This is a genomic window from Pseudoalteromonas sp. SG43-5 (assembly GCF_014164345.1).
GTDB lineage: Bacteria > Pseudomonadota > Gammaproteobacteria > Enterobacterales > Alteromonadaceae > Pseudoalteromonas > Pseudoalteromonas distincta.
This window is the reverse complement of sequence record NZ_JACJFA010000002.1, coordinates 57,672-288,357: the sequence shown is the minus strand read 5'-3', so window position 1 is coordinate 288,357 and position 230,686 is coordinate 57,672. Positions and strand designations below refer to the sequence as shown.

The following is a 230,686-nucleotide window of genomic DNA, read 5'->3' as shown; positions in this document are numbered from 1 at the left end:
GTTGTTGAGCCGGATTAATTCAGATTTAGATACTAGCATTAATTATAAGCAAGTAATTGATTCTGGTTATATAGTTCATCTAGGTGAAAGTGTTTAAATACTCAAATTACATGAGCTTAATTACCTGAGCCTAAATAACAAAAGGCTCAGGTAATTTTTATATGTGTGATGATAACTCTACATACTGTAATTTTACAAAAACAGAGAAATAATCATAGCGATAAGTGCGCCAACAGTACCAATAATGGTTTCCATTACTGTCCACGTTTTAAGAGTTTGCATTTCGCTCAAACCGAGATAGCGACTCGCTAACCAAAATCCTGAGTCGTTTACATGGGAGAGCACAATAGAGCCCCCACCAATAGCGATGGTGACAGCGGCAAGCTGCGCTCCATCAAGGCCTAAAGGCTGAAGCATTGGAATAATTAAGCCACACGCTGTAAGCATAGCTACCGTCGCAGAGCCTTGAATAACCCGCACAGCGGCTGATAATACAAAAGCGAGTATTACAATTGGTAATCCTGAGCCAGCTAAGTAATTACCCAGTGCAGTACCTACTCCTGAATCAACTAATACTTGTTTAAATACCCCACCGGCACCAGTGACAAGAATAATAATTCCTGCAGGTTGTAAGGCACTACCACAAATTTCCATGATTCTAGCATTAGGGACACCGCGCCTTGCACCGAGCAAATAAAATGCCATTAGGCAGGCAACTAAAATTGCTGTAAAAGGATGACCTATAAAGGCTAACCAATTATATAAATCAGAGTCTTTTTCAACAAAGCGGCTACCAATAGTATTTAAACTAATCATAATTAACGGCAGAGCAATTAAACCTAATGCTAATCCAAAACTAGGCGTCCCTTTACCAACTCTTTGGTTATCGTCGATTTGTTCGTGCTGTGGGAGTTCTACATGAATAGATTTAGAAATAATAGAGCCCCAAATTGGACCTCCTATAATCATTGCCGGTATGGCAGCAATAAGGCCAAATAAAATCATATAACCATAGTCAGCGCCTAATTGAGAGGCAACCAAAATCGGCCCTGGCGCAGGAATAAGAAACGCCTGACAAGACGCTATCCCAGCAAGTAGCCCAATACCAATTTTAACAACGCTGCCACCGCCTTTTCGTACCACAGCAAAAACAATACCGATTAAAAGTACAACGGCTACATCAAAAAAGAGGGGGAGGGCACAAATAAAGCCCGTAAAGGTAAGCGCCCAATTAGCGTTTTTTTCTCCAAAACGGTGTAAAAGTGTGTGGGCAATGCGATCCAGCGCGCCGGTTTCTTCCATTACTTTGCCAAACATGGCGCCTAAAGCGACCACCACCGCTACAAAGCCTAGTGTTCCGGCCATTCCTTTTTGAATTGTAGCGGCAATTATTTCTGGGCTCATTCCTGAGAATAATCCTGCAATCATAGAAACAAGGATCAAAGAGACGACAGCATGTAGTCGTACTTTCATTACTAAAAAAAGCAATAAAAATATGGAGCCTACCGCTGTTAGTATTAATGATAAATCTGACATTTTTCCCTACTTATATTCAGTGTGAATTATGATGTTTAGTGTGTGTTTAACTTCACTTTCGTATTTGTTACGCGTAACATGTTACCCGTAACTCAATATAATATATACATTGAAAATAATTAATTATTAAATTAAGGCGAGGGTAAATACATGAGTAACACAAATGTAGGTCGTATTTATATTGTAATGGGGGTTTCAAGCACAGGAAAGTCAAGTGTGGGTGATGCATTAGCAAAGCGCATTGGCGCTAAATTTATCGACGGAGACGACTTACATCCCAAGGCTAATATATTAAAGATGTCATCTGGGCAGCCTTTAAATGATGCTGATCGTGTGCCTTGGCTCGAAAGAATACGTGATGCTGCATTTAGCATTGAAAAGAAAAATGAAGTCGCGGTAATAGTCTGCTCAGCATTAAAAAAGAAATACCGAGAACAAATATGTGATGGAAATACAGGCATTACCTTTTTACATCTTTTTGGTGATTTTGAGCTGGTTAAAAGCCGTATGCAGGACAGAAAAGGGCATTTTATGCCTGTTGATTTACTCAAAAGCCAATTTGAAGCGCTAGAAGTTCCAAAAGAAGATGAGCCCAATGTTATAAATATAGATATTAATAACTCATTTGAGCAAGTAGTCGAAAGCTGTATTAGCGCAACTAAAATGAATAGCCACAACAAGTTAAAAGTTTTTAGTTAATCAATTAACTGTTACTTTTAACATTTAGGGGCTTTATTTGTTATGAGTTAGCGTCTGCTCGTGGTGTTTCTAAAATCGCTTTTTTTTCATCTTCAGATAATATTATCCAATCAAAAATTTCTTCGTTGGTACGCCCACACCCGGTGCAGTAACCGCTGCGCCTTTCGCATATTCCTAGGCAATCAGTTTTAAATTTAGATGGTTTTTTGTTTTGATTTAATTGGCGCATTATTAAAGTCCTAACGGTGGAGCAATTTCAAAGCGAGTAGAAAACCCATTACCTTCTTGATTGGTAGCAAGTGTAATGACAGGGGTTTTAGTATCAAGTACAAAGGTGCTGTAAATTGAACTTGCTGTTTCTTTTTGGCTTTCCAACCAACCTGTTTTGGTTAAGCATTGGCGTAATTGCTTAGCCAGTTTTTGATGAGACTTTATTGTTTGCGTTTGTGTTTTAACAGGTGTTTGGCATTGGTAGCTTGCTTGCACTGACTTATTTAAAGTAACCGTACAGTTTGCTCCAATCATATGAGTACTAGTACGCCATTGATTAGTAAACTGGTTATTTACTTTATTTGTTTTGATTGAATTAAAACCAGACTCATAACTGCTTATAAGGTTATTTATGGTGCTGCATTCATCGGGTGTTACTGTGGTTTTTACAGACTGATTCGTTGTAGTAGTAGTGGTTGTTGTAGTTGTAGTCTGATTAGTTTTGCTGGTACAGCCCGCTAAAATAAACGCGACAATAGAAGGAATAATATAGTTTTTCATAGTTCACAGTAACCGATTAATTTAGCCACGCACTATATCACACGTGATTTACTGTAAAAATAAAAAGGCCCATATAAATATGAGCCTCTTTGTTAGTTACAACTAATGCTATTTATGGCGACCTTGCAAGCATTTAACTACATCTTCAAGGGCTAAGCCTTGGCGTTGTAGCAATACTGTAAGGTGATAAATTAAATCAGCAGATTCGTTTGTTAGCTCATCGTTATCGTGTTTCATAGCGGCAAGGGCAACTTCAACGCCTTCTTCACCTACTTTTTGACAACTACGGCTTAAGTCTTTTGCAAATAATGAGGCAGTGTAGCTTTTTTCAGGGTCGTCATTTTTACGCGCAACAATCACATCTTCTAACTGTGCTAAAAAGCTTAAACTTGGTTTTGCTTCATCACCAAAACAGCTTTGTGTGCCTAAGTGACACGTTGGACCTTCTGGGTTGGCAAGTACTAAAATTGAATCGTAGTCACAATCGGTATGCACAGATACTACGTTTAAGTAGTTTTCTGATGACTCGCCTTTAGTCCATAAACGCGATTTTGAACGCGAGTAAAACGTTACCTTATTGGTATCAAGCGTAACAGCGAGTGCTTCGCTGTTCATAAAGCCTTGCATTAAAATAACACCAGAGCGGGCATCTTGAATAATCGCAGGGATCATGTCACTTTTAGCGAAATCGACCTGAGCTTGGTTTTGTTGTGTTACTTGCATAATCTTGCTGCCACTTGGTTATCTGTTAAAAATTGTTTTAGTTCGCCAATGTTAATCACATTTTTATGAAAAACGCTGGCAGCTAATGCACCATCTACTTTGCTTTGTTTAAATACATCAACAAAATCTTGCATACTACCCGCACCGCCAGAGGCGATTAAAGGAATGTCACACAGATCGCGAATTTTACTTAGTTGCTCGTTGTCGTAACCGTTACGAACGCCATCTTGGTTCATACAGTTTAATACAATTTCGCCTGCGCCTAGGTCTTGTACGCGTTTAACCCATTCTTGTGTTTTATAGCGCGTACGGCTTGATGCATTAGGATCGCCGGTTAATTGGTAAACTAAATACTCGCCGGTAATTTCATCAAAAAAGCTGTCAATGCCGACTACAACACATTGCTTACCAAACTCATCGTGTAATTCTTTAATAAGTTCAGGACGCGCAATAGCAGGGCTGTTAATGCTTATTTTGTCTGCGCCGCGCTCAAGTACCCGCGCTGCATCAGCCACTGATTTAATACCGCCCGCTACACAAAATGGAATATCGATATTACGTGCAATGCTCTCTACCCAGTTTACATCAAGTAGGCGTTTTTCAACGCTTGCACTGATTTCGTAAAAAACCAGTTCATCGGCGCCAGCTTCGCTGTAGGCTTTAGCCATTGTTAAAATATCGCCAACTATTTCATGGCCTTTAAACTTTACGCCTTTAACTACTTGGCCGTCTTTAACGTCTAAACACGGGATTATGCGTTTTGATAACATGCCAGTGCCTCCTCAACGCTAAATGCGCCATCAAGCAATGATTTACCTAAAATAACGCCGCCCACACCCAGCTCTTTAAGCTTTTTAATGTCATCTAGTGAGCTTACGCCACCTGAGGCTTGCACTTTAATTGTGCTGTTATGGTGAGTTAAATCTTCGTAAAGCTCAAACGATGGGCCCGTCATGGTGCCATCTTTACTGATGTCCGTGCATAAAAAATCAATAACACCTAAGCTTACATAAAAATCTACCAGCTCAAGTAAACCAAATTCAGATTCACTTAACCAACCGTGCGTAGCAGGTGCCCAGCCCGTGGCTGTTTTATTTACATCAAGAGCAATTACAAAATGCTCTGCGCCAAATTGCTCAATCCAGGCTTTTACTTGTTCGCGTTTTTCTACTGCCATTGAACCAATAACGACTTGGTTTGCACCAGCTTTAAGCCAATCACTTACATCTTGCTCTGAGCGAATACCGCCGCCCACTTGGTACGGTACGTTAAGTGCTTTGGTCGCAGCTTGAATATGTTTCCACTGTTTTTTACTTGGATCGCGTGCACCTTCTAAATCCACAAGATGAAGTTTACCTGCGCCGCTATCGGCGTATTCTTTTAAACGCGCGCCAAGTTCGAAAGGGTAAAACTGTGCTGTGTCGTATTTACCTTGGTACAAGCGCACAATTTGATTTTGTAAAACGTCTAATGCTGGAATAATCACAAATAATCTCTTTTTTGTTAGTTAATGGGCAGCTTACAACTGCCAATCAACAAAATTTTGTAATAAACGTGCGCCAACTTTTGCGCTGCGCTCTGGGTGAAATTGCATGCCTGCGTAATTGTCTTTAGCAACAATGGCTGAAAAGGTTTGACCATATTCGCCGCTCACTAGTGTGGCGTCGTTTACGGTGTGCGCAAAGCTGTGAACAAAATACACTTGCTCATCAAGCGTTAGCCCTTTAGTTAATGCATGCTCTTTGTTAACGCTTAAGTTATTCCAACCCATATGCGGCGACGTTAAATTGCCTACATCAAGCGCTTTTACTTGCCCTGGTATTTTACCTAGGCACTGTACGTTACCTTCTTCGGTGCTTTCGCACAGTAACTGCATACCTAAACAAATGCCCATAAGCGGGCGCTGGTATTCATTTATAGCTTGTTGCCAGCCGTTATCTACTAGGCGTTTCATAGCAACCGACGCGTGGCCTACACCTGGCAATATAGCGCGCTCAAAACCCGCTAATTGCTCTGGTGAAGTAATTACTGTTGGTGTTTGCCCTAAGCGTTCAAACGCAAAGCGTACTGAATTTATATTGGCACAACCGGTATTAATTATGGCAATCATAAACATCCCTTAGAGCTGGCTGTTTGTTGGGTCGTGTCTTGTGCCACTGCCATACGAAGAGCACGTGAAAACGCTTTAAATAAGCCTTCTACTTGGTGATGACAGTTACCGTCGCTTACCGATAAAATAAGGCTAATAGCGGCGTTATCACTTAAGCTTTTGAAAAAGTGCTCAACCATTTGTACGTCTAAGTCGCCTGCTTTTTCGCGGCTAAAGTTAGCGTTTAATACAAATGATGCACGGCCCGATAAATCAATTTGTGCTTCAGCTTTACACTCGTCCATAGGAAGCGCAAAACCATAGCGTGCAATTTGCGATTTAGTGCCAAGCGCTTGTTTAAGTGCGACACCAAGAGCAATACCAATGTCTTCAACAAGGTGGTGCTCGTCTATGTGTAAATCGCCTTTGGCTTTAATGTTTAAACCAATGTTTGCGTGGGTGCGAATTTGATCAAGCATGTGATCAAAAAAGCCAAGTCCGGTGTCTATGCTGCCATTTTTAGTTTGATCTAAGTTTATGGCTACATCAATTTGGGTTTCTTTAGTGTTGCGTGTAACACGACCCTCGCGGTTTGCGGTAGTCAATTTTGTCACTATCGCACTCCAATCGCCGTCGTATAAAATACCTTCACAACATAAGTTTTGAGCAAGGCCAATATCGGTCTGGCGATCGCCAATAACAAAAGAGCGCGCTAAGTCTACTTTGCCAGAGCGCATAAGCTCGGTAAGTAAGCCCGTTTTAGGTTTACGGCAATCACAGTTTTGCTCATCAAAGTGTGGGCAAATTAATACGGTCTCAAAGCTAATGCCTTGGCTTTGCATTATGTCCATCATTTTGTCTTGTGCTATGTCAAAATCAGCAGTAGGAAAGCTATCTGTGCCTAAACCATCTTGGTTAGACACCATTACTAAACGGTAACCTGCGGCTTGTAATTGTAATAACGCAGGAATAACACCAGGTAAAAATGCTAGCTTTTCAAGGCTATCTACCTGTTTGTCGGTAATTGGCTCTTCAATAATAGTGCCGTCGCGGTCTATAAATAAATAGGGGTTACTCATGATACTTCGTTTCCTGCTAAAGATGCTGCGGTAGCCGGCGTTTGTAAGCCATCTAACCAAATTTTTACTTGTTCAAGTTCTTGTTCACTGCCAATTGAAATTCGTAGCCAGTCGTCTTCACCGTATAGTGTAAAAGCGCGCATAACCAAACCTTGCTCAAGTGCAATTTTAAAGTAGTTTTTATCGGCTAATTTTAAAGTAACAAAGTTACCTTCACCAGTGAGAATTTTTAATGCAGCAGGGGAGGCGTTTAGCCAATCTACCAACTTAGCTTTTAAGCTATTTAAAATAGTGACTTGGCGGCGCATTGATGTAATTGCATCGGGTGCAATTGCTTGCGCTGCAATACTTGCTACAACGCCTGATACCGGATACGGCGCAATGACTTTACGAATTGGCGCTAGTGTTGCTGCTTGTGCAAGGGTAAAGCCCGTTCTGAGCCCTGCTAGCGCAAAGGCTTTAGAAAGCGTGCGCAGAACCACTACATTACTAAACTCATTAATAAGTTTTGTGGCGCTTTGCTCTGGGCAGAACTCTATATAGGCTTCGTCAACAATAACCAGTGCTTTACCCATAAGTGCTGTTGCAATCGCTTTTACTTTATCAAGTGGTGTTAGGCTGCCAGTTGGATTATTTGGGTTACAAATAAATACCAGTTTTGAGCTGCCAACAGCTGCAACTATTTCATCAACACTGCCACTTAATAATAATTCTTGGGTAAGCGCGTTAATACTAACGTTGTGTGTATCGGCGGTAACTTTGTACATACCGTAGGTTGGTAAAAATAGCGCAATACTATCTTTAGCTGGCTCACAGTATGTGCGCACTAAAAGCTCAATGCCTTCATCTGCGCCGCGCGTCATTAATACATTTTCGCTTCCAAGCCCTGTATAAGCGGCGTAACGGTCAATAACCAGTTGCGGTTGTGGGTCGGGGTAGCGATTTAAATCCTCAATACTCAGTTCAAGATTTTTAGCATACGGGCTTTCGTTAGCATTTAGCCACGTAGTACCGGTTAGCTTTTCACTTTTTGCAGAGCTGTATGCAGCAAGGGCTGTAATATTCTTAGGTAATAAGCTAGACGCTTGTGCGCTCTCATTGCTCATTTTTAATTGCCTCTAAACGAATTGAAACCGCATTAGCGTGGGCATCAAGGCCTTCTGCATCTGCAAGTGGTAAAATTGCTTTTGAAAGCTGCGTTAAACCACTTTTAGTAATTGTTTGCACTGTGTATGTACGGAAAAAATCAAGCAAGTTTAAACTCGAGTAAGTTGCACTGTAACCATATGTTGGTAACACGTGGTTAGTACCCGATGCGTAATCGCCTGCAGATTCTGGTGTGTAGTCACCTACAAATACTGAGCCTGCATTTTTAACTTTATCTAGGTAAGGTTTTGCATCGCCTAGTTGTAAAATTAAATGCTCTGGGCCGTATTGCGCCGATACATCAAATGCTTGCTCAACAGAATCAACCAAAATAAGTGAAGAATTAGCGAGCGCTTGCTCGGCTGTTTCTTTGCGGCTCAAATTAGCTAACTGGCGTGTAAGTGCCTGCTGAGTTTGTTCTATAATACTTTCGCTGTTACATAATAAAATAACCTGCGAGTCTGCGCCGTGCTCTGCTTGTGAGAGTAAATCGGCGGCTATAAATTCTGGGTTTGCACGCTCATCTGCTATAACTAATACTTCAGACGGACCTGCTGGCATATCAATTGCCATACCTGGGATAGTTTGCGCAACGAGCTGTTTAGCCATTGTTACGAAGCTATTACCTGGGCCAAAAATTTTGTTTACTTTAGGAACCGATTCGGTGCCATAAGCCATTGCTGCAATTGCGCCTGCGCCACCACTTTCTATCAAAGTAGTAATGCCACATAACTTAGCTGCATATAAAATAGCAGGGTTAATTGCTTTATCACCTTGTACCGGCGTAGCAAGTACAACGGTTTTAGCGCCGCTTAACTGTGCTAATACACCTTGCATAATAACCGACGATGGCAGCGGAGCACTGCCACCGGGTACATAAATACCGACTGCTTCGATGGCTTGATATTTCAGTTCACATACAACGCCTGGCTGGGTTGATAATTTAATATCTTTTGGCAACTGCGCTTCGTGAAAACGTTTAACATTTGCATAAGCGGTGTCAATTGCGTATTTAAGCTCTGCACTTAGTGCTTGCTCAGATGCGTTAATTTCATCTAGCGGTACGCGCAAACGTGGGTTAGCTCTATTATCAAACTCTTTGGCCATGCTAAGTAAGGCCTCATCGCCTTGCTCTTTTACATTAGCTAAAATAGTTTTGCATATTGCTTCAACCTTTGCGCTTACAGAAACTGCAGGGCGCATTAGCGCCGCTGCTTGTACTTGTGAAGATTCCTCATTCCAACGAAGCATGATACTTACTCCATCATTTTTTCAATTGGCATAACTAAAATAGAGTTAGCGCCTAGGGCTTTTAACTGCTCCATTGTTTCCCAAAATAATGTTTCGCTGCTTACCATGTGCAGTGCTACGTATTCTTCATTACCCGCAAGGGCAAGTAGAGTCGGTTGACCAGAACCAGGTAAAATTTCACAAATTTCATCAAGTTTGTTTTTTGGTGCGTGTAGCATGATGTATTTGCTTTCTTTAGCTTGTCTAACACCACGTAGGCGCGGCATAAGCTTATTGATTAGTGCTAGTTTGTCAGCGTCTTGCAGATCTTTATTTTGAATTAAACATGCGTTTGATTCTAAAATTGTATCACCTTGAATTAAGCCGTTAGCTTCAAGTGTTGCGCCAGTAGATACTAAATCACAAATTGCATCAGATAAACCCGCACGCGGTGCTACTTCAACAGAGCCAGTAAGCATTACTGTACTTGCGTTGATGCCTTCGCGCTTTAACCACTGAGTTAAAATTTCTGGGTAGGTAGTTGCAATACGTTTGCCTTCAAACCAGCTCTTATCGCGAGCGCCTAGCTCTTGTGGCCATGCAAGTGCAAGACGACAGTAACCAAAATCTAGTTTTGAAAGTTTGTTTACTTCGCTTGGAACACCTTGGCGTTCACGTTCTGCTTGAACTTCTACTAGTACGTTTTCGCCAACAATACCTAAATCACATACACCGTCCATTACTAAACCAGGAATATCGTCATCACGCACACGTAGTACGTCAATTGGCATATTAGTTGAGTGTGCAATTAAGCGTTGTTCACGAAGGTTAAGTTTAACACCTAACTGTTTTAACAGATCTTGACAATCTTTAGATAGGCGGCCGCCTTTTTGGATGGCGATACGTAGACGATTTGTGTTACTCATTATTCATTTTCCTTTAATTTAAAAACTAAAAACCCCGAGGGGAACCTCAGGGCGAAAATGAATCAATGTTTTTTGAATCGCCAGAGGTTCCTTTTAGGAATAACCTCTCAGCGAAAGACCTGACAGGTTATTCCGGTGAATGGTGGTGATGATGTACTGTTGTCAGGTTTAAGCGCATTTTTTATCCTATGTAACTGCTCGTTGTTATAGTAACGTTCAGTTGTTATCTGTTTAAATAAATTTCGCATTCATAAAAACATAAACAGCCATATTATGGCAAGTTTTTTTTAGCTTAATTAAAGCATATCTTATAACTGTCGATAATATTAAGAAGGGAAGTACATTTTTTGCATATATTTGTTTGTTTATTAGCCAAACCAAGCGTTTAGATAATTTAACAGTAAACTAAGGAAGTGTGTATGGATATCATGATTCCTTATTTAGGAAGAATAACCAGACTAGAAGTTGAGTCAAAAAGTGCTTTTCATATTGCGGGTGTGCAAAGTGGATCGGCCGCTGAAAAAGTTGAGCTAGAGAATAAAAAAAGGCGTGAGTTACAAAAAAAGAAAAAGCTCAATATGCTTGATGATCAAAATAGTAAAAAAAAGTCTAACGTAGATGATGACGAAAACCCCCATTTAGATACGTGGGCTTGATAATACCAATTTTACTAAATACATAAGCAATTAACTAAAAAGGCCCTTGCGGGCCTTTTTACTATGTATTTTGCTTATGCCAATTAGCTTAAACTCTTAAGCAGATAGGCATTACTATTGGTTTTTGCTTTTAAATATATAAAAGCTAAATATAGCGAACACACATACCTGAGCTACAATACCTTGCCATGTTGACTTAATACCAAGCCATGCTATTTCAAAGCTCATTGGTAGCGACGCAATACCTATTATATCGGCCTCTTGTAATGCAATAACGGCTTTGCCCATAAGCACAAACGAGAGTGCAAATAATAAATAAGTGGTAATTGCAAAAAACTTAGCAACCGGTAATTTAATTGAGTACTTAATTAATACCCACGTAATAATAGCCAGTATTGCTACAGCTATCGCGAAACCCGATGCAATAGATGAATATTGAGCAGGCGAGCTTTGCGTTAATAAAGACTGATAAAACAATACGGTTTCGAATACTTCTCGGTACACGGCAATAAAAGAAAGCCCCGCTAATCCCCAAAGTGTTCCCGACTCAAGACGCTTATCTATATTGTCTTTTATATATTTTTGCCATTGTTGCGCACTTGTTTTACTGTGCATCCATACGCCAACATACAGTAAAATTACAGCGGCAAACAATGCACCAGCACCTTCCATAACTTCGCGACTTGCACCACTTATTTCTATTAATGTTTGCGCAGCAGCCCATGTTAAGCCACCGGCAATAAGTGCTGTTACCCAGCCAACATGTACGTATTTAAGCGCATCTTGACGTTTCGTTTTAATAAGCACAGTCATAAGGGCAATAATGACTAAGAGTGCCTCTAAGCCTTCTCGCAGTAATATTATTAAACTAGCAGAAAGTAGAGCGCCATCAGTTAGCTTGGTTTCGTTTAGCATGCTATCTGCTTTAGCGAGTTGTGTTAGTGCGGCATTTACTTTTTCGGCAACGACGGCTGTATCTTTTTCGTTTTTGAATGTTTGGCGCAGGTTCATCAGTTGTACTTCGATGTTTTTACGCAGTGTTTCGTCGTAGGCATTTAAGTTGTTTTCAACAAGCTCAAAGCCATCTAAGTATGCGCTAATTGCTAAATCACTTGCTTGTGAGTAATTGCCTTTAGCATGCGCGGCTTGCGCTGCAAGTAATTGCGTGCGAGTAACTGTTATCGGATTTTTGTTAGCGCTAAATAATTGCTCTGGATTACCACGAAGCCATTTAACGTAATGTGCTTGTGCTTCACTTTGACCTGCCGATAATTGTGCAGGGTTTAGGTTTACAATCTGCGAAGCGGTAATGTTTTGTTCTACATTTTGTGGTTTTTGAACATCTTTAAATGCCAAGCTACCTACATAGAAAGCTAAAGACCATCGTTGTTGTTCATTAAATTGGGTAAAAGCAACCATAGGTGTGTCGTCAATGCCGTTACTTACAGCGTCAAACAACCCCATTAATGAGCGGTTTGTTGCGCGTTCTTCATCGGTAAAGTTGGTAGGTTCTGGCGATAAATTTTTTGCAAGCGGACCGTCGCCTTGACCACTTTGGCCGTGACACATTGAGCAGTTAGTAGCAAAAAGCGCTTTAGTTTGCTCAACCGGAAGCAGTGATGTAGGTAACGATAGTTGTGGCATAAAGTTAAGCAGCGACTCACGAAGCGCTGAGCTTGCTGCACGTACATCGGCAACACTCGCTTTATTAGCAATCGCTGTATGCAGTGATTTAGCTTGTGCCTTTACTGTATCAAACTCATTGGTTTGGCTTGATAGCTGTCCAGCTTGCTCAATAATAACGTGCGAAAATTCAGTCATTTCTTGATATTCGTCGGGGTCTAGTATTTCACCATTTCCAACAGCTGCCACGTAATCTACACCTACATACTCTGCAAGCTGTGCAATTTGTTTTATTTTTGTTTGCTCATTAGGTGAGGCCGACACATTAAAGCTTGCCATAGCCATTATAAAAAGCATAAAAAAACAATGAAATTGTCGTTTGCCCAGAGATACCAAATTTAAAAACACGTGAGAATTATTTTTGGACATTGAAAAGCCCTACAGAGGAAAAGCCAAAATTATAATTGTTTTCATTTGCATTTCAAGCGGATTAATTTAAACAAAGAAGATAAATAAAAAGGATAACAATTTATAGAACTTTAAAGTGTTTTTGTAACACGTGAGTAACAGTAACCAAGTGATTTATATAATAACTTGGTTACTGAGTTGATTGCTCACAAAGCATTTATTACTTTGCTTGCTCAGCTGACTTAATGCTGCTTTGAATAAGCGGCGAAATAGTTAAGCCTTGTACAATAATAGAAAATATAACCACAACGTAGGTAACAATAACGATTAGGTTATGTAGGTCAGAGCCGCCTACAAAAACTTGCTCGCGTGGAATTGCTGCCGCCATTGCCAGTGCAAGACCACCGCGTAGCCCACCCCAGGTTAAAATTTTAACACTGTGTTTATCGTAACTTCTAAAGCGTTTAAAGATAACAAAGGGTGCGCCTACGCTAATAAAGCGTGCTAGTAATACTGCAGGTACCATTAGTAAGCCTAAGCCAATTTCACCAAGCGTGATTGGCATCGTCACTATTAGCATACCTATTATTAAAAACAGTAGGGCATTTAAAAAGCTATCGGTTGCATGCCAAAAATCTTTTACGTAACGAGTGTCTTCAGGCCCCGTGCGCTCAGTTGCTTTAGTACGAGTAATGTTACCCATTAATATGCCGCTTGTTACCATGGCAAGTGCGCCTGATATTTCCCAAATATTTGCAGCAGCAAAACCTGCGGTAGGAATAGTTAAGGTTATCAATAAGCGAATATTTACATCGCGGCTGTTAATAATTAAAAAGTGGCCAACCAAAGCGATAACCAAACCAAACGCAATGCCGCCTAGGGCGTCTACAAAAAAGAGTTCTGCTATATCGCCAAATTGTGCATCGGTGCCATAAAAAGCAACCGAAAAAATGGTCGTAAATATTACTAAACCAATACCGTCGTTAAATAGCGACTCACCTTCTACTTGAACTGAGATTCCTTCTGGCGCTCGCATTTGTTTAATAATTGCAAGTACGGCAATAGGGTCGGTTGGGCTAATAAGCGCGCCAAATAATAAACAGTATATAAACGGTACATCAAAGCCAAATAAGGCAAATAGATAAAAACTTAAATAACCGACTATAAAAGTGGAAGCAATAGTAGAAAATAGCACTAGTGCGGTTATTTCCCAGCGCTGTTTTCGAAGCGCCATAAGGTTAATTTCCAATGCGCCAGCATAAAGTAAAAATCCGAGCATACCTTTGAGTAATAACTCGTTAAAGTTAATACTGGAAACAATTTGGGTCATGGCTAACGCATTTTGATCGCCTAATAATTTAACGGCAATAATCAATAATAAAGAAATAACAACTGAGCCTGTAGTAATGGCAATTGTAGTTTGCATTTTGAGGATATATTGGTTTGCAAAAGCAATAAAAATTGCAATGGCAGAGAGAAAACAAATGAGATACCAAGCATTCATTGGCTAACCTTACTATTTTTTTTAACGACACACGAAAAAGGGGAGTATAAACGCGGCATATGGTACTCCTGTAATATTTCAGAGTCACAGTTTTTATGCCTAAATATAGCTTTTAATACGGATTATTTTTAGTAAGAGTTAATAGAAAATTAGGCTTTGTAAATATTGTCATTATTAAATTAAATGTACGTTATAAATACACAGTGTATTGTAAAATCGAATGATTAATCTCACTATTAAAGTGCGTATTAATTCGTAAAGTAAAAGTGGGTTTTGTAATTACTTGCCCTTAATGCTTTGCTTACGTAAAATCCCGCTATTATTTATTGTAAAGTGATTGGTATTATCAAACAGCTGTTTAGTGCAACCGGGCCTTTAGCGTTATCTTTAGATGGGTATACGCCTCGCCAACCACAAATTGATATGGCAGTAGCTGTTGCGGATGCATTAAAAAACAGTTCGCAATTAGTTGTTGAAGCAGGCACGGGTACGGGTAAAACATTTGCATATTTAGCCCCTGCACTTAAGTCAAAAGGGCGCACGATAATATCAACAGGTTCTAAAGCTCTACAAGAGCAGCTTTATCACAGAGATTTACCGCAACTAGTTAAAGCTTTAAGTGCTTCAAAAAAAACCGCCTTATTAAAAGGGCGCGCCAATTACCTATGCACCTACCGACTTAATCAACATGTTGCACATGTACCTACTGACGACTCCGACGTAATGCATCAACTAGCTATGGTAGCTAAGTTTGCAAGCGAAACACAATCGGGCGATTTGGCCGATTGTATAGGTATAGAAGATGATGCCAAAGTACTGCCTTATGTAAATTCAACAGCCGATAATTGTTTAGGTAAAGAGTGTCCAGATTTTCAAAGCTGTTATATACGCAAAGCACGTTTAACTGCGGCCGATGCCGATGTGGTTGTAATTAATCACCATTTGTTTTTTGCTGATATGGCTGTAAAAGAAAGTGGCTTTGCTGAACTTATGCCAAAAGCCGACGCATATATATTTGATGAAGCCCATCAGTTAAGCGAAATTGCCAGCGATTACTTTGGTGAAAGTGTTAGCACTAAAAAGTTGGTAGATTTAATTAATGATTTACGTGCTATTTATAGAGCTGAAATTCCCGATATGCTGCAACTTGGTAAAAGCTTAAACAAGCTTGAGACAAGCGTTGCTGATTTACGTTTACAATTTGGTGTTGATGGCAGCCGTGGCGATTGGCGAGAAAAACTAAGCGATAAACAAATTTGCTCGGCGCTCCATCGTGTGATCAGTGATTTAGATTTTGTTTATCAAGTACTCAAGCTTTGCCTAGATAGAAGCGACAAAATTGAGCATCCATTTGAACGTGCACTTGCGTTTAAAGGGCAGTTAGAGCGGGTTTTTGATACAGCCCAAACCGGCTTTAGTTATTGGTATGAAACAACGCGCCGTTATTTAACAATTAATATAACGCCATTGAATGTATCAGCTAAGTTTGCTCAAATGATGCAAGACACGGGCGCAGGATTTGTATTCACTTCTGCAACACTTTCGGTTGATAACAAACTAGAGCATTTTAATGCAAGCCTAGGTTTAAAGCCAAAACAAAGCATGATGGTAGATAGCCCATTTGACTACCCTAATCAGGCGCTGCTGTGTTTACCTCGCTACTTACCCGAATCGCATGCTGATAATATGCCACATGCAATTGTAAAACTAACGCTTGAGCTTATAAAATCAGCACAAGGGCGTTGTTTTGTGTTATTTACTAGCTATCGAATGATGCACTTAGTGGCCGAAGGGCTAACTACACAAATAGACTACCCAGTTTATATGCAAGGGCAAATGTCTAAGCGTATAATTTTAGAGAAATTTACTCGCCATGGTAATGCGGTATTACTCGGCACGGCTTCTTTTTGGGAAGGTGTCGATGTACGCGGCAGTACATTAAGTTGTGTTATTATAGACAAATTGCCATTTGCAGCCCCTGACGATCCATTGCTACAAGCTAAAATGCAAGATTGCCAAATGCAGGGAAAAGACCCTTTTTCACACATACAATTACCGCAGGCTGTAATTGCGCTAAAGCAAGGTGTAGGGCGTTTAATTCGAGATAGTAAAGACAAAGGCGTACTTGTAATATGTGATAATCGCTTAGTTACACGCCAATATGGCCAAGTATTTTTAAAAAGCTTACCACCGATGCGCCGCACGCGAAGCTTAGAAGATGCCAATACATTTTTAAAACAAATTAATTAGAGTACTAAAATGATCAAAAGTAATATCCTTGCCCTTGATGCTTCAACTGAAGCACTTTCAATTGTTTTACATTACCAGGGCCAAACGTTTCATCATTTTGAAGAGTGTCCGCAGCAGCACAGCCAAAAAATACTTCCACTTGTGGATGAACTTTTAACTAAAGCAAACTGTAAATTAAAAGACTTAGACGTAATTGGTTTTGGCCAGGGGCCAGGTAGTTTCACCGGTGTACGTATTAGTGTTGCTATAGCGCAAGGCTTAGCGTATTCAACTAATTTGCCGCTTGTTGGTGTGTCTACACTGGCTACTATGGCTCAACAAACGTTTGAACAAAAAGGCAGCCTGAGTGTTTATCCAAGTATAGATGCGCGTATGGGGGAGATATACTTTGCACATTACCAAGCGCAAAATAATCTAATGCTTTTAGTTAACCAAGAATGCGTTATAAAACCTGATTTACTAAATAATGACTATATAGCGACCACTGAGCCATCTGTAGCTGTGGGCACGGGCTTTAAAACCTATCCTGATGCGCTAAATGACTTTGAAAACGTGACAATTAATACTGATATTACATTGCCTGATGCGCGTTATATGTTAGCGCATGTTGAAGCCGCGTTTTTAGCGGGTGACGTTGTAAAAGCGAGTGACGCTCAACCTAAATATGTGCGAGATACGGTAACGTGGAAAAAGCTACCAGGGCGTGACTAATCATATTATTTGCAAATTGGTTGTTTTTAAATCATAATTTTATACAATATTAAGGTTGGAGACGCGTAATGACGCTGCCTATTGGTTCAGGTTTTTTTACCGGGGATATTCCGGGTAGGGTTAGCCCTACTAAAGTTGTTACTAATAAACCACAGAGTTTATTAGACCAGCCGGCTGCTCAAAAAACGAATACCGATTATGTAAAAAGCAGTGTCGAGGGCGTTGAACTTGCTAATCAACTGTTTAAAAGCAGTGCTAAAAGCAATGAATACAGCCAAACAATTTACGACCAACCGACAGCTCAAGTAAGTAAAGCGATTTCTACTTATACTGAATTTGCTAATTTAGAACGTAGAGCCGAAGTACAAAATTTAATAGGTGTTGATATATACGCTTAAAGCTTAATTGAGCGCTTTAGATAAATACAGCGATAAAATTCAATAAAAAGCCCGAACATGTGTTCGGGCTTTTTGTGTTCAAAACGAGGTGAAATTTACTGCTCAATAAAGCCAATCAGCTTATCTGCAATATCAGTATTATTTTGTGAGCCGATAAATTGCTCACTGCCTTTGCCATAGGCAAATACTTGAACGTCTACAGCGGTGTGTCCGCCAGTTGTCCAGCCAGTAAAGCTTGCATCACTAATAATACTTTTAACAGCTAAATTAAGCGCTTTTTCGCCCATTTTTTTAGCTTGCTCAAGTTTGATTTGGTTTTCAGTTGTAAATTCAATATTGGTGTTAGCAGTCCATACTGGTTTTAAGTCTTTAGACTCCATAAGTTTGTCTGTTAACTTACTAGCCGTTGCCTTAACACCTTTAATTACGTCTGTTTCCCATTTAAATTGGCCGTGCGAACCAATAGTTAAGCCGCCCGTTGAGTGATCGGCTGTAACTACAAGTATAGTGTCTTTATTTTTATCAACGTACGCTTTTGCTTTTTCGATTGATTTAGCAAAGTCGTCCATTTCAGCCATCGCACACGCTATATCGTTAGAGTGACCACACCAATCAATTTGGCTGCCCTCAATCATCACAAAAAAGCCTTCTTCATTCTGGTTATCTAGTAAACCAAGCGCTTTAGATGTTAACTGAGTAAGGCGAGTTGGGTTCATATCAAGGGCAAATGGCAAGCCTTTGCTTGCATACAAACCTATGGCAGGTATTTGTGTAATTTGTCCCAGATTATTAATATCGTCACCGTATTGGTAACCTGCCGCTTTAAATTCTTCAACTAAATTACGGTCGTCACGAATAAAATATTTAGTACCGCCACCTAGCATTAAATCAACAGGTAATTTACCAGCAATCTTATTATCAATATAATCGTTGGCAATATCATCGTAGTTGTAACGAGATTCATTGTGAGCTGTAAAGCTAGCAGGTGTTGCATGGTTTATTTGTGAAGTTGCTACAAGCGCTGTTGTCATACCGCGCTCTTTTGCCATTTCAAGCATGGTTTTAACTGGCTTTTTATCTGTATCTACAGCAACTGCACCATTATAACTTTTATGGCCGCTACTAAGCGCTGTAGCACCCGCAGCGCTGTCTGTTACATAAGTATGGTCATCAGGGTAGGTGTGAGCCATGCCTTTTAAAATAGTGTCAAAAACCGTGCCTTCTACTTCTTTTGTTGCAGGGTCATCTTTAAAATAGCGATAAGCCGTGGTGTAAGCCGGACCCATGCCGTCACCAATCATATAAATTACATTTTTAGGTGCTGATTCTGCGTAAGCACCAGAAGCGGTGCATAAAAGTGCCAATAAGCTGATCTGTTTTTTCATGGTTGTACCTTATGAGTGTACCTTATTTAATAGCCGCTGATATTGTATACAGATAGTATGATAAATAAATGAATATCTAAGATATTTATAATTTAGGGTTATATGAATAGAATTGTAGTTAACGCTGTTAGTTCTATTTATTTAAATTATACTGGTTATAGCTTAACTACATATGATGCTATCACCTTTTAATTGTTCAAAAGGCATACAAAGCAAATATATTTAAAAAGATCAGCTTATTTTTTTTGTAATTAAGCTTATGATATCGTTTAAATTTTATTTTATATTTTTTACTTTCTTTAGAACATCAAGATAATTAAATAGCGAATTTGGCACCATTTTCTCGGTTAGTGGTCTGACAACTTGTATGCTATAAATAATGATGCTCTAAATTAATAAAGGACTTGCCGTGCAGCCATTTAATATTGAAACCAATAACTTGAATATTCATGGCTTAAAAGTAGGTTCTGGGGATGGAATAGTAATAGCGTTGCATGGTTGGTTAGATAACTGCCACAGTTTTATACCAATGTTAAGTAAAGCTAAGCCAAAGCACACTTGGTACTGTATTGATTTTGTCGGGCATGGTTTATCATCTTGGCGAAGTGATGATGCACATTATTATTTTGTTGATTATATTGATGATGTGTACCAACTTATTAATGCGCTTGGTGTTAAAAAAGTGCATTTAGTTGGGCATTCGATGGGAGCCATGGTTGCAGGGCTTTTTGCTAGTTGCTTTGGTGATTATGTAAAATCTGTTACCTTTATTGAGGGGATTGGGTGTGTTACAACTCCCAGCGAAGGCGTATGTGAACAGCTAAAAAGTGCAGTATTAAATAGAGCGCGTTTAAAAAATAAGAAGCAGAGAGTTTATAAATCGAAAGAGCTTATTTATGAAGCACGTGCTCAAACAACCGATTTGAATAGTGAGCTTATTGCTCTTTTAATGCAGCGAAATATAAAATCGGTTTTAGATGGTTATACATTAACAACTGATCCAAAGCTTAAAAATCACTCAGGTTTTAGGTTTAATGAGGCGCAATGTATTGGTGCAATAAAAGATTTAATTGCACCGTGCCAATTAATTTTAGGTAACGAAGGTTATTCGTTTGTAAAACAAAATCTGGCAAAGTATATTAGTTATTACAATAGCTTAAAGGTAATTAATGTAGATGGTGGGCACCACTGTCATATGCAAAGTAGTGAACTATGTTTTAAGCATATTCAAGACTTTATGCTGCAAAATGGTGCATGTTAATTGTAAGTTTACGTAAAATGTGGGATTATTCCTCCATTAGAGTATTTGCTCAATTGTTAAAGCGCCTTACTTAGATTAAGGTTAATAAAAATATAATTATAAACAGGGGCTAAGAGTGGAAAAAATCTGGCTTAAGCGCTACCCAGAGGGTATGCCTGAAACAATCGATCCTGAGCATTACAACTCGTTACTCGAAGTGTTCGAAAAAAGTTTTACTGACTACACCGATTTACCTGCATTTACTAATATGGGTAAAACGCTGTCTTATAGCGAAATAGATACAGCAACAAAAAAAGTTGCTTCCTACATTCAAAATGATTTAGGTCTTAAAAAAGGCGACAAAGTTGCCGTAATGATGCCTAACTTACTACAAACACCAGTCACCATTTTAGGTATTTTACGTGCAGGTTGTGTGGTTGTAAATGTTAACCCACTTTACACTGTGCGTGAGTTAGAGCATCAGTTAAAGGATTCTGACACTACCGCTATTTTCATTTTAGCAAACTTTGCTGACACACTTGAAAAGTCACTTGCACACACTGATGTTAAACACATTGTAGTAACGCAAGTAGGCGATATGGTTGGTGGGCTTAAAAAGCACATAGTCAACTTTGTTGTTAAGCACATTAAAAAAATGGTGCCAAAGTTCAACTTACCAAACACAATTAACTTTTCAGACGTTCTAGCTGCAGACGAAACTAAATATACACGTCCTGAAATGAGCTTGTCCGATCTTGCTTTTTTACAGTACACCGGTGGCACAACAGGTGTATCAAAAGGGGCAATGCTGAGCCATGGCAATATGGTTGGTAACCTTGAGCAAGTTTCAGGCTGTTTAGACAAAGTGTTAAATCGTGGTACAGAAGTTGTTGTTACCGCTTTACCGCTTTATCATATATTTGCTTTAACAGCTAACTGCCTGACGTTTATGAAGTACGGTGGTTTAAATATATTAATCACAAATCCACGAGATATGCCTGGGTTTGTTAAAGAGCTAGGTCAGCATAAATTTACAGCTATTACTGGTGTTAATACGTTATTTAACGGTTTATTAAACACACCAGGTTTTGCTGAACTTGATTTCAGTCATTTAAAAATGTCACTTGGTGGCGGTATGGCCGTGCAACGTCCTGTTGCTGAAAAGTGGCAAAAAGTGACTGGCTCAAAATTAATGGAAGGCTATGGCCTTACAGAATGTTCTCCATTAGTAACTATTAGTCCTTATGATTTAGAAGCATATAACGGCTCTATTGGTTTGCCTGCGCCTAATACTGAGATTAAGCTAATACTTGATAACGGTGAAGAGGCCGCTAAAGGTGAACCGGGTGAAATGTGTGTGAAAGGCCCGCAGGTTATGGTGGGCTATTACAATCGACCAGATGCAACAGCTGAATGTTTAAAAGATGGCTGGTTTGCAACAGGTGATATTGCAACTTATGACGATGAAGGTTTCTTCTTTATTGTAGATCGCAAAAAAGACATGATCATTGTATCTGGCTTTAATGTTTTCCCTAATGAGATAGAAGAGGTAGTGGCTATGCACGAAGGTGTGCTTGAAGTTGCTGCTATTGGTATTCCTCACGATGTAAGTGGTGAACAAGTTAAAGTTTTTGTTGTTAAAAAAGACCCTTCTTTAACTGAAAAAGATATAATAAGTCACTGTCGTGATAATTTAACTAATTACAAGGTCCCAAAACTGGTAGAGTTTAGGGATGAGTTACCTAAAACTAACGTAGGTAAAATACTCCGAAGAGCCTTGAAAGATTAGCAACCTATAAAAAAGCCGACATATGTCGGCTTTTTTATTGTAGGAGATTAAGTGCAATACCAATTGATCGAAACCCAAAATCAACTGAACACTTTTGTTGAACAAATAAAAAATAAGCCTATTTTAGCTATTGATACTGAGTTTATGCGTCGTCGCACTTTGTATCCAGAAGTTGCACTTATCCAAGTTTTTGATGGTGAGCATTTAGCGCTTATCGATCCGTTAGCTGAGCTCTCATTATTCGATTTTTGGGAAATACTAAAAGATCCTAGTGTTTTAAAAGTACTGCATTCTCCTTCAGAAGATATTGAGGTTTTTCAAAAATACGCAGGCTTTGTTCCATCCCCACTTTTTGATACACAATTTGCGTTGCAGTTACTTGGGGAAGGTAACTGTATGGGCTTTGCCCTTATGGTAAAAGAGTTGCAAGGTATTGAAATAGATAAAAGTGAGTCACGCACTAACTGGCTACAACGTCCGTTAACTAAAAAACAGTTAGATTATGCTGCTGCAGATACTTTTTACTTATTGCCGTGTTTCGAGCTGATTATAGAGCGTATTAATGCCGCTGGGTTCTTTGACATTGTAATAAACGAAAGTGAATTGATAGCTAAAAAACGTGCGTTTCAAACACCAGACGAGCTTTTATATAAAGATATTAAAAATGCATGGCAACTCAAACCGCACGAACTTGCGGTTTTAAAAGAACTTGCTGTATGGCGCAGAAACAAAGCCATTAAGAAAAATTTAGCGCTAAATTTTGTGTTAAAAGAACATAACATGACTGAAATTGCCAAACGTGGTCCTTCAAGTTTAAATGCTCTACGTCAAATTCCAGGAGTTGAAGCTATTGAAGTTAATCGCTCTGGTGTAGATATAATCAAGTGTATTGAAGTTGCCAAAGCAGTACCAGATGCTGAGCATCCTGAAGTACTTAAGCGCTTAATTGATTTTCCTACTTATAAAAAAGTAGCCAAAGATATTAAACAAAAGATCACTAAAGTCGCTAAAGAGCACAATATACCAGAAGACGTTATGGCCTCTAAAAAGCAAATTAATCAATTGATTAGTTGGAATTGGAAGTTAACTAATGAGCAAAAACAAAGCCATATTAAGCCTGATTTATTAAGCTCTTGGCGATATACCTACGTTAAAGACGCTTTAAAAGAGTGGGATACTTAAGACTAGATATTTTTTTTACTGTGTAATACTTATACCAATCCGCAATAATACTTAATCGTTTTGCGGCGCTAAACGTGTCGTTACCTGTGTTAAAAAATCTCATTTAGAACAACTAAATAGCGATTTTTTTGCCTAGCTATCAACACGTTTTTCCATCCTCAAAATAGATCACTTAATTAAGCGAATTGGTATTATCTATAATTTTTGTGTTACATAGTGAAAAAGTTTTAGTTGCATGCAAGGGATTAAAACGTAGATATTTAGAAAGTTATTAAAAAGTAAATGAAAATAAAGAGGGCGCTTATAAAGCGCCCTTTCTTCAATTACTTCTTTTCTTCATCAGGTAGTGTAACGTTTAGCTCAAGTACGGCTAAATCGTCTTCGTTTTGATCAAACTGAACCTGAACTGCATCGGTACTTACGTTCACGTATTTACGGATCACATCTAAAATATCTTGTTTTAATTGTGGTAAGTAATCCGGCGTTCCTCGCTGAGAACGCTCGTGCGCGACAATGATCTGCAATCGCTCTTTTGCTAGTGACGCACTGTTTTTCTTTTCTGAGCGGAAGTAGTCAAGTAAAGACACGTTAACCTCCAAAAATCCGTTTAAATAAGCCTTTTTTCTCAACGTCTAAGAAGCGAAAATCGACGGTTTCACCTAGTAAGCGGTTAATTGCATCAGAATAAGCTTGGCCTGCATCAGATTCTGTATCCAATATAACAGGTTGGCCTGAGTTTGAAGCACTTAATACCGCTTGCGATTCAGGAATAACCCCTAATAATGGGATTGACAGAATATCTTGCACATCTTCTACCGATAGCATTTCACCTTTTTCAACACGACCAGGGTTATAGCGTGTTAATAGTAAGTGTTCTTTAATATTTTCTAGGCCTTCTTCAGCACGTTTTGATTTGCTGTGTAAAATACCTAAAATACGATCTGAATCTCGAACTGACGACACCTCTGGGTTTGTTGTAACAATTGCTTCATCAGCAAAGTACATCGCCATCATAGCGCCAGCTTCAATACCTGCTGGTGAATCACATACTATGTAATCAAAGTCTTCTTTTAGTTCATTTAGTACGCGTTCAACACCTTCACGTGTTAAAGCATCTTTATCACGAGTTTGTGAAGCAGGTAGTAAAAATAATTTATCTACACGTTTATCTTTAATAAGCGCTTGGTTAAGGTTTGCCTCACCATTAATTACATTTACAAAGTCATAAACAACGCGGCGTTCACAACCCATAATTAAATCTAAGTTACGTAAACCAATATCAAAGTCGATAATAACTGTTTTATAGCCTTTTAACGCTAAGCCTGTGCCAATTGCAGCACTTGATGTTGTTTTACCAACACCGCCTTTACCTGAGGTAACGACAATTACTTTTGCCATGAGATTTATCCTTTAACCAAAGCTGAAATTTCTAATGATTCGTCTTTTTGTTGTATTTGCACTGCATTTCCCCAATGTTCACCTTGTAGCGAATCACTGATCCAGTAATTACCATCTATTGAAACCAGCTCGGCTTCAAGTTTTTGGCAAAAAATGTGTGCTTCTTTAAAACCTTTTGCGCCTGCAATAGCGCGACCGCGTAGCGTGCCATAAATATGCACATTCCCATCGGCAATGACTTCCGCACCATGACTAACTGCGCCAAGTACTATCAAATCTCTATCTTTTGCATAAACTTGTTGTCCAGAGCGAACTGTACCGCTGATAATTTGCGCCGGTAAATGCACCGTTTTTTCTACAATCGATGTATTGGGCTCTTGTTTAACAGGTTCGCTCTTAACGTCTTGTGAATAATTTAAAACAGATAAGCCAGCAGCCTTTGCTTGAGTATGTTGCTCATCTGAGCCATTACACACACCAACCGCATTAAAACTCATTCGCTCGATTAATGATTTTAAGTGAACAAAATCAAGTGAACTGTTTTTAATTTCAATTAAATTAACGACAATAGGCGCACCCTCAAAAAACTTAGGGGCCTGGGCTATTTTTACATACAGTTGTTCTGCTAAAAGGTTTATATCAGTACTATAAAGATGCAAAACTGATAACGTAAAAAGATTCCCTTTTAACTCAAAAATTTGGTCCGACATACACGCTCAATTGATTTGTCTGATTAGAAATTAATTTTAGATAAACGTAGGCTGAATAGGGCCTTTATTGAAATTTCTAATCTAATTTTTCTAACTTATTATTACTCTCATGTTATAGTGTGCGGCATTGTTAAGCAAGAATTTATAGGGCCATAATGCTCACTGCAGTATATAAAAGTAAGAAAAAAGCGGATACGTTCTTATTTGTTGAAAAAAGAGATGATTTTAGTAAAGTTCCGGAACCTTTGATGGCTATGTTTGGTCAACCTGTTTATGTGATGATCATCAATTTAGCAAAACGTGAGCATTTAGGTGGGGCAGATTTAGAAACTGTAAAAGCAGCGTTATCAAATCCTGATAAAGGCTACTACTTACAAATTCCACCACCTGAGCAAAATTTGCTAAGCCAATTACGAAAAGACAATGGAGTTGATAGTGATTAAAAAACTTATCGTTATATTATGTGGTGTATGTTTAAGCTCACCTGTTATGGCAAAAACTCAGGCTGAATTTCAAGATTATTTAGCGAATTTAAAGCAAGAAGCTATCGCAAAAGGTTACGAAGCCAAACTTATTGACGATGCGTTTGCAACAGCAACGTATAAAGAAAAAGTGGTTTCGGCTGACAAAAACCAGCCAGAAGTAAAAGAAACCCTTGAAACGTATTTACCAAAACGTGTACCACAATGGAAAATTGACCGCGCACGTAAGCTTTACGCAGAAAACAAAGAGGTACTTGAAAAAGTAGCGAAAGAGTTTGGCGTACAAGCACGCTTTATAGTCGCGCTTTGGGGACTTGAAAGTAACTTTGGTACAATTCAAGGCGGTCATAACGTTACTTCATCATTAGTGACACTTGCTTTTGATGGACGCCGAGAAGCACTTTATAAGCGCCAGCTTTGGGCTGCACTGGATATTTTAAAGTCGGGCCACATAACGCTTGATAAATTTAAAGGCTCTTGGGCAGGCGCAATGGGGCAAACGCAATTTATGCCTACCTCTTTTAATGCTTACGCGGTTGATTACAATAACGATGGCCGTAAAGATATTTGGACTACAAAAGAAGATGCTTTTGCCTCAATTGCTAATTACCTAAAGCAAGAAGGCTGGAATGACTCTCTTACGTGGGGTCGCCAAGTTCAGTTACCTGAAAACTTTGATAGTAAATACGTTTTAGTGCGTGGTACAAAAACTCGCAAGCAGTGGTTAGAATATTGGAACGACTCAGAGCGCTCATTAGCTGATTGGCAAGCACTGGGTGTTCGTAAAGCTGATGGTTCTGATTTACCTAATGTAGACGTACGTGCTGCGCTGGTTATGCCTGATGATATAAATGGACGTATGTACTTAGCGTACGATAACTACAAAGTGTTTATGCATTGGAATCGCTCGTATTACTTTGCTACTAGTGTAGGTTACTTGTCGGATAGAATTGGTTATCCAAAAATCTAATTTTTAAAATATACCTATAAATAAAGCCGCAATTGCGGCTTTATTCTTTTTTGAATATCTTTTCTTTTAGGTCAATAACTTTACCAATTCCAGAACCTAGCTTCATTAGCTTATTAAGTTGCTCTGGCGTTAAACGCTGTAGTTCTGATGACCATTTAGTGACGGTTTCAAGTAGGTTGTGAATCTCACCCATTTGTTTTTGTGCGTAAAGTTCATCGTCGTTACTGGCTTCGTCTAATAAGTTATCGCGTAGTAGTGTTAAGGTGGGCTCAATTTCACGTTTTTTACGTTCTTCAAATACGCGATTTGCCATATCCCAAATATCGCCAGCAGGGGCGTAGTACTCTTTACGATCGCCAGGAATATGCTGTACTTTAATTAACTGCCACGATTGCAGCTCTTTAATGCCCATACTTACATTACCGCGAGAAATACTAAGCGCATCTGCAATCTCATTAGCTGTCATTGGGTTTTTAGTAATAATCAGCAAACCACACATTTGTCCGATCGTACGATTGAATCCCCATCGGCTGCCCATCTCACCACAATGCATTACAAAGGCAAAATTCTTTTCGGATAAACTCATAGCTTAGTAACTTTCAGTAATTTCAGAAAGTAAATGCTAGCACGCTCATTATGGATAGCAAGTTCTTAGCAGGCTTATAAGTTAATTTAAATGACTAAAATATGATTTAGATTAATATTTATACATCTATATTAGGATATGTTGTACACAACAATACGTAAATAAATCCTTATTTTAATTTTTTTTTCACATACGATGGAATGACTATGAAAGCTGCAATTAATACTCAATACAAAGGTAAATTAGAAATAACAGACTTACCAATTCCTGAGGTGGGAATAAATGATGTTTTAGTAAAAATAGCGGCCTGTGGCGTTTGCCATACCGATTTACATGCCTGTCATGGGGATTGGCCAGTAAAACCAAAAATGCCATTAGTACCAGGGCACGAAGGTGTCGGTGTTATCGAAAAAGTCGGAAGCAACATTAAGCACTTAGAAGTTGGCGATAGAGTCGGTATTCCTTGGCTCTATAGTGCATGTGGGCACTGTGAGTTTTGCCTAGATGGTAAAGAAACACTGTGTTTATCGCAGCACAATACTGGCTATTCTATTGACGGTAGTTATGCAGAATATTGTTTAGCGCATGGCGACTACGTTGTAAAAATACCAGAAGAACTCGGTTTTTCTGAGGCTGCTCCATTATTTTGTGCAGGTGTTACAACCTATAAAGCATTAAAAGTATCCGGTGCTAAACCAGGGCAGTGGGTTGCTATTGTTGGTGTGGGCGGGCTTGGTCATTTAGCAGTACAGTACGCTAAAGCAATGGGTTTTAATGTAATAGCTGTTGATACAGGTAAAGAAAAACTCGCGCTTGCTAAAGAGCTAGGCGCAGATATCACCCTCGATTTTAAAGAGGTGGTTCCAAGCGAAGCTATTTTTGAACAAGTCGGTGGCGCGCATGGTGTTGTGTGTACTGCGGTGTCTAAAGCGGGGTTTGAACAAGCCTATAAAAGTGTACGCCGTGGCGGTAAATGCGTATTAGTGGGATTACCTCCAGAGGATATGCCACTTCCTATTTTTGATACTGTGCTTAATGGCATTTCAGTAGTTGGCTCTATTGTTGGTACACGTAAAGATTTGCAAGAATGCTTGGAATTTGCAGCGCAAGGTAAAGTAAAAGCGATTATTGAAGAAAAACGCTTAGAGGACATTAACGAAATTTTTGATGATATGCTCAAAGGTGAAATTAACGGTCGCATAGTGGTTACTATTTAATTTAGATTAAGCGTTTATAAAACACAAAAAAGCACGGCTTCTAAATCAGAAAACCGTGCTTTTTAAGTATTTAACTAACCTGAGCGCTGAAAATAGCTGCTTGAGATAGATTTATTATCCAGAGTTCAGGTTAACCAATTAAAGTGTGTAACTAAAACTTAGTTTTGCATTACGCTCTTCGCCTGGCATACCACCTAAAAACATCGCTTTTGAGTAATACTTTTTGTTGAACAAGTTATTTAAGTTTAACTGCATATGCCATTTATCAGTTGTATACGATACAGCTGTATCGTAAGTCGTGTAACTTGGTACATAACCATCAGGAATCGAAAACGAACTTGAATTAGTACTTCTGTTATCTACAAATGTAATACCACCACTTATATTTACAGCTTCAGGTAAATTAAACATATCTGCGTAGTAGGTTACCCACGTACTTGCTGTTACGTAAGGCACACCTTTTTGGCGTGTGTCGTAACTGCTGCTATTAGGATTACTTTTGTCACGTGCATCTTGATAAATACCGTTTACGTTTACTTTCCATTTATCGTTCAAGTAAGCATTTAAATCAAGCTCAACACCTTTTGTTTGCTCTTTACCATCATAATAGCTTTCAGGTACATCTGAGCCTGATGTTAATGCGTCATAAAGCGGGTTTGCGTATTCTAAATTAGTACGAGAGCTTTCAAATATAACAACAGATGCGAGTAGTTGGTCATCAAATGCTTTAAATCTAAAGCCTAGGTCGTTACTTATAGACTCTGAATCTTCACGGTCAGCTTCGTTTCCTGCCACAGAGCCTAATACACTATACGCTGTACGCCCTTTTGAATGATTTACAAATACAGATAAATCTTCAGATGGCTGATACGTTGCACCAAGGTTATACGTTAAGCCAGAATCTGATGTACTCGCTTCAGGTGTTGGCTCTGCACGGCTAGAACTGTAGCGCTCATCAACACCAAAGTGCTCATAAGTTTGCTCAATTCGGTTATATGCCACACCAATACGCGTTGTAAGTTCTTCAGTTATGTAACCAACATGTTGAATGCCTAAGCCCCATGCTTGTACTTTTTTATTGTAGTCACTTGTTTTAAGCGGATCGTAATCTTCAAAGTTACCGGTTGGCCAATTTGGTTCTCTTATATCGTAAATATACGGCAAAGAACCTTGGTACGTTATATCACCATCATTGTTTGTGAGTACGTAATCTTGATCCCATATTGAGAATTGTTTAAAACGAATATCTCTATCTTCGTAGTTGGCGTTAACTAGTAATTCGTTATCTACGTCTCCTAACATAAAGTCATAACGTAAATCTAAGAAGTACTGCCATGATTTTTCATCTGCTTCTACTTGGCGGTATTCTTGGCGGCGTGCTGCATACGGGTAAAGTACACCGTCTTCAACTAATGGAGCACGAGGGTCGTTATTAATTATTCCATCGCGTGTCGAATAGACGTAGTTATATGCACCTGTTTGGCGCGCAAAACTTGATGTGTAGTTACGGTACTGTAGCTGCTGGTTTAAAAACAAATCGTCAGTAATGTAATAGTTATGCGTTAATTTAAAACGCAACTCTTCACCTTCGTTAGCATCAGCCATTGGTGAAATAATACCATTTGTGCCAAAGCTATAAGGTGTTAAGCCATCAGATGCAGATAATGAATTAGCAAGTTGGTCGCGTTGTGCATCACTTAACTGTACGCCGCTTCCTGTTGGATCGTTTACTAAATCGGCACCAGTTACTTCACCCGCGCTTAAGCCGTTTGCAGTTTCTGCACTGTAAATACGAATAGGATGACCAATAGAATCAACCGCTATTTCATCTTTTATATAGGCTGCAGAAAGCATGATGTTTTGTCTGTCATTAAGCACGTATTTAAGTGAGGTATAAATTTCGTCGCGATCTTCTTTTAAATCGCGAAAGCCGTCACTTGACGCTGTTTTAGCCATTACACGATAAGCTAAATCATCTGTTATAGCGTTAGTGCTATCAAACGATAATGAATAGCTATCCCACTGGCCAAGCTCAGCCGCAACTTTGTGTTTTTCTTCAAACTCTGGTTTTTTTTCAATTAGGTTAATTACGCCACCTGCACTACCAATGCCATATAAACCTGTTGCAGGGCCTTTTAAAACCTCAACAGATTCAACATTTGTAAGTGAACGAGTTGGGTTAAATGTATTCCCCAGGCCTGCACCACCATACATACCATCGTAGGTGTAGTTTGCATCTAAACCACGAATTACTAAGTTATCACCAATACCGTAATTATTACCTGCTTGTGTTAAGCCACTTACGTTTCTAACTAAATCTTGTAAGCTATCTACACCTTGAGATTCAATCAGTTCTCGGTCAATAATTACTACCGGTGCAGGAGTTTCCATTAAAGACATGTCTGATTTAGTAGCAAGACCAGAGCTCATCACCACGCGGTTTTGCTTTTCGTATACGCTGATGCGTTCAATATCAGGATTAACTTGTGTATTTTGGGCAAATCCCACATTTGCATTTAAACAAGCAAGAGTAATAAGAGAGTACTTAAACGTTTTCATAGAGTGATAACTATTCGCGTTATTGAATTTTCGCGAATGATAATGGTTATTGTTTTTAAAGTGAATAGAAAGTTCATTTTATTTGATTAAATAAAACTGTTCGGATAATTAATAGACAAAAGCGAGTCTAATAGGGGGGCGGTGACCCTTTTATGGCATATTCAATATAGGTGAGAGTTTTATTAAGGCTGAGTAAACTCAGCCTTAATAGCGTGTATTTACAACTGGTTTTTATAAACAACACCTGCTTTCATTACAAAAGGTACTGCCTCTAAGGTTTTAATACTTTTAAGAGGATTTGCTTTTACCGCAATTATATCAGCTGCAAATCCGGTTTTAATTTGTCCTAACTGAGTATCCATTTTTAATAACTTAGCGCTATTAATAGTTGATGCTTGAATGGCTTGTAGTTCTGTCATGCCAAATTCAACCATGCGGCTAAACTGTTTTGCATTATCTCCGTGCGGGTAAATTGCTGCATCGGTACCGAACACCATTTTAACACCCGCTTTTACGGCACGGCTAAAGCTATCACGTTGCCTTTTAGAAACTTGGCGCTCTTTATTTAGGTTTTCTTCGTCTACGCCGTTTTGCTCGCCATAAGTGAGTGTGTATTCGGTGTTATAAATATCCATAGAAAGCCAAGTTCCATGCTCTTTGGCAAGCGCTATCGCTTCGTCATCTAAAAAGCTGGCATGCTCTACGCTATCAACACCTGCTTTAATGGCTGTTTTTATACCGCTTGTACCGTGTGCGTGAGCAGCTACTGGTAAATCTCGCATATGGGCTTCATCAACAATGGCTTTCATTTCTTCAAAAGAATACTGCTGTGCACCTACTTTAGTCCCTTTTGAAAATACTCCACCTGTGGCGCAAAACTTAATAGCATTTGCCCCGTATTTAATATTTTCGCGTACTTTTATACGCGCAGCCCATGGACCGTCTGCGACGCCACTTGAAGTATATTTAAGCTCAGGAGGCAGGCGGTTGTTATCACAGTGCCCGCCAGTAATGCCGAGTGATGGGCCTGCAGCCCAAATACGAGGGCCAACTATGTCACCCGCATTTATGCCGTCACGCACGGCTATGACGCTGTAACCTTCTGCGCCAACATTACGTACTGTTGTAAATCCAGCTTCTAAGGTTTTTTTAGCAAAATGAGCCGCTTTAATCGCCATTCTAGGAACTGACTGGCCTAAACGCTCACTGCGCGGCACCGTAGGGTCACTCGTTAAATGCACATGCATATCCATTAAACCTGGCATAAGGGTTAAATCAGGGAGTTGAATGTGTTTATCATCTTTAGTCAGCGTTGGTTTTTTATTTTGTTCAATGTTTGTAATTACGCCATCATCAATAGTAATTAAGGGTGATTTAATGAGCTTGCCATCTTTAACATCAACCATGGCTTTAGCCGATAGGTATGTAACTGCATGGCTATTAAAAGTGGTTAAGCAAAGTAAGGCAATAGAGGTGCTGAGTAGTTGTTTTTTCATTTTATTTTTCTTTTAAATCATATTTGAATTAATAGAAATGTAACAAGTTCAGATAAAAGTGCAAATTTAATACGATGAATGCAATCTATCGTAATTTCTTTATTAAGCACGGTTTAATGCGCATAATTAAAAAACGATATTAAAAAGGATTATCATGAAATCAATTAAATTAGCATTAGTTGCCAGTGGCGTTATGTTTGCTTTAAGTGGCTGTATGAATACTGAGCTTAGTACACAGACTAATACCAGTACGCAGTTAAACACAGTTAACGCATCAGCAGGTATTGTTTCAGAGCTTTCAGCAGAGCAACAACTCGATGTACTTGTTGCACAGTATTACGATGAATCGCTCACATATAGCCCCATCAGCGCAACGTACAATGGTCGTAATGAGTTTAACGATCAATTCACGCCTGTGATTTCAAAAGAAAATAGAGCAAAAAAAGCCGCTTTTTATAAAAAATATCAACAGCGATTAAACTTTATAGATAAAGCACAGTTAACAGGGCAATCGCTTTTAAGTTTTGAAATATTAGAGCGTGACCTTGCACTTAAATTAGAAGGCATGCAGTTCCCTGATTATTTACTACCAATAAATCAAATGGCGGGTGCGCATAACACCTTTGCAGGTTTTGGTTCAGGTCAAAGTGCTCAGCCGTTTAATACCGTTGAAGATTACACCGCTTTTATCTCGCGTAGCGAAGGTTTTGTAAAGTGGCTTGCAAGTGTAGAGCGTTCAATGGCGCAAGGCATCAAACTAGGTATTACGTTACCAAAACCACTTGCTGAAAAATTACAGCCACAATTTGCAGCTCATGTAGTTAAAAATGCCGAAGATTCATTATTTTGGGGACCAATTAAAAAATTACCAGAATCGTTTAGCGCACAACAAAAGCAAAAAATTACAGCGCAGTATCGTCAATTGATTATGCAGCACTTAGTACCGGCTTATAAAAGTATGAGTGACTTTTTAGCTAATCAATATATTCCTAATAGTCGAGAAAGCGTAGGTTACAGTGACTTACCAAACGGTAAAGCATGGTACGAATACCAAATTAAGAAAAACACAACGCTTAGCTTATCTGCAGACGAAATTCATGACATTGGTTTAAGTGAAGTGTCGCGCATTTTAAGCGAAATGAAAAAAGTAAAAGAAACCGTAGGCTTTAAAGGTGAGCTATCTGAATTTTTTGATCATTTACGCGATTCAGATGAATTTTACTACGACACGCCCGAGGAGTTAATTGCGGCATATGAAAACGTTAAGAAAAAAATAGATGCGCGTTTACCTCTACTTTTTAACATAGCACCCAAAGCACCTTACGTTGTAAAAGCAGTTGAAGCCTACAGAGCGCAGTCGGCAGCAGGTGCATCCTATGCATCTCCGGCGCCTGATGGCTCTCGCCCTGGTATTTTTTATATCAATGCTTATAACTTAAAAGCGCAGCCTAAATTTTTACTCGAAACTTTATCGATTCACGAAGCAGCCCCAGGTCATCACTTTCAAATAGCACTTCAGCAAGAAATAGAGGGCTTACCTGATTTTCGTAAATTTGGTGGCTATACCGTGTTCGCAGAAGGTTGGGCGCTTTACGCAGAAAGCTTAGGCAAAGAGCTAGGCTTATTTACCGACCCTTATATGTGGTATGGACGTTTATCGGATGAGCAATTACGCGCAATGCGTTTAGTGCTTGATACTGGTTTTCATGCAAAAGGGTGGACGCGTCAACAAGGTATAGATTACATGCTTGCAAATTCATCTATGGCTAAAAGTGATGTAATTGCTGAAGTAGAGCGATATATTGCATGGCCAGGACAAGCGCTTTCTTACAAGTTAGGGCAATTTAAAATTCAAGAATTACGTGATTTTTCTAAAAAAGAACTCGGTAATAAATTTGATATTAAAGCATTCCATACGCAAATATTAATTGATGGCGCATTGCCAATGCCAATCTTAGAGGAAAAAATTAAGCGTTGGGTTAAATCTCAAAGCTAATTTGTAGCGTAAAGCCAGTACTTTGAAAGGGTATTGGCTTTGCGCCATTTACAGCAATACGGTAGAATGCGCGCTCTTTAGGGGGCACGAGTAAACTATGTTTGATCAACAATTAGCAAATACACAATTTTGGCTTAAAAAAAGCTTAAGCGACATGAGTCAAAACGAATGGGAAGCCATTTGTGATGGATGCGGAAAATGTTGTTTAAATACGTTTATTGATAGCGAAGATGAAGACGAATTTACAGCTACCGATCAGTTACGTGAAGGTGAACAATTAATATTTACTAATATTGTATGTCAGTATCTCGATAACAACACCTGTGGTTGTAGCGAATATGAAAACCGCCAAACGCTTGTTCCTTCTTGTGTAAAACTCACAAAAGAAAACCTTAAAGACATCTTTTTTATGCCACAAAGCTGCAGTTACCGTCGTTTACATGAAGGTCGTGGTTTGGCTTGTTGGCATCCGTTATTAAATAATGGTGATAAAACAAAGATGCATGAGCTAGGTATTTCTGTAAAAGACAAAACAGTAAAAGATTGCGATGTAAAGCTCGACGACTTTGATTTGTACATTGCAGAATGGCCAACAAAGGACGTAGATTAATGAGTAAACAACAAGCCGTAATTGGTTTAATCAATCCTAAAAGCCCGACTAATGTTGGCGGTGTATTGCGAGCAGCTGGCTGTTATGACGCTAAACAAGTTTTTTTTACAGGCAATCGCTACTTAAACGCCAAAAAGTTCCATACAGATACAAAAAATGTAGTGGAGCGTATTCCTTTAACCGAAACAGATAATTTAGAAGCAATAAAGCCACAAGGCGCAACGGTTGTGGTTATTGAGCTTATTGAAGGTGCAACACCTTTACCTGAGTTTAAACATCCTGAAAATGCATTTTATGTATTTGGCCCCGAAGATGGCTCTGTATCAAAAGACGTCTTAAAGTGGTGCGATGAGGTTGTTTATATTCCAACTATTGGCTGCATGAACTTAGCAGCAACCTGTAATGTAGTTTTGTATGATCGCTTAGCTAAATTAGGCGGCGTTGAGAGTAGTGACGATACTATTATTAGCTCTCGTGACACAAACAATAAAATGAGGTGGCAAAATAGCTGATCAGTTAAGGTTTATTTGTGCAAAAGTGTTAGTAGTAGCTAAACTTAAAACACTATTAATCACAAATAGATACTAAAATGCGCTGGTTTTATTTTATATTATTGCTAACAACTAGTAATAGTTTTGCTGAAACATCGGTTGAGTATTTTCAAAACGGTACTCAACACACTTTAAATGGGCATTCCCATAAATCAGGGGTGCTCTATGAAGCTAAAAACTCCAAACAAACACTTCATCTAGCCACACTCGATTGGCCTCCCTATATTGGTAATAATGTATGTAATAAAGGCTGGGTTTATCAATTTTCAATTGCCTTGTTAAATAGTAAGGGCTACAGCGTATATATTGAATTTTTGCCTTGGGCAAGAGCGGTACGAAATGTAGAACTAGGCAGGGCTGACATACTAATGCCTGAATACTTTATAGAAGATACAGCCCCCTCCGATTATGTTGATGGTAAAACACGTCGAGAATTACTCGGCTTATCTAATTCGTTTAAAGGTGGCGAAATTGCTTTTTTAAAAAGGAAAGGCGATACAGACCATTTCACAGGAAACTTGAACTCGCTCAAAGGGCTTAAGATTGGTGTTGTTCGAGGGTATCAAAATACGCCAGAGTTTGATGCCATGATGGACAATGGTGAGTTTGAAGTTATCGCCTCTGTTGATGACTTACAGCTTGTTAAGCTACTGACTGCTAAACGTGTTGATTTGGTTATAGGCGATCCTCAAGCTTTGAAATCATCTGTGGCTTACTCCTCTTTAACTAAACCTGAAAAACAGTCTTTGCTTTCTTCCATTGAGCAAGAAAGCATTCCTTTGCAATATAACTCGTTATATTTTGCCATTAGTAAGCGTGCACATAATTGGCTTTTAGTATTAGAGGATATAAACGAAGGGCTTTATCAGTTTAATAACAGTGGCGAAATAGACCGAATTGTTAGAGCGACCAACACGCAATGTGAATAACGACACTGGAACGTTCCATAAGTGCGCTGACTAATTTATATTTAAACATGTAAAATCGTTTTCAACTTGTTAATGGAGTGAAAACGACGTGAGTGAAATAAATACAAACCAATCATTCGCGGTCAACGAACAGCCAAATAAAAATTATCTGTTTCCACTGACTGCAATGACGACCCTATTTTTTTTATGGGGTTTTATTACTGTTTTAAACGATGTACTAATACCACGATTAAAAGGCGTATTTGATTTAAGCTTTTTTGAAGCGATGCTAGTACAGTTTTGCTTTTTTGGTGCTTATTTTATTGTTTCTATCCCTGCGGGTATTTTAGTTAAGCAGTTTGGTTACAAAAAAGGGATTTTAACCGGTTTAATTGTGGCTTCAATTGGCTGTATGTTGTTTTACCCTGCTGTTGTAGTACATGAGTATTGGCTATTTTTAGGCGCTTTATTTGTACTTGCCGCTGGTGTAACGGTACTTCAGGTTTCTGCTAACCCTTATGTTGCTGCTCTTGGGCCTGAAAAAACAGCTTCTTCTCGTCTAAATTTAGCACAAGCACTTAATGCGCTTGGTACTACTGTTGGGCCTTATGTAGGTGGTTTATTATTTTTTGGTACAGCAGGTAGTCTAGCCGCTTCTGCAGCAACTGCTGAGTCTGTAAAAGTTCCTTACTTAATGCTTGCTGGCGCCTTATTGCTTATCGCTATTATATTTGCCTTTATAAAGCTTCCAGAAATTGAAGCCCATAAAGAAGAAAATAACGCTTCAGTAGAATCTCGTTCATTAACTCAAGCACCGCACTTAACTATGGGTGTACTTGCTATATTTTGTTATGTAGGCGGGGAGGTTGCCATCGGCAGCTTTTTAGTAAATTACTTTGGTGAGGCACACATAGCAGGGCTTGAAGAGCATACTGCGGCCGCACTTATTAGTTATTATTGGGGCGGGGCAATGGTAGGGCGTTTTATTGGCTCTGTTTTATTACAAAAAATAGCGCCTTCTAAGGCTATCGCATTTAATGCATTCAGTATTATTGCGCTATTATTGATCACAATTTTTACTCAAGGTGGCGTCGCTTTATATTCAGTTTTGGCAATTGGTTTATTTAACTCAATTATGTTCCCGACTATATTTTCGGTTGCTATCGAGCGACTAGGATCATTGACTAGTAAGGGTTCTGGTTGGTTATGTTTAGCAATTGTTGGTGGTGCACTTGTACCATTACTGCAAGGGTTTATAGCTGACACAGTTAATATACAACAAAGCTTTTTTGTACCATTGGTGTGTTATGTATTTATAGCATGGTACGGATTAAATGTTGTTCGCTTAGCAAATAAGTGGAAATAACAGACTATACAAAAGTGACTGAATACGTATTCAGTCACTTAAAAAGCTATATTTAATAGGAACGTTCCACAAGTAATTAATACGAGTCATAATTTATCTCAATATTAGTCAGTTACCCCCTACAGCCTTTTGTTTTTAATCCTTTATCCTTATTTTTATCTAATAATCTAGTCGCAAGCCTTATTTATTAGGACATTTTGCTAAATTTTTGCTAAAACTGTATGGATAATAAAGATAAATAATAAAAAGGATGTATATGCTTAACTCGTTGAAATTTACTTCCAAAGTGACTATTGCAGCCTCTTTAATTTTGGTTTTGGTGCTAGGGTTATTTACTTTTAATAACTACATTGCAATGCGCAAGCAAACAGAGCAGCAGTTAAGCCTAGTATTACAACAAAACTCAGAATCTGTTTCACAAAATATAGCGAGTTGGTTAAATGCAAAGTTGGCGATTGTAATATCAATTGCTAAAACCCATAAAGCGAATGATTCTAAAGCACTCACCCTTTCACAATTAAATACAGCAGAGCTTGCTGGAAGCTTTAAAAATACGTATATAGGTAAATCTAGCGGCACGTTTATATTAAACGATCAATCAGTTGTATTACCTGCAGATTTTGATGCGACTTCTCGTCCTTGGTATAAATTAGTCGAAAACAAATCAAATACCGCTTTTACAACTCCTTATATTGATGTAACCACTAACGAGCTTACAATTTCAGCGGTAGTACCCATGCTCCAAAATAGTCAGTTTAGCGGCGTTGCAGGTGCCGATATCGATATGCAGACCGTGACAAAAATTATCAACGATATTGACTTTTTAGGACTCGGTTATGGTTTTTTACTCGATAATAAAGGCCAAGTGTTAAGCCATCCAAATGCTCAGTTAAACTTAAAAAATACATCAGACATATTTGGCACGAATACGCCTTTACAAAGTGAGTTTACCCAGTACGAGATAAACGGAGAGTCTAAGCTTATTTCGTTTACAAAAATTAGTGGTATTGAAAACGTAGATTGGTACCTAGGTGTTGTTATAGACAAAGATAAAGCGTATGCCAGTGTCTCTAATTTTGGCCAAACCGCAGCTGTTTTTATGGTGATAGGAATTATCACTATTATAATTATGATGCAGCTTTTATTACGCTATTTAATGCAGCCAATGAATCGTTTAAACGATGCTATTAAAGATATAGCACAAGGTGAGGGCGATTTAACAAGGCGTTTAACCGTTGAAAACGACGATGAATTTGGCGATTTAAGCTATTCATTTAATATTTTCATCGAAAAAATTCAGCATTCAATAGAACAAGTAAAAGAGTCTACAAAGCAATTAGATACAGCTATTGAGAGCTTGGTATCACAAACACATTCTTCGCTGTCTATGTATGATGATCAAAGTAAACGAACCGATAGCGTTGCAGCAGCTATCAACCAGTTTTCTGCCACATCAATGGATATTTCAAGTAATGCAGAGAGTGCATCGCAGCTTGCTAAAAATGCAGATGAACACTCAACACAAAACCAAGAAGCATTAAGCCACAGTGTTGCAACTATCCACCAGCTCTCGGGTAATATGGAAAAAGCTCAGCAAACTATAAACAGTTTAAATACGCATACAGCCAGTATTGGCCAAGTGCTTGAAGTTATTAAAGGTGTAAGCGAGCAGACTAATTTATTGGCACTTAATGCCGCAATTGAGGCGGCTAGAGCAGGAGAGGCGGGACGCGGTTTTGCCGTTGTAGCAGATGAAGTTCGCCAATTAGCGCACCGCACTCAACAGTCAACGCAAGAGATTGAAGACACGGTTAGTCAGTTGCAAAAAGGCTCAAACCTTGCTGTAGAGCTTATGAAAACAAGCCTTGAAGGCAGTGAAAAAAGCGTGCAACAAGCCGATGCTGTTGGCAATTTAATGAGCCATGTTATACAAGCGATTCAACAAATTAACGATGCAAATCACTCTGTGGCCACTGCAACAGATGAGCAAAACCAAGTTGTTAAGTTATTAGATACAGATATTCAAACAATTAATTCGCTTTGTATACAAGGCAAGGCCAACTTAAATGACACGCTTGACGAATGTACCAAACTAAAACAACAGTTTAGTGCTTTAGAAAATATGGTTCAAAAGTTTAAAGTATAAAATTAATGACTAAAAAAAATGTGAATAAACCAAATTGGCTCAGTCTGATAAATATCGACAGTGTTTATAGCTCAGACATGCAACGCAAAGCGTTTTCCTTATTTACCATGATTGGGATTTCAATTGTGTTGATCGCAGTATTAGTGTTTTTTAATTATAAGCTTTATTCGCCACTACTGACCGCTTCATTAATTATCGTTAACATTACAAATATAAGCTGTTCTATCTATTTTATAAAAACGGGTAATCTGCAAGTTGTGGCATTAATAAGTATGAGCATTGTGTGCATGATGTTTGTTGCACTTGTTTATACCGGCGGTAAAGATAATACCGCGCTATATTGGCTAATGTTTTATCCTGTCGTAACGTTTGCATCTTTAGGGGTTAGACTAGGTGCTTGGTTAGGCTGTACCTTACTGTTTTCTTGTATTGTTATTTTATACGGCCCTGACTTTGGTCAAGTTAGCTATGGCAACGTAGAAAAAACACGTTTTATAGCGTCCTTTTCTATGGTGTTTTTATTCTCATTTATTGGTGAGTATTTTAGACATAAAAGCCACATGGCTATTGCCGATATTACGCTAGAGCAAAAACAAGATGCTTATACTGACCCCCTTACTGGCATAGCAAATAGGCGTTTTATTACCTCTCATTTTTTAAAGCTTGCTCAAACACGCCCAGAGCAGTACTTACCTTTTTCAATATTGTTAATTGATTTAGATAATTTTAAATCTTTAAACGATACGCATGGCCACGATTTTGGTGATACGGTATTGATAGAATTTACCAAACTTCTTGAGTCTCAATTTTTGGCAACTGCGTTAAAGGCCCGTTATGGCGGTGAGGAATTTGTTGTTATTTTACCGCAGCTCACAGCCTCTGCAGCCTCTGTAATTGCGAACAAATTTCGAGAAGCCGTGGCAGGGCATGTTATATTTACTGATGACAAGCAGCGTATTTCAATCACCTGTAGCATTGGTATTTCCCAAGTAAATAAAGTAACTGATTATGATGATTCATTAAAGCAAGCTGATGAAGCTCTTTATAGTGCAAAGGCTTCAGGTCGCAATAGAGTCGTCTCGAACTAGTTGAAGGATTAATATGTCTCAAAGTAAATTAATATATGTTCATGACCCAATGTGTAGTTGGTGTTGGGGTTACTCACCAACCTGGCTTAAGCTAAAATCAGAGCTTGCTGGTAAAGTGGCAATAGAATATAAAGTAGGTGGTCTTGCTCCCGATAGCCAAGACCCAATGCCACAAAATATGAAAGAGATGCTTGAGGGCACTTGGCATAAAATTTCAGCTCAGCTAGGTACGCAATTTAATTATAACTTTTGGCGCAATTGCCAGCCAAGGCGTTCAACGTATCCCGCATGCAGAGCTGCACTTATAGCGCGTAAAGCGGGTAAAGAAGCTCAAATGGTGGCTGCTATCCAACACGCTTATTACCTAAACGCGCAAAACCCGTCTGATGAAAGTACATTAATTAGTTTGGCTGAAAAAATTGGCTTAAATAAAGATGAGTTTTCGGCGCAGCTAGCGTCAAGCGAGCTTAATGATGAATTTAAAGCGGAGTTATCCTTTGTTCGCACTTTACCAATTCAAGGTTTTCCCTCACTAGTGCTTATTAAAGATAATAAAGCTTACCCTATAGAAATTAATTATACCGATTGGCACTATTCCCTTAATCAAATTAATTCAATTTTGGATTAACCACCTTCTTGCATCTTCTTAATTGGGGGTATTTGGCCAGCAAGTACCCTTATTCGCGTTAAAACCTCCTTGTAAGTCTCAATTGTTACCATTGTCATAAAAGCGACTTTTTTGCGCAACATCCTTGTCATGTTTCATCTATAAACTCCTGCTCATTGAATTATTAAGTCATAAATTATTTATATAACAAAGTTTATGACCTAAAAAAACAAACTAGCAAATCCGCTAACTAACGAGTAAAGGTGTATGCGATGAAAGGCGTTAAACCATTAATCTTAGCTGGTATTGTGGCCGCAAGTGCAGCAGTACACGCAAACGATTTAGATAAGGTTATTGATAAAAGCAGTGAAATTAATAAATCAGCTGCGCAATCACAAACAAAAATAGACAAGATTGCAGATTCAATGCAAGGACGTTTACAGCAATTTAAAACCCTCAATAAAGAGATTGATGGTTTAGCTGTATACAACGCCCAGCTAACTAAACAATTAAATAATCAAATAGAAGAGATGGAATCTTTAAACCTGTCAATGGATCAGGTTTCTATTATTGAACGTCAAATTACGCCGCTAATGCTTAGAATGATTGAAGGTCTTGAGCAGTTTGTATCTTTAGATATTCCATTTTTAGCTGATGAGCGCACTAAGCGCGTTACGTCTTTAAAAGAAATGATGAATCGTGCTGATATTAACTCAAGTGAAAAATTTCGCCGTGTACTTGAAGCGTATCAAGTAGAAGTAGACTACGGGCGCACTATTGAAGCTTATACCGCACTTTTAAATGTGGATGACAAAGAGCGTGAAGTTGATTTTTTACGCATTGGCCGTTTAGAGCTTATTTACTTAACACGCGATGGCAAAAAAGCAGGTAGTTGGAATGCAGATACAAAATCATTTGAAGCATTACCAGACTCTACAATAAGCCAAATTAATAAAGGTTTACGCATTGCGCGTAAACAACTTGCCCCAGATATGTTAACTCTGCCAGTACATGCAGCAGAATAAGAGGTTGAAAATGAAATTGTTTACTCAAATGACAAAAATAGCTCTTTTTGCTGCAAGCCTAAGCATTACTGGTGCAAGTATAGCGGCAGAGCCAATGAACTTAGATTCATTACTTAAAACGCTCGAAAATGGTAAATCAGCTCAAAGCGAGCAAAATAAACAACGTGAACAAGAGTTTGCTGCTCGCCAAAACGAGCAAGTACAAACACTTAAAAATACCCAAGCAAAGCGCAATCAAATGCTGGTGGAATCTGAACGTCTAGAAACGCAATTTGAAGAAAACGAAGTAAAGCTTGCTAACTTAACAGACACGCTTTCTAAACGAATGGGTTCGCTTAAAGAGTTGTTTGGCGTTCTTCAACAAGTTGCAGGGGATTCTAGTAATAAATTTGCGACATCAATAGTATCTGCTCAGATTGCTGGGCGCAGTACGTTTATGGATGACCTTGCTCAAAAGATGGGTTCAACTTCAAAACTTGCGTCAATAGAAGATATTGAAAAAGTATGGTTTGAATTACAACGCGAAATGACCGAGCAAGGTAAAGTAAGTCGTTTTAACGCAAGTGTTATTGTTGAAGGCGGTACTAAAGCACAGCAAGAAGTTGTGCGAGTGGGGGCATTTAACCTTATATCAAACGGTAAGTATTTAGAGTTTAATTCCTCGACTAATTCTTTGAGTGAATTAACACGTCAACCTGTATCGCGCTTTACTGCAACAGCAGAAGAGCTACAAAGCACTAAAAGTGGCGTGGTGCAATTTGCACTTGACCCAACAGGCGGCTCTATTCTTGGTTTATTAGTACAAGCACCTGATACACAAGAACGTGTTCATCAAGGTGGCACAGTGGGTTATGTGATTTTAGGCGTAGGTGTTATTGCACTTCTTATATCACTTGAGCGTTTTTTCTCACTATTGATTATGGGCGGTAAAATTCGTCGCCAGCTTAAAGATACAGTTGCACGTGATGACAATCCGCTTGGACGCGTAATGAAAGTAAAAGATCAATTTCCAAGTGTTTCACACGACACACTGGAGCTTAAACTAAGTGAAGCTATTTTACGTGAAATGCCAAAAGTGACGCGTAATTTAACACTTATCAAAATCATCTCTGTTGTTGCGCCGCTACTAGGTTTATTAGGTACGGTAACCGGCATGATCAATACATTCCAAGCAATCACCTTATTTGGTACTGGGGATCCTAAGCTTATGGCGGGTGGTATTTCTCAAGCGCTAGTAACAACGGTATTGGGCTTAGTGGTCGCCATACCAACGGTATTTTTATACACCTTACTTAATACGCGCGCTAAAAATATCTTGTTAACTATTCAAGAGCAGAGCGCCGGTATTATTGCAGAGCGAAGCGAGAAAGGAGCATAAACCATGGTGCTATTGATTGATTCAATCAATGCTATCCGTGATTTTCTCGACACTGGTGGCCAAGTTCTCTTGGTCATCGGGGTGTTAATCTTCGCGATGTGGTTATTGATACTCGAGCGATTTATTTACTTTTTTAATGGTTTTAGAAGCTATAAACACGCTCTTAAAGCCAATTGGATTAACCGTGCAGAACGTGATAGCTGGAATGCAGAGCAAATACGCGAAGCGATGATATCGCGAGCTGGTATGCGCTTAAACACCAATCTTTCTTTAATTAACGTGATGGTTGCTTTGTGCCCGCTACTTGGTTTGTTAGGCACGGTGACGGGCATGATAGAAGTGTTTGATGTAATGGCAATTACCGGCACAGGTAGTGCGCGCTCAATGGCATCAGGGGTATCTAAAGCAACTATCCCGACAATGGCAGGCATGGTAGGTGCGTTATCTGGGGTATTTGCCTCAACGTACTTACAACGAAAAGCTAAGCGCGAAGTAGAACTACTACAAGACAGCATGGTTTTAGACCATTAAGCAAAATTTTGATAAGCGGCTTATATAGAGCCGCTCATCCTAGGAGAATAAAAATGAGAGCCCCGTTAGGAAACCTATTTCAAGAAGACGAAGCTGAAGAAATAAATATGACCCCAATGCTAGACGTTGTATTTATCATGCTTATTTTCTTTATTGTAACTGCCTCTTTTGTTAAAGAAGCCGGTATTGATGTAAACCGCCCAGAAGCCGCAACAGCGGTTAAAAAAGAGCGTGCTAATATTTTAGTGGCTATTTCTGATACAGGCGAGATTTGGATTAATAAACGTCAAATTGATGTACGCGCAGTACAAGCCAATATCGAGCGTTTAAAAGCAGAAAATCCACAAGGTAGCGTTGTTATTCAAGCGGATAAAAAAGCCACAACCGAAATGTTAATTAAGGTGATGGATGCCTCGCGCGCGGCGGGCGCATTTGATGTATCAATTGCCGCACAAGATGCGTCTTAAGGGCTAGTTATGTTGCGATATTTAGTTGCATTAGTGATAGCCGGTGTAGTGACCTTTATGTTGTTTTTAGGCATGCAGGCACTGATCACTGGCGGTGAAGGCGCTATGACGGATCCGGTTAAGGGTAACGTACTTGATTTTGTTCGCTTGAAAAAAGAAGAAACCGTACAAAAAAAAGAGCGTAAGCCACAAAAGCCACCAACACCAAAAGAGCCGCCACCACCAATGGAATCACCGCAAATGCAAAATAGTGATGCTACAGCAAATGCTAACAACTTTGACTTTGGTGCCAATGTAGATGCGGATGTAAATTTAGCCGGCGGGTTAGCACTTGAAACAAGTGATGGTGAATACTTACCGATTGTAAAGGTGGCCCCAGTTTATCCGCGCCGTGCGTTATCACGTGGCATAGAAGGCTACGTGATTGTTGAATTTACAGTAACTAAACAAGGCACTGTACGCGACCCACAAGTAGTAAAAGCAGAGCCTGAGTCACTTTTTGATAGAGCTGCGATGGATGCAGCCCTTAAATTTAAATATAAACCGCGCGTAGTAAACGGTGAAGCCGTTGAAGTTGCGGGTGTTCAGAACAAAATATCTTTCCAAATTAGCGGTTAATTAGTAATTAACCACGAGTAAACGGACAGAAATGCGAGGCGATTATGAAATTACTACCTACAGCTAAACTTTTAAAGTTAACACTATTTTGTACCGCTGCGATCAGTACAAGTATTGTTACACCAAGTGCTCTAAGCCTAATTCCAGGGCTACATGTAGCTACGGCATATGCAGAGCAAGAACAAAAAACGAAACGTGTACCAGCACTACGTGAAAAGGTTTATAGCCAGCTTGCTCGTGCCCAAAAACTTGCAGACGATGGTGATGTTAAAGGTGGACTTGAAGCGCTTGATAGCATTCAAGAGCGAGCTGCAAGCATGAACTCGTACGAAGTGGCAATGATGCATAACTTTTACGGGTTTATTTATTACAACGAAAACGACTTACCAAAAGCGATTGCCTCGTTTGAAAAAGTGGTAGCTGAGGAAGCCATTCCTGAGTCACTTCGTTTAAGCACTACATTTAGCTTGGCTCAACTGGCTATGGCTAATAGTGATTACACTAAAGTTATCTCTTTTTTAGATGATTGGGACAGTATTAACACTCAGCCTAAAACAGAAGGCTACTACTTGTTAAGGGCTCAAACATACTATCAGTTAAAAGATTATAAAAAAGGGCTTGAGTACATATCTCAAGTGATTGCTTTAAGCGACAGCGAAGGCAAATTCCCTAAGGAAAACTGGTTAGTACTACAGCGTGCAATGTATTACTCGCTTAATCAAACTGACAAAGTTGTTGAAGTGCTTGAGCGCATGGTAAAGCTTTATAATAAGCCTGAGTATTGGGTGCAGTTATCGGGTATGTATGGTGAAACAGGTAGGGAAAAACAACAGTTGGCGGTAATTGAAGCCGCTTACCAGCAAGGATTTTTAACCTCTAAATCTGATTTACGCCAATTAGCGCAAGTGTATTTATACAATGGTTTAGCGTTTAAAGCTGCAAAAGTGATGAGCGATGCTATTGATAAAGATATTGCTGAAAAAACAGCAAAAAACTACGCTTTTGTTGCCGAGGCGATGATCCAAGCTAAAGAAGATGAAAAATCTATTACCTACTTTGCAAAAGCTGCTGATTTATCTGAGCACGGTAAATACGATCAACGTTTAGCCGAAGTATTTGTAAATACAGAGCAATATGAAGAAGCCGCCGATGCAGCGCGTAAAGCACTTGATAAAGGTGGCCTTGATTTTGAATCAAATGCATTTGTTGCACTGGGTATGGCGCAGTACAACATGCAAAATTTTGATGCATCAATTTTAGCGTTTGAGCAGGCAGAAAAACATAAAAAATCTCAGCGTTTAGCACAGCAGTGGATCAAATATGTAAAGCGCGAAAAAGTGCATGCAGAAACACTTAGAACAGCTTTACTGTAAATTTCAAAGCGCTTTACTAATTAACAAGTAACGCGTGTAAAACCAGTTCATAATCGCAACACTAAAACCGCCTCAGGGCGGTTTTTATCGTCTCTAAAAGCATCCAATTGCTTGATTTTAAATAAGTTACTTTTGTCATCTTATGGTTATTAAACTGTAACTACTTTGTCATAAGTCTCCCGTATTGTAACCGCAGCTAAACTCAAGTGACCTTAAAGCATTATTTAAGTGTTTTATGGTGACTTGAGTTTATTTGAGCACCTAAAAAATAATTAAATACTTTAACGGAGTGAACAATGAAATTATCTGACTTATTCAAAGTAAGTTTGATTGCAACTGCAGTATCTTTAGCTGGTTGTGGTGGAGACTTAGTAGTATCTGAAGGCGACACAACTATTAATGAAGGTGATACAGTAACTAACGTTATTGAAGGCGGTGACGATACAAGTGGTGAAACGTCATCACGTGATGATTCACAAAATGCTACCACTGGCTTTCCTACTGATATTGATAATGCACTAACTCAAGGTTTAGCAACTGATGTTTCTAGTGAGTTTACATCTATTACAGATAAGCCCGTATATCGCTTAGCTGCAGATACCGTGTTCACTACTGATGTATCGTTAACAAACGACGCACACTGGATCTTAAATGGCCGTACTGCGGTTGGTAATGATCGCGCAGATAACGCCAAGCTTTATATTCAGCAAGGTACAACGATTATTGGCGAAACAGGAGATGACTTCCTAGTTGTTCGTCGCGGTTCACAAATTGAATCGGTAGGGACTGTAAGTCAGCCCATTACAATGACCTCAATTCAAGATGTTACAGCTCAAGAAACAACGATTGGTCAGTGGGGCGGTTTAGTATTATTAGGTAACGCGCCAGCAAATTCTTGCGGCGACCAAGAAGGTGAAGCAACAGCTGATGAACTTGCTAATTGTGGTGTGTCGGCTGAAGGTGATGCAGGTCAGTTTGGTGGCGATATCAGTGATGATAATTCAGGTACTTTAAAGTATGTACTTGTTAAGCAAGCCGGTAAAACGTTAGGTAATGGTGATGAGTTAAATGGTATTACGTTTGCCGGTGTTGGTTCTGCAACTACGGTTGATTATATTCAAGTACATGAAAATCTTGATGATGGTATAGAATTCTTTGGCGGCACAGTTAATGTGAGCAATGTTGTACTTACAAATATTGGTGACGATTCGCTAGATTGGTCTTTTGGTTGGACGGGCTCAGCCACAAACGTTTATATTCAGCAAGCGGCTAACGTAGGCGATAACGCTATCGAAGCTGATAACTCTGAATTTGATTCAAGTGCAACACCATTAACACTACCTACTATTTCAAACGTTACAATTGTGGGTGCTGAGGGCAATAACGGCATTCGTTTACGTGCGGGTACTGCTGGGGTTCTTAAAAATGTATTTGTAACGGGCCCAGCTACTTATGAAAACTGCTTACGTGTAGGCTCGGATTCAGTACCTCGTGCAGAGGATGGCACACTTACGATTACAAACTCTATAGTTGCTTGTCAAACTGCAGCGAATAACTTTGGCAGCGAAGTTATTAACGGTGGCGATGTACAATCTTGGTTTGAAGGCCAAGACGCTAACCAAACACTTACCCCAGCTGATTTAATGCTAGATGACAACGGTTATACACCTCTTGCTGGCTCGCCGCTTATTGCAAATACGCAAGTTGGTGCATTTGATGGCTCAACTAATTGGATGGAAGGTTGGACTGTTGGTATTAATGGTGGCTTCCCTACTGATATTGATAATGCGCTATCACAAGGTTTAGCCTCAGATGTTTCTAGCGAATTTCCGGAAATTACAGATAAGCCAGTATATCGCTTAGCTGAAGATACAACGTTTACAGCGGATGTAACACTTACAAATGACGCACATTGGATTTTAAATGGCCGTACCGCAGTAGGTAATGACCGTGCAGACGCTACAACACTTTATGTTCAAGCAGGCACGACATTAATTGGTGAATCAGGTGATGACTTTTTAGTTGTTCGTCGTGGTTCGCAAATTAACGCAAATGGTAATGCAACTGCACCTATTACAATGACATCTATTGAAGATGTAACAGGCGCTGAAACAACAATTGGTCAATGGGGCGGTTTAGTACTTTTAGGTAATGCTCCTGCTAACTCGTGTGGCGATCAAACTGGCGAAACGACGGCTGAAGAACTTGCTAACTGTGGTGTATCTGCAGAAGGTGATGCAGGGCAATTTGGTGGCGATATTAGCGATGATAACTCAGGTGTTCTTCGTTATATTGTCGTAAAGCACGCAGGTAAAACTCTTGGTAACGGCGATGAGCTTAATGGTATTTCGTTTGCGGGTGTAGGCTCTGCAACAAAAGTAGAATATATCCAAGTTCATCAAAATCTTGATGATGGCGTTGAGTTTTTTGGTGGTACTGTAAATGTTCGTAACATAGTACTTACTGACATTGGTGATGATGCATTTGATTGGTCGTTTGGTTGGACAGGTCGTGCGCAAAATATTTATATTCAACAAAGTGCTGTTGGTGGTGATAACGCTATTGAAGCGGACAACTCAGAATTTGATTCAAATGCTACACCTTTAACAAAGCCACTAATTTCTAACGTAACAATTGTAGGTGCTGATGGTACTAACGGTGTTCGTTTACGTGCAGGTACAGCGGGCGTTGTACGTAATGTAGTAATTACAGGGCCTGAAGGTTACTCAAACTGTTTACGTGTGGGTTCTGACTCTGTAGCAAATGCAGAATCTGGTGAGCTTTCTATTGAAAACTCAGTAGTGGCATGTAGTGAAGATAATAACTTTGGTAGTGAAGCAATTGGTGGTGGTAACGTTCAATCTTGGTTTGAAGGCCAAACAGGTAACCAAACGCTGACTGCTGCTGGCCTTAGTTTAGCAACCGATGGCTTTACACCTAAATCTAGCTCACCATTATTAGGTTCGGGTGTTGATTCGTCAGACCTTGATTCGTTCTTTACTAAAACAGATTATATTGGTGCGTTTGATGGCGATAATAACTGGATGGATGGTTGGACAGTCGCTATAACACCAAGTTTTCCTGATGATATTCAAAACGCCTTAGAGCAGGGTTTTGCTACTGATGTATCAGCAAGCTTTCCTGAAATCACAGACAAGCCAGTTTATCAGTTAACTTCTGATGTTGTATTCACTTCAGACGTAACATTAACTAACGATGCACATTGGATTCTAAAAGGCCGTACAGCCGTAGGTAATGACCGCGCTGATGAAACGACTTTATATGTTCAATTTGGTACTACGCTTATTGGCGAGTCGGGTGATGACTTTTTAGTTGTTCGCCGTGGTTCTAAAATAGAGGCCGTGGGCAGTGCAACTCAGCCAATTACTATGACGTCTATTGAAGATGTTACTGGTGGCGAAACGACTATTGGTCAATGGGGCGGTTTAGTGCTTTTAGGTAATGCACCGGCTAACTCGTGTGGCGATCAAGAAGGCGAAGCTACCGCTGATGAGCTTGCAAACTGTGGTGTGTCTGCTGAAGGTGACGCTGGCCAATTTGGTGGTAATGATCCAGAAGATAACTCAGGTACTTTAAAATACGTGGCAGTTAAACAAGCAGGTAAAACGCTAGGTAACGGAGATGAGTTAAACGGCATTACGCTTGCTGGTGTTGGTAGTCAAACAGAGCTTGATTACATTCACGTTCATGAAAACCTGGACGATGGTGTTGAATTTTTCGGTGGTACTGCAAACATCAGTCACCTTGTTTTAACTAATATTGGTGATGACTCACTAGATTGGTCATTTGGTTGGACGGGTAAAGCGCAATACGTACTTATCAAGCAAGCCGAATCAACAGGTGATAATGCAATTGAGGCGGATAACTCTGAGTTTGATTCAAGTGCAACACCACTCACAATGCCTACAATTTCTAATGTTACTATTATTGGTAATGTAGGGGTTAACGGTATACGTCTACGTGCAGGCACTGCGGGTATGCTTAAAAACGTGGTTGTGACAGGTGGGGCAGATTATTCAAATTGTTTACGTGTAGGTTCAGATTCAGCTCCTCGCGCAGAGGATGGTAAATTAACTGTTACTCACTCAGTTGTTGCATGTGAAACGGCAAATAACTTTGGTACGCAAGCAATTGGTACTGGTAATGTTGAGTCTTGGTTCTTAGGCCAAACAGGTAACTCTGTGCAAGCAGCCACAGACCTTGGTTTAGCAGATAACGGATATATGCCTTCGGCTGAGTCATTACTGTTAGGTAATGGTTTTGATTCTTCAAGCCTAGATAGTTACTTTGATTCAGTAGATTACATTGGTGCAATGGATGCACAAACAGACTGGACAGCAGGTTGGGTTAAGGTAGGTCTTTAATCCAAACCACATTATAGCCGAGCGAAAGCTCGGCTAATGTCTTGTTTTGTTTCGGAGTATAAAAATGAAATCTTTTAAACCCTCTTCTCTTGTTCTATGTAAACTAAATTGCGCAGTTATGGCTGCAATTATGGGGCTATCAGTAAACACAGCTATAGCAGCCGAAGCCGAAGAGCAAGAAATAGAAGAAGTAGTTGCTGTTGGCCAGCGACTAAAAGGTAGTGCAGGCGCAGTACTACAAGAGCGTCAAAATCAGGCATTTGTTGCTGATATTATGGGTGCTGATCAAATATCACGCACAGGTGATGGCGATGCAGCTTCAGCGCTTCGTCGTGTGACTGGTTTAACTTTAGTCGATGGTAAATATATTTATGTTCGTGGTTTGGGTGAACGTTATTCAAGTACCCAACTTAATAGCATGTATGTTCCAAGCCCAGATCCCACTCGATCAGTTGTTCCACTGGATTTATTTCCATCGGATATTATTGAAAGTTTAAGTGTGCAGAAATCGTTTTCTCCTGATATGCCAGCGCACTTTGGTGGTGGTAATGTAAATATACGCACCAAATCTATTCCTTCTGATTTTTTGTTTAAAATACAGTTGGGTACTTCATATAACACCTCTAACAGTGACACCGGTTATTTTTACAGTGGTGGTGATGATGATTGGATGGGGCGCGATGATGGTACACGTGCTTTACCTTCATTAATTTCTACAGCGCTTAAAAGTGATGCAGGACTTGAAGGTGACAGCAGTACTTCGCTTGAGCAGCGTCAAGCGCTCTTACAATCTCTAGATTGGCAAGTTGGTCCTACTGAGAAAGACGTTGATCCAGGCATGAATTTTTCAGTAGCACTAGGTGATAGGTTTGAGTCTGAAGTAGGTACTTTTGGCGTTCTAGCCGCTGTTTCCTATGACAATGAATGGGAAGTAGTTAAAGAGCAAAGCGGTACAAATTTAGGTAGTTTGGGCTGCGAAGATAAATGTTTTGCACAAACTTATGATGGCATATCTACTGAACAAACCGTTCGTTGGAGTGGCACATTAAATTTAGGTTATGAATTTAATAATAACCATAAATTTGAACTAACGAATATAGCGCTTCATGATATGAGTGACAGAGTGCGTAATCGTGACTTTTTCGATGCTAACGAGTCAGAAGAAGGTGTTACTGAGTTACGCCGTGTTGACGTTATGTATGAAGAGCGTGAAATGTTCTCTACGCAGCTCAAAGGGACGCATAATTTTCCTGAATTAGAAAATTTATTTTTTGATTGGTATGCAGGTACAAGCCGCGCCAACAGGGATGCTCCAGGTGCGTTAGATGTTGTTTTTCAAACTAACTTAAATGATGGTGTATTTGAATCAGAGCAGTTACAAGATGTTGCTGCTACTAACGTAACGCGTGATTATCAAACTTTGCATGATGACGTAGATACGTATGGTTGGAATATGGGCATCCCGTTTTATGGTGATGGCTATGAGTTAGAGCTTAAGGTGGGTGGCGATTTTTCTGAAAAAAAACGTGATGCAAGTAATATTCAATTTGGTATTACGCACCGTGGTATAACAGATGAATATACATTTGGCTCAAACATAGACCAAATTTTTTCTGACGAAAATTTAGCTAATAGTGAGTTTTATACAAGTATTACAGGCTCTGGTATTTTTGATGATGGTACCGCAGATGGTGATAAGTACAGCGCTGCACATAAGTTAGACGCTTATTATTTTATGGCCGACTTTTTCTACGAAAACACATGGCGTATAACCGGTGGTATTCGTTGGGAAGACTTTTCTCAAATATCAGTGCCTTTTCAGGCTCATACTAATTTCTTTGATGGAACAATTGAAGAAGTGAGCGAAGTTGCAATAAAAGAAGATAACTTTTTTCCTTCTTTAGCAATTACTTATATTATGGATGAAGAAATGCAGTTTCGCTTAAACTTAAGTGAAACGACGATTCGCCCAGATATGCGTGATGTAAGCTCAACTTATTATGTTGACCCACTAACAGAGTTTTTAGTGCGAGGCTCGCCTACACTTCAAAGCTCTAAGCTAAAAAATGCTGACTTTAGGTTTGAGTGGTACATGCCTTCAGGAAACAATCTATCAGTTGCTTTGTTTTATAAAGATATTGAAAACCCAATTGAAATGGTTGAGTTAGCGGGTGTTGGTGGAGCTGCTCCGCAATTACTAACAGCAAATGCGCAGTCGGGTGAACTAACAGGTATTGAGGTAGACTTTTTAACTGACTTTAGTTTTATTCATAATGATTTATCTGCCATATTTTTATCAGGTAACGTTACTCTATCGGATTCAAGTGTTGAGCTTGGCATAAACGATGCTGATGGGGTTGATTCATTATTTGAACAACAGCTAAAAGAGGCGCTTGAAGCTGACTCTGTTTCTAACATTGTTACTAATAATAAACGTCGTTTAGTTGGTCATTCTGAATGGGTAGCAAACTTACAAATGGGTTATGACTCTGCTGATGGTTTTCATTCTACTTCAGTTGTTTATAACGTGTTTGGGCCGCGCATAATCGTACCAGGTACGCGTGGTAACGAAGACGCAGAAGAAAAGTCATTTCATTCTCTTGATTTAGTTTATTCTTACTTCCCTAACTTTAATACTAAAGTTAATTTTAAAGTTAAAAATATACTTGGCCAAGAAAAAGAAATTGAACAAGAAAACTTAACACTTTGGCGTCAAGAAGAAGGCACTGAGTTTAGTTTAAGCTTTAGCTACGAGTTTTAATTTTCTACCCAAGGAAGGGGGATATAATAAAACCTAATTACCTATTAGCCCTGTATTTAATACAGGGCTTTTTTATGACTATGAAAAATATTTAAGTTCTACTTTATTCACTAGTTTTAGCGCGCTGGTGGTGTTATTTTGACGTTAATGAAAATTAAATCTCACGCAATGAATTTAATTTTTAATGTATTAAGGCATCTTTTATGAATCAAACAGTGGAACAAACAATGAAAAAAGTAGGATTAGTCGGTTGGCGTGGCATGGTTGGCTCTGTGTTATTAGAACGTATGCAGCAGCAAAGTGATTTTGCCCATATCGACACCACCTTTTTCACCACCTCACAAGCGGGTCAACTAGGCCCTGATATAGCAGGCGACGCAAAACCATTGCTAGATGCAAGTGACATTAGCGAACTTGCTAAAATGGATATTATTGTTACTTGCCAAGGCGGTGACTACACCAATGCGGTATATCCAAAATTACGCGAGTCGGGTTGGGATGGTTACTGGATTGATGCAGCTTCAGCACTGCGTATGAGTGAAGACAGCATAATAGTGCTAGATCCCGTAAACAAAGATGTTATTGAACAAGGCTTAGAGCAAGGCGTTAAAACGTTTGTTGGCGGTAACTGTACAGTATCGCTAATGCTACTTGCATTAGGCGGTTTATTTGAGCAAGACCTAATTGAATGGGTAAGCCCAATGACTTACCAAGCGGCCTCTGGTGCTGGTGCGCGAAATATGAAAGAGCTTATTGCACAAATGGGCGCTATTCATGCAAGTGTTGCCGAGCAATTAGATAACCCAAGTTCTGCTATTTTAGAAATTGATAAAATAGTCAGTGAAACAATGGCGTCAAAAGACTTACCACAAGACCAATTTGGTGTGCCATTAGCGGGCAGTTTAATCCCGTGGATTGACGTACCAATGCCAAGCGGTCAGTCTAAAGAAGAGTGGAAAGCACAGGTTGAAGCGAATAAAATTTTAGGCTCTTCTAAGCAACCAGTACCTATTGATGGTTTATGTGTACGTATTGGCGCTATGCGTTGTCATTCACAAGCGATGACCATTAAATTACGTGAAGATATTAGCGTAGAAAAAATTGAAGAAATTTTAGCGTCTCATAATGAGTGGGTTAAGGTAATTCCAAACGAGCGTGAAATTAGTGCCACAGATTTAACACCGGTTAAAGTAACGGGCACTTTAAGCATTCCTGTTGGGCGTATTCGTAAATTAGCGATGGGACCAAAATACATTAGCGCATTTACAGTAGGCGATCAGCTTTTATGGGGCGCGGCAGAGCCACTTCGTCGTATGTTACGCATAATTGTTGATGGTGAGTAATACCAATTCGCAATAATACTTAATCAATTTGAGGGGTTAAATCTGACGTTAACTACGTTAAATATTTCTGATATAGAACAACTAAATAACGAAATTTTTGCCTTGTTATCGACACGATTTTCTTCCCTCAAAATAGATCACTTAATTAAGCGAATTGGTATAATATATAATCAGTATTAACAAAAGGGGTTGGCAATTTGCCAGCCCTTTTTAGTTTAATGGCTTATAAAACCGCTTAAGAGGCTAAAACAATACTTTTTTATGAATGTTCACTGTTGTTTATTATTGAACTTAAGTAAACTGTTTACATTGTGCAACAGCCTATTCAAGTAACATTAATGACCTCTCATATAAATAACTTTGCCAATAAGCGATTAGCATTTGTTAGCTCCTATTTTAGTTCTGCAATTGCTATAAACACGGTTGTTTCTTGTTTTCTTATTTTTAGCAGTATTAACCACAGCGCCTCGCAAGAAAAACTTTACTGGCTTTTTACGTTATCATTTATTTCATTACTTCGAATAGCCAGCCATGTATTTGTTAACAACACCCATGCTTTTAAATATCATCTGTATTTTATAGGTTTATTATTAACGGCTTTAACATGGGCCGCTTTCCCCATTTTGTTTTATGAAAATATGCCAATGCAGGAAAAATTTGTATCACTCGTTGTTTTTAGCTCCCTTGCTGGTGGCGGTGTAAATGTTTTAGCTTCTGATATTCGTTCCTCCTTGTCGTATATAACCTGTTTATTGGTTCCTTTTAGTATTTTATTACTTTTACAGCCTATTGAAGATGAGAATGTACTAGGTATTTTAGGGCTCGTTTTATGGTTTATTTTGTGTTTTGTTACCGCTGTACGTTCTGCTAAAGATGTAAAGTCATCAATTAATAATGAACTCAAGTTAGAGCAATTTATTGAAAACTTAGAAAACGAAGTGCAACTTCGTACCGAACAAATAATCCTTTTAGAGCAAAAAGATAACCTCACTAAATTGTTTAACAGGGGGAGCTTTGTTTCTAATGTTGAACTTGATTTAGCCAATCAAAATGATGATATTAAAGCCGTTTTATTTTTAGATATGGATGATTTTAAAATCATCAACGATAAATACGGTCACGATTTTGGTGACTTTGTTCTGGCCCAAACAGGTAAACGATTAGTTGAAACACAAACCCAAGGCGACTTTATTGCTTGTCGTTGGGGAGGGGATGAGTTTATTTTTTATTCTCGTAGTAACACCGAAGACGAACTTTTTGACTGTGTTTTTAGATTAGTTAAAACTTTAACGAAAACAGTAAGCATGGATAGCTATCAAGTAAACCCTTCTTTTAAGGTTGGGCTTTATTTTACGCGTGAAAATTTTAATCTTGAAGACGCGATTAAATACGCTGATGTTGCTATGTATGAAGGTAAGAAAAGCCGTAACGAAATATCGGTATTTGACGAGCGAATGCATGAATCGCTTAAAAGAGAAGAAGTACTTCGTAGCTCAATTAAAGAGTGCGTAGAAAAAGGTGACTTTCATCTGTGCTATCAACCTATTGTTAATATAAGCACAAATGAAATAACTACGTTTGAAGTACTACTTCGTTGGCAGTTTAATGATGAATTTATTCCCCCTTCAGAATTTATAGATATTGCAGAGCGATATGGAAAAATTAATATACTCGGCGAATTTGTACTAGAGCAAGCTATTGCGAGCTTAAGTAGGCTAAATGCCGTAAATAGTAATATTGGATTGTCGATTAATGTGTCGGTGTTGCAACTAGAAAACCATAACTTTTTAGATTTTTTAGTTGCGCTTTTAAATAGATACGCAGTTAAACCATACAATGTGCATTTAGAAATAACAGAAACAGTCATGATTAAAAATTTACCGTATTTGTCAAAAGTGATTACGGCCATAAAAAATACTGGAGTGCGTATTTCTATTGATGACTTTGGTACTGGGTTTTCTTCTATATCGGTTTTAAAAGAGCTATCAGTTGATTACATTAAAATAGACAAATCTTATATTGATAATATTTGTGAGTGCTCAAAAGATAAAAGTATTGTTTCTGCGGTAACTAACATGTCGCATATGATTGGTTGCCAAGTAATAGCGGAGGGCGTAGAAAACTCCGCTCAGTTAACGTTATTACAAAGTTTAGAAATTGATAAATACCAAGGTTTTATATTCAGTAAACCAGTTAGATTTGATCAAGCACTATCCTTGATATATTAAAGGTACTCGCTGTTTTTATTTAGTTTAGCATTGCTGCATAAACCCAATTTTTTGTAGCAATTTTAAATTGGTATAACCTTTGCTGTTAATACTTAAATTAGCCACTTTAACTTCACTTAGGCTATTAACGATGTATTTTAAATACGATTTACGTAGTCTTATTACAATTTTGCGTAATTTTTACATGTTTAAAATGCTCATTTGAAAGTATTAGGTAAAGGAAATTACAATGAGCTCGGTTTCTAATGTATTTCATAGCAAATGGTTTAACTCATTAGCGGTTATTTTATTAGTCCTTATTATTGCCAGAATAGCCGCACCTTATGCGCTTCAGCAGTATGTAAATTATCAGCTAAAACATACGCAAGGTGTTACGGGGCATGTTGGTGATGTAGATTTGTTTTTATATCGCGGTGCCTACGCGATTGACGACGTTGAAATTTACGCTGTTGATGCAACTTCAGCTCCTAAGCCTTTACTGAGTATTCAAACTCTCGATTTTTCACTTGCGTGGTCAGCCCTTTTAAAAGGGAATTTAGTCACAAATATGGCTTTTACGCGTCCTGAGATAGTTATTTACGATAAAGACCCCAATGCTTCTGAGCAAAATCAACAAGTAAAAGATGAAACCACTTGGGTGGGGCTGGCGAATGACTTAGTACTGTTTTCTATTGATACCTTAATAATTGAGCAAGGCAAGTTAACCTTAGTTAACTCAACCAATAGCGGTGAAAAACCCACTTTTATATCAAATATTAATGCCAAAATTGAAAATATAACGAATGCGCAAAACCTATCAAAAGCACTTGTGACTACTCTAAATGTAGAGGGGGCGTTAATGGGGGAGGCCGCATTAAAACTTGATGGCAAACTAGACCCTTTTAGTAAACATGCTAATTTTGATTTTAACGCAGAGGTGCAGCGCTTCTCAGTTAAAAATCTCGACACTGTATTTAAAGTGTATACACCGTTTGATATTGAAGCGGGGGGGATTGATGGCGCAATGGAACTTGTGGCTAAAGATAATAACTTAAATGGTTATGTAAAAGCGGGTGTTCAAAACCTGAGTGTATTTTCTTGGCGAGAAGATATAGAAAAAGATGATGACGGTATCTTTACTGCTATATTTGAAGGCAGTGTAGATTTACTGGGCTCTATACTTGAAAACGATGAGTCTAAACTTGTTGCTGCACGCATTCCTATAGAGGGGCAATTAGATAATACGGATGTTTCGACTTTTCAAGCCGTTATTTCGGTTTTAAAAAATGCTTTTTTTGATGCGTTTAAAATGAAAGTGGATAATGTTATTTCTTTTGAAGATCCTAAGAGTGATGAATCTTTAAGTAATAAAAGTAATTAATGTATTTATATTTCCCAAATTAAACGTTTAACTCAAAGTAACACCAACATCATTGATGTTGGTGTTACTTGGTTTAGAGGTTTCTATTTGTCTTTACTTAATAGCGCTTTAAGCTCTGCAATTTGAAGTTGTAGCTCATTTACCTGACCTTGTGTTGCAGGTAGAGAATCGTTATCCGCAAGCTCTTCTCGGGCATTTCGGTGCTCCTCACTCATTACTTCTAAAATCGCACCTACCATCATGTTTAAAAATACAAATGCAGTTAAGAATATAAACGTAAGGTAATATATCCAGCTTAATTCGTACACCGCCATTGTTTCGTACATTATGTCGGTCCAATCTTCAAACGTTGCTATTCTAAACAAGGTAAGCATTGATATTGAGACGTCTTGCCAAAGTACGGGATTGATTTCAGCAAACATCATGCTACCCATTGCAGCGTATATATAAAAAATAACAAACATTAATAGGGCTATATAACCCATTTGTGGAATGGCTTTAAGCAATGAGTTAACCAATAAGCGCAGCTCTGGGATCATCGAAACCAATCGTAACACTCTAAATATGCGCAACAGCCTAGCTATTAACATTGTAGAGCCAGCAGCAGGGTATAAACTGCCCAATACTATGATAGTGTCAAATATATTCCATCCCTTAGAAAAGAAGTCTTTAATGCCTTTGCTTGCAACAAAGCGAATTATTAGTTCAATTAAAAAGAATGCAGTAATGCCAACATCCATCCAATTTAGAGCAAGCTCTACGGTAGGATGTAGTGAGTAAGTGTGTGCACCTACTGTAAGGGCAGAAACAATAATTACAGCTATAACAAATGATTGAAATATCTTGCTTTTGTCTATACGCTGAAACAACTTTTGTAACTGCGACATCATAGTAATAGATCCTTTGGATATTAAGATTTTATGGCGCTAATATACAATAGTATCGTAATAATTTAACGCTTTTTCGATATAGAAAGTGTAAGGAAATTTAATGTTTATCAATAAACTAAAAAGCAGCGCATTACTTATTATTGGATCATGTGTTTTGGCTGGTTGCAGCTCTGATGCACGTTTTCATGAATTACAATCGGCGCGCCTTGATGAGTGTAACTATAAAGCTGACAAAGAATATTACGAATGCCTGGATAAACAAGACTCTAACTACGAAGAGTTTAAAAAACAGCAACAAGCCCAGACTAAATAAGTAACCTTTATATTTATGACTAAAACTCAAAAACAGCGCGATAAGCAAATTCGCTTAGCGCTTACTAATGCATGCGAAGCAATAAAAGAAATGGTAATTGATTTTGATTATCTAACGCATACAGTTGATTTAAATAACGAAGTAAACACGTTAAAAGTACAATGTTACTTTATTGATGAGGTAGCCCGTGAAGATGCAAAACCGCAACTTGATGAGTTAACGCAGATTATACTTAGCCAGCTAGCAGCTATTAAGTTGAACGCAAAACCAGCACACATCTCATTTTTAGCCAATTAACAGCGGTTTAGTTGGTATGACATCACATGGACGTTATAATTAGATAAATTATTTTTAGGGTTTAAATTATGGCTGTTCCTTCGCGTTCGCAAATTTCACCAGGTACCACAGTAAATATTGTATTAAAAGAAGATCAACGCAGCGGCACATTAACTGAGGGTGTGGTTGAGCGCCTTTTAACAAAATCACCAAACCACCCACACGGCATTAAAGTACGTTTAGAAGATGGTCAAGTTGGCCGAGTAAAAGAGATTTTATAATGGCAACGTTAACAGAGCAGGCTTTTTGGGATTTAGTAACAACGCCTGATTTAGGGCTCGATCCGCAAAGTGTGAGCGATAACCTAAAAACTAAACTTAATGATTTAAGCGATCAACACCTTATTGATTTTGATAAGCATTTTGGCATACATATGCGCAAGTGTTTTACCTGGGATTTGTTTGGTGCCGCTTTTGTTATGGCTGGATGTAACGACGATTACGGTTTTAGCGAATTTAGATGTTGGTTAATTTCGCGTGGTAAAACAGTATTCGAAAACGCTTTAGAAAATGCTGATTCGTTAGCGCAGTGTACACCTGTTTATTACTTAAACGAGCAGCCTTATCCGTACATTGATGAGTATGATTTAATAGCCGGTTTATTATTTGAAGAACGCAGCGAAGACGAATTACCGTTTATCCCATCTGGCAGTGATGAACCTAAAGGTAAACGTTTTAAAGACAAACCTAAGTTTTTAAAGCAAAGCTACCCGTTATTATTTGCAAAGTACTGGCAATAAAATAAATAGTAATTTGTGCGCTATTTAAACAATTTAATGAGTTTAATTTCCCTACAAGTAAGCGCATTGATATAAATCGTTTTGTTGTTTAAGTACGTATTAACTAAAGTACTTAACAGCAAAATGATTTGTAATGCAGTATCTAGGATGAATCTTTGTGGATTTAAATGTGTTCAATCTAAGGGATTTATTTGTGGCACGAGGTTTGTAACCTAATGGGATCGGTAATTGCTCTTGCGTTATCTTACTGGCTTACACACATGTAAGAATCAGTATAGTCGAGCAAAGCTCCCTTAGCTGCTCGTGTCTTAGTTCCTGAATACGACTTCTCTCCTTTTATAGTAAATCTCTGTTATAGTTGTTAAAAGTTATAAAAGCTAGGTGATTAGGCATTTTGCTATTATTTAACACGCTGACTCACGAGGATACACCCACGAAATGAAATATTTAACACTCGCTTTATTAACTGTCGCTTTTACAAGTGCAAATGCTTTTTCTGAGCCGAGTAATAAAACACGATTTATACCGCTTTTAAAGTCAAAATTGGGAGCCTACGAAGTTGTGTCGAGCAACTCAGGGTTATGCGTTAACAGCAATTTGAGTTTGACAGATGAAAGTGATTTAAGTGCTGGTTTTAAACTTGGTGAGCAAATTGTATTTGGATCGCTCCACAATGGTACCCGAACCATTAAAAAACCAAACTTTTGCTTTATAACCAGCACTCTTAAATATAAAAGTGATGGCCTTGAAAACGGCTTAAGAATGAGCCGTTGTGAAAGCCCTGCAAACGAAAAAACAATCAGTCAAAGTATCAAATTTTTAGCTGATAACACACTCAAATACACATTGAGCGAACCCAATGTAGAGTGCACATTTAAAAAAGCAGATGAGAGTAAATAAAGCATCTAGTAAGTAGTAAGTAGCAAATCATTCGCAGTATATTTTAGGGATATCGCGCCAACGCGTAGTGTACTGCGGCGACAAAAAATCACGGTTCATGTGCCACCGGTCATTTAATTTACTACTTGCAAGGCTTAGCATTCCTTTTCCGTATCGATTGTTAATTGTGTCTAAGCATTGCATAAGTTTTGGATTATCAGGGCTTTTATTAAATAAGTCATTTTGCTGAAACTGTTCTGATATTAGCTCTACCGCACCCACACCACATTTATAAAACCGTATACCGGGTTGGTAAATCTTATTAAATACCTCAGATACAGCATTAGCCATCACGCAGGTGTCGTTAGTGGGTGAGGGGAACTTATACACAAAAGACTTTTTATAATATTTATTTTCGTGCGCGCCACTGGCTGCAAAAATATAAAGCTGGTGAGTGAGCGAGTGTTGCGCTCTTAATTTATTAGCCACTGTGGTTACATGGTTAATTAGCGCTGTTTTAAGTGCTGTTGGCTCACATATGCGCTCTCCAAAACTACGGGTTGAATAAATCTCCCGCTTATCTTGTCGTACATCATCCCAGTTTAAACATGTTATCCCGTTAAGCTCGCTTACTGTGCGTTCAACAACCACACTAAATGCACGGCGCATTGCTCTAGGGTTTTGCTGAGCAAGATCCCAGGCGGTGTGTATATTCATTATTTTAAGTTTTTTAGCTAGCCGCCGGCCTATCCCCCACACATCTTCGCAGCTCATTCTTTGTAAAATAGCTTGGCGAGTTTGTTCGCTATTTATTACTGCTACACCATTAAAACCACTGAGCTTTTTAGCAGCATGGTTAGCGGCTTTTGCTAAAGTAGGGGTCGGGCCAAAACCAACACCTACAGGTAGCTTTGTTTCGCGCCATACTGTGCGCCTTATTGTATGACCGTATTCATGCCAGTCTTTAATTAATGATGTGTAGCCATCAAAGTGCAAAAACGATTCATCAATACTGTATATGTGCTGTGTATCGCAAAAGCGAGCGATGATATTCATCATCTTGTCGCTTAAATCAGCATAAAGCTCGTAATTACTAGAGCGAATAACAACGTTGTTTTGTTCAAGTAAATGCTTAACTTTAAAGTACGGGCCAAATTTAGGAATATTTAAGCGCCGAGCAATAGGGCAAATAGCGCATACACAGCCATCGTTATTGGTAAGTACAACCACGGGTTTGGATCGAATAGCAGGGTCAAATACTTTTTCGGCGCTGGCATAAAACGACACAGCATCAACTAAGGCATACATTTTAGTAACTCTGGGCTTTGCCTGTGCATTCTTATTGATAGCGTTACTACGCCTTCGAGCTGAAACTCGTCTGCAGAGGTGAGTTGTACAGGCTTATGTAAAGAAGACGCTGAAAGCAGCCGTGCATTGGTTTTATCAAGCAGTTTGCATACAAAAAGACCATTTAAGTTAGCAACAATAACGTCACCATTTTCTGCAGGCTCTGCACGGTCGATAACTAATAAGTCCCCTTCAAAAATTCCGACTTCTTGCATAGAGTTGCCCGATGCTAGGCCAATAAAGGTAGCATTTGGGTGCTTTATTAAAAGCTCATCAAGGGTTACACCTAGCTCGGTGTACTGCGCTGCGGGCGATTCAAAACCACACACGCCTGCTTCTATATAAATGGGAATGACAAACATAACACAACCTAAAACGCATATACTGTATAAGTGTACAGTATATGCGTTTTGTGTAAGTTATGCCAAGAAATGTATAACCGATCAATCCATATTTTTGATCATTTGCTGTGCGATATCTAAAAAGTCTTTGATTTGCTGAGGTTTTAAGTTTTTACACATTTGATTATTTATTTTCTGCTCTGAGGCTAATAACTTATCAAAAAGAACTTTGCCTTGCTCTGTGAGCGACAAAATAAAGCAGCGCTTATCGTGCTCACTTGCCTGTTTATTTATTAAATTTAAGCCAATAAGATCTTTAATTAAACGTGCTATTTGCGCTTTGTCGCGCTGCGTTTTAGTAACAATATCGTTAGCCGTACAGTTATTTACGTTCGCGATAATATGTATGCAGCGTACGTGCATAGCATTTATACCAAGTTCGCCTGCGTTAATTGCTTCACGAATTGTGACGCGGTAATTTTGCATCAATTCAAACAGCGTATTTGATAAAGGTGTATTCATAAAACTCTCAATGTAGTTGACAAAGTCAATTAACTTGTTATAGTTGATTTTATCAACCAATGGGGCGTTGTGCAATGTCTGCTTTTATAGCAGCTAATTATTATACCAATCTGCTTATATATGGGGTTTATTTAATTTGTTAAATTGATCAAAGATTTATGCAAGTTGGTATTAAAGTCCAAGTTTTGTAAAACGAGGTAATGCATGGGTAAACAAATTCGCAAAGCTAACATATTAAGTACGCAGCAAATCACACCACACCTACAACGCATTGTTGTAGGCTCTGATGATTTTAACGACTTAACCTCACAGCACATTGGTAACTATGTAAAAGTACTGATCCCAAAAAATGGTGAAGTAGATTTTAACTTAAAAACAGCGTGTATGCGATCTTACACAATAAGGCATGTAGATGCACAAACAGGCGCGTTAACACTTGATTTTGTTATAAATATGCACCAAGGTCCGGCAACTGACTGGGCTAAAATTGCAAAAGTAGGTGATGAGGTAGGTATTGCAGGCCCAGGCCCTAAAAAGCTAGATAATTATGGGCATTCGCATTATGTGTTGCTAGGGGATTTAACATCGGTAAATGCAATAAAGGGGTATGCGCAGCAATTACCTTTAACTTCAAAAATTGATGCTTTTGTACATGCGCCCACTGAGCAAGACATTATTGATTTAGAAACAAGCCGCGATATTAATTGGCTTGTTACCGACAACGCTGACGAAGTGCTACTAAGCGCGCTTCAAAATTTGCACATTACAGCAGAGCCTCCCATTGTATTTATGGCATTGGAAGCTGGGCTTGTGCGTAAAGCAAAGACATTGTTAACAGAGCAATTTAATATACCACGCGGTAATATTGTTTCCTCAGGGTATTGGAAAAAAGGCGTGGATTCAGAAGGCTATAAAAAGCTGCGCCAACGTGATGCACAGCTTGCTTGAATACCTTAGAGCAAAATAACATATACCTATTTTGCTCTAATACCACTGCGTAACTTGAATTGACCTAATAGAAGACCCATTTAAGTGTTTTATGCTAATGATGTAATACATTGTTAGCATGCATTTTTAGGAGCTGCTATTTTGTTAAATTCCATTCCTTTTTCGTTATTAGAACTTGCCCCCATGATCAAAGGGGACAGCGTTACTAACACTCTTCATAAAAGTACTAAATACGCTCAACGTGCTGATGAGCTTGGCTTTAACCGTTTTTGGCTTGCTGAGCATCATAATATGCCAGGTATAATTTGTGCGGCCACTTCAATTTTGGTTGGTCACATTGCAGGTAATACCAAAAAGATACGCGTTGGGTCAGGCGGTATTATGCTGCCAAACCACTCCCCATTAGTTGTTGCTGAACAATTTGGTACATTAGAGAGCTTATATCCAGGGCGAATAGATTTAGGGCTAGGGCGTGCCCCAGGTAGCGATCCTGTAACGAGTCGTGCATTAAACAACGATATGAGCCGCGCAGAAAATTTCCCAGGTGAGGTAACTGAACTGCAAACATTGTTAGGTCCTTACAATGGTACGCATCCTATACGTGCTATACCGGGGGAGGACACAAACGTTCCGATTTGGTTATTAGGCTCGAGTTTATTTAGCGCGCAACTAGCGGCGCAAAAAGGGTTACCGTATGTATTTGCAGGGCATTTTGCACCGCGCTTTGTGCACGATGCAATAGCGTTGTATAAGCGCGAATTTAAAGCATCAAGCGTACTTGATAAGCCATACGTAATGCTTGCACTGCCTTTAGTGGCAGCAGACACCGACGATGAAGCGCAATACTTGTCGACTACTTCTAAGCAACGTGTGCTCGAACTTATACGCGGTAACGAGCTGTGGCTAAAACCACCTGTTGAAAGCATGGACGGGTTATGGAGCGAACAAGAACGCGCTCATGTAGAGAACTTTTTAAGTCTAAGCGTAGTAGGCGGACATGTAAGTATTAAACACAAGTTAGAGATGATAGCTAAACAGCTAAAAGTTGATGAGTTTATATTTACCAATGATGTATTCGATAGTGAAAAACGCCACCGTGCACTCGAAATTTTAATGGAAATAAAACACTAAAATATAGTTAGTTAAGCAAGCGTACACTCTGGGCTTGTTAACATACAGACATCATCAAAAGTTAAACTTTTTTAACTCATTTAATTAACTTTAAGTGATGTCTGTATTTGTTATTTAAATATTCAAAGTAAATTTGATTTCTATTTTTAGTACATATTTTGCTTTATATACCGTTCTGTTTTTTCAATTGAACTGATTTAAACAATCAATTTTAAGATATCACTTTTGTTTTTTATAATGTAGCTATAAACCAGACATCATAAAATTAAAGGCAGGTACACCGTGAACTCTCTAAACACCGCAACAGCTAATTCAGTTAACAAAACAGCGCAGCCAAAAGTTGCTCTGATTGCTGAAGGTGGCGGGCAGCGAGGGATATTCACAGCTGGCGTACTTGATGCGTGGTTAGAGCAAAGCTATGACCCTTTTGATTTATTTATTGGTACTTCAGCGGGTTCACAAAACTTAACTAGCTACTTAGCGCGTCAAAAAGGCTACGCTAAACGCCTGATTAGAGGACTTTCGCGTAATAAGCGTTTTTTTCAGCTTGGTCGCGGATTAGTGGGTAAGCATATAGTTGATCTAGATTGGTACTTTGACAAAACCACTGAAGTAAACAGAGCTATAGATTTCAAAACAGCGAAAACTAGTTTAGGTGAGCGTGAACTACTTATAACAGCCACAAATGCACGAGACAGAAAAGCTTATTACTTATCGCCTACAGGTGATAGTGGTCAATGGCGTGATTTGTTAAAGGCTTCTAGCGCACTTCCGTTTTTATACAAACAAGGTGTAAAGTTAACACCTTGGTTAAACGCAAAAGCAGCGAATGAAACACATATTGTTGAAGAGCAAGCACAGAGCGATTTTTATCTAGACGGCGGTTTAGCCGCTCCACTCCCCGTGCGTGAGGCTTACAACCGAGGTGCTCGTAAAATTGTTGTAATAAGAACGGTTGACGCTAATTTTCAAGCGCAATCTGCATGGGTACAAAAGCTAAGAACATTTGCTATAGCATCGGGCTATTGTCCAAAAACATTAGACTACTTAATACAGCACGAGAAGGCTTATTTAGATGAGCTTGAGTTTATTGCAAATCCACCAGATGATGTAGAAATAATACAAATTTTTGCAGACGAAAAACTGCATAGCAAATTATTAGGTAGTTCAAATAACGATTTACGTTTTGATCATAAATTAGGCTTAGCTGCAGGTCGATCTTATTTAGCGCAGCAAAGCCAATTTGAGACCAGCAATACGCATAACTATACGCAAAGCGAATATAGTTACAATTAAACCAAATTCTTATACCTAGATTGCAAATAGTACTGCAACTTAAAATTGCAGTACTATTCTTCATTTAAATGACACCCACTTAAATTTGTATGTTTATTAACCCCTAGATTCTGGCGCTTCAATTCTTTAAAACTATAAATGGGTGTCATTCTAAATTTTTAAATTAGCTAAAATTATTGTGAACACTTAAATAATATAAATGGGTGTCATTTTAAACCTAAAAATAAACCTAAGTTGATGAGAGTAATATGCTCGTTTCACTATTTAAAATACCGTCTATTTCTCTTACTTGCCTAAGTACTCCATCAAACTCACTTAAATTCGCGGCCTGTATCTCTGCTACCAAATCCCAAGCACCATTGGTGGTGTGTAATTTTATAAGCTCGGGTATTCCGCGCATTGTTTTAATTACTTGTGAGGTAGATTTACCAACGACTTCTATCATCATAATTGCGCGCACAGCTTCTGTTTCTATGTGTTCGTGAACGCGTACAGTAAACCCTAATATTGCGCCTGAGCTAACTAATCTGTCTAACCTATTTTGAACTGTCCCGCGTGATACATTTAAAGAACCGGCTAAAGCTGAAACCGAAGCGCGACCGTCTTTTCGTAATTCAGCAATTAAAGCGTTATCAAGGGAATCGTAAATATAAGGAGTCATAAATCAAACCTTTTAGAGCATGGCCTACTAAAATACACAATTTGTATATACCTGCATAGCAAAGTGATAAAAATTGATAAAATTTGTATAACTAATTGCCATATTAAATAGCATGCGGCCTCGCTAAACTTGTTTTAAATTAACTAATACATTTATTTAAGAGGTTTCAACATGAGTCATTTTATAGCACAGCCAAAACAAGGCGTTCCGTTTGTTAGCGTTCAGGCAATGGCTAAGCTTATAAATAGCTTAGGGGTCGAAAACGTTTTGTTAGAGCTAACACATAAATTAGAAACCGACTTTGCCCGTTGGAAAGAGTTTGATAAATCACCTCGCTATGCAGCACACTCACCAGAGGGTGTTATAGAGCTAATGCCTGTGAGTGATGGCCAGATGTTCAGCTGTAAATATGTAAACGGTCACCCAAAAAACACCTTTCGAGAACTTCAAACAGTCGCTGCATTTGGTATTTTAGCCGATGTAGATAGTGGTTATCCGGTAATGATCAGCGAAATGTGCCTACTAACAGCGCTACGTACAGCGGCTACATCGGCGCTGGTGGCTAAGTATTTAGCACCAAAAAACTCAACAACACTTACATTAATTGGTAATGGGGCACAGTCTGAGTTTCAGGCACTGGCATTTAAAGCTGTATTGGGCATAACACATATTCGTTTATACGATATAGATGCAAACGCGTCTAAAAAAGCATTTACTAATTTAAGTGCTTACGGGTTAAACGTAACTATTTGTAATAGCGCACAGGAAGCTGTGCAAGGTGCGCACGTTATTACAACCTGCACTGCCGATAAAACCAATGCTACAATTTTAACAAACGACATGATCCCACAAGGTGTGCACATTAATGCCATAGGTGGCGATTGCCCAGGTAAAACAGAGTTAGATGCTAAATTACTCGAGCGCGCTAATGTATTTGTAGAGTACGAGCCACAAACTCGAATAGAGGGCGAAATACAACAAATGAGTGAAAGCTTTGTTGTAACTGAGTTTCATAAAGTCGTTAATAAGCAATCGCTTGGCCGTACTAGCCAAGACGAATTAACTATTTTTGATGGTGTAGGCTTTGCGAGCGAAGACTTTACAGCGCTTGTATTTATACGCGATCAACTTATTAAAAGCGGTGAATTTACATTGCTCGATTTAATTACACAGCAAGCCGATCCGCGCAACTTGTTTTCGGTACTTAATACAGAGCAAACATCAGCACAAGAGCACGTAGCATGAGCCACGTAAATCAAGCTCCGAGTGCGGTTGTTATGGTACGTCCGCATCACTTTACGTCTAACCCACAAACAATGCTCGACAATGCATTTCAAAGTGAATGCTTAGCACCAAATCAAAGTGAACAAGCATATAGCGAAGTCACAAATGCAGTAAAATTATTAAAAAATGAAGGGGTAAAAGTTCACCTTTTTGAAGATGAGCAAACACAGACTCCCGACTCTGTGTTTCCAAATAATTGGTTTTCTACTCATCAAAGTGGGGAATTAATAATCTACCCAATGTTTGTAGAAAACAGAAGGTTAGAATATCGAAAAGATATTATTGATTTTTTAACGGATCACTATAAAGTGACGGTTGTGACTGATTATGCGCATTTAGCGAAAGAAAATTCATTCCTAGAAGGCACGGGCTCACTGGTTCTCGATCATCAATATAAACTGGCTTATGCAGCAAAATCTAAAAGAACAACTCAATCGGTTGTTAATACAGTTTGTAATTTGCTCGCATTAAAACCCGTTATATTTAATGCATATGATGAAAAAGGTACAGCGGTATATCACACTAATGTATTAATGTGCGTTGCAACTGAGTTTGTAATGGTTGGCTTAAACATGGTGCCAAGTGAGGAGCGTAAAGCGCTAGTTACTCATTTTTTACAAAGCCACCACGAAGTAATTGATTTATCACTCGATCAAATTAATAACTTTTGTGGCAATGCTATTGAGCTACAAGGTAAAAATGGTCGTATTTTAGCCTTATCGCAAACTGCGTTTAATGCACTTACACCGGCACAAATAACAGTTATACAAAAAACGGCTAAGCTTGTGCCATTACCAATACCTACTATTGAGTCGGCTGGTGGCTCAGTTAGGTGCATGATTGCAGGAGTTCATTTGCAAAATAAATAATGTATAGTTTTAAGGCAGCTTAGCTGCCTTATTTGCATTAAATTTTTAGTCGATGTCGTAAGCAAATGCCGTTATACCCAAAAAAGGGTATTAATATAAAAAATATAAGAAGGAATTAGCAATGTTCGATACCGTCGTCAAAAGCGTAAACAACCTTTTATGGGGAGAAGGGCAAGTACTTATTTATATACTCTTGTTTACGGGGGTATGGTTTTCAGTACGACTAAAAGCAATTCAAATACTTAAATTTAAACATATGTTTAGCCTTTTAAAAGGCAGTAGCAAATGTAAAAAAAACGACATTTCATCATTCCAAGCATTGTGTACAGGGCTTTGCGCACGAGTAGGCACTGGTAATTTAGCCGGTGTGGCTGTGGCAATTTCACTTGGCGGCAGCGGTGCAATATTTTGGATGTGGGTAATAGCCATATTGGGTATGGCTACAGGCTTTGCTGAAAGCGTACTTGGGCAAGTATATAAAGTGCGAGATAGTGGCGGCGAGTTTAGAGGCGGCCCTGCATATTATATTCAACAAGGTTTGGGTAGCCGAGCATTTGCAATTGTGTTTGCCGCGTGTTTGTTTTTAGGTTACGGCTTTACGTTTAGCGCAATGCAAACTAACACAATTACCGACGCACTTAATTACGCGTTTGAAGTTCCTACATTTTATTCAGGCCTGGTCATTACCGTACTAGCCGGCTCAATTATACTCGGTGGCTTTAAAGCAATTGCCCGATTTGCAGAGCGTGTTGTGCCAATAATGGGCATTGTGTTTGTACTTGCTGCCGTAATTATTACGATTATAAATTTCACGCAAGTACCTGCCATGCTTAAAGATATATTTTTATCGGCGTTTGGTTTACAAGAAGCTGGGGCTGGTGCAATGGGCGCAGCCATTAAAAACGGTATACAACGTGGTTTATATTCTAATGAGGCCGGTGCAGGTAGTGTGCCGCATGCTTCAGCAAGTGCCAGCCCAATTCCTAATCACCCTGTAACGCAAGGTTACATACAAATGCTAGGCGTATTTTTCGATACAATAGTACTGTGTAGCTGTACCGCGGTGATCATTTTATTAGCCGATATAGACATAAGCGGTGAAATGGAAGGCATTCGTTTAACACAAAGCGCGATGACCGCTCATTTAGCACAAGGTGGTGTTTACTTTGTAGCAGCCGCTATAACCTTATTTGCTTTTACATCGGTAGTGGCAAACTACGCCTATGCAGAGAGCAACTTGCACTTATTTAAGCTCGACAACAAAGTAGGGCGCGGCATTTACACTTTGCTTTATTTATCAATGATGTTGTGGGGCGCGTCGGCCACCTTAAAAGAAGTCTGGGATTTAGCCGATATTGCCTTAGGGTTAATGACAGTGGTTAACGTTATCGCTATTATACTGTTAACGCCGACTATTTTGTCTGTTACGAGCGATTACCACGCACAAAGAGACAAAGGTTTAGAGCCCGAATTTAAAGTAAAAGATGTAAAAGTACAGGGCAAATGCGAAGACGGCATTTGGGACTAGTTCAGCACACTTAACTACAAAAAGCGGTTTTATGGCAACATAAAACCGCTTTTTACTTTGCATAAATATTCACTTTCAGTATTGTAAAAATAACAGAAGCAACCAAAATAAAAGGCACAATTTTTTAGATGATCGAGATTCACGCAGGGAAAACAGCGGCTAAAATTATTAACGAACAGGGCTTTAAACCTGAACTTTTCACCTCTTTTTTAGGTGCAAGTGGCGGTCCTAAATGGTTTACATTATTTGGCTTAGATAAATATATTTTTGGTGAATTTTTTAAAAACCGCACCCAACCACTTAATTTAATTGGCTCATCTGCTGGCGCTTTTCGCTCTGCGTGTTTTGCACAAAACGATCCTGTTGCTGCGATTGAGCGATTAGCAAAATCGTATTCGCAAACCCGATATTCAAGTAATAAACCAACACCAAATGAAATAACAATAAAAGCGCGCGCATTACTTGAAGATGTTTTTGGCGATAACGGCGTAATCGAAATTATAAATAACCCAATATTTAAAGCGCACTTTATAGTAGCAAAATCGAATGGCTTTATTGCCAGCGAAAATAAATTAATACAGTTAATGGGTTTATCAAAAAGTTACATGCTTAACCGCGTTAACCGAAAATTATTAGGCTCACAGTATGAGCGCTTTATATTTGGCCCAGCAACAAGTGACTTATCAATTACCGACAGCTACAATTTTAAAACGCAAAACATAGCGCTTACTCAAAATAATTTAAAAGATGCATTACTTGCATCGGGCTCTATACCACTTGTTATGCAAGGCATAAAAAATATTGCAGGCTCGCCGCAAGGAATATATCGCGACGGCGGAATTATCGATTACCACTTTGATTTAAAAATTAATAACCCAGGCTTAATTTTATATCCGCATTTTAATTCAGAGCCAAAAGCAGGGTGGTTTGATAAAAATTTAAAACGTAAAGTGTCGCCACTTAATTACGACAAAGTAGTAATGATCACCCCATCAAAAGAATTTGTAGCAAGCTTACCGTACGGAAAAATTCCAGACAGAAACGACTTTACCGATCTTGATGCAGATACACGCATTAAATATTGGAATACTGTTTTTAGTGAAACAGAAAAGTTGGCTGAAGCGTTAGATAAAAATTTAGAAAATAAATTATTTAGTACCATAGATATAATGGGATAGGATTATTTATTTAGTTACTTGTTATAAATAAGAAATTAAAAAGGAGATTTTATGAAACTATACAAATATTTATCTGCTGATGCTGCTACGGCATTCTTAACAGAGCCTACACTTAGGCTAAGTCAGAACAATAGTCAGAATGATCCTTTTGAAGTTTTACCAACAGGAATAGATATAAATAAAATAAAAGATGTCAGCCAAGAGACTATAAAAATTTGTGGGAGAGAATTTAATTCGCACAGAGATATAAATCCATATTTAGATTTATATGGTTATGTGTCTTTAAGCAAAAATAAAGAAAGTATGCCAATGTGGGGTAACTATGCAACTAACAGTAAAGGTATATTAGTTGAATTTGAAGTTGATGAAGAAGATCCATTTTCTATTTTTGATATAGATAAAACTAATGATATTGAAGCCTACCTGAGTGACAATGTTATTTATAATAGAGAGCGAAGCTATAGCAAAAATATCACTACTTTATCAGATGAAGAGGTTAATAATTTTTCTAAACATTATTTCTTTAGTAAACATGAATCTTGGAAGCACGAGGAAGAATATAGATTTGCACTACCATTTACGAACTGCAATAAAGTCATAACACTTGGTAATTCAGATGAAACCAAAAATAAACTGAGCTCACTGGGTTATAAAGGTGATTTAAGAGAAAAAATTAATGATCTATCTAATGTGTTTTTTCTAGCAGGGTTTTGTGAAAATGACCTTTCAAGATGGAATTCAGTTTGGAGAAATTATGAAGCTTATCAAGTGATGTTCTTAATTAAAGTTAATCCAAGTAAAATATCTAAAATTTACTTAGGAGTAAATTCAGATGTAAAGAAAATGAAAGAAGCAATAATAGAGGGGACTAAGTTAGCATCTGGAAATAGAGGAAGGTTTTATAATAGCTATGAAAATTTTAGAAATGTCTATAAATGTAAACTTGACAGCAATTTATTTGAATTGAAATATGAAAAACTTACGTAGAATACTTCAGCATAGAAATATAGAACACAACCCATAAATTACGTTATGTTAAATTGCATGGGTTTTAATAAAGCGAGCGTGATTATACAAACCAGCTCGCTTTTAGGAGAGTAATTTGGAGGTTAATTAAGCTCTGAATCAACCCAAAACTTGGTACCTTTTAATACAGCTTGTAGTGCAAGGCCATTTTCGGTTACAGAATATACAGTCACTTGATCTGCAATCGCTTCGGCAACCAGTGCACCGCCTTTATCTTCATATTTTGCTGCTGCATCAGCGTTTCCGCCAAATGCCCAACCATGTTCAATAAATCTATTTAGTGCAGCTTGGTTATGAAAAACCATTACAACGTTAAAATCTTTTACACCTAAACCAAGCCCTAAACCGGCTTCGCCCATATTCATGTAAGTCGATTTACCTGTAAGGTTATTCTTAACTACGCCGTAACCGCCACCAAAACTGGCTAAAACAACATTTACGTTCGCGTTATCAAAAACAGCGTAACCAGCCGAATTAGCAATTTGTTTTTTAACATCAGGTTTTTCAGCGTATAATTTATCTAACGTGTTTGCTTTCATACTTTGTACAAGTGAACGTTTTTCGCTTGGTGATGCACTACCCGTAGTCGCACAACCAGTTAACGCAACAGTTAAAGCAAGTATGCTTAGTGTAATTAGTTTTTTCATAATGTTTTCCTTAATAAGATATAGCAAGCAACAACCATAGAATAGTCACAGTATTAAAATAATTAGAGTTTTACTATGTCCAATACTAGACAGTATCGGACTTTAACGTTATTCTGTAAGTCTATTATTTAATTGAATATTTATACATTATGCTTGTTGCTTTGGTTGATACGTTAAAACAATTAAGATATCAAATTGCCCATCTAGATGACGGTACTCTAAATTCAGAATACCCAGAACTTGCATCCTTTATACAGGAAGTTGGCTTGACTGTAACTGAATCAAAAGCCGATCTGACATTCTTATATCAGTTTTTATATGTTTATGGCAGAAAATCAGAAGCCACTTATAGTCGTTTTCGAAATGAGCTTGAACGCTTTTATTTATGGTCGTGGTTAATAGCAGAAAAATCAGTATTCGATTTAAAACGTGAAGATATTGAAGCTTACGTTGATTTTATGGTTGAACCTGATAAAGAATGGGCTGCAACTTCAGTGCAATGGCGTTATAAAGATGAGCAAGGAATTCGTAGATTAAATCAAAATTGGCGCCCTTTTATGCTAAAAGAATCGACTGCCAGCCAACAAACTTTATCAGCCATGTTTACTGCCTTAAATGTATTTTATAAGTTTGCCCTACTCGAAGAAAAAACATTTGCGAACTTTGTCCCTGTTGTTAAAAAAAATAGCCCGTATTTAGTTGTTCAATCACAGATTCAAATTCCTGATACATTAAGTGATATTCAATGGGAATACGTTTTTGGTGTAACGCGTGATTTATGCGAACATAACCCTGATTTAGAGCGAAACTTATTTACGCTTGCCTGCTTAAAAGGTCTTTATTTACGAATTTCAGAATTATCTGAGCGCCCACAATGGTCGCCGGTAATGTCTCATTTTTGGCAAGATAATGATGGATTTTGGTTTTTACGTATAATGGGTAAAGGTAATAAATTACGAGATGTAACCTTAAGTGATGATTTTGTTGAATATTTAAAACGATACAGATTATATCGAGGGCTACCTGCCCTTCCTCGGGTTGATGAATCTGAGCCGTTAGTTCATAAAATTCGCGGTCAAGGTGGCATGACCGTAAGGCAAATTAGGCGTTTAGTTCAACAAAGTTTTGATTATGCTCAGCAATCATTACTTGATGATGGTTTTAAAGATGACGCTGAACAACTTGGCGCTGCAACTGCACATTGGCTTCGTCATACTGGTGCTACACATGATGCGCAAACCAGACCGCTCAAACATTTATCAGAAGATTTAGGCCATTCTAAAATTGCGACTACCGATCAAATTTATATTCAAACAAATATTAAAGAGCGAGCAAAATCAGGACTTAAAAGGAAAATTTAATGGAGTATTTAGTAATAGCATTTATAGGCGGACTATTTTTAATTTATTCTTTAACACTTCGCCAGTTAGAAAAAACAGAAGTAACAGGTCCAATGTTTTTTGTTGTCGGCGGAATATGTTTAGCTTTTATGCTACCCAACGAAGGACATAAAATAAAAGAAGGCGTTGATCTTTTATTACCATTTATAGAGCTTACGCTAAGTATATTTTTATTTTCTGATGCAGCTAAATCAAAGCTAAGTGTTTTAAGGCATAGTTTTCAGTATCCTAGTTTACTATTGTTTGTTGCCCTACCCTTAACATTATTACTCGGTATTGCTGTTGCTTTATTTTTCTTTGCTGAGCTTTCACTTATTCAAGCGGCGTTACTCGCAATTATTTTAACGCCTACCGATGCAGCTTTAAGTAAAGGGCTATTAGCAAGTACACAAGTGCCTGAAAAAATACGTGAAGGGATAAATACTGAAAGTGGTTTGAACGATGGATTATGTGTGCCCATATTTTTAATATTTATATTACTCGCTAAAAATCCTGATTCAGCTATTACCGCAACACAAACATTAACTGTGTTTGGCCGAGAGCTTGGCCTGGCTCTATTAATAGCTATTACAAGTATCGCTGTATTTATACCGAGTTTAAACTTTGCAATGAAACGTCATTACTTTGCACAAAATACCAGTCCGTTTTTATTACTCGGTTTTGCTATGGCTGTGTTTTCTGTGACTCAATATTTTCATGGCAGTGGATTTATTGCGGTGTTTATTGCAGGCTTATTATTTGATAAATTTTCGACCGAAGAAGTTAGAACAGAATTAATTGAAGACTCAGAGCATATCGCAGATTTCACATCGTTAATGATTTGGTGCTTGTTCGGGTTTGTTTGTGCTTACTTAGTTATTCCTAAATTAAATACTGAAATTATAATTTACGCTTTGTTAAGTACAACATTGATTAGAATAATTCCAGTTATGTTGTCACTGCAGTTTACGGCATTGAGTATTAAAGAGCGTTTTACATTTGCGTGGTTTGGACCAAGAGGATTAGCATCAATTGTTTTTACATTGATGGTGATAGATACGCAAATAGAAAACAAATATCAAATAGCGACTATAGCAATGACGACTATTTTATTTAGTGTATTTATACACGGCATTAGCACTAAACCTATTGCAGATAGCTTTGCTAAAAAGTAGTTTTTAAAACAGTTATTTAAATTAGATAATTAAAATAATAGATTTAAAAAAGGCATAACGATTACTTTCATTATTGATGAAGTTAATTGTTACGCCTTTTTTGCTTAAGAACTAATTTAATAAATCTATTTAAGTACTCTTATTTTATAAAGTTATTTAAGAACCTGTGCTAGTAATTCAATTGGGTGTTTTGGTTTAAATTGTTCAAAACGTTTAACTTGGCTACGACAAGAAAATCCCGTAGATAAAAGTTGCTCTGGTTTATTTTTATCTACAATTGGTTTCCAACTCATTTCGTAAAGCGCACGTGAGTTATCTTGATTTTGTGCTTCGTGGCCATAAGTCCCCGCCATTCCACAGCAACCTGTATTTGTTGTTTTTAATGTTAAACCAATATCACTGAAAATTGTTTGCCAAACATTTGCCGCTTTTGGCAGTGCAGTTGTCTCAGTACAGTGACTCAGTAATGTAAATTCAGTATCTGTATTTTGCTTTGCGCTTAGTGATTTAAACGATTGTGTTTCTAGCCATTCATGGGCAAGTTGCACATTAAATTGCCCACGGTTATTTTCTAAAATTGTATTATATTCATCGCGGTAGCACATAACGAGTGACGCATCTAAACCGACTAGGGGTGCATTAATATCATTTAATTTATTTAAAAACTCGGCTGCATTTTTAGCTGTAACTTTAAATTCATGCAAAAAACCTTTTACGTGTTGCGGTTTACCATTTGGTTTAAAAGGTAATAGCATTGGTTTTTTGCCAAGTTGGGTTATTAAAGTAATAAAACTTTCTACTAATTCGGCTTCGTAAAAGCTCGTAAATGGGTCTTGTACTATTAATACATATTCACTTTGTTGCTCTGCATTTAATTTATTTAATAAATCAAAATCAAATTTTTGTGTTTTAGTAATACGCTTTGAAAGTGCAGGAATACTTAACTGTGGTGTATCAACATAGCCAACTGTTTTTTTAATAACATTGCTTACTAATGATGTTTTAACAATTGGATTTATGACTTTAGCGAACTTTGCCATTAATGGCGCGCTGTTTTCTATGTTACCAACAAGGTAATCTTTTAGCGGACGCGCATAATAACTATGATAATAATTTAAAAAGCGTGAACGAAAAGTGGGTACATCTACTTTAATTGGGCATGCAGTTGTACATGCTTTACATGCTAAACATTCATCCATTGACGCTTTTACTTCGTGAGAAAAGTCGTAAATACCTTTTCGTTTTTCGCGGCTATGAACAAAACGTTCCCACCAGGTGATTACTTCACCTTTGTTAAGTTGCTTTTCTACTTCGAGTAAATCTACATTTTTTGACTCTTGTAATCGAAGCCATTCGCGCATTAAACTTGCGCGTCCTTTTGGTGAATTACGGCGATCGCCAGTTACTTTATACGATGGACACATAGGTGAATTTTCATCGTAATTAAAGCATATGCCATTACCATTACAGGTCATTGCATTGTTAAAACTGGTTTTAACTTCTATTGATATTTGCTTATCGAAGTGCGATCTCTTTTGTCCATCAACACTAACTAGTGAGTCTTCACTATCGATAGGAGTACATATTTTACCAGGGTTAATACGGTTGTTAGGATCAAAAGCTGTCTTTATTTTACGAAGTTGAGTATATAAATGCTCACCAAAAAATTCAGGACTATATTCACTTCGGTAACCTTTACCGTGTTCGCCCCACATTAAACCACCGTACTTAGCGGTTAGTTTTACTACTTGATCTGAAATAGTTCTAAGTAGTTTTTCTTGTTCTGGGTCGCACATATCAAGTGCTGGGCGTACGTGTAAAACCCCCGCATCAACATGGCCAAACATACCATACTGTAAATTATGGCTGTCGAGTAATGCTCTAAATTCGACAATATAATCTGCTAAGTTTTCAGGGGGTACAGCGGTGTCTTCTGCAAAGGCGAGTGGTTTTTGACTGCCTTTTACATTACCTAATAAACCCACAGACTTTTTACGCATTGCGTAAATTTTAAGTATATCGCTTTTATCACTGGTTAACTGATAACCAATAACGCCATTAGTTTGATTTGCTACGCATTCGTCTAGAAGTTTACAAAGCGTGTCTACTTTGTCTTTTATATCATCGTTTGATACTGCATTAAACTCGACCATGTTAAGGCCTTGCATATCTTTATTTGGTACGTCGGTTATTAAGTCCGATACTAAATTCCAAATAATGTCTTCACGCGCTAAGTTTAAAACTTTGCTATCAACGGTTTCTACCGATGTTGCGCGTGCATCAACTAAAAACGGTGAATGACGAAGTGCTGAATCAAAACTATCGTACTTGATATTTATAAGGGTTTTAAATTCAGCAATCGGTGTTAGGTTTAATTTAGCTTCAGTTACTATACCTAATGAGCCTTCTGAACCTGTTATTAGTCGGCTCATGTCAAAAGTAAGTAAGTCATCACTTAGCACATGCTCTAGGTCGTAGCCGGTTAAAAACCTATTTAACCGTGGAAACTTAGCTAAAATAGCTGCGCGTTCATTAACTGAAATATCTAAAACTGTTTTATATAAACTACCAATTAGAGAGTCTTGCTCGGCTATAATTTTTGCTTTGTCGATGTCTATTGGTGAGGTACACATAGGTGTGCCATCGACTAAATAAGTTGTAAGCCCTAAAACATGATCGCTTGTTTTTCCGTAAACTAACGAACCTTGCCCAGAGGCGTCAGTACTTATCATGCCACCAATAGTTGCCCTGTTACTGGTAGATAAATCGGGCGAGAAGAAAAAACCATAAGGTTTTAAAAAGTCATTAAGTTGATCTTTTATTACGCCGGTTTGAACGCGTACCCAGCCTTCTTCTACATTTATTTCGAGGATTTCGCGCATATAGCGAGACAAATCTACAACAATACCTGGTGTTAACGATTGACCGTTAGTACCTGTTCCGCCACCACGAGGGCCAAAAGTTAAAGATAAAAATGGGTCGCGAGATGCAGTTTGCAGTGCGAGTTGAATATCTTTTTCATTTTTTGGAAAAATAACACCTTGGGGTATTTCCTGATATACACTGTTATCGGTTGAAGCAGTAATACGCGTTGCATAACTTGCATCGGTATCTCCACTAAAACCTTGGCTTGCAATGGTATTTAGGTAATTTGCGACAAGTTCTGTCGCGGCATCTTGCTGTGTAATTGTTGCTATCATGACGGCGATATTTTAGGGCATTTGACTAATTATATCATGGTGATGGCGAATAGAAATTGAAGATTTTACAGTTTGTAACACTCTTTTAGTCGATTTTAATGCAGCTTAAATTATACTCAAGTTAACGAGTAATGAGGTGTGTTATATGAAAAAATTACTATTACAGATCAGTGGCGTGCTATTTATTTTACTAGGGTTATTTTTTGCGGTTGTACCAGGACCATCACTTATATTTTTTATGGCGGGTTTATTGTGTTTTTCGTTTTATTACCCTAAAGCGCGACATTACTTATCACTTTGCCAAAAGGCGTTAACTAAATCATGTGCTTATTTAGATAAAAAAATAGCCCGTTAATTTAACTTTTAATTGGGTATAAAAAAATGCCAGCAATACATTGCTGGCATTTTTTATAGCTTACCTATTTATTACTTTGCTAATTTTTTAGCTAGGTATAACCATGTTTCTATTACTGTGTCTGGATTGAGTGAAACAGAGTCAATGCCCTGCTCTACTAACCATGCTGCAAAGTCTTCGTGATCTGAAGGACCTTGACCACAAATACCTACGTACTTGCCTTTTTCTTTAGCTGTTTTAATTGCCATAGAAAGTAGTTTTTTAATTGCTGGGTTACGCTCATCAAATAAATGTGCGATTAAACCTGAATCACGATCAAGACCAAGCGTTAACTGTGTTAAATCGTTAGAGCCGATAGAAAAACCATCAAACATTTCTAAAAATTCATCAGCAAGTAATGCATTTGAAGGCAGCTCACACATCATGATTACTTTAAGACCATTTTCACCACGTTTAAGGCCATGCTCTTCTAGTAATTCAATTACGCGTTTACCTTCTTCAAGGGTACGTACGAATGGGATCATGATTTCAATGTTTGCCATATCCATGTCGTTTCTTACGCGTTTTATAGCTTCACATTCTAATGCAAAACAATCGCGGAAGTCTTCAGAGATATAACGTGCGGCGCCACGAAAACCAATCATTGGGTTTTCTTCTTCTGGCTCGTATTGCTGGCCACCAACTAGGTTTGCGTATTCGTTTGATTTAAAATCAGACATACGCACAATTACACGCTCCGGTGCAAAAGCACAACCAAGCGTTGAAATACCTTCAACCAGTTTTGTTATGTAAAACTCTACCGGTGATTCGTAACCGGCAATCATGTCAGTAATTTCTGCTTTTAATGCATCGGTTTGCGCATCAAAATTTAATAACGCTTTAGGGTGAACGCCAATCATACGGTTGATAATAAATTCAACTCGCGCAAGGCCAACACCTGCATGCGGTAAGCGTGCAAAGTCAAAGGCGCGATCGGGGTTACCCACGTTCATCATTACCTTCATTGGTAGTTCTGGCATTTTATCAACGCGTGACGTTAGTATTTCAAAATCTAAAATACCTTCGTAAATAAAGCCGGTATCGCCTTCGGCGCACGATACTGTTACTTCTTGTCCCGCTTTAATTAAATCAGTTGCATTACCACAACCAACAACTGCTGGAATACCAAGTTCGCGTGCAATTATTGCCGCGTGACACGTACGGCCACCACGATTTGTAACAATCGCTGCTGCACGTTTCATGATTGGTTCCCAATCAGGGTCGGTCATATCGGTTACTAAAATGTCGCCTACTTGTACCTGGTCCATTTCTTTAATTGAATCAAGAACACGTACAACACCGCTACCAATTTTGTGACCAATTGCACGGCCTTCAACAAGTACATTACTTGTGCCATTTAATTGAAAACGTTCCATTACGTTTGAGTCTTCGTTTGAGCGGACAGTTTCTGGACGTGCTTGAACTATATATAGTTTGCCGTCGTTTCCGTCTTTTGCCCATTCGATGTCCATAGGACGACCGTAATGTTTTTCAATGATTACAGCTTGTTTGGCAAGATCTTGCACTTCTTCATCTGTAATCGAAAATTTATTAGAAAGCTCAGGGTCAACATCAACGATGTCTACTTGCTTACCATGTGCTTTGTCTTCTGAGTAAATCATTTGTATGGCTTTAGAACCAATATTACGACGTACTACTGAAGGTTTGTTTTTAAGGAGTGTTGGTTTATGAACATAAAATTCATCAGGGTTAACGGCGCCCTGTACAACCATTTCACCTAAGCCATAGCTTGATGTAATAAATACAACGTCTTCAAAACCAGACTCTGTATCAATACTAAACATTACGCCAGATGCTGATTTATCTGAACGTACCATGCGCTGTATACCTGCAGATAACGCTACACCACGGTGATCGTAACCTTGGTGAACACGATATGAGATTGCACGGTCATTAAATAATGAAGCAAATACGTGTTTAATAGCGACCATGACTGAATCGATACCGACAACGTTAAGGAAAGTTTCTTGTTGGCCTGCGAATGATGCATCTGGCATATCTTCAGCGGTAGCTGATGAACGTACCGCAAATGAAACATCTGTTGCAGTATCGCCATGGAGTTGGCTATATGCGTCGCGAATGGCTTGATCTAGGTTTGGTTGGAATGGTGTGTCGATTATCCATTGGCGGATATCGGCACCGACTTTAGCGAGTGTATTTACATCATCAACATCAAGTGTATCTAAGATGTCATGAATTTTGGCGGTGAGTCCTGATTGATCTAGAAACTCATTAAAAGCATCTGCGGTAGTTGCGAAACCACCCGGTACTTGTACACCTGCGTTTGCGAGGTTTGAAATCATTTCGCCAAGTGACGCGTTTTTACCGCCAACTCGAGGAACATCTTGCATACCAAGCTCTTGATACCAGAGAACGTATTCTTGCACGGATCTTTCTCCAAAAAAAAACAAATTGTAGGTCTAACTGTGAGAGTTAAGAAAGAAAACCTTTTATAAAGGTCGTCATCATTCTACACTGGCAACAGTCCTCACGTAAACCGTGGGAAACCCATTTTAGGGATTTAAACGCAATAAAAAGGTTAATTATGAGAACTGCTTTTTATATATCAGATGGAACAGCAATTACTTCAGAGGTGTTTGGGCATGCGACTTTGTCGTTGTTTCCTATCGATTTTAATCATAAAACAATTCCATTTGTAGAAACGGAAGAAAAAGCGCACGAAATTAAAGCTTTAATTAATGCAACCGCTGCAAAAACAGGTGAAAAGCCTTTCGTGTTTTTTACTTTTGTAAATCACAATTTAAGTGAAATTATAAAATCGGCTGATGCAGTTACGTATGATTTTTTAACTACGTATAGCGAAAAAATAGAAAAAGAGCTCAATGTAGCCCCTGTTCCAAAAATGCATCGTACGCATTCTATCCACGAAAAAAGTTATGATTTTAGAATTGATGCGGTTAACTATGCTCTTATGAATGATGATGGTGGAAATATTAAAAACTTTTCCGAAGCAGACATCATTTTAATTGGCGTTAGCAGAAGTGGTAAAACACCGACAAGCTTATACTTAGCACTGCAGTACGGCATTAAAGCGGCTAACTACCCTATTACAGAAGAAGATTTAGATAATGAAGGTTTGCCTAAATGTTTAGTCCCTTATAAACATAAGTTATTTGGACTGACGATTGACCCTGAGAGGCTTGCGGCTATAAGGCATCGACGTATGGCTAACTCTAAGTATGCTTCAATTAAACAGTGCCGTATTGAGGTGCGCGAAGTAGAAATGTTGTATAAGCGTCACAAAATAGCTTACTTTAATTCTACGCATCATTCTGTTGAAGAGATTTCTGCAAAAATACTGATAGAAACAGACTTGGAGCGACGTAAGTACTGACTTACTCATCAAATTTGAAATAAAAAAACCGCAACTAAGCGGTTTTTTTTGTATCAATAAATATTATTTACGTGCGTCTTTTAGTAAATCAGCTACTAAAAAGCCTAACTCTAATACTTGGTCGGCGTTAAGGCGTGGATCACACTGTGTTTTGTAACGCTGTGCTAAGTCATCGTCAGATAAACCGTAAGCACCGCCTGTACATTCTGTTACGTGCTGACCTGTCATTTCTAGGTGAACACCACCTGCGTATGAACCTTCTGCTTTGTGTACAGCGAAGAATTGACTGATCTCGCGCATGATATTATCGAAGTTACGCGTTTTGTAACCTGAAGTCGCTTTTTCAGTATTACCGTGCATTGGATCTGAGCTCCAAATTACTTTACGGCCTTCTTGTTGAACTCTTCGTACTAGTGCTGGGAGTTTTTCTGGCAGTACGTCTGCACCCATACGTGTAATTAGCGTTAAACGACCAGGAATGTTATCTGGGTTTAATGCGTCAATTAAACGAATTAGGTCGTCTGGGTCCATACCTGGGCCAACTTTAACACCAATTGGGTTTTTAATGCCTTTAAAGAACTCAATATGTGCGTGGTCTAGTTGGCGTGTACGTTCACCAATCCAAACAAAGTGAGCAGAACAATCGTACCAATCACCCGATAAATGGTCGCGACGTGTTAGTGCCTCTTCGTAACCAAGTAGTAAAGCTTCGTGAGAAGTGTATAAATCGGTTTCTTTTAAGCTTGGCGCAATTGTAGAGTTAATTCCGCACACTTCCATAAACTCTAGTGCGTCTTGAATTTTATCTGCAAGTTGTTGGTATTTTTCTTTAAGTGGATTTGCAGCAACAAAGCCCATGTTCCAGCGGTTAACCTGATGAAGATCGGCTAGGCCACCTTGTGCAAATGCACGTAATAAGTTCAACGTAGCGGCACTGTGATGGTATGCAGTCATTAAACGTTGTGGGTCTGGAATGCGCGCTTCTTCTGTAAACTCAATATTATTAATGATGTCGCCACGGTAAGATGGTAAAGACACGCCATTAATTGTTTCTAAGTCTGCTGAACGAGGTTTAGCGTATTGACCAGCCATACGCGCTATTTTAACTACAGGGCATTTACCGCCATAAGTTAATACAACAGCCATTTGTAAAATTGTTTTGAATGTATCGCGAATATTAGCGGCATTAAAATCGCTAAACGACTCGGCACAGTCACCACCTTGAAGTAGAAATGCACGACCTTCGCACACGTCTTCAAGTTGTTTGAATAGGCTTCTTGTTTCTTCTGCAAAAACTAGAGGCGGAGCCGTTTTTAATTGGCCTTCAACTGATTTAAGTATTTCTTGATCTGGGTACTGTGGCTGCTGCAGTATTGGCAGCTCTCTCCAGCTATTTGGGTTCCACGATGACATAATTTTTCCTCATTCCTACATTACCTGATAAGAAGAAATTAACGTATGCAGACCCCTATGTTCAAGGACTAAATTCACTATTTTCCAATTATTTAGTTATGAGTTAAGTATAAAAGTAATTTTACTTAACTCAGGTGGTTATATAACAATCACTTTAGTTTTATTTCAAATAAACTAAAGTGATTTAAAACATACATTTAGAGTTAATTAGTTTCAATTTTAACACATTGAGAATAAATAAAGCACAAGGGTATATTATATGTATTTTACCTAAGAACACATCATACTTAAATTGCATCAAGTGTACTCTTAACTTTACGCGATAAATTAATTATTAACTAACAGGGACTATGTGCAGGCCTAAATATATGATATGGCATTTTGTGTTGTTCATTTATATGTACTTTAAGCCTAGTAGAATAGCGCTGTTGATTATTCTGATGCCAGAATATACTTACAACTGACACAAGGTAATCTGCTGATTCACCACTCACCTTCCCATCCTGCCGGCAACGTTATTTAGCAAGTTGTGATAACTAAAAACTTAACTGCCAGTGATGCCTTAAATGGCTCTCATGCAAAAATCATGTATGACATTCTACGCTTTTGGATGATAAACCCATAGTTAAAACACGTTATAATATTAATCACTAATTAGAGAAACAACCAAAACTAACACTATTATTTAGAATACAACCGCACCAAGTTCATTTTACATTTCTCATTTATTACACTATATGGGCAATTAAGCTCTAAGCGGACTAACTCTTTAATCAATAAAACAGTACTAAATTACAGGAATAAGTAGAACCATTCACTCCAGAAAGAACACATCATACTTTATCCACTTTTGATACAGTCTGGACGCCAAGTATTATTTTATTAAATATTTACTCAATGCAAAGTGCATGCAATAATATGGAATTAGTAAGATGTGTTCTTTGAGGTGTGCCGTGGTTACTAAAGTGCAAATTAGGAGTCAGTTTGATTTAATGAACGAATTAACTTTAAGGTTAATTGAGGAATTAAACGAATGTGAGTTTTCCAGAGCAGAGTACTATCAGTTACCTGATGTAAGTAATTTAGATGAAAATAAGGTTCCTGAGTCCATACATGTCTCTAAAATAACGGGAGCGCCGGCTCAAAAGGCAATTTTAAACTCCTTTTCTGACATTTATAAAAAATCGGGCTTAAGCAGTCGCGTGTTAAAAAGGCACCCTGGTTTACTTGTTATTAAAAATGCAGATAAACAAGCTTTAAATAATCGTATAGCACAGGTTAACAAAGCTAAAGCTAGTTTCAAAGAGTGTATATTGGCAATTGATAATAACGATGCCCGATTTGAGGCTGTTCATAATGCAATACCAAATTTAATAACACTTGCTGCTTATCGTAAGATTCACAGTGAGAGTGAATCACCATTTTCTGTTAGGTTTACTTGGATGCACAAGCACGCAACTAAAACGTTGACTAAAAAAATGGCCCTCGAAATGCTCGACAAATCGGCCAGTTATCGAAATCCAAGAATGATAGATCAGCAAAAATGGCAATCACTTGTAGCTCAAGAACAATTACGGGTTGCTAGTTTAGGTGAAAAGGAAAAATTAAGAATTCGTCGCCCTACTCGTGTAAGCCCTCAAGTTAATGTGAGATACACAGCACAAAACCGCTATCATGTGAGCGCCGCATTACCATTTATTCTGATTAATCCAGAACCAGACGTTAAACTAGGTATCTTACCTGATTATAAAAAACCCGAAGCTCATCCTCGAAAACGTGAGTATGATTTTTTAGTTGATAGGCTATATTTAGAACAAGTTGACCGATAGCTATTATGTTAAAAAGGCCACAATATGTGGCCTTTTTAGTAAATTGTACAGTATTTAAAATAACGTTTATTATTTTTCTACTATCTCTTCTATTTTATCTTCATCAATTAACACTGCATTTTCAACAATACGTTTACCGCCTTGAATCTCAATGCGCTTGTTGTGTTTGTTCAATGTAAGTATTTCATCGCAAAACTGATCAGAGGGGTGCATTTCGTATGTGTAATCAATAATGTTACCAGTTTTGTCATCTTTGACGTTTGTAATGCTGTATTCTGATATAGCACCTTTTTCAATCAAATCTTTCATTGTGGTGGTCATATCACGACGAAGCGCTTTTAATTTATTTTCCGTAATATCATCAGTTGAATAAATAGATCCATATTTTTCCATAATAGAAAGTAATCTAAAATGATACGTTTTACCTGGAGCTGCATAACGCCAAAGGTGATACAAACGAAGCATCATCCAACGCGATAATCCCCGTTTTAGTTCTTGTGCACTATTAAAGTAATACCCTTTGTATTCAAGGTTATCAATCATGTTATGAACAAACGCATTTAAGCAGGCCACACACTTTACATTGCCACCTTGACCTTTTTTACCACTAAAGTGAAGTGACGATAAAAAGTTCATATTTGACTCGTAAAACGAATCATCTATATCGGAGTTTTTAGTATCGGTTGCTGAATATTTAAATGAAAGTTTAGAACCTTGCAATGCTTCAAGTGACTCTTTAATTGCAGGATAGGGCATTGACTGCCCTACCGCTTTGAGCTCTTGCGCTAATTCGTTCATAGAAAAAACAACCGCGTATTGAATACCGGACTTAAAATTAATTTTAACTATTTTGCCTTTAGAAGCTAAACGAATAAGTGCTCGTTCTACTTTTTCTTCCCTGTCCGATGGCCAAACAAGATACTCAATATCTTCACCATCTTTACGAGTACTGACAACAGCAGGGGTAATTTTTATCTCACCATCGTATAAAATACCATCTACTTTCTCTGATATTTTACGCGTAATGATTGTTTTTTTAGGCGCTTCTTCAAGTGGCAATTTTTTATAGCCAGAGCGAACAAAACGGCCCCACAAATCATAATGATTAAACGTGTTTGAATATGCACGTAAACCATGAGCTGCATTTTCAATAGAAATTCGCACGTCTTTGTTGTCTGTAAATAGTGCTAAACTTTCGTTATCAATTGCACTTTCCACCCCGTGGATTTGGCCCCTGAGTGTATCGGGCAAATTATCTACCGAGATGTTGACCTTTCGGCTCATTGTTCTTATTTCCATTTTTATTGCGACATCTAATAACAACACATTAAACAACAAAAGTTAAATGTTTAAGTTAGTATAAAAGTGATCTGACTTTAAATAAAACGTTTAGATCACTATTATACTAAGTAATGTACATAACTTGCGATTTCAGATCATATTTTTACTAACTAGGTCATCTCAAATCGGTTTTTTACTAACTCAGCTGTTATTTTGTCCATCACAATGGCTTTATTTTAAAATTTAGCACGACAAATTCATATGAAAATTAATATCCCTGTGGATAAAGGCTTATCGAGTTAGCATAGATCTGATCTGTACCAAGTACAGATCAGATCTATACTAATTAAACGAACCTATTGACGCTAAGGTTAGTGCATAACTTTATAATTTACTTAGTAAAAAATTGATCTCAAGGGCTCTTTTTGTTCATAACCTTATGCGCAACCTGTGTATAACTTGATTTAAAAAATAAGGCTTAGTAAAAAGGTGATCTGCAGGTAGATAAAGATCTGATCTTTACCAAGTATAACGCTGATCTGCTTTTTTTTATATTATTTATATTAATCATCATGTTATGTGTTAATTTAAGGCCCTTAACCTTTACTACCTTATATATTTAACCACCTTTAAACTTCTTTATTTATACTAAGCAATATTAAAAGTGTAAAAGTATTTTTAAATGTCTTCTTTTTAAAATGCATGTCGTCTTAAATAGTTGTTTACAGCAATTTGAATGGACATTATACTAACTGCCTAACTTTGAGGAAGAAAGTATGTCTATCAATAATAACGCGTTAAGTACCTACCGGCTTTTAAAAGCAACTGCAGAAGTAGCTGAAAAATCTTTAGAAGGTCGTATTCAGCACTATCGTGCTCATCTTAAATCAGAAGAAAAAGAATTAAGAACTTATACGCAAAAAGCAGCTGCCGATTTATTAGGTTGTAATAATCGTACTTTAAAAAGACGTCATGACAACGGTGATTTTGATGATTTAAACATAAAACGCGGCGCCAATGGTCATTATGCTTACACATTAGTAAACATTTTTGCTATGGCTGATATTATGGATATTAAACCAGATCATCGTACTGGTGATGACAAACTGCAAGTTATTGTCATTAATTCTCTCAAAGGTGGCTGTGGCAAAACAACTAGCATGGTTAATATTGCAGCAGCGCTGGCAACTACTAATATTAAGCGCTATCGCATTGGTATAATTGATTTAGATCCTCAAGGTTCTTCTTCAAGCTTTTTTCCTTCAAGCGAGCATGACCCAATTACTGTTGGTGATTTAATGCGTGATTGTATAGATTTAGATGAGGGCGAAACATGGCCTGAATTTGTTTCAAACTCATTTTTATCAACGCACATCCCAAATATTCGTGTACTACCATCAGGTATGGACGATTTTTATTTTGAGCACGAAACTGCAACATTACTCAAAGACACCTCAAATTATGAGCAAACTCGTCATTACCATAAGTTACTTGAAAAAGTAATTAACCCTGTTAAAGACGAGTTTGATATTATATTAATAGATACAGCTCCAACTCTTAACTTTATGTTTTATAATGCATTAATGGCTTCTACTGCGATGCTTATTCCTGTTCATCCAGAAGCTGTAGACTTTGATGCTAATAATAAATATTTAAAACGACTAGGCGAGATTTACCATACCGTTGCGGCACTTGGCCATGAGGGATGGGACTTTATGCAGTTTTTAGTGACCAACTATGTAAAAGGTAATCACTCACAGCGCGATATTGTTAAAGATGTTCGTAGTGCATTCGGTCGCCAAGTTATGAGTTACCCAATCAACCACAGCTCGGCGATTACTGCTAGCTCTTCGTCTTTCAATACTATTTTTGATCAAAAAGCGTCAGACAGCTTAGCAAGCCGTGAATCACTAATGCGCGCTCAAGAAAATATTAAAGATGTTGTCGATGAGCTAGAAATGCTTATTCGTTCAAATTGGCAGTCAACTCAGTCAACACTCAATACCCCTAAGTAAGGATGTTAAATAAAAATGGCTAAAAAACGTAAAAATGACACCCGCTTAGATCCTTTTGCAACAGCTGTAGGAAGTAGTAGCCTTGACGCATTACTTGAACAAGCAAATGCTGGTGATGTAATTCGCATGCCAGCACCGAGCGATCCTGAGCGCCAAATTACTCTTATTTGCAAAGTGATCGCACACGCTGACATTGAATCTACAACAGGTGTGTACGGTAAAAATCGCCGTGTACAAGCACTTCTTAACGAAAAGTCAGTATCGGATATTCTACCTGCCATTGCAGAGGATGGCCGTAATCAGCACCCTGCACTGCTTTGGGATCAGGGTGATAAAAGCTTAGTTTTAGCGGGTTCTCGCCGTCGTATGGCCTGTATTTTAGGTAACGCCGATTATTTAGTACTTAGCTCAAGTGACTTTACTGAGCAAGACGCTAAAATTTTAGCTGTATCTTCAGATCAATATATCGCTCCAAGTTTATGGGAGCTGGGACAAGCTTACCAGCAAACTAAAAATGAGCTTATTGAACAAGGTAAAAAAGGATCTTACAGAGAGATTGCTGCAATTGAAGGTGTCTCACACACCGCCATTGCTGATGCTGTTAAAGCCTATGAACAAATACCTGCTGAAGTTATTGCACTCTACCCTACTGCGAATCACGTGGGTCGCGAAGTGGCTAAAAAGCTCATGAGCGCAAAGGAGAGAGACCAAGAGGCGTTTAATCAACTTGTTAGTGACCTAGCTAGTGATGAAGAGCTAAACGCCATTACAAGTGACGACAAGCGTGCAATGGCAATCACCAAACGCCTAACTGCTGAGCCTCAAGTTGCTGTTAAGCGTGAAGCTGTACTTGAAAATAAGTTTGTATCGGTACAACGCAATTTAAAAAGTGGTGATGTTTCTATCAAAATCGACAATAAAGTGATGACAGACAAACGCTTAGAACAATTAACTAAGCTATTAAGTGCCTTTAATTAGTTAGTTAAATAATGATCTGTCAGACATGTCTACTTAGTTAAATACTGATCTGACAGATTGTTTTGTTAGTAAAAATCTGATCTTTACTAGGCTAATCCTACCTTTAATAATCATATTTCCTCTTCAAGATCACTTTTTTACTAACTAATCGCCCCCTTTTAGCTATTTGCTTTTGGTTTATTATTATTGTTAGTAAAATTGTGATCTATAACGTGTCGTTTAATCTTTATATTTGTATGTAATGCCTAATATTTTGCGAAATTTTATACTCATTTTTACCTATAAACCGATTTTTTACTAACCTATCAGCTCCAACCAGTTTATATCTTGTTAATAGTGCTTTAGCTCAGAGCACATAAGGCATATACTGGCAGAATTATTTTTAAAATTTAATGCTTAGAGTGACATGTCTGCTAACTTATCAAAAAATGATTTAATGGCTATTTTTGAAGAAATTAAAAATGAGCAGGCTACCCAGTTTCCTCTTTCTGAACGCTTTATTAAAAAACTTTTCCGCGAAAATGTCTTAGATAAAGGCAAAGAGTACTACAAGAAAGGTCAAATCACATGGCTAGAGCATACCCCTAATTTTTCTGTTGTAGACTCTACCGTGCAAGTGGATAACGGATCATCATTTAACCAACGTATTGAGATCAGTAAAGTACCAACTGGTTATTCTGTTGATACACACTGTACGTGTAATGCAAAAACCAAATGCCGACATTTAGCTGCTATTTTGTTTAAGCTTAAAATAGAGCACTCTGGTGAATACGGTGAAGATTACTTCATTAATGATTGGTTTAGTGAATTAAGCGCTCTTAAAAGTGGTGATCAACATACGCCGTCGCAAGTATTATTATTTGTATTAGATATTGAAAATAACAAAGTATTTTTAACACCTAAAATAGCTAATTTTGAGACTAAAAAGAATTACACGTTAGGCCGAAACCTCACAGAGCAACAGTTAAATAGTTTCGTAACGCCAAATGATTTACTCGAAAGTGATTTTAGATTATTTAGTTGGATACGTTCACAAAATGCAGTAGGAAGTATTGAGCTAAAAGGCCAATGGGGCTTTAGTGCCCTACAACAATTGATAGCTACTGAACGCTTGTTTTTTCAGCGCTCTCGCGTGCCAATTAAAGCGCAATCTGGCCAAGCATTGAGTTTTAGTTGGGAGCAAGATAAAGATCTATCACAATTAGTTATTAAGCTTGAGCAAACCCAAAACTGGGCTTTATTAAAAACAACACCGCCTACTTATCTCGATTTAGATCATTTAAAAGCGGGTCGTCTTCGTACCCCATTGAGTGCAGACGAAATAGCGCATTTACAAACTATGCCTGCTTTGCATGACGCTAATTTTGACAGAATATATAAACAGCTTGCCGATAACTTTGGTGCAGGTGTTATACCGCACCCTACTAACTTGCAGCCAACGTTACCTAAGCTATCTAGTAATGCTGTTTTAAAAGTAACAATGGGCGAGCAAGGTTTATCACTTTCGCTTTTATTTAAGTATAAAAATAAAAACTATTTAGCTGGTTCTGCCCCAGCAAGTACTATAAATAGCGCATTTGAAAACACCGTAACTAACGAGCTAATCAATCTAGGGTTTGAATTTTGTAAAGGGGGTTTACAAAGTGAGCTTGTATTTACAAAGCAATCTCCTATCCATTTGCATTGGCTAATATACGAAGTATTCCCTGGCTTTAAGCAGCGTGGTTGGCAAGTCAGTGTAAGTAAAGTAACAAGCCCTAATCCACAATGTGAAGTGAGTTTACATGTACACCGTGCAGCAGGGCATCAAATGCACTGCAAAGTATTGTTGTGTGACGCAAAAGCAGCGCTGTTGTTTACTAATGCTGATTCGCTTTATCAGTCATTGAATCGCCAAAGTGAACTGTTTTATTACTACCCGCTTGGCCGTCAATTTGGGGTTATTAATAAGTCTGCCATTAACTTATTAAACGAATTTAAAGAACGCTTTGAATTTGTAAAAACACGCGACGAATTTAATATTCCGCTTTCGTATTTACCTGAACTAGTAAAGCACACAGCTATTAACGTAGAGCTTCACGACGATTCACTTGAGCTATATTTACAAGAGTTAAATAATACCGATAAGGCAATGCCTAAGGTTTCATTACATGGCTTAAATGACTCAGTAACACTTCGTGAGTACCAACAGCAAGGCGTTGATTGGCTTAGCTTTTTAAAGCGTCATCAATTAGGTGGTATTTTAGCTGACGACATGGGGTTGGGTAAAACACTCCAAGTTATTGCATTTTTAGCGAGTACATTTAACCGCCCTCAAGCAGGCCCTACACTTATAGTGTGCCCAACTAGCTTGGTGAGTAATTGGAAAAACGAAATTACTAAGTTTGCTAAAAGTTTAAAAGTAACCACTATTTTTGGATCAAACCGTAACGATCCTTTACAACACTTAGCACAAGCGCAATGCATTCTTACTACATACCCGCTTTTAAAGCGTGATATTGCATATTATTCACCATTATATTTTGAAAATATAATCCTCGATGAAGCACAATACATTAAAAACGATACCGCACAGGTCTCACGATTAGTTAAACGCTTAAATGCCGACTTTAAACTTTGTTTAAGTGGTACTCCAATCGAGAATAATTTACTTGAGCTTAAATCGTTACTCGATTTTGCTATGCCATCGTTACTTGGGTCTCAAGCCCACTTTAAGCAGCACTTTCAAACACCTATTGAGCGTGAAGCTGATATGCAGAGGGCTGAACAGTTAAAAGCGTTAATTATGCCCTTTATAATGCGCCGCACTAAAGCACAAGTAGCGCAAGAGTTACCTGAAAAAACAGAGCTAACAAAAGAGTTTGAGTTTGAGCCTAAGCAAAAAGAAATGTACCAAGGCATTACACGTTCATTAGAAGAGAAGCTAATAGACTTATTTGCCGAACAAGGCGCACAAAAAAGTAAGCTTGCATTTTTAGAGGCGCTTTTAAAGTTAAGGCAAATTTGTTGCCACCCTAAATTAATAGATCCAGATACTCAAGCAGGCTCCGCTAAGCTTGAATGGTTAACAACACACTTACCGCTTATGCTAAGTCTGGGTCGTAAGATTATTATATTTAGTCAGTTTACATCGGCACTCGATTTAATAGCCCAACGCCTTGAAGAAATAAACATTAACTTTAGTATGCTTACAGGGCAAACGCGTCAACGAGATAAAGTAATCGACGAGTTTACCAGTGGTAAAACATCCGTGTTTTTAATTAGCTTAAAAGCCGGTGGAACAGGCCTTAACTTAACACAAGCAGATACCGTTATTCATTTTGATCCATGGTGGAATCCCGCAGTAGAAAAGCAAGCGACTGATAGAGCCTACCGTATTGGTCAAACTAATCCTGTATTTGTTTATAAGCTCATAATGAGTAACTCAATAGAGCAAAAAGTATTTAAAATGCAGCAAGACAAGCAAGCCCTTGTTGATGCATTATTTACTGATAAATCAATGAGCTTTACAAAGTTTGATGAGCAGCAAATGTTGTCATTAATTAAAAACTAAAAAAGATCTAAAAAGTTTTGATCTTTTTATGAACCTAATTAAAAAGCGGACGTCTATTATTATGCTTGTTGATTAATTGCAGTTAACACAAGCATCATGTTGATTTCCCATTTAGTTACTAATTTTAGTAATGATTGAGCCAGCCCATTTTGAGTTGGCTTTTTTTATGTTTAAAATTTAGCGTGCAGCACTTATTTTAAAAGTTTTTATTTTTTTATGAACTTAATTCAAAAAGACGCGTCTACTATTATGCTTGTTGATTAATTGCAGTTAATACAAGTTTTCATGTTGATTCCCTATTTAGTTACTAATTTTAGTAATGATTGAGCCAGCCCATTTTGAGTTGGCTTTTTTTATGTCTAAAATCTAGCGTTCAGCACTTATTTTAAAAGTTTTTTATTTTTTTTGAACTTAATTAAAAAAGACGCGTCTACTATTATGCTTGTTGATTAATTGCAGTTAATACAAGTTTTCATGTTGATTCCCCCTATTTAGTTACTAATTTTAGTAATGATTGAGCCAGTTCATTTTGAACTGGCTTTTTTTATGCCCATAATTTGATTTGTTTAAATCAACCCGAATAAAAATAATTGATCTTCCGCAAATTAATTTGACTTAATTATTTTGTTATCCGGTCTACTCTAATGCCTGTTGTTATATAGCCTCACCTAATAATATTAGTTATTTTGGTGATTATGTATTTAAGTTGCAGCTTGCTCGGGCACATGTTGATTATCCCTTTGATTACTTAACTTAGTAATATTTGACCAGCTTATTTTAAGCTGGCTTTTTTATGTCTGTAATTTCTTAACTCCCCTACTTCTGTTGTTGGTTATTGGTTATGATGGCATGTCTCTAAATTTTATAAGTTTATTTTATGCTCACTCAAGTACTCACTAATATTGATTGGCTAAGCGCTGGTGCTGGTGTTGCTTTAGGCGTCCTATTTTACGGCGCTGTATCAACACGGCTTCGCAAAAAGCTACATCTACAAATAAGCGAACAGCAGCAACAGCTTTCCCTGTTACAAAACCAATTTGATAATAAAGAGCTGCAATACAGCGCCTTGCTAGAAGATCATGAACTGCTAGAACATACTCACCAAGAGCAGCGCGATGAAGCGCAGCATTTTAAAACGCGTTTTAGCGAACAAGAAAAACAAAGCATTCAATACAATCATTTTTGGCGTAAAGCCGAAGGCGAGCTGGCAGCGCTTCGTGAACAATATAATCAGCGCGATGTTGAATATAATAATATGCGCACTACCCTTGAGCAAAAACAGCAAAACTTTAGCGAGCAACTCGCGCAAATTGAGCAAAGTAAAAATACGCTCAAAAAAGAGTTTGAAAACCTAGCCAATAAAATTCTAGAAGAAAAATCACAAAGCTTTAAAACCTTAAATCAAGAAAGCATTGAGCAATTATTAAAACCAGTTCAAGGCGAGCTAAAAGGCTTTAGAGAAAAAATGGAATCAATGCACGTTGAAGACATAAAACAACGGACTGCACTTAAAACCGAGCTACTGCATTTGCAAGCTAAAAGCCAAGCTATAACAGATCAAGCCGACAAGCTCAGTAACGCCCTACAAGGGCAAAAGAAAACCCAAGGTAATTGGGGCGAGCTTATGCTCGAGAACGTATTAGATAGTGCTGGCTTACGTGCAGGCGTTGATTATAAGCGCGAAGTGTCGTTTAACACTGAAGATGGCCGCTTGCGCCCTGATGTAGTTGTGTACTTACCACAGGGTCGCCACTTAGTTATTGATGCTAAAACTTCATTAAATGCCTATACACGCTACGTGAACGCTGAAAATGATCTAGATGCTAATCAAGCAATTAAAGAGCATGTAAACGCCGTTACAGCGCGTATTAATGAACTTGCGAGTAAATCGTACGACCGCTTACCAGGTATTAACTCGCCAGAAGTAGTTGTTATGTTTGTACCAATAGAATCAGCTTTTGTAGAAGCACTCAAATATCAAAGCGATATTTACCAACAAGCAATCGAAAAAAATATACTGGTAGCCACACCCACTACCCTGCTTACTAGCCTTAATATTGTTAAACAGCTTTGGCGTTTTGAAGAGCAAACCAAATACTCAAAAGAGCTGGCAAGTCGAGCGGAGCGTTTTTATAACAAGCTCAATGGTTTTTTATTGAGTATGGAAGGCGTAGGTAAGCAGCTTGATAAAGCGAAAGAAAGTTATGATAAAGCATTTTCGCAGCTATACCGTGGTAAAGGTAATTTAATTAAACAAGCATCAGAGTTTAAAGAGCTAGGTGTGTCGGTACAAAAAGAGCTACCTAGTGAGAGCGTAGAACGTGCCCAATTAGAGTTAGATTAACCCTGATTTATTTTTTATTTAGTTTATGTAAGTTAAACCTTAAGGGTATTTATGAATAATAAGATTGTAGGAATTGTTTTAATCGTTATAGGTATCGCTTTAATTATGTGGGGATACGACGTGTATGATGCGGCGGCTTCGCAGCTTAGCCGTGCATTTAGTGGCGACACACCAATAGAAGCATGGGCGGGTATTATTGGCGGTGCCATCTGTGTGTTAATTGGTATTAAAAAGCTCAAGTAACCTGAACTTGAATAATTGATCTATTTAAGCAGCTATTTTCAGCGCTAACTACGTTGAATTTAGTTGCAATTTGCTGCACTGCAGAGTGTTACTTGGCAAGATAAAACTCTTACAGGGCTTGCCAGCAATTGCATTGTGAAAGAGACAAATAGGCCGTGTATTGCAAGGCAAACCTTTAATAATAAACGTTTTTGTAATATTTACCCCAATTATTTCAACTACGCTCGGTTAAATTAGCTAAGTGTTGCCGCAATCGCTTTGATAGTGAGATTATTTGTGCATCTTTAATTTATTGCGGTTTTGTCTACTAATTTGTACACATCTAATAAATGTAACCATTTTATATTGTATAAATGAGTATTAAAGCGTGCACCAATTTGGAAGTATGCTTTTTTATCAAGCTATTAAAATGCACTGTTTTGTACATTTAAAAGGACTATACGAGTAAAGAAAATAATCAGTTATAAATGTTAATTCAAACGTCTATTCAGTGTTTGTTAATTTAACTATCTTATTGATAGTATTGTTATTTATTATATTTTCCTTGCTTGAGTTTGGTTGTTATTTATACTAGCTTAGAGCGTAGATATTTAACCTACTCAAGGAGAATAGTCACATGGTATCTCGCAGAAATTTTATTAAAGCAGGGGCTGCATTAAGTTTAGGCTCTATTTTTAGTGCTTCAGCTTTGGCTGAGCAACTAAAGGTAAAAATGTCTAACGGCAGTGTTATGCAAACTAAAGGCTCAATAGATAAAAGCGCTGCTCTACCCACAAACGATATTACTAACGCTAAGCATTACCGGCCGGAATCAAGAATGGGCTTGGGCGGCCTTGCCGCCGGGAATGGCTTTAATACTATATCAAGCGATACAGAAATTTTAACAATGCTAAATGCAGCATGGGATTCTGGTATTCGTCATTTTGATACATCACCTTTTTACGGTTTGAGTTTAAGCGAAAGGCGCTTCGGTGATTTACTTCGAAACAAAAAGCGTGAAGATTATGTTTTATCCTCAAAAGTAGGTCGCCTTCTTACCCCTTCAGCAGAGCCTTTAGAAAATAGTTGGCATTGGGCTGATCACTCACCGTTTCATTATAAGTATGATTATTCAGCCTCAGGCACGCGCCGTTCAATAGAAGATACTTTGCATCGTATTGGTGTCGCCTCACTCGATATTGTCTATATTCACGATTTATCACCACAAAACAGCGATATGGGAGATGACTGGCTTAAGTATTTTGATCAAGCGGCTAAAGGTGCTATTCCTGAGCTGACTAAAATGCGTGATGAAGGAATAATTAAAGGCTGGGGTTTTGGAGTAAATACACCTCATGCTGTTTATAAAGCGCTTGATATGTCAGACCCAGATATTTGCTTACTAGCGCTGCAGTATTCAATTTTAGATCACAAGCAGGCACTTGATAAAACCTTTCCTATGCTTGATAAACGAGGTATTTCAGCAGTCATTGGTGCGCCGCTTAATGGTGGTTTTTTAGCCGGTCGTAACCGCTTTAATTACTCGCCTAAAATTCCAGGGCCTATGCAGCAAAAGTTTAATGCAATAAGCGACATTGCATCTAAACATGGGATTGATATTAAAACAGCTGCACTGCAGTTTGCAGAGGCGCCTTCAACGGTATCCTCAATTATTCCTGGGGCACGCACGGAGGAGCAAATTAAAGCTAATGTAGCCTCAATGAAGGTTACTATTCCGGATGCGTTTTGGAGTGAGTTAAAAGCTAAAAACTTGATTGAACAAAACGCGCCAGTGTAAGTTGGCTATTTAGGTGTGCTACTTAAATGCGCCAGTGTAAGCACACCTATTTATAACTAATGTTTAATTAAGCCACACTTGAGAGGGTTGATTGTTGAGTGCTTATATAAGCCCAATTAACGCACTCTTGCGCTAAAATCGCGATGGTATCTAAGCATGTATCGGGTGAATTTAATACTTGTTCATTTAAAACTAGCGGTATTTCGGTGCAACCAAATAGTACTGTATCGGCACCGTGGGCTAGCATTAGCTCATAACTTTGTTTTAAAAGATTATGTCCTGAGGTTAAATCTCCTGACTTAACCGTCGTTATACCTTGCATTATAAATGTTTGCTGCTGCTCGTTAGGCTCAATAAATTTAATATTGTGCTTACTAAATGCCGTCTGATATATCCGCATATTGAGCGTGGCTGTGGTTGCTAATATCCCTATCTTACGTTTGCCCGTTGCCTTTGCGCGCTTAATAACGCTTTGTACAATACTAATGGTATGCACATCAGCATTTTGCGTTAGTGCGTTGTACCAATAATGCGCGGTATTACACGGTATAACAATGCAACTTACACCTAAGCTAGTAAGTTGGTTAAAACCCTTTTTAAGCTCAAAAAATGGATTTTCATCTTCAATACCCATTAAAAAATTTGTTCTGTCAGGAATTTGCGGGATATTCCTTATAAACATAGGTATGTGCTCTTGATCATTTTTAGCAGGTGATAACGCAATTACTTGATTCATAAATGAGGCGGTAGCCAAAGGCCCCATTCCTCCCAATATTCCTAGTGTTCTAAGCATTGTTATATTCCGATAAGTTGTTACTGTATGGGTTAAATTTATCGTGTTTTTTTTGTTTTGAATAATGCTATTATTTTACTACCCATGCTTAAATTGCATATCTTGAGTGAGTATTATGAATATAGAGAGTAAATGGTTAGAAGATTTTTTGGCCTTATCTAATACAAAAAGCTTTTCGCAGGCCGCAAGGCTTAGGCATATAACGCAACCTGCTTTTAGTCGACGAATTAAAGCATTAGAAGAAGCCGTAGGTGCAGAGCTAATAGATAGAGAGAACTTACCAATTACACTTACCTCAAGCGGTAAAATATTTCATATAACAGCGCGTAATCTAATAAACCAAATGAATAACTCAGTGAGTATGTTAGAAGAACTCTCCTCTGAAGAAACTCACTCAGTAAAGGTTGCTGCAGCGCACTCATTAGCTACGTTTTTAGCGCTAAAGCTGTCGCACTTTCATAGTAAAAGTGATCGCAAAGTAGTCCTCAATATAGAAGCCATTGATGTTGATAAAGCCACAGCTACGCTCGAACATGGCGCATGTGACCTACTTATTGCTTTTGATAACGAACGATTAAAGTTACCTCCGTTTAGTCATCAAAAAATAGGCAGTGCAGAGTTATTGCCGGTGAGTGCCTGCAATGCAAACGGTAAGGCAATATACAATTTAGAAAGTGATGGGTTTGTACCTCACTTAGCTTACAGTTTAGATTCTTATATGGGTAGGCAGTTAGAGCCGATAATATCGGGCTCTAAACTTAAAAAAGTATTTGTATCGTCGATGACAGAGCTTTTAAAAATACAGGCTTTAGAGGGTAATGGCATTGCTTGGTTACCAAACTATGTCATTACTAAAGAGCTAAAAGAGAAAAGTTTAGTTGTGGTTGGCCAAAAGCATCATTGCGTACCTATTACATATTATGCGTATCGGTACCATGCAGCGCTTCACCCTGGCGGCGAGAGCGTCTGGAATAAATTAAAAGAGCTAAATGTATAACGCAAAAAATTACTGTAAACCCCCATTACAGTAAAATGGGCATTATTAATTTAACGCGCTCACAGTAATATGAATCTGTATTTTAATTATATTCCTATTTTATTATGGATTTTTACTTCCATAATAATTGGGTGTTTTGTCCCTTTTTTAATTTGCTTAGATAGTGACGAATTATCCATATCATGCAGTGCTGCGGCTTTGGCAAATGAGCCTTGTTGCACTACATCTACAAATAACGTTAATTGATTACTTATCGATATATCACTGTCCTAAATCCCAGTAAGGTGTATCGCCATAATAGCCACTTGCAAAATCAACAAACGCACGTACTTTACTGGGTAAAAACTGTCTGTTTGCATACACCATGTAAAGCCCCATTGGCTCGGGTTCGTAGTCTTTTAAAATGCGCACTACTTTACCTTGAGCCAGCGCTTCCCCTGCTATAAATGTTGGCTGCATAGCAATACCACCACCCGCAATGGCTGTATTTAGTAGCAAATCACCATTGTTAGCCACAAAGTTACTTTCAAGCTTTAGCTCGCTTTTTAACTCATTAACCCCAAATAATCGCTTTGTGGGTTCGCTGTGGGAATAGCGTAAATAATTATGTGACTGTAAATCTAAAAGCGTTTGTGGCGTGCCATGGTGTTCTAAATAGTCGGGTGATGCAAAAACCGCTAGGTGTATAGGTGCAATTTTTTTAGCTATCAACGTTGAGTTTTTTAATACGCCAATGCGCAGAGCAATATCAATACCCTGCTCTACTATATCTACATATTGGTCTGTGAGCCGTAAATCTAACTTTAAATTTGGATACTGCTTTTGAAAATCAATCAACAAGCCTGCTAAATGCTTTGTACCAAACGACATAGGCGCACTAATACTAAGCACACCCGATACATTTTCGCTTAAGTTATTGAGTGAGTTTTCCATGTCTTCAATATCAATAACCACCTGCTGACAACGCTGATAATATTGATTTCCAGCCTCTGTAACACTTACTTTTCGCGTTGTACGGTGTAATAAACGCGTGCGTAGATTATCTTCCAGCGCAGAAATATATTTGCTGACTAACTGCGGGGAAATATCGAGCTTATCGGCCGCTTTTGAAAACGATCCTTCTTGCACAACGGCTAAAAAGGTCTTCATGGTGGTGAGCTTATCCATCTTTAACAATACTTTGTTGATAATGTATAAATAAGTATCATATTTATCGTCAAATTAGAAACTTATATAGTGTTTATAACACGTCTATTTGTTTAAGGTTTTAGTATGACTCAGCCTGCTTTATTTATATCTCACGGTTCGCCAATGATGGCTGTACAGCAATCGGCTACGTCAGATTTTCTTGCATCAATAGGTCAAACGCTTAGTAAGCCTCGTGCTATTGTGGTGTTTTCTGCCCACTTTGATGAAGCGCACGATATAGTTATTACATCAGGAGATGCGCCGCATACTATTCACGACTTTTATAACTTCCCCAAGCCTCTGTATGAAATTCAATACCCAGCACCAGGAGACCCTAAGCTTGCTAATACTATTAGTGAGTACTTTTACAAAGCGGGTATTAAAACGGTGCAAAATGCAGATCAAGGTTGGGATCATGGTGTGTGGATCCCGCTGCGCTTAATGTACCCAGCAGCTAATATTCCCATTGTTCAGGTGTCTATTAACACGCGTTTGGGCGCTCAGGCTATGTATAAGTACGGGCAGTTACTTACACCACTGCGCAGCGATAACGTATTAATTATTGGCTCCGGCGGGATTAGTCACAATCTACGTGAAATATTTAAAAGCCCTGCAACACCTAATCGTGTTCAAATGGTTGATGAGTTTACCCATTGGGTTGAGCAAAAATTAATAGCGCAAAACACCCAAGCGTTACTTAACTATTTAAATGAAGCACCCCATGCTTTATTTAATCACCCTACCCAGGAGCACTTTTTACCTCTTTTTGCAGCGCTAGGAAGTAGTGACGGTAAAGCCGAAAAAATACATGAAGACATCGAAATGGATGTTTTAGCGCTTGATGCGTATAAGTTTTATTAAATTGAGCGTTCGTTCAAAGTAAGTTAAGCTGTAAGCAAGTACTCTAAAACCAACTTAATTTATTTTATTGCGGAGCAAACATGGCAACTACACTTGCATTTGACGTATACGGTACGCTAATAAACACTCACGGCGTACTGTCCTTACTCGACGACATGATTGGCGATAACGCCCAAGCATTTTCAAATACATGGCGCGAAAAGCAATTAGAGTATTCATTTAGACGTGGATTAATGCAAAATTATATTCCTTTCTCGCTATGTACAAAACACGCACTCGATTACGCCTGCTTAGCGCACAAAACCGAGCTAAGTGAAGATCAAAAGGGGCAACTGCTAGAGCTTTATAAAACGCTTCCTGCGTTCGATGATGTAAAAGCAGGCCTTGAGCAATTAAAAGCGAAGGATTACCGTTTGTTTGCATTTTCAAACGGCGCTGCCGACGCAGTTCATACCTTATTAGAAACCGCTGGCATTAGTGAGCTTTTTGAAGGGGTAATAAGTGCCGACGACGTTAAAACCTTTAAACCAAACCCAGGGGTTTATAGCCACTTTTTACGCGAAACTAATTCAACAGGCGCAAACACGTGGCTTGTATCAAGTAATCCGTTTGATGTAACCGGTGCCATATCGCATGGTATGCGCGCGGCATGGATCCAACGATCTAAAGAATCTATTTTCGATCCGTGGGAAATACAGCCAAATACTATCGCAACCGACTTACTTGATTTAAAAGCAAAATTAGAAAGCGTTAATTAATTTTCTATTCCCCCTTTTGCTTATGGTATTAAGTGCCGTGGGTGTAAAGGGGGTTTACGTTTTAACTATTTACTCCCGCCTTTATTAGCTCAATTACTGTATTCATACGCTTTGCCATTGGCCTATTTCGGTGATGGCATACATAAATACTCTCGCTAATTGGATTAGCTAAATGGTGCGTTTTAATAAGCGCAGGTTTATTAAATGCGCTAACGGCATGCGCAGGTAAAACCGTAAAACCTAGCCCTAAACTTACCGGCTCCAGTATTAAACTTATCTGGTTAGAAAACCCCGTGCGTTTAATTTGATCAATATGTTCAAACTCACTGTAGTTTTCGCTCAGTAATAGCTGTGCGTGGTGTTTTGCATCGGGGTGGCCAATAAAGCCAAGCTCACATAAAACCTCCCATGTTGGGTTTTTAATATGTGCGGGGGTGACTAATAGTAAGGCTTCTTTACCAATTTTGTGGCTTGTAACTTCGCTAAGTGTCGGAGCTTGAGTTAAAAAGCCTATGTCGGCACTGTGGTTTGCCACAGCTTGCTCTACACTTGTATTGGGTGCAAAGCGATAATCAATATTAAGCTCGGTATGCTTTGCCTGCAGCGCTAATAATTGGCTATAAAATTGTAGCCCACAACTACCAGGCGATTGTATTTTTACCAAGCCGCTGTAAGGCGAATCATCTTTTAATTGTTGTTCTAAAAATTGCCATTCCTTTAATAACAAGCTGCCTTGTTGATACAAGTTTTGCCCATGTACGGTAAGGGTAAATTGTTTGCCGTGGCGCTCTAATAGCGCGCAGTTTACTTGCTGCTCAAGCTTTTTAATATGCTGGCTTACGCCAGATTGGGTCATAAAAAGGCGTTCGGCGGTTTGGGTAAAGTGATTTACCTCAACCAACGTACAAAACGTGTTTAACCATGCAGGGTTTATCATTACAAAACATACTCAAAATGATGATTAATGATAATTTTACTTAATATTGTTCAGTTCGTAAACTAACTCCATCAACTAGCCACAAGATAAGTCACAAGTTAAAGAGGAAGCATTATGAGTCATACATATCCACGTAGTTTTTCGCACATTGGTATTTCGGTTCCCGACGTTGAAAAAGCAGTCGAGTTTTACACTAAGGTTATGGGTTGGTACACAATAATGGAACCGACTTTAATTACCGAAGACAAAAGCCCAATTGGCGAAATGTGTACAGAAGTATTTGGCGAAAAGTGGGAAAAATTCAAAATAGCGCACCTATCTACAGGGGATCGTATTGGTGTCGAAATTTTCGAATTTAAAAACCAAGAAAACCCAAAAGACAATTTTGAATACTGGAAAACAGGCATCTTTCATTTTTGTGTTCAAGACCCTGATGTAGAAGGTTTAGCCGAGCGTATTGTAGAAGCTGGCGGTAAAAAACGTATGGAAGCCCCTCGTTATTACTACCCGGGTGAAAAGCCGTACCGCATGATCTACATGGAAGACCCGTTTGGTAACATCCTTGAGATTTACAGCCACAGCTACGAGCTTATATATAGCGCAGGCGCTTACTAAACGTACCTAGTTTAAAGCGCTTAGCTAAAAACAAAGGCCGCAGTATTTATTACTGCGGCCTTTTTGTTTCAGTTAAAGAGTTTTTAAATACACTTCACCGTCTTCTTATTCTCTATAACTTGTTTTTGCTTAGCTTGTGCAGCATGTTTTGCCCTGAGTTGAAAATATTATCAACCTCCAGAAAAGCACTACCAATCGAACTGTGTCCTAGTGAATTTATGAACGACATAACACATATGTCAGGAACTTTTTCTCTTATCCACAAACAGGCTATATGTCAGTACCGCTGAGATTAAAAAACAAAATATTACGCTTAATGTAAATAATATAAAGTTTTCATTTTTTGATATAGCTCCTCCTTTAAGGAGTATTTCACCGCTATTAAGTGCATCTATTCCTATATAGATCATCAACGGAATTACAAAAAATGCATTGCTGAGCTTAATAAGTAAGTCCTTTGATGAAAGACTTACTAATTGAGAAGCATCATGCTCTTCCTCTTCTCTATTTAATAGTTCGGCTTTTAATAGCTCAAAGCGTTCAGGGTACAAAGCCCTATCAATAGACGTGATAGCTTCTTGCAATTCAGTAATAGAATATTCTGAATAATTTGGTTCCATCTATAAAACCTTCTCCAGGGCCTAGCGCTTACATAAGCGGAATAATATAGTTGACTAAAATGGTTTTAGGAACAAAAAACAGCCAACTATAATTTCATTTGATATTTACGTTAGGTTTTTTCAGTTAAATGTATATAAAACAATTATATATAGATAATTGGCCAAAGTAATAATATGGAAGCTACTAGTTTAAAGTGTCCATTTTTATATGAATGTGCATGTGCTGAAAACCAACTTAATAAAGCTCCAATTACACATAAAATCTGAAGAATGTTACCAAACCAGTGTTCATTAAGAAAACTCATAAAACTGATGTTTTGACTTGCAAATATAAATAACAAAAGAGCTGAGGTACCAAATAAGAGACAGCTTCTTGATTCTGAAAATTTTAGTAAGAATAGGCTAAAACCATCTTCCATGTTTTCACTAAAAATTGGATGCTTCATAGAACTCCATTTAACATCGAACGATTTTATAGGCCTCGAATCGAGCATACTTCTGCCGATGTCACGCTCATTTTATACTTTACACAGTTTTAACAAATTACCTAAGATATTGCTATCAAAAGCTATTTAATATCTACAAGCAAAGTTAAGGCATATAAATGCGCATTTCGCTCATTTCCTTGATTATGTAAGTAAGCAGCAGTTTGGCTGGCTTAATAGGTATTACAAGTATATGATATTGATAATTATTTGCATTAAAAGGTTTTGAAAGGTGTGTATGAAAAAGTCTATGTTAACTCTGGCGTTAGTTACGGGTTTGAGTGGTTGTAGCACAACAACTGTGCCGCCTGATAAAAGCTCATCGCTTTATTACACTGCGCTTTATAATGCACAAGCAAAGCCTGTTAGCTCTGTATTATTAGAGCCCAAGCTATTAAATGCCGATGTGGTTTTAGTAGGTGAATGGCATACGCACCCGGGTGTGCATTTATTTCAGGCTGAGTTATTTGAGCAATTAAGTAGAGTCAATAAACGCACTGCCCTGTCGCTTGAACAATTTAGCCGCGCCGATCAGCTTACTTTAAACCAGTATGTTAAAGGTGAAATTGGTGAGCAATACTTAATTGACAACACCCAAGCGTGGCCTAATTACAAAAGTGATTACCGTGCGTTGGTAGAGCTGGCTAAAGCGAACAATAGCGATGTAATCGCTGCAAATGCGCCAAAAAATATAGTCACCTGTATTGGCAGGCAAGGCATAAGTTACCTAAATAAACTTGATGAAACACAGCAGAGCTTCATTGCAGCCGCTATTGATACATCCCCCAGTGATTATAAACAACGTTTTATGGCGTCAATGCACCACGGCTCACCGAGTCAAAACGAAAACTATTTTGCAGCACAAGTTACATGGGATGAAACTATGGGGGAGTCTATTGTTAACTATGTAACAGCGCATAAAAATACGCAGGTAATGCATATTTCGGGCGATTTTCATGTAAAAAATGGCGAAGGTATAGCGCGTGTTATTAAGCGTTTAGCGCCAGAGTTAAATGTTGTTTGGATATCGCCGGTAACAAGCGTGCAAGCTAATCAAACAGGGTATCAGTTGCAGGTTAATCCTTTGCCACCCCGTTATGTACAAAAAGAACATCAACAAGCGGCTTTTAAAGCTTTAGCCAAACGAGGCGAGCAAACGCATTGCCAATAATAAAATAGGGTGTATTACACAGTGTTAGTGCAATACACCCTTTGATATTTATTTAAGCGTAAATGTGCCTTTCATCATGGCGTAATGCCCAGGAAAAGAGCAAAAATACGTGTAGTTAGTCCCTGCTGTTAAGGCGCTAGTATTAAAAGTAACTTGCGCTGATTTGCCACCGCCAATAATGTCGGTAGCGGCAAGTACGCGAGTATCGTTAGGCTTTAAGTAGTGGTTACTAAGCCCTGCTGCGTTGCCATCGGTTATTATAGCTTGCATGTTTTTCTCGCTAGCAAGCACCCAGTTATGGCCCATAACATTGGCGGGTAATTTACCTACATGGCTAAGCTTTACAGTTACTTTTTTACAGCTTTTAGGAGCGCTTAGCGTTTTAGTTGAAAACTGCATCATGTCGTTTGCATCAAGGCTAAGTGTGCATTCGTCTGCATGTGCTGCATTGACACTAAGTAGTAGTGCAGTACTTAGTAAAGCAATTAATTTTTTCATACTGTTTCCTCTGTATTAGCTAAGTTGTTGCGTGCTTGATTGGTTAACGTAACCAGCGCTTTACGTACCTCTAACGGGCTGTTGCACTGGGTTTTAAAATTAATAAAGTAATTACGCTTTTGGCTTTGTATATAAAAACCAGCGGGTAATAGGCCGCTCATTATTGGGGTGTTATCGGCTACGCCGTAGTGCTGCATTAATATGAGCGACATAGCATCTTGGTGATCTTCATTCATATGGTTAATCATGCTTTGCTGTTGGCTTTCGTCCCAGTTTTTTGCCTCATCCTGCCATTCGTTTTGTTCAAGCCAAAATATTTTGCCAAAGCCGCCAATGTAACGCACACGCACTACGTCTAATTGCCATAATTGAAAGTCGTGCGCGTTGCGATAGCTAGCGGCTTCGGGGTATAGGGCAATATAGTTATTAAGTAAAGTGTGTGCTTGCTCACTTGGCACAATAGAGCCATCGCCTACAAGTGTTACGCGGCCGTGCTCGTTTTGATCGCCGTAGTCGGCGGCATCAAACACAGTTAGGCTCATACGAGAGTCGTGCTTTAGATTTTTAGTGTGCTGGGCTATATCGCTAATAAAAAAGTAAACACGGCCTTGTTCGTCGCACATATAGGGGGTTACTGAGCCAAACGGGTAACCGCGTAAATTAATAGAAATGGTCGACATGACACCAGCATTGGTTTTGTAAACCAATGTGCGTGCATCGTTTAACGCTTGCTCTCTCATAAAAACTCCTGACGTTGAGAAAAAACCATGGGTGCATCGTTATAAGGATGAGGGTTTACGTGCAGTTTCATGGCGTACATTTGTTGTAAGTTTTGTTCAGTTAATACGGTGTTTATAGGCCCACTTTGCAGCACTTTTTTGTTGTGCAGTAAAATAGCATCGGTTGCATAAAGGCTGGCTAAATTTAGGTCGTGTATTGCAATAATGGCGCTGTTACCCTGCCCTACAAACGCTTTAACGCAGCTGAGCAAAGCATGTTGATGGCGCATATCAAGTGCTGATGTAGGTTCGTCGAGCAGCATTAGTTTTGGCTCGGCCGATTGTGTAAAAGCGTTTAGCTGCGCTAAAGTACGAGCCATATGTACGCGTTGTTGCTCCCCGCCCGAAAGCGCACTTACGCGGCGATTTAAATACTGGTTTAAATCCATAATAGCGGCGTATTTATGTACTTTTTCACTTTGCATTTTTAATGACTCTACATATGGATAGCGGCCCATTGCAATAAGCTCAAATACAGTAAAATCAAACCCTACGTGGTTAGCTTGCATCATAACTGCGCGCTGTGTGGCAAGGCGCTTTTTAGCATGAGCAGCCAGCGGCTTAGCATTAAAAAGTACACTGCCTGTAAAGGAATGCATACCTGCTAAGGTATGCAGCAAGGTAGATTTACCTGCGCCATTTTCACCAAGTAGTGCTACAAGTTGCCCTTGTTTAGCGCTGCCATTAATAGCGTTTAAAATGCTGTGATTATCAAAGCCAACGCTTAGGTTGTTAAACGTGATCATGACCAACCTCGCTTATTTTTCACTATTAAATAAATAAACAATGGCGCACCCAATAATGCAGTAATAATGCCAATGGGTAGCTCTGATGGCATGATCACAATGCGTGCTAGCCAGTCAGAAAGTAGCAATACCACTACGCCAATTAGCATACAAAGCGGCAGCATATTACGTAAATGCGGCCCCACCATTAATCGGGCAATATGCGGGACTACTAAACCAACAAACCCTATTAAGCCGGTAAGTGCCACAACCGCCCCTACTCCTAGTGCAACAAGTATAATTACATATAGTTTGAGCTTGTTGGTGTCTACCCCTAGGTACTGAGCTTGTGACTCGCCAATAAGGAGTAAGTTCATGGGCTCTTTTAACCGCCACAGGCCAATTAGGCTGATAAACAGTAACGGCGCAGCTTGAATAATCGTGCTCCAGCTTGCTCCGCCTAATGAGCCCATGGTCCAGTAATTTATTAATCGTAGCGCGCTATCGTCGGCAAAAAAGCTCAGTAGCCCAATAACCGCAAATGCTAACGCGTTAATAGCCACCCCCACTAATATAAGTGTGGTGATATTAATTTGCCCTTGCTGCTTGGCAATAAAATATACCAGCGAGGTAACACCAAGCGCCCCTAAAAACGACGCATAAGGTAAATACAACTGCGCGTTAAAATTAAACTGCGCGCTAAGTGCTATAAACGCCACAGCAACCATAGCCGCACCCGCACTAATGCCAATAATAGATGGATCGGCCAATGGGTTGCGGCACAGCGCTTGCGTTGACGCGCCTGTTTGGGCAAGCACCAACCCTACAAGCACTGCAAGCACAAAGCGTGGCAAACGTATTTGCATTACGACATTTATTTGCAGCGCATCAAACTGATTAAAGCGCTCGGGTGCAAGCCAAGCAATGGCTAAACGCCAATCCCACCCTGCTGGCCCATACCCTATGCTAAGTAGCGCCAAAGCAAAAATACACACAGAGGCTAATAGCATCCATTTATGGGTTTGGCTAAGTGTTACAGGGTTAAAACGGCTCAATGTTAGGGTGTTCATAAGTGGGCTTTGTACTCGTTAAGCTCATTAATTCCTGTGGCAATACGTGGCGACATGCCAAGCGAAAGTAGGCTATCCATTACAAGTAAGTTACAGGTTTGCGCCGCTTTTAATAAGTGTAGTGTAGGTTGCTCACAAAAAGCCTGCTTACCGCCAAGGCTGTGTACAACATGGGCTGGGGCTACTAAAAAGTCGGGCTGATTTATAGCAAGTACTTCGGTGTTAATTGCTTTAAAGCCTGAATGCGTAGCGCCTATATTGGTAATGCCTGCATAGCTAAATAATAAATTAGGGACGGTTTCTTGCCCGGCTGCAATAAGCCCGCGCTCATTAGCTGAGAGTAAAAATAGCGCGCTGTGTGTTTGCGCTTTTGCTTTTTCAGGTAACGATTTTGTAATGTGTGTAATAAGTGTTTGTGCTTTTTGCTTGGCGTTTAAGTCGGTACCAAGGCGTTTTATAAGCTCAAGTAGCTCGTTAACTGAGGTCGGCTTTTTATAATGAATTAGCTTAACCCCTGTTGCCTCAATTTGCTTAAGTGCTTGGCTTCGCCCTGCGCCTTCAAGCGCTAACAAGGTGGTTGGACGCATTGAAAGTACGCCTTCTGCAGCTAAATCGCGATAATAGCCCACTTGCGGTAATTGCGTGGCTTGGTGCGGGTACATGCTCGATTGATCAACAGCTACAAGGGTATTTTGTTTGCCTAGCGCATAAATTATTTCAGTAAGGGTGCCGCCAGCGCTAATAACGCGCTCTTGTGCAAGTGCAGATTGGGCCATTAAAGCAAACAATATAAATAGGTATTTCATTACACACTCCGGTTTTATTTTTTGGCTATTATAACCAGTTAAATCTAAATGAAAATGATTATCATAATTAATTGATCTTAATTTGACTTAGTTGTAACATCTCCGCCATAAATAATAACTATTATCATTTGGAGTTAAAATGAATCCCTCTGCGTTTAGATTTACTGCTATAGCAACCTTACTACTTGGCTCGGGCACTGCCATTGCCGAAAACATAATTGACGATCATATTGTTGTAAGTGGCTCGCGCTTTGAGCAAAAGCTTAAAGATGTTACAGGCTCAGTTACTGTTATTACCGAGCAAGACATAGAGCGTCAGCTAGCTGTAGATTTACAAACCATGTTTAAGTACGACCCAAGCATTGCAACGACAGGCAGTGGCGCAGGCGCGCAAACACTTACAGTACGTGGTGTTGGTGGTAACCGGGTTGTATTTATAAAAGATGGCCGACGCACCAACGATGGTTATGCAGGTGGAGGGGGCTATTTAGTTGGCCGTAATTATTTTGACGTAGCAGGTGTAAAACAAGTAGAAGTAGCCAAAGGTGCTGCATCGTCATTATATGGCTCTGATGCACTTGGTGGCATTGTGGTTATAACCACTAAAGATCCTAGTGATTATTTAAAAAATAACAGCAGCTTTGTAAAAATGGCGCTTGGGTATCAAGGTCAAAGTAATCAAGTAGCCGCCGATATTACTGCTGCAAAAGACTTAGGCGACTTTGCAGTAAGCGCCGTGTATAGCCACCGCGACAGCGAAGAAGTACAAAACTATGACGAAAACTTACCCGGTTATGATGCTAAGTCGGATGCTTTATTAGTTAAATTTGAGCAACAGCTTGATGAAAAACGCACACTCAAATACACCCTTGATTACTTTAATCAAACAATTGAGCAAGAAATAACTCCCGCCATTCAAGAAACCGAAGAAGACGACACGAGTTGGTCACTGGCGCTAGATTACCATTCTGAGGTAGCAACAGCCGCGTTCGATAAGTGGTATGGGCAAGTGTCTTATAGTAGTTACGAGCAGCAAAGCGATCAAATTAGTGGCGCAAGCACCTACACCGATTATAAAGACTATCGCTTTGAGCAAAATATTTTAGGTTTAAAAGCGATATTTAATAAAGAGCTTAAAGGAGAAACCACCGATCACGAAGTGGTATACGGAGTTGATATCGACTTATACGACACCACTCGCCCACGTTTAAAAACACGTGTTTTAGCTGATGGCACGGTTGATTTTACAGACCAAAAACAAAAAGCATTCCCGGGGGCTGACACCTCTTTAATTGGCGCTTATGTACAAGACAGTATTTCGTTTAAAAACAGTGCCTGGTCGGTTATTGCAGGCGTGCGATATGATTACTACATCCTAGAAGCTAAAAGTGATGAGCTTTACGCTGATGCGCAGCTTGATGATATTACCGAATCTGCTTTCTCGCCTAAGCTAGGTGTTATATACCAAGTGGATGATAACTTATCGTGGTACGGGCAATACGTACGAGGCTTTAAAATACCACCACACGACCAAGCCTATCAAAGCCACGGCGTTGAGCCGTTTTATCAAATATTACCAAACGCCGATTTAGACCCAGAAAGCAGTGACTCGTTTGAGCTTGGACTAAGATACGCCAGCAGCGATATTAGCGTAAACTTAAGTGCTTTTTATGCAGCATTCGATGATTTTATTGAAACCGCCGTAGTGGGTGTTGAGCCAACGTACATTCCTGGCGTAAACAAAACGCTGTATCAATATCAAAATATTAGCGAAACACAAATAAGCGGTGTAGAAGCCGGAATTGCCATGTATGTCGCTGAAAATATACTACTTGAGGCAAACGTAGCTTACGTTGATGGTGAAAATAAAGAAACCGATCAGCCACTTACCAGCATTAGCCCGTTAAATGGCTCAATATTGTTAAGTACAGAGCTGGGTAATATTAACTGGACCGCTGCGTTGCGTTTAGCTAAATCGCAATCGGATGTAGTACTTGATGCAAACGATGATAAAACTACGCAAGGGCATGGTTACGGGGTTGTTGATTTATACGCAAACTACGAATGGCAAGCGTGGCAGCTAAATGTAGGTGTACTTAACTTGCTCGATAAAGAATATGTACCTTTTGAGTTGATTGCAGGTCAATCGCAAAGTGTTGATTTTAGCCAATACACCCAACCTGGGCGTAACTTTTCAGCAAGGGTAAGCTATCAGTTTTAATTAGGGCTAAACAAATGGCAGTAAACGCTGCATGGGTATGCAGCGTTTGCCTGCCACATATTTACTCAAGTCAAATTACTTAATGGTGAGTATATTCAGGTACACCTCTACATACTTAATGCCCATTAACACTTTATATAAACAGCACTTTTAAAGCTAAAATCGCCGTTATTTATAAATTAATTAATCGCAAAATCTTTTGTTTCTAAATAGCTGGGGGCGTTTTTAAAGCACGCCGTTAGCTTACTTGCAAGCGTTGTATTTATTGCGCTGTCGCACTCTAATTCCCCGTTATACTTCCCCTTAATAAGCGACACTAAGCTTAACGAGTCATAGCTTGGTTTACTTTGTATTTTATGAATTACCACCCCCTGCCCTGCTGATACCTTTATTAAATCAAACTCTGCTTTTACGGGTTGTGTAATAGCGAGTTTTTTTACATATAACGGGTTTTTAAAAGTCAGCTTTGTCGAAAACAGGGCCGTACCTCCGCGTTCAAAATGACCATTAAACACAGTGGTATTTAAAATGGGTGTCTTCTTATTTATTAATAAGTTTAGGTTAAACTTACTTGGTAAAATAGTGATCTGGCTTTGCTCGTTTGCTGCTTTTCTTAAAGCATCTTTGATTATTTTTAAGTGGGTATCACTTGTAGTTACTTCATACACTATTTGGTAGTCGTGGGGAGTGGCATATAAAGGCATGTGACTGGCAAGCACTTTATCGTTTGCTAATATAAGCGCCATGCCATGAAGCCCTACATAGCTGTGGCTCTTATGCGTATTTTGTGAATTGTGTAGGGGAGTGTTTGCTAAAACTGTTGTTGAAAACAAAATAAAAAATAACAGTATGTGTTTCATGTTTATGCTCCAAATTAATATAGCGCTACTATAAGCTGATTTTTATGTATAAATAATCGATAATAAGTTGTTAGTTGTTTCCTTTTAATCAATACGGTTTGGCGCTATGCATTTAGATGACATTGAAAAAGTAATTCATATGGCGGGTTCGCAAAATCTGCATACAACCGCTAAGCACTTTAATATTACCCCTGGTGCGCTGTCTAAAACGCTAAAAAAGGTTGAGGCAAACTTAGCCACGGAGCTTTTTAACCGCGTAGGTAAAACCTTAGTACTTAATGATAAAGGCAAAGAATTTGTTAAGCACAGTAGCGATTTAGTTCATAATTACCAGCAGCTTACTAGCCGTTTTAAAAGCGATAGTCATAAATTTAATGCGGTTATTGCAGGCCCTGCCATTTTACTCAAAAGTGGCGTTAAAAAGCTGCTTACACCTCTTAGCAACCTGCCTTGCTCGGTGCGTATTAATAATATATTTGAAGATGAAGCCATAAGCCAAGTTGCATCAGGTTCGGCGCATATTGCGCTAGTTACTCGCGAGGCATTAAACAACAGCTCACATACTAATTTAGTGGCGGTTGACGTATTTAATACTGAGTTTAGTGTAGCTGCGTCTCCTTCACATCAGCTAGTACAAAAAGGCTTTTTAACACTCAATAAAAACCAATTACTACAGTTGTCTTTTGCATGCCCGTTGTTTTCACCACTGTGCGGCCTTGAACAAGGTATTGGCTCCGACGGTTGGCAAGATGAAATAGCCCCGCGCAATATTGTATTTAGATGTAGCGATTACAGTGCATTAATAGAGGTGATACAAAGTGGCTTGGCGTTGGCATATTTACCAAATTTCGTGATTGATGATTTAGGGCTTAAAAAATTAACTGTAAAGGGGGTTAACAGTCGCTACAGAGAAGACATAGTAATGATTTACAAACCATCAAAAGCTGATGGCTGGCTTAATAAACTCATGCACTCTTTGTAGAGAATTTATCAATTTAAGTTCAATGTAAAGTATTACTTAGCTAAGCAGTGGTTAGCTAATATCAGCAACAATGCACTGATTACGGCCATGTTCTTTTGCATGGTAAAGCGCTTTGTCAGCACATTTGTAAACTAGGTCTATGTCGTTACTGTGCTCAGGACTAAAAACATCAAACTAAGTGTATAAAAAAGGCCAGATGCAAACGCTACTGGCCTTTCATTAAAACCGTCATGTATTTAGAGATGACGGGATGTTATTTAAACTTATTTACTTACGTTTTTACGGCGTCTATTAAACCATACTAATGGAGTAAGTAATAAAGCTATAAAGCCAAAACTACCACCACCGCTAGATTTTGATTCAGTTACAGGCACTGTTGCTACCGCTTCATTTTTTACCATTACAGTACTTTGTTGAGTCACAGTTGTTACACCATCACTTACGGCAACTTCAAAAACAAGCTCTTCATCTGCAGTAATAGCTGCAGGTGTGAAGCTTAAAGTTTCAGTGTCAGTACCAGTGAGCGTAGCAGCACTACCGCTAACCTGAGTCCAAGCATAAGTTAGTGTTTGACCATTGCGATCTGTAGCTGTTGCTGTAATTGTTCCTGTAGCAGATTCAGTAATTTCCGCCGATGCACTTTCGACTAAAACAAGTGGGGCTGCGTTATCACATGCTAGTGAATCACCCGCTACAAGCTCTGAAAATACAGGAGATAAAACGTTAGACATAGTTAGGTTATCAATCCACCAACCTAAATCATCAACTGCGCCATCTGATGAGATTCTAAAGCGCACTTTTACTAAGTTGCCGTTTAGAGCATCACCAAAGTTGATAGTTTCATAATTACCATACGCGCCACTATCTTGTACGTTATTACCTGTAAAAGTTTCACGTTCTTGAAGTTCTTGCGAATCATTTTCGATTAGAACAGCGTCATAGCCAACATCAAATGTGCCGCCAATTTCAGTAGCATCAACCCAGTCACCGCCATTAACACTAACTTCTACAACACCACCATCCCAGTTTTGCTCAATACTATAGAAATGCCAAAATGAGATTTCAAAGTCGCCTGAGTAACCAACTTCGAATGACTTACTCTCTACTGCTACATCTGATTGGAAACCATTATTTACAAGGCGCATTGCCTGTGTGCCTAGCCCAAACCCACCTTGTTCAAAGAAGGCAATATTACTACTATTATCCATTACCTGAGTGCCAACAGCTAAGTCACCGCCAAACATTACGTTTTCTTTTAAATCTAATAGTGATGAACTTGCTACTTCCATATCATCTGAAACTACAGCTCCAACAGGCATTTCTGACTTAAAGCCCATATTTACTTCAAACGTAAGTGTTTGATCAAGTGCTTCAACGATATCATCGTCCGTTTCAATTTCAGGGAATGTGACTTCAATTTCTAGTGTTTCAGCTGTACCCGCTTCGTTCAAAGTAACTTTAATATCGTTACTAGTTATTGCTTCGTACGGTTGAACTTCACCAAAAGTAAGTAAACCATCATTTTCAAATGTTACATCATGATCGCTTATAACAGTCAGTTGTGCTGTTGTACCACTAAGTACTTCACTACCACGGTTAGTAATTGTTACGCTAACCGTACTCGTTTCGCCTTTATCTAAAATATTGTCGTTAGTACAAAAACCAAGCTCTGTACCATTGTACATGTTGTTTAAGTCAGCACTTGCAAATGCATAGCTAGAAAGCTGTGTTTTATCTGATTCAACCACACCAGTAAGGTCATTACTGAAACGATCTGGCGATACTGCGCCAAGACCCATACCACGTTTAGCAAATGCACCTACCATTAATTTGTAATCAGCAGGGTCTACTGCATAGGCAGCAGCTAAAATAGCATCACGTGCTTCAGTGTAGGTTGGTGCAATAGGTGTTAATTTGTAACCTGCAACTAAGTAATCTGCCATTCGAGTTTGTGCTTCATTAAAGCCATGCTCGTTAATAAGCGCTACATAGTTTTCCCATAATACAGTTGCCCAAATTTCGCCGGCAGCATGAGGAGAAGCCACGCTTGTTGGTGATATACCAATATCAGCACCAGCATTTTCAGTAATATGGCGGAACGACAATGCATTTACATCTGTATCAGTTGAATAAGGAAGACGACGAATACCGAAGTAGAAGTCTTCTACAAATGTGCCGCTACCATATGCTTTTTGGAACTTATCGTTACCTGTAATATTTATATCGCTTTCTTTAGCGATAAACATTAATGAGTGGAAATCGCCCCAGCCTTCGCCCATTGCGCGGCCTTGGAAGTTAATAAGGCCTGATGAATTACCGACTAAGCGGTTACTAATGTAGTGACCCCATTCATGAGCAATAATACCATTATCAAACGTACCATCTTTTAATGTTGCTTTGGTAAACATGTCTACAGTAACAACTTCACCAGCATCAATTAGGTCATACATTGCATGACCATCAGCGTAATTTAAACCCATATTTGGAATGGTTACAGTATCGTCTTCACCGCCCATTGGTGCCGGTTCTGCCGTATCTGGGTCATTATTAACAACGATAGTTGCTATTGCACCTGCATCTTGTGCATTTTTTACTTTAATCGTAAAAGCACATGAGCCACGATCTACAATTGCAATTTTCCCTGCTAGTTCAGCAGCATTTATAGCAGGCTCACAACCATCATTAATACTTGTTGAATCTACTGTATTTCCATCATCTAAACGAACAACTTCTGCAGCCACATCACTGAATTGGTATTTACCAAAGCCAGATTCTTTTGTTGAAGCTAAAAGGCCTAAAGAGTCATGTGAAGTTACTGTAATACCAAAATCTACACCAACAGTGGCATCTTTACTGTTGTACAAGTACATTTGCATACGTGGGCTAGCACCATCAGCTGGTGTAGACATATTTGCATTATTACGACCTGAGTTATCTTGAGCCTGTGCTTCAATCGGGTCGCCTTCTATGCCGCCACGACCAAAGTTAGATACCTGCGCTACATTTGATGTTTCATCAAAACCATGATCATAGAAAAAATCATGTAAAAAGTTATTCATATAAAACAAGTTAACAATAGCTGCTTTACGGTTTGCGTAGCTATTTGCAACTTCATCTACTTGATAAGGGTAGTCAAATGTGAAGTCTGCTGTTGTTTCAGCAGTAAAGTCACCTTCACTAAAGTCTTGAGGTGCAACCACATCGGCGTATGCGAATACGTTATTACCCGAAGTTGTCGTTGCATCATCAGCTAACCATGGGTCCATTGTGCTTAGTTTGCTGTAGTAAGATAGAGATACCATTGGCGCGTCTAAAATCTCAGTCTCGTCTACTTGTCCTGGGCCATCTGCAGGAATTACGTCACCGTGCGGACTTTCCATTGGGTAGCCATCTTGGTTTGCGTAAACACGGTAATTAAAGTCAGCTGCATGAGATTTCAAATCTTTCGCAAAATATACTTTGCTGTTATTTGAATCTACTACGTAGCTAAAGTAGTCACTTTCTAAAGAGCCAACTTCTGCTACTTCTACTTCAATGTAGTAAGCTGATTTAAGCTCGCCTGCAACTTCAAAAAACACTTCTTTTGCACGTGGTGTACCTAAAACAATCTTAGAATCATCTAATGATTTAGCCTCATATTTTGCATATCCACCTTCGTTACCAATTTTACGAAGTGAGACATCAATATTTGCTAATTCACTAAATGCTTTTCTTATGCTTTGCTCAGAGCTTACAAAACCAGTTAACGCAGCAAGTTTATTTTTAGATGACGACGTATCAGCAAAATAACCCGAGCTTGCTACTAAGTTGTACTCTTTATCCATTAACAAGTTGTATTCGCGGTTAAAAACTTCAACACCGTTTACTTGTTGTTTGTATTTTGCACTAATAGAACCGCGTTTTTGCTCTGATAAATCAACCATAACAGCAGAAGATGCTGTTGCTTTACGATTACTAATACCTGTTAAAGTTTCAATATAAAAGTCAGCAGCATATTGATTACGGTTATCAGCTGCGATTAAAGCCATGTCAGGCTTACGCTGACCTATTGCTTGCCATAAAAATGTTGCTTTACCCATTTGTGCATCGTAAATAGATTTTTGACCCGACACAGTGGCGCGTTCGGCTAAGGTTTTCTGCTGAACGGCAGCTAAAGAAGCGCCCTGAGTAACTGAATTTGTTGCACTTACATCATAAAATCGAGTTTGTTCAGCGGCCGTTAGTTCACCTGCTGCTAATGTAGATGTTACAACCATGGCAATAGTTGTTAATTTGAATTGAGACATGTATCCACCTGTTTGTATTTATTATGTTTAAATACTTAATGTTTTTAAATTGATTGTTTTATGTAAACATCTAGTTAAGTTGTTAATATACAGACTTGAATAAGGCTGAATAGCTTTAAATTTAAAGAAAAGTAAACAAAGGTAAACGAATGCAAAAAATAATTTTTACAAGTGCAGTGCCAATAATCGCAGCTTTATTACTATCTGCATGTAATAACAGTGAAAAAACAGAGGTTAACAACTCTCAGGTACAACCTAAAACAGCAGAGATCATTATAAAAGAACCATCTAAGAACCAGAAAAGTGACACTATTTTCCCTAAAAAAGAAAGTAGTCAAGGTGTTGTTAAAAATGCATCTAAAAGCATAAATTCATCTGGTGATAAACTTATCTTTAACTCTGAGCAGTTATTTAAAGGCGACGTTATTTATAATCAGAACTTAAAACAAAAAGGTGTAGTAACAGGTACTCTTACCATTACACTAAATACCGATTCTGTGCCTGATGAGTTAAAAAATAATTATGAATTAGTCAAGTCAACAGCTCACAATTACACATTACTTGTTGAAAAGGATGTTGATATTGCAGGATTGTCTAGTGCTCTAAACAGCTATAGATCAGTGAGCAATGTAGAAATTGCAATTAACTATTCACCTATCGAAACACACTTTTAATCAGCAACAATGCACTGATTACGGCCATGTTCTTTTGCATGGTAAAGTGCTTTGTCAGCACACTTGTAAACTTGGTCTATGTCGTTACTGTGCTCAGGCCAAGTTGCAATCCCAATAGAAATTGTTATAAAGCCGATAGTTTCCATATTTGTAGACTCAACAGTTTTACGTAGTCGCTCTGCTATTTTGAGCGCACTTTGGCTGTTTTCATTAGGCAAGACAAGTACAAATTCTTCACCTCCTATACGTGCTACGATATCGTCTTTTCGAGATAATTTTTTGATAATATCAGTAAGCGATTTAAGAGCTTCATCTCCTTTATCATGGCCAAAGGTATCGTTAACTCGCTTAAAGAAATCGATGTCTATCTCTAAAATAGCAAATGGAGTTTGCTTAAACATCAACTGGTTTAATAAACCGTTTAAACTCCTACGGTTATGAGTATCAGTTAGGGGATCTGTTTGCGCATCATGACGAAGCTGACCTATCTGCATTTGCAAAGTATTAACTCCATTGAGCATTGCAATTTTTAGTCTTTGGCTTTCAAAGTACCAAGATTTAACACTTTTTAGCTCTTCAATACTTGTTGGATCGTCAAGTGTATTTGCTTTGTCTGCTAGTTGTTTTAAAGGTCTAGAAATTAAGTGAGCAAAAAAACCGATTAAAAGAAACGTAATAACAGCCATCGGTAATGTACGTTTTATTACTTCAGTTATGAGTAAATCAAGTGACGAAAGCGTTGCTCTTACAGGGCGCTGAGCGACAATTACCCATTTTGCTTTAGGCACAGAGGAAAAGCCTGCTAGCATTTCTATCTCTTGGCTATTTTTAACAATAGAAGTACCGCTTTGGCCTGTAATCATATTATTAGTGATGGAATTATTTGTGACGACTGTCCCTATTAGTGCCTGATCTGGGTGATAGAGAATTCGCCTACTGGCGTCGACCACATAAATATATGTTCCACCCTCATAATAATGCTGCTCTAATAAGCTATTTAAAATATTACGCTCCTTTAGATAAAGAGAGCCACCAATATAACCAAGGTAATCTCCACTTTTATCAAACAAAGGATGAGAAATAAAAACAATAAAGTTCCCAGCAGCCGACATATAAGGCGCGCTGATTAATGGTCTTTTTTCTTGTAGCGCTTGTACAGCGCCAGGTGAGTGGATTGATTCACCAATAAGTTGCGGAAATTTAGGAGAGGTTGCGACAACAACACTATGCTTATTAATTACAACCGAGTTAAAGCTATTCGTTTGTAAGTGTAAGCGGGTCGCTTCTTGGTTTAATAAATCTTCATCATCAACTCTTTGCTCTATTTTTTTAGCTGAATAGGCCAGTTGTTGCATTGCGGATTCTAAAAAATTATCTGTTGCGGATGCCAGTTTATTGGCATAAGCATAGTTACTTTTTAGCGTGTAAGCTGTTAACTGCTCTTTTTGTACTTGGTAGGTAGAATAAAAGCTACTTACTAAAGTACTAATAGAAGCCGTAATCGCTAAAAGCAAAATAAGAAATCGAAGATTTAAGGCCGTTAATAATTTTTTTCGCAAACGTATGCCATCCTAAGTACAGGTATTCAGTACCCGAACCTATAATTGTATATAAAGCCCGCAATTATACCCTCTTGAAAATTTATTATCTAATATTAACAAAGCCACAAAAAATATAACTAAATATAACTTTTCGCTAGTTGCAAGATTATGAATTTTCTTTAACTTTTACAATACGTTATTGGTTCCTCTGCAAAAAATCCTTCTTTTGCAGTTACCTCAAAAAGTAGTTAAGCTGCTTACACTTATCTACTTTTTAGCTTTGGAGTGTGTTTTGCTAAATAAGTGTATTGTATCGTCTATCGTTTTTTTATCTGGGTGCTTAATGCCATTACAATCCTCGCTTGCTAAACCCGTGCTTTCTCTTGAACAACAACTTGGGCAAAAGCTAATACTCGACTTTCGTTACTTCTGCCAGCAAGGAGTAAGTAATAAATGCCGAACTCCAATGACCGAGTTACCTAATGAACTCGCTACCGCTATTGCAAAATACGATATTGGTGGGGTAATTTTATTTTCTGAAAACACTCAATCGATAGAGCAAACAATTGCGCTTAATAGCCAATTGCAAACAGCTGCAAGTAAATCCAGTAGTAAGCTGCCGCTATTTATATCAATAGATCAAGAAGGCGGACGTGTAGCGCGTTTACCACGCGATGTTGCCACCTCATTTACCGGTAATATGTCGATTGGCGCAACCTACAAAAAACACGGTACAAGCTTTGCGACAAAAACAGCAACAGTAATAGCTAAAGAGCTAAATTCGCTGGGTATAAATGTAAACTACGCGCCCACGGTTGATGTAAACATGAACCCCGATAACCCAGTTATTAACGTACGCTCGTTTGGTGAAAAGCCAGCATTAGTGAGTAAATTTGGCGCCGCACAGGTTGCAGGATTTGAAAGCAATGGCGTGATTACCTCGTTAAAGCACTTTCCGGGTCACGGCGATACAAACGTAGATAGCCATACAGGCTTGCCTAAAGTAAACCATGCAAAAGAAGTTATTTACGAGCAAGACCTAGCACCGTTTAAACACATTATCGCCAAGCAAAACCCAGGTATGATAATGACGGCGCATATTCAATACCCAGCGCTTGATAGCACAACGTTTATAAGTGTTAATGGCAAAACTATGATAAAACCGGCAACAATGTCGCGCGCAATCATTACTGATATTTTACGTGGCGAGCTTAATTACCAAGGAGTTGTAGTAACTGATGCGCTTGATATGGCTGGTATTAGTAACTTCTTCACACCAACTCAAGCGGTAATAAATACATTTGCCGCTGGAGCTGACATTGCCCTAATGCCTATTGAAATTAGAACACCAGATGATTTAAATAAACTCGATGATCTTATTAAAGATCTTGTTGCAGCGGTTAAATCAAACCAACTTGATGAGCAAGAAATAGCACAATCGGCACAGCGTATTATTACACTTAAAAATAAATTTAGATTAAGCACTAATTTTGACCCTATTACCGCGCTCATAAATGCAAAGCAAACAATTGGCAGTGCAGCACATCGCGAAATAGAAGCGCAGCTTGCTGTAGAGGCAATAACGCAGGTTAAAAATAATAACAGTACTTTGCCGCTTAATTTAAAAGCAGGAAGTAATATTCATATTATTATGCCCGACACGCGTAAATGTATGGCAATGCAGCAAGCAATTGAAGCTATCAGCCAGCAAAAACTTAACTATAGTTGTAGTAGTTTACAAGGGTTTAATCCGGCACAAGCTAAAATACAAATACACGCTGCTGATGTAGTTATCGCCGGTAATGCAACACCTAATCAAAGTGCGGTCGAAATTGGCGGTATGGATGATTTAAAAGATGATTCAAATTTTGTACTTAATAATGCGGAGCAGCCAAAAGCACTTGAGTCATTATTAAAAGTGGCAAAAGAAGAAAACAAAAGCACTGTATTTATAAGCCTAAGAGCACCTTACGACATTGCTAAATTTGGCGATTATGCAAATGCTGTACTTGCATCGTATGCATATAATATTGATGTAGATAAAAACGATATTGTATCTGGTCCTGCTTTTACCGCACTTGCAAAAGTGTTACTAGGAGAAGCACCGACTAACGGCGTATTACCTGTCACAATAAAACCGCAAAAGGCGCACTAATATGAAACTCAATTGTGATTTAGGCGAAAGCTTTGGCGCGTGGAAAATGGGGCTAGACGATGACGTTATGCCACATATTGATATGGCTAACATTGCGTGTGGGTTTCATGCAGGTGACGCCGATGTAATGGCATACACTCTTGTACTTGCCAAGCAACATAACGTACAAATTGGTGCTCACCCAAGCTACCCAGACAAGCAGGGCTTTGGTAGGCGCTCAATGGTACTTAGCGAAAAAGAGCTTACAAATTGCCTGCACTATCAAATAGCCGCTATTGAGGGGATGGCAAAAGTACAAGGTTTAACACTTAGCTATGTAAAACCCCACGGCGCACTTTATAACGACATGATGGCAAATGATCAAATATTACAAACCGTTATAAACGTAATTGCCAGCTACCCAACAGATTTAAAGCTAATGATTTTAGCGACTAAAAATGCCAATAAGCACATTCAAATAGCCAAAAGCTCAGGAGTTGATCTAATACTCGAGGCATTCGCCGATAGGCAGTACACCGACGACGGGCATTTAGTGTCACGAACACTTGAGGGTAGCGTTCACAACAAAGCTGCATTACTAAAACAAGTAACTCAGCTTTTATCCGATGGCAGCGTGACAACACGAACTGGAAAAAAACTAACGCTCAACGCCCATAGCTTATGCGTACATGGCGACAACGCTGATGGCATAGCGCTTATAATAGATATAAAAGCCCTGTGTAACTCAGCTAACTAAACACTTTTACACAACCACAAATAGAAGCTGTAAACCCCCTTTACAGCTTTAACTCATAGATTTAAATAAGAGCTTCATCGCATCCTACTGTTAATTTAATAATCCCTAACATATAACTACTTAGCAAATTAAAAAAAGTAACAACAGGGATAAAAATGAAAAAGCTTTTAACACTTAGTCTCATTTTAGGCTGTAGCAATTTAGCCTACGCTGAAACAAATACACTACAACTGCAAGACGTGTTTAATTTAGAATATGCTAATCAAATAGATATAACCGAAGACGGTAAAACTGTTTATTTTGTGCGTAACCGCATGGATATAAAAACAGATCGCAAAGTGGGTAATATTTGGTCTGTTGATTACAAAACCAAACAAATGCAGCCGCTAACCTCTGGCGTACATATGGATTATTCGCCAGTACTCTCTCCTGATGGTCAACGCCTTGCGTTTATATCAACCCGCGATGGCAGCAGCCAAATATATATTAAATGGCTTAAAACAGGTGCTATGGCAAAAATTAGTAACTTAACGAGTAGTCCACGTTCGATTACATGGAGCCCTGATTCTAACCAATTAATATTTAGCATGTTTGTCCCAAGCGCTAATTCAGCGCCAGTGAGCTTACCAGGTAAACCAAAAGGCGCAACCTGGGCAGAGCCCGCCAAATTTATTGATGATGTGTATTACCGTTCAGATGGTGGCGGTTACACACAAAAAGGTTTTAGCCAATTATTTTCCACAGATGCTAACGGTGGTAATGCTAAACAACTCACTCATGATGAGTTTGATAACGCGGGCGATGTAAGCTTTAGTAACGATGGTAAATCACTTTATTTTTCTGCGAACAGGCACACAAACAACCAGCTAAAATTCACAAATAATGAAATTTATAAACTTGATTTGGCCTCGCAAACTATAACAGAAATTACTAACCGAGATGGCCCTGATGAACAACCTAAAGTATCGCCCGATGGTCGTTACTTAGCGTACACAGGTTATGACGATAAACGCACTAATTACGAAAATGCTCAACTTTATATTCGTGATTTAAAAACAGGTAACACAACTAGCTTAACGCCAAATTTTGATCGTAGCGTAGGTCAAATAAAATGGAGTGCCAATTCAAAAGGTGTGTACTTTAGTTACGCCGATAAAGGTCAAACCGCCCTCGCCTACCAACCACGCAGTGGCAAGCGTAAAATAATAACAACTCAAATTGGCAGCGTTGCCTTTGGACGCCCTTATTCTGGTGGCGACTTTGATGTAAGCGAAGATGGCGAGGTAGCCTTTACCCTTGCAGATACTCAGCGCCCTGCTGATATAGCAACAATTAAACGCGGTAAAGTGCAGCGTTTAACTACTCTTAATGCAGATGCATTGGGTGACAAAGCTTTGGCTAAAGTGGAAGAAATTTGGATTAAATCAAGTCACGATGAGCTACCAATCCAAGGTTGGGTTGCTTACCCACCTGAATTTGATAGCAGTAAAAAATATCCGCTAATACTAGAAATACACGGCGGTCCTGTCGCTAATTATGGCCCGCACTTTAGCGCTGAAATTCAACTGTTTGCAGCCAAAGGTAATGTCGTTTTATACATGAACCCACGTGGTAGTGATTCCTATGGTAAAGAGTTTGCACAAACTATTCATCATAATTACCCAAGTAACGATTTTGATGACTTAATGACAGGCGTTGATGCGCTAATAGCGAAAGGCTTTATTGACGAGTCTAAATTGTTTGTGACCGGTGGTTCTGGCGGCGGCGTGCTAACAGCTTGGATTGTGGGTCATACCGATCGTTTTGCTGCGGCTGTAGTTGCCAAACCGGTTATTAATTGGATCAGCTTTGTACTAACTGCCGATTTTTACCCGTTTTTTGCTGATTACTGGTTTCCAGGGAAACCATGGGATCACATTGAGCATTACATGAAACGCTCGCCTATTAGCTATGTTGGAAACGTTAAAACTCCTACTATGTTGCTCACTGGGGAATCTGACTACCGTACACCAATTTCAGAAACTGAACAGTTTTATCAGGCATTAAAGTTACAAGGTGTTGATACTGCAATGGTGCGAATTCCTGATGCATCGCATGGTATTACAGCTCGCCCATCAAACTTAATGACCAAAGTTGCTTATATTCAATGGTGGTTTGATAAACACACTAAATAACCTAAAATTTGTATAACATTTATAGCTCAAATAAAAGCCACTTTAAATAAGTGGCTTTTGTATTTATCGCCGTAGTATTCAAACTGTAAACCCCCTTTACACTTCTGTGACAGTTAAATATCGGACTTAGCTAAAATTTCAGTTAGTAAAATTTCGGTTTATAGCATTTTTTGTAACTTGAGTTGGTAAAAAATCGGTTTGAGTCACTGTTTATAGCCTCTCAGTTAGTAAAATTTTGTTTTATCGAACGGAGAAGTTAGTAAAAAATCGGTTTATAAATTCGCTAAGTTTGTCTATTAAAGCAAAAATCAGTCACTTATCAGCCTTTTAAAGTTGTTGTAAACGCTTTTTACAGCAAAATCACCCCAAATATGCCGTTTTATGAAAGGTTAGTTAAACTCTGATCTGTAAATTCACTCAGGTAGTTAAATAGTGATCCAACATGATTTGGCAAGGGCGTGTTGAACTTTGGTGGGTTAATTTGCAGCAGTATGTTTGGTTTTTAGGCAAGGCGGAGCTTATGTAATGTGGTTATTCCCCATGAATAGGCGATAACGTAGCATAAATACCAAACATGCGCTGCCCTTTGGGTTCTTTCTAGGGACGATAAACTTTTTGTTGCTCGGTTTTTACTTAGCCCACTAGGTTACAAACCTCGCGCCGCGATTTAATCGCCCCTAGTTTGAACAAATTTCAATCCACAAAGATAAACACGCCCTAGTTAAAGTCTGATCTGTAATTGTGCTTCAATGTTTTAACTTTGTTTAAAGCAATAAAAAAGGGCCTATTGGCCCTTGAGTAACACTATCTAGTTAGGAATTAAAACTGGTTCATGGTGTTATCTTCACCACCGGCTTTTAGCGCGTTATCACCAGAGAAGTATTCTTTGTGTGTATCGCCCATGTTAGACCCTGCTAGGTCTTGGTGCTTAACAGAAGCTTGCTCACGGCGAATTTCTTGGCGTTGTACATCACGTACATAAGCCAGCATACCCATATCGCCAAAGTAACCTTCTGATAAAATATCAGTGCTTAGCGCAGCTGTATGGTACGTAGGCAGAGTAATTAAGTGATGGAAAATACCTGCTTCACGTGCGCCATCGCGCTGGAAGTTTTGCACTAGTAAATCGGCTGCTTGTGCAAGCTCTGTTGCATCCATTTCTGGTGCCATAAGGCCTTTATTATCGCCAAGGCTTGGGTAAGCACTAAGGTCACGGCCAGCTTCTTCCCACTCTTGATACACTTGCTCACGAAACTTAAGCGTCCAGTTAAACGAAGGCGAGTTGTTGTATACCAGTTTTGCATTTGGCACGTGTTCTTTTACACGATTCACCAGTTCTGCAATTTGTTTAACATGTGGTTTTTCTGTTTCAATCCACAGTAAATCAGCGCCCGACTGCAAGCTAGTAATACAATCTAATACTACGCGGTCTTTTTCAGTGCCTTCGCGGAACTGGTATAAACCGTTATCTAGGCGAGTTGGTTTACATAACTGGCCATTAATTTTCATTGCCGTATCGCCTTCATTTAAATCATCAACACCGTTAATTGGCGTAGTTTCTAAAAATGCATTGTATTGGCTTGCTAAGTCACCAGGTGCTTGCGACACAGGTACTTTTTGAGTAAGGCTGGCGCCTAATGAATCTGTACGTGCCACAATAATGCCGTTATCAATACCTAGCTCTAAAAAGGCGTAACGTACTGCGTTAATTTTTGCTAAAAAATCTTCGTGTGGAACGGTCACTTTACCCGCTTGGTGACCACATTGTTTGGCGTCAGATACTTGATTTTCAATTTGAATGGCACACGCACCGGCTTCAATCATTTTTTTAGCCAGTAAGTAAGTTGCTTCTTCGTTACCAAAACCTGCGTCAATATCAGCAATAATTGGCACAACATGGGTTTCAAAGTTGTCTATTTTATCAATAACAGCTTGAACATCGCCGCCGTTCGCTTTTGCTTCATCTAGGTCGTTAAACAAGTGGTCTAGTTCACGTGCATCAGCTTGCTTTAAAAACGTGTAAATTTCTTCAATTAGCGCAGGTACCGATGTTTTTTCATGCATGCTTTGATCTGGCAGCGGACCAAATGCAGAGCGGAGCGCTGCAACCATCCAGCCACTTAAGTATACATAGCTGCGTTTAGTTGTTTTTTGATGGCGCTTAATAGCCATCATCATCTGCTGGGCTGTAAAGCCATGCCAACAGCCTAAAGATTGGGTGTACTGGCTTGTGTCGGCGTCATATGCAGCCATATCTTCACGCATTACGTCTGCTGTGTATTGCGCAATTTCAATCCCTGTACGAAAACGGTTTTGTAAACGCATACGGCTTGCGTATTCAGGGTTAATAGCTTTCCATGCGCTGCCTTGTGTTTGGCAAAGAGTAGAGAGTGTGTCTGTTTCGCGTTGATATGTTGTCATAATAAAATCCTTCGAACGAGTGTGTAAATTATTTTAATGTTGTGAGAGTGGCTAGGAGTGTGTTCCGTAGCGCTTAATTCAACATTAGGCTCCTTTTCTAGATTTAGTAAATTTATAGTTGTTATTGTGGCTATACATTTTGTGAATAGCTAAAAAGCACTCAACATTGCCTTTTTGAGTTATTGTTGCCTTACGCACAAGCACACAACAACATCGCGACCGTTTAAAGGAAGGCAACTATGTCCCACACTCTCACACATTCAGGACTCAGCGTAGATACACAACTCGCTGATTTCGTTAAAAATCAATTACTCCCTGACACTCACTTAAGTGAGTCACAATTTTGGCAAAGTTTTGCACATATCGTTCAAACACTTACCCCTATTAATAAGGCACTGCTTGAAAAGCGAGAGCTGCTTCAACAGCAAATAGACGACTACCATCTTGCTAATAAAACCTGGGATAGCGCTAAATACCAAGCCTTTTTGCAAGATATTGGTTACTTAGTAAAAGAGCCTGCCAACTTCGAAATTGAAACCCAAAATGTAGAGCCCGAAGTGGCCCTTACAGCAGGCCCTCAGTTAGTTGTGCCTGTAAGTAATGCACGCTTTGCACTTAATGCCGCTAACGCTCGCTGGGGCTCGTTATACGACGCTTTATATGGTACTGATGTGTTAAGCGAAGATGACGGGGCTGAAAAAGGCAATACCTACAACCCTGTTCGTGGTTTTAAGGTAATGGCCTACGCTCGCCAGTTTTTAGATAAAGCATTGCCGCTGACCAATGGCTCGCATATAGAAAGCACGAATTACTCAGTAGTAGATGGCGCACTTTTAATTACCTTGCGTGACAGCTCTCAAACCACATTAGCTAACCCATCTCAGCTTATTGGCTATCAAGGAGAAGCACAAAACCCAACTGTAGTGTTATTAAAAAACAATGGCTTACACATAGAGCTACATATCGATCACCACCACATTATTGGCCAAGCTGATAAGGCTGGTTTAAAAGATGTAGTGCTAGAGGCCGCGCTTACCACCATTATGGATTGTGAAGATTCAGTAGCTGCGGTAGATGCAGAAGACAAAGTACAAGTTTATAAAAATTGGCTTGGGTTGATGCAAGGTAACTTAGTTGAATCGTTTAAAAAAGGCGATAAAACTGTTGAGCGTACCCTGCAAAGTGATAAAACATACACCGCACTTGATGGCGGCACCGTTACTTTAAAAGGCCGTAGCATGATGTTTGTAAGAAACGTTGGCCATTTAATGACGAACCCTGCTATTACCGATGTGTTTAATCAACCGGTGTTTGAAGGCATTATGGATGCGATGTTTACAGCCACTGCTGCCCTGCACGACCTAAATAAAAAAACAGGTATCAAAAATTCAAGCGCGCAAAGTATTAATATAGTAAAACCCAAAATGCATGGCCCAGAAGAGGTGGCATTTACTAACACTTTATTTAGCTTAGTAGAGGAAGCGCTAAGCTTACCTAAAAACACGCTTAAAATGGGTATTATGGATGAAGAACGCCGCACTTCTGTAAACCTAAAAGCCTGTATTTGTGCAGCCAAAGAGCGTGTTGTATTTATAAATACTGGATTTTTAGACCGTACCGGCGATGAAATTCATACCTCTATGCAAGCGGGCGTTGTGCTTCCAAAAGCACAGATTAAGCAGCAACCATGGATACAAGCTTATGAGGATCGCAACGTCGATATTGGCCTTGCTTGTGGCTTAAGTCATAAAGCACAAATAGGTAAAGGCATGTGGCCAATGCCAGATAAAATGGCATTAATGATGGAGCAAAAACAAGCGCACCCTAAATCAGGCGCTAATACTGCATGGGTGCCCTCCCCTACAGCCGCTACCCTGCATGCAATGCATTATCACGATATAAACGTATTTACTGAGCAGCAAAGTATAGCTAAACGTACTATTGCGAGCCTTAATGACCTGCTTACACCGCCGCTAATGGCAGACCCTAAAACGCTTTCAAAAGAAGATATTCAAAGTGAGCTAGAAAATAACGCACAAGGTATTTTAGGTTACGTTGTACGTTGGATTGATCAAGGCGTAGGCTGCTCAAAAGTACCTGACATTAACCATATAGGTTTAATGGAAGACAGAGCCACACTGCGTATTTCAAGCCAGCATATGGCTAATTGGTTGCTAAATGGCGTGTGCTCACAAGCGCAAATAAAATCAACAATGGCTAAAATGGCCAAAGTGGTTGATGGACAAAACGAGCATGACACTGCGTATACACCTATGGCAACAAGCGAAGAAATCCTTAATAACAGCATTGCCTATCAAGCCGCTACGGCATTAGTTTTAGAGGGCGTAACGCAACCTAGTGGGTACACTGAACCACTACTACATAGCTACCGTATAAAATATAAAGCACAAAAATCGAATACGCTTTAACTGCTTAATCAAAGTTAAAATTAAGTACTAAACCAGCTTTAAAGCTGGTTTTTTATCGCCTAAAATTAGAATAACAGCACTTTTAAGGCATTTTAAAAATATATATTCAAATAAGCATAATACACATGAATATCTAACATTTATTTAAACGTAAAAAAGCGTGTTTTGCATACACAAAACACGCTTTTTAAAGCTTTTAACCGTTTGCGTTTAATTTTTTACAATGGCATTGTGATAAATATTTTGTACATCGTCACAATCTTCAAGCATATTTATAAACTTATCAAAGTTAGCAATAACTTCTTCGTCTTCAATTTCAATATTAACTTGAGGAATAAACGTAATTTCGTCTACTTCAAAGTTAATGCCTTCAAATGCGTCTTCAAGGGCAGTTTTAGCTTTAAAGTATTCTGTTGGCGGTGCAAATACTGATATTTTACCATCCTCGGCTTCAACATCGCTTACATCAACATCAGCCATCATTAATGCTTCTAATACGACTTCATCGTCATCGCCTGCAAAGCCAAGTACCGCATAATGATCAAACATATGCGCTACACAGCCAGGAGTACCAATTTTTGAGTCTGTTTTAGTAAATGGTAAACGTACATCTTTGATAGTACGGTTCGGATTGTCAGTTAAACAGTCAACAATAACCATGCAGTTACCAGGGCCATAGCCTTCATAACGGGCAACAGAGTAATCTTCTCCTGCGCCACCGGCTGCTTTTTCAATTGCTTTTTCAATAACGTGTGCGGGAACTTGGTCTTTTTTAGCTTTTTCGATTAGACGGCGAAGTGTTTGGTTTACTTCGGGATCGGGATCACCACTTTTCGCTGCAACGTAAATCTCTTTGCCGTACTTTGAGTTTACTTTTGTTTTTGCATTGGCTGTTTTGATCATAGAACTTTGACGAACTACAAATGCTCTGCCCATTTTGTGCCCCTAATGAATACGTTACGTTTTGCGGTATTTTACCAATTCAAAACGTATTGGGCTAGCTCCGCAATGGGCAAAACTTGATTAATAAAAACTTTTATAACTACATACTCATTTCAGAATAAATCAAATGGCATGCTATTTAACATAACTCTATTTTTTCAGAATAACTCTCAACTAATGTCACTAAGTCAGCAAAGTCATGTAAAACGTAATCTGCCTGATCGGCATAAGCAGGCGTTGACTCTGGAGCGTATAAACACGCGCGCATATTTGCATTGTGCGCAGCTTGAATGTCGTAAAGGTAATCGCCTACATAAAGTAAATTTCTGGCGTTAATGTTCCAAAGTGTAGCAATGGCATTTAAAGCGCTGGGATCTGGCTTTGCTGGGGCATCGCTTCGCGTTAAAACTGTGCTGATAGGGAGTGGATTATTTTGTAATTTCATTGCTGCTGCTTTATCAAAATTGCGAGTAACAATCGCCATCGGAATATTTTTAGACTTTAAAGCATGAATAGCTTCACTCACACCAGGTAATATACTGGCATGTTGTGCATCTATTAATTCGTGTTGGTGAACTATATTCATTGCCTCTTCACGCATATACGGTGAGGGCAACTGAGCAATGTAATCAAGTAAGTCTTGCTCGCAAGGGCAACCTATTTGGGCCTTTATTAATGCAAAATCTAATTCTGATGAAACCAATGTTCCATCTAAATCAAAAATCACTCCAAAAATAGCCTCAACCTGAGTAGTCATATCATTCCCTGAATTTAGTTATTACTAAATAAAATTTAAACATAAAATTCTCTACTGCTTATGCCCAAGCCAGTTATAGCTAAAGGGATAAATGAAACTAACTATATTTAAATTATTTATTTGCACTGCTATCAATCTATTGATAATACAGTAAATATAATTGGTAGTTGTAGCATGCGCAAAAAATGGTAAATATACAAATTGAACTACCAATTTTTACGTAAATTTACATATACCAGATCAAAAATGAACGCAGTTTAAACGTATGAAGAAAACGCGCACATTAACTGCAGTGCGCGTTGGTTGGGGAAGTTTTAACTGTTAATTTTGCTCAAAGCGGGCTTCGAGCCAAGTATCATCTTGTGCAAAGTTTAAAGTTTTAATCTTACCTTTGCCCTCAACGTTTACCATATTTACCTGAGATGGCCATAAATCACGAAGCGCGCCATTGCTCATTTTAATTCCTTCAATGTTTTCAGGAATTGGTGCTTCTTGGTAAACCCAAAAAAACTTACCATCAACTTGTGCTCCCACAAAGTTAAGTGGTAAAGGTTCACCACTTAATGTTTGTAGAGCAACATGCGATTCAACATATTTAGCAAAACGTTGCTGATCGGCTTTATTGCTAATAATATCGATTTTGCCTTCAAATAATGTTCCTACGGCATGTTCGGTATCATGTAAATAAAAGCGGTGCATTAACTCAACATTATGCGTTCGTTTATTAAAAAGCACGGTTGTAATTGACGATTTTAGTTGATGCGCCATACTCGGCGCAGCAACTAAAAGGCAAACAATAATAAGCAAAAAGCGCATTATTGCGGCTCCTCACCGTTATCTTTTTCGTCTTTCTTCTCATCAGTTTTAAGCTCAGTTTTAATATCTTGCATGATATCGCGACTTACTTTAGCTTTACTCTTTTCCTTTTTAAACACTTCAATACGTGAAGGAATAATACGACGAGGGTAGTTATTATTTTCAATATCTACATCCGCAGTTTCCCAATTAGGATCTACAGTAACTGATACAAGCGGTTTGTTTTTATCGGTAACAATTAGCTTTTGAACATTTTTATAATTACGACGCCAAATTTCAGCAGGAATATAACGCTCTTCAGTCGTGCCATCTTCATATGTTAGCTCAAGTAATATAGGCATTACCAAACCACCAAGGTTTGAAAATTCCATAACGTAGTAGTTTTTATCTTCTTCTAAAGCACGTTCAAGCGTTTTACGCTCCCACGGCTCTAAGCCTTTTAAAAACTTATTGTACGAGTTACGTTCTTTATTGGTTACAGTAAAGCGGTCGTTTTCGTCATAAAAATCGGTAACATCAGGGTTTTGCTCAACCCATGTTTTTTTACCTTCGGCGCGGTTACGCTCAACAAATAATGACGTAGGCTTGTCTGCTTCAATATCACGTAAACGGCTGTAATCAATATCAGGGTTTTTAGTGTCTAAACGTAGTTGATACACTTTATCTAAAGAGATATCAACATGGTCTGTGGTGTAAAACCAGCCACGCCAAAACCAATCTAAATCAACACCAGAGGCTTCTTCCATTGTACGGAAAAAATCAGCTGGAGTAGGGCGCTTGTATTTCCAGCGCTGAGCATACTCTTTAAATGCAAAGTCGAATAAGTCACGGCCTAAAATTACTTCACGTAAAATATTAAGGGCTGCGGCAGGTTTAGTATAAGCATTAGGGCCTAAACGTAATACGCTGTCTGACTGAGTCATAATTGGTACTTGGACTTCTGACTTCATGTAGCTCACTATATCGCGAGGCTCAACACCCCAAGGAATAGTAGGATCCCATTCACGACCAGCAACACCATCTAAAAAGCTGTTTAAGCCTTCATCCATCCACGTCCATTGGCGCTCATCTGAGTTCACAATCATCGGAAAGTAAATATGACCCACTTCATGAATAACTACGCCAAGTAAAAAGCGCTTTTCAGCCTGAGAATACGTACGAGTACCGTCATCTTGTAACTTAGTACGCGGACCGTTAAAGGTGATCATTGGGTATTCCATACCACCAACTGGGCCGTTAACCGACTGTGCAGTTGGGTACGGGTAATCAAAAGAATACTTAGAGTACACTTCCATTGTGTGTACTACCGCTTCAGTTGAGTACTTTTTCCATAAGTCACCACCTTCTTTAGGGAAGAACGACATTGCCATAACTAAAGGCTGAACGTCACCACCTTGTTGATAACCTTTTGCATCCCACATAAACTTACGAGACGACGCCCAAGCAAAGTCACGAACATTCTGTGCTTTAAAGTGCCACGTTTTAGTTTTGTCGGTGCCTTCTTTTTCGTTTTCTAGCGCTTCTTCTGCGTTAACAATAAACACAGGACGCTTAGATGTTTCAGCTTGCTTTAAACGTTTGCGCTGAGTACTTGTAAGTACTTTGCTCGCGTTATCAAGCTTACCTGTTGCCGATACAATGTGATCCGCAGGAACAGTAATCTCAACATCGTAATCACCAAACTCAAGCGTAAACTCACCAGAGCCTAAAAATGGCTTGTTTGTCCATGCCTCGTAATCGGTATAAGCCGCTAAGCGAGGGAACCACTGAGCAATTAAGAATATGTCGTTGCCATCTTCTTCAAAGTGCTCGTAACCAGAACGTGCACCTACAGCATCTTCTTCAACAATGTTGAAGGCAAAGTTCATGCTAAATTCTACTTCTTTACCTGGTTTTAATGGCTCGTTTAAATCAATGCGCATTAAAGTATCAACTACAGTTACGCGTAGCTCTTTACCATCGTCATCTTTTACGCCACTGATAGTATAACCCAGTTCATTGTCGCTCATAAATTGCTGACGGCGTAAGTCACCTAAACTTAATTTAGCAGGCTTTTGAGCTGGTAGGCTTTCTAAAGTGCTTTTAAACGTTTTAGTTGTTTCGGCAATTGAATCGCTTTTAAAAATATTTTGATCTAACTGTAACCATAAATATTTAAGTGTATGCGGAGAGTTATTTTTATATTCAATGCTTTGGCTACCGGTAATACGGTGCTTTTTTTCATCTAGCTTTACATCAATATCGTAGTTTACACGTTGCTGCCAGTATTTTTCACCTGGTTCGCCAGCGGCACTACGATAAACGTTGGGTGTAGGAAGCGCTTCGTCTAATTGACGAAATTTATCAACAAAAGAACCTTTTGTTTGCTCAACCGAAGACGCCATAACCGCACTAGATATTGCCAAAGGCAATACAAAAGCACTTAGCGTAAGACCTATTTTTTTCATTGTTAGTCCTAATATAATTTTGTGAGCATACTTTGACAAATATACCAGTTAGCTTCAATAAATTAGCGACCAAATACCGTATTTTTAGGGTGATGTTCACTTAGTTTATTAGATTGAAAAGTGCAATTATTTTGTAACAAAATACGAATAAATAAAAACTGTAAAGGGGCTTTACAAAAGTGGGTTTTAACAATGGTTTTGAGCTGTTAAATACAAGTTTTAGAGCTTGGTAAAAGCACATTAATTTTACCTACGTTGCTAAAAAAGTATTGCTTTAACATTATCAGGTAAACCAATAATCCTATGTATAAGTGTCTCAAATTTCCAACAAGTAAAATGAGCTAAAAGCCCACTCTACTGAACAAAAACACAGTGAAAACAGCTGAATTATTGGCTCAAATATTGCCGAACTTCCTTAATGTTCGCTATTTTTACGATAAATGATAAATAGTGCAATTTTAGGTTGATCTTTAGTGCAGTTTATATTTAAAATCGCCAACCTTTTTATTTGAGGCAAATAAATTCGTCACATTTATCCTCAAATTAATATCGATTACTAGCAAGAAATGCGGTGGGCTTATGGATTTTTACATCCTAAAAAAACAACAAGAACTAATTGCGATTCCAGCAAGTGAGAATAACTGTAAGCAGTATCTCGATTCGGGTTATTTTTATATCGATAAAGTAGCAGCGTGCAACGAAACTAATGCATTAAAGGCGCTACACGCAAAACAAACTAAAACGTTAAAAATTCCATTATTAATGGCACTTTTAGCATTGCCGGTTGTTTTTTCAGCTTGGTACAGTTTAACCTAAGGTAATACACGGCTTAGGCTTGCATCTTTAACTGCCTTGGGTATATTGGCGCTCTTACGGTTTAATTAAGAGCGCGACATGAAAGTCCTCCACACCTCAGATTGGCACCTTGGCCAACAATTCTACGAACACGACCGCCGTGTTGAGCATCAAGCCTTTTTTACATGGTTATTAGCCACTCTTGTTGAACAACAAATAGACTTACTTTTAGTTGCTGGCGATATTTATCATACCGCGACTCCAAGCGCTAGCGCCGAAAATCAGCTTTACCAATTTATTAAAGACGCCAAAAAGGCATGCCCACAATTACACGTAGTAATTATTGCGGGTAACCACGACTCTGCAAATCGTATTTTGGCAGCTCAGCCATTACTAGCGCAATTTGATACGCACGTAGTAGGGCGCTTTGATGTCGCAACACCCGATGAAACTGTTATTACCATAAATACCAATGGTAAACGCGCTGTAATCGTCGCTATGCCATTTTTACGTGCAAGCGATGTAAGTTTACTTAGCCAAACCGAAAGCGGCCCTAGTTATGCTCAAGGCGTTGCAAAAGCTTATGAACTTGCATTAGAGCAAGCTACTAATATAAACGAGCAAAACTCACCATTAATAGTTATGGGGCATTTACACGCAAAAGGCGGGGATATCTCAAGTGATTCTGAGCGTAACTTAGTAATAGGTGGTGAGGAGTCTATTTCAGCCAATGTATTTGGTAAACAAGCCAACTATGTTGCCCTTGGGCACTTACACAAAGCGCAACAAGTCGCTAAAAGCCATATTATTCGCTACAGCGGCACACCTATACCTATGTCGTTTTCAGAACGTAACTACACGCACCAAGTAAATGTTGTTGAGTTTATTATTGATGAAAAACAACATATTAGTACAACTGTAAACCCCCTTTACATTCCGCGCTCTGCCGATGTAATTGTTTTACCAAAAGGGGAGTGTGTGCCATTAAGCGAACTATGCGAGCAAATTAAAGCGCTCGACACTGCACAAAATACAATAGCGCCTTATTTACGTGTAAAGCTTAAATCAAGCGATACCGACACCACCTTCAGAGAACAAATAGAACAAGCACTTGAAGGCAAGCATATTAAATTTTGTGGTATTGAACGTGTACGTGAGCAATCGACTCAAAATGACGACAACACCGTATTTGAAGATTTAAGCGAAGTTGAAATGCTCAACCCGCTTAACTTATTAGAACAAGCATTTGCAAACGATAAAGATATGGCAGGGCAAAGCGTACCCGATGAGCTAAAAGCACTTTTAAGTGATGTGATAAACGAGCTTACGGAGCAAGAACAACTATGAAAATAACCGCAGTTCGTATTCATAATTTAGCCTCAATAGTTGATGCTGAAATAGACTTTACTCAAGCCCCATTAAAAGATGCAGGCTTATTTGCAATAACAGGCGATACCGGCGCTGGTAAAAGTACCTTTTTAGATGCGATTTGTTTAGCCCTTTATACAAAAACAGCGAGGCTACGCGGCGATAAAGGTAACTTAATTGAGTTTAATGGCGACAGCATTAAGCTTAATGATGCGCGAAACCTACTACGCAGAGGTACATGGGAAGGCCACGCCGAGGTTGACTTTTTAGGGCAAGATAAACAGCTTTACCGTGCGCGTTATACAATTGCACGGACCCATAAAAAAGTAACTGGCAAACTTAAAGTAGCAGAGCACACATTAGTAACCCTGCCAGACGAAACCCTTATAGCTGACAAAAGCCACACAATAAAAGAAGTTGAGAGCAAAATAGGGCTTAACTTTGAGCAGTTCTCCCGTGCCGTACTTTTAGCGCAACATGAGTTTGCTGCATTTTTAAAAGCCACTGGCGATGAGCGAGCGCAACTTTTGGAGTGCTTAACAGGCACCGATAAATTTAGCCGTATTGGCGTGCGTATTTTTGAGCGCCATAAAGAGCAAGTGGCAAAGCTTGAAGCGCTTAAAGCAGGCCTTGAAAGCTATACCTTATTAACACCAGAAGAACTCGAGTTACAACAAACCAAGTTAACCGATTTAAAAGCGCAAACCGAACACACTAAAAAAGAGCTGACCAAAACCGAAAAAGCACTTAACTGGTATCAGCAAGCTACAGTGCTTGAGCAAAATTTACTGCAGGCACAGCAAACCCAGCAACAAGCAAGCTCAGCGCTTGAAAGTATCGTTGTTCAAAGCGAGCAAGCAAAACAAGCTAAACAAACGCTTGAAATAAAAGATAACCGCAGCCGTTTTACTCAATTAACCGATCAAAATACGGCGTTAGATCAGCAAATAGCATCGCTTAAAAGTGTTGATCATTTAGCGGTAATTAACGAGCGTAACACCGCGCTTGCTAAGCATACTGAGCTACTTAATAACGCCAATGAGCAAAAACAAAATGCAGCGCCCGTTATAGCAAAAGCGAGAGAGCTTGACAGTAGCATTGCTTTGCAAACTCAAGCTGTAAAAGGCGCAGAGTCGCAAATAATCAAAGAGCAAACTCAACTTGATGAGCTCAATCAGCAGCTTAAACAAAGCAATAACGAGCTAGAACTCGCTAATACCGACTCAACTAAAAGCCAGCAATGGCTTAATGAGCATGCACAGCTGCACGTTTTAGCAAAAGACTGGAGCTACTATCAGCAAAGCTTTAATACTTACTTAAATGCACAGCAGCAATTAACTGCGAACCTTGCACAAAGCCAAACTCTTAATACCGAGCTTGCAGGTCAGAGCGAGCGATTAAATACACAAAATAATAAAGTGCAGCAGTGCGAGGCGTTACTTACGAGCGAGCAGTCTGCTTTGCAGGTTTTAAATACTCAGCTTAATGAATTTAATGCAGAGCACTGCGACGCGCAGCTAAAAAGTATTGATTACTTAAAAGAGCAGCGAGAGCGCTATAAGCAATTTAACGCAGAGCTAAAACAAAGCACTCAACGCCAGCAAGTGCTCAATCAGCAGCTAAATGAAAGCCAGCAAGCCCATGCTTTACTTAATCAGCATTTAATAACCAGCGAGCAAGCACTTAAAGGCAGCGAGTACGCACTTAACCAAGCGCGCTTAAGAGCCAGCGAAAACGTAGAGCATTTACGCACTGAGCTTCGCCCTAATGAGCCTTGTTTAGTGTGCGGCGCAACGGAGCATCCGTATGCGGTAAATCAAAATCAGCAATTAAATAACTTAATTACTGATTTTGAAAATGCTTTTAATACCGCTAAAAAGCAATTTGACCATGCACAAAGCGAGCTGCATAAGCATCAAACTCAACATGCTGTATTAACTGCTGAACACGGACAACTTGAGCAAATAATACAAACAGCAAAAGCCAAACAGCTCGACATTAAAAATACCATGCAAGGCGCACGTAGTGAGCTTAACGACTTAACGCCTGATCAGCTTGAAGTAACTTATAAGCAATTAACGCAGCAAAAAGCGCAATACTTTGAGCAGCAAAAACGCCAACGCACACTGCAAACCAAAGTAAACGAGCTACAAGCAGCACTTAAAGCAGAGCAGCAAGTACAGCAGCAATTGAGTAATAAACACCTTGAGCTTACACACCAGAAAAACCAGTTAACGAGTAAGCATAGCGAGCTAAGTACGCAAATTAACGAGCTGGGTACAACGCTCAATAGCCAATTTGAAAACAGTGATTTTTGGCTGCAACTACAAGCCAATACGCTTGAGCTTACCCAGTTTCACGAGCAAGTTACGCAGTATCAGCAAACTCAAATGCAACTTGAGCAAAGCCAAAAGCGCCAAGACACAGCTAGTGAGCAAATAAAGCAGCTTACCCCGCTTGTTAGTAAAAGCGAGCAATCGTTAAAAGCACTTAATGAAGAGTTTGTAAAAGCTAAAGAGCTATTAGACGCTGTACAAAGTGAGCGCTCAGCTTTATTTAATAATGAGCAAATAAGCGCAGACGACTACCAAGCAAAACTCACAAGTGAGCAAGAGCAAAAACAATCGCAGGTTCAAGCGAGCCAAAAAGCCTATGACGACGCGATAAAACAACGAGATGAGCACGCTATAACGCTTAAAAATGTGGAGCAACGCTTACTTGAAAACAGCCAAGAACTAGCAACACTTGAGGCACGTTATAACCAGTGGTTTGCTGACTTTAAAGCGCAATACAGCGACGTAACGCACGAACAGATCAAAATTTTACTAACGCTAAGTAGCGAGACTATTAAAGCGCATTTAAATCAACACGAGCAGTTAACTCAAGCGTTAACAGATGCAAATGCCGCATTAAAACAGCAGCAACTTACGCTTGAAAAACACAACAGTAGCGATAAGCCAACACAAAGTGCAGAGGCTTTAAGTACGCAATTAAGCAGCTTAAATGAGCAACAAACGCAGCTGCAAAATTCATTACTAGCAACTAATACCGCTATTGAGCAACACAACCAAAACGCAAAGGCGCTTGAAGGCAAACAAGCTGAGTTAACTACGCTTAAAACACAGGTAGAGCAGTGGCACTTGCTTAATAAAGTATTGGGCGATGCAACGGGTAAAACCATGCGTAACTTAGCACAAACACAAACGCTAAAAATATTATTGCACTATGCCAACAGCCATTTAAAAACACTCAACAAACGCTACGAATTAACCGCAATAGCGCAAACGCTCGACATTGCAATTATCGACCGCGACATGGCCGACGAGCAACGCTCTGTTAATACGCTCTCGGGCGGTGAGTCATTTTTAGTATCGCTAGCGCTTGCACTTGGTTTAGCATCGCTTTCGTCTAACAAAGTACAAATCAATTCTTTGTTTATTGACGAAGGGTTTGGTACGTTAGACAGCGAAACCCTAAGCATTGCAATGGACGCTTTGGATTCTTTGCAAGCACAAGGCAGAAAAGTAGGCGTTATATCGCACGTAACACAAATGAGCGAGCGTGTAGCCACTCAAGTGCATGTAGCCAAAAAGCCAGGTGGATATTCCACAGTTGAAGTTTTATAAGCAACATTACTGAAAACAAGGAGATACAATGCCAACGTTTACAGGCGAGCAAGCAACACAATACGATAGCCGCATAACCCGTTTAGTGCCTGGTTATGAATTATTACATCAGCTCACTAATGCGCAACTACAAGCAACGCTAAGCGACAATGCGCATATTTTGGTAGTAGGGGCAGGCACAGGCAAAGAAGTACTTGCACTGGCTGCACTAAACCCTACATGGCAATTTACTGCGCAAGATACATCAGCCGATATGCTTGCTATCGCACAGCAGCAATTTGATGAACAAGGCATAACAAGCCGCGTAGATGTACATAATGGCCCAGTTGATAAGTTATCGGTTAAAGCCGATGCCGTTTTATGTTTATTAGTAATGCATTTTTTAGAAGATAACGGCGATAAAAAAGAGTTATTAAAAGCAATTAAAGGAAGTCTTAAAAAAGACGCAAACCTTTTTATTGCAGATTTAATGCGCCCCGAAACTTCATTTGAGCGCGAAGCCCAGCTCACAACGTGCGCGCAATTGGGTTTAACCGAAACAGGTAAAACACAAACAGGGCACGACTTAGAAAATGAGTTTTACCCGCTTGATAGAATGCGCTTTAGCGAATTGCTAAATGAGTGCAAATTTGGCATTCCGAAGCTGTATTTTAAAGCCCTAGGTTTTAGCGGATATGTAGTTTAAGTTTCACAAGCTAAACAAGCACCCGCTATTTAGCACCAATAAAAACACCGAGTGAACAAACTCGGTGTTTTTATATAACCCTCTCTACACCCCGAAGTTTCTCTAAGCGTAGGTCGGATAAGTGAGGCGCCACCCGACGCTCTAATATCCACATCACTCAGATCATTACTGTGCCAGCAATCCTAACCAATCTCTCCAAGTGCTTTCATTGCAGCTTGTGCTTTGTCTGTTTGTACAAAAATATGGTCGTGATAAAACGCAGCTACCACATTAGCGCTAATGCCATGCTCAGTTAGCTTTGCAGATACCGCAGCTGTTAGCCCAACGGCCTCTAAGCTTGAATGTACATTGAGAGTAATTAAATTATATTTACCCTCGTAAGTAATACCTGCTTTATCGGCGGTTTCAGCTTTTAAAATAAGGGTTAGGCCTTCCTCTTCAACGTAAGTGGCAAGTGGCTCTAAGTGAACGTAATCAGCCAATTTCCCTGCCAAACAGCAAAATATGTATTCACCTTGTTTAAGCACAGGCTGCATTGATTTTAATAATTCGTTTAACTCTAAAATTCCGGCCATGGTCGTTCCTTACAATGTGTTATTTAGTGCCTTTTAGCTGCGCGACTAGCTCGCTTAATCTCGCAATTTTTATATTACTTAATTGCCTGTAATCAAAATACGGGCACACAATAATGTTGTTACTGGTGTCTATTGCAAACTCGTCGTCGAGCCAATCAAATTGTGCATGCAACTTACCTTGTTGTAATAAGTTTTTAGCGTGCGTACGCCCAGCAATTATGTGTAGCTGGTTTTTATTGCTAGAAGCTTTATCTGCGCAAGTAATAGTAGTGTCAGGCGCGCTAAATAGCAGGGCGGTTTTACTATTTTTTTGCAGTAAAAACTCATCGCGATATTGTTGCCAAGTAGGGGCTTGTTTAGCAAATGAATAATGCTCACTTGGCAGGGAAAATAGCACTTTGGCGTAAACGTTAAACACTTTGCGCCAACCATTACCACAGTACTGGTTTATGGTATTTATTTGCTCATTTATAACCGGTTCTAGGCATTCAAGTGTTTCAAAAAACGGCATTGGCGGCGCTTTTGCTACGTATACTGCCACGCTAAATTGCGTATCACCTAAGCCAACTAATTGGGTATTCAAGTTAGTTAGCCTTGTTTTGCGCTAAAATACGGTCGAGGTTATTTGCAAAGTTTTGGCGATCGGTTTGGCTAAGTGGCGGCGGCCCACCACTCATTTCTACGCCGCTTGAGCGCATGGTATCCATAAAGTCGCGCACGTTAAGTATTGAGCGGATATTCTCGGTGGTATAAAGCTCGCCACGTGGGTTGAGTGCTTGCCCGCCGTTATCAATTACTTCACTTGCTAGCGGAATATCGCCTGTAATAACTAAATCGCCTTTTTCAACACGTTTTACTATTTCGTCGTCGGCTACATCAAATCCCGACGATACTTGAACGCGGCTTATGTATTTTGACGGCGGAATACGCATTGCGTGATTCGCTACTAAAATAGTCTCGATTTTCATACGCTCTGCAGCTCTAAAAAGTATTTCTTTTATAACAACAGGACACGCGTCTGCATCTACCCAAATTTTCATGCTATGGTCATTTTTATTGCTTTAGAATTAATATGATCCTATAGCAAATTTTTTTAATCGGCTAGCAAACTTTATATCCATCTATATTTAGATAATACGTACGATTTATGTAATTAAAAAAGGAGCTTACATGAAGGCTATTAAATACGGTTTACTTATTACAGGGTTATTTTTTCTTAGTGCCTGCACCAGCCCTCCTGAGGGAATAACACCCGTTAAAAACTTTGATATACAAAAATATAAAGGCAAATGGTTTGAAATAGCGCGTCTTAATCACTCATTCGAAGAAGGGATGGAGCAAGTTACCGCGACTTATTCAATTAACGACGACGGCACAGTAAAGGTCCTTAACAAAGGGTATTTAACGGATGATAAAAAATGGGATGACGCCGAAGGCTTAGCCAAGTTTGTTAAGGGCACCGACACAGGGCATTTTAAAGTCTCGTTTTTTGGTCCATTTTATGGCGCTTACGTGATTTTTGAACTTGACCAACCCGATTATCAATATGCATTTATAACCAGTTACAACAAAGATTACTTGTGGTTTTTGTCGCGTACACCAACGGTTAGCAAAGAGCTTAAAGAACACTTTTTAACTAAAGCTAAAGAGTTGGGCTTTGCTACCGATGAAATAATTTGGGTAAACCAAGAGACTATGTAAAGGGGGTTTACAGTTAGTTATATACGTTTTTAAAGTAGTAATAAAAGAGTAATTTAACTGTAAAGTAACTTAAATATATTATGGTTATATTGTGTGTACTTGCCGTGAGACAGCAAGTATTGGAAACACTGAATATCCCCTATTGTTGGCAAGCTATATAGCTTGCCATTTTTTTTGCCTAATCTATGGGAAAGTAACGGATCACGTTTTTACTAACTAAGGCTAGTTTAATGCTAAAAACAACCCACTTAGTACAACTAACACGCTATTTAAAACACTAAACCACTTCACGTAGCCTACTAAAAAATTATAAAAAACCATTATAATTAAGACACTTAGGCTCATAAATCCGCAAAATAGTAATGCACCATATCCATCTTGAGTAACTATACAAAGCACCAAGCTTAGTAAAATACTGATCCAAGCAGCTAATAGCAGCTTTTTACGTTGGGATTCTGTAGGGCGTTTTTTAAATACATCTTTAAAATGATTATACTTAGCCAGCGCAAAACAGTTAAAACTGAGCAGGCATAGGCTAAACCCAAGTAAATCAATCATGGTTTTTGCCCTTTAAAGTTATTAGATTGACTAGGGCTGGTTATTTTTGAGTTGTTTTTAGCAGTACGTAATTTTTCGGTTTGTATAAAAAACAATATACTAAATAACAAAAACAGTGCATCAAAAGTAAATAAAGCCCACTGTTCGTGCATCAAATAGCTAACTAGATTACCGTTAGTTGTAAGTGCATTAATAACCGGTACGCTTAAACATGCAACAGCATTTATAGCTGCCATAACTCGCCATTGCAGTGTGTCGCGCTTTATAAGTGCTAAAAGAGCAACCGCTAGCCATGTTAAAAAGAACGCGAGTATTTCTTTATCGGCGCGCTCTGCGGTAGTTGGGCTAAGTAGTCTGTTAGCAATAAAAAATGCACACGTTGCCAGTGGAAGTCCCATAATAGTGGCTAGGTTTAACCCCTCAACTAGTTTTAAACCAAACGAAGGTTTAACGTTATTTTTAGTTCGCTCGCGAATTCGCTTAGCCCACATAATACAGCCAGAGCCAATCATTACACAGCCTGCAATACCGCCTAATACGTATAACCAACGCAGTAACCACGTAGCTAAACGCCCTGTATGCATTGAATTAAGTGATTCGTAAAGCGCTTTGCTGCTAGTTAGCTCGTCATCAGTTTTAGCGACCATTTGCCCTGTAGCACCACTAAATATTAAGCGTGGTGCTTGGTCACGCAGTGTTTTACCTGCGCTTACCAATACGGTAATTGTTGAAGCTGCCATATTTGGTTGGTTAACTTGTACGCGAGTAATATCTGCATGAGGCCACTTAGTATAAACCTGATCCAAAATACTTTGAATCGGCACCATTGACGATTCGCCTTGGGCTTTATCGGTCATGGTGTTGCGAGGGGTTACATCGTTAAAAAAGCCACGCATGCCGTTATCGTAAGACGTTTGCGCAGGGTAGGGAACCAACATAAATATAAGTGTAATTATACCCGTGTAAGTAATCATTAAATGAAAAGGAAGGGCAAGCACAGAGCTTAAGTTATGGGCATCTAACCATGTACGGCTACCTTTGTTACGCCTAAAGCTAAACATATCTTTAAAAATACGCTTATGAATAACCACCCCCGATATAATGGCAATCAGCATAAAAAAGCTAGCAAAGCACACAATCCAGCGTGCGGTTATTGCATCCATGTAATGTAAATCATAGTGCAGCCGATAAAAAAAGTTACCGCCTTTAGTATCTACAAAGGGCTCAAGCTCTTGCATGGTATTAGGGTTTAGCTGTGTGTTTTCAAACCGGCTGCGGCGCTGACCTGGCTCTTTTGGTTTTGCATAACCATAAATTAAATAAGGAATGCGTGGCTCGGGTAATGTAATACGCCAGCTTGATGAGTGAGCTCCATGGTTAGCTAAGTAATCAAATCCGGTAATTATTTGTTGTTTTTGCGCTTCTATACGCTGTGTTTGGGCTTGCACATTATGTATGGCTGGTTGATTCCACAAGGTTATTTCGTCTCTAAAAAAGCTAAGAGTCCCTGCAAAAAATATTAAATATAATAACCAACAAACGAGTAACCCTACCCAAGTGTGCAACCAAGTCATCGATCTGAAAAAGCTGTCTTTCATACCCAACCCTTCAGTAATGCAAGCAATCCAATGAACGCTCCCGTACTTAGTAAAATACTGATCCACACTGTTTTTAATGATTTAACACTAAAGGCATAAATAAATACAACGGCATAAATTAAAATGCTGATTGAAACACTAAACAGCACAGCGTCTTGTTTAGCTATTGGCAACACAAAGCTTAATAACGCAGTGCTTGCAGAGGTAAAAGCATAGCCACCAATTATGGCAATAAAAAAACGTAAAAATACCAAAACTCGATAACTGCTTACACTTTTTACTATAAGCGCAATCACGTTAACCTTATCGAATGGCGCACTGTGCAAAGGTGCCTGCATAGTTAATTAATCCCTTTATTTAAAGCTGAGGATAAAACAAAGGCGCTATTATATATGTTACAAATACAAAAGATAGTTATTCTCATTTGTGATGTTTAATTTTTAAGTAAGTTATACGTACTTGGTTACTTAGTAAAATACTGATCTGATATTATTTAATGATATTGCACAGGCTCTATGTAAAGCTTAAGGTTAATAAACTGAGTAAAAATAAAGAGTGAATAACGATGAGCGATCACGAAAAACTAAATTACGTTGAGTTTCCTGCATGCGACTTACCCGCAACTAAGGTCTTTTTTAGTCGTGTATTTAATTGGCAGTTTACTGACTACGGCCCAGAATACACGGCGTTTAGTGGCCAAGGGCTTGATGGTGGCTTTTTTAATGCGCCGCTTAAATCGCTAACTCAAAACGGTGCTGCGCTATTGGTTTTTTATAGTAACGACATTCACGCTACGTATAAAAAAGTACAACTCCATGGTGGCACAATATTAAAACCTATTTTTGAATTTCCGGGTGGTTGCCGGTTTCATTTTGCAGAGCCGAGCGGCAATGAATTTGCTGTATGGGCAGAGCAACACTAGGTTTTACAAGGCTTGTAGCGCGAATGAGCTTAAAGATCACGATTTTACTAACTAACGCTCGTTTTAATTAAAATAAACCGATTTTTTACCAACTCATTTATCCTAAATGGCCATTTAGGATAAATATTAAGCATTTAAGGCCAAATAAACATGAATAGTCACCAATTAATAGAGCAAGTTAGTAAATGCGTGATCTGTGAACCTCATTTACCTTTAGGGGCTCGTCCTGTTATACAATTTAACCCAAACGCACGTATTTTAATTGCAGGGCAAGCACCTGGAATCAAAGTTCACGAAACAGGTGTGCCGTTTAACGATGCAAGCGGAAACCGCCTGCGAGAATGGCTTGGGCTAACACGTGATGAATTTTACGACGCTAATAATATAGCCATTTTACCTATGGGCTTTTGCTACCCGGGTAGGGGGAAGTCGGGTGATTTACCACCGAGAAAAGAATGTGCGCCTGCATGGCGCGAGCAATTATTGGCTGTACTACCAAATATTGAGCTGACAATAGTGCTTGGTAAATACGCGCAGGCGTATCATTTACCAGAGACTAAAAAAATGCCACTTACGGAGTTAGTAAAATCGTGGCGTGAGTATTGGCCAAATTATTTAGTGCTTCCACATCCGAGTCCGCGTAATAATATATGGCTTAAAAAGAATCCATGGTTTGAACAAGATGTACTTCCAGAACTAGATAAGCACGTGGCTGCTATTTTAAATAAGTAATACTTCTAGTTATTGTAAAGGGGCGTTACAGTTAACTTAAAAATTAACACTCTAATTAAAAACAATAACAAACGAGGCTGTCTAATTTGAATGCATCTATATTAACCGAAGTAATACTTCCGCTCGCTCTTGCACTTATTATGTTTGGTATGGGTCTTGGGCTCACAACAACCGATTTTACTCGTTTATTTAAAAGCCCGCTTGGCATTGTCATGGGTTTAATAGGCCAACTTGTAGCAATGCCTTTATTAGCATTAGGGCTGTGTTATTTACTAAACCTACCAACGCCTATCGCTATTGGTTTAATGATATTAGCTGCTTGCCCCGGCGGTACTATGTCAAATGTAGTAAGCCAGCTTGCTAAAGCTAATTTAGCGCTTTCGGTAAGTTTAACAGCTGCCTCTACCGCAATTAGTATAATAACCACACCGTTTATTATTGGCTTTGCTATGAGTCAGTTTGCCCCAGCAGACGATGCTACTTTTTCTATTTTAACTACTTCATTAGGGCTATTTTTTATTACCTTAGTGCCAGTTGCTATAGGCATTTGGTTGCGTCACTTTAAAAGTGATTTTGCCATTAAAGCAGAGCCGTTTTTTAGACGCTTCTCGTTGTTTTTTATGCTTATGATGATTGCCGCACTAGTAATAAAAGAGCGCGATTTATTAGTTAGCTCATTTAACAACGTATTTTGGGCGTGCATAGCGCTTAATATTGGTTCAATGGTTGTTGGTTGGTTAATTGCTAAGTGTTCAAAATTAAATTTAACTGATTCGCTGACGCTTTCAATTGAGGTTGGAATTCAAAATGCATCGTTAGCTATTTTAATCGCTATTAGCTTTTTAAATAAACCAGAATACGCAGTTACCGGTGGCGTGTATGGCCTTGCCATGTTTATAGGACCACTGCTATTAATTGGCGGGTTAAAGCTTAAAAATAAACGTACCGCTAGGGCTGTTAACTAGGACTTTTAATTAGGGCATGTTGACCACGTTACTTTAATTTATGGCTGCGGATAACGTAGCCTTAAACTCAAGTCTAAAAATACCACCAGTTAAATGTATGCTCTGCACTCATCGCGCCAACAAGTTGTAAGCTTATAAAACACTCTCAAGCTTGAATATTGCGCCAGGCGCTGAGCTTGCTCGCGCAAGGAGCGAAGCTTCTAATAACTAAGGCGCATTTTAGGATGGGATAAGAGTATAAGTAATACGGTGAAAAACAGCGCCTCAAATATGAGGCGCTACTTTAAAACTTACTATTTGGTTTGCATGTTTTTAGCGCGTTCTTCTGCATCTATTAATGCTTGCGATTTAGGCGCGCGTTTTTTCTCTTCTATTTTGGGCTTTTCAGTTGAGTCAGGATCCCAGCTTGAGTCTAACGACAAGTTAGCAAATGGATTGTGACTGTCTGCTTTTTTAGGCTCACTTTGTGGCTCATCAACTTGCGGTGTTGTTTGTGTTTGCTTAGGTGTTGCGCTTTGTTTTTTAGGCATCGGTTTTTCACCAGGTAATGGTGCATCTGGGTTAAATGTACGTACCTCTGGTTCTTTAAAGTCTTGCTCTGTTGTATATGTAGTCGATTGAGCGTCAGCTATTTGCTCTGGTGCGTGTAAATCTACAACCGGCTCACTCGCTGTTACTGGCTCAGGAGTACTAATAACCGGCTCTACAGTGTTGTGTTCGGCTTCTATTGGCGCAGGCTCCGTTACTTGCGCTGTATGGTGCTTACGTTGTTTTTTTACAGGCTTTGCATCTGGATCAAAGTCGCGTACTTCTGGCTCATTAAAGCTGCTGGCATTTTTAATACGCTCTAAGGTTGTTTTTGCTGCTGCTTCAAACTCGGCTGTATTAGGCTCAGGTTTTTGCTTTACTTCGTTAAACGTAGCGGTACTTGTTTGCTCTAAAGTATCAATTGAGTTAAGCGGTGTAGGCTCAATTTCGCTTGTTTGCACTTGTGTAACTACGTTGTTTTGCTCATCTGAAATTTGCGGTGGTGTATGTTCAATATCAGCATTTTGTGTAGTGTTCGTAGGCTCTAAAGGCTCTTCATTTGCCTCTACGCTGCTCTCAACTGGTTTATTATTTTGGGTTACTTCGTTGATGACGACAGGCTCAATCTCTGGCTCTTTTGTAGTTTCAGGTTTAGCTGGCGTAGCAATTTTTTCTGATTTAACTTCAGGTGGAGCCGCTATAGTCGGTTCTGCCATCACTTTACTTTGTTTTGCACGGCGCAGGCGCACGACTATCATAGCGCCAATAAGTACCACTATAACAAGTATTAAAGTGGGTAAAAGTAACGAGCTTGGGCTTTGTGCTATAGGTTGCGGCGCAATAACTGGCGCTGGTTTAGTTAACACCGGTGCTGGTTTTACAGGTACAGACTTTTCAGGCGTAGGTTGAACGTTTTGCTCTGGCGTCGCCGGTTTTACTTGCTCTATCACAGCTTCGTTTTTTTGCTCTGTAACTACTTGCTCGGGTACTGCTGTTGTTGGCTCTGCATCAATTACTATTTCGTTACTATTGGTATTTAGCTGATCGTTAATTTGTTGTTTTTGATCATCAGTTAAATTAAGTGTTTGCTCGTTGATGCTATCTTTAACAGCTTCTTCAGTAGGTTTAATTACAGGGGCAGGTTCAACAATTTTAGGTTGTGGCTGAGTAATAATAGTCGGCTCAGGCTCTATTATTTGGGGCTTAGGTTGTGCTTGAATTTCTTTTGGCTTATTACAGTTATTTTTGTAATCACGCGCAGCTTTACGGTATTTTTGACTCGCTTTATTATTACTATTTTGCTGCATTTCTTGTTTAATTAAAATGCACATAGCTTCGTTGTATGCAGCACTTTGCGCACTATAAAATAAGGCAAAGCAAAGGGTAAATCTAATTAGTTTTGATATCATGAAGTTATGCGCGCTTAAATATTAATAGTTTGATTTTAAGCGCAAAATTAAAAATTATCCAGAGTAATACGACTAATCAATAACCATAAGGCTGCGATATTCATCGTAAGCAAATTGGTCGGTCATACCGCTTATATAATCTTGAATTAATCTACAGCGATAATAAAATTCATACGCCGCAAAGTGATCGGGCTCTTCTTGCATCGCATCTATTGCGTGTTGGTAACTGTTTAAGTGCTTTTTAGAGAGCTTTTTAACAAGTCGCGACTCTATTAATAAACGTGAATCGCCATTTAGTGCACGCTTAAAGTCATCCTTGTTTAGTAGCAGTAATGGTTTATAGCAATCGAGCAAACCATTAATTATGCGATACCCTTGTAGCTCTAATTTTTCGACTTCTTTGTTTGAAAATACATGCTCAAGTGCCACTTGCTTTAGCATTTTGGTTACAGCGTGTAGATGGCTTCTATCTTCTAAAAGTGCTTGGTTAAAGTCGCCATGGTAAATAGGTTCTATATTTTCAATAAAGCGTTTTGCAGCATGTCCAACTAGCGGATGTAAAAGTGCAACGCGCAGGTATATAAAAAATTCGCTATTAAAGTTATACGGTTGTGCTTTGGCGCGCTCATGTGCGTAGTCAACTGCTTTATCTACAAAAGTTTGGTGCTCTGTATCGTCTATTGTTAGGTTTATGAGTGCTTTTTTATAATGACTTTTAAGCTGTGTACATAAGAATTCGGTGCTTATGATCCCTTTTTCAACAGCATCCTCTATATCGGCTAGGCAATACGAAATGTCGTCGGCGGCTTCCATTATATAACTTGCTGGATGGCGGCAATATGGCTCAATAGTGAGCTCTTTTTGTAGCGCTTCAACAAAGTTTTTTTCGCTGTAGTAGTAACCCACTTTCTTCATTAAGTAGTTTTTATTTTGCGGTATATCTTTTGTATCAAGCCCTGCAGGTCGAGTGTATTTTAAAATACCAGCACTTTGGCTGTAAGTTAAATTAAGCGTTTGCAACGAATGAATTATACGTATGCCTTGAGCGTTGCCTTCAAAGTTACAAATATCAAGCGCAAGGTGTTTAAAAACAACACCTATACCGGTATTGGGCTCTTTGCAGCGCTCGGGTGTTACGCTTGCTAGGTTGTTATTAAACCAGTGGTTTATTGCAGCTTCGCCAAAATGTCCAAACGGTGGGTTGCCTATATCGTGCATTAGGCAGGCCATTTCTACTAAGCTTTCTAGGGGGCGTTCTAGGTCGGTTAAGCCGTAATCTTTTTGTTGTTGGTAGCTTAAATTTGCAAAAATACGTTGCACTATAAAACGACCAACCTGTTGTACCTCAAGCGAGTGAGTTAAGCGCGAACGAACAGCTGCGTTACGCTCAAGCGGAAACACTTGGGTTTTTTGCTGCAGCCTGCGAATAGCGGCACTGTTAATAATACGGCCACGGTCGCTTTCTAGCGCCATTTGTAAGTTGGAGGTTGTGCGGTACATTCGTGCTGGCGTTATTTTTTTACTAAAATCTATGGTCATCTTTATACTTATCCTTTTTACAATTGATGACTGGCATAGTTTTTAGCACATAGTCATTTGTCTTTAATATACAGGGTTTAATCTATCAGTTTGTATCATAAAGTAACAACTTGCTTTAAAATAATTTTTTAAGTAATTGTTGTGCATTTATAGGTGTTTATAATGAAACAGTGGATTTTAAAGGCAGTATCAATTTGCCTAATGTTAGGAATGAACAGCGCATTTGCTGCAAAAGAGCAAACTGTGGTGCTTGTATCAATTGATGGCCTGCGTTGGGATTATATTGAAAAACACGGTGCGCCAAATTTAAAAGCAATGGCCGAGCGCGGTGTTCGCGCACAAAAACTAATACCTGTTTATCCGACAAAAACATTTCCTAACCATATTTCTATTATTACGGGCTTATTGCCGGTAAACCATGGCATTGTTGATAATAGCTTTTGTGATAAAGCGCGTAAAAACGACTGTTACAGCATGGGCAAAGCATTGGGCGATAGCACTTGGGTGAAGGGGATTCCGCTTTGGAATTTAGCAAAAATGCAGGGACTTAAATCGGCTACTTATTTTTGGCCTGAGTCAGATGCATTATTTAACGGCATGACACCAGATTACTTTTATCACTATTCTAAATACAGCGATTACCAAAGCCGTGTTGATCAAATTATTCAGTGGTTAAGTTTACCAAAAGCACAGCGCCCGCGTTTTATTGCGAGTTACTTTTCGCTAGTTGATAGCATGGGCCATGAATTTGGGCCAGACGCACCACAAACGCGAGATGCAGTTAAACAGCTTGATGAATTAATGGGGCAATTACAAACTCGCTTAAGTAAATTAGAGCAAGAGGTAAACTTAGTTATTGTCTCGGATCATGGTATGGCGAGTATAGATCCAGATAAAAGCATTGATGTAACCACACTGCCTCAAGATGAAAACTTTTTAGTTAAAAACACCGGTCCACGTTTACTCATATACACTCAACCCGATGCAATAAATGCTGATATAGCCGGCTATAAAGCTCGTTTACAAAAAGCAGCAAACGGTCGTTATACAGTATTAACTGACGAGCAGTTAGCAGCGTACCATTACAATAAAGGCACCCGTGTAGGTGATATTGTGGTGCAAACTACAGCGCCAGCGGTATTTTCCAATGGTAAAAAACCAACCTATTTAGGGACTCACGGTTATGCATATACCGAGGATATGGCTGCATCATTTATTGCTGTAGGCCCTGCATTTAAACAAGGTATAAGCCTTAAAGAAGTGAGTAACCTTGATATTTACCCAGTACTTGCAAAAGTGATGGGGCTTAAATTGTTAAACAAAGTAGATGGCAATGGTAAAACATTAATGCCGGCAATTAAGCAAAAAGTGGTTGTGCATTAGCTTAATCTATAAGAGCGCGTAAGCGCTCTGCAGGGAAGAACATGTTAAAACTTTAAAGTGGGCTATTTAGCCCACTTTTTAATGCGCTACTTATTTAAAGTTAGCAATACTTGTTTTTGTAGCAGTAACCGTGCGAATTGCATACGCTTGGTTTGTAATACCAAAAGCAATACCATTTACGCTCCAGTTAGGGTTAGAGAAGTAATCGTACTGAGTTGCGCTACCGTAAACGTGCGGGTAAGCCATAATACTTGCAAACTCATTTTGTACGCCATGACCCATGCCATCTACATATACACCGCCAGATGTGTCACCTTGTTTGCGTGAATGCGCTAAACCTTGGTTATGACCAAGTTCGTGTACAAATGTAGTTGCACCACAATCAATTGCAGTGATTGAGTACATACGGCTGCTCATTGAGCTATATAGATTGCCATTAGTGCCTTGGCCAACCCACGCTAAACCACATGAAATAAGCCCATTGCCAGCACTTTGGCCAGTACCTAATACGGCAATCATGTCGGCTTTCCAATCGCTGCGTAAACCATCTACGTAGCTGCTATTTGTAACCGAATCTAACCAATCCTCAGACGGCGTTACTGCGTAGTCACCTAAGTTTTGTTTGCCAGCTAAGCGTAGTGTTATATCAACGCCATTTTGGCTATATACCTGATTACTAAAAGCAATTAGTTGATTTATTTTAGTGTCAATATTACTAGTTGCGGCAGCTGATTGGTCGGTATATAAAATACCGATATCGATTGTTTCTGCTTGTGCAACACTTGCTGCACATAATGCCGCAGCCAGTGCGGTTGTTGTGATTACTTTTTTCATTATTGTATTTCCTTACTCTTGTTGTGGTTGGAACTGTTTTTAACTTGGTTGAGATCATAAAAAGCAGACACACTAAAGCTGCCTTATAGTGCGGCTTTAATTGCTTTTTATATTTTTTGGTTAGCCATCAATTTTTGGTGCAAATATATCGATGCTTTTATCTGATTTGGATTTTGGTGCGGTTACTTCATGCTCTATGTGGCTTTTATATAAATCGCGTTTTGCTGCAATCCATCCGTACTTACCTTTACTTTCGAATACATAGTTGCCAGAAGGTGCAGTAAATTGGCCATATACGGCATCTTTACCTACCGTTAAAACGGTATTATGCATGCGACCGTCAACACCCACTATTTTACCAAATATGCTCTTATCGCCATTTTCAGACTCAACCACATTAGTCACCTCTGCGGTGAATGTTTCGGCTGTTTGCGGAATAGCTAAATCAAAGTTTTCGCCAGTCTCTAACGCCTGTAAAGAATTTAAATCAAACTCAATATAGGCCTCGTTATGTAAGTCGGTAGGTAAAACTTTTGCGTTTATAAGCACTTGCTTTGCTTTGTCTGATAGGCGATTTACGGCATCAAATTCTTCAAACGGTAAGCTGTTGTCAGGGGCAACAATGGGTTTAACGGTAATTGGATCTTTACTCATATCAATAGGTGCAGGGGGATGCGTATTGCGCGTTTTTTGTAAATCAATAGGAACAAAATCAATAGCAACAGGCGCGATAGGTTCGCCCGTTTCATCTGCATTAAAAAATAGCCCATAAACTGCAAATGCCGATAATGGTATAGCAATTAGTAAGACGACAGAACTCTTCATTTGTTTCTCTTTTAGTATTTTTGGTTAACTAATTGTTACGTTTTATATTATTAAATGGATTAGATCAAGATAATAAATGTAACCGAAAAGAATTATTTCTTAATTTTATAATTCCTTATAAAATATAAGGATATTTATTTTTGGTGTGTTTTTTGCTCTTTTTAGTATTGGTTTTTAGTAGTGTTCACGTGGGCTTTGGCGCAGTTACAGGTACTTGTTTGTTTAGTTAAATACAATGGTTAAAAGTGATTTTTTGACGTTAATTACAATGAAAAATAAAAAGTGAATTTATTTCACCTTTTGTAAACCAATCGCTAATTGCAATGTAATTATTGGGCACGTATGTTGTGAGCTGCATAAATGCATTACGAGGAATTTATGAAGGTGTCTGATCAGTTGCTTAACCGAATTACAGCAGGACTTGTGGCTGTAATTATTGGTTTTTCGAGTTCTATTGCATTAATTTATCAGGTAGTGATAACCCTTGGTGGTACGCCCGATTTAGTAGCTAGTTGGATTTTAATGCTCGGTTTAGTGATGGGCACAACGTCAATTGGTTTATCGTACTATTACAAAGTACCTGTTTTAATTGCGTGGTCTACCACGGGAGCTGCATTACTTATTTCAAGTGCCCAAGGGTATAACTTAAATGAGGCTATTGGCGCGTTTATGCTCAGTGCATTGCTCGTGTTTTTGTCGGGGGTTACGGGCTGGTTTGAAAAAATAATGAACCGTATTCCAAGTGAGCTTGCATGCGCCATGTTGGCCGGCGTGCTTGTTACCTTTGGTATCGATGTGTTTAATTTTATGAACGACATGCCTTTAGTAATTGGTTTAATGGTCGTTATGTACTTTATTGGTAAACGCTTTTTTGCCCGCTTTGCTATGTTAAGCGTGCTTATTATAGGTGTATTACTCGCTTGGCAAATGGGCCATATTGATACCAGCGCGCTGCACTGGAAAATGAGCGAATTTGCTTATATTGAACCCGCTTTCCACTTGCAAGCATGTATTAGTATAGGTTTACCACTTTATATAGTTACCATGACTTCGCAAAATTTACCGGGTATTGCGGTTTTAAAAGCACATAAATATAAAGCGCCTATATCTGCATCTCTTAATGTTACTGGCTTTGTAAATATGCTTAGCGCTCCTTTTGGAGCCTACTCTATTAATTTAGCCGCGATTACCGCAGCTATATGTATGAGTGATGAGGCGGATAAAAATCATGATAAACGTTATTGGGCGAGTATAGCGGCTGGCGTATTTTATATTTTAATGGCGTTGTGCGCAGCTACATTAGTTGGCTTGGTAGCAAGTTTACCCCAGGCACTTATTTTAGCTTTGGCGGGCATTGCGCTATTTGGCACCATTGCTAATAGTTTGCAGCAAGCCCTTAGTAGTACTGAATATACTGAGGCCGCAATAGTCACTTTTTTAGTAACTGCATCTAACTTAACATTACTTTCAGTGGGGTCTGCTTTTTGGGGGATTATAGCGGGTGTGCTAACGCTTATTATCACCAGGAAAGACTAAAAACTGTGAATATGTAAAGCGAAAATACTGCTCATATAGATGATTAAAATAGTTTAACCAAGCTTATTAAAAAGGCTGCAATTGCAGCCTTTAGTTTTACAAACAGGGTTTACCTAATCATAAGTATGATGGCGAGTTACGCTAAACCGATTAAGTATATGGTGCATAACATACACAACACATAAGCTTAAGATTATAGCCACAGATACCGAACTAAACCGGTACATTGCACTATAAACAAGATCTTGGCCTGGCCCGAGTGAATTTCCAAACAAAATACCAAATGTAGTCAATACACCAAAACCAATGCCAGGTATGCCTCCGCCTAAAATATGAAAGCGCGCAAAAACAAACGAAAGTATCCATAAAATAGCCATCGGAAAAAGTAAAAAATCAGAGTGACTATACAAAAATAGTTGCGATAGTAACGCTGCATTACAGCCTATAAGCGTTCCAATTGCTCGCTGCCAACCGGCCATACCTGCGGCTTTCCAGCACAACGAAAATAAAATAAGCACAGAAGCTGCCTGCGCAGATATTGAGTCTTGTAAATCAAGAACCTGAAAAACAACAAAAGAGAGCGTAGCCACGGTTGAGCATAACAATACCTCATGGCGAATACTTTCTTTTGCTTTAGCTGGCATTACTCGCCTGGGCCTTGCGGTTACATCAGGAAATAGGCCATGCATTAATGCTCCAATAATAACGGTTAAAAATATAGCCAAACCATTAGTTAAAATTAATGGATAAATACTGCTTCCTTGATCAACATAGCTGGAAAAATGCAGCTGAATAGAAAGACTGATCACGCCTAAAGCGCCAAATAAAAAGGCACTACCGCTACTCATTTTATGAAATAAAAAGCAGAAAACACCAAACACTAACAATGTCATAACGACTGGTAAGTGAGAAAATAATCCCTGCATTATCAGCACTATAAGTGCGCTAAATGCAGCAGATGCTATAAATTGATTTATAAGCCCACGACTTAACGTAGGTACCATGCCCAATATCAACATAGGATAAACGGTAAAAAATATACCATTGGGCCAGTTCATTAATTCACTAATAGTAAAGCCAAGGGTACACCCACCTGCAATGCGCAGTGCTTGGCGAAGGCCATTGGAGTCTAATTGTGGGCCTTGGCTAACAATTTGAGTCATAAAGCCTCCATTAATAAATGTAGTGTAACCAGCTAATAAACCTGATTTGTGCAGAGCCAAACCATTGCCCAATTGTTGATTCTGGTAATAATTGTACTGTTGCACGTGAACCACTAGGCATGTTTGCTATTAAGTCTTGATGATTAATGAGCTTTAAGTGAATGCGTTGACGCTGTGCATCACGCACCCAACGATTGCTGGTTTCTGTTGTACTTAGTAAACCATTAGCACTAAGTTGACCACTGCTAACGCCTGCTTCAAATGTTTCAAGTATTGCGTCGTAAACTTCACCTGGACGGCTATCAAATACTACGCGCGCTTGGGTGCCTTGCTTCATATTTGTGAGTGACTTTTCTCTAAAGTCGGCAACTAAATCTGCCTTTTTAGCAACAATAGCTAATAACGGGCTGCCTGCAACTGCGTATGCGCCGTTTAATAATTGTAAGTTAGCAACTACGCCGTCACTTAATGCGCGCACTTTTGTGTAGGATAAATTTAGCTCAGCTTGCGCTAACTGGTTAGCAGCGTGGCGCATGGCTAAGTTTTTATTACCTGAGTCACCTCTAGCTAAAACCGCTTCAGCTAACTGCGCTTCAAGGGCTGCAACATTTGCTTTACTCGCTTCAAAATTAGCACGAATGCTTTCAAGTTCTTGCTCCGATATAGACTTTTGCTTATAGAGCTTTTCGCCTCTGCTTTTTAATAGTTTTTGCTCATGCTGTTTAGCATTTGCAGCACTTATTTGTGCCTCAAGCGCTTTAACATTGGTATCAAGGCGTTTATTTTGTAATTTGGCATCATCAAGGGCGAGTTGAGCTTGTTCTTTAGCTAAATTATATGGGCCTTCATCGATACTAAATAATATATCGCCTGCTTTAACTGATTGGTTATTACTAACTTGCACACTAGTGACTCGGCCACTAATTTGCGGTGATATTTGCACAACAGGGTGATAAACACGTGCTTGTGGTGTCACAGGCAAAACCATATCGGCCACTAAATAGTAAATAAATACTAAGATAAACCCTATGAGAGAAAACCTTACATAGCGTGCAAACTTTTGATCCGGTGTCATTTTTAGCCTTACTTATTAACTTGAATACATTTAAGGGCGTTTTGCTCTATTTTGATCAAACCAAATGCAATCGCATCTAGTTGCTCAACAGATAAACCGCTGTATAACTGATTTTTTATATCGGAAATAGTCTCTTGCAATGAATGTAAAATGGCATCACTTTGCTCAGTAAAATAGAGTCTTTTACTGCGCTTATCATGTTTGTCTACACGGCGAACAATTAACGATTGCTCCTCTAATTGCTTAAGCGTACGAGTCAATGAAGGCATTTCTATCCCTAAGCTATTAGCAAGCTCAAGTTGTGTTAGTCCCTCACCACGCATACTAATATGCATTAGTGCAGTCCAGCGCGACTGAGTAAGCCCTAAAGGCTCAACTGCAATGGTTACCGCTTCGCGGCATAAGCGATGAACTCGGCCCATATTACCGATAACAGTTAAATCGAGTGTTTCGTGAAAAGGTTTGTGTGTAGGCATAGCCATCCCAACATAGTTAGCAAGCTAACTATTTTATCATTACTTAGCTTGCTAAGTAAATATATGAAAGAGTGGGAAATGGTAAAATATTTGCTAAACCTCACTTGTAGAAATGGTGAGGTTTAGCAGGAGTTTAAAAGTTAAGTAAATTAGCAGGGGAGTATTGATCGGTAAGTACTTTTGTATCTGCGGGCCAATCTTGGTCGTTTTTAGTAAATTGCATAAATTGGCTAATCGCTTTTATGTCTATACCGTATTTTACTAATTTAGGGGCGAGAGCATTTACACGCGTGTTAATTTGCGCTTCGCTCGGCATTGATTTAAGTCCTGCTAAAATAATACGATTACTACGATTTTCGCGACTTACATTTATAAAGTCGCCAAATACAGCGTGGTAAGTTGCCGACTCATGTTCATAAAGTTTACTACTTGAAAACGTATTTGCAGCTATAACGCCGCCTTCGGCTAATACGCTTTGTACTTCTTCAAAAAACTCTTTAGTAAGCAAATGCTCCGGAATATAGTCGCCGTTAAATGCATCCAAAATAATCCAATCGTACTTTTGTTTTTTAATTGCGGCACGTTTTATAAAAATACGGCCATCTTGCACGCTTGATGTCACTAAATCGTTTTCTATAAAGTTAAAGTAATCGCGTGCAACTTTAGTTACTGCGGGGTCTATTTCAACATTATGAATTTTTGCAGTGGGGTATAGCTCATGAATAACGTTAGAAAGCGTACCGCCTCCTAATCCTATAATAAGTACATTTTTAGGATTATCGGCTACTAAAAGGCTCGCAAAAGTAAGTTTAGTGTAATTAAAAACAAGTTTGTCGGGATTGTTTTTATACATACAGCTTTGGCTTGTTTGGCTACTTTTAGTATTAAATTTAAGGCAACGTAAGTCGCTTGTTTCTTCAACAATAATATTGCGATAAAGCGAGCGCTCTTCGTGGATAACTTTACTGCACGCAAAACCCGAAAATGCAATTAACGGCAGTAGTAGATATTTAAGCATGAGCAAGCTCCTTATTATTAGCCAAGGTATTAATTACAATCGCGACTAAACCCAGTGACCCAAGCGTTAGAGCAAAGGCGCTAATAATAGTATTTACGTCAAACGCGAGTACAAAGTAAAACGAGGTAATTATAGTACCCAGTGCACTACCAAGCGTACTTACAAAGTATAAACGCCCAGCCACTTGGCCGCTTTTATCTCTATCGGTTACTAGTAAGCGCACAGAGTAGGGCGAGATCATGCCTAAAATAACGGTAGGTATAAAAAATAAAGCGGTTGACGCTAAGAGTGAGCCGTAGCGGCTATCTTCAATATGGGTAAATATAAATTCCATTATTGGCTGCGAAAATAATGTAATAGGCACCACCATAATGCTGGCTATTAAAAATATTAAACCATATTTGGTAAGTGATGCATTTTTAGTGCTGAGTTTACCGCCAAGTAAATACCCAAAAGATAAACTAAGCATAAATACTGTAATTATACTGCCCCAAATATGTACGCTACTACCAAAAAAAGGGGCGAGAATTCTCCCTCCTAAAAGTTCAATCCCCATAATGCAAAAACCGCTGCAAAAAGCTAAAAAGTAAATTAACGCGTTTGTTTTTATGCTCATGTAATTATCGTTATGTAACTTAAGTAGAACACTATACTAACGTGATGACACGGCAGTCGCTAGTGCATTAATTAATCGCTCAGTGATTTTTTAAAAAGAAGTTTTGTTATAAAGTAACACATGCTACAATTTTGTTATACTATAACACTTGCTTAGTTAATCAATCACATGAAGTACTCTTTAATTTATTTAGCCTGCCTAGGAATTAGTGCGCCCAGTATTGCCCAAGATCAAAAAGAAGAAATCGAAAAAATATCTGTCACTTATAAACAAGCTTATCGCGGTGATATTCCTCAAAAGCAAATGCCACAATCTATAGTTAGTATTAATAGTGCTGAGCTTAATAAAAAAGGAATTACTCAACTACAAGATGCGCTTGATTTTTCAGCTAGTATTTCACGTAAAAACAATAGCGGTGCATTGTGGGATAGCTTTTCTATTCGTGGCCTTTCGGGTAACGAAAACATGCCATCGGGCTATTTAGTTAATGGCTTTAGCGGTGGGCGTGGTTTTAGCGGCCCGCGTGATGTATCTAACATTGATTACATTGAAGTACTAAAAGGCCCAGGTTCAGCACTTTATGGGCGATCAGAGCCAGGCGGGACTGTAAATATTGTAACTAAAAAGCCACAGTTTGATTCACAAGGTGAGCTAAAACTAAGCTTAGGCAGCGACAGTTTTAATCGCGTTGAAGGCGATTACACCAGCGGCATTAACGATACTACCGCGTTTAGAATAAATGGCGCATGGCAAGATAGTGACAGCTACCGCGATGAGGTATACACCAATAAAAAGGTGATTACGCCGTCTATATATCATCAAATAAACGCATCGACCAGTGTAACTTATGAGTTTGAATACGTAGATTTAGCTCAGCTATTCGACCGTGGTGTTGTCGTACTCGATAACGATTTTGACACCGTACCAAGCTCGCGCTATTTAGGTAACCCAAACGATGGAGACACGCAGGTTTACTCTCGAGGCCACCAAATTACGCTTAACCACGATATTAACGACGAATGGTCACTCGTTGTAGGTGCAAATTATCGAGACTCTAGCTTAACGGGTTTTTCGTCAGATGCAGAACTTGCACCGTCACGCCAATCGTTATTTGACGATGGCCGCACACTTACCCGCCAGCAGCGCTATCGCGACTACGAAGTAGAAGATTTAAGTGTAAAGTTTGAAGTTAGTGGAAGTTTAGATACAGCCGGCATTTCGCATCATTTATTAATAGGTATTGATGCATATAAATACGATTTGCACACGGCGCTTTCTCGTTATCGTGGCGGTAATGGCACTTATACTATTGATATTTTTGAGCCTGATTATTCTGGTGAACGTCCTGCTGTTTCGCTACTTTATGAAAATGATGAAGAGCAAAACGCTTACGGTATTTACATTCAAGATCAAATGGATATCACTGATAAGTTTAAACTTTTACTTGGCCTTAGATTTGATAGCGTAGACCAAGATATTTTAGAAACCAACAGCGGTGTATTTTCAACCAGTTCTGAGAGCCAAATAAGCCCACGCGTTGGCGTAGTGTACGAACTAAATAATACAATAACCTTTTACAGCAGTTACTCTGAAGGCTTTTTACCACTGAGCGGTACTGATGCAAACGCCGACCCGTTTGGCTTTGAGTACAGCGACTCGTTTGAAGTTGGTGCTAAGTTTGAATACCTAGGTGTAAACGGTACTGTGGCACTTTTTGATGCTTCTAAAAGTAATATGTTAGTGGCAGATCCAGTAAACGTTGGTTTTTCGGCTCCCATTGGTAAAGCTGATAGCAAAGGGTTTGAGCTTGATTTAAATACCTATATTACCGATGCAACAGCATTTAACTTATCGTACGCCTATATAGATGCCACCACAGCAAACGACATTATTAATGCCGATTGGGGCGTGCCAATAGAAAAAGGCAGCCCACTGGTAAATGTACCAAAAAACAATCTAAACCTTACACTTAGCCATCAAACAGCATTAATGGGTAAAGAGCTTGAATTTGGTGCAAGTTACCAATATACCAGCAGCCGCCTAGGTGATGCCGCAGATTTGAGCTTTAGACTACCAAGTTACCAATTGGTCGGCCTGTTTGGTCAATTAAATTTAACAGATAAAACAGAGCTAAATGTGAGCATTAATAACATTTTTAATGAAGACTACGCTCAAAGTAGTTACAACGCTTTGTGGGTTTATCCGGGGGCGCCTACGCAATTTAAAATGTCGATAGCTTATAATTTTTAATAGCTTAGCTTATTAAGCCTTTAAACAGTTTTCATCCTGAAGCGCCTTAATTTAATAATTAAGGCGCTTTTTTATTTAAATTAAGGTTTCTTAAGTTTTCTTTAAGTTTCGCTCGCTAAGTTACAAACATACACTTTATATGAGCGATGTTTATGCAATTAGCACACCTACCTTCATCACCCGTTTATATTCAAAATAACTCACGCTTTGTTAGTGCTCGCGTTAATGATGAGCATAGAAGTGCGTTAGAAAACACAGTTAAAGAAGGGTTTTTAGTCGCTTACAACGCCACGCTTACCTCTTTTATGCCATTACTTTGCCAATACACGACAAACGAAGGGCAATGCACATTGGGTTTAAGGCAAGCAACAGCCCCTCTATTTATAGAGCAATACTTAGCACAGCCCATTGAGCATTTTTTACCTGAGAACACACAGCGTAATAAAGTATTTGAGCTTGGCAATCTATGCTCTACACATCGCAAAGCAACGCTTGGGCATTTTATTGTTGTTAATGAAGCCCTGCAAAGTGTAGGAGCAAAACATTTAGTATTTTGCGCCACTAAAAAAGTGCGTGCACTGCTGCGCTTATTAGGCGTTAACTGCACTGAAATTGCTGTGGCAAACAGTTTTGTTGTTGAGCATCCGCTAAGTTGGGGAAGTTACTACGCTAATCAGCCTACCGTATGCGTTGTGAGTTTAGAGCAAGCTCACCAACAAGTATTAAATACCCCAATGCTTTATAGTTTGACGCAGCAAAACCACTCAAATATCAATTCTTTGGTAAATGCATTGGTGAACGTATGAATTACTATAATACACATTCAGTACCGCCATTAATTATTGCCCATAATAAAGAGCAAACACTTGAAATTAACGGTGATGAGTTTAACCAGCAAATACAAAAAGTAGTAAAAATACTATATAGCTTTAACGGCAAATGTATTGCTTATAAGCTCGATAATACGCCAGCTTGGCTTGTTATTGATGCCGCTGCTGCAGTTTCTAATAAAGTGGCTGTGCCAATTGCTCACTTTTTTAGTGAACAACAAACTCAATATGTACTAGCTCAATGTGGCGCTAATGTATTTATGAGCGACACGGCAAACCCTTTACTTGGGGAGCCGGCTGCATCAATTACTTTATTTGAGTGTTACACATTATATATTTACGAAATCGTTGTAGCTAAACCCGTCAGTTATTTCCCAGAAACTCAAAAAGTAACATTTACGTCAGGATCAACCGGGCAACCAAAGGGCGTGTGTTTATCTGCAAAGAGTCAAATGCAGGTAGCGCAATCTCTGTGCGATAAAATTAACATTAAAAAGCCTGTTCATTTGTCTTTATTACCACTTGCTGTATTGCTTGAAAATATAGCCGGTGTGTATGCCCCTTTAAAAAGTGGCGGTACAGTGCATTTAATGCCGTTAAATGAATTAGGCTTTGTTGGTACTGCATTAAAACAGCCCGCACAGCTTATAGCTGCTATTGATAAAGTTAAGCCAAATACGCTTATTTTAGTGCCTGAACTATTAGCATGCTTAGTTACTTTTGCAGAAGATGGGTGGCAACCGCCTAGTTCGTTACAGTTTATTGCCGTAGGTGGTGCGCTTGTCAGCGAAATGCTATTAACCAAAGCGCGTAGCTTAAATTTACCAGTATACCAAGGTTATGGACTTTCTGAGGCGGCATCTGTCGTTAGTTTAAATACGTCCACAAACGATAACCTTCACAGTGCAGGCTCTGTGTTACCTCATATTCAAACCAAAATTGAAAATGACCAGCTTTTTATAAAAGGCGATTTGTTTTTAGGTTACTTAAACCATCAACCTCACAATAAAAACCAGTGGTATGCAACCGGCGATCTAGTCGAGCAGCATCAAAATACTTTATTTATTAAAGGCCGATTAAAAAACCTAATTATTACCAGCATGGGTCGCAACATCAGTGCCGAGTGGCCTGAATCACTATTACTCAGTCAAAGCGGTATTTTACAAGCGGTTGTGTTTGGTGAGGGGCGACCTTTTCTCAGTGCCATTATTTACGCCGATACAAAGCTAAGTAACCCAGTGTTAGCGCAGTACATTAGCGAAATTAATAAACAACTACCCGACTATGCTCGAATTCAAAAGTGGCATCGTTTAGCTGCCCCATTAAGTGTGCAACAAGGATTATTAACAACAAATAATCGCCCAAAACGAGATGCCATAAGTAAGCAGTACCATGCTGTGTTTGAGCAATTTTACCGACTTGGAGAAGTAATTAATGAGTGATTTTTTTAACACCCTTAAAGAGCAAACTAAACAAGAGCAAAACTACCTGCTTGCAGCGCCGATTATCCAGCGTGTTTTTAAAGGCGAAGCATCACTTGAAGAATACGCCTCGTTTTTAGCACAAGCGTATCACCATGTTAAGCACACTGTGCCATTAATGATGTCGGTTGGTGCACGATTAACCGACGAACAAGAATGGCTGCGCGAAGCAGTCGCAGAATATATTGAAGAAGAGATTGGTCATCAAGAGTGGGTACTTAATGACATTGCAGCCTGTGGTTTTGACAAAGAAACAGTACGGTGTAGTCAGCCGCAATTTGCTACCGAAATGATGGTGTCGTATGCGTACGACTCCATTGCACGTAAAAATCCGTTGAGCTTTTTTGGCATGGTGCATGTGCTTGAAGGCACTTCTATAGCGCTTGCGGATGGCGCGGCTTCAAATATTGCAAATGCTGTGGGTTTACCTAAAAAAGCATTTAGTTATTTAACCTCTCACGGCGCGCTTGATATAGAGCATGTAAAGTTTTTTGAAAACCTAATGAACCAAATAACAGACGAGGCGGATCAGCAAGCCATACTTCATGGTGCAAAGCGCTTTTATCGTTTATACGGCGATATATTTCGTGGACTCGATGACGAACCATTTTTTAAAGCAAGTGCACAAGGCAAATTGGCATGAGTAGTTCTTTGTGTGTGCTCACTGGTGCAACAGGCGGAATAGGGCAAGCGATTGCTAAAGCCCTATATGCAAAAGGGTGGAAGTTACTACTTGTAGGGCGAAATACCCAAGCTCTTGAAAAACTGAGCCGTGCATGCCCAGACAGTGAAATATTTACGGGCGATTTAACCGACGATACAGCACGTATTAACCTAGCAATAAAAGCCAAGCAACTCGGCGGCGTTAAATTACTTATTAATAACGCAGGTATAAATACGATGCAAAGCATTGAGCACACAAGTAATGAGCAAATAGATAATATGCTCATTACTAATCTGTCGGTGCCTATTAAATTATGCCAGCTATTTTTAGGACAGTTAGCGTATACCAAAGGCACCATTGTTAACGTCGGATCATCGTTTGGCAGTATTGGCTACCCGTTTCAAACGCTTTATTGCGCCAGTAAATTTGGGTTACGTGGCTTTACAGAAGCGCTCTCGCGTGAGCTTAACGGCTCAGGCATTAAAGTGACCTATTTAGCACCAAGAGCAACAGATACATCTATTAATAGCAGTAAAGCGAGGGCAATGAATAAAGAGCTCGGTAATAAAATGGACTCGCCAGAATTAGTTGCTCAAGAGTTATTAGCACTTATAAGTTCAAACCAAACAAGGCGCTTTATTGGTTTTCCTGAAAAATTATTTGCACGCATAAATGGCGTATTCCCAAGCGTTGTTGATAACGCTATTGCAAAGCAACTTCCTAAAATTAAACGTTTTTTAAGTTAACAAACACACAAGGGCAAAATTATGTATAAATTTACACTCGCATTTTATTTAATACTAACCTCTGTATTTGCAACTGCAGTACACGCAGATGAAGCGCAAGACTTAACCGATATTCAACAAAAGTGGGCAATTGCTAATTACGAACTTGAAGGCGATGCGCAAATAGACGCGTTTACGCAACTAAGTGAGCAAAGCGCATTATTTGTTAAAAACTATCCAAGCTCAGCGCAAACACATATTTGGAATGGCATTGTGTTAGCCAGCTTTGCTGGCGCAAAAGGGGGCTTGGGCGCACTTGGTTTAGCAAAAGAAGCAAAAGCGTCACTCGAAAATGCACTCTCGATTGATGGCACTGCATTAAATGGCTCAGCTTACGCAAGCCTTGCAACGCTTTATAGCAAAGTACCTGGTTGGCCAATTGGTTTTGGTGATGACGACAAAGCTGAAAAATTATTTAAACAAGCGCTCGCTTTTAATCTCGAAGGCATTGATACTAATTACTTATACGGTGAATACTTGTATGACGAAGGCGATTATAAACAAGCTAAAGTGCGACTAGTTGTAGCACAAGCTGCTGGGATTCGTGATACTCGGGCAAAAGCAGATAAATATCGTCAACAAGCAATAAGTCAGCTATTGGCAAAAGTAGATAAAAAATTAAAAAGATAAACAGATAATGCATTTATTACTCGTTGAGGACGATCATTTAGTGGCGCAAGGGCTTATTCGCTCTTTGCGCCAAGAGGGCTACAGCGTAGAGCACAGTGGCACAGTAAAGCACGCCTTAGAGTGCCTTTCTAGTGGTGAGATTGAGCTTGTTATTCTCGATTTAGGATTGCCTGATGGCGACGGCTCGCAAGTTTTAAAGCATATTAAAGCGCAAAAAAAAGTTATTCCTGTGGTTATTTTAACTGCTCGCGGCAGTATTGACGACAAAGTCCAAGGGCTCGATATGGGGGCAGATGATTACCTTGCAAAGCCGTTTGACCCTGCTGAGTTATTTGCTCGATTACGTGTAGCAAGCCGGCGCATTAACCAAACTCAGTCAAGCTTATTGCGCTGTGGTGATGTAGTAATGGATACCTCTGCTCATACAGTTAAACTAAGTGGGCAGTCACTTACGCTACCGCGAAGAGAATACATGCTTTTAAAAGCGCTGATGGAAAATCAGGGAAGGGTACAATCAAAACAACAACTCGAAAACAAACTTTACCAATGGGGTGAAGAAGTTGGCTCTAATGCCATAGAGGTGCATATTCATCATCTTCGTAAAAAATTCCCTAGTGATTTTATTAAAACCTTACGTGGCATTGGCTACGTGGTTGGTAAGCGTTAGAGTGTATTTGTTTTTCGAGGTTGAAAATGTCTATTCGTAAACGTCTGACCTTAATTTTACTTTCAATGATGGTGCTAACTTGCTTTTTAGCATTAGTAAAAGGCTATCAAAAAAGTATGCACCACGGCGAAAGTTTGCTTGATGATGAACTTAAAATAGTAGCTGGCGTTTTAATTGAGCAACCATTGGCACTAAGCACAGATGCAGTACAAGTAAGTAATAATAGCGCTCAGTTGTTGTATCAAATTTGGCAAAATAATAATTTACTTAGTGGCTCATCGAGTTTAACGAATAACCAAATTAGTTTTAGCGAGGGCTTTCAAACGGCCAATGTAGCAGGGCAGCGTATGCGGGTATTTGTGATGAGTAAAAACACCCGTAAAATCATCGTTGCTGAACCTATGGCAAAGCGTTTTGAATTAGCTGAAGCCGTTATTTTATCTGCAATGTTACCTATGCTATGGGCAGTCCCTCTGCTTGCTATTTTTATTAGCTTTTTTGTTAAATACGCATTAGCCCCTCTTACTCGATTATCTAAGCAGTTGGCGTCTCGCCAAGCTAACGACTTTACGCCAATTAACTGGCAAGTAACTGACGAAGAAATTAAACCTGTTATTAATCGTTTAAACGACTTATTTAAACGCGTAGAAACAGCCTACTTACGGGAGCGCTTTTTTGCCTCAGATGCAGCTCACGAATTACGTACTCCACTTAGTAGTTTAAAAATTAATGTACATAATTTGGCTAATAAACAAAGTAATCTGCAAGACCATCAAGAATTACAAGCTATGTCGCAGGGCATTAATCGTTTAAGTAATATTGTTGAACAAATGCTAATTTTAGGGCGCACCCAGCCTGAACAATGGCAGAGGCAGTTTAGCGAACAATCATTACTAACGATTACTCAGCAAGTCGTATCGGAGCAATACGACAAAATAGATGAAAAAAACCAAACCATTAGTCTTGAAGGCGATGACTTTATTATTAATGGTGATGAGTTTACATTAACCACACTCATCGCTAATTTACTTAGCAACGCCATAAAGTACACACCCAAAAATGGTCAAATTATAATTAAATTAGTATCAAGTAATAACGGCTTTAGTTGGCAAATTGATGATTCTGGTGCGGGTATGACTGAAGAGCAAAAAGAGCGAATATTCAATCGTTTTTATCGCGTAGGTGGCGATCAGCATCCATCAGGCGAGCAAGGTGCCGGTTTAGGTATGGCGATTGTTCAACACATAATTGCTATTTATGGCGCAACTATTCATTTAGCGAATAGCCCTTTAGGCGGACTAACCGTTAAGGTTACTTTTACAGGAGTGAAAAGTGACTAAACGTTTATTTAATCGGTGCCTTTGTTGTTTGCTATTTTTGTCGTTCAATGCGGCGAGTAAAGAGTACCTTATTATTTTAAAAGATCATTTGTTTTATCCCTCGCAAATTACCATTCCCGCGAATAAAAAAGTAAAACTATTGATAGAAAACCAAGATAGCACACCAGAAGAGTTTGATAGCTTTGATCTAAACAGAGAAAAAGTACTCTACCCAAACCGTAAAAGCATTATTTATATAGGGCCGCTTAGTAAAGGGTATTACGAATTTTTTGGTGAGTTTTCGCCCAATACAGCAAGGGGCGTTGTAATAGTTGGTGATGAGGAGGCGAAGCATGCTAATAACTAGTTTAGTCATGAGCCTTAATCAATTGCTACCTGTGGCTATTTTATTAGTGCTACTACAAGTAGTTAAAAAACAAAGCGCTTTAAAAATAGGATCTGCTTTACTAATTGGCGCGCTCATGTCGTTTATGTACATGCAAAGTGCATCATGGGTGAGCCAGTGGTTTGAACACCAAGGGCTAGAGTACTCACAAATAGGGCTATGTATTACTATATTTATAGCCGTATTAGTATTTGCAATAAAACAAAAATCAGCGGCTTTTTATATTGCTGTTATAAGCACAATAACATTGTATTTAAGCCACTATATTATTTACCTCACCAGTTTTTGGCAAAGTAATGATGCAGGGCAAAGCTTATTTATTGGCACTTTATTAGGTGTTGGAATTTGTTTAAGTTTTAGCGTATTGCTGTACTTTTTAATGAATGCAATTAAGCACCGCTTTGGTATGTATCCGCTTTTTACTTTGCTTGCTTTTAACAGCGCGGCTAAGTTATTAGTTGCACTGGATTTGGCAAGCCAAATAGACTTAATTACCAACACCGCAACCGTGTGGGATTTACGCGATGTTTTAAGCGAAAACTCTGAACTCGGGCGCGTACTGCGCGCCCTGGTTGGTTACGAGGCTACCCCGGATCTAATGAGTGTACTTATATATAGTACAAGTAGCGTGATATTTTTATCACTTTGTTATGTTATTTCGGCTTCAATTTCTAAGGAACGTGTATGAAAGCACTCAACCTATATTTAGCGCTTAGCTTTACCGTTTTTTGTTTGTTGGTACTTTCAACCCCAGCAAAGGCCGATGGAATTGTTGTTGATAAGGTATATCACCCCTATGTTTTACCTTTTGAGCGAGAGTTTGAATGGCGGTTAGTGTCGCACCAAACAGATAGTGGCAACATACTAGCGCAGCGTTTGGGTGGTGGCGGTGCTATTAACGATACAATGGCACTAGAAGGCTATTTAGTTGGTGAGCGAGATGACAACGGCGACTTTGGTTTAGAAGCTTATGAGCTTGAACTACGCTGGCAATTAATTGAGCAAGGTAAATTATGGGCTGATTGGGGGGCATTATTTGAGCTTGAAAAAAAACATAATGAAGATGTGTATGAAGCAACTTCGGGTTTTGTGATCGAAAAAGAGTTTGGCAAAACAAGCTTAACTATGAATGCTTTTTTGGTTTACGAGTGGGGGCAGGATATACAAAATGAATGGGAAAGCGAGTTTAGAGCGCAATATCGCTATCGCTATCGTTCTGCTTTTCAGCCATCTATTGAGGTGTACGTAGGAGAAGACTTTGTTGGCATAGGGCCTGGGTTTATAGGTTTGCAGCGTTTTGATGGACAAAAGCAGTTAAAATGGGAAGCGGGTTTTATCACTGAGATAAGCCAATCAGAAAAAAATCATAGTTTTAGGCTCGCATTAGAATTTGAATTTTAATAATAAATAAAAGCTGTTTTGGTTGTTATCACTCTGATTATAGATAGGTACTTGACATATTTTAAAAAATCTATATAGTGGGCTGCAGCTAGAAAGAAAGCATGTAAGCTATAAATCTCCATTTCGATGTTGTATAAGTAATACTTGTAGTACCGTCCTGAAGTTTTTAAAGTACCATCTCATTTTTTGCTACACCCGCTCTTATGAGCATATTTTTTATTTTATATCAGGATATTACAATGTCTAACATCGTATCAGGTACAGTTAAGTGGTTCAACGAGTCTAAAGGTTTTGGTTTCATCGAGCAAGAAAATGGCCCAGACGTTTTCGCACATTTCTCAGCAATCAAAAGCGAAGGTTTCAAAACTTTAGCTGAAGGCCAACGTGTAGAGTTCACTCTTTCACAAGGTCAAAAAGGTCCACAAGCTGATAACATCACAGCTGTATAATTTTACTTTTTAAGTAAAATGAAAAAAAGCGCTTAAGGCGCTTTTTTTGTGTCTGAAATTTGACTCAACCTAAGCTGCACCTATTATTAATGTAAGTTCATCAGTAGGTATCGTTATCATTAAATCCTTCCTTATACTTGTTTTTATATTTATCAGTCATTACGCACAGGCTGAAGGTTTCAAGCTCACGGTCTACACTGAGCACTTTTCGCCATACAATTTTGAAAACAAAGCGGGTCAACTTGTTGGCATAAATCTCGATATTGTAAAAGATGTATGCATTGCGTCAGACATTACCTGTGAATTTAAAATACTTCCTTGGAAACGTGCTTACAGCCTAGCCCAAAAAGATAAGCATTCAGGTATTATCTCTATCGCTAAAACATCTCAAAGAACGCCTATTTTTAATTGGGTAGGGCCTTTGGCATCCAGTGAAACATTTTTTTATAAACTTAAAAAAAATACTCAGTTAAAAATGAATAGCTTAAATGAAGCAAAGCAGTTTTCACTTGCTATCGTAAGAGGGGATATTTACGAATCCATAATTAAAAAAGTAGGGTTTGAAGCAGGTAAAAACCTTTTGTCCATAGGTGATGAAAAGCAATATATGCACTTGTTTTTAAATAGTAAAATAGATTTGATTTTAGGCTCTGAATACACCATTGGTTATCAACTTCGCCTTTTGGGTATAGTGAAGACGATGTCGTTAGGCTGCAGGAATTACCATTACCTGAGATAGCAGGTAACTACATCGCGTTTAATAAATCAGTACCCAATTACATTGTAGAGCGTTTTAATAGGGAGTTTGAAAAGCTTAAAAAGAAGGATAACTTTTCGGCTTATAAAAAACGTTATAAGCGCTAATGTTAGTACCAGTAAGGCAGCCCTTTCTTTTGCTTTATTTTTAAAAATGCAGCTTGCAGTGATTCTATTAAATGCATATCTGTTTTTTTATTCGCAGCTAAATAAGCATCAATTGTTAGCTCATCTATTTTATAAATAAACTTTAAGTGTGCTGGTTTGAGCTTTAGATAATCACTCATCTGCTGCATATATAAAGGATCGTCTACAATTAAATCTACTTTTTTAGCGAGTAGTAAAGAGTATGACTTTTGAATATCAGAGGTTAAAACAACTTCAAACCCCAGTTTTGCGAGGGTTTGTGTTGAAAAATCATTGCGCTGCATAGCAATTTTGTACACTTTGGCTTGTTCAGTAGTGTTTATAATAAGATCATCTCGCTCTGATAGGCCAATAAAGCCTAGTTCAAAACGTCCGACAGGTCCTATCCAATAAAATTTGTCTTCTCGCTCTACAGTGCGTGCAAGGCTGTATATAAAGGTATTTTTAAGCTCATCTGCAATTTTATAAGCACGTGCCCAAGGGTACATTTGAATGTTAGGTGTTAGATCAGCCTCAGCAAATATATCTCTAATAAATTGAGTACCTTCACCTGCTACCTCACCATCAATCAACACCTGGTTTGGCGGTGCTAACTCTGTAACAACAAGGATGGGTTCTTTTGCTTGAACATACACAGAGCAAATTAAAAAAAGAGAATAAAGAATATATTTCACAATAGCGGATCGTTAGTCGGTTAGCTTAAGTAATATAAGTGTGGCTGAAAATACGAAAAACACAAAAAATATTTATGTGACTTTGTTACTAAGATATTGGTTTATTTGAGTTATATATAACCATAAATAAGGTTAAATAGCTTAAAGGTGGGGGAGTGTATAAATGTGGAAGGCCTAAAACGATAAAAGGGCCTTGCGGCCCTTGGTGAAGTATCGTTCAAGTCAGATAGAGCTTTAACCCCTTAAAGCGCTATCCTCTTGTTTTGCAACACCGGTGTTCATCTCAATAAGTTTCTAAGCTAGCGAGAGGAAAAACCCAGCAATTGCTGCGCTCATAAGGTTAGCCATAGATCCTGCTAACACTGCTCTGAGCCCTAAGCGTGCGATATCCTTCCGCCGACTAGGCGCCATACCGCCTAACCCACCTAGTAAAATGGCTATCGATGATAAGTTAGCAAAGCCACATAGAGCAAAAGTAACAATTGCTTGTGTGTGCGCGCTTAACGTATCGCGATAATTTATAAAGTCTAAGTAAGCAACAAACTCGTTCACTACTATCTTTTGACCAATAAAGCTGCCGGCTATAATTGCTTCATCCCATGGCACACCTAGTAACCATGCAACAGGAGCAAATACATAACCTAATATTTCTTGAAGCGTTAATGTTGGGTAATCAAACCACCCACCAATACCACCTAATAAACCGTTTAGTAGTGCAATTAGCGCTACAAAAGCAAGTAACATTGCACCTACATTAAGTGCTAAATGCATACCGTTTGCTGCACCTGATGCAGCTGCATCAATTACATTTACAGGCTTATCTTCGTCATCTAAATCTAAATCAGCTAAGTTATCTTTAGGCGTTTCAGTTTCTGGCACAATCATCTTGGCCATTAAAAAACCACCTGGAGCAGCCATAAAGCTCGCTGCTATTAAATACTTAAGATCTACGCCAATAATAACGTAACCGGCCATTACAGAGCCTGCCACAGTGGCTAAGCCACCTACCATCACTGCAAACAATTCCGATTTAGTCATTGTTGCTATAAATGGCTTAACTATTAGCGGTGCTTCAGTTTGGCCAACAAAAATATTTGCTGTCGCTGAAAGCGATTCTGTGCGAGAGGTTTTCAATAATTTTTGTAAACCGCCGCCTAAAATCCTAATTATCCAATCCATAATGCCAAGGTGATACAACACAGCAACAAGTGCTGAGAAAAACACGATAACGGGCAAAACTTGAATCGCAAAAATAAAACCTAATGTGTCTTGTGAGGCAAGTGGGCCAAACAAAAACCCAATACCGTCGTTTGCATAACCAATAACCGACGATACGGCTGCTGACATGCTCGTTAACACATTTTTTCCTGCTTCAAAAAACAGGACAAAACCGCCAATAACAACTTGCATCGCAAATGCTATACCAACGGTTCTTAAATTAATTGCCTTGCGATTAGTTGATGCCGCAAAGGCAATGCTTAGTAGCACACACATGCCCACTAAGCTCATAAATGTTGTCATACAAATGTTTCCCGTTGTTATTCTTGTAGTAAATATTTTATCTTACTTTTTATTATATCAATCGCAACGCGGTTCATACCGCCTCGAGTCACAACTAAATCTGCGTTATGCTTAGAAGGCTCAATAAATTGATAAAACATCGGTCTAACAGTTGCTTGATACTGCTCAACAACAGATTGTAATGTTCTGCCTCGTTGCTCCATATCACGTTGCATACGACGCATTAAGCAAATATCTAAAGGCGTATCTATAAACACCTTAATATCAAATTCTTTATTAAGCGCTTTGTCACTCAATAATAAAATACCTTCAACAATGAGTATTTTAGCAGCAGGCACTCGGCGAGTTTTCTCGCTACGTGTATGCTGTGCATAATCATACGTTGGTACTTCAACTGAATTTCCACTACGAAGCTGTGTTAAATGCTCAAGCATTAACGCATGTTCAAATGCATCAGGATGGTCGTAATTCGTTTGCGTACGATGCGCCATCGGTAAATGCGACTGATCCTTGTAGTAAGCATCTTCTTCAATAATGGCGATAGCGCCTGGTTCAAGCTCATTAACCAATTCATTGTATATAGTTTGGCTAAAAAGAGATTTGCCCGACGCAGACGCGCCTGCAATAGCTATAATAGTAGTTCGTGTCACTAAAGTTCTCACCCACACAGAAGGATATATTGTTGGTAGATCACAATAGCAAAAAAGACACGATTAATCTCTTTTGCTTCGCTTAAGAATGCAAATTTATAATGTTTAGGTTTTATGAAACAGGACTTTTGTCCTGTACGGAAAAATCGATCAGCGGATAAAGTAACCACCTAGAATCAAAGTGAGGTCAAAATGGCAAGAGCAATTATCTTAATGGCAGATAGCCTAGGAATCGGTGCAGCACCAGATGCAGATAAATTCGGCGATCTTGGGGCTAATACATTCGCTCACTTACTAAAAGCATATTACGACGAAACAGGCGCTGCATTATCGCTTCCTAACCTATCAAAACTTGGGTTAGTGGATGCATGTGAAGCTGCCGGTGGAGAACCGTGTTTAATTTCAGACCGCCAAGCTTCTCAAGGAGCATGGGGTTACGCTAAAGAATTATCTAGCGGAAAAGACACGCCATCAGGTCATTGGGAAATGGCAGGAGTACCTGTGTTATTTGATTGGGGATATTTCCCAAAAACACAGCCAAGTTTCCCACAAGAATTTATAGACGAGTTTATAGCTCGTACTGGTATCCCTGGCATTTTAGGCAACTGCCATGCATCGGGAACAACCATTTTAGAACAGCTAGGTGAAGAGCACGTAAAAACAGGTAAACCAATCTGTTACACCTCAGCTGATAGCGTGTTTCAAATAGCCGCGCATGAAGAGTCATTCGGCCTAGAGAAGCTTTATCAAGTTTGCGAAATCGCACGGGCGCTACTTGATGAAATGAATATAGGACGAGTGATTGCGCGGCCATTTTTGGGTTCAAATAGCCAAGACTTTGCCCGCACAGGTAATCGTCGCGACTATTCAGTGCTTCCGCCAGCACCAACATTGCTAGATGTGTTAGCAAAAGACGGCGGCGAAGTAATTAGTATTGGTAAAATTTCAGATATTTACGCGCATCAGGGCATAACCCAAAAGCATAAAGCACCTGGGCTTATGAACTTGCTAGAAAAAACCAGCGAAGTAATGAAAAGCGCACCAGATCATAGCTTAATCTTTACTAACCTAGTTGATTTTGATGAAAAATTTGGTCATCGCCGTAACCCAGTAGGTTATGCAAAAGCATTAAAAGAATTTGATGACTATTTACCAACTATACTAAAGCAGTTAAACGCAGATGACATATTAATGATCACTGCAGATCACGGTTGTGACCCAACCTTTCCAGGTTCTGAGCACACTCGCGAATACGTACCGGTTATTGCATATAAACCAGGTATGAGTAACACACCACTAGGTGAACGCAACAGCTTTGCAGATATCGGTCAAACACTGGCACAGTGGTTTAACTTATCTGCGCTTGATTACGGCGACAGCTTTTTAAATGAGCTAACAACGCCAAATAAAAAGGAAAACAATTAATGAGTACTCCGCATATCAGTGCAAACGTTGGTGATTTCGCCGAAACAGTATTAATGCCAGGCGATCCGCTACGTGCGCAATATATTGCTGAAAACTTTTTAGATGATGCAGTACAAGTTACAGGTGTTCGTAACATGTACGGTTTCACTGGTACTTACAAAGGTAAGCCAGTAAGCATCATGGGTTCAGGCATGGGCATTCCATCAATGTCTATTTATGCACGTGAGCTAATTGTAAGCTTTGGCGTTAAAAATATTATACGTATTGGTACGTGTGGTGGTATTGGCACAGATATCAAAATCCGTGACGTAATTTTTGCACAAGGTGCAAGCACAGATTCAAACGTAAACCGAGCACGTGTTCGTGGCTACGATTTTGCTGCTATTGCTAACTTTGACCTACTTTTAAACGGTGTAAACGCCGCTAAAGAGCTAGGAATAGAGGCAAAAGTAGGTAACGTATTTACAACCGACACTTTCTACCAAGCAGACGACTCGTTCTATAAAGACTTAGACAAGTTAGGCATGCTAGCAGTAGATATGGAAACAGCCGGTTTATATGGCGTTGCAGCTGAATACGGCGCAAATGCAATGGCATTATTTACAGTAAGTGACCACGTAATCACCGGTGAAGCAACACCTGCTGATGAGCGTCAAAGCACGTTTAACGAAATGGTTAAAATTGCATTAGAGTCAATAGCTTAAATAATACATAACAGTTCCTTGGTAACGTATTCACTAAGTTTTGGAGACACGCCCAAAGTGAAGTGAGACTAACCTCCAAAGCCGCATTTTATGCGGCTTTTTTTATGCCTGAAGAAAATGGGTAGCATTTAATTCAACCATCCTAAAAACTACGTTTTTAAACGCCTGCAAGCAGCGCGTCTACAGGTAAATTAAACTGCTGAGTGTAAGTTTCTCAGGTAGGCACTAAGCTTGCTCGCGCGAGAAGCACTTAAGCTAACTACTCTAAAAGCGCAGCATCTCTAAACCTATTTGTGTATAACAGCCCTAAAAAACAATATGCACGCAGAGAAGAAAAGGAGGAGCAAATGAGAAGAGCAAAACCAATGCTGACTCGGCATTATAAAAGTACAAGCGTTGCTTTAAAAGCTTGTAACCTGCGCGAATAGCTGTGTTTATACCAAGTTTAGAGTATGACTTGTTGCTCATGTTAGAAGCACAGTTTCTGATTGTTTTTATTATTTTAACTTCTAAGCTCTTCTCTAAAAGCGCAGCGTCTCTAAACCTCTTTGTCAATTAATCACTTTTGATCTTAGCTCTACGCTAGAGCTGAGTTTGTAGAGCGCAGTTAAGCTTCTAATTACACAACAAACTTTACCTTTAAAAACAAAAAAGGGCCAAGGCCCTTTTTTATGGTGTTGCGCCTAATCATACAGGCCAAATTCTGAGTGCTTAAACAACTTCACCAGCCACTATCGTATTAAAGCTGTCGTTGTCATGCAGGCTTGCAAATGCGCTCTCATGTAATAATTCATTACGTAAGTTTGGAGAGTATTCAAGTGCCATTTTAATATCGGCTAAGGCATCAGCATGCTTATGTGTTAGTGCATAAGCACAGGCTCGTTGCCAATAGGCATAACCATAGTCACTATCTATATCAATGGCTTGATTACACAGCTCAATGGCTTGTGCTGTTTCATTAATTTCTAGTAGTGCATCGGCTTTATAAGCAATGGCTTCAACATCTTCAGGTTTGCGATTGAGTATTTCATCAAAAATTTCAATTTTGTTCGCAAAATCACTTTCTAGGTTTGCGCGCATCCACAACGAATGAACTTCGTTAGTCACCGATATACGCTCTTGGTTGCTGAGTATTTCTTCTGAGCGAACGCGTAGTTTTTCTTCAAGAATTTTTAATCGGTCTTCATACTCGTCTGTAATTACACTCACACGCGTATTTACAATATCTTCTACTTTGTTTTTAACATCGCGCAACGAGTTCCAACCCACTAAAACTAAAATCGACGCCGTAGCGGTAATTATAAAAAACACATTATTAATGGTATCTGTAGTGTACGTTAATGCGCGATCGGCAGTATCAAGCTGCGCATGAGTAACCTGCTTAGTTACATCTTCACGAAGCTTTTGCTGATCTTGCCTAACTGCTTTTAGCTCATCTAATATGTAACGTTCCATTAGCGGCTTATACATAGGCTCTTTGAGTTGTTGAAGAGCTTGTTGCTCTTGTTGTGCTGTAGGTGAAGCTGGTTGCTTTTCAGCAGAGTTCACTATGCCCGAAAACAAAGTTAAACAAACAAAAAGTACAGATAGGTAATAACGCATTGGTACGCCTAATTAAATTAATTACTGTAATAACTTTAACATGCAGGGCTTAATGGCACTAGGGCGTGTTGTTCTTTGTGGATTAAAATTGACCTAATTTAGATAGGAGCAATAGTTGTAAGAATTTTTTAGCCTAGTGAGCTTAGAATAATATGGTAAAGCGTGAGCATATTACCATGCCCAGGTAATTTGAGTAAAAATAGGCAAAAAAAAACCAGCTCAAGGTGAGCTGGCAAAAACTGCTTAAAACAACAATATGTCGTAGGGATTCACAGGAGAACAACTTCATACTAACTGAATCTTTATGAACAAATACTTAATTTAATTCAACTAGTTAAAAATATAAGAATACTCAAAGTATTCGGTTTATAAAGTAAAGGTGCATTGGGCTTAAGTAATGCACCTTTATCATTATAACTATCTAACTACAATTTCATGGTGAAGGGGGGTATTCCAATGTGCGCTTTAGTAAACTAAAGCCACTTTCAAACCCTTCACATACCATTACGCCGAAATTTTTCAATTCGATCACAGGTCTAGTAAAAAGATTAAGGTTAATTCACCGATATTTAAATTTTTATTTTGCGTAATGCTTTATATGAGCGCCATCTGACTTTTTTACTATTATTTTAAACGCGACTTTAAGCCTATTGTTAAATACATCATTAACGTAAGGGCAATCAAAAATATAAATTGGAGCAATCGTTTTAAATAGTATGTTGAGGCTGGCGTAGCATAATTTATACGCCTATATTAAGGATACGTAAGCACTTAGGTAGGCACGCTGAGTAAAAAGTAAGCCTATTAAATAAAAATAACCGTTACTTTTTAAAAAGTTATAAACACATAAGCAACAATACTGATTGTTTAAGTATTTTACTTTTCTATTTTAAGGATTTCACAATGAGCAAGCCAACAGCGGGTAAATGCCCTGTTATGCACGGTAGTAATTCAGTTGTTTCTAAAGTAAACACCGATTGGTGGCCAAACACACTCAACTTAGACATTCTTCATCAACACGATACTAAATCAAATCCATACGGCACTAATTTTAACTACGCAGAAGAATTTAAATCTCTAGATTTAGACGAAGTAAAAGCCGACTTAAAAACCTTTATGACCGACAGCCAAGATTGGTGGCCTGCCGATTGGGGCCATTACGGTGGTCTAATGATTCGTATGGCATGGCACTCAGCGGGTACGTACCGTTTATCTGATGGTCGTGGTGGCGCAAGTACCGGTAATCAACGTTTCTCGCCTTTAAATTCATGGCCAGATAACGCAAGCTTAGATAAAGCACGCAGACTTTTATGGCCACTTAAGAAAAAATACGGTAACAAACTCTCATGGGCCGATTTATTTATTCTTGCTGGTAATATGGCATACGAATCAATGGGTCTTAAAATTTATGGTTTTGCGGGCGGCCGTGAAGACATTTGGCATCCAGAAAAAGATATTTACTGGGGTGCAGAAAAAGAATGGTTAGCACCAAGTGATGAACGCTACGACAATGTAGAAAAACCAGACACCATGGAAAACCCATTAGCCGCAGTACAAATGGGCCTAATTTACGTTAACCCTGAAGGTGTTAATGGTATACCAGATCCACAAAAAACGGCAGATCACGTACGTGAAACATTTGCTCGCATGGCGATGGACGATGAAGAAACCGCAGCGCTAACAGTGGGCGGCCATACAGTAGGTAAAACTCACGGTAATGGTAAAGCAGAGCACTTAGGTCCAGAGCCAGAAGCAGCAGACGTACACGAGCAAGGTTTAGGTTGGAACAGCACCAAAGAAGGCGGCTTTGGTCGTCATACTGTAACTTCAGGCCTTGAAGGCGCATGGACCACACACCCAACTACATGGGATAACGGATACTGCCACTTACTTTTAAATTACGAATGGGAATTAACAAAAAGCCCAGCTGGCGCTCATCAGTGGGAACCTGTAAATATTAAAGAAGAAGACAAACCAGTAGACGTAGAAGATCCATCAATTCGTTTAAACCCAATGATGACCGATGCCGATATGGCCATGAAAGTGGACCCTGCGTACCGTAAAATTATTGAGCGTTTTTATAACGACTTTGAATACTTCTCTGATGTATTTGCACGCGCATGGTTTAAGCTAACTCACCGCGATTTAGGTCCTAAAGCATGTTACTTAGGTAAAGATGTACCAAGCGAAGACCTAATTTGGCAAGATCCTATTCCAGCAGTTGATTACACATTATCAGACGATGAAATCACAAGCTTAAAAGCACAGCTACTTGATTGCGGTGTAAGCGCAAGTGATTTAATAAATACAGCGTGGGATAGTGCACGTACGTATCGTGGTTCTGATAAACGCGGTGGCGCAAATGGCGCACGTATTCGTTTAGCACCACAAAAAGATTGGCAAGGTAACGAACCTGCGCGTTTAGCAAGTGTACTTAGTGCCCTTGAAAAAGTACAAGCGGGTTTATCTAAGCCAGTAAGCATGGCTGATTTAATCGTATTAGGTGGCACAGCGGCTGTAGAGCAAGCTGCAAAACAAGCCGGTGTTAATGTAACAGTACCATTTGCACCAGGACGAGGAGACGCAACAGACGAAATGACTGATGCAGAATCGTTCGATCCGCTTGAGCCTGTTCATGATGGATTTAGAAACTACCTTAAAAATGACTTTAGCGTATCCTCAGAAGAGCTATTGTTAGAGCGCAGCCAATTAATGGGCTTAACAGCACCAGAAATGACTGCACTTATGGGCGGCATGCGTGTACTAGGCACAAACTACGCAGGCACTAAACATGGTGTATTTACTGATAATGTAGGCACGCTATCTACCGACTTTTTTGTAAACCTAACCGACATGGCTAACAACTGGAAGCCACTAGAGCCAGGTATATATAATATTGTTGAGCGCAAAACAGGCACCATTAAATGGACTGCCACACGCGTAGATTTAGTGTTTGGTTCAAACTCTATTTTACGTGCCCTAAGTGAGTTTTATGCACAAGACGATAATAAAGAACGTTTTGTACATGACTTTGTAAATGCATGGGTAAAAGTAATGAACGCAGACAGGTTCGATCTTAAATAATCTGTACGCTAAATAAAAACGGGGGAGTATTGAATACTCCCCCGTTTTTTATGCGTTTTAATTTCACGGCTAGATAAGCCCGCTTTTTTTAAAGCAATAAAACTTATAAAAGTGCAAAAAGCTTTTGTAGTTGTGGCATATATTCGCTCACAAGTTCAAGGTTGTTTTCGCTTACTAAAGATTCTGTAGACTCCTCAGCTGCGCTTGACGATTTACCAAACGAACCCATTAATGAGCTAGAGCCTTTATCTTTAGCACTTTTCATACTTTGAAAACCGCCCATTACTTTATTAGCAGTTTCTTGATTATCAGCAGAAAGGCCCGACTTAAGATTTTCGATATAAGCCATTGATACTTCAGAACCTACAGTTACTAGCTGCTCTGGCGTAAAACCGTAACGGTTTGTAACACTCGCAAAGCTTTTGTATAGGTCTTGTTCTTTAATCATGCTTAATGCACTGTTAGCTAAAGAGCTTTGTTCGCCAACACTTTGATCTGCAGAACCACCTAGCATACTTGCTAAATCTAAGTTTTTTAACGACTCTTGGCTGCTTGCCCAGCTAGTCACAGCTGGAAGTGCTTTCATATAGCTTTGAAGTTGACCTTCGTTAATATCCTCTGCAAGGCTTGAGAAACTCATCGCTAATAAGCTAAGTGATACAAGTATTTTTTTCATTGAGCATTTCCTAGTATTAAAGTAGTGCCAATTAGAAACTAATAAGCAACACTTGCCAACACAAAATAAAATATTGGCTGATTTATAGTACAATTTATGAGAATTTATTTAAGTTCTAAGAATTTAGTTGATTCACCACAAGCTAATGTACTGATGATATAATGTATTTTTGACAAATAGAGCTGAACACAATGTTAACAATTTCAAATACTGTCACTATCGATGAATGGGAACTAGAGCTCACAGCTATTCGTTCTCAAGGTGCCGGTGGTCAAAATGTTAATAAAGTAGCAAGTGCAATTCATTTACGTTTTGACATTAACCGCTCTAAATTACCTGACTTCTACAAAGAACGCTTACTTGCCTTAAATGATACAAGAATTACCAAAGACGGCGTCTTAATAATTAAAGCGCAAAGCCACCGTACCCAGGAGCTAAATCGAGAAGATGCCCTTAAGCGTTTAAAGGATTTAATCCTTAGTGCTACGGTAGTTAATAAAGCGCGTCGAGCCACCAAGCCCAGCCGTAATTCACAGCGAAAGCGCATGGACAAAAAAACCAAGCATGGGCAAAACAAAGCGCTACGCGGCAGCATAAAGTTTTAGCTTTAAATGGTATTAATAAAGTAGATTAGGGGGCTTGATGTTTACATGCAGGCACTATTTTTTACACCGAATTGCTTGTATAAAAATATAAGTGAGGGCTAGCCTCACTTATAATAACTATTAATATTTACTTAGCCATTTCTAAATCAGATTCTGCATCTGCCAACATTGCAAACTCTTCATCAGCGCTTTTAGCAACTAAGTGTTTTGAGCTGTAGCCAAAGTAATATACGGCGCCCACAATAAACAGCATCATAGTGTATAAAAATGCACGAGGGTCGAACGCATACACACCGGTTAATGCTATAAGCGAAAGTACTAAAGCAATACTTGAAGTTACTACACCACCAGGGGTTTTATACGGGCGAGGTAAATCAGGTTGTTTAACGCGTAGCAAAATATGGCTCAGCGCCATTAATGCATACGATACAGTTGCACCTACTACAGCCATTGCAAGTATTAAATCACCCTCACCACTAAGTGATACTAAAAAACCAAATATGGCAGGTACAATCAACGCACGTGCTGGCACTTTGCGATTAGTTGTAATCGACAACGAACGCGATAAATATCCGGCTCTAGATAAAGCAAACACTAAGCGACTATAACCATAAATAATAGAGAAAAACGAAGCAACTAAACCCGCAAGCCCTAATATATTTACTACAGTTGCTAAGGCCTCACTACCCGATGCATTTAATGCATCAACCAAAGGTACAGCACTTGCGCCCATTGCAGCAGCACCGCCAGCGCCAGGCACTAAAACAACAACTAAAAAAGCAGTAAATAACAAAAAGATCATTGCACCAATAATGCCTTTTGGCACATCTTTAGCGGGATCTTTTGCCTCTTCTGCAGCAAGCGGTACACCTTCAACCGCTAAAAATAACCACATGGCAAACGGTAATGCAGCCCAAACCCCGTACCAACCTAAAGGTAAAAACTCACTGGCTCCCACTGCATCGGTTACGGGGACGTCAAATAAGCGTGATGCATCAAAATTTGTAATTAAAACAAAAGCCGTTGCAATAATAGCTAATACTGCTAAACCACTTATTACCATCATTACTTTAAGTGCTTCTCCTACGCCTGCTAAATGAATTCCCACAAATAGTAAGTAAAATAATGCATATACCCATGGTCCATTAAATCCGGTAAGGGCTTCAACTGCAGAGCCTATAAAAATAACAATAGCAGCGGGTGCTAAGGCGTATTCAATTAATACCGCAAGCCCGGTTAAATAGCCTCCCGCAGGCCCCATAGCTTGGCGCGCAAAACTATAACCACCGCCTGCTGCAGGTATTGCAGCTGACATTTCAGCAAGCGACAATACCAGCGCTAAATACATAACTGCCATTAACACTGCAGCAATGGCAAAGCCACCCCAACCCGCTTCGGCAATACCAAAGTTCCAACCTGCAAAGTCACCCGATATTACATACGACACACCCAAACCTGCGAGTAATAACCACCCCGCAGTACCTCGTTTTAACTGTCTTTTAGCAAGGTACTCTGTATTATTAGTAGACATAACCCTTCTCCGTTGATGTTTAGTTTTTATTGTTTTATTTCATGTGTTTTTAATTAAAATTACTCAGCAATTAAAAAGTTAGTGGTTGAAACCTGATGCTCAATTACATCGTCTTGTGTACGGTCTTTTAAATTAACCCCAGTTAGTTTTAGTTTTTTAGCTTCACGTAATAAGTACAGCGCACGCCTAGCCGCTTCTGTATAAGGTAGGCCTGCTGGGCGAATATTCGATATGCAATTACGACATGCATCGTTAAGTCCTGTTTTAGGCTCCCATGTTAAATACAAGCCAAGGCTATCTGGCGAACTAAGTCCTGGGCGCTCTCCTATTAACACCATAACCACCTGCGCATTTAGCAACTCACCTATATCGTCGCCAATTGCTACTCGACCTTGTTCAACCAAAGTAATGGGGGCAATTTTAAATTGCTTGTCTGTTGTAAGGTGCGCTAATAGCTCTGTTATAAATGGGCATGCATTTTTTTGTACCGCTAACGAGGAGAGTCCATCAACCACTACAATCGCTAAATCGTATTTAGCCTGTGTAGTGTGTTTTTGTTTATTCATATAGCTGAGAAGTATTTGCCTACCATTTTCATCAAGCTTGCGGCCTAAATCAGGTCGCTGAAGGTAAGTAACCCTGTCAACAGCTTGGCTGTGTAAATGCAGGGGAGGGGCAACATCTTTTAATACGCTAATACTGCCTAGTTGCTCAGTCATTTCGTTAATATCAAGCGGAAAACTCACTGCATCGCGCGCTTGTGCATGAGATAGCTGAAAAGCCAGCATTTCTGAGGTTGGCAAACTTATACCCGCACGCCCAAGCCCAATACGGGCGTCGGTAAAACGGCGTAAATCACTCCAAGGATTGTGCACTACATTACCGTTATTTTTATGCTTGTTTACTGAGTCATCTAAAGGAGTGCTCTGTTTTAAACGTGATTTCATGAGCCACCTCCAGTAATTGCACCCAGAGGTTTAGCAAAAGCGGGAGGCAAGGTATCTGAAAGTGTAATATCGGAAGTGCTTTGCATTATTTTCATTTTGCTTAGCCATGCTTCAAACTCGGGGGCAGGTCTAGAGCCAAGTACACGGCGAACATATAATGCATCATGAAACGACGTAGTTTGGTAATTAAGCATTATATCGTCAGAGCCAGGTATTCCCATTACAAACGAGCAACCAGCAACACCTAATAGCGTAAGCAAGTTATCCATATCGTTTTGATCAGCCTCTGCATGATTGGTGTAACACACATCGCATCCCATCGGTATGCCTAGTAACTTAGCGCAAAAGTGATCCTCAAGTCCTGCTCGGGTAATTTCTTTACCATCAAACAAATATTCAGGGCCAATAAACCCTACCACGGTATTTACCAGTAACGGGTTAAACTTACGAGCAACGGCATAAGCGCGAGCTTCACACGTTTGCTGATCAAGCTCATGATGCGCATTTGCAGAAAGCGAACTGCCTTGCCCAGTTTCAAAATACATCACATTATTGCCAACAGTGCCGCGCTTTAAACTCAAAGCCGCATCTTGCGCTTCAGCTAAGGTATTTAAATTAAAACCAAAACTTGAATTAGTAGCCTCTGTGCCACCAATCGACTGAAATACTAAATCAACCGGTGCGCCAGCTTCTATACATTCAATCGTGTTAGTAACATGGGTGAGTACACAGCTTTGGGTTGGTATTTCATATTTTTGAATAACATCATCCATTAACGTCATTAACTTAATGGCTTGGGCAACGTTATCGGTTGCTGGGTTTATACCTATTACTGCATCGCCATTACCGTATAGCAAACCATCAAGCATGCATGCAGCAATACCATTAATATCGTCAGTTGGGTGATTTGGTTGTAAACGTGTAGATAAATGCCCGGGGAGGCCAATAGTATTTCTAAAAGCGCTCGTAACATGGCACTTTTTAGCAATTAATATGAGATCTTGATTGCGCATTATTTTGCTAACAGCAGCAGCCATTTCCGGCGTAATACCTTGCCTTATACTTGCAAGTACAGCAGGTGTTGCAAAGTCACTTAAAAGCCAATTACGAAAATCGCCTACGGTTAAATGTGCAATAGCCATAAAGGCATTTGCATCGTGCTCGTCAATAATTAAGCGTGTAATTTCGTCATCTTCGTAGGGAATAAGTACCTCATTTAAAAATGTTTTAAGAGGTATATCCGCCAATGTCATTTGTGCCACAGCACGTTCTTGTGCTGATTGTGCAATTACGCCCGCTAAGCGATCACCCGAACGCTGCGGTGTAGCTTTAGCCATTAACTGGGCTAAGTTCTTGAATTTATAAGTATGTGTACCTAAAGTGTAACTGTACGCTTGCCCCATGATTTACTCCACATAACTAATATGATCAACCTTGGTATAGGTTTTGCTGCATCTTTAGCTATAAATCAATATTGAATAGTTACAAGACAGCTTATTTTGTACCAAGTAACTATCGAATTTTGGCAAAAGATTATTTATTAATCCAATTCAATTGGTTACATACACAAAGCGGTGTTAACTTAAGCATAATGAAAGTGTAACGAAAAAGAGCATCCCCGATATGGCGCAGCAAAGTAGCTTCAGCGCACCACTAAAGAGCAAGGTGCAAACACACGATATAGACGAGCAAGCGCATAGCCTTACTCAATGGCAGCAAAAATACGATCAAATGAGCGATGGCAGCTTTTATGGTTGTATTGAAGAAACGGATTACGCCAATATTCATGTGTTTAAAGAATACACTGAGCGAGCGCTTCGTCAGCAATGTAACATAGCCCCTAATTCGGTTTGGCTCGGCATTCCTTGTCAGTCACAGCAAAGTAAAATTAATGGTTTAAGTGTGGCAAGTAATCAATTTATGTGCCGTACCAGTGATAACGACTTTGAGTTGATAACCCCTGAGCAATTTAATATTTATGGTTTGGTAATCGATTGGAACTCAATTGAATATATGGCGCAGCTCCAAGGCGTAACATTGAAAAACCTGGCATCTGCACAATCAGCTCGTTTATCGGTGAGCAACTCATCTTTGCAAACGACAAGACAAATAATTAATAGCATGGTTGTAGGCAAGGGCTTTGGACTTAGAACCGAATCACAACAAGATATGCTAAACATGTTGGCACTACACTTATTACAAGCAGACAATCCGCAGCAAAATATTGCGCCAAGTTATAAACACCGAAAAGCCGTAGTAGATAAAGTAAAAGATTACGTGGCCACAAATCCACAAAACCCAATAACAATAACCGAGCTGTGCGAGCTTTCCTTTGTAAGTAGGCGCACACTTCAGTATAGCTTTGAGAGTATTTTAGGAATTAACCCTTTGCGGTTTTTACGTTTAACACGCTTAAATAATGTAAGGCGAGAGCTAAAAAAACCAAACCAAGATAAGCCCATTTCAGTAATAGCAGCCAATTGGGGATTTTGGCACGCGGGACAATTTGCTAAAGATTACACGCAACTATTTGGTGAAAACCCATCACAAACAGTTAAAAATAATAGTTTTAAAGGTTAAAAACTACACTTCTAACGTGAGCACGTTTCTTCTACAGACCATACTTTAACTTGAGTTAAACACCTGTGGACGCGCAGCTTGCTGGCGTTTAAAAGCACCGCTTTTACATTTAGTCGGATGCATTAGTAAACAAGTAATTAAATCACCACCGAGAAGTGAAGGAGAAAACAAGGAGTAGTGACTAACCATTACTCGTGTTTTCTTTGTGTAGCGCACAGCGCCTCGGTGGTGAAATATCATCTAACTTAAAAAAATGGACTTTGTCTGCTCATTTACTCCTCTTTTTCTTCTCTTTGTGCATTCATATTTTAAGGGCTGTTATTCACAAAGAGGTTTAGAGGCGCTGCGCTTTTAGAGGGTAGCTTGGGAGTTAAAATAATAAAGAACTAAAAGTAAAAGCGAGGTATAAAACCTCGCTTACTATATTCAAAAGCCCTATTTGATCGGTGCTAATTAAGCCGCGATTAAATAGGACTCTTGTCCTGAATGTTTGTTGCTACGTTTAAACGAGCCTTTGCCTTTTTTAGCTTTAATCACTTGTGGTTTAAATAATTTAGAGGTGACCATTGCCGCTAGTGCATTGTGGTTTATAAAGCCTCGCCCTGTGTCTACCGCGCTGGTGTTTGCGGTTTTTGTTTTAGATTTTTTAGTCATATATTTCCTATCAACTAATGGTTATTTTAAGTTAAATAATAAAGAGGCTTTTATATTGGCCTATTTAAGAGATGGCGATTGTAGGCTTAATTTTCAACCGCGCAAGTATTTTTAACATCCATTTGGTAGTTTTTTTATAATAAAAAAGCATAAAAAAGCGCAGTTAATAACTGCGCTTAATATTACTTTAGTTTGCTTGATAAATTAAAAACTAAAGCTTACTTTTGCGTAGTACGTTCTGCCGTCAAAGCCGTATGGCAATGCACGTACTGGATATTTAAATGCGCCGTTGGTGATAAAATTAAGTACTTCGTCGTCGCCTAATTCATCTGGCGTTTCGTCAAATACATTATCGGCACCCACCGAAAGCGCAAACATGTCGTTAATTTGGTAGCTAACATTTAAATCAACTAACACAGCAGATTCAACTGTACTTGTTGGTTTAAATGAACCCGTAGGCGAAAGCTCACCAGGTAATGAAATATGGTCGTTACCAAAGTATTTTACGTCTGTTTCGCCAAAGTAGTTAAAGCGAATGGTTGATGTGTAGGCATCGCGTTCGTAGTCAAACGTAAGCGTTGCACGTTCGCTCGGTTGTCCGTCGGTAAAAAAGCTACGTTGTAAATCATCAAAAGCAACCGCTTCAGGAATACCGTCTTCTGCGTTTACGCTGTCAATTTTAGTATCGTTTAGGTTACCTGCAAAGGTTACTCCTAAATTACCGCCTTCAACTTCAGTGCGGTACGATGCAATAATATCAACACCTTGCGTAGTAGAATCAACCGAGTTTGAGAAGTAGTTAGCTTGCACTGCACCAGTTGCTTGTAGCGCTGCAACCGCTTCTGAGCTAAACGATACATCGTCAGCCGAAAGTAAGCTGCCAAGTGTAATACGGTCTTCAATTTCTACACGGTAAAAATCAACCGTTAACGAAAGCTCGCTTGTTACATCGTAAACAAAACCAGCACTGTAGTTTGTTGATGTTTCAAGCTCTAAGCTATCTACGCCTAACGCACTTGGGAAAGCGGTCCCTGTGTTTGCCGTGAACGACTGCGTTAATGTACCGTCTGAGCCTAAGTTAGTTGTAAAGGCTGTATAACCACTTTGTTGAAGTGATGGCGCTCTAAAACCAGTAGACAGTGCACCACGTACTGCAAAGTCATCTGAAAATTCATAGCGTGTTGCTAATTTACCAATTAAATCGTCGCCAGCATCTGAGAAATCTTCATAGCGTAGTGCACCACTTACGTTCCATGCGTCGGTGATCATAGTTTCTACGTCTACATAAACTGCGTAGCTGTTACGGTCGCTATCGTTAGCCGCTTCAGGGCGAAGGCCGTTATAAGCTTGAAAACCACACTGTGCAAATTGATCCGGATCGTTTACTGATGGGTACGAGGTATCCATATTTGCTAACCCACACGCGTATGATGCTTCATCGCCAGGCACTATTTCGTAGTTTTCTTTACGGTATTCGGCGCCTACTGTTACATATAAAGGCTCACTACGGCCAATATCTACAATACCGTTTACATCAAGGTTAACCGTTGTTTGATCGAATCTAAAACCACCTGAGTAACCGCCAGTAGGCCCTGAGTTTGCTGCAATGTCGGCATCGCTTGCATCTGGGTTATTAAATAAATACTCAGCCGCGTAAGAAGCATTTAATGTATTGCGTGATGTAAAATCGTATTGGTTTTCACCATAAACAGCCGATACATCGTAAGTCCAATCTGTGTTTATATCGCCTTTAAAACCAAGCGCTACTGAAATATCTTGTGCTTCGTTATATATGCGCGGTAAAAAACCATCACTATATACTTGGGTTACGTTTTTAGAGGCTTCGTTAAAATTACGGTAAAAACCATTACCCAGCGCCGTGCGCTCAGAGTAGCCACCAAACGAGTAAAGCTCGCCGTCGCCCATTGGTAATGCCATGTTGTAAAATAACGACGTAAATTCACTTTCTGAGTTACCTTGTCCCCAGCGTACATCTTCACTTAGCGTACCTGGCTCAACATTAAGCGAACCCCCCGTATCGCGCTCTGCACGGTTAGTGCCGTCGGCATCACGGTACTCAAGCGATAGGTTAATAAAGCCGCCTTCGTTACCTAATTCAAAACCACGGTTTAAACCTGCTGAAATAGTGTCGCCGTCACCTTCACTTGTGCCGCCGTATTGTACAAAACCCGTTGTAATACCGGTTGAGTTATTAAGAGATAAGTTAATAACACCTGCAATAGCATCAGAGCCATACTGCGCTGCAGCGCCGTCGCGTAATACTTCAACGCCTTTAAGTGCTGTTAGCGGAATGGCATTCATATCAGTACCCGCAGCGCCTGCGCCTACTGTACCGTTAAGGCCAAAAATTGATTGGTTATGACGACGTTTACCATTTACTAATACAAGGGTTTGATCTGGTTGTAAGCCACGAAGTGTTGCAGGTCTAAATAAATCAGAACCGTCTGAAACTTGTGTACGCGAAAAGTTAAATGAAGGCGCTGTCGCTTGAAGGCTTTGGCCTAATTCGGTAAAACCACCTTTAGTTAAATCATCCACGTCAATTAAATCAATAGGAGAAGAAGACTCTGTAGAGGTACGGTTAGATACACGCGATCCTAATACAGATATTTGCTCTATGTTTTTAGCAGCTTGGACTGGTGCTTCTTCAGCGTTAACAATGCTTGGTGCGCTAAACGCGAAAGCAACGGCTACAGCAAGTGTGTTTAAACGGTATGTTGACATAGTGACGACCCTGTTTTTTTGTATTCTTAATAATATGTGTGTGGTTATGATGCTCATAACCTGTTGCAAACATCCTAGCAACATATGCAAACAAAAAGAAATGAAAAAAACTAAATATTTGGTCTAAGTATGCAAATAAACTTCAAGATAAGAAAAAACCACATCAAATTGGTTAAAATACGTGCTAATAAGGGGTTGAACATTAAAAAACAGAATGTTTAACACTTTATTTACAATGTGGTTTTGTTCGTTATTTTACACTTTTAAAGGTAATAGGCAGCGAATGGTCGTACCTGTGCCTAATGTACTGTTAACTTCTACTTTTCCACCGTGATCGCTCACCATAGCGTATACAAGTGTCATACCCATACCGGTGCCTTTTCCGACTTCTTTTGTTGTGTAAAAAGGGTCAAACATATGCGCTATTGTGTCTTCATTCATGCCACAACCGTTATCTTTTATTTCAATACAAATATTTGTGTTGAGTTCAAAAATATTGACTTCAATAATGCAGCCTTTTTCTAAATCTAACTCGCAAGCTTGCCAAGCATTCATTAAAAGATTTACAAAAATCTGATTAATTGACGATAAATTGCACCAAATGAGTGGTAGGGGTTCAAACCGCGTTTTTATTTCGCATAATTTAAGTTTGCTACTCAATAACCTTAAAGCATTATTAGCACCCGTTGTTACATCGGCTAATTGTTTATCTTGAGAAGAGGTGGGGTGGGCAAAGTTTAATAAGTCATGCACTATTTGTTTTATACGTTTAAGTCCTTCAACGCTGTCGTTAATTTGTCCCTGCAAATTGTTATAAATCCACGCGTACGGATACTGTAAATTGAGTATGTCGATTTCGTGTTTAAAACGGCTCTCTTTAATTTCGTTATTTAAATATTGTTCGTTAAGTTTTAGCAGCGCTACAAGTAAAGGGCTTGCGTTTTGTAGGCTCTCTACGTTACTCATTGCATAGGCAAGTGGGGTATTTATTTCGTGGGCAACGCCTGCGCTCAGTGTACCTAAGGTTGCCATTTTTTCTGTTTGCACAAACAGCATTTGTTGGTGTTCTAAGTCGGCTACTTTTTTTTGTAGTTCATTATTTATGGCAACTAAAACGCTACTTTTATCTTTGAGTAATTGCTCTGCAGCTAAGCGCAGCTTTTGTTCGTTTAAAAAAGCACGTTCAAAATTACCATCTGATCCATCCATTCCCTTCATCCATATAGATAACTTTATACATAACGTTTAGTCGTCTGTATGCAAATTTGCAACTTTAGTGCAGCCAAGGCCTAATATTATGCATAAGTAATTATCCACTTATTGCTAATAACTCCATTATGTAAATACCATTTAATATAAAAGGTAGGCACAAACACACCATAGAGTATTTTTTTAAGCTATTATTTAACCAGAAGTAATTTAAAGGCGACTCAATGACTCAAGTAACACCAAGCACACCAATAAATCAGGTTGATGTACTTTGCATTGATGATGATGAAATAGTACTACGCACGTTAACACGGCTACTTGAAGTAAATGGCCTGTCGGTTATTGTTTGCGATAACCCGCAAAGTGCACTAACGCTTTTTAAAAATCATGAGTTTGGTTTAATTATTAGCGATATGCGTATGCCGGTAATGAACGGTGCCGAGTTTTTAGAAAAAGCGCGTGCGCTGGCACCCGACACCCAACGCATTTTATTAACCGGCTACGCCGACATACAAACCACCTTAGCGGCTGTTAATCAGGGCCAAATAAATGGTTATATTCAAAAGCCTTGGCAAAACGATTTATTACTTCGTAGCATTAGAGATAGCCTAGAAAAATTTGCACTAAAAAAACAAAATCAAAAATTAGAGGCACAAGTTAAAGCGCAAAACCAAGAGTTGCTAGAGCTTAATAATTCGCTTGAACAACGAGTAGAAAAACGCACCTTACAAATCAAACAGGTTTTAAAAAAGCTTGAAGACGCCAACGAGCGCGAAAAACAAGAGCATAAATCGACCGTAGAGCTGCTATATAATTTTGTTAACGCAAACCCTTACCTAGATGGCAATAAAGCACAAAATATTGCTAACACCTGTACACAAATAGCACTTTATTTAAACTTGTCGCAAAAAAGCATTGATCTTGCCCCTATGGCTGGTTACTTGGCGCAAATAGGCTTGCTTGCTATGGATCCTGATCTTTATAAAAAACCAGTTAACCGCTTAAACGAGCAACAACGCAAAACCTTTTATACTCACCCAAGTACTGCACAATTAATGTTAATGCCAGCAATACATTTACATGACTTGTCGGATGCTATTTATTATCAGTTTGAGCGCTTTAACGGAAACGGAATGCCCAAAGGCCTTGCCGGAAACGACATACCAATAGGCGCTATGGTGCTAGGTTTAGCGCGCGACTATTGGGACGCGTTTGAGCAAAGCAATGCAAGTGATGAAAAGCAGCGCCACGATGACGCACTCGAAAGTGTAAAACTTTATAGTGGATCGTTTTATCATCCTAAAATTGTACGTGCACTTGAAGCAAGCCATGCAAAACTACATGAACAAAAAAGTTCAGCAGGATCAGTGCTAATTTGTAACGCCCATGAACTCAAAGAGCAAATGGTACTGGGCCATGCTCTACACAGCCATACGGGCATAATGTTGCTGCCTAAGGGTCATGTATTTGGCAGTAAATCGATAGAAAAACTCCAACAGCTAGAATCGAAAAAACCAACTCCGTTCAGAATAATGGTGAAAACTGCTAAATGATTGATCTAAACCGCAGTTTTTTTCGTTACAATGTGCATAAAATAGATTATTGAATTTGCTTGAAGGAGCACTCTGTGTCGCGATTTTCTGCGGTTACTGACAACCCCCATGATGGGCGTTTTAACCAAAAAACGGGAATACTGCTAACTAACTTAGGCAGCCCTGATGCACCAACAGCGGCTGCGCTTCGTACATATTTACGCGAATTTTTATCAGATCCACGCATTGTAGAAATACCACGCTTGGTATGGATGATAATTTTACATGGCATTATTTTACGCGTACGCCCAAAACGTTCGGCTAAATTATACGAGAGTATATGGACCGAAAACGGCTCACCACTTACCCACATTACTCGCCAGCAAAGTGTAAAGTTAAATACTTTATTAAAAGAGCAAGGTTATACCAATACTGAAGTAGTAATGGCAATGCGTTATGGCAACCCTTCAATAGAGGCAGGCCTTGAAAAGCTTCGTGATAAAGGCTTAACGCGTATAATTATTTTACCAATGTACCCGCAATATTCTAGCCCAACTACGGGTTCTACGTTTGATGCTGTATCGAGCGTACTGCGAAAATGGCGCTGGGTGCCAGAGCTTCATTTTATAAATGGCTATCATAAAAACACCCGTTACATTGAGTCGCTTGCTAATAGTATTAGTGAGGATTTAGAAGCGAATGGTATGCCACAAAAAATTGTTTTTTCGTATCACGGTATGCCTAAATTGTTTTTAGATCGCGGCGATCCGTACCATTGCCTATGTTTACAAACCACGCGTTTAGTTGTCGAAAAACTAGGCCTTGATAAAGACAAAGTAATTAGTACTTTTCAAAGTCGATTTGGTAAAGCAGAGTGGTTAAAGCCTTATACCGACGCAACTCTTGCAGCCTTACCTGATGAAGGTATTACCGATGTAGCTATTATAAGTCCTGCTTTTAGCGCCGACTGCCTAGAAACACTTGAAGAGCTAGAAGGTGAAAACCGTGAAATATTCGAAAACGCAGGCGGCGAAAAATACCGTTACATAGCGGCACTAAACGACAGAGACGACCACATAGAAGCTGTGTTTGATGTTATAAAACCTATGCTGTAACCCAAGCTTACTAAAGCTAAACATATTACGCATTAAGCGGTGTTAAAATTAACACCGCTTTTTTGTTTTTAAGGCTTTTAAAATATTTAGTTAATTAATTCACAAAGAGGTTAAGAGGCGCTGTGCTTTTAGAGTAGTGATAAAACATAAAAATACTGGTTTTGGCTTTTCTCATTTACTCCCCTTTTACTTCTCATTGTGCAAATAAAAGCCTTTAAAGGGCGAATTATTCACAAAGAGGTTAAGAGGCGCTGCGCTTTTAGAGTAGTGATAAAACATAAAAATACTGGTTTTTGTTTTTGACTATCTCATTTACTCCCCCTTTTACTTCTCATTGTGCAAATAAAAGCTTTTAAAGGGCGAATTATTCACAAAGAGGTTAAGGGGCGCTGCGCTTTTAGAGTAGTTATAAAACATAAAAATACTGTTTTTTTTTTGGCTTTCTCATTTACTCCTCTTTTACTTCTCATTGTGCAAATAAAAGCTTTTAAAGAGCTAATTATTCACAAAGAGGTTAAGAGGCGCTGCGCTTTTAGAGTAGTGATACATATTGGCTGGACTGGTTTTTCTCAGTTATTACTGATTACCTTATCTTTGTGAAAGAAATTACTTATATTATTTAATAATAATTAAAATAAATAAAAATGTACGTTTGAGGGGAGGCAATACCTAAGCAACAGCAATTAAACGCTATCGCTTAAAGTATAAATCAATCGCTTTGGTGAGGAGCTCGTCGAGTTGTTCTTCAAATTCTTCAATATTAATATCAAAGTGCTTTAAGTAAGCCCGAGCCTGAGCAAGTGATAAATTACGGCTGTTAACGCTGTATTGTCGCTCGTCTATGGTTTTATCGTAACGTGGTAAAAATACAAATTGGCCATAAAAGGGGGATTTAATATGCTTGTTTGCAAAACGACAAAAATCTTCAACATGCTCAGCACCCTTAGGTCCAAGGCAACCTGGCTCAATGCGATACATTAAGCGAATTTTTTTGTCGTCATTTATTTGCATTTAAAGCCTTTATCTAAAAAACAGTACGCGTACTATTTTCCCATCTTTAATTTGATAACTCGAAATAAGTTCTGAGCGTTTATCAACTACGTTTTCGTCAGTTGAACAAGTTTCTGAAAGTTCGTGATCAATCACTATATCACCGTGCACTATGCGCTTAATTGGTGATGAGTGAATACACTTTAACTTTTTAAACATTAGCCCATAACGTTCTATTAGTTTTTCTTTACCTTTAAATAATAGCTCATTAGGGAAAATATAAAACTCAACATCTTCGGCATATACACGCAGAAACTCTTCAATGTTACGTGCGTTATATGCTTTAACTAGCTGCTCTACCACAGCAAGTGATTCGCGCGATTGTTTAGCTTTAGTTTGCTGCTTAACTGTAAGTGCTTCTTTTGCTTGAGTTACTGCTTTTTCAGCTTCGGCTACAGCCACTGCTTTTTCTATTTTATTTTTAGGCTTTTCAGCAGGTTTAATTTGCTCGTTACCTAATACTTTTGAATCGTCTGGTTTAGTCGCATCAATTGTTGGCTTTTTAAGCTCTGGCGCTTTGTATTCAAGCGTATTTACTTTGTCGTCAGTGTTGGTTTGAGTTACTGATTGCTCATTTTCAACTTTTGGCTTTTCAACGCTTGTTTGAGCTTCAACTTGCGGCTCTTTTTGCTCAGGCTCGCTTTGCTCTGCGGCATAAGTAATTAGCGCAACGGTAGTGACTAATGAGGCTAAAATAATAGATAACGGTTTCATAACTTTCCTAAAATGAACACTAAATACGTGTAATACCAATTACATTAAATAGGCGATCTATTATAGCGTTAAAAAATAGCGCAATAACAACGCGAAAATTGTGACATATAGTTGTTCTATATGAATAACCTTTAACGCAATTAGTGAGTTATTTAATGCAATAGAATAATCATATTTTTGATAAAATTAGTATAAGGGTGCAACATAGCAAATTTTAACGTTATCGGGTAGTTAATACCACCACTGAAGCCTACCAGTACTGCTCTACCGTAATATTGCCGGGGTTTTTACGGCGGTTACGCGTAAAGTTTTTATCGAGAAGTAGCGCGGTTGTGTCTTTTACCATTTGTGGATTTCCGCAAATCATAAATTGCGCGTTACTAGGCTTTGGGTCTAACTTTACATATTCAAACAAGCGGTTGCTCTCAATTGCGTTAGTAATTCGCCCACTTAAGCCTTGTAATGGCTCCTCTCTACTTACAACCGGAATATAGTTGAGTTGTGCTGGGTACACTCTTAATAGCTCGTTAATAAGTGCCTGATAGCTTAAGTCGTCATTAAAACGTACGCCATGCACTAAATTTATAGTTTTGTATTTTTTCCATACATCGGGCTGTTGTAATATCGATAAAAAAGGCCCTATGGCAGTACCAGTCCCTAACATCCAAAGCTGATCACTTTGTGGTATTTCATCAAGGGTAAAAAAGCCGGTTGCGTGTTGTTCTATTAATACGGTCTCGCCAGGTTGTAATGTAGCTAAACGAGGAGAAAGCAAACCGTCAATTACGTTAATAAGATAAAACTCGAGATCGGGGTTTTCAGGGGCATTCACATATGAATAAGCCCGAGCAATACGTTTGTCGCCATCCATTATTGAAAGCTTTGTAAATTGCCCAGCTTTAAACGGCTCTACGTTTGCATTAACGGTTAAGCTAAAGAGTGTTTCGCTCCACCACGTGACATTTTTTACTGTTGCTTCAACCCAATTAGACATAGTTACCTCTTGGTTTAGCTATTAAAGTTTTAAATAATTCACTCCATCAACATTAGCATTAAGTGACAAAGACTTACAGGAGAATATGACTAGATTTAAAGCAGTGATGTGTGCAGTAATTACCAATAAAATAATGTGAATAATCAGCTCTGCGATAAGAGTCATTAATTGCATAAGGGAAAGCGAAGCTGCAGTAACTAAGAAAAATTAAGTCAAAAAACAGTGTTTTTTATTTTATCACTTACTTTAAAAGCGCTGCGTCTTATATCACCATTAGTGAACTATTTACTTGAAAAACTATTGCACTAGGAGAAGGCAAAGAGGAGTAAATGAGAAGAGCTAAGCCAGAAAACGAGTATTTTATCACCTACTTTAAAAGCGCTGCGTCTTATATCACCATTAGTGAACTATTTACTTGAAAAACTATTGCACTAGGAGAAGCCAAAGAGGAGTAAATGAGAAGAGCCAAGCAAGAAAACGAGTATTTTATCACTGACTCTAAAAGCGTAGCGCCTCTTAACCTCTTAGTGAATTATTTATTTAAGCCTTTATTAATTAATTTTATAGTTAAACTCAAATTCCACACATAAAAAAACGGCGCTAAATTTAGCACCGTTTTTATAAGTAATAAGAAAAAGTTTACGCTTTTTTCTCTTCACAACTTGCTAGGTATTCGTCAAACGTACCTTGGAAGTCGATTACTTTTTTATCTTTAATATCAATGATACGTGTAGCTAATGACGAAACAAACTCACGGTCATGGCTTACAAAAATAAGCGTACCTTGGAAATCTTTTAACGCATTATTAAGCGCTTCAATGGCTTCCATATCCATGTGGTTAGTTGGTTCGTCCATAACAAGCACGTTAACGTCTTGCATCATTAACTTACCAAATAACAGGCGATTTTTTTCACCACCAGAACAGTTACGCGCTTTTTTGTTTGAATCGTCTGCTGTAAACAACAAACGGCCTAACATGCCACGAACCATTAAATCGTTGTGCTTAGCTGTACGCCATTGCGACATCCAATCAAACAACGTTAAATCGTTATCAAAATCTTTAGTGCTGTCTTGCGGGCAGTAACCAAAGCTCGCATTTTCAGACCATTTAATTTCGCCTTCGTTACTTTTAAGCTCGTCTACTAAACAGCGTAAAAATGTAGTTTTACCCACACCATTTTCGCCAATTACAGCAAGCTTAGCGCCAGCTTCAAGTAAAAAGTCGCCGCCGCTAAATAACGTTTCGCCATCAAAACCATGGCCAAGCTTATTAACTTCAAGCGCCTGACGATACATTTTTTTACCTTCGTCAAACGAAAGCGATGGGCTCATACGGCTTGAAGATTTAACTTCATCAAGCTTAATTTTATCCATTTTTTTAGCGCGCGAACTTGCTTGTTTAGCTTTAGAAGCGTTAGCACCAAAACGGTTAACAAAGTCTTGTAGCTCGTCAATTTCAGCGCTCTTTTTAGCATTTTCAGCTAAAAGTTGCTCGCGTTGTAAGCCCGCAGCTTCTAAAAATTTCTCATAGTTACCAGGGTAAATACGCAGCTCACCGTAATCAATATCGGCCATGTGTGTACATACCGAGTTTAAAAAGTGACGGTCATGCGAAATAATAATCATCGTACATTTACGTTTGTTAAGCTCGTTAGCAAGCCACGTAATTGTATGAATATCCAAGTTATTGGTAGGCTCATCAAGTAGCAAAATGTCAGGGTTTGCAAATAACGCCTGTGCTAAAAGCACACGTAGTTTCCAACCTGGGGCAACGTTTGCCATTAAACCGTAATGAAATTCTTTATCGATACCCGCTTCAAGCAAAATTTCTTCAGCGCGGCTTTCTGCCGTGTAACCGTCCATTTCAGCAAATACACTTTCAAGATCGGCAACTTTCATACCGTCTTCTTCGCTCATTTCTGGTAAAGAGTAAATACGTTCGCGTTCTTGCTTTACTTTCCAAAGCTCCACGTCGCCCATAATTACCGCGTCTACAACGCTGTATTGCTCAAAAGCAAACTGGTCTTGGCTTAGGTTACCTACTTTTAACCCTGGAGTAATAGATACATTACCCGCACTTGGAACAAGCGCACCGCTTAAAATTTTCATGAAAGTCGACTTGCCGCAGCCGTTAGCGCCAATTAAACCGTAACGGTTACCGTTACCAAATTTAGCTGAAATGTTTTCAAACAACGGCTCTGCGCCAAACTGCATCGTAATATTTGCGGTGGAGATCAAAAAAGGTAATCCTAGATTAGTACTGACAGGAGTACGCTGCAGCAAAACGCCACAAACAAGAACCAGACAATAGGGTAAATTAGCTGGCGAATTATACAGATCAGCCACAACGAATGAAAGATAAAAGGCAGCTAATTTATAACCAAGTAAAAATAACGGCAATTCTCGGTTTTAAGTCACTATTTTTAGCATAAGTGGCGTTAGGTTTACCTATAACAGGAATATAAATAACCACTATCGCCAATAACATTAAATAAGTGTTGCAGCCAAATAGCCACGTTATTGCCCATGCTTTAATGCACAGGCTGATAAATTAACTTTATAGCGGCCGCATTTTTGATAATTAGTTGATTAACAGTCGCCACGTCATCAAGAGTTAGCGACTCCTTGCTTAGCATAAAATGCACATTGTTAACGTTAATCGGTGTAGTAGTTTTTACCTGCGAAATTGAGGAGTGTTTTTTTACAAAGTACTGCGCAACCACGGAGTCTTCAATAACATAGTCGATTCGTTTTTTATCCAACATGCTAAATCGATTATTTGCTTGAGCTGTAAGCACGACCTGTTTTGAATATTTGGTTTTGAGTTGTTCAAGCTCATCACCAAAAAAGCTTCCTCGGTTAATACCTGCTGTAAAATCTTGACTAAAAAGATCAGCTAAGCTGGTTACATCAGGCGAGTCTTTATGTTTATAAAGATGCATAACTTCTTCGCGGTAGGGCAAACTAAAGTGCGCATATTGTGCGCGTTTTTTTGTGTAACTTGCCGCGTAGGTCATATCTACTCGGCCATTTTTAAGCTCAGCTTGAACACGCGAAAAACTCGGAAAATAAGTCCATTTAATACAAAATTTTGAATCTTTAAAAATAGCGTTAACAGCATCCACTTCTGCGCCTAAAAATGTATCACCTTGTTTAACAAGGTAAGGCGGCCAATTAGTTTCATTAGTGCCCATTACTAATGTTTTTGAACACGCAAGGGCATTAAAGTGAGTAAATAGCAGTGTAGTAAATGCTAAAAATAAAGTTTTCATTACACTCCTTAAATTAGTGTTCAAACAACGCTTTAAGTGCTGTTTTATTTTTGTTTATATATTCATTAATTACCGCAAGCTCAGTAACCGACACCGTTTGTTTGCTAAACATTAAATAAATATCGTCTTTATTTACATGCTCAATATTGGTTACTAATTTGATATTTGAGCCTTTTTTGGCAAAATAAGCCCCCACTAACTCGTCTTCAATAGCAAAATCAATACGTTGTTTATTAAGCATTTCAAAGCGTTTACTGGTTGCACTGGTGTATTCAATCTGCTTTTTATATTTAGTTTTATATTGTTCAAACTCCTCGCCGTAATAGCTTCCAAAGTTAGCGCCAACAATAAAGCCTTGTTTAAAAATGTCTTCGAGGTTTTTAACACTATGCTGATTATTTTTGTTTTCGTATAAGCGCATAACCTCAGTTCGGTAGTTATCACTAAAGTGCACATATTTAGCGCGCTCGTCTGTATAACTTGCAGCCCATCCTAAATCAATACGGCCGTATTTAAGCTCAATAAAAGCCCGCTTAGAATTTGGCAGTAACTTAACTTCAAAACAAAAAGGGGAGTCAGCAAATATAATGTTAAGCGCATCAACCTCCAAGCCTTGCAGCTTACCGTTAATGCCCATTACATAAGGCGGCCAAAAAGCATCGTGCGATGCTACGCTAAAGGTTCTTTCACAAGCAAATACATTAAATGGAGCCGTAAACAGCAAACATAAAAATACGGTAATTAATTTATTCATTGCGCCTCATAGTTATTATTTTTGCTTATTATTACAACAGTATAAACCAGCTTTTGTATTTTAGCGGCGCGGGCTTGTGTAAAGATGTAAAAACCATCCGTAATTATGAGAATGCCCAGTATGCAGGTGTTTATAGAAAGGTGGTTGTATTTTATATTTTATACAGCGTGTGTCACTCAGCATCAGTGCTTAATAACAATGGCGTATTAATTTAAAAATTTCTACTTATTAAGCCTATATTTAATGCGCTTGTTCCTGTAGATTAAACAAATAATGAATGCAGTATTAACAGTACCTTAGCTGTTAAACGATTAGCCAAGGAGCGGTGAGTCTCGTGTCAAACACCACACTTACTTATTACAACCAAAACGCCAAAGCTTTTAGCGACTCAACACTTAACGTTGATATGTCGGCGCTTTATGCTGAGTTTTTACCTCACGTTGCACAACACGGTAGTATTTTAGATGCCGGTTGTGGCAGTGCGCGCGATGCCGCATTTTTTAAAGCGCAAGGTTTTACCGTGAGTGCATTTGATGCAAGCCCAGAGTTGGCAGAGTTGGCAAGCAGTTACTTACAACAACCTGTAGCGGTTAAAGCATTCCAAGAGCTAAATAGTGTAAATCAATACGACGGGATTTGGTGCTGCGCTAGTTTATTACACGTTCCAAAAGCTGAGTTACCGCAGGTGTTTTTAAACCTACAACGTGCGCTTAAACCGAATGGCGTTTTATATGTGTCGTTTAAATATGGCGATACAGAGCGTGTGCATAATGGTCGTGAATTTACCGATTTAAACGAAAATGCTTTAACGCTTTTACTTAGCCATACGCAGCTAAAAGCCATTAAACAATGGCAAAGTGTTGACAAGCGCCCAGAGCGCGAAAGCGAAGTGTGGCTAAATGCGCTTATTAAAGTAGTGCACGTTTTATGATTGGAGCAATGCAGCAACAACTCGACTTTATTGCATATATTCAGCGAATGTTAGTTGAAGGTGAATTCACAGCTACTTACAAATATGCATTGTTACATGCAATTGCTGATGTGTGTGTAGAGCATAAAAATAGTAATCCCGAAGCCCCAATGGAAATTGAAATCGACACTTTGGTTGATAAATTTATTCAACTGTATTGGAATCATTCAGTGCCATATGCATTGGGCACAACAGATATAATAACCAATGCCGAAGATATGTTACTTAAGCAAAATAGCTTAGGCCAAGCAAAGTTCATTACCGAGATATTTAAGCTGCAAAATGCAGGTATTAAAAGTTATAACGCATTCAAAAATCATCAGCAATACAGCAAAGTAATAAGCTCATTACGGCGTACATTTATTGATGGGCCTCTTTGGCGCTTGCAGTTACTTTCGGGAAAAGAAGAGTGCTTTTTATATCCTCATACACTTTTAGGTAAAGGTAGAGAGCCAAAGCGAATTGTTTTAAATGTAGGTATTGCTCAGTGCTTTAGGCGTTTTTACGATTTGGTTGTGCATCTTAGTGTTACTGAATGGGTAGAAAAAGTACAAACAATAAAAGCGAATCAAACGTTATTGGGATCGCAAAGCCAGCTACAAGAATTTTTGTTTGGTACTAACAGAACTGCTTTAAAAGTAGTTGCGCCGCTGCTTATTGATATTCAAAAAGGGCTTTGCTTTTATTGCCAAAAGCCAATGAACCTAAAAAACGAAAAAGAAACTAAAAAAACACCAGAGGTCGACCATTTTATTCCGTTTAAGCGCTATCCAAACGACTTAGCTCATAACTTTGTTGCTGCGCATGCTGATTGTAATAACAATAAGCGAGACCACCTCGCAGCATTCGCTCACCGCGACCGCTGGCTAGAACAAAACCTCGATACGCATAAAGCCGAAATTGCCAATAAACTCCAACCTTACTTTTATTGTGATTCAGATAAGTCACTTGCAGTCAGTAATTGGGCATATCAGGTTGCGCAGGTTAACAGTGCAAAGTTATGGGTAAAAAAAGGTTATTTTGAAGAGGCGGCTAGTTTTAAATATCAGCAACCAAGTGCAGGGCTGGATTTAGTAGCTGAAGAAAAGCCAAGGTATGACGTTTAATACAGAATTTGTAGTTCGTGCTGTAGGCATGAGTTTATCGCGCTTTAATTTGTAGGCGCTGAGCTTGCTCGCGCGAAAAGCGAAGCTTTTAAATTTCGGTGTAATTAATGCGTAGGTGCGATTTTATATCGCGCTCATAAGTTGTTTTTTACTTCGGATTCAAGGGATTAAAAACCTCTATTCGAGGTTATATCGCGTTGGCGATGGCAACCAAAGGACGGCTGCCGCCTACCGCCCTTTGGAATCCCACGGCGCACCCGAGGATCACACTGTAGCTTCAACTTACGTTAATGATGTGAACGTAACCAGCGTAGATAGGCCATCCGTGGCCAAGCTACGCTTTGTACAGCATCCATGCTGTAAATTACTCATCATTAACTAAGTTTCAGGTGTGATCACGGGGAATTGGAGTGTTTTTGTATTTTTCTGAATTTCTAAAAAATATAGTATTGATTTTAGAGGCTAACCTTTGAATTGTTACGCCATAGACTGAGGAATTAATGTATAGAATTGAAGAGTGTTTGTGCTTTTTATCCAATAGCGCAATCAAGGACTGGAATAATTTTGATTTTAGCAAATATCCAATTCCGACTAAGGATAGCCCTATTTTGATGATTAATAGTCAATCTGAAAACAGCTATGGCAAATTAATTGAAGAAAAGTTTTTATATGGCAGGGTAGATGGCTATTTCCTTTTCCTCCAATACCTTAAAGATACTGTCAAGCAGTCATTACCTCGCCATATTGATTTAGCACTGAGTGAAGCTTTTAATAACATTCAAAAATACGCATATGAAGGAATGGCTAAAACTGAAAAGTATAAATTTTTTTGGTTTCTGTTCCGTTCTGAGCAGTTTGATAAAAAAATAACTACGGACTTCGTTATATATGACCGTGGACAGGGTATACTTGAAGCATTCTCGAAGCAAAATATAAAAGAGCCTTGTGAAATCATCACTCATGCAATGCAGTCAGGTAATTCATGTAAAAAGCAGTGGGGAGGTAGTGGATCTGGTGGAATATTAACACCGCTCAGGTTAAAAAATTGTCTCTTAATTGAGGTGATTAGCGGCACTGGTGCAGTGGAATTTAAAGGCCCTTTTTGTGAGGAAAATGAAAATTCTTTAATATTTAGTAACTTTAGCCCTTCGGGGAATATTAAAGGAACTTTGATTAGGTGGTATTTTGAGCAATGAAGTTAGAATTTACAACAATAAAAGCACCTGTGAAACTTTGTTTATATGACACTATTTCTCGTGGGAAAACTCTTTCTTTCTTAAATGATTGCGACAAAGCTGCTTTACAACAAAATAAACCTATAATAATAGATTTAAAGCATTTAGAATTTTACAGTGCATCGGCATCTGTACTATTACTATCTTCTATTCACAGGATAAGATTTTGTGGTTCTTACAAAAATGTAAGATTAAATGTAAAAATCATTCCACCTTTAGAGCCTAAAATAAAAGGTTTATTTTCTTCAACAGGCCTTCTGACTGCTATGAATGGTATTAGTGCCGACAGCTTTGAACAGTTGTATTTTATAGGTAGTAATTATCTTACAGGTAACGATCCAATAACTGATATGGGAAAATTAGTTAGGCATATTTGTGATAAATATATGCTTGATAAATTACCTAAAAGACTCTCTGCTGCTATCAATGAGGGGATGCTGAATGTTCTGCATCATGCATATACTAAAGATTACCATAATTTTTTGTATAGGCGTTGGTGGTCATGTGTTCAAATAGTAGAAGATGAGTCCGGATCTAAACACCTACAATGCATTATTCTTGATAGAGGTGTTGGTATTGTTAATAATATAAAAAAAGGTTTTCCAGAGAGTAGTCATAAATGGCAACTAGATGAGAATTCAGCCTTAACCTATGCTATGGAGCAAGGTATTTCTTCGACACGTATAAGTGGTCGTGGTCAGGGCTCTGAAGATATGAAACATCCAATATTATCTGAGAATAATACAGATTATTTTACTGTGATTAGCTCTAAAGTAGAGGTTAGATTCGAGAATGACGATATTTATTGCCATTCATACCCTAACACTATAGGTGCAACAATAATTGAATGGAGTTTGCAATTTTATGAGTAATAGCAACATTATTTATTTAAAAGACTTTAGCCTAATACCTTTTGGTAGGTATAAATCAGATGGCCCCCACAGTGGTGAAGAGTTCAGGAAAGATCGCCTGCTTAATGCTCTAAATGAATTTGATAAAGTTACTGTAATTCTCGATGATATCGAGGTGGAGCTAAGCTCTTCATTTTTGGAAGAAACCTTTGGTGGGCTAATAAGAGTCGAAGGACTGACCTACGATAAACTAAGGGAAAATCTTACAATTGAGTCAGCTGATTCATATGATGTTGATAGAGCGTGGCGGTATATCAAAGAGGCAGCGAGTAACCAGCAAGGTTCAGCTGCTATAAATAGATAAATTATTAGAGTCTAATTTGCTAGTATTATTAATTTCTATAATCGGTTGGTGTGTTGTTTTTGCTATTTCTTTAGTTAATTCAACACGTGCTGAGGCTAAAGATGTTCTTAAAGAATATAATGAACAGATTCATAAATTAGCTGATCGAGTTTGTAACTTTTGGGATAGTATAACTTTATCCGAATTAGATAAACAATTGAGAGAATGGCAACATTTTGAACAGGTAAATGTAACTAAAGTTAAATTATTAAGGCAAGAGTTGGAAGGCAATTTTAATATTAACTGGAATAATGATACTACCTATAAAACTTTTTTAGAGTCAATAGAAGTTATGGACTTACAAAGTATTAAATTTATGATTTCAAATAATACTTTGACTAACTTTAAAGCTGAGCGAACAAGCAAAATAATAGCTTATACAGAAATACTTTACAAAGAAGGAAAGGATGGGTTTTACTTAGCGTTTCCAATTGCGCATATTTCTTTAAAAAAGTTATTTAATGTTGGATTATTAGCTTTGGTCCTGCTTCCACCGCCTCTAATATTTTTTCATTTTTTTATACTTCAAATTTACAACTTGAAATAGTTAAATTTTTCAATGTTTTGATATGTGTACAGGCTTTTTAACCATTGTTAATTTAGTAGTATTAGCAATGGTGTCCTAGTGCTTACATCTTTGATAAATTTAAGATTTCAAATCCTTACTTAACTCTTCAATTAAGTTGTGTGTAAAGGGCCATGGAATTCCACCTTTACGAGTTAGCTCCCTTAAATCGGGAGTAATTCTTTCAATATTCTTTGCTGCAGTTTGGTATTGTCTATTCTGTTTTTGAACTTCTAATTTTAATAATTCCAATCGTATTTTTTCATTATTTAAATCGTCCTTCTGAGCACTTATTGAATCAATAATGTCTTGTTTTTCAGATACTATATTTTGTAATTCATCTCTTTTTTTATATAGTTGGATTATTTCTGATCTTATTTCTAATTTCGTTAAGGATAATTCAGAGACTTGATTTTGAAGGCTCTCATTGAAATTAGATATTAAAAATACTTTTTGTTTTTCGACAAAATCATAAACTTCTTTTTTACTTTGTTCGATTTTAAATTTCTTTGCGAGCTCTAAACTTTTGATATCTTCCAATAGCTTCTTTTGCTTATTTATTAAGTCTTGGTTTTTTACATTTAGCTCGTTTCTCAGTCTAATTTCATAAGCATCAATTTCATTTTTTATATTTGATCGTTCAGATATATTTTGATTGACCTGAAATAGTTCTTCCGTAGCATATTTAATATTCTCTACAAGTCTTTTATATTTTATCCTGTACGTATTACGAATTTTTGATTCGTCTTTTTTTACAATTACCTCAAGATTATTTTTAGTATATGATAAATCACGTAATTGCTCTTTTAGAAACGTTACTGCTGAGTATAAGCTTCTCTTTTCTTGTTCGTATTTATTTAAAAACTCCCTTCTTTCAAACATTAAATCTTTAATTGATTGACGTTCATGTGCATGGCACAGCTCTCCTATAAATCCAGCAGGAGCAATACTCAGCCATTTTGCATTTGAGTTTTCAAATAAATCATTCACTTCGTCTAATGTTATTACTTCAGAGGTAGGAATAAAATTACTAAAGTCGAATTCTATTGCGTTCTTATTTAACCTTTTATACTCGCTGATTTTATCAGTTCCACAGAAGTGAGACACCGCGATTTCAATTAAAATTTGCTCACCCTTTGAATAACCAATTACGTCAGGAATTCGTCTAGAATTATCAATAGGAGTTTCAATATCAACATTATCAAAAATAAGTGTGAAGCTGTAAGGATCAAAATTACCAATTGGTATTGTTAGCTTTTTATTATTATTAAGTACTTCTTTAGCTAATAAGTGAAGCTCTGTTTCGTAGCTCCATTTACAGTGTTTTGCTTTTTGATCATCTGGAGCATGGGCGAAATGGTTTGCTTGTATAGCTCCTTTTTTGGCAATTAACTGTGCTCCGCAATCAACGCAAGTACAATTACATTTTAGACCTCTTTGAACATCATCAATACTCGTGATCCAGTTTTGCTCATTGTATGCCCTCGTCATTTTATAGTTATGGCTCATAAAATATCCTCATTACAATTTATCACCCAACTGCTAACTTCCCAGCCCCATGCCACATTTCACTTGGCATGGGGCTTGTTAATTCCCACGTTATATTCATTGGCTGGCTGCCGTTATGGCTTTGGTATTTAACCTCGCCGTAGTTTACAAAACCCATAGTTCGGCCATTTTCGTCTTTGCCTTGTTCGCGCACAAATAACAAGATGGTTTTGCCTGTTTGTTGGTGTTCAATATAGCTTAGACCGCGTCCGTGTTCTGGTCGTGAGTTATTTTGGCTTTGCCAATGGAACAGGGTCGGGCTGATTGCGTAGTCGTGATAAAGTGTCGTGGGTGAGTAAGTCTTCTCGCATTTATTTAGAGTTACAAAAAGCAGAATAATCTTCTGTTCTTCGATAACTAATACTCCCTCGCGAGCAGGTGACTTTTGCTCAAGCGTGTGGATGCCAAACGCGGCCAATATTTGTTGGCGGGTGTAGCGACTGTGTAATTTTATTGCGTGGTTAGGTAGGCACGCTAAATCACTTTCTTGTTGGTGAATACGGTTTATTAATAGCGTAATTACTTGCGTAAGTTCGTACTGTAGCTCTTTGTGTTTAAGTACTTTTAAGCTTTGTTCAAGCGTTTTAAATCCTAAACTTATACCTGTGGTATCCCAAAAGTTGTAATGCGCTATAAGCGCATACTGTTGATTTTGCGCTGTGGGCGTAAAACTAAAGTCGTTGTTACATAAATTACGTAAAAAGCATAAGTAGCTAAGGGAATCACAAGCGAATAGTTGATTGTTTATTGCTCGATAATACGCGGCGTAAATATCGGCTTGCTCTACGGGTATACCTGAGCTATTTAGTGAGTTCCATCCGCCACGTTTATAGATATCTTCTAGAGTCACTTGAGGATAAATGTACAGAAAATTCCCTAGAGTTAATTCCTTATCCGTATGTTGAGAGTAACTATTTATAAGCTTTATTAAGCGATCTCTAGTATTAATAGCATCTCTAATATTCTTTAGTATCGTTTTTTGTGTGCGTTTTTGTAGCTCTATACGGCAACCTAGCGGTAAATGCGGGAAGTTGTTTTCAATCTCGGTTTTTATAGGCTGGTTACTTTTACCAATGAGTGCGCGAAATTTACTGGCAAAGTCGTATTCTGGGCGAGCATTACCTACAAAGTCGAGCACGGTGCAGCATTGCTTTTGACTGTTGTCGGGCAGGCGCAAACCACGGCCTAGTTGCTGTAAAAACAGCGTTAAGCTTTCAGTCGGACGTAAAAATAGTAGGGTATCGACCTCTGGAATATCGACACCTTCGTTAAAAATATCAACCACGCAAAGTATTTGTATTTCGCCTTGGCGAAGTGCTTGTTGTTTGGCCGCGCGCTCATTAGTGTTTTTACTGGTCAGTACATCGGCGTTTATACCCGCTAAGTTAAATTTTTCCGCCATAAATACAGCGTGATCTTGGCCTACACAAAACGCGAGTGCTTTTATTGTGTGAACATTGGTTACGATATCAGCAAGACTCGATATAATTTTATTAGCGCGGCTGTTCTCTCCTGTATAAAGGTTACTTAGCTCGCTTATATCGTAACGGCCACCTCGCCATGTTATTTGGCTTAGGTCGGTGTCGTCATCCAATCCAAAATATTGAAATGGGCATAAATGGCGTTGATTTATAGCCTCTGGCAAACGTATTTCGGCGGCTATTACTCCGCAAAAATCATCGAGTATATTTGCGCCATCTTGTCGCTCTGGCGTGGCGGTTAAGCCAAGTAATATTGTGGGCTTAAAGTGATTTAAAATAGCGCGGTAACTTGCAGCACTAACGTGATGTACTTCGTCTATCACTATGTAGTCGTAGTAATCGTGAGTTAAATTGAGTGATGCAATTTGGCTGTTCAGCGTTTGGATTGACGCAAATAATTGGTTGTAGCGCTGTGGCTTATAGTTACCTACCCACAGCTCGCCAAAGTCGTTATTTTTAAGCACGCCACGGTAAGCGCTTTGCGCTTGTTTTAGTATTTCTTCACGGTGGGCTACAAACAAAAAGTGTGCGTTTGGGTTTTTATCGTAAACAGTTTTAAAATCGAACGCCGATATGATGGTTTTACCTGTGCCGGTTGCAGCAACCACTAAATTTTTAAAACGATTATGTACGCTGCGCTCAGCACTTAGCTTTTCTAAAATAGCGAGCTGATGCGTTTTTGGTGTTATATCAAAATAAAACTGACTGCTTGATTGCCCAACACCGCGTTGCTCGTTAAGTGAATTAATGAGCCTTTCCTTACACTCAACAGCGCCTGTAAATAGCTCGAAGTCTTTTGATTCCCAGTAGGTTTCAAACGTACTTTTGGTTTTAGCTATTATGTGCGGGATTTCCTGTGCGGTAATTTTTAAGTTCCACTCAAGGCCGCTGGTAAGCGCCGAATGCGATAAGTTAGACGAGCCAATATAGCCTGTATGAAAACCCGTATTGCGCATAAACAAATATGACTTTGCGTGTAGGCGTTCTTGCTGATTATTATAACTTAGCTTTACTTCGGTATTTGGTAGGTTTGCTAAAAACTCAACGGCTTTAGCATCCGTTGCGCCCATGTACGAAGTAGTAATAACTTTGAGCTTATTGCCGCTTTTGGTAAACGCTTCAAGCTCATTTTTAAAAATGCGCAGCCCCGTCCATTTTATAAATGAGACAAGCCAGTAAATAGTGTCGGACGATTTAATCTCGCGCTTTAGCTCGGTTTCGAGCGATATACCTGCATTAGCACCGCTAAATAACTCGCTTTGCGTAAGGCCTGTGAGTGGGAATATATCGCTTGAGTAATCTTTAAGATTAGCCGCAATAGGGTTTTGGGTATTAAACAGCGCGGTAAGTATTCGGCCTTGGCTGTCGATCAGGTTTTCGTTAATTAGTTCGTCATCACGAATGTGATCTTTAAGCCAAAGTACAAGGCTGTTAGCTAGGCTAATTTGTTCTTGTAGGCGCTCGTTTGAGTTGGGAATAGCATCGATTGCATGCGTTACAAGTTTACTTAAAAAGCGTGAAAGCCATGTTGCCGCTTCGGCCGTTTCAAGCTGGCGCTCGCCAACATAAAATTGATCACGATTTAAGTTTTGCTCAATTACTTGCGTAATTAACTGCTCGTAAATACCAATTTGCTGCATTAAAACCACTCCCTGTTTGCGAGTAGTTAGTTTACTTAAATACGGTACAGCTACAAGTAATAATCGACTAAGTTACTAGTAATTAAGTACAAACGTGTGAGTTAAGTATTAGCCGATAGAACAATCAAATGATGATGCTAAGAAATTATCCCCTTCAACTTCACCTGCAAACACATAATTAATGAGTAATTACCTCGCATGGATTCGAGGAAAGGGATGCTTGCACATGGATGTGCGTTCATCGCGTTTACGTTCATATTAATTATTTGTTTAAGGATAAGTGAAATTGAGGGGCGCCGAGAGATTCCAAAGAGAAGTCGGCGGTTACTTCTCTTTGGTTGCCATCGCCAACGCGATATAAGTAAATTATTTTAAAAGCTTCGCTTTTCGCGCGAGCAAGCTGAGCGCCTACAGGTGTTTAGGTGGGTTTTGTAGCGTTGATTGAGGTAATGAGCTAGTTACTAAAGAGAAAGCGCGATGTAAAATCACACCTACAAGTGCTAAAGCTTAATAGGCGTACTTATCTCACAATCTTTGCATACTAAAGAGTAATTTTCTTTACGTTTGCTTGTTTTAGTATTGATGCTTGAGCACTCAGGGCATGGTGATTTCATTGGTGTGTTTATACTGCAATTGCCGCATTTCACAAAGTAACCATAACGTCCGGAAAGAGGCTGTAAATTACTCGAACTATTACATTGCTTACAAGCTAATGTTATCTCTTTGATTAGATCAGTTTTAGGTTTTACTTGTTCAGTAATGGTTTGCTTGGTCGCTATTAAAGTATCATCGTAAACAGGTTCTGATTCGCTTATCTTTGCAGATACATATGAAGGCTCTTGTAAGATAGGTGATATATTTTGCTCTAAAATAAACTGGCAAATTCTATCCAGTGTTTCTTCACTGAACCACGGTCGAACGTTCGTTGTAAAAAGATGAAGCGGATTAGGTTTAGACGCAGGAAGCTTCATTATTTCGAGTAATTTATCAGTTATAAATTCTGATTTAACTAATCGATCTTCAATTGCTTTTGGTGTGTTTTTCCGGTTGATAATGGCGTTGCTCGATATGGCACAAATACTATGCCACTCTCTGCCACCAAAACCCTGTTGCAGCTTGCCAAATAATTTAGTGAGTAGCTTTGGTGCATTGTCGCGCATTAGGCTTTTTAATAGCTCTAGTTGTAATTCAACCTGTTTTATTGGCGATGGCATACCTTGCCAGTTGCCGCGATAACTGCGACTCCATTCTTGATGTTCATTAATCGTTACTTCGCCTGTAATGCTTTTAGATTCGATAAGAATAAAGCCATAGGTGTATGCGATTAGATGGTCTATTTGTGCGGTTTCGCCATTGTGTTTAAATTTTACATCGTTAAACACAAATACCTGACTATGATCTTTAAAGGCGCGGCGTAAATAAAAGGCAACGTCGAGCTCTTGCTTTTGACCTGCTTGTATTTTAGATGAGTTGCTGTTGATGAGGGTTTTATCTTTTAGAATCATGAGGCGTCCTTTCAATCATGTATTTGCTTAGAATATCATTGAAGTACCGAATAACAATACTGCTTAAGTTCAAAAAACGCGAGAGAAACTCCCACCTACAATTTAAAAGCTTCGCTTTTCGCGCGAGCAAGCTTCGCGCCTACAGGTGTTGAGCTTGGCTATTAAGCTCAAAATGTCATTAACTTCCCATAAGTAACTTATGTTTTACTTATGGGGTTGTGTTTTTATTTAACTTCCTATAAGTAAAGCAAGATTTACTTATAGGTAGTAAATATACGTTCAAACTTAAAAGTAAGTTATATTTGACTTTTGGGTAGGCTACCCTAAAATAAATTGTATAAGTAAACTATAGTTGACCTTTAATGAGTGAATTACCAGCAAAAAAAACACTTGGAAGAGTTGTTAAACGCACTGAAATGCCTGATCTATCAAAGCCGTTTTCGTCGGTGCGACTCGCTAAAGCGATTACTTCAAAGCGAACAGGCATGAAGCTTACATTGGTTGATGTATCGCAAGCACTTAATATTTCAAAGCCTACGCTGATAAAAATAGAAAAAGGTGATGTGAATGTGCAGTTTTTTAATGTACTCAAAGTGATGGAATACTTGGGGTTGTCGTTTAGCCTTGTCAGTGATGACGAGTCGCACCACAATAACAACGAAGAGGTGAGCGATGAGCAGTGGTATTAAAAAAAACAGCTTGGATGTATTTATTGGGCATACGCAGAAGATAGGTGCGATAGCCCTTGATATAGGCTCTGAAAATGAAATTGCATTTACCTATGAGCCTGAGTGGATTAATAAGGGTTTTGCTATTTCACCACACTTACCGCTCAATGGTGATTTTGACTCACGTGATGTGCGTAATTATTTACAAAACTTATTACCCGAGGGCAAAGGTCTTGATGAGATTATAAGTAGTACTACTATCTCTAAAAATAATACGTTTGGTTTGATTAAAGTAATTGGCGAGGAAACGTCAGGCGCTTTGTCGTTTAGAGCAAGTAACAGTACTTTAAAGCAAACATCTTTTCGTGAAGTAACTAGGGTCTATTGATCTTTGCGGATTAAAATTTGTCCAAACTAGGAGCTATTTAATCGCGACGCGAGCTTTGCAACCTAGTGGGCTAAGTAAAAACCGAGCAACAAAGAGTAAATAGCTCCTAGGAAGAACCCTTTGGGCAGCGCCTGTTTGGCATTAATGCTACGTTATCGCCCATTTATGGAGAATAACCACACTGCATAGGCTCTGCCTTGCCTAAATACCAAACAGGCTGCTGCAAATTTAACCTTGAAAGAACAGCAGACCCTAGTGACGAGCTAAGCCAAAAACTTAAACGCTTTGTACAAGTTGGCGAGCCAATTACTCATTGGGATGGCCGAACTCGGCTCTCTGTTGCTGGCGTTCAAGACAAACTAAACCTACTCGAAATCGATAGTAAATTAGGATTTGGTGAAGGGGAGCTATGTTCTAATAAAATTTTTAAATTTGAAACAGGTACCGCGCCTTTCATTGCAGTAAATGAACTTTTTACCATGCTTTTGGCAAAAGAGTCGGGGCTCAATGTTCCCCATGTTGAGTTGCGTACTTATGCAGATGTAAGAGTATTTGTAATAGATCGCTTTGATAGGCGCGTTACACAAGATCAAAACCGTGTATTACGTCGTCATATTATTGATGGTTGCCAAGCCACTAATTTACCTCCTTCTTATAAATATGAGCGTCAGCATGGTGATGATGGGGATGGTATTTATATTCGAGATGGCGTTTCTTTTGCAAAACTCTTTAATGTTAAAACAACGAATGTACAAGCGTATGAGGCTCAGCTTATTCGTTGGATGACATTTAATATTTTAGTACGTAATTACGATGCTCATGGCAAAAACATTAGTTTTTTTGTTGGTAAAAATGGTTTAGAGCTTACGCCGTTTTACGACTTGGTAAATATAGAGGCTATTATTGAGCAGGGAAGCATTGACCGTGATATGGGCTATTTACAGCCCAAAATATCAAGGTGTTATGCTATGTCAGTGGGTGAGCATAATTCGCAAAGTGCAGGCAATTTTACTAATGAGATTACAGCTTATATGTTAGCTGATTTTGCTGATGAATTTGCTATTTCACTACCACGGATGCAACTACTTATGAGTCAAACCGTTGACTCTGTATTAGCCGCAATTGATACGGCTAAAGTTTCTGCTGTTAAAAATAACTTGTCTACTGCTGAATTAGCACACATTGATTTGTGCATAAAAATAATTAATAAGGCTGCAAATAAGCTGAGTGAGCAAATAATACAACTACCAAATATGGATGCATTTATTTAAATATTAGAAAATAAATACATGCATTTTGAATAAGTAATTCATATTTTGGTTGCCAGCATCAACGCGATATTTGCAAATTAAAATTAAAAGCGCGAGATAAATTCCGGCTTACAATTTAAAAGCTACGCTTTTCGCGCGAGCAAGCTTCGCACCTACAGGTGTTGAGCTTGGCCTTATTTAAAAGCCAAAGCGCGATATGCAATCGCACCTACGCTTTTGTTAAGAGTGGTGTTTACATTAATGTAGGTGAGGTTTTATACCTCGCTTAAAAATACATTTTTTTACCACAGGAAAGTGAATTATTGTTCAATGTAGCGCTTAAAAGTAATGAGGCAATTAACTCTTCTATTCGCCTCATTGCATGAGGCAAATAAATTGTTATTCGCCTCACCATGTGAGGCGAATAGGTGTTTAGGTGAGCTTTGTAGAGTTGATTGGGGTAATGATCTAGTTACTAGAGGGCAAAGCGCGATGTAAAATCGCGCCTACAATTTAAAAGCTTCGCTTTTCGCGCGAGCAAGCTGAGCGCCTACAGGTGTTTGGGTGAGCTTTGTAGCGTTGATTGGGAGTTATGAACCAGAGTTACTAGAGGACAAAGCGCGATGTAAAATCGCACCTACGGTTTTGTTCAGTGCAGTGGTTTAATTATTGTAGGTGAGGTTTTATCTATGAATCTTTGTTTAGCTCTGTAATCGCTTTAATACTAAATGCGTGCATAGTTGTGTAGTGTTGCTTTTTAATGATTGTTTTAACGATACTTTGGTCAATATTTAAGTAATCGTGAACAAGAGCATTTCGTAAGCCTATAATTTTACGCCATGACAGTAGTTCTGCCTCGCTCAAAAAGCCTAAATTAGTAAGTTCGCTAAATGTTTGATAGGCGTTGCTACTGGTACTACTTTTGTGCTGCTTTAGCCAATGCTTTGATAAACCAATACACACCGCGGTCATTAACTGTAGTAATCGCTCTGCAGCTCGGTAGTCTCTGCTATTAAGTGAATCGATTTGACTGAGTTCGTCGAGTTCTTGCATATATTCGTCAACATGGCGTGTAACTTCACTTAAATAAAGTGTAATTCCGGTATCAGTATGTTTACTCGCTATGGTTTCAAATTCGAACTGGCTATATATACGCTGCTGCTCTTTCATCGCTCTAACACTATTATTGCTTATAATTATTTTTCCATATTCAATAACGTTGAAAGCTAAATAACTTGGAATAATATTTATATCAACAATCGAAATAAGCTGTTCATTAAGATTAAGTGCATTACTTATTTCAAGCTCAAGCTCTTTTGGCCTAAGGCGCTTATCGAACGATTCTAGATCAAAGTTTTTAAATGCTATGGCTAAGTCAATGTCACTATGAGGCTGAGCTGTCCCTTTTGCATGGGAGCCATATAGCCAAACTACATCAATGTCGGTGTTTTGATGTAAATACTCAATTATTTTTTGTATAACTTCATTTGCCACGAAAAAGTAACCATTGATAAAAACAGTAATAATAACCTATCAGTTTTATAGTGAACATTAAAACTGATATTTGTTTTATTTAATTTAAAAGCTTCGCTTTTCGCGCGAGCAAGCTGTGCGCCTTGTATCTACAGGTGTTTAGGCGGGCTTTGTAGTGTTGATTGGGAGTTATGAGCCGTTACTAAAGAGCTAAGTGCGATGTAAAATCGCACCTACAATTTAAAAGCTTCGGGTACCTATTACTCCAACCGCGTTACTTTCACTTTTATTTTTCCGGCATTAGCGCCGTAAAAGCGGCTTAAGTCGTTTGCAAATGGGCAAAACTCGCCAGATTTATCCATTTTAATGTCGGCGCCGTTGGCTATTTCAAAAAGGTGGTCGTCGTTTTTATTTATAGCACCAATAAGTGAAAACCATTGTGCACGAGGAAATCGTCTAAATGGTTCAAGCACAGCCATGGGGATCTCTTTTACGCCAAGTTGTACGTTATCGCGGTTCCAGCCTAATGGCGTGCACTTTATGCCATCGTCAAACCAGTATTGATTTGGGTATGGGGTAAAGCGGTACGTAGCGCCTTGCTCTAGCATAAGGCCGGTTGCGTTATATTGCTCTGAGGCAAATACCATTACATCTTGGCTTTGGTTAATGCTCAGCACATTCATGTTTTGATTAGCCAGTTCTATATGTTGGCTTAAACCAATAAAGCTAAGTGTGGTGTTGTCGTTATAGCTAATTTTGTAATGCAGTTTTTTAAGCGATTCTGGGCGGTAACTGGTTAGCTTATTAATGCGTTCGGCTACGCTGAAGTGCACTAAAGGCTCAAGGTTGCTGGCTTCGTCATCAATTAATACATAGCACTGCCTATCTACTAATTTAAAAAATGGGTTAAACCAAAAGTAATTTTGTTGATGACTTAATGCGAGCGGATCGGGCGTTACGGTTACGTCATCTTGTGCTACTAAGTTGCTATCGGGGAGTAGGGTTTCGTAATCTATATCGTGGCTAGTGAGTAACGATATATTAAGCGGTTGCTCTATTAACCACTCAAGTGCGTAGCGCAAGCAAATATCGGCTAAGCCATCGCGGTAGTAACCGCCGCCAATGTCTGAATGCGCTCCTGCAAACCATAGCTCGGTAATATTGCTTTGGTGGTTCATGAGTGTGGGTTCAAACGCACGGCGTTTTTCGTCAAGGGCTACGCAGTGCAGCGCGTGAGTAATGTTGTTGGCAATGGTGTGGTTTTCAAAAATAACGTGCTCTGCGCCACGTGTGGCTTTACTTACTTTTGATAAGCCAATAGAGGCGACGGTATCAAATACACATACGTAAACATTATCAGCAATTAAAGGCTCTAGGATTTTGGCAAAACGCCTAGCAAGTGCACCGCCTCGGCTAAAACCCGTTAGCAGTATGGCATCGCCTATTAGGTAGTGAGCTTTAAAGTCGCTTAATGCTTGATTTAAAATACTGGCTACGTCGTCACCACGAGGTGCAAGGGTTTGGTTTAAAATGCGTTTAAGGCGGCTGCCTTTAGTGCCAATACCTTGATAATAAAAACTGAGTTGGTTTGCAAAAGGAGTAATGGGGGAGTCTTCTAATTTACCGCCAAGCAGTAAATGCAATTTTAGAATGTTGGTAATATTAGAGTCTTCTTTAAAATGCTCTGAGCTAAATTGCTCTGCATCACGGGGCTCGTTTCCTGTGCCGTCAAAGTTAAAAATTAGCGTTTTACCCGTCATAACCCAATTTCCTTAGTTGTTTTAAATACTCTACACAGACAATGTTAAATATTAAAGACAATATTTAGGTTAGTAACAAATACGCCAACTAATTTGTTGGCGTATTAAAAGTGCGGGTTATAGGCTATTAAAAGTATAGTGATTTAGCTGCGTGCCCTCTGCGGGTTTTAATGCGGGGTTTAACTTAATTAATTGCTCGTAAACCTCAGGATAAAACGTTTTTAATCGTGCTGCGCGAGAAAGGTGATTCGGTTCAATTTTTTCAACAAGCTGTAAGGCTAAAGGAATCATTGGGCTTAACTCCCCTTTGGTGTAGCTTTGTTCTAGCGCTAAGTCGAGTATATCTACGCCTAATTTTTCTGAATCAGCGGGTATTTTATTGTCAATTAGAAATTGGACTGCCTCGACAGAAGACGATGCGGCTTGTACATAAACGTCGCGCCCATACGTATCGGTAATCGAAAAATCAAAACCAGCTTGTTTAAGCTTTTGCCATTGCTCAAGCGGAAAACGACTTAATCTTGCTAAATCACTCGGTGGCTTAGGTTCAACTCGGCTTTGCCAGATCGCTATAAAGTCATGAGGCTCTAATAGTAGGAATGTAAAAAGTGTATCGGTTTCTGTTTGAGTTAATGGTGTACTAAGGCTGTACTCATAAGCTTTTTGGTAATCTTTTTTAGACAAATATTGGCTGAACGCGCTATGACTTCTATCGTTTGAAAGCTGATTGCTTAGTATACTCCACCAGTAATTAACTAATACGGGGTCTTGTTCTTGTAAAACATATTCGAAGTTATTACCTTGCTCTTTTTTTACCTCTAGCACCGTATTATATGCTCGCATAGTAGAGTGTAATTGTTCAGTAGCGCTTAACTGCTGCTGTAATAGTTCACAGTTTTGTCTTTTATTATCTAGATCTTTCTTTTGTTGCTTCAAATCTACTAAAAAACGTGCAACATCAGAATTATCGGGCTCACTCACTTGGGGCAATGTGGCGCTATCTATTTTACCAATAGGGTTAAAGTAAGCATATTGCTCAGGGTTTTCCTGGCCATTAATATAGGCGCCTTGCTGGTAAATAAAATCATTTACAAAAGAAACGCCTTTGCTATTTAGGTAGTCACTAGCATTGCGGCTATGAGCTTTATAGCCCTGCTCTGTAAGGTAGTCCAACATTTGAGTATGCTTTGCATCTAAAGGGGCTAGCGTTAAGTTACCGCTTTTAGGCAGGCTTACTATTGCAACGTCTAAACCCGTAAATAAGCCTGGCTGATTGGTTGGTGTTACGCCTAGTTGCTGCAGTGCTTTTACAAGCGGTAAATTAAACTGGCTTACGGCAATATCAGCCATGTTATATAAAACAGAATTTTCTTCGTACAGCGGCATAGCATCCAGTGCCGGCACCTGCTTTATCAGCGCAAAAATATACTCATTAGAAATGTTGTTTTTAATCGCAGTAGCTACTTCATTTACTGTAAATTGGTTAGATGAAATTGCCCGCTCAAACTCTTTTGGCGTAAATTTATTTGCATTAAGCACAAACAATGTAGCCGGGGAAATAACCTCACTGCCTTCAAGTTTAATAAACGTTTTAGAATAAGTGGTAAATGTATCTGTGTTGTTTAATAAAGCATAAAGGGTTTCTTTTTGTACATTTTCATCAAGGGGTACACTCAGAGTAAGTCCTGGAGGGCTATGCTTATTATCTCCAAGCTGTTGAATCATTTCTTTTACTTTATCATTGGTGAAGCCTTTAATTGCCTCAATGCCTTGCCAATTAGCTAATTCGTTTAAAGAGCTAGTAATATTAAGCTGCTGTTTTTGCTCAGTAACTATGGCATCTCTTAAAAAGGCAATGTATTGACGCTTATTGATTTCTGATAGGTTTGCATACTTTAAAATCGTAGGGACCGACGTCCCTTTTTTAAGCTCACTCACAAAAAATGAAACAAGCGATTGGTTTAAATTATTTATTTTTATATGTTGTTGCTGTGATTGATCTCTGCAAAGGCGAATATCTTTTTTTAGATCTGTGACTATTCGTAGCGGGGTGCCTTCTGCAGGCTGCTTTTTATTAACTAAGTTAGGCTCAGTGGCATTTGGTGCAGCCACGTTGGGCTGCTCTACAGAGGCTGTGTTAGGCTGGGTTTTAAATAGATATACTGCCAAAGCCGCTATAATTATAAGTCCGAGAAGTAGCTTTTTCATAACCGCCAATCCTTTGATGTTATTAAAATATTCTCACATCGTACTACTTTAGGTACGCAAAGTGCAAAAAAGCTTTAAGAGATAATACTTATTAACTCTTAAAGCTTTTTTGTGGTTTTGTGAGCGTACTTAATTTATTAGTGCAACTTCATTTTAGGGCGCACTACACGCAGCACTTTTTCGCTTATCCATAATGCAAAGGTTTTTGCGCTGCCGTGTATGGCGCGTTGGTGCATACGGTATAAAGATATATACATAAAGCGGGCAATTTTACCTTCAATAAAAAAGGTATTGCTGGTTAGGTTACCCATTAAGTTACCCACGGTGCTGTAGCTTGATAAGTTAACAAGTGAGCCATGGTCGCTGTATTTAAAGCCGCGTAGTGGTTGCTGCTTTAGCGTTGCGATTAGATTTTTTTCGACGCACTGCGCCATTTGATGCGCCGATTGTGCTCGAGGTGGTACTTGCTTGCCATCGGCTTGGGTAAATGCGCAGCAATCGCCTAATACAAAAATGCTTTCGTCAACGGTGCTTTGTAAAAACTCGTTTACTTGAATTTGGTTGCTACGCGTCAGCTCAAAAATACCTAAGTCTTTAATAAAGTCAGGTGCTTTTACGCCTGCTGCCCACACCATAATATCGGCATCAATGTGTTCTTCGTCTTTGGTGATAAAGCCTTGTGCGGTGCCTTCTTTTACTTGCGTTTGTTCGCGCACGTTTACGCCAAGCTTTAATAGCTCGCGTTTAGCACTTACGGCAATACGCTCTGGTAATGCTGGTAAAATACGTGGTCCGGCTTCTATTAAGTGAATATGCAAACGCTTAGACGACATATTTGTTAAGCCATAAAGCTTTAATAGTTCAGACACATGATAAAGCTCAGCTGAGAGCTCAACACCGGTAGCACCGCCGCCTACAATGGCAATATTAAGTGATTGCTGTTGGTTGTCGTCTTGGTGAAGGCGTGTAAAGCTGTCGAGTAATGAATGCTGAAAGCGCTCTGCTTGTTGGTTTGAATCTAAAAAGTAGCAGTGATCTTTTATACCTGGGGTATTAAAGTCGTTACTTACGCTGCCTATGGCAATTACGAGGTGGTCGTAGCGCACGGTGCGCTCGGGTAAAATTGTGTGGCCTAGCTCATCTAAAAGTGGTGCAAGGGTAACTGTTTTATTGCTTTGATCTATATTGCAAAAAGTACCAAGTTGAAAGTTATAGTGGTGTTTTGCAGCATGGGCTGAATACACAACGCCATCTAAATCGGGGTCAATAGAGCCTGTCGCTACTTCGTGCAGTAACGGCTTCCATATGTGGGTACGGTTTTTGTCTATTAGTAGAATTTCAGCTTGTTTTTTCTTTCCTAATTTATGACCTAATTGCGTTGCGAGTTCTAATCCGCCAGCACCACCGCCAATAACGACGATTTTAGGTGTAGTAATATTCATAACGTTGCCCTCAAAAATAATATACCCAAGTGATCTGTATTTTTATTCGTTTTTTAAGATGACTTGGGTATCAATAAATTATTTTGGCAACAAGCAGTTACTACTCATTTTATAGTGCTTTAGTTTGCGCTTAAATAAAGGTGATGTCAGCAATAAATAATGTTATTTGTTGTATACTGAGTTGCAAATATTTCATACACACCGAGTTGCAAATATTTTATTTACACCGCATTTTTATAAGCATGACTATTGTTTAGCCATCAAAAGGACATTTATGACCACGCCACTAATTCAATCACTTGAGCAGCACTTTGGTTTTAGCCAATTTAGAACAGGGCAACAACAAACTATAGAGCAGCTTTTAAATGGTCAATCGTCGTTGGCTATATTTCCGACCGGTTCGGGTAAATCGTTGTGCTATCAATTAACTGCGTTGCATTTACCAAATTTAACGTTAGTTGTTTCGCCTTTACTAGCATTGATGAAAGATCAAATTAGCTTTTTAAATAGCAAAGGTATTTACGCGGCAAGCCTTGATTCGAGCCAAGATCAAATGCAAAGCAGCACCGTAATGAATGATGTGCGAAATGGTAAAATTAAAGTATTAATGGTGTCGGTTGAGCGCTTTAAAAACGAGCGTTTTAGAGAGTTTATAAGCCAGGTGGCGCTTTCGATGTTAGTGGTAGACGAAGCGCACTGTATATCTGAATGGGGCCATAACTTTAGACCCGACTACCTTAAACTACCGCGTTACCGCGAAGAGCTTAATATTCCTTTAGTATTGCTGCTTACGGCAACGGCGACTAAAAAAGTTAAACGCGATATGGCAGAGCGATTTGCTATATCGCCTGAGTGTATTGTGCAAACGGGCTTTTATCGCGCCAATTTAGATTTAAGCGTGCTGAGCGTTAAAACCGCCGATAAAAACACCGAGCTTACCAACATTGTGCGCGCGCAAAATGGCCCTGGTATTGTGTATGTAACGCTACAGCAAAGCGCCGAGCAAGTTGCTAATGTGCTAAGTGCACAAGGTGTGCACGCGGTGGCGTATCATGCGGGGCTTGAAGATACGCTACGCTGGCAAATTCAAGATGACTTTATGGCGGGTAAAATTAACGTAGTGGTGGCAACCATAGCCTTTGGTATGGGCGTTGATAAGTCAGATATTCGTTTTGTTATACATTACGATTTACCAAAATCGATTGAAAACTACAGCCAAGAAATTGGCCGAGCAGGGCGCGATGGCAATCCATCAAACTGCTACACCCTTGCCAATTTAGATGGGCTAAATACGGTTGAAAACTTTGTATATGGCGACACCCCTGAGCTTAGCGGTATTGAATACGTAATTAACGATATTCGCCAAAGCCACCAGCAATGGGAAATGCAAGAATACAGCTTATCAAGCGAAAGTAATATTAGACAACTGGCACTTAAAACCTTACTTGTACAGCTTGAAATGCAAGGCGCTATAACGCCGCAATATGCCTACTACGCTGATTTTAAATATAAATTTTTGGTCGATAAAAACGAGCTACTAAGCCAGTTTGACGAGCAGCGACAAGCATTTTTAACACAAATATTTAGCCATACCGATTTTAAAAAAATATGGGGCACGCTAAATTTTGACTCCCTTACGCAAGCCGCGCAGGTTGATCGAAAACGTGTAGTGGCAGCCCTTGATTACCTAGCCGAAAAAAACCTAATAACGCTCGAAACCAAACGTATTACCCAAGTATACAAAGTGCATAGCGAGGTTATAAATAACCCAGAACTTGCCCAGCAACTACACGACTACTTTAGTGATAAAGAACAAGCCGAAATTAAACGTATTGCTGCACTGGTACGCTTTTTTGAGCTACAAAGTTGCTTAAGCTATAACTTAGCGCGCTATTTTGACGATCAAAATGCACCACAGCAATGTGGGCATTGTAGTGTGTGTAGAGGTCATGCGGTTAAGCTTGAATACTCTATAGAGCCTGCATATGTTGAGGAGCAACTTATTTATCAAAAGGTAGATGAGTTTTTAGCGCATATGGCAGACAAAGGTAATCATAATGTGGGTATTGAAACCCAATGCCGCTTTTTAGCTGGGATGAGTGTGCCATTATTTGCGCGTAATAAAGTGCGCCAATTGAGTGGTTTTGCACTGTGCGAGCAAATGCGTTACAGCGATATTAAAGCAAAACTACTAGCGCGTTAAATTAGTTACTGTATCCTAGTGGCTTATTCAAAAAAGTAAGCCACTATGCCTCATATTGTTATTCCTGTTGAAAATATTTCTACTACCCCAGAGCCTGTTACGTGTGCTAACTGCCAAGCCTGTTGTTGCCAATTAGAAGTGCGCATAGTAACCGACACCGGCGTGCCATTTAACTACATTGAATACGATAAATGGGGCAGCGAAGTAATGAAACGCGCTGACGACGGTTGGTGCCAAGCACTCGACCGCAATACGCTTATGTGCTCCATTTACGAAAACCGCCCATTAGTTTGCCGCGAGTTTGAAATGGCCTCAGACGAGTGCATTACCGAGCGCGATTTAGCGGGTATATAGTCCGCTATTATTAAAGTACATAAACAACAAAGGGGCTTAAAAGCCCCTTTGTTTATTGTTTACTATAAAAATTAAACTTTAAAGTAGCTAATATACTTTTTAAGCGTGTTTGAAAGGTCAGCTAATGCAACGGCTTCTTGTGCGTTACTGTTAAGAGACATGCTGGTTTCTTTGGACATACTGGCAATTTCTTCCACGCCGGTACTAATTTGCGCCACGGTGGCTACTTGGTTTGATGTTGATTCAACAATTTCAAGCACGTTACTTAATGAGTCGTTAGCTTGTTGCTGTATTTGATGCAGTAACTCGTTTGCTTCGTGGGTAAGCGTTAGGCCATTTTCTACTTGCGGTACTGTGGTTTCCATAGCTGTTACCGACGCTTGCGTGTTTTCTTGCACTTGCAAAATCATCTTTTCAATGTCGCCTGTTGCATCACCGGTACGCTGGGCAAGTTGCCTTACCTCGTCAGCTACAACAGCAAAACCTCGGCCAGTTTCGCCTGCTCTTGCAGCTTCTATTGCCGCATTTAGTGCAAGCAAGTTTGTTTGATCAGAAATGCTGCGGATCACACTTAAAATATCGCCAATGTGTTTTACATGTTCTTGCAGCACGTTTACTTGGGTAACTGTGGCTTTTACGGTTACAGAAATTTGCTCAATTTCGGCCGCTACTTTTTGCACTGCAATACTACCTTGCTGCGATAGTTGTGCAGTTACTTTTGAGTTATCTTCGGTTTGTTTAACAGAGCCTGCAACTGCATTAATACTGCGGCTCATTTCTTCTAGGCTGCTTACTGCCGAGTTTGTATAGGTTACTTGTGCGTCAGCGGCACTAAGTGCTTGCTGCGAGCCAGACGCTACGCTTGCAGAGTGCGTAGAAAGCTCTTCAGATGAGTTAATAATGCTATCTACAATGGTTTTTAATTTAGATTGCATAACCCCTACAGAAGCCATCATGCTATTTGGGCAACACGACTGTACATCACCTCTTAAGTCTCCTTGGGCAATAAGGGCAATTACTTCGGCGGCTTCTTGTGGTTCGCCACCTACTGACTTTCTGATCAGTTGGCTAATAACATACGCAACGCTTGCACCTATTAAAATTGCAAGCGCGGTGAGCGAAATCATCCAAATTTCAAATGAACTGGCAATATCGAGAGTATCAATAGTGGTGGTTTGATTTGCTTGCTCTTGCAGGTTTATAAATTGGTTTATAACACTTAGCCACTGGGTAAACGCAGGGCGCGCATCGGTTAATAAAATGCGTTCAGCTTCGTTTAGGTTTCCTGCATTTTTAGCGTTTATTACACCTTGAATGAAAGGCTGAGTGCGCTGCTCTATTTGATTTATTTTATTAATTAAAGCGCGCTCTTCACTATTCATATCACCCATTAGCTTAGCCATAGCGCGGCTTGACGTTTGGTAAAATGCGTTTAGCTCTTGTATGTTATTTAACACGGTACTTAAACTGCTTTGCTCGGTAATTAGCACTACGTCGCGCACGGCTATTGCTCTGTCGTGTACGCTGCCTCTGAAGTTAATTGCGTAACGTTGCTTTACCGAATTTACGTCGGTCATGTGGGTAATGTTATTATTAATAAGGCTAACGCGCGAAATTCCAATAATGGTTAAAATAATCATCATTGATAAAATTACGCCAAAGCCGGTCGTTAAACGCATGTTTATGGTCATGGTTGATCCCAAGGGTGAGTCAATACGCGCAAGAGCAGCTTGTATTATTAGTGAA

General features: G+C 39.0%; 197 protein-coding genes and 2 pseudogenes (1 of these 199 running past the window's edge). 109 read left to right on the top strand and 90 right to left on the bottom strand.

Features of this window, described 5'->3' with window-relative positions:
- On the top strand, window positions 1-97 hold the 3' portion of the coding sequence (gene gntR / locus H5161_RS03585) for a gluconate operon transcriptional repressor GntR (RefSeq protein WP_182768693.1). Its footprint begins 914 nt before the window's first position; the window shows 97 of its 1,011 coding nt (coding positions 915-1,011); its start codon lies off the left edge, out of view; the stop codon is at window positions 95-97.
- 95 nt (window positions 98-192) lie between these two features.
- Here gntR and gntU read toward each other — a convergent pair whose 3' ends face one another.
- Complete coding sequence (gntU, locus tag H5161_RS03580) at window positions 193-1,536, bottom strand: gluconate transporter (protein WP_182768692.1); 1,344 nt, start codon at window positions 1,534-1,536, stop codon at window positions 193-195.
- Window positions 1,537-1,686: 150 nt separating this feature from the next.
- On the opposite strand from gntU, the gene H5161_RS03575 reads away from it, so the two are divergent.
- Complete coding sequence (locus H5161_RS03575) at window positions 1,687-2,235, top strand: gluconokinase (protein WP_024597355.1); 549 nt, start codon at window positions 1,687-1,689, stop codon at window positions 2,233-2,235.
- 40 nt (window positions 2,236-2,275) lie between these two features.
- Here H5161_RS03575 and H5161_RS03570 read toward each other — a convergent pair whose 3' ends face one another.
- The 10 genes from H5161_RS03570 to hisG form a co-directional block, all read right to left on the bottom strand.
- On the bottom strand, window positions 2,276-2,464 hold the full coding sequence (locus H5161_RS03570; protein ID WP_002960277.1) for a DUF1289 domain-containing protein: 189 nt from the start codon (window positions 2,462-2,464) through the stop codon (window positions 2,276-2,278).
- Between the two features lie 2 nt (window positions 2,465-2,466).
- Complete coding sequence (locus tag H5161_RS03565) at window positions 2,467-3,006, bottom strand: hypothetical protein (RefSeq protein WP_182768691.1); 540 nt, start codon at window positions 3,004-3,006, stop codon at window positions 2,467-2,469.
- A 108-nt stretch (window positions 3,007-3,114) separates the two neighbouring features.
- Window positions 3,115-3,729: a bifunctional phosphoribosyl-AMP cyclohydrolase/phosphoribosyl-ATP diphosphatase HisIE gene (gene hisIE / locus H5161_RS03560; RefSeq protein WP_007376299.1), complete on the bottom strand. Its 615-nt coding sequence runs from the start codon at window positions 3,727-3,729 to the stop codon at window positions 3,115-3,117.
- The gene (gene hisF, locus H5161_RS03555; RefSeq protein ID WP_004586384.1) at window positions 3,720-4,499 is read right to left on the bottom strand and encodes an imidazole glycerol phosphate synthase subunit HisF; all 780 of its coding nucleotides are present in this window, start codon (window positions 4,497-4,499) and stop codon (window positions 3,720-3,722) included. The genes hisIE and hisF overlap by 10 nt, the downstream gene beginning before the upstream one ends.
- Window positions 4,481-5,215 (bottom strand): 1-(5-phosphoribosyl)-5-[(5-phosphoribosylamino)methylideneamino] imidazole-4-carboxamide isomerase, encoded by a 735-nt coding sequence (locus H5161_RS03550; RefSeq protein ID WP_182716643.1) that lies wholly within the window; start codon window positions 5,213-5,215, stop codon window positions 4,481-4,483. Before H5161_RS03550 ends, hisF begins: the two co-directional genes overlap by 19 nt.
- Window positions 5,216-5,248: 33 nt before the next feature.
- The gene (gene hisH, locus H5161_RS03545; protein ID WP_002960265.1) at window positions 5,249-5,839 is read right to left on the bottom strand and encodes an imidazole glycerol phosphate synthase subunit HisH; all 591 of its coding nucleotides are present in this window, start codon (window positions 5,837-5,839) and stop codon (window positions 5,249-5,251) included.
- Window positions 5,836-6,897 carry a bifunctional histidinol-phosphatase/imidazoleglycerol-phosphate dehydratase HisB gene (gene hisB, locus H5161_RS03540; RefSeq protein ID WP_002960263.1) on the bottom strand — a complete coding sequence of 354 codons (1,062 nt, stop codon included), beginning with the start codon at window positions 6,895-6,897 and terminating at the stop codon, window positions 5,836-5,838. Before hisB ends, hisH begins: the two co-directional genes overlap by 4 nt.
- The gene (gene hisC, locus H5161_RS03535; protein ID WP_182768690.1) at window positions 6,894-8,003 is read right to left on the bottom strand and encodes a histidinol-phosphate transaminase; all 1,110 of its coding nucleotides are present in this window, start codon (window positions 8,001-8,003) and stop codon (window positions 6,894-6,896) included. Before hisC ends, hisB begins: the two co-directional genes overlap by 4 nt.
- The gene (gene hisD, locus H5161_RS03530) at window positions 7,993-9,294 is read right to left on the bottom strand and encodes a histidinol dehydrogenase (RefSeq protein ID WP_165723881.1); all 1,302 of its coding nucleotides are present in this window, start codon (window positions 9,292-9,294) and stop codon (window positions 7,993-7,995) included. The genes hisC and hisD overlap by 11 nt, the downstream gene beginning before the upstream one ends.
- 5 nt (window positions 9,295-9,299) lie before the next feature.
- Window positions 9,300-10,199 (bottom strand): ATP phosphoribosyltransferase, encoded by a 900-nt coding sequence (hisG, locus tag H5161_RS03525; RefSeq protein ID WP_002960257.1) that lies wholly within the window; start codon window positions 10,197-10,199, stop codon window positions 9,300-9,302.
- A gap of 419 nt (window positions 10,200-10,618) precedes the next feature.
- On the opposite strand from hisG, the gene H5161_RS03520 reads away from it, so the two are divergent.
- The gene (locus H5161_RS03520) at window positions 10,619-10,855 is read left to right on the top strand and encodes a hypothetical protein (RefSeq protein WP_002960256.1); all 237 of its coding nucleotides are present in this window, start codon (window positions 10,619-10,621) and stop codon (window positions 10,853-10,855) included.
- A gap of 114 nt (window positions 10,856-10,969) precedes the next feature.
- On the opposite strand, the gene H5161_RS03515 is transcribed toward H5161_RS03520, so the two are convergent.
- Together H5161_RS03515 and H5161_RS03510 are read right to left on the bottom strand one after the other, a co-directional pair.
- A complete protein-coding gene (locus tag H5161_RS03515; RefSeq protein ID WP_182768744.1) occupies window positions 10,970-12,823 on the bottom strand; it encodes a cytochrome c/FTR1 family iron permease in 1,854 nt (617 codons plus the stop codon).
- 283 nt (window positions 12,824-13,106) lie between these two features.
- Complete coding sequence (locus H5161_RS03510; protein WP_024597348.1) at window positions 13,107-14,390, bottom strand: sodium:proton antiporter; 1,284 nt, start codon at window positions 14,388-14,390, stop codon at window positions 13,107-13,109.
- A 333-nt stretch (window positions 14,391-14,723) separates the two neighbouring features.
- Here H5161_RS03510 and H5161_RS03505 point away from each other — a divergent pair, with 333 nt between their 5' ends.
- The 3 genes from H5161_RS03505 to H5161_RS03495 all read left to right on the top strand — a co-directional run bounded on the left by H5161_RS03505 (window position 14,724) and on the right by H5161_RS03495 (window position 17,749).
- Window positions 14,724-16,640: an ATP-dependent DNA helicase gene (locus tag H5161_RS03505; protein ID WP_182693235.1), complete on the top strand. Its 1,917-nt coding sequence runs from the start codon at window positions 14,724-14,726 to the stop codon at window positions 16,638-16,640.
- 9 nt (window positions 16,641-16,649) lie between these two features.
- Window positions 16,650-17,351 (top strand): tRNA (adenosine(37)-N6)-threonylcarbamoyltransferase complex dimerization subunit type 1 TsaB, encoded by a 702-nt coding sequence (tsaB, locus tag H5161_RS03500; RefSeq protein ID WP_024595264.1) that lies wholly within the window; start codon window positions 16,650-16,652, stop codon window positions 17,349-17,351.
- A gap of 68 nt (window positions 17,352-17,419) precedes the next feature.
- Window positions 17,420-17,749 carry a hypothetical protein gene (locus H5161_RS03495; RefSeq protein ID WP_007580633.1) on the top strand — a complete coding sequence of 110 codons (330 nt, stop codon included), beginning with the start codon at window positions 17,420-17,422 and terminating at the stop codon, window positions 17,747-17,749.
- Between the two features lie 95 nt (window positions 17,750-17,844).
- Here the strand turns inward: H5161_RS03495 and H5161_RS03490 are convergent, their stop codons facing one another.
- Window positions 17,845-19,134, bottom strand: a complete 1,290-nt coding sequence (locus H5161_RS03490; RefSeq protein WP_182692913.1) for an alkaline phosphatase — start codon at window positions 19,132-19,134, stop codon at window positions 17,845-17,847.
- Between the two features lie 409 nt (window positions 19,135-19,543).
- Between H5161_RS03490 and H5161_RS03485 the strand changes: the two genes are divergently transcribed.
- The 3 genes from H5161_RS03485 (at window position 19,544) to rnd (ending at window position 23,345) form a co-directional block, all read left to right on the top strand.
- Window positions 19,544-20,395 (top strand): alpha/beta hydrolase, encoded by an 852-nt coding sequence (locus tag H5161_RS03485; protein WP_182768689.1) that lies wholly within the window; start codon window positions 19,544-19,546, stop codon window positions 20,393-20,395.
- 115 nt (window positions 20,396-20,510) lie between these two features.
- On the top strand, window positions 20,511-22,163 hold the full coding sequence (gene fadD, locus H5161_RS03480; protein WP_182672373.1) for a long-chain-fatty-acid--CoA ligase FadD: 1,653 nt from the start codon (window positions 20,511-20,513) through the stop codon (window positions 22,161-22,163).
- A 51-nt stretch (window positions 22,164-22,214) separates the two neighbouring features.
- Window positions 22,215-23,345: a ribonuclease D gene (gene rnd, locus H5161_RS03475; protein WP_165723876.1), complete on the top strand. Its 1,131-nt coding sequence runs from the start codon at window positions 22,215-22,217 to the stop codon at window positions 23,343-23,345.
- Between the two features lie 323 nt (window positions 23,346-23,668).
- On the opposite strand, the gene minE is transcribed toward rnd, so the two are convergent.
- The 3 genes from minE to minC are packed head-to-tail and all read right to left on the bottom strand — an operon-like array spanning window position 23,669 to window position 25,453.
- On the bottom strand, window positions 23,669-23,932 hold the full coding sequence (minE, locus tag H5161_RS03470; protein WP_004334706.1) for a cell division topological specificity factor MinE: 264 nt from the start codon (window positions 23,930-23,932) through the stop codon (window positions 23,669-23,671).
- Window position 23,933: 1 nt separating this feature from the next.
- Complete coding sequence (gene minD, locus H5161_RS03465; protein ID WP_004334708.1) at window positions 23,934-24,743, bottom strand: septum site-determining protein MinD; 810 nt, start codon at window positions 24,741-24,743, stop codon at window positions 23,934-23,936.
- A gap of 5 nt (window positions 24,744-24,748) precedes the next feature.
- On the bottom strand, window positions 24,749-25,453 hold the full coding sequence (gene minC / locus H5161_RS03460; protein WP_024596847.1) for a septum site-determining protein MinC: 705 nt from the start codon (window positions 25,451-25,453) through the stop codon (window positions 24,749-24,751).
- 155 nt (window positions 25,454-25,608) lie between these two features.
- On the opposite strand from minC, the gene H5161_RS03455 reads away from it, so the two are divergent.
- Both H5161_RS03455 and H5161_RS03450 read left to right on the top strand, forming a co-directional pair.
- Window positions 25,609-25,896: a YcgL domain-containing protein gene (locus H5161_RS03455; protein ID WP_004334712.1), complete on the top strand. Its 288-nt coding sequence runs from the start codon at window positions 25,609-25,611 to the stop codon at window positions 25,894-25,896.
- Window positions 25,889-26,905, top strand: coding sequence for a lytic transglycosylase domain-containing protein (locus H5161_RS03450; RefSeq protein WP_182768688.1), 1,017 nt, complete (start codon window positions 25,889-25,891; stop codon window positions 26,903-26,905). Before H5161_RS03455 ends, H5161_RS03450 begins: the two co-directional genes overlap by 8 nt.
- A gap of 40 nt (window positions 26,906-26,945) precedes the next feature.
- On the opposite strand, the gene H5161_RS03445 is transcribed toward H5161_RS03450, so the two are convergent.
- Complete coding sequence (locus H5161_RS03445) at window positions 26,946-27,491, bottom strand: GbsR/MarR family transcriptional regulator (RefSeq protein ID WP_024596846.1); 546 nt, start codon at window positions 27,489-27,491, stop codon at window positions 26,946-26,948.
- A 206-nt stretch (window positions 27,492-27,697) separates the two neighbouring features.
- Here H5161_RS03445 and adhP point away from each other — a divergent pair, with 206 nt between their 5' ends.
- A complete protein-coding gene (gene adhP, locus H5161_RS03440) occupies window positions 27,698-28,708 on the top strand; it encodes an alcohol dehydrogenase AdhP (protein ID WP_024596845.1) in 1,011 nt (336 codons plus the stop codon).
- A 138-nt stretch (window positions 28,709-28,846) separates the two neighbouring features.
- Here the strand turns inward: adhP and H5161_RS03435 are convergent, their stop codons facing one another.
- On the bottom strand, window positions 28,847-31,267 hold the full coding sequence (locus H5161_RS03435) for a TonB-dependent siderophore receptor (protein ID WP_182768687.1): 2,421 nt from the start codon (window positions 31,265-31,267) through the stop codon (window positions 28,847-28,849).
- 218 nt (window positions 31,268-31,485) lie between these two features.
- Window positions 31,486-32,763, bottom strand: a complete 1,278-nt coding sequence (locus H5161_RS03430; RefSeq protein ID WP_154902860.1) for an amidohydrolase family protein — start codon at window positions 32,761-32,763, stop codon at window positions 31,486-31,488.
- A gap of 154 nt (window positions 32,764-32,917) precedes the next feature.
- Here H5161_RS03430 and H5161_RS03425 point away from each other — a divergent pair, with 154 nt between their 5' ends.
- From H5161_RS03425 to H5161_RS03335, 19 genes are all read left to right on the top strand, one after another.
- Window positions 32,918-34,759 carry a DUF885 family protein gene (locus H5161_RS03425; protein WP_182768686.1) on the top strand — a complete coding sequence of 614 codons (1,842 nt, stop codon included), beginning with the start codon at window positions 32,918-32,920 and terminating at the stop codon, window positions 34,757-34,759.
- Window positions 34,760-34,856: 97 nt separating this feature from the next.
- Window positions 34,857-35,369: a YcgN family cysteine cluster protein gene (locus H5161_RS03420; RefSeq protein WP_182768685.1), complete on the top strand. Its 513-nt coding sequence runs from the start codon at window positions 34,857-34,859 to the stop codon at window positions 35,367-35,369.
- Complete coding sequence (locus H5161_RS03415) at window positions 35,369-35,881, top strand: RNA methyltransferase (protein WP_182768684.1); 513 nt, start codon at window positions 35,369-35,371, stop codon at window positions 35,879-35,881. Before H5161_RS03420 ends, H5161_RS03415 begins: the two co-directional genes overlap by 1 nt.
- Window positions 35,882-35,958: 77 nt before the next feature.
- Window positions 35,959-36,849: an ABC transporter substrate-binding protein gene (locus H5161_RS03410; RefSeq protein WP_182752562.1), complete on the top strand. Its 891-nt coding sequence runs from the start codon at window positions 35,959-35,961 to the stop codon at window positions 36,847-36,849.
- A gap of 88 nt (window positions 36,850-36,937) precedes the next feature.
- On the top strand, window positions 36,938-38,194 hold the full coding sequence (locus H5161_RS03405; protein ID WP_182768683.1) for a sugar MFS transporter: 1,257 nt from the start codon (window positions 36,938-36,940) through the stop codon (window positions 38,192-38,194).
- A gap of 256 nt (window positions 38,195-38,450) precedes the next feature.
- Window positions 38,451-40,340: a methyl-accepting chemotaxis protein gene (locus tag H5161_RS03400; RefSeq protein ID WP_182768682.1), complete on the top strand. Its 1,890-nt coding sequence runs from the start codon at window positions 38,451-38,453 to the stop codon at window positions 40,338-40,340.
- Window positions 40,341-40,345: 5 nt separating this feature from the next.
- Complete coding sequence (locus H5161_RS03395) at window positions 40,346-41,428, top strand: GGDEF domain-containing protein (RefSeq protein WP_182768681.1); 1,083 nt, start codon at window positions 40,346-40,348, stop codon at window positions 41,426-41,428.
- 13 nt (window positions 41,429-41,441) lie between these two features.
- A complete protein-coding gene (locus H5161_RS03390; RefSeq protein WP_024594646.1) occupies window positions 41,442-42,056 on the top strand; it encodes a DsbA family protein in 615 nt (204 codons plus the stop codon).
- A 251-nt stretch (window positions 42,057-42,307) separates the two neighbouring features.
- Window positions 42,308-43,060, top strand: coding sequence for a DUF3450 domain-containing protein (locus tag H5161_RS03385; protein WP_004334751.1), 753 nt, complete (start codon window positions 42,308-42,310; stop codon window positions 43,058-43,060).
- Between the two features lie 10 nt (window positions 43,061-43,070).
- The gene (locus tag H5161_RS03380; protein WP_004334754.1) at window positions 43,071-44,438 is read left to right on the top strand and encodes a MotA/TolQ/ExbB proton channel family protein; all 1,368 of its coding nucleotides are present in this window, start codon (window positions 43,071-43,073) and stop codon (window positions 44,436-44,438) included.
- A gap of 3 nt (window positions 44,439-44,441) precedes the next feature.
- Window positions 44,442-44,969 (top strand): MotA/TolQ/ExbB proton channel family protein, encoded by a 528-nt coding sequence (locus H5161_RS03375; RefSeq protein WP_010552929.1) that lies wholly within the window; start codon window positions 44,442-44,444, stop codon window positions 44,967-44,969.
- 53 nt (window positions 44,970-45,022) lie between these two features.
- Entirely contained in the window at window positions 45,023-45,436 is a 414-nt protein-coding gene (locus H5161_RS03370) for a biopolymer transporter ExbD (protein ID WP_004334764.1), read from the top strand.
- Window positions 45,437-45,448: 12 nt separating this feature from the next.
- The gene (locus H5161_RS03365) at window positions 45,449-46,054 is read left to right on the top strand and encodes an energy transducer TonB (protein ID WP_024597386.1); all 606 of its coding nucleotides are present in this window, start codon (window positions 45,449-45,451) and stop codon (window positions 46,052-46,054) included.
- A 44-nt stretch (window positions 46,055-46,098) separates the two neighbouring features.
- Entirely contained in the window at window positions 46,099-47,427 is a 1,329-nt protein-coding gene (locus H5161_RS03360; protein ID WP_182768680.1) for a lipopolysaccharide assembly protein LapB, read from the top strand.
- A gap of 296 nt (window positions 47,428-47,723) precedes the next feature.
- Window positions 47,724-51,812: a hypothetical protein gene (locus tag H5161_RS03355; protein ID WP_182768679.1), complete on the top strand. Its 4,089-nt coding sequence runs from the start codon at window positions 47,724-47,726 to the stop codon at window positions 51,810-51,812.
- Window positions 51,813-51,876: 64 nt separating this feature from the next.
- Window positions 51,877-54,573 (top strand): TonB-dependent receptor domain-containing protein, encoded by a 2,697-nt coding sequence (locus H5161_RS03350; RefSeq protein WP_182692812.1) that lies wholly within the window; start codon window positions 51,877-51,879, stop codon window positions 54,571-54,573.
- 203 nt (window positions 54,574-54,776) lie between these two features.
- Window positions 54,777-55,916 (top strand): aspartate-semialdehyde dehydrogenase, encoded by a 1,140-nt coding sequence (gene asd, locus H5161_RS03345; RefSeq protein WP_004334779.1) that lies wholly within the window; start codon window positions 54,777-54,779, stop codon window positions 55,914-55,916.
- 338 nt (window positions 55,917-56,254) lie between these two features.
- Window positions 56,255-58,144: a bifunctional diguanylate cyclase/phosphodiesterase gene (locus H5161_RS03340; RefSeq protein WP_220493459.1), complete on the top strand. Its 1,890-nt coding sequence runs from the start codon at window positions 56,255-56,257 to the stop codon at window positions 58,142-58,144.
- Between the two features lie 229 nt (window positions 58,145-58,373).
- The gene (locus H5161_RS03335; RefSeq protein ID WP_182768677.1) at window positions 58,374-59,504 is read left to right on the top strand and encodes a DUF748 domain-containing protein; all 1,131 of its coding nucleotides are present in this window, start codon (window positions 58,374-58,376) and stop codon (window positions 59,502-59,504) included.
- An 83-nt stretch (window positions 59,505-59,587) separates the two neighbouring features.
- Here H5161_RS03335 and H5161_RS03330 read toward each other — a convergent pair whose 3' ends face one another.
- A complete protein-coding gene (locus tag H5161_RS03330) occupies window positions 59,588-60,394 on the bottom strand; it encodes an ion transporter (protein ID WP_182724719.1) in 807 nt (268 codons plus the stop codon).
- A 100-nt stretch (window positions 60,395-60,494) separates the two neighbouring features.
- Between H5161_RS03330 and H5161_RS03325 the strand changes: the two genes are divergently transcribed.
- From H5161_RS03325 to H5161_RS03305, 5 genes are all read left to right on the top strand, one after another.
- Window positions 60,495-60,707 (top strand): hypothetical protein, encoded by a 213-nt coding sequence (locus tag H5161_RS03325; RefSeq protein ID WP_004334789.1) that lies wholly within the window; start codon window positions 60,495-60,497, stop codon window positions 60,705-60,707.
- 15 nt (window positions 60,708-60,722) lie between these two features.
- On the top strand, window positions 60,723-61,004 hold the full coding sequence (locus H5161_RS03320; protein WP_024608119.1) for a hypothetical protein: 282 nt from the start codon (window positions 60,723-60,725) through the stop codon (window positions 61,002-61,004).
- 68 nt (window positions 61,005-61,072) lie between these two features.
- Window positions 61,073-61,264 carry a YwbE family protein gene (locus tag H5161_RS03315; RefSeq protein ID WP_004334795.1) on the top strand — a complete coding sequence of 64 codons (192 nt, stop codon included), beginning with the start codon at window positions 61,073-61,075 and terminating at the stop codon, window positions 61,262-61,264.
- Entirely contained in the window at window positions 61,264-61,782 is a 519-nt protein-coding gene (locus tag H5161_RS03310; RefSeq protein WP_004334799.1) for a DUF4240 domain-containing protein, read from the top strand. The genes H5161_RS03315 and H5161_RS03310 overlap by 1 nt, the downstream gene beginning before the upstream one ends.
- 438 nt (window positions 61,783-62,220) lie before the next feature.
- On the top strand, window positions 62,221-62,682 hold the full coding sequence (locus tag H5161_RS03305) for a hypothetical protein (protein WP_004334802.1): 462 nt from the start codon (window positions 62,221-62,223) through the stop codon (window positions 62,680-62,682).
- Window positions 62,683-62,709: 27 nt separating this feature from the next.
- On the opposite strand, the gene H5161_RS03300 is transcribed toward H5161_RS03305, so the two are convergent.
- From H5161_RS03300 to H5161_RS03290, 3 genes are all read right to left on the bottom strand, one after another.
- The gene (locus tag H5161_RS03300) at window positions 62,710-63,969 is read right to left on the bottom strand and encodes a Y-family DNA polymerase (RefSeq protein ID WP_024597582.1); all 1,260 of its coding nucleotides are present in this window, start codon (window positions 63,967-63,969) and stop codon (window positions 62,710-62,712) included.
- On the bottom strand, window positions 63,957-64,370 hold the full coding sequence (locus tag H5161_RS03295) for a S24 family peptidase (RefSeq protein WP_004334808.1): 414 nt from the start codon (window positions 64,368-64,370) through the stop codon (window positions 63,957-63,959). The genes H5161_RS03300 and H5161_RS03295 overlap by 13 nt, the downstream gene beginning before the upstream one ends.
- An 81-nt stretch (window positions 64,371-64,451) precedes the next feature.
- A complete protein-coding gene (locus H5161_RS03290) occupies window positions 64,452-64,871 on the bottom strand; it encodes a MarR family winged helix-turn-helix transcriptional regulator (RefSeq protein WP_024597583.1) in 420 nt (139 codons plus the stop codon).
- A gap of 204 nt (window positions 64,872-65,075) precedes the next feature.
- Between H5161_RS03290 and H5161_RS03285 the strand changes: the two genes are divergently transcribed.
- The 3 genes from H5161_RS03285 to H5161_RS03275 all read left to right on the top strand — a co-directional run bounded on the left by H5161_RS03285 (window position 65,076) and on the right by H5161_RS03275 (window position 68,246).
- The gene (locus H5161_RS03285) at window positions 65,076-65,819 is read left to right on the top strand and encodes a siderophore-interacting protein (protein WP_024597584.1); all 744 of its coding nucleotides are present in this window, start codon (window positions 65,076-65,078) and stop codon (window positions 65,817-65,819) included.
- Between the two features lie 141 nt (window positions 65,820-65,960).
- Window positions 65,961-66,950, top strand: a complete 990-nt coding sequence (locus tag H5161_RS03280) for an LLM class flavin-dependent oxidoreductase (protein ID WP_182768676.1) — start codon at window positions 65,961-65,963, stop codon at window positions 66,948-66,950.
- Between the two features lie 282 nt (window positions 66,951-67,232).
- Entirely contained in the window at window positions 67,233-68,246 is a 1,014-nt protein-coding gene (locus H5161_RS03275) for a patatin family protein (protein ID WP_182768675.1), read from the top strand.
- Window positions 68,247-68,475: 229 nt separating this feature from the next.
- On the opposite strand, the gene H5161_RS03270 is transcribed toward H5161_RS03275, so the two are convergent.
- Complete coding sequence (locus tag H5161_RS03270) at window positions 68,476-68,907, bottom strand: Lrp/AsnC family transcriptional regulator (protein ID WP_182768674.1); 432 nt, start codon at window positions 68,905-68,907, stop codon at window positions 68,476-68,478.
- A gap of 171 nt (window positions 68,908-69,078) precedes the next feature.
- On the opposite strand from H5161_RS03270, the gene H5161_RS03265 reads away from it, so the two are divergent.
- The 5 genes from H5161_RS03265 to H5161_RS03245 all read left to right on the top strand — a co-directional run bounded on the left by H5161_RS03265 (window position 69,079) and on the right by H5161_RS03245 (window position 74,753).
- Window positions 69,079-70,152 (top strand): ornithine cyclodeaminase, encoded by a 1,074-nt coding sequence (locus tag H5161_RS03265; protein WP_182768673.1) that lies wholly within the window; start codon window positions 69,079-69,081, stop codon window positions 70,150-70,152.
- Window positions 70,149-71,060, top strand: coding sequence for a citrulline utilization hydrolase CtlX (gene ctlX, locus H5161_RS03260; RefSeq protein WP_024597588.1), 912 nt, complete (start codon window positions 70,149-70,151; stop codon window positions 71,058-71,060). The genes H5161_RS03265 and ctlX overlap by 4 nt, the downstream gene beginning before the upstream one ends.
- A gap of 121 nt (window positions 71,061-71,181) precedes the next feature.
- On the top strand, window positions 71,182-72,588 hold the full coding sequence (locus tag H5161_RS03255; protein WP_024609079.1) for a sodium:alanine symporter family protein: 1,407 nt from the start codon (window positions 71,182-71,184) through the stop codon (window positions 72,586-72,588).
- Window positions 72,589-72,716: 128 nt separating this feature from the next.
- Complete coding sequence (locus tag H5161_RS03250) at window positions 72,717-73,766, top strand: patatin-like phospholipase family protein (protein WP_024596514.1); 1,050 nt, start codon at window positions 72,717-72,719, stop codon at window positions 73,764-73,766.
- 51 nt (window positions 73,767-73,817) lie between these two features.
- Window positions 73,818-74,753, top strand: a complete 936-nt coding sequence (locus H5161_RS03245) for a DUF2971 domain-containing protein (RefSeq protein ID WP_182768672.1) — start codon at window positions 73,818-73,820, stop codon at window positions 74,751-74,753.
- Between the two features lie 122 nt (window positions 74,754-74,875).
- On the opposite strand, the gene H5161_RS03240 is transcribed toward H5161_RS03245, so the two are convergent.
- Window positions 74,876-75,439, bottom strand: a complete 564-nt coding sequence (locus H5161_RS03240) for a YSC84-related protein (RefSeq protein ID WP_182768671.1) — start codon at window positions 75,437-75,439, stop codon at window positions 74,876-74,878.
- A 149-nt stretch (window positions 75,440-75,588) separates the two neighbouring features.
- On the opposite strand from H5161_RS03240, the gene H5161_RS03235 reads away from it, so the two are divergent.
- Both H5161_RS03235 and H5161_RS03230 read left to right on the top strand, forming a co-directional pair.
- Window positions 75,589-76,800, top strand: coding sequence for a tyrosine-type recombinase/integrase (locus H5161_RS03235; RefSeq protein ID WP_007377559.1), 1,212 nt, complete (start codon window positions 75,589-75,591; stop codon window positions 76,798-76,800).
- Window positions 76,800-77,993: a sodium:proton antiporter gene (locus tag H5161_RS03230; protein ID WP_182768670.1), complete on the top strand. Its 1,194-nt coding sequence runs from the start codon at window positions 76,800-76,802 to the stop codon at window positions 77,991-77,993. Before H5161_RS03235 ends, H5161_RS03230 begins: the two co-directional genes overlap by 1 nt.
- 152 nt (window positions 77,994-78,145) lie before the next feature.
- On the opposite strand, the gene H5161_RS03225 is transcribed toward H5161_RS03230, so the two are convergent.
- Window positions 78,146-81,193 carry an FAD-binding and (Fe-S)-binding domain-containing protein gene (locus H5161_RS03225; RefSeq protein WP_182768669.1) on the bottom strand — a complete coding sequence of 1,016 codons (3,048 nt, stop codon included), beginning with the start codon at window positions 81,191-81,193 and terminating at the stop codon, window positions 78,146-78,148.
- 145 nt (window positions 81,194-81,338) lie between these two features.
- Here H5161_RS03225 and H5161_RS03220 point away from each other — a divergent pair, with 145 nt between their 5' ends.
- On the top strand, window positions 81,339-81,548 hold the full coding sequence (locus tag H5161_RS03220; protein WP_182692823.1) for a PGPGW domain-containing protein: 210 nt from the start codon (window positions 81,339-81,341) through the stop codon (window positions 81,546-81,548).
- Window positions 81,549-81,619: 71 nt separating this feature from the next.
- Here the strand turns inward: H5161_RS03220 and ppsA are convergent, their stop codons facing one another.
- A complete protein-coding gene (gene ppsA, locus H5161_RS03215) occupies window positions 81,620-83,995 on the bottom strand; it encodes a phosphoenolpyruvate synthase (RefSeq protein ID WP_182694862.1) in 2,376 nt (791 codons plus the stop codon).
- Between the two features lie 158 nt (window positions 83,996-84,153).
- Here ppsA and H5161_RS03210 point away from each other — a divergent pair, with 158 nt between their 5' ends.
- Window positions 84,154-84,963, top strand: coding sequence for a pyruvate, water dikinase regulatory protein (locus H5161_RS03210; protein WP_007583184.1), 810 nt, complete (start codon window positions 84,154-84,156; stop codon window positions 84,961-84,963).
- Window positions 84,964-85,026: 63 nt separating this feature from the next.
- On the opposite strand, the gene H5161_RS03205 is transcribed toward H5161_RS03210, so the two are convergent.
- Complete coding sequence (locus H5161_RS03205) at window positions 85,027-86,376, bottom strand: class II 3-deoxy-7-phosphoheptulonate synthase (RefSeq protein WP_024596521.1); 1,350 nt, start codon at window positions 86,374-86,376, stop codon at window positions 85,027-85,029.
- A gap of 953 nt (window positions 86,377-87,329) precedes the next feature.
- On the opposite strand from H5161_RS03205, the gene H5161_RS03200 reads away from it, so the two are divergent.
- The gene (locus H5161_RS03200) at window positions 87,330-88,205 is read left to right on the top strand and encodes a DNA replication terminus site-binding protein (protein WP_182768668.1); all 876 of its coding nucleotides are present in this window, start codon (window positions 87,330-87,332) and stop codon (window positions 88,203-88,205) included.
- Window positions 88,206-88,274: 69 nt separating this feature from the next.
- Here H5161_RS03200 and H5161_RS03195 read toward each other — a convergent pair whose 3' ends face one another.
- Window positions 88,275-89,489 (bottom strand): hypothetical protein, encoded by a 1,215-nt coding sequence (locus tag H5161_RS03195; RefSeq protein WP_024596523.1) that lies wholly within the window; start codon window positions 89,487-89,489, stop codon window positions 88,275-88,277.
- A gap of 773 nt (window positions 89,490-90,262) precedes the next feature.
- Here H5161_RS03195 and H5161_RS03190 point away from each other — a divergent pair.
- The 6 genes from H5161_RS03190 to H5161_RS03165 all read left to right on the top strand — a co-directional run bounded on the left by H5161_RS03190 (window position 90,263) and on the right by H5161_RS03165 (window position 100,396).
- Window positions 90,263-91,501 carry an AAA family ATPase gene (locus tag H5161_RS03190; RefSeq protein ID WP_182692735.1) on the top strand — a complete coding sequence of 413 codons (1,239 nt, stop codon included), beginning with the start codon at window positions 90,263-90,265 and terminating at the stop codon, window positions 91,499-91,501.
- A 15-nt stretch (window positions 91,502-91,516) separates the two neighbouring features.
- The gene (locus tag H5161_RS03185; RefSeq protein ID WP_182768667.1) at window positions 91,517-92,479 is read left to right on the top strand and encodes a transcriptional regulator; all 963 of its coding nucleotides are present in this window, start codon (window positions 91,517-91,519) and stop codon (window positions 92,477-92,479) included.
- A 406-nt stretch (window positions 92,480-92,885) separates the two neighbouring features.
- Window positions 92,886-96,032, top strand: a complete 3,147-nt coding sequence (locus H5161_RS03180) for a DEAD/DEAH box helicase (protein ID WP_182768666.1) — start codon at window positions 92,886-92,888, stop codon at window positions 96,030-96,032.
- An 877-nt stretch (window positions 96,033-96,909) separates the two neighbouring features.
- The gene (rmuC, locus tag H5161_RS03175) at window positions 96,910-98,376 is read left to right on the top strand and encodes a DNA recombination protein RmuC (protein ID WP_182672989.1); all 1,467 of its coding nucleotides are present in this window, start codon (window positions 96,910-96,912) and stop codon (window positions 98,374-98,376) included.
- Between the two features lie 51 nt (window positions 98,377-98,427).
- Window positions 98,428-98,619 carry a DUF3185 family protein gene (locus H5161_RS03170; protein WP_024596528.1) on the top strand — a complete coding sequence of 64 codons (192 nt, stop codon included), beginning with the start codon at window positions 98,428-98,430 and terminating at the stop codon, window positions 98,617-98,619.
- A 616-nt stretch (window positions 98,620-99,235) separates the two neighbouring features.
- Window positions 99,236-100,396, top strand: a complete 1,161-nt coding sequence (locus H5161_RS03165) for an aldo/keto reductase (RefSeq protein WP_182768665.1) — start codon at window positions 99,236-99,238, stop codon at window positions 100,394-100,396.
- Between the two features lie 67 nt (window positions 100,397-100,463).
- Here the strand turns inward: H5161_RS03165 and H5161_RS03160 are convergent, their stop codons facing one another.
- Complete coding sequence (locus H5161_RS03160; RefSeq protein ID WP_182768664.1) at window positions 100,464-101,189, bottom strand: aspartate/glutamate racemase family protein; 726 nt, start codon at window positions 101,187-101,189, stop codon at window positions 100,464-100,466.
- A 115-nt stretch (window positions 101,190-101,304) separates the two neighbouring features.
- Here H5161_RS03160 and H5161_RS03155 point away from each other — a divergent pair, with 115 nt between their 5' ends.
- On the top strand, window positions 101,305-102,186 hold the full coding sequence (locus H5161_RS03155) for a LysR family transcriptional regulator (RefSeq protein ID WP_182768663.1): 882 nt from the start codon (window positions 101,305-101,307) through the stop codon (window positions 102,184-102,186).
- Window positions 102,187-102,272: 86 nt separating this feature from the next.
- Here H5161_RS03155 and H5161_RS20070 read toward each other — a convergent pair whose 3' ends face one another.
- On the bottom strand, window positions 102,273-102,440 hold the full coding sequence (locus H5161_RS20070; RefSeq protein WP_261765618.1) for a LysR family transcriptional regulator: 168 nt from the start codon (window positions 102,438-102,440) through the stop codon (window positions 102,273-102,275).
- A 7-nt stretch (window positions 102,441-102,447) separates the two neighbouring features.
- On the bottom strand, window positions 102,448-103,353 hold the full coding sequence (locus H5161_RS03145) for a LysR family transcriptional regulator (RefSeq protein ID WP_182768662.1): 906 nt from the start codon (window positions 103,351-103,353) through the stop codon (window positions 102,448-102,450).
- A gap of 105 nt (window positions 103,354-103,458) precedes the next feature.
- Here H5161_RS03145 and H5161_RS03140 point away from each other — a divergent pair, with 105 nt between their 5' ends.
- Window positions 103,459-104,235 carry a class III extradiol ring-cleavage dioxygenase gene (locus H5161_RS03140; protein WP_182768661.1) on the top strand — a complete coding sequence of 259 codons (777 nt, stop codon included), beginning with the start codon at window positions 103,459-103,461 and terminating at the stop codon, window positions 104,233-104,235.
- 80 nt (window positions 104,236-104,315) lie between these two features.
- The gene (locus H5161_RS03135) at window positions 104,316-104,993 is read left to right on the top strand and encodes a haloacid dehalogenase type II (RefSeq protein WP_182768660.1); all 678 of its coding nucleotides are present in this window, start codon (window positions 104,316-104,318) and stop codon (window positions 104,991-104,993) included.
- 61 nt (window positions 104,994-105,054) lie between these two features.
- Here H5161_RS03135 and H5161_RS03130 read toward each other — a convergent pair whose 3' ends face one another.
- Complete coding sequence (locus H5161_RS03130; RefSeq protein WP_182736867.1) at window positions 105,055-105,930, bottom strand: LysR family transcriptional regulator; 876 nt, start codon at window positions 105,928-105,930, stop codon at window positions 105,055-105,057.
- A gap of 114 nt (window positions 105,931-106,044) precedes the next feature.
- Here H5161_RS03130 and H5161_RS03125 point away from each other — a divergent pair, with 114 nt between their 5' ends.
- Window positions 106,045-106,545, top strand: coding sequence for a lactoylglutathione lyase family protein (locus H5161_RS03125; protein ID WP_002959229.1), 501 nt, complete (start codon window positions 106,045-106,047; stop codon window positions 106,543-106,545).
- A 239-nt stretch (window positions 106,546-106,784) separates the two neighbouring features.
- On the opposite strand, the gene H5161_RS03120 is transcribed toward H5161_RS03125, so the two are convergent.
- Both H5161_RS03120 and H5161_RS03115 read right to left on the bottom strand, forming a co-directional pair.
- The gene (locus H5161_RS03120) at window positions 106,785-107,165 is read right to left on the bottom strand and encodes a hypothetical protein (protein WP_182711983.1); all 381 of its coding nucleotides are present in this window, start codon (window positions 107,163-107,165) and stop codon (window positions 106,785-106,787) included.
- Window positions 107,166-107,308: 143 nt separating this feature from the next.
- Window positions 107,309-107,611, bottom strand: a complete 303-nt coding sequence (locus H5161_RS03115; RefSeq protein WP_182768659.1) for a hypothetical protein — start codon at window positions 107,609-107,611, stop codon at window positions 107,309-107,311.
- 277 nt (window positions 107,612-107,888) lie between these two features.
- On the opposite strand from H5161_RS03115, the gene H5161_RS03110 reads away from it, so the two are divergent.
- A complete protein-coding gene (locus H5161_RS03110) occupies window positions 107,889-108,821 on the top strand; it encodes a ChaN family lipoprotein (RefSeq protein ID WP_182768658.1) in 933 nt (310 codons plus the stop codon).
- Between the two features lie 48 nt (window positions 108,822-108,869).
- Here H5161_RS03110 and azu read toward each other — a convergent pair whose 3' ends face one another.
- Genes azu through H5161_RS03085 form a run of 5 tightly spaced genes read right to left on the bottom strand, consistent with a single transcriptional unit; the run spans window position 108,870 to window position 112,699 of the window.
- Entirely contained in the window at window positions 108,870-109,319 is a 450-nt protein-coding gene (gene azu, locus H5161_RS03105) for an azurin (RefSeq protein WP_182736540.1), read from the bottom strand.
- Complete coding sequence (locus tag H5161_RS03100) at window positions 109,316-110,059, bottom strand: HugZ family protein (protein WP_182768657.1); 744 nt, start codon at window positions 110,057-110,059, stop codon at window positions 109,316-109,318. The genes azu and H5161_RS03100 overlap by 4 nt, the downstream gene beginning before the upstream one ends.
- Window positions 110,056-110,844 carry a heme ABC transporter ATP-binding protein gene (locus H5161_RS03095; RefSeq protein WP_182768656.1) on the bottom strand — a complete coding sequence of 263 codons (789 nt, stop codon included), beginning with the start codon at window positions 110,842-110,844 and terminating at the stop codon, window positions 110,056-110,058. Before H5161_RS03095 ends, H5161_RS03100 begins: the two co-directional genes overlap by 4 nt.
- Complete coding sequence (locus H5161_RS03090; protein WP_182748257.1) at window positions 110,841-111,893, bottom strand: iron ABC transporter permease; 1,053 nt, start codon at window positions 111,891-111,893, stop codon at window positions 110,841-110,843. Before H5161_RS03090 ends, H5161_RS03095 begins: the two co-directional genes overlap by 4 nt.
- A complete protein-coding gene (locus tag H5161_RS03085) occupies window positions 111,890-112,699 on the bottom strand; it encodes a hemin ABC transporter substrate-binding protein (protein ID WP_182748256.1) in 810 nt (269 codons plus the stop codon). Before H5161_RS03085 ends, H5161_RS03090 begins: the two co-directional genes overlap by 4 nt.
- A gap of 139 nt (window positions 112,700-112,838) precedes the next feature.
- On the opposite strand from H5161_RS03085, the gene H5161_RS03080 reads away from it, so the two are divergent.
- Entirely contained in the window at window positions 112,839-114,920 is a 2,082-nt protein-coding gene (locus H5161_RS03080; protein ID WP_182768655.1) for a TonB-dependent hemoglobin/transferrin/lactoferrin family receptor, read from the top strand.
- Between the two features lie 179 nt (window positions 114,921-115,099).
- Here the strand turns inward: H5161_RS03080 and H5161_RS03075 are convergent, their stop codons facing one another.
- On the bottom strand, window positions 115,100-115,780 hold the full coding sequence (locus H5161_RS03075; RefSeq protein WP_024596038.1) for a hypothetical protein: 681 nt from the start codon (window positions 115,778-115,780) through the stop codon (window positions 115,100-115,102).
- 106 nt (window positions 115,781-115,886) lie between these two features.
- Between H5161_RS03075 and H5161_RS03070 the strand changes: the two genes are divergently transcribed.
- Window positions 115,887-116,762, top strand: coding sequence for a LysR family transcriptional regulator (locus tag H5161_RS03070; RefSeq protein WP_182768654.1), 876 nt, complete (start codon window positions 115,887-115,889; stop codon window positions 116,760-116,762).
- Between the two features lie 263 nt (window positions 116,763-117,025).
- On the opposite strand, the gene H5161_RS03065 is transcribed toward H5161_RS03070, so the two are convergent.
- Window positions 117,026-121,048: a rhombosortase-dependent M36 family metallopeptidase gene (locus tag H5161_RS03065; protein WP_182768653.1), complete on the bottom strand. Its 4,023-nt coding sequence runs from the start codon at window positions 121,046-121,048 to the stop codon at window positions 117,026-117,028.
- Window positions 121,049-121,197: 149 nt separating this feature from the next.
- Between H5161_RS03065 and H5161_RS03060 the strand changes: the two genes are divergently transcribed.
- Entirely contained in the window at window positions 121,198-121,722 is a 525-nt protein-coding gene (locus tag H5161_RS03060; RefSeq protein ID WP_182724999.1) for a hypothetical protein, read from the top strand.
- On the opposite strand, the gene H5161_RS03055 is transcribed toward H5161_RS03060, so the two are convergent.
- Window positions 121,719-123,236 (bottom strand): sensor domain-containing diguanylate cyclase, encoded by a 1,518-nt coding sequence (locus tag H5161_RS03055; protein WP_182768743.1) that lies wholly within the window; start codon window positions 123,234-123,236, stop codon window positions 121,719-121,721. The genes H5161_RS03060 and H5161_RS03055 overlap by 4 nt on opposite strands.
- Before the next feature lie 370 nt (window positions 123,237-123,606).
- On the opposite strand from H5161_RS03055, the gene H5161_RS03050 reads away from it, so the two are divergent.
- The 3 genes from H5161_RS03050 to H5161_RS03040 all read left to right on the top strand — a co-directional run bounded on the left by H5161_RS03050 (window position 123,607) and on the right by H5161_RS03040 (window position 128,328).
- A complete protein-coding gene (locus H5161_RS03050; protein ID WP_182768652.1) occupies window positions 123,607-125,418 on the top strand; it encodes a glycoside hydrolase family 3 protein in 1,812 nt (603 codons plus the stop codon).
- Window position 125,419: 1 nt separating this feature from the next.
- On the top strand, window positions 125,420-126,154 hold the full coding sequence (locus H5161_RS03045; RefSeq protein ID WP_182768651.1) for a 5-oxoprolinase subunit PxpA: 735 nt from the start codon (window positions 125,420-125,422) through the stop codon (window positions 126,152-126,154).
- Between the two features lie 155 nt (window positions 126,155-126,309).
- Window positions 126,310-128,328 carry a S9 family peptidase gene (locus H5161_RS03040; RefSeq protein WP_182768650.1) on the top strand — a complete coding sequence of 673 codons (2,019 nt, stop codon included), beginning with the start codon at window positions 126,310-126,312 and terminating at the stop codon, window positions 128,326-128,328.
- An 819-nt stretch (window positions 128,329-129,147) separates the two neighbouring features.
- Here the strand turns inward: H5161_RS03040 and H5161_RS03035 are convergent.
- Window positions 129,148-130,749 carry an isocitrate lyase gene (locus H5161_RS03035; RefSeq protein ID WP_182736563.1) on the bottom strand — a complete coding sequence of 534 codons (1,602 nt, stop codon included), beginning with the start codon at window positions 130,747-130,749 and terminating at the stop codon, window positions 129,148-129,150.
- A 239-nt stretch (window positions 130,750-130,988) separates the two neighbouring features.
- On the opposite strand from H5161_RS03035, the gene H5161_RS03030 reads away from it, so the two are divergent.
- On the top strand, window positions 130,989-133,178 hold the full coding sequence (locus tag H5161_RS03030; protein WP_182768649.1) for a malate synthase G: 2,190 nt from the start codon (window positions 130,989-130,991) through the stop codon (window positions 133,176-133,178).
- Between the two features lie 210 nt (window positions 133,179-133,388).
- On the opposite strand, the gene H5161_RS03025 is transcribed toward H5161_RS03030, so the two are convergent.
- The 4 genes from H5161_RS03025 to H5161_RS03010 form a co-directional block, all read right to left on the bottom strand.
- The gene (locus H5161_RS03025) at window positions 133,389-134,114 is read right to left on the bottom strand and encodes a YebC/PmpR family DNA-binding transcriptional regulator (RefSeq protein ID WP_002959197.1); all 726 of its coding nucleotides are present in this window, start codon (window positions 134,112-134,114) and stop codon (window positions 133,389-133,391) included.
- A 145-nt stretch (window positions 134,115-134,259) separates the two neighbouring features.
- On the bottom strand, window positions 134,260-134,877 hold the full coding sequence (locus H5161_RS03020; protein WP_182720240.1) for an HAD family hydrolase: 618 nt from the start codon (window positions 134,875-134,877) through the stop codon (window positions 134,260-134,262).
- A 321-nt stretch (window positions 134,878-135,198) separates the two neighbouring features.
- The gene (locus H5161_RS03015; protein WP_154902845.1) at window positions 135,199-135,693 is read right to left on the bottom strand and encodes a DUF6702 family protein; all 495 of its coding nucleotides are present in this window, start codon (window positions 135,691-135,693) and stop codon (window positions 135,199-135,201) included.
- Entirely contained in the window at window positions 135,693-138,140 is a 2,448-nt protein-coding gene (locus H5161_RS03010) for a M1 family metallopeptidase (RefSeq protein ID WP_138490129.1), read from the bottom strand. Before H5161_RS03010 ends, H5161_RS03015 begins: the two co-directional genes overlap by 1 nt.
- 579 nt (window positions 138,141-138,719) lie before the next feature.
- Between H5161_RS03010 and H5161_RS03005 the strand changes: the two genes are divergently transcribed.
- The 4 genes from H5161_RS03005 (at window position 138,720) to H5161_RS02990 (ending at window position 144,614) form a co-directional block, all read left to right on the top strand.
- Window positions 138,720-138,956, top strand: a complete 237-nt coding sequence (locus tag H5161_RS03005; RefSeq protein ID WP_002959190.1) for a hypothetical protein — start codon at window positions 138,720-138,722, stop codon at window positions 138,954-138,956.
- A gap of 78 nt (window positions 138,957-139,034) precedes the next feature.
- The gene (locus H5161_RS03000; RefSeq protein WP_182768648.1) at window positions 139,035-140,282 is read left to right on the top strand and encodes an exonuclease SbcCD subunit D C-terminal domain-containing protein; all 1,248 of its coding nucleotides are present in this window, start codon (window positions 139,035-139,037) and stop codon (window positions 140,280-140,282) included.
- The gene (locus H5161_RS02995; protein WP_182768647.1) at window positions 140,279-143,929 is read left to right on the top strand and encodes an AAA family ATPase; all 3,651 of its coding nucleotides are present in this window, start codon (window positions 140,279-140,281) and stop codon (window positions 143,927-143,929) included. The genes H5161_RS03000 and H5161_RS02995 overlap by 4 nt, the downstream gene beginning before the upstream one ends.
- A 28-nt stretch (window positions 143,930-143,957) precedes the next feature.
- Window positions 143,958-144,614: a class I SAM-dependent methyltransferase gene (locus H5161_RS02990; RefSeq protein WP_024596051.1), complete on the top strand. Its 657-nt coding sequence runs from the start codon at window positions 143,958-143,960 to the stop codon at window positions 144,612-144,614.
- Between the two features lie 182 nt (window positions 144,615-144,796).
- Here H5161_RS02990 and H5161_RS02985 read toward each other — a convergent pair whose 3' ends face one another.
- From H5161_RS02985 to H5161_RS02975, 3 genes are read right to left on the bottom strand one after another with little or no spacing between them, the layout of a single operon-like run.
- Complete coding sequence (locus tag H5161_RS02985; RefSeq protein WP_024596052.1) at window positions 144,797-145,189, bottom strand: ACT domain-containing protein; 393 nt, start codon at window positions 145,187-145,189, stop codon at window positions 144,797-144,799.
- A 19-nt stretch (window positions 145,190-145,208) separates the two neighbouring features.
- Window positions 145,209-145,772 carry a DUF6942 family protein gene (locus H5161_RS02980; RefSeq protein WP_182768646.1) on the bottom strand — a complete coding sequence of 188 codons (564 nt, stop codon included), beginning with the start codon at window positions 145,770-145,772 and terminating at the stop codon, window positions 145,209-145,211.
- A gap of 1 nt (window position 145,773) precedes the next feature.
- Window positions 145,774-146,229 carry a YaiI/YqxD family protein gene (locus H5161_RS02975; protein WP_002959175.1) on the bottom strand — a complete coding sequence of 152 codons (456 nt, stop codon included), beginning with the start codon at window positions 146,227-146,229 and terminating at the stop codon, window positions 145,774-145,776.
- 130 nt (window positions 146,230-146,359) lie between these two features.
- Here H5161_RS02975 and H5161_RS02970 point away from each other — a divergent pair, with 130 nt between their 5' ends.
- Window positions 146,360-146,890 (top strand): lipocalin family protein, encoded by a 531-nt coding sequence (locus H5161_RS02970; protein WP_182696560.1) that lies wholly within the window; start codon window positions 146,360-146,362, stop codon window positions 146,888-146,890.
- 222 nt (window positions 146,891-147,112) lie between these two features.
- On the opposite strand, the gene H5161_RS02965 is transcribed toward H5161_RS02970, so the two are convergent.
- From H5161_RS02965 to H5161_RS02955, 3 genes are read right to left on the bottom strand one after another with little or no spacing between them, the layout of a single operon-like run.
- On the bottom strand, window positions 147,113-147,448 hold the full coding sequence (locus H5161_RS02965; RefSeq protein WP_182695294.1) for a DUF3325 domain-containing protein: 336 nt from the start codon (window positions 147,446-147,448) through the stop codon (window positions 147,113-147,115).
- Window positions 147,445-149,046, bottom strand: a complete 1,602-nt coding sequence (locus H5161_RS02960; protein ID WP_182768645.1) for a PepSY domain-containing protein — start codon at window positions 149,044-149,046, stop codon at window positions 147,445-147,447. Before H5161_RS02960 ends, H5161_RS02965 begins: the two co-directional genes overlap by 4 nt.
- A complete protein-coding gene (locus tag H5161_RS02955) occupies window positions 149,043-149,384 on the bottom strand; it encodes a hypothetical protein (RefSeq protein WP_002959167.1) in 342 nt (113 codons plus the stop codon). Before H5161_RS02955 ends, H5161_RS02960 begins: the two co-directional genes overlap by 4 nt.
- Window positions 149,385-149,611: 227 nt before the next feature.
- Here H5161_RS02955 and H5161_RS02950 point away from each other — a divergent pair, with 227 nt between their 5' ends.
- From H5161_RS02950 to H5161_RS02940, 3 genes are all read left to right on the top strand, one after another.
- Window positions 149,612-149,968, top strand: coding sequence for a VOC family protein (locus H5161_RS02950; RefSeq protein WP_182692385.1), 357 nt, complete (start codon window positions 149,612-149,614; stop codon window positions 149,966-149,968).
- A 150-nt stretch (window positions 149,969-150,118) separates the two neighbouring features.
- A complete protein-coding gene (locus H5161_RS02945) occupies window positions 150,119-150,700 on the top strand; it encodes a uracil-DNA glycosylase family protein (protein ID WP_182768644.1) in 582 nt (193 codons plus the stop codon).
- A gap of 86 nt (window positions 150,701-150,786) precedes the next feature.
- Window positions 150,787-151,665 carry a bile acid:sodium symporter family protein gene (locus H5161_RS02940; protein WP_165723796.1) on the top strand — a complete coding sequence of 293 codons (879 nt, stop codon included), beginning with the start codon at window positions 150,787-150,789 and terminating at the stop codon, window positions 151,663-151,665.
- A gap of 293 nt (window positions 151,666-151,958) precedes the next feature.
- Here H5161_RS02940 and H5161_RS02935 read toward each other — a convergent pair whose 3' ends face one another.
- On the bottom strand, window positions 151,959-153,602 hold the full coding sequence (locus H5161_RS02935) for a cell surface protein (RefSeq protein WP_182768643.1): 1,644 nt from the start codon (window positions 153,600-153,602) through the stop codon (window positions 151,959-151,961).
- Between the two features lie 72 nt (window positions 153,603-153,674).
- Complete coding sequence (dgt, locus tag H5161_RS02930; protein WP_182736575.1) at window positions 153,675-155,141, bottom strand: dGTPase; 1,467 nt, start codon at window positions 155,139-155,141, stop codon at window positions 153,675-153,677.
- Between the two features lie 162 nt (window positions 155,142-155,303).
- On the opposite strand from dgt, the gene H5161_RS02925 reads away from it, so the two are divergent.
- A complete protein-coding gene (locus tag H5161_RS02925) occupies window positions 155,304-156,524 on the top strand; it encodes an alkaline phosphatase family protein (RefSeq protein ID WP_165723798.1) in 1,221 nt (406 codons plus the stop codon).
- Window positions 156,525-156,614: 90 nt separating this feature from the next.
- Here H5161_RS02925 and H5161_RS02920 read toward each other — a convergent pair whose 3' ends face one another.
- On the bottom strand, window positions 156,615-157,358 hold the full coding sequence (locus H5161_RS02920) for a zinc-dependent metalloprotease family protein (protein ID WP_002959157.1): 744 nt from the start codon (window positions 157,356-157,358) through the stop codon (window positions 156,615-156,617).
- A gap of 120 nt (window positions 157,359-157,478) precedes the next feature.
- Window positions 157,479-158,183, bottom strand: coding sequence for a hypothetical protein (locus H5161_RS02915; protein WP_182768642.1), 705 nt, complete (start codon window positions 158,181-158,183; stop codon window positions 157,479-157,481).
- A gap of 378 nt (window positions 158,184-158,561) precedes the next feature.
- Here H5161_RS02915 and H5161_RS02910 point away from each other — a divergent pair, with 378 nt between their 5' ends.
- Complete coding sequence (locus tag H5161_RS02910) at window positions 158,562-159,719, top strand: benzoate/H(+) symporter BenE family transporter (RefSeq protein WP_002959155.1); 1,158 nt, start codon at window positions 158,562-158,564, stop codon at window positions 159,717-159,719.
- A gap of 113 nt (window positions 159,720-159,832) precedes the next feature.
- On the opposite strand, the gene H5161_RS02905 is transcribed toward H5161_RS02910, so the two are convergent.
- From H5161_RS02905 to H5161_RS02885, 5 genes are all read right to left on the bottom strand, one after another.
- A complete protein-coding gene (locus tag H5161_RS02905) occupies window positions 159,833-160,882 on the bottom strand; it encodes a DUF2955 domain-containing protein (RefSeq protein WP_182768641.1) in 1,050 nt (349 codons plus the stop codon).
- 10 nt (window positions 160,883-160,892) lie between these two features.
- On the bottom strand, window positions 160,893-161,957 hold the full coding sequence (locus tag H5161_RS02900; protein ID WP_165723799.1) for an HlyD family secretion protein: 1,065 nt from the start codon (window positions 161,955-161,957) through the stop codon (window positions 160,893-160,895).
- 8 nt (window positions 161,958-161,965) lie between these two features.
- On the bottom strand, window positions 161,966-162,433 hold the full coding sequence (locus H5161_RS02895; RefSeq protein ID WP_024595849.1) for a MarR family transcriptional regulator: 468 nt from the start codon (window positions 162,431-162,433) through the stop codon (window positions 161,966-161,968).
- 133 nt (window positions 162,434-162,566) lie between these two features.
- The gene (locus H5161_RS02890; protein ID WP_002959148.1) at window positions 162,567-163,451 is read right to left on the bottom strand and encodes a spermidine synthase; all 885 of its coding nucleotides are present in this window, start codon (window positions 163,449-163,451) and stop codon (window positions 162,567-162,569) included.
- On the bottom strand, window positions 163,444-164,067 hold the full coding sequence (locus H5161_RS02885; protein ID WP_182725011.1) for a fused MFS/spermidine synthase: 624 nt from the start codon (window positions 164,065-164,067) through the stop codon (window positions 163,444-163,446). The genes H5161_RS02890 and H5161_RS02885 overlap by 8 nt, the downstream gene beginning before the upstream one ends.
- A gap of 168 nt (window positions 164,068-164,235) precedes the next feature.
- Between H5161_RS02885 and H5161_RS02880 the strand changes: the two genes are divergently transcribed.
- The 14 genes and pseudogenes from H5161_RS02880 to H5161_RS20285 all read left to right on the top strand — a co-directional run bounded on the left by H5161_RS02880 (window position 164,236) and on the right by H5161_RS20285 (window position 175,688).
- Entirely contained in the window at window positions 164,236-166,317 is a 2,082-nt protein-coding gene (locus H5161_RS02880; RefSeq protein ID WP_182768640.1) for a TonB-dependent siderophore receptor, read from the top strand.
- A 152-nt stretch (window positions 166,318-166,469) separates the two neighbouring features.
- Complete coding sequence (locus H5161_RS02875) at window positions 166,470-167,123, top strand: thermostable hemolysin (RefSeq protein ID WP_182711950.1); 654 nt, start codon at window positions 166,470-166,472, stop codon at window positions 167,121-167,123.
- Window positions 167,120-168,589 (top strand): AMP-binding protein, encoded by a 1,470-nt coding sequence (locus H5161_RS02870; protein WP_182768639.1) that lies wholly within the window; start codon window positions 167,120-167,122, stop codon window positions 168,587-168,589. Before H5161_RS02875 ends, H5161_RS02870 begins: the two co-directional genes overlap by 4 nt.
- Window positions 168,582-169,271: a TenA family transcriptional regulator gene (locus H5161_RS02865; protein ID WP_182720258.1), complete on the top strand. Its 690-nt coding sequence runs from the start codon at window positions 168,582-168,584 to the stop codon at window positions 169,269-169,271. Before H5161_RS02870 ends, H5161_RS02865 begins: the two co-directional genes overlap by 8 nt.
- Window positions 169,268-170,038 carry an SDR family oxidoreductase gene (locus H5161_RS02860; protein ID WP_182720259.1) on the top strand — a complete coding sequence of 257 codons (771 nt, stop codon included), beginning with the start codon at window positions 169,268-169,270 and terminating at the stop codon, window positions 170,036-170,038. Before H5161_RS02865 ends, H5161_RS02860 begins: the two co-directional genes overlap by 4 nt.
- Window positions 170,039-170,059: 21 nt before the next feature.
- A complete protein-coding gene (locus H5161_RS02855) occupies window positions 170,060-170,707 on the top strand; it encodes a hypothetical protein (protein WP_182768638.1) in 648 nt (215 codons plus the stop codon).
- A gap of 7 nt (window positions 170,708-170,714) precedes the next feature.
- Window positions 170,715-171,374, top strand: coding sequence for a response regulator transcription factor (locus H5161_RS02850; RefSeq protein ID WP_024595841.1), 660 nt, complete (start codon window positions 170,715-170,717; stop codon window positions 171,372-171,374).
- 26 nt (window positions 171,375-171,400) lie between these two features.
- Window positions 171,401-172,714 carry an ATP-binding protein gene (locus tag H5161_RS02845; RefSeq protein WP_165723806.1) on the top strand — a complete coding sequence of 438 codons (1,314 nt, stop codon included), beginning with the start codon at window positions 171,401-171,403 and terminating at the stop codon, window positions 172,712-172,714.
- Complete coding sequence (locus tag H5161_RS02840; RefSeq protein ID WP_024605197.1) at window positions 172,707-173,060, top strand: cupredoxin domain-containing protein; 354 nt, start codon at window positions 172,707-172,709, stop codon at window positions 173,058-173,060. Before H5161_RS02845 ends, H5161_RS02840 begins: the two co-directional genes overlap by 8 nt.
- Window positions 173,047-173,787: an iron transporter gene (locus tag H5161_RS02835; RefSeq protein ID WP_138490155.1), complete on the top strand. Its 741-nt coding sequence runs from the start codon at window positions 173,047-173,049 to the stop codon at window positions 173,785-173,787. The genes H5161_RS02840 and H5161_RS02835 overlap by 14 nt, the downstream gene beginning before the upstream one ends.
- On the top strand, window positions 173,784-174,500 hold the full coding sequence (locus H5161_RS02830) for a hypothetical protein (RefSeq protein ID WP_002959122.1): 717 nt from the start codon (window positions 173,784-173,786) through the stop codon (window positions 174,498-174,500). Before H5161_RS02835 ends, H5161_RS02830 begins: the two co-directional genes overlap by 4 nt.
- A gap of 239 nt (window positions 174,501-174,739) precedes the next feature.
- Window positions 174,740-174,949: a cold-shock protein gene (locus tag H5161_RS02825; RefSeq protein WP_002959120.1), complete on the top strand. Its 210-nt coding sequence runs from the start codon at window positions 174,740-174,742 to the stop codon at window positions 174,947-174,949.
- Window positions 174,950-175,031: 82 nt separating this feature from the next.
- Window positions 175,032-175,355 (top strand): annotated as a pseudogene (locus H5161_RS20290) (transporter substrate-binding domain-containing protein); the annotation flags it as partial.
- A gap of 69 nt (window positions 175,356-175,424) precedes the next feature.
- Window positions 175,425-175,688, top strand: a complete 264-nt coding sequence (locus H5161_RS20285; RefSeq protein WP_404936160.1) for a hypothetical protein — start codon at window positions 175,425-175,427, stop codon at window positions 175,686-175,688.
- Between the two features lie 127 nt (window positions 175,689-175,815).
- On the opposite strand, the gene H5161_RS02815 is transcribed toward H5161_RS20285, so the two are convergent.
- The 3 genes from H5161_RS02815 to udk all read right to left on the bottom strand — a co-directional run bounded on the left by H5161_RS02815 (window position 175,816) and on the right by udk (window position 178,697).
- Complete coding sequence (locus H5161_RS02815; protein WP_080945063.1) at window positions 175,816-176,526, bottom strand: ABC transporter substrate-binding protein; 711 nt, start codon at window positions 176,524-176,526, stop codon at window positions 175,816-175,818.
- A gap of 294 nt (window positions 176,527-176,820) precedes the next feature.
- Window positions 176,821-178,047 carry a NupC/NupG family nucleoside CNT transporter gene (locus H5161_RS02810; protein ID WP_039488805.1) on the bottom strand — a complete coding sequence of 409 codons (1,227 nt, stop codon included), beginning with the start codon at window positions 178,045-178,047 and terminating at the stop codon, window positions 176,821-176,823.
- 17 nt (window positions 178,048-178,064) lie between these two features.
- Window positions 178,065-178,697 carry a uridine kinase gene (udk, locus tag H5161_RS02805; RefSeq protein WP_024596281.1) on the bottom strand — a complete coding sequence of 211 codons (633 nt, stop codon included), beginning with the start codon at window positions 178,695-178,697 and terminating at the stop codon, window positions 178,065-178,067.
- Between the two features lie 192 nt (window positions 178,698-178,889).
- Between udk and H5161_RS02800 the strand changes: the two genes are divergently transcribed.
- Complete coding sequence (locus tag H5161_RS02800; protein WP_024596282.1) at window positions 178,890-180,122, top strand: phosphopentomutase; 1,233 nt, start codon at window positions 178,890-178,892, stop codon at window positions 180,120-180,122.
- Window positions 180,122-180,826 (top strand): purine-nucleoside phosphorylase, encoded by a 705-nt coding sequence (gene deoD, locus H5161_RS02795; protein ID WP_024596283.1) that lies wholly within the window; start codon window positions 180,122-180,124, stop codon window positions 180,824-180,826. Before H5161_RS02800 ends, deoD begins: the two co-directional genes overlap by 1 nt.
- Before the next feature lie 711 nt (window positions 180,827-181,537).
- Here deoD and H5161_RS02790 read toward each other — a convergent pair.
- A complete protein-coding gene (locus H5161_RS02790) occupies window positions 181,538-182,428 on the bottom strand; it encodes a TPR end-of-group domain-containing protein (RefSeq protein ID WP_002959108.1) in 891 nt (296 codons plus the stop codon).
- A 903-nt stretch (window positions 182,429-183,331) separates the two neighbouring features.
- Between H5161_RS02790 and katG the strand changes: the two genes are divergently transcribed.
- A complete protein-coding gene (gene katG / locus H5161_RS02785) occupies window positions 183,332-185,512 on the top strand; it encodes a catalase/peroxidase HPI (RefSeq protein ID WP_002959107.1) in 2,181 nt (726 codons plus the stop codon).
- 103 nt (window positions 185,513-185,615) lie between these two features.
- Here katG and H5161_RS02780 read toward each other — a convergent pair whose 3' ends face one another.
- The gene (locus H5161_RS02780) at window positions 185,616-186,188 is read right to left on the bottom strand and encodes a short-chain dehydrogenase (RefSeq protein WP_182768637.1); all 573 of its coding nucleotides are present in this window, start codon (window positions 186,186-186,188) and stop codon (window positions 185,616-185,618) included.
- A gap of 191 nt (window positions 186,189-186,379) precedes the next feature.
- Here H5161_RS02780 and arfB point away from each other — a divergent pair, with 191 nt between their 5' ends.
- Window positions 186,380-186,793 (top strand): alternative ribosome rescue aminoacyl-tRNA hydrolase ArfB, encoded by a 414-nt coding sequence (arfB, locus tag H5161_RS02775; protein WP_002959105.1) that lies wholly within the window; start codon window positions 186,380-186,382, stop codon window positions 186,791-186,793.
- Window positions 186,794-186,920: 127 nt separating this feature from the next.
- Here the strand turns inward: arfB and eat are convergent, their stop codons facing one another.
- Genes eat through H5161_RS02760 form a run of 3 tightly spaced genes read right to left on the bottom strand, consistent with a single transcriptional unit; the run spans window position 186,921 to window position 190,674 of the window.
- Window positions 186,921-188,324, bottom strand: a complete 1,404-nt coding sequence (eat, locus tag H5161_RS02770) for an ethanolamine permease (RefSeq protein WP_182768636.1) — start codon at window positions 188,322-188,324, stop codon at window positions 186,921-186,923.
- Between the two features lie 59 nt (window positions 188,325-188,383).
- On the bottom strand, window positions 188,384-189,271 hold the full coding sequence (gene eutC / locus H5161_RS02765) for an ethanolamine ammonia-lyase subunit EutC (RefSeq protein WP_024594887.1): 888 nt from the start codon (window positions 189,269-189,271) through the stop codon (window positions 188,384-188,386).
- Window positions 189,268-190,674, bottom strand: a complete 1,407-nt coding sequence (locus tag H5161_RS02760) for an ethanolamine ammonia-lyase subunit EutB (RefSeq protein ID WP_182768635.1) — start codon at window positions 190,672-190,674, stop codon at window positions 189,268-189,270. Before H5161_RS02760 ends, eutC begins: the two co-directional genes overlap by 4 nt.
- A gap of 220 nt (window positions 190,675-190,894) precedes the next feature.
- On the opposite strand from H5161_RS02760, the gene H5161_RS02755 reads away from it, so the two are divergent.
- Window positions 190,895-191,851: a helix-turn-helix domain-containing protein gene (locus H5161_RS02755; protein ID WP_182768634.1), complete on the top strand. Its 957-nt coding sequence runs from the start codon at window positions 190,895-190,897 to the stop codon at window positions 191,849-191,851.
- Between the two features lie 453 nt (window positions 191,852-192,304).
- On the opposite strand, the gene arfA is transcribed toward H5161_RS02755, so the two are convergent.
- From arfA to H5161_RS02740, 3 genes are all read right to left on the bottom strand, one after another.
- Window positions 192,305-192,505, bottom strand: coding sequence for an alternative ribosome rescue factor ArfA (gene arfA, locus H5161_RS02750; protein ID WP_182768633.1), 201 nt, complete (start codon window positions 192,503-192,505; stop codon window positions 192,305-192,307).
- Window positions 192,506-192,709: 204 nt separating this feature from the next.
- The gene (locus tag H5161_RS02745; RefSeq protein ID WP_182768632.1) at window positions 192,710-195,250 is read right to left on the bottom strand and encodes a TonB-dependent siderophore receptor; all 2,541 of its coding nucleotides are present in this window, start codon (window positions 195,248-195,250) and stop codon (window positions 192,710-192,712) included.
- 255 nt (window positions 195,251-195,505) lie between these two features.
- On the bottom strand, window positions 195,506-196,459 hold the full coding sequence (locus H5161_RS02740; protein ID WP_182768631.1) for a sensor histidine kinase: 954 nt from the start codon (window positions 196,457-196,459) through the stop codon (window positions 195,506-195,508).
- Between the two features lie 224 nt (window positions 196,460-196,683).
- Between H5161_RS02740 and H5161_RS02735 the strand changes: the two genes are divergently transcribed.
- The gene (locus H5161_RS02735) at window positions 196,684-198,012 is read left to right on the top strand and encodes an HD domain-containing phosphohydrolase (protein WP_182725023.1); all 1,329 of its coding nucleotides are present in this window, start codon (window positions 196,684-196,686) and stop codon (window positions 198,010-198,012) included.
- A 74-nt stretch (window positions 198,013-198,086) separates the two neighbouring features.
- Window positions 198,087-199,106: a ferrochelatase gene (gene hemH, locus H5161_RS02730; protein ID WP_182768630.1), complete on the top strand. Its 1,020-nt coding sequence runs from the start codon at window positions 198,087-198,089 to the stop codon at window positions 199,104-199,106.
- A gap of 690 nt (window positions 199,107-199,796) precedes the next feature.
- On the opposite strand, the gene H5161_RS02725 is transcribed toward hemH, so the two are convergent.
- From H5161_RS02725 to H5161_RS02700, 6 genes are all read right to left on the bottom strand, one after another.
- Window positions 199,797-200,117, bottom strand: a complete 321-nt coding sequence (locus tag H5161_RS02725) for a hypothetical protein (protein ID WP_076924937.1) — start codon at window positions 200,115-200,117, stop codon at window positions 199,797-199,799.
- Window positions 200,118-200,126: 9 nt separating this feature from the next.
- Window positions 200,127-200,870, bottom strand: coding sequence for a nuclear transport factor 2 family protein (locus H5161_RS02720; RefSeq protein ID WP_002962106.1), 744 nt, complete (start codon window positions 200,868-200,870; stop codon window positions 200,127-200,129).
- A 250-nt stretch (window positions 200,871-201,120) separates the two neighbouring features.
- Window positions 201,121-201,864, bottom strand: coding sequence for a ferredoxin--NADP reductase (locus H5161_RS02715; protein WP_182733101.1), 744 nt, complete (start codon window positions 201,862-201,864; stop codon window positions 201,121-201,123).
- Window positions 201,865-202,503: 639 nt separating this feature from the next.
- Window positions 202,504-204,102, bottom strand: coding sequence for an ABC-F family ATPase (locus H5161_RS02710; protein WP_076914907.1), 1,599 nt, complete (start codon window positions 204,100-204,102; stop codon window positions 202,504-202,506).
- A gap of 293 nt (window positions 204,103-204,395) precedes the next feature.
- A complete protein-coding gene (locus H5161_RS02705; protein WP_182768629.1) occupies window positions 204,396-205,136 on the bottom strand; it encodes an ABC transporter substrate-binding protein in 741 nt (246 codons plus the stop codon).
- A 13-nt stretch (window positions 205,137-205,149) separates the two neighbouring features.
- Window positions 205,150-205,890 (bottom strand): ABC transporter substrate-binding protein, encoded by a 741-nt coding sequence (locus tag H5161_RS02700; RefSeq protein ID WP_182715917.1) that lies wholly within the window; start codon window positions 205,888-205,890, stop codon window positions 205,150-205,152.
- Between the two features lie 334 nt (window positions 205,891-206,224).
- Between H5161_RS02700 and H5161_RS02695 the strand changes: the two genes are divergently transcribed.
- From H5161_RS02695 to H5161_RS02670, 6 genes are all read left to right on the top strand, one after another.
- Window positions 206,225-206,821 carry a bifunctional 2-polyprenyl-6-hydroxyphenol methylase/3-demethylubiquinol 3-O-methyltransferase UbiG gene (locus H5161_RS02695; RefSeq protein ID WP_182720980.1) on the top strand — a complete coding sequence of 199 codons (597 nt, stop codon included), beginning with the start codon at window positions 206,225-206,227 and terminating at the stop codon, window positions 206,819-206,821.
- Window positions 206,818-207,966, top strand: a complete 1,149-nt coding sequence (locus tag H5161_RS02690) for an HNH endonuclease (RefSeq protein ID WP_182720981.1) — start codon at window positions 206,818-206,820, stop codon at window positions 207,964-207,966. The genes H5161_RS02695 and H5161_RS02690 overlap by 4 nt, the downstream gene beginning before the upstream one ends.
- 500 nt (window positions 207,967-208,466) lie before the next feature.
- Window positions 208,467-209,162 (top strand): hypothetical protein, encoded by a 696-nt coding sequence (locus H5161_RS02685; RefSeq protein WP_182720982.1) that lies wholly within the window; start codon window positions 208,467-208,469, stop codon window positions 209,160-209,162.
- The gene (locus H5161_RS02680) at window positions 209,159-210,073 is read left to right on the top strand and encodes a hypothetical protein (RefSeq protein ID WP_182720983.1); all 915 of its coding nucleotides are present in this window, start codon (window positions 209,159-209,161) and stop codon (window positions 210,071-210,073) included. Before H5161_RS02685 ends, H5161_RS02680 begins: the two co-directional genes overlap by 4 nt.
- A complete protein-coding gene (locus tag H5161_RS02675; RefSeq protein ID WP_182720984.1) occupies window positions 210,066-210,416 on the top strand; it encodes an STAS-like domain-containing protein in 351 nt (116 codons plus the stop codon). The genes H5161_RS02680 and H5161_RS02675 overlap by 8 nt, the downstream gene beginning before the upstream one ends.
- Before the next feature lie 16 nt (window positions 210,417-210,432).
- Window positions 210,433-211,002 (top strand): hypothetical protein, encoded by a 570-nt coding sequence (locus H5161_RS02670; RefSeq protein WP_182720985.1) that lies wholly within the window; start codon window positions 210,433-210,435, stop codon window positions 211,000-211,002.
- Between the two features lie 99 nt (window positions 211,003-211,101).
- Here the strand turns inward: H5161_RS02670 and H5161_RS02665 are convergent, their stop codons facing one another.
- The 3 genes from H5161_RS02665 to H5161_RS02655 all read right to left on the bottom strand — a co-directional run bounded on the left by H5161_RS02665 (window position 211,102) and on the right by H5161_RS02655 (window position 217,194).
- The gene (locus H5161_RS02665; RefSeq protein ID WP_182720986.1) at window positions 211,102-212,529 is read right to left on the bottom strand and encodes a hypothetical protein; all 1,428 of its coding nucleotides are present in this window, start codon (window positions 212,527-212,529) and stop codon (window positions 211,102-211,104) included.
- A gap of 22 nt (window positions 212,530-212,551) precedes the next feature.
- On the bottom strand, window positions 212,552-215,689 hold the full coding sequence (locus H5161_RS02660; RefSeq protein WP_182768628.1) for a DUF3427 domain-containing protein: 3,138 nt from the start codon (window positions 215,687-215,689) through the stop codon (window positions 212,552-212,554).
- 500 nt (window positions 215,690-216,189) lie between these two features.
- Window positions 216,190-217,194: a nuclease-related domain-containing protein gene (locus H5161_RS02655; RefSeq protein ID WP_182768627.1), complete on the bottom strand. Its 1,005-nt coding sequence runs from the start codon at window positions 217,192-217,194 to the stop codon at window positions 216,190-216,192.
- Between the two features lie 362 nt (window positions 217,195-217,556).
- Between H5161_RS02655 and H5161_RS02650 the strand changes: the two genes are divergently transcribed.
- From H5161_RS02650 to H5161_RS02640, 3 genes are all read left to right on the top strand, one after another.
- A complete protein-coding gene (locus H5161_RS02650; RefSeq protein WP_029750805.1) occupies window positions 217,557-217,883 on the top strand; it encodes a helix-turn-helix domain-containing protein in 327 nt (108 codons plus the stop codon).
- Window positions 217,867-218,250, top strand: coding sequence for a HipA N-terminal domain-containing protein (locus H5161_RS02645; protein ID WP_259398668.1), 384 nt, complete (start codon window positions 217,867-217,869; stop codon window positions 218,248-218,250). Before H5161_RS02650 ends, H5161_RS02645 begins: the two co-directional genes overlap by 17 nt.
- A 197-nt stretch (window positions 218,251-218,447) precedes the next feature.
- Window positions 218,448-219,521: a HipA domain-containing protein gene (locus H5161_RS02640; protein WP_259398667.1), complete on the top strand. Its 1,074-nt coding sequence runs from the start codon at window positions 218,448-218,450 to the stop codon at window positions 219,519-219,521.
- Window positions 219,522-220,187: 666 nt separating this feature from the next.
- On the opposite strand, the gene H5161_RS02635 is transcribed toward H5161_RS02640, so the two are convergent.
- The 5 genes and pseudogenes from H5161_RS02635 to H5161_RS02620 form a co-directional block, all read right to left on the bottom strand.
- Complete coding sequence (locus tag H5161_RS02635; RefSeq protein WP_182768742.1) at window positions 220,188-220,670, bottom strand: type VII toxin-antitoxin system HepT family RNase toxin; 483 nt, start codon at window positions 220,668-220,670, stop codon at window positions 220,188-220,190.
- Window positions 220,653-220,994 (bottom strand): annotated as a pseudogene (mntA, locus tag H5161_RS20060) (type VII toxin-antitoxin system MntA family adenylyltransferase antitoxin); the annotation flags it as partial. The pseudogene mntA and the gene H5161_RS02635, both read right to left, overlap by 18 nt.
- 239 nt (window positions 220,995-221,233) lie before the next feature.
- Window positions 221,234-222,733, bottom strand: coding sequence for a DUF2235 domain-containing protein (locus H5161_RS02630; RefSeq protein ID WP_182768626.1), 1,500 nt, complete (start codon window positions 222,731-222,733; stop codon window positions 221,234-221,236).
- A 117-nt stretch (window positions 222,734-222,850) separates the two neighbouring features.
- A complete protein-coding gene (locus H5161_RS02625; RefSeq protein WP_182768625.1) occupies window positions 222,851-224,941 on the bottom strand; it encodes a cupric reductase in 2,091 nt (696 codons plus the stop codon).
- A 137-nt stretch (window positions 224,942-225,078) separates the two neighbouring features.
- Window positions 225,079-226,383, bottom strand: coding sequence for an NAD(P)/FAD-dependent oxidoreductase (locus H5161_RS02620; protein ID WP_002962796.1), 1,305 nt, complete (start codon window positions 226,381-226,383; stop codon window positions 225,079-225,081).
- A gap of 274 nt (window positions 226,384-226,657) precedes the next feature.
- Here H5161_RS02620 and H5161_RS02615 point away from each other — a divergent pair, with 274 nt between their 5' ends.
- Window positions 226,658-228,586 (top strand): ATP-dependent DNA helicase RecQ, encoded by a 1,929-nt coding sequence (locus H5161_RS02615; protein WP_182720992.1) that lies wholly within the window; start codon window positions 226,658-226,660, stop codon window positions 228,584-228,586.
- Window positions 228,587-228,631: 45 nt separating this feature from the next.
- A complete protein-coding gene (locus H5161_RS02610; RefSeq protein ID WP_002962790.1) occupies window positions 228,632-228,940 on the top strand; it encodes a YkgJ family cysteine cluster protein in 309 nt (102 codons plus the stop codon).
- Window positions 228,941-229,011: 71 nt separating this feature from the next.
- Here the strand turns inward: H5161_RS02610 and H5161_RS02605 are convergent, their stop codons facing one another.
- Window positions 229,012-230,631: a methyl-accepting chemotaxis protein gene (locus tag H5161_RS02605; protein ID WP_182733125.1), complete on the bottom strand. Its 1,620-nt coding sequence runs from the start codon at window positions 230,629-230,631 to the stop codon at window positions 229,012-229,014.
- Window positions 230,632-230,686: the final 55 nt, after the last annotated feature.

Coding starts and splice junctions, on each gene's coding strand:
- H5161_RS03035 (WP_182736563.1), bottom strand. CDS start 130,749: ATGACAACATATCAACGCGAAACAGACACACTCTCTACTCTTTGCCAA.
- H5161_RS03390 (WP_024594646.1), top strand. CDS start 41,442: ATGTCTCAAAGTAAATTAATATATGTTCATGACCCAATGTGTAGTTGG.
- H5161_RS03515 (WP_182768744.1), bottom strand. CDS start 12,823: ATGGCTATGGCAAGCTTTAATGTGTCGGCCTCACCTAATGAGCAAACA.
- H5161_RS03495 (WP_007580633.1), top strand. CDS start 17,420: ATGACGCTGCCTATTGGTTCAGGTTTTTTTACCGGGGATATTCCGGGT.
- H5161_RS02755 (WP_182768634.1), top strand. CDS start 190,895: ATGGCGCAGCAAAGTAGCTTCAGCGCACCACTAAAGAGCAAGGTGCAA.
- H5161_RS03010 (WP_138490129.1), bottom strand. CDS start 138,140: ATGAAAAAAATAGGTCTTACGCTAAGTGCTTTTGTATTGCCTTTGGCA.
- H5161_RS03065 (WP_182768653.1), bottom strand. CDS start 121,048: ATGTCTCAATTCAAATTAACAACTATTGCCATGGTTGTAACATCTACA.
- H5161_RS03045 (WP_182768651.1), top strand. CDS start 125,420: ATGAAACTCAATTGTGATTTAGGCGAAAGCTTTGGCGCGTGGAAAATG.
- H5161_RS03205 (WP_024596521.1), bottom strand. CDS start 86,376: ATGTCATCGTGGAACCCAAATAGCTGGAGAGAGCTGCCAATACTGCAG.
- H5161_RS03145 (WP_182768662.1), bottom strand. CDS start 103,353: ATGGATAAGCTCACCACCATGAAGACCTTTTTAGCCGTTGTGCAAGAA.
- H5161_RS03400 (WP_182768682.1), top strand. CDS start 38,451: ATGCTTAACTCGTTGAAATTTACTTCCAAAGTGACTATTGCAGCCTCT.
- H5161_RS03455 (WP_004334712.1), top strand. CDS start 25,609: ATGCTCACTGCAGTATATAAAAGTAAGAAAAAAGCGGATACGTTCTTA.
- tsaB (WP_024595264.1), top strand. CDS start 16,650: ATGATCAAAAGTAATATCCTTGCCCTTGATGCTTCAACTGAAGCACTT.
- H5161_RS03340 (WP_220493459.1), top strand. CDS start 56,255: ATGACCTCTCATATAAATAACTTTGCCAATAAGCGATTAGCATTTGTT.
- H5161_RS02970 (WP_182696560.1), top strand. CDS start 146,360: ATGAAGGCTATTAAATACGGTTTACTTATTACAGGGTTATTTTTTCTT.
- H5161_RS03120 (WP_182711983.1), bottom strand. CDS start 107,165: ATGGAACCAAATTATTCAGAATATTCTATTACTGAATTGCAAGAAGCT.
- H5161_RS02615 (WP_182720992.1), top strand. CDS start 226,658: ATGACCACGCCACTAATTCAATCACTTGAGCAGCACTTTGGTTTTAGC.
- H5161_RS03310 (WP_004334799.1), top strand. CDS start 61,264: ATGGCAACGTTAACAGAGCAGGCTTTTTGGGATTTAGTAACAACGCCT.
- H5161_RS02810 (WP_039488805.1), bottom strand. CDS start 178,047: ATGACAACATTTATGAGCTTAGTGGGCATGTGTGTGCTACTAAGCATT.
- hisB (WP_002960263.1), bottom strand. CDS start 6,897: ATGAGTAACCCCTATTTATTTATAGACCGCGACGGCACTATTATTGAA.
- H5161_RS03225 (WP_182768669.1), bottom strand. CDS start 81,193: ATGATAGCAACAATTACACAGCAAGATGCCGCGACAGAACTTGTCGCA.
- H5161_RS03025 (WP_002959197.1), bottom strand. CDS start 134,114: ATGGGCAGAGCATTTGTAGTTCGTCAAAGTTCTATGATCAAAACAGCC.
- H5161_RS03230 (WP_182768670.1), top strand. CDS start 76,800: ATGGAGTATTTAGTAATAGCATTTATAGGCGGACTATTTTTAATTTAT.
- H5161_RS02720 (WP_002962106.1), bottom strand. CDS start 200,870: ATGAAACCGTTATCTATTATTTTAGCCTCATTAGTCACTACCGTTGCG.
- eutC (WP_024594887.1), bottom strand. CDS start 189,271: ATGAAATCACGTTTAAAACAGAGCACTCCTTTAGATGACTCAGTAAAC.
- H5161_RS03240 (WP_182768671.1), bottom strand. CDS start 75,439: ATGAAAAAACTAATTACACTAAGCATACTTGCTTTAACTGTTGCGTTA.
- H5161_RS02880 (WP_182768640.1), top strand. CDS start 164,236: ATGAAGTACTCTTTAATTTATTTAGCCTGCCTAGGAATTAGTGCGCCC.
- ctlX (WP_024597588.1), top strand. CDS start 70,149: ATGAGCCACGTAAATCAAGCTCCGAGTGCGGTTGTTATGGTACGTCCG.
- H5161_RS02915 (WP_182768642.1), bottom strand. CDS start 158,183: ATGAAGAGTTCTGTCGTCTTACTAATTGCTATACCATTATCGGCATTT.
- H5161_RS02625 (WP_182768625.1), bottom strand. CDS start 224,941: ATGAAAAAGCTACTTCTCGGACTTATAATTATAGCGGCTTTGGCAGTA.
- H5161_RS03095 (WP_182768656.1), bottom strand. CDS start 110,844: ATGATCACGTTTAACAACCTAAGCGTTGGCTTTGATAATCACAGCATT.
- H5161_RS03420 (WP_182768685.1), top strand. CDS start 34,857: ATGTTTGATCAACAATTAGCAAATACACAATTTTGGCTTAAAAAAAGC.
- H5161_RS02610 (WP_002962790.1), top strand. CDS start 228,632: ATGCCTCATATTGTTATTCCTGTTGAAAATATTTCTACTACCCCAGAG.
- H5161_RS03430 (WP_154902860.1), bottom strand. CDS start 32,763: ATGAAAAAACAACTACTCAGCACCTCTATTGCCTTACTTTGCTTAACC.
- H5161_RS03315 (WP_004334795.1), top strand. CDS start 61,073: ATGGCTGTTCCTTCGCGTTCGCAAATTTCACCAGGTACCACAGTAAAT.
- H5161_RS02925 (WP_165723798.1), top strand. CDS start 155,304: ATGAAACAGTGGATTTTAAAGGCAGTATCAATTTGCCTAATGTTAGGA.
- H5161_RS02830 (WP_002959122.1), top strand. CDS start 173,784: ATGAAAGCACTCAACCTATATTTAGCGCTTAGCTTTACCGTTTTTTGT.
- H5161_RS03380 (WP_004334754.1), top strand. CDS start 43,071: ATGAAATTGTTTACTCAAATGACAAAAATAGCTCTTTTTGCTGCAAGC.
- hisIE (WP_007376299.1), bottom strand. CDS start 3,729: ATGCAAGTAACACAACAAAACCAAGCTCAGGTCGATTTCGCTAAAAGT.
- deoD (WP_024596283.1), top strand. CDS start 180,122: ATGAGTACTCCGCATATCAGTGCAAACGTTGGTGATTTCGCCGAAACA.
- H5161_RS03445 (WP_024596846.1), bottom strand. CDS start 27,491: ATGAGTTTATCCGAAAAGAATTTTGCCTTTGTAATGCATTGTGGTGAG.
- H5161_RS03375 (WP_010552929.1), top strand. CDS start 44,442: ATGGTGCTATTGATTGATTCAATCAATGCTATCCGTGATTTTCTCGAC.
- H5161_RS03140 (WP_182768661.1), top strand. CDS start 103,459: ATGACTCAGCCTGCTTTATTTATATCTCACGGTTCGCCAATGATGGCT.
- hisD (WP_165723881.1), bottom strand. CDS start 9,294: ATGCTTCGTTGGAATGAGGAATCTTCACAAGTACAAGCAGCGGCGCTA.
- hisG (WP_002960257.1), bottom strand. CDS start 10,199: ATGAGTAACACAAATCGTCTACGTATCGCCATCCAAAAAGGCGGCCGC.
- H5161_RS03360 (WP_182768680.1), top strand. CDS start 46,099: ATGAAATTACTACCTACAGCTAAACTTTTAAAGTTAACACTATTTTGT.
- H5161_RS03005 (WP_002959190.1), top strand. CDS start 138,720: ATGGATTTTTACATCCTAAAAAAACAACAAGAACTAATTGCGATTCCA.
- H5161_RS02900 (WP_165723799.1), bottom strand. CDS start 161,957: ATGACACCGGATCAAAAGTTTGCACGCTATGTAAGGTTTTCTCTCATA.
- H5161_RS03245 (WP_182768672.1), top strand. CDS start 73,818: ATGAAACTATACAAATATTTATCTGCTGATGCTGCTACGGCATTCTTA.
- H5161_RS02890 (WP_002959148.1), bottom strand. CDS start 163,451: ATGCTTAAATATCTACTACTGCCGTTAATTGCATTTTCGGGTTTTGCG.
- H5161_RS02935 (WP_182768643.1), bottom strand. CDS start 153,602: ATGATATCAAAACTAATTAGATTTACCCTTTGCTTTGCCTTATTTTAT.
- H5161_RS02905 (WP_182768641.1), bottom strand. CDS start 160,882: ATGACTCAAATTGTTAGCCAAGGCCCACAATTAGACTCCAATGGCCTT.
- H5161_RS03355 (WP_182768679.1), top strand. CDS start 47,724: ATGAAATTATCTGACTTATTCAAAGTAAGTTTGATTGCAACTGCAGTA.
- H5161_RS02650 (WP_029750805.1), top strand. CDS start 217,557: ATGAGTGAATTACCAGCAAAAAAAACACTTGGAAGAGTTGTTAAACGC.
- H5161_RS03565 (WP_182768691.1), bottom strand. CDS start 3,006: ATGAAAAACTATATTATTCCTTCTATTGTCGCGTTTATTTTAGCGGGC.
- H5161_RS02870 (WP_182768639.1), top strand. CDS start 167,120: ATGAATTACTATAATACACATTCAGTACCGCCATTAATTATTGCCCAT.
- H5161_RS03030 (WP_182768649.1), top strand. CDS start 130,989: ATGTCCCACACTCTCACACATTCAGGACTCAGCGTAGATACACAACTC.
- gntU (WP_182768692.1), bottom strand. CDS start 1,536: ATGTCAGATTTATCATTAATACTAACAGCGGTAGGCTCCATATTTTTA.
- H5161_RS02835 (WP_138490155.1), top strand. CDS start 173,047: ATGCTAATAACTAGTTTAGTCATGAGCCTTAATCAATTGCTACCTGTG.
- H5161_RS03250 (WP_024596514.1), top strand. CDS start 72,717: ATGATCGAGATTCACGCAGGGAAAACAGCGGCTAAAATTATTAACGAA.
- H5161_RS03015 (WP_154902845.1), bottom strand. CDS start 135,693: ATGCGCTTTTTGCTTATTATTGTTTGCCTTTTAGTTGCTGCGCCGAGT.
- H5161_RS02745 (WP_182768632.1), bottom strand. CDS start 195,250: ATGTCAACATACCGTTTAAACACACTTGCTGTAGCCGTTGCTTTCGCG.
- H5161_RS02780 (WP_182768637.1), bottom strand. CDS start 186,188: ATGAAAAAAATACTTGTATCACTTAGCTTATTAGCGATGAGTTTCTCA.
- H5161_RS02645 (WP_259398668.1), top strand. CDS start 217,867: ATGAGCAGTGGTATTAAAAAAAACAGCTTGGATGTATTTATTGGGCAT.
- H5161_RS03575 (WP_024597355.1), top strand. CDS start 1,687: ATGAGTAACACAAATGTAGGTCGTATTTATATTGTAATGGGGGTTTCA.
- H5161_RS02895 (WP_024595849.1), bottom strand. CDS start 162,433: ATGCCTACACACAAACCTTTTCACGAAACACTCGATTTAACTGTTATC.
- H5161_RS03130 (WP_182736867.1), bottom strand. CDS start 105,930: ATGATAAACCCTGCATGGTTAAACACGTTTTGTACGTTGGTTGAGGTA.
- H5161_RS03070 (WP_182768654.1), top strand. CDS start 115,887: ATGCATTTAGATGACATTGAAAAAGTAATTCATATGGCGGGTTCGCAA.
- arfB (WP_002959105.1), top strand. CDS start 186,380: ATGTTAACAATTTCAAATACTGTCACTATCGATGAATGGGAACTAGAG.
- H5161_RS03085 (WP_182748256.1), bottom strand. CDS start 112,699: ATGAAATACCTATTTATATTGTTTGCTTTAATGGCCCAATCTGCACTT.
- H5161_RS02910 (WP_002959155.1), top strand. CDS start 158,562: ATGAAGGTGTCTGATCAGTTGCTTAACCGAATTACAGCAGGACTTGTG.
- H5161_RS03520 (WP_002960256.1), top strand. CDS start 10,619: ATGGATATCATGATTCCTTATTTAGGAAGAATAACCAGACTAGAAGTT.
- H5161_RS02660 (WP_182768628.1), bottom strand. CDS start 215,689: ATGCAGCAAATTGGTATTTACGAGCAGTTAATTACGCAAGTAATTGAG.
- H5161_RS03490 (WP_182692913.1), bottom strand. CDS start 19,134: ATGAAAAAACAGATCAGCTTATTGGCACTTTTATGCACCGCTTCTGGT.
- H5161_RS03330 (WP_182724719.1), bottom strand. CDS start 60,394: ATGATGTCGCAGTTACAAAAGTTGTTTCAGCGTATAGACAAAAGCAAG.
- H5161_RS02620 (WP_002962796.1), bottom strand. CDS start 226,383: ATGAATATTACTACACCTAAAATCGTCGTTATTGGCGGTGGTGCTGGC.
- H5161_RS02885 (WP_182725011.1), bottom strand. CDS start 164,067: ATGAGCATAAAAACAAACGCGTTAATTTACTTTTTAGCTTTTTGCAGC.
- H5161_RS02995 (WP_182768647.1), top strand. CDS start 140,279: ATGAAAATAACCGCAGTTCGTATTCATAATTTAGCCTCAATAGTTGAT.
- arfA (WP_182768633.1), bottom strand. CDS start 192,505: ATGACTAAAAAATCTAAAACAAAAACCGCAAACACCAGCGCGGTAGAC.
- H5161_RS02920 (WP_002959157.1), bottom strand. CDS start 157,358: ATGAAAAAAGTAATCACAACAACCGCACTGGCTGCGGCATTATGTGCA.
- H5161_RS03220 (WP_182692823.1), top strand. CDS start 81,339: ATGAAAAAATTACTATTACAGATCAGTGGCGTGCTATTTATTTTACTA.
- H5161_RS03320 (WP_024608119.1), top strand. CDS start 60,723: ATGACTAAAACTCAAAAACAGCGCGATAAGCAAATTCGCTTAGCGCTT.
- H5161_RS03350 (WP_182692812.1), top strand. CDS start 51,877: ATGAAATCTTTTAAACCCTCTTCTCTTGTTCTATGTAAACTAAATTGC.
- H5161_RS02800 (WP_024596282.1), top strand. CDS start 178,890: ATGGCAAGAGCAATTATCTTAATGGCAGATAGCCTAGGAATCGGTGCA.
- katG (WP_002959107.1), top strand. CDS start 183,332: ATGAGCAAGCCAACAGCGGGTAAATGCCCTGTTATGCACGGTAGTAAT.
- H5161_RS03395 (WP_182768681.1), top strand. CDS start 40,346: ATGACTAAAAAAAATGTGAATAAACCAAATTGGCTCAGTCTGATAAAT.
- H5161_RS03185 (WP_182768667.1), top strand. CDS start 91,517: ATGGCTAAAAAACGTAAAAATGACACCCGCTTAGATCCTTTTGCAACA.
- minD (WP_004334708.1), bottom strand. CDS start 24,743: ATGGCAAAAGTAATTGTCGTTACCTCAGGTAAAGGCGGTGTTGGTAAA.
- H5161_RS02955 (WP_002959167.1), bottom strand. CDS start 149,384: ATGCAGGCACCTTTGCACAGTGCGCCATTCGATAAGGTTAACGTGATT.
- H5161_RS02860 (WP_182720259.1), top strand. CDS start 169,268: ATGAGTAGTTCTTTGTGTGTGCTCACTGGTGCAACAGGCGGAATAGGG.
- H5161_RS03285 (WP_024597584.1), top strand. CDS start 65,076: ATGGGTAAACAAATTCGCAAAGCTAACATATTAAGTACGCAGCAAATC.
- H5161_RS03135 (WP_182768660.1), top strand. CDS start 104,316: ATGGCAACTACACTTGCATTTGACGTATACGGTACGCTAATAAACACT.
- H5161_RS03115 (WP_182768659.1), bottom strand. CDS start 107,611: ATGAAGCATCCAATTTTTAGTGAAAACATGGAAGATGGTTTTAGCCTA.
- H5161_RS03295 (WP_004334808.1), bottom strand. CDS start 64,370: ATGTTTGTCATTCCCATTTATATAGAAGCAGGCGTGTGTGGTTTTGAA.
- minC (WP_024596847.1), bottom strand. CDS start 25,453: ATGTCGGACCAAATTTTTGAGTTAAAAGGGAATCTTTTTACGTTATCA.
- H5161_RS02855 (WP_182768638.1), top strand. CDS start 170,060: ATGTATAAATTTACACTCGCATTTTATTTAATACTAACCTCTGTATTT.
- H5161_RS03195 (WP_024596523.1), bottom strand. CDS start 89,489: ATGAGCCGAAAGGTCAACATCTCGGTAGATAATTTGCCCGATACACTC.
- H5161_RS03165 (WP_182768665.1), top strand. CDS start 99,236: ATGGTATCTCGCAGAAATTTTATTAAAGCAGGGGCTGCATTAAGTTTA.
- H5161_RS02960 (WP_182768645.1), bottom strand. CDS start 149,046: ATGAAAGACAGCTTTTTCAGATCGATGACTTGGTTGCACACTTGGGTA.
- H5161_RS02975 (WP_002959175.1), bottom strand. CDS start 146,229: ATGAAAATTTGGGTAGATGCAGACGCGTGTCCTGTTGTTATAAAAGAA.
- H5161_RS02735 (WP_182725023.1), top strand. CDS start 196,684: ATGACTCAAGTAACACCAAGCACACCAATAAATCAGGTTGATGTACTT.
- H5161_RS03305 (WP_004334802.1), top strand. CDS start 62,221: ATGAAATATTTAACACTCGCTTTATTAACTGTCGCTTTTACAAGTGCA.
- H5161_RS03000 (WP_182768648.1), top strand. CDS start 139,035: ATGAAAGTCCTCCACACCTCAGATTGGCACCTTGGCCAACAATTCTAC.
- H5161_RS03300 (WP_024597582.1), bottom strand. CDS start 63,969: ATGTATGCCTTAGTTGATGCTGTGTCGTTTTATGCCAGCGCCGAAAAA.
- H5161_RS02990 (WP_024596051.1), top strand. CDS start 143,958: ATGCCAACGTTTACAGGCGAGCAAGCAACACAATACGATAGCCGCATA.
- H5161_RS02630 (WP_182768626.1), bottom strand. CDS start 222,733: ATGACGGGTAAAACGCTAATTTTTAACTTTGACGGCACAGGAAACGAG.
- H5161_RS02665 (WP_182720986.1), bottom strand. CDS start 212,529: ATGAGCCATAACTATAAAATGACGAGGGCATACAATGAGCAAAACTGG.
- H5161_RS03435 (WP_182768687.1), bottom strand. CDS start 31,267: ATGAAAACGTTTAAGTACTCTCTTATTACTCTTGCTTGTTTAAATGCA.
- H5161_RS02605 (WP_182733125.1), bottom strand. CDS start 230,631: ATGACCATAAACATGCGTTTAACGACCGGCTTTGGCGTAATTTTATCA.
- H5161_RS03075 (WP_024596038.1), bottom strand. CDS start 115,780: ATGAAACACATACTGTTATTTTTTATTTTGTTTTCAACAACAGTTTTA.
- H5161_RS02845 (WP_165723806.1), top strand. CDS start 171,401: ATGTCTATTCGTAAACGTCTGACCTTAATTTTACTTTCAATGATGGTG.
- H5161_RS02705 (WP_182768629.1), bottom strand. CDS start 205,136: ATGAAAACTTTATTTTTAGCATTTACTACACTGCTATTTACTCACTTT.
- H5161_RS03060 (WP_182724999.1), top strand. CDS start 121,198: ATGCAAAAAATAATTTTTACAAGTGCAGTGCCAATAATCGCAGCTTTA.
- rmuC (WP_182672989.1), top strand. CDS start 96,910: ATGCTCACTCAAGTACTCACTAATATTGATTGGCTAAGCGCTGGTGCT.
- H5161_RS02700 (WP_182715917.1), bottom strand. CDS start 205,890: ATGAATAAATTAATTACCGTATTTTTATGTTTGCTGTTTACGGCTCCA.
- H5161_RS02680 (WP_182720983.1), top strand. CDS start 209,159: ATGAAGTTAGAATTTACAACAATAAAAGCACCTGTGAAACTTTGTTTA.
- H5161_RS03325 (WP_004334789.1), top strand. CDS start 60,495: ATGTTTATCAATAAACTAAAAAGCAGCGCATTACTTATTATTGGATCA.
- H5161_RS03170 (WP_024596528.1), top strand. CDS start 98,428: ATGAATAATAAGATTGTAGGAATTGTTTTAATCGTTATAGGTATCGCT.
- H5161_RS02715 (WP_182733101.1), bottom strand. CDS start 201,864: ATGTCTAATTGGGTTGAAGCAACAGTAAAAAATGTCACGTGGTGGAGC.
- H5161_RS02875 (WP_182711950.1), top strand. CDS start 166,470: ATGCAATTAGCACACCTACCTTCATCACCCGTTTATATTCAAAATAAC.
- H5161_RS03415 (WP_182768684.1), top strand. CDS start 35,369: ATGAGTAAACAACAAGCCGTAATTGGTTTAATCAATCCTAAAAGCCCG.
- hisH (WP_002960265.1), bottom strand. CDS start 5,839: ATGATTGCCATAATTAATACCGGTTGTGCCAATATAAATTCAGTACGC.
- H5161_RS03090 (WP_182748257.1), bottom strand. CDS start 111,893: ATGAACACCCTAACATTGAGCCGTTTTAACCCTGTAACACTTAGCCAA.
- H5161_RS03050 (WP_182768652.1), top strand. CDS start 123,607: ATGCCATTACAATCCTCGCTTGCTAAACCCGTGCTTTCTCTTGAACAA.
- H5161_RS03425 (WP_182768686.1), top strand. CDS start 32,918: ATGAAATCAATTAAATTAGCATTAGTTGCCAGTGGCGTTATGTTTGCT.
- dgt (WP_182736575.1), bottom strand. CDS start 155,141: ATGACCATAGATTTTAGTAAAAAAATAACGCCAGCACGAATGTACCGC.
- H5161_RS02965 (WP_182695294.1), bottom strand. CDS start 147,448: ATGATTGATTTACTTGGGTTTAGCCTATGCCTGCTCAGTTTTAACTGT.
- H5161_RS03080 (WP_182768655.1), top strand. CDS start 112,839: ATGAATCCCTCTGCGTTTAGATTTACTGCTATAGCAACCTTACTACTT.
- H5161_RS02950 (WP_182692385.1), top strand. CDS start 149,612: ATGAGCGATCACGAAAAACTAAATTACGTTGAGTTTCCTGCATGCGAC.
- H5161_RS03180 (WP_182768666.1), top strand. CDS start 92,886: ATGTCTGCTAACTTATCAAAAAATGATTTAATGGCTATTTTTGAAGAA.
- H5161_RS03335 (WP_182768677.1), top strand. CDS start 58,374: ATGAGCTCGGTTTCTAATGTATTTCATAGCAAATGGTTTAACTCATTA.
- H5161_RS03385 (WP_004334751.1), top strand. CDS start 42,308: ATGAAAGGCGTTAAACCATTAATCTTAGCTGGTATTGTGGCCGCAAGT.
- H5161_RS02740 (WP_182768631.1), bottom strand. CDS start 196,459: ATGGATGGATCAGATGGTAATTTTGAACGTGCTTTTTTAAACGAACAA.
- H5161_RS03270 (WP_182768674.1), bottom strand. CDS start 68,907: ATGACTCCTTATATTTACGATTCCCTTGATAACGCTTTAATTGCTGAA.
- H5161_RS03020 (WP_182720240.1), bottom strand. CDS start 134,877: ATGACTACTCAGGTTGAGGCTATTTTTGGAGTGATTTTTGATTTAGAT.
- eat (WP_182768636.1), bottom strand. CDS start 188,324: ATGTCTACTAATAATACAGAGTACCTTGCTAAAAGACAGTTAAAACGA.
- H5161_RS03235 (WP_007377559.1), top strand. CDS start 75,589: ATGCTTGTTGCTTTGGTTGATACGTTAAAACAATTAAGATATCAAATT.
- H5161_RS02790 (WP_002959108.1), bottom strand. CDS start 182,428: ATGCGTTATTACCTATCTGTACTTTTTGTTTGTTTAACTTTGTTTTCG.
- hisF (WP_004586384.1), bottom strand. CDS start 4,499: ATGTTATCAAAACGCATAATCCCGTGTTTAGACGTTAAAGACGGCCAA.
- H5161_RS02655 (WP_182768627.1), bottom strand. CDS start 217,194: ATGATTCTAAAAGATAAAACCCTCATCAACAGCAACTCATCTAAAATA.
- hisC (WP_182768690.1), bottom strand. CDS start 8,003: ATGAGCAATGAGAGCGCACAAGCGTCTAGCTTATTACCTAAGAATATT.
- H5161_RS20285 (WP_404936160.1), top strand. CDS start 175,425: ATGAATAGCTTAAATGAAGCAAAGCAGTTTTCACTTGCTATCGTAAGA.
- H5161_RS02725 (WP_076924937.1), bottom strand. CDS start 200,117: ATGCAAATAAATGACGACAAAAAAATTCGCTTAATGTATCGCATTGAG.
- H5161_RS03155 (WP_182768663.1), top strand. CDS start 101,305: ATGAATATAGAGAGTAAATGGTTAGAAGATTTTTTGGCCTTATCTAAT.
- H5161_RS02850 (WP_024595841.1), top strand. CDS start 170,715: ATGCATTTATTACTCGTTGAGGACGATCATTTAGTGGCGCAAGGGCTT.
- H5161_RS02690 (WP_182720981.1), top strand. CDS start 206,818: ATGATTGGAGCAATGCAGCAACAACTCGACTTTATTGCATATATTCAG.
- H5161_RS02685 (WP_182720982.1), top strand. CDS start 208,467: ATGTATAGAATTGAAGAGTGTTTGTGCTTTTTATCCAATAGCGCAATC.
- H5161_RS03110 (WP_182768658.1), top strand. CDS start 107,889: ATGAAAAAGTCTATGTTAACTCTGGCGTTAGTTACGGGTTTGAGTGGT.
- H5161_RS03040 (WP_182768650.1), top strand. CDS start 126,310: ATGAAAAAGCTTTTAACACTTAGTCTCATTTTAGGCTGTAGCAATTTA.
- H5161_RS03125 (WP_002959229.1), top strand. CDS start 106,045: ATGAGTCATACATATCCACGTAGTTTTTCGCACATTGGTATTTCGGTT.
- azu (WP_182736540.1), bottom strand. CDS start 109,319: ATGAAAAAATTAATTGCTTTACTAAGTACTGCACTACTACTTAGTGTC.
- H5161_RS03255 (WP_024609079.1), top strand. CDS start 71,182: ATGTTCGATACCGTCGTCAAAAGCGTAAACAACCTTTTATGGGGAGAA.
- H5161_RS03265 (WP_182768673.1), top strand. CDS start 69,079: ATGAGTCATTTTATAGCACAGCCAAAACAAGGCGTTCCGTTTGTTAGC.
- H5161_RS02760 (WP_182768635.1), bottom strand. CDS start 190,674: ATGGGGCAAGCGTACAGTTACACTTTAGGTACACATACTTATAAATTC.
- H5161_RS03370 (WP_004334764.1), top strand. CDS start 45,023: ATGAGAGCCCCGTTAGGAAACCTATTTCAAGAAGACGAAGCTGAAGAA.
- asd (WP_004334779.1), top strand. CDS start 54,777: ATGAATCAAACAGTGGAACAAACAATGAAAAAAGTAGGATTAGTCGGT.
- H5161_RS02985 (WP_024596052.1), bottom strand. CDS start 145,189: ATGGCCGGAATTTTAGAGTTAAACGAATTATTAAAATCAATGCAGCCT.
- H5161_RS02675 (WP_182720984.1), top strand. CDS start 210,066: ATGAGTAATAGCAACATTATTTATTTAAAAGACTTTAGCCTAATACCT.
- H5161_RS02635 (WP_182768742.1), bottom strand. CDS start 220,670: ATGAAAGAGCAGCAGCGTATATATAGCCAGTTCGAATTTGAAACCATA.
- H5161_RS02945 (WP_182768644.1), top strand. CDS start 150,119: ATGAATAGTCACCAATTAATAGAGCAAGTTAGTAAATGCGTGATCTGT.
- H5161_RS02865 (WP_182720258.1), top strand. CDS start 168,582: ATGAGTGATTTTTTTAACACCCTTAAAGAGCAAACTAAACAAGAGCAA.
- H5161_RS02825 (WP_002959120.1), top strand. CDS start 174,740: ATGTCTAACATCGTATCAGGTACAGTTAAGTGGTTCAACGAGTCTAAA.
- H5161_RS03100 (WP_182768657.1), bottom strand. CDS start 110,059: ATGAGAGAGCAAGCGTTAAACGATGCACGCACATTGGTTTACAAAACC.
- adhP (WP_024596845.1), top strand. CDS start 27,698: ATGAAAGCTGCAATTAATACTCAATACAAAGGTAAATTAGAAATAACA.
- H5161_RS03410 (WP_182752562.1), top strand. CDS start 35,959: ATGCGCTGGTTTTATTTTATATTATTGCTAACAACTAGTAATAGTTTT.
- H5161_RS03210 (WP_007583184.1), top strand. CDS start 84,154: ATGAGAACTGCTTTTTATATATCAGATGGAACAGCAATTACTTCAGAG.
- H5161_RS03570 (WP_002960277.1), bottom strand. CDS start 2,464: ATGCGCCAATTAAATCAAAACAAAAAACCATCTAAATTTAAAACTGAT.
- H5161_RS03190 (WP_182692735.1), top strand. CDS start 90,263: ATGTCTATCAATAATAACGCGTTAAGTACCTACCGGCTTTTAAAAGCA.
- H5161_RS03160 (WP_182768664.1), bottom strand. CDS start 101,189: ATGCTTAGAACACTAGGAATATTGGGAGGAATGGGGCCTTTGGCTACC.
- H5161_RS03290 (WP_024597583.1), bottom strand. CDS start 64,871: ATGAATACACCTTTATCAAATACGCTGTTTGAATTGATGCAAAATTAC.
- H5161_RS03510 (WP_024597348.1), bottom strand. CDS start 14,390: ATGAATGCTTGGTATCTCATTTGTTTTCTCTCTGCCATTGCAATTTTT.